This window comes from Wolbachia endosymbiont of Oedothorax gibbosus, assembly GCF_936270435.1.
Classification (GTDB): domain Bacteria; phylum Pseudomonadota; class Alphaproteobacteria; order Rickettsiales; family Anaplasmataceae; genus Wolbachia.
In genome coordinates this window covers 403,700-634,385 of sequence record NZ_OW370567.1, presented here as the reverse complement: position 1 = coordinate 634,385, position 230,686 = coordinate 403,700, and the positions used below count along the sequence as shown (strand labels likewise).

At 35.1% G+C, this 230,686-nt stretch carries 177 protein-coding genes, 3 tRNA genes and 53 pseudogenes (2 of these 233 cut by a window edge); 116 read left to right on the top strand and 117 right to left on the bottom strand.

The window, feature by feature from the left end; all coding sequences use genetic code 11:
• From NBW39_RS09200 to NBW39_RS08945, 3 genes and pseudogenes are all read right to left on the bottom strand, one after another.
• Window positions 1-458: pseudogene (locus NBW39_RS09200) on the bottom strand (IS3 family transposase) (it extends 659 nt beyond the left edge of the window).
• 74 nt (window positions 459-532) lie between these two features.
• Complete coding sequence (locus tag NBW39_RS03180; RefSeq protein WP_250295592.1) at window positions 533-838, bottom strand: hypothetical protein; 306 nt, start codon at window positions 836-838, stop codon at window positions 533-535.
• Window positions 839-880: 42 nt separating this feature from the next.
• Window positions 881-1,015: pseudogene (locus NBW39_RS08945) on the bottom strand (group II intron maturase-specific domain-containing protein); the annotation flags it as partial.
• Between the two features lie 98 nt (window positions 1,016-1,113).
• Between NBW39_RS08945 and NBW39_RS03175 the strand changes: the two are divergent.
• Entirely contained in the window at window positions 1,114-1,986 is an 873-nt protein-coding gene (locus NBW39_RS03175) for an IS982 family transposase (RefSeq protein ID WP_250294632.1), read from the top strand.
• On the opposite strand, the gene NBW39_RS03170 is transcribed toward NBW39_RS03175, so the two are convergent.
• Window positions 1,936-2,616: a reverse transcriptase domain-containing protein gene (locus NBW39_RS03170; RefSeq protein ID WP_250295591.1), complete on the bottom strand. Its 681-nt coding sequence runs from the start codon at window positions 2,614-2,616 to the stop codon at window positions 1,936-1,938. The genes NBW39_RS03175 and NBW39_RS03170 overlap by 51 nt on opposite strands.
• On the opposite strand from NBW39_RS03170, the gene NBW39_RS03165 reads away from it, so the two are divergent.
• The 9 genes and pseudogenes from NBW39_RS03165 to NBW39_RS03125 all read left to right on the top strand — a co-directional run bounded on the left by NBW39_RS03165 (window position 2,589) and on the right by NBW39_RS03125 (window position 9,651).
• Entirely contained in the window at window positions 2,589-2,978 is a 390-nt protein-coding gene (locus NBW39_RS03165) for a hypothetical protein (protein WP_250295590.1), read from the top strand. The genes NBW39_RS03170 and NBW39_RS03165 overlap by 28 nt on opposite strands.
• A gap of 33 nt (window positions 2,979-3,011) precedes the next feature.
• Window positions 3,012-3,347: a recombinase family protein gene (locus NBW39_RS03160; protein ID WP_250295589.1), complete on the top strand. Its 336-nt coding sequence runs from the start codon at window positions 3,012-3,014 to the stop codon at window positions 3,345-3,347.
• Window positions 3,348-3,379: 32 nt separating this feature from the next.
• Window positions 3,380-4,267 carry a recombinase family protein gene (locus NBW39_RS03155; RefSeq protein WP_250295588.1) on the top strand — a complete coding sequence of 296 codons (888 nt, stop codon included), beginning with the start codon at window positions 3,380-3,382 and terminating at the stop codon, window positions 4,265-4,267.
• Window positions 4,268-4,315: 48 nt separating this feature from the next.
• Window positions 4,316-5,108, top strand: a protein-coding gene (locus tag NBW39_RS03150; protein ID WP_250294670.1) for an IS5 family transposase whose coding sequence is annotated in 2 segments (ribosomal slippage) — window positions 4,316-4,579 and window positions 4,581-5,108 — 792 coding nt in all. Because the reading frame shifts where the segments join, the coding sequence is not laid out codon by codon here.
• Window positions 5,109-5,133: 25 nt separating this feature from the next.
• Entirely contained in the window at window positions 5,134-5,916 is a 783-nt protein-coding gene (locus tag NBW39_RS03145) for a hypothetical protein (protein WP_250295587.1), read from the top strand.
• Between the two features lie 188 nt (window positions 5,917-6,104).
• Window positions 6,105-6,851: pseudogene (locus NBW39_RS03140) on the top strand (IS982 family transposase); the annotation flags it as partial.
• Window positions 6,852-6,907: 56 nt separating this feature from the next.
• Complete coding sequence (locus NBW39_RS03135; RefSeq protein WP_250295731.1) at window positions 6,908-8,146, top strand: IS256 family transposase; 1,239 nt, start codon at window positions 6,908-6,910, stop codon at window positions 8,144-8,146.
• Between the two features lie 36 nt (window positions 8,147-8,182).
• Window positions 8,183-8,332, top strand: a pseudogene (locus tag NBW39_RS03130) (IS982 family transposase); the annotation flags it as partial.
• A gap of 446 nt (window positions 8,333-8,778) precedes the next feature.
• On the top strand, window positions 8,779-9,651 hold the full coding sequence (locus tag NBW39_RS03125) for an IS982 family transposase (protein ID WP_250294632.1): 873 nt from the start codon (window positions 8,779-8,781) through the stop codon (window positions 9,649-9,651).
• A 333-nt stretch (window positions 9,652-9,984) separates the two neighbouring features.
• On the opposite strand, the gene NBW39_RS03120 is transcribed toward NBW39_RS03125, so the two are convergent.
• Window positions 9,985-10,914 (bottom strand): AEC family transporter, encoded by a 930-nt coding sequence (locus tag NBW39_RS03120; RefSeq protein WP_250295586.1) that lies wholly within the window; start codon window positions 10,912-10,914, stop codon window positions 9,985-9,987.
• A gap of 268 nt (window positions 10,915-11,182) precedes the next feature.
• Window positions 11,183-11,740, bottom strand: coding sequence for a GNAT family N-acetyltransferase (locus NBW39_RS03115; RefSeq protein ID WP_250295585.1), 558 nt, complete (start codon window positions 11,738-11,740; stop codon window positions 11,183-11,185).
• A 32-nt stretch (window positions 11,741-11,772) separates the two neighbouring features.
• Here NBW39_RS03115 and NBW39_RS08940 point away from each other — a divergent pair.
• The 13 genes and pseudogenes from NBW39_RS08940 to NBW39_RS03060 all read left to right on the top strand — a co-directional run.
• Window positions 11,773-11,964: pseudogene (locus tag NBW39_RS08940) on the top strand (multidrug effflux MFS transporter); the annotation flags it as partial.
• 139 nt (window positions 11,965-12,103) lie between these two features.
• Window positions 12,104-12,172: pseudogene (locus NBW39_RS08935) on the top strand (thiamine diphosphokinase); the annotation flags it as partial.
• A 44-nt stretch (window positions 12,173-12,216) separates the two neighbouring features.
• Window positions 12,217-12,430 (top strand): annotated as a pseudogene (locus NBW39_RS03110) (IS256 family transposase); the annotation flags it as partial.
• 138 nt (window positions 12,431-12,568) lie between these two features.
• On the top strand, window positions 12,569-13,642 hold the full coding sequence (locus tag NBW39_RS03105) for an efflux RND transporter periplasmic adaptor subunit (RefSeq protein ID WP_250295584.1): 1,074 nt from the start codon (window positions 12,569-12,571) through the stop codon (window positions 13,640-13,642).
• 284 nt (window positions 13,643-13,926) lie between these two features.
• Window positions 13,927-14,517, top strand: a pseudogene (locus NBW39_RS03100) (glutamate ligase domain-containing protein); the annotation flags it as partial.
• 4 nt (window positions 14,518-14,521) lie between these two features.
• Entirely contained in the window at window positions 14,522-15,796 is a 1,275-nt protein-coding gene (gene eno / locus NBW39_RS03095; protein WP_250295583.1) for a phosphopyruvate hydratase, read from the top strand.
• Window positions 15,784-16,806: an Obg family GTPase CgtA gene (gene cgtA / locus NBW39_RS03090; protein WP_250295582.1), complete on the top strand. Its 1,023-nt coding sequence runs from the start codon at window positions 15,784-15,786 to the stop codon at window positions 16,804-16,806. Before eno ends, cgtA begins: the two co-directional genes overlap by 13 nt.
• Before the next feature lie 118 nt (window positions 16,807-16,924).
• Window positions 16,925-17,083: a hypothetical protein gene (locus NBW39_RS03085; protein ID WP_250295581.1), complete on the top strand. Its 159-nt coding sequence runs from the start codon at window positions 16,925-16,927 to the stop codon at window positions 17,081-17,083.
• A 48-nt stretch (window positions 17,084-17,131) separates the two neighbouring features.
• Window positions 17,132-18,316 carry an ankyrin repeat domain-containing protein gene (locus NBW39_RS03080; RefSeq protein WP_250295580.1) on the top strand — a complete coding sequence of 395 codons (1,185 nt, stop codon included), beginning with the start codon at window positions 17,132-17,134 and terminating at the stop codon, window positions 18,314-18,316.
• Window positions 18,309-20,114, top strand: a complete 1,806-nt coding sequence (locus tag NBW39_RS03075; protein ID WP_250295579.1) for a pentapeptide repeat-containing protein — start codon at window positions 18,309-18,311, stop codon at window positions 20,112-20,114. The genes NBW39_RS03080 and NBW39_RS03075 overlap by 8 nt, the downstream gene beginning before the upstream one ends.
• The gene (gene gmk, locus NBW39_RS03070) at window positions 20,098-20,703 is read left to right on the top strand and encodes a guanylate kinase (RefSeq protein WP_250295578.1); all 606 of its coding nucleotides are present in this window, start codon (window positions 20,098-20,100) and stop codon (window positions 20,701-20,703) included. Before NBW39_RS03075 ends, gmk begins: the two co-directional genes overlap by 17 nt.
• Window positions 20,704-21,146: 443 nt before the next feature.
• A complete protein-coding gene (locus tag NBW39_RS03065; protein ID WP_250295577.1) occupies window positions 21,147-23,354 on the top strand; it encodes an ankyrin repeat domain-containing protein in 2,208 nt (735 codons plus the stop codon).
• A 312-nt stretch (window positions 23,355-23,666) separates the two neighbouring features.
• A complete protein-coding gene (locus NBW39_RS03060; protein WP_250295576.1) occupies window positions 23,667-25,778 on the top strand; it encodes an ankyrin repeat domain-containing protein in 2,112 nt (703 codons plus the stop codon).
• Here the strand turns inward: NBW39_RS03060 and sdhA are convergent, their stop codons facing one another.
• The 4 genes from sdhA to NBW39_RS03040 form a co-directional block, all read right to left on the bottom strand.
• Entirely contained in the window at window positions 25,779-27,578 is a 1,800-nt protein-coding gene (sdhA, locus tag NBW39_RS03055; protein WP_250295575.1) for a succinate dehydrogenase flavoprotein subunit, read from the bottom strand.
• 990 nt (window positions 27,579-28,568) lie between these two features.
• Window positions 28,569-29,147, bottom strand: a complete 579-nt coding sequence (locus tag NBW39_RS03050) for an RlmE family RNA methyltransferase (protein ID WP_250295574.1) — start codon at window positions 29,145-29,147, stop codon at window positions 28,569-28,571.
• Window positions 29,148-29,223: 76 nt separating this feature from the next.
• Window positions 29,224-29,790: a PopZ family protein gene (locus tag NBW39_RS03045; RefSeq protein WP_250295573.1), complete on the bottom strand. Its 567-nt coding sequence runs from the start codon at window positions 29,788-29,790 to the stop codon at window positions 29,224-29,226.
• A gap of 19 nt (window positions 29,791-29,809) precedes the next feature.
• Window positions 29,810-31,033, bottom strand: coding sequence for a TolC family protein (locus NBW39_RS03040; RefSeq protein WP_250295572.1), 1,224 nt, complete (start codon window positions 31,031-31,033; stop codon window positions 29,810-29,812).
• Window positions 31,034-31,162: 129 nt separating this feature from the next.
• On the opposite strand from NBW39_RS03040, the gene rplM reads away from it, so the two are divergent.
• From rplM to NBW39_RS03025, 3 genes are all read left to right on the top strand, one after another.
• Window positions 31,163-31,621: a 50S ribosomal protein L13 gene (rplM, locus tag NBW39_RS03035; RefSeq protein ID WP_250295745.1), complete on the top strand. Its 459-nt coding sequence runs from the start codon at window positions 31,163-31,165 to the stop codon at window positions 31,619-31,621.
• Window positions 31,622-31,631: 10 nt separating this feature from the next.
• Window positions 31,632-32,087: a 30S ribosomal protein S9 gene (rpsI, locus tag NBW39_RS03030; RefSeq protein ID WP_250295571.1), complete on the top strand. Its 456-nt coding sequence runs from the start codon at window positions 31,632-31,634 to the stop codon at window positions 32,085-32,087.
• Between the two features lie 145 nt (window positions 32,088-32,232).
• Window positions 32,233-32,544, top strand: coding sequence for an HU family DNA-binding protein (locus NBW39_RS03025; protein ID WP_250295570.1), 312 nt, complete (start codon window positions 32,233-32,235; stop codon window positions 32,542-32,544).
• Here the strand turns inward: NBW39_RS03025 and NBW39_RS03020 are convergent.
• Window positions 32,537-33,244 (bottom strand): pyridoxine 5'-phosphate synthase, encoded by a 708-nt coding sequence (locus NBW39_RS03020; RefSeq protein WP_250295569.1) that lies wholly within the window; start codon window positions 33,242-33,244, stop codon window positions 32,537-32,539. The genes NBW39_RS03025 and NBW39_RS03020 overlap by 8 nt on opposite strands.
• Window positions 33,245-33,566: 322 nt before the next feature.
• Here NBW39_RS03020 and coaE point away from each other — a divergent pair, with 322 nt between their 5' ends.
• Together coaE and NBW39_RS03010 are read left to right on the top strand one after the other, a co-directional pair.
• The gene (gene coaE / locus NBW39_RS03015) at window positions 33,567-34,154 is read left to right on the top strand and encodes a dephospho-CoA kinase (protein ID WP_250295744.1); all 588 of its coding nucleotides are present in this window, start codon (window positions 33,567-33,569) and stop codon (window positions 34,152-34,154) included.
• A gap of 131 nt (window positions 34,155-34,285) precedes the next feature.
• Window positions 34,286-35,728: pseudogene (locus tag NBW39_RS03010) on the top strand (IS4 family transposase).
• A 257-nt stretch (window positions 35,729-35,985) separates the two neighbouring features.
• Here NBW39_RS03010 and NBW39_RS03005 read toward each other — a convergent pair.
• Together NBW39_RS03005 and NBW39_RS03000 are read right to left on the bottom strand one after the other, a co-directional pair.
• Window positions 35,986-37,164: a ribonuclease D gene (locus NBW39_RS03005; protein WP_250295743.1), complete on the bottom strand. Its 1,179-nt coding sequence runs from the start codon at window positions 37,162-37,164 to the stop codon at window positions 35,986-35,988.
• 272 nt (window positions 37,165-37,436) lie between these two features.
• Window positions 37,437-38,084, bottom strand: a complete 648-nt coding sequence (locus NBW39_RS03000) for an ankyrin repeat domain-containing protein (RefSeq protein WP_250295568.1) — start codon at window positions 38,082-38,084, stop codon at window positions 37,437-37,439.
• Between the two features lie 168 nt (window positions 38,085-38,252).
• Between NBW39_RS03000 and NBW39_RS02995 the strand changes: the two genes are divergently transcribed.
• From NBW39_RS02995 to NBW39_RS02970, 6 genes are all read left to right on the top strand, one after another.
• Window positions 38,253-39,230: a quinone oxidoreductase family protein gene (locus NBW39_RS02995; RefSeq protein ID WP_250295567.1), complete on the top strand. Its 978-nt coding sequence runs from the start codon at window positions 38,253-38,255 to the stop codon at window positions 39,228-39,230.
• 264 nt (window positions 39,231-39,494) lie between these two features.
• On the top strand, window positions 39,495-41,801 hold the full coding sequence (locus tag NBW39_RS02990) for an AAA family ATPase (protein WP_250295566.1): 2,307 nt from the start codon (window positions 39,495-39,497) through the stop codon (window positions 41,799-41,801).
• Between the two features lie 64 nt (window positions 41,802-41,865).
• Window positions 41,866-42,762, top strand: coding sequence for a class I fructose-bisphosphate aldolase (locus NBW39_RS02985; protein WP_250295742.1), 897 nt, complete (start codon window positions 41,866-41,868; stop codon window positions 42,760-42,762).
• A gap of 5 nt (window positions 42,763-42,767) precedes the next feature.
• Window positions 42,768-42,839: transfer RNA gene (locus tag NBW39_RS02980), tRNA-Cys, on the top strand.
• Between the two features lie 217 nt (window positions 42,840-43,056).
• Window positions 43,057-43,929, top strand: coding sequence for an IS982 family transposase (locus tag NBW39_RS02975; RefSeq protein ID WP_250294632.1), 873 nt, complete (start codon window positions 43,057-43,059; stop codon window positions 43,927-43,929).
• A 26-nt stretch (window positions 43,930-43,955) separates the two neighbouring features.
• Window positions 43,956-45,014, top strand: coding sequence for a quinone-dependent dihydroorotate dehydrogenase (locus NBW39_RS02970; RefSeq protein WP_250295565.1), 1,059 nt, complete (start codon window positions 43,956-43,958; stop codon window positions 45,012-45,014).
• Between the two features lie 237 nt (window positions 45,015-45,251).
• Here the strand turns inward: NBW39_RS02970 and NBW39_RS09195 are convergent.
• The 3 genes and pseudogenes from NBW39_RS09195 to NBW39_RS09190 form a co-directional block, all read right to left on the bottom strand.
• A pseudogene (locus NBW39_RS09195) lies at window positions 45,252-46,368 on the bottom strand (IS3 family transposase).
• Window positions 46,369-46,564: 196 nt separating this feature from the next.
• Entirely contained in the window at window positions 46,565-47,359 is a 795-nt protein-coding gene (locus NBW39_RS02955) for an ankyrin repeat domain-containing protein (RefSeq protein WP_250295564.1), read from the bottom strand.
• A gap of 186 nt (window positions 47,360-47,545) precedes the next feature.
• A pseudogene (locus tag NBW39_RS09190) lies at window positions 47,546-47,851 on the bottom strand (transposase); the annotation flags it as partial.
• 80 nt (window positions 47,852-47,931) lie between these two features.
• Here NBW39_RS09190 and NBW39_RS02940 point away from each other — a divergent pair.
• Window positions 47,932-48,159, top strand: a complete 228-nt coding sequence (locus NBW39_RS02940) for a hypothetical protein (RefSeq protein ID WP_250295562.1) — start codon at window positions 47,932-47,934, stop codon at window positions 48,157-48,159.
• 282 nt (window positions 48,160-48,441) lie between these two features.
• Here the strand turns inward: NBW39_RS02940 and NBW39_RS02935 are convergent.
• Window positions 48,442-49,234 (bottom strand): IS5 family transposase gene (locus NBW39_RS02935; RefSeq protein WP_250294670.1). Its coding sequence is split into 2 segments (ribosomal slippage): window positions 48,442-48,969 and window positions 48,971-49,234, totalling 792 coding nucleotides; the frame shifts between segments, so codons are not numbered across the junction.
• Between the two features lie 128 nt (window positions 49,235-49,362).
• Between NBW39_RS02935 and NBW39_RS02930 the strand changes: the two genes are divergently transcribed.
• Window positions 49,363-50,152, top strand: a protein-coding gene (locus NBW39_RS02930; RefSeq protein ID WP_250294658.1) for an IS5 family transposase whose coding sequence is annotated in 2 segments (ribosomal slippage) — window positions 49,363-49,623 and window positions 49,625-50,152 — 789 coding nt in all. Because the reading frame shifts where the segments join, the coding sequence is not laid out codon by codon here.
• A 127-nt stretch (window positions 50,153-50,279) separates the two neighbouring features.
• Here the strand turns inward: NBW39_RS02930 and mutS (NBW39_RS02925) are convergent.
• Together mutS (NBW39_RS02925) and NBW39_RS02920 are read right to left on the bottom strand one after the other, a co-directional pair.
• Window positions 50,280-52,790, bottom strand: coding sequence for a DNA mismatch repair protein MutS (gene mutS / locus NBW39_RS02925; RefSeq protein ID WP_250295475.1), 2,511 nt, complete (start codon window positions 52,788-52,790; stop codon window positions 50,280-50,282).
• 159 nt (window positions 52,791-52,949) lie between these two features.
• The gene (locus tag NBW39_RS02920; RefSeq protein WP_250295474.1) at window positions 52,950-53,318 is read right to left on the bottom strand and encodes a Fic family protein; all 369 of its coding nucleotides are present in this window, start codon (window positions 53,316-53,318) and stop codon (window positions 52,950-52,952) included.
• Window positions 53,319-53,381: 63 nt separating this feature from the next.
• On the opposite strand from NBW39_RS02920, the pseudogene NBW39_RS02915 reads away from it, so the two are divergent.
• A pseudogene (locus NBW39_RS02915) lies at window positions 53,382-54,108 on the top strand (DDE-type integrase/transposase/recombinase); the annotation flags it as partial.
• Between the two features lie 10 nt (window positions 54,109-54,118).
• Here the strand turns inward: NBW39_RS02915 and NBW39_RS02910 are convergent.
• From NBW39_RS02910 to NBW39_RS02895, 4 genes and pseudogenes are all read right to left on the bottom strand, one after another.
• Window positions 54,119-54,892, bottom strand: a pseudogene (locus NBW39_RS02910) (IS5 family transposase).
• A 64-nt stretch (window positions 54,893-54,956) separates the two neighbouring features.
• Complete coding sequence (locus NBW39_RS02905) at window positions 54,957-55,139, bottom strand: hypothetical protein (RefSeq protein ID WP_250295561.1); 183 nt, start codon at window positions 55,137-55,139, stop codon at window positions 54,957-54,959.
• Window positions 55,120-56,628: a hypothetical protein gene (locus NBW39_RS02900; RefSeq protein ID WP_250295560.1), complete on the bottom strand. Its 1,509-nt coding sequence runs from the start codon at window positions 56,626-56,628 to the stop codon at window positions 55,120-55,122. Before NBW39_RS02900 ends, NBW39_RS02905 begins: the two co-directional genes overlap by 20 nt.
• Complete coding sequence (locus tag NBW39_RS02895; RefSeq protein ID WP_250295559.1) at window positions 56,615-57,322, bottom strand: hypothetical protein; 708 nt, start codon at window positions 57,320-57,322, stop codon at window positions 56,615-56,617. Before NBW39_RS02895 ends, NBW39_RS02900 begins: the two co-directional genes overlap by 14 nt.
• Window positions 57,323-57,664: 342 nt before the next feature.
• Between NBW39_RS02895 and NBW39_RS02890 the strand changes: the two genes are divergently transcribed.
• A complete protein-coding gene (locus tag NBW39_RS02890; protein WP_250294632.1) occupies window positions 57,665-58,537 on the top strand; it encodes an IS982 family transposase in 873 nt (290 codons plus the stop codon).
• Here the strand turns inward: NBW39_RS02890 and NBW39_RS02885 are convergent.
• Genes NBW39_RS02885 through NBW39_RS02875 form a run of 3 tightly spaced genes read right to left on the bottom strand, consistent with a single transcriptional unit; the run spans window position 58,476 to window position 60,885 of the window.
• A complete protein-coding gene (locus NBW39_RS02885; RefSeq protein ID WP_250295558.1) occupies window positions 58,476-59,792 on the bottom strand; it encodes a hypothetical protein in 1,317 nt (438 codons plus the stop codon). The two genes, NBW39_RS02890 and NBW39_RS02885, sit on opposite strands and share 62 nt — an antisense overlap.
• Window positions 59,792-60,325 carry a hypothetical protein gene (locus NBW39_RS02880; RefSeq protein WP_250295557.1) on the bottom strand — a complete coding sequence of 178 codons (534 nt, stop codon included), beginning with the start codon at window positions 60,323-60,325 and terminating at the stop codon, window positions 59,792-59,794. Before NBW39_RS02880 ends, NBW39_RS02885 begins: the two co-directional genes overlap by 1 nt.
• A gap of 23 nt (window positions 60,326-60,348) precedes the next feature.
• A complete protein-coding gene (locus tag NBW39_RS02875) occupies window positions 60,349-60,885 on the bottom strand; it encodes a hypothetical protein (protein ID WP_250295556.1) in 537 nt (178 codons plus the stop codon).
• Between the two features lie 224 nt (window positions 60,886-61,109).
• Between NBW39_RS02875 and NBW39_RS02870 the strand changes: the two genes are divergently transcribed.
• Complete coding sequence (locus NBW39_RS02870; protein ID WP_250294632.1) at window positions 61,110-61,982, top strand: IS982 family transposase; 873 nt, start codon at window positions 61,110-61,112, stop codon at window positions 61,980-61,982.
• A 93-nt stretch (window positions 61,983-62,075) separates the two neighbouring features.
• On the opposite strand, the gene NBW39_RS02865 is transcribed toward NBW39_RS02870, so the two are convergent.
• Complete coding sequence (locus NBW39_RS02865; protein ID WP_250295555.1) at window positions 62,076-63,869, bottom strand: hypothetical protein; 1,794 nt, start codon at window positions 63,867-63,869, stop codon at window positions 62,076-62,078.
• A 151-nt stretch (window positions 63,870-64,020) separates the two neighbouring features.
• Here NBW39_RS02865 and NBW39_RS02860 point away from each other — a divergent pair, with 151 nt between their 5' ends.
• The 5 genes and pseudogenes from NBW39_RS02860 to NBW39_RS02840 all read left to right on the top strand — a co-directional run bounded on the left by NBW39_RS02860 (window position 64,021) and on the right by NBW39_RS02840 (window position 67,314).
• On the top strand, window positions 64,021-64,254 hold the full coding sequence (locus tag NBW39_RS02860) for a hypothetical protein (RefSeq protein ID WP_370273703.1): 234 nt from the start codon (window positions 64,021-64,023) through the stop codon (window positions 64,252-64,254).
• Window positions 64,235-64,516: pseudogene (locus NBW39_RS02855) on the top strand (type II toxin-antitoxin system RelE family toxin); the annotation flags it as partial. The gene NBW39_RS02860 and the pseudogene NBW39_RS02855, both read left to right, overlap by 20 nt.
• Before the next feature lie 98 nt (window positions 64,517-64,614).
• Window positions 64,615-65,620 (top strand): IS630 family transposase gene (locus tag NBW39_RS02850; RefSeq protein ID WP_250294609.1). Its coding sequence is split into 2 segments (ribosomal slippage): window positions 64,615-65,076 and window positions 65,078-65,620, totalling 1,005 coding nucleotides; the frame shifts between segments, so codons are not numbered across the junction.
• A 290-nt stretch (window positions 65,621-65,910) separates the two neighbouring features.
• Window positions 65,911-66,381, top strand: a complete 471-nt coding sequence (locus NBW39_RS02845) for a DnaB-like helicase C-terminal domain-containing protein (RefSeq protein ID WP_250295554.1) — start codon at window positions 65,911-65,913, stop codon at window positions 66,379-66,381.
• Window positions 66,382-66,439: 58 nt separating this feature from the next.
• A protein-coding gene (locus NBW39_RS02840) for an IS630 family transposase (protein WP_250295553.1) occupies window positions 66,440-67,314 on the top strand; the annotation gives its coding sequence in 2 pieces (ribosomal slippage) (window positions 66,440-66,764 and window positions 66,764-67,314; 876 coding nt in all).
• On the opposite strand, the gene NBW39_RS02835 is transcribed toward NBW39_RS02840, so the two are convergent.
• Window positions 67,311-68,183 carry an IS982 family transposase gene (locus NBW39_RS02835; protein WP_250294632.1) on the bottom strand — a complete coding sequence of 291 codons (873 nt, stop codon included), beginning with the start codon at window positions 68,181-68,183 and terminating at the stop codon, window positions 67,311-67,313. The genes NBW39_RS02840 and NBW39_RS02835 overlap by 4 nt on opposite strands.
• Window positions 68,184-68,300: 117 nt before the next feature.
• Here NBW39_RS02835 and NBW39_RS02830 point away from each other — a divergent pair, with 117 nt between their 5' ends.
• Window positions 68,301-68,732 carry a DnaB-like helicase C-terminal domain-containing protein gene (locus NBW39_RS02830; RefSeq protein ID WP_256466307.1) on the top strand — a complete coding sequence of 144 codons (432 nt, stop codon included), beginning with the start codon at window positions 68,301-68,303 and terminating at the stop codon, window positions 68,730-68,732.
• Window positions 68,733-68,901: 169 nt separating this feature from the next.
• On the opposite strand, the gene NBW39_RS02825 is transcribed toward NBW39_RS02830, so the two are convergent.
• The 3 genes from NBW39_RS02825 to NBW39_RS02815 form a co-directional block, all read right to left on the bottom strand.
• A complete protein-coding gene (locus NBW39_RS02825; RefSeq protein WP_250295551.1) occupies window positions 68,902-69,816 on the bottom strand; it encodes a hypothetical protein in 915 nt (304 codons plus the stop codon).
• A 103-nt stretch (window positions 69,817-69,919) separates the two neighbouring features.
• Complete coding sequence (locus NBW39_RS02820) at window positions 69,920-70,984, bottom strand: hypothetical protein (RefSeq protein ID WP_250295550.1); 1,065 nt, start codon at window positions 70,982-70,984, stop codon at window positions 69,920-69,922.
• Window positions 70,938-71,147, bottom strand: coding sequence for a hypothetical protein (locus NBW39_RS02815; protein WP_250295549.1), 210 nt, complete (start codon window positions 71,145-71,147; stop codon window positions 70,938-70,940). The genes NBW39_RS02820 and NBW39_RS02815 overlap by 47 nt, the downstream gene beginning before the upstream one ends.
• 274 nt (window positions 71,148-71,421) lie before the next feature.
• On the opposite strand from NBW39_RS02815, the gene NBW39_RS02810 reads away from it, so the two are divergent.
• From NBW39_RS02810 to NBW39_RS02790, 7 genes and pseudogenes are all read left to right on the top strand, one after another.
• The gene (locus tag NBW39_RS02810) at window positions 71,422-72,234 is read left to right on the top strand and encodes a hypothetical protein (RefSeq protein ID WP_250295548.1); all 813 of its coding nucleotides are present in this window, start codon (window positions 71,422-71,424) and stop codon (window positions 72,232-72,234) included.
• A gap of 100 nt (window positions 72,235-72,334) precedes the next feature.
• Window positions 72,335-73,402 (top strand): annotated as a pseudogene (locus NBW39_RS02805) (IS3 family transposase).
• A gap of 389 nt (window positions 73,403-73,791) precedes the next feature.
• Window positions 73,792-73,989 (top strand): hypothetical protein, encoded by a 198-nt coding sequence (locus tag NBW39_RS02800; protein ID WP_250295547.1) that lies wholly within the window; start codon window positions 73,792-73,794, stop codon window positions 73,987-73,989.
• Window positions 73,949-74,095 (top strand): recombinase family protein, encoded by a 147-nt coding sequence (locus NBW39_RS08910; RefSeq protein WP_370273764.1) that lies wholly within the window; start codon window positions 73,949-73,951, stop codon window positions 74,093-74,095. Before NBW39_RS02800 ends, NBW39_RS08910 begins: the two co-directional genes overlap by 41 nt.
• Before the next feature lie 61 nt (window positions 74,096-74,156).
• Entirely contained in the window at window positions 74,157-74,282 is a 126-nt protein-coding gene (locus tag NBW39_RS08695; protein ID WP_256466306.1) for a hypothetical protein, read from the top strand.
• 97 nt (window positions 74,283-74,379) lie between these two features.
• Window positions 74,380-75,172 (top strand): IS5 family transposase gene (locus NBW39_RS02795; protein WP_250294670.1). Its coding sequence is split into 2 segments (ribosomal slippage): window positions 74,380-74,643 and window positions 74,645-75,172, totalling 792 coding nucleotides; the frame shifts between segments, so codons are not numbered across the junction.
• Window positions 75,138-75,488, top strand: a complete 351-nt coding sequence (locus NBW39_RS02790) for a recombinase zinc ribbon domain-containing protein (RefSeq protein WP_250295188.1) — start codon at window positions 75,138-75,140, stop codon at window positions 75,486-75,488. The genes NBW39_RS02795 and NBW39_RS02790 overlap by 35 nt, the downstream gene beginning before the upstream one ends.
• 202 nt (window positions 75,489-75,690) lie before the next feature.
• On the opposite strand, the gene NBW39_RS08905 is transcribed toward NBW39_RS02790, so the two are convergent.
• The gene (locus NBW39_RS08905; protein ID WP_370273762.1) at window positions 75,691-75,873 is read right to left on the bottom strand and encodes a hypothetical protein; all 183 of its coding nucleotides are present in this window, start codon (window positions 75,871-75,873) and stop codon (window positions 75,691-75,693) included.
• A gap of 337 nt (window positions 75,874-76,210) precedes the next feature.
• Between NBW39_RS08905 and NBW39_RS02780 the strand changes: the two genes are divergently transcribed.
• The 3 genes and pseudogenes from NBW39_RS02780 to NBW39_RS02770 form a co-directional block, all read left to right on the top strand.
• On the top strand, window positions 76,211-76,855 hold the full coding sequence (locus NBW39_RS02780; protein WP_370273760.1) for an alpha/beta hydrolase: 645 nt from the start codon (window positions 76,211-76,213) through the stop codon (window positions 76,853-76,855).
• A gap of 5 nt (window positions 76,856-76,860) precedes the next feature.
• Window positions 76,861-77,667 carry an SDR family oxidoreductase gene (locus tag NBW39_RS02775; RefSeq protein ID WP_250295544.1) on the top strand — a complete coding sequence of 269 codons (807 nt, stop codon included), beginning with the start codon at window positions 76,861-76,863 and terminating at the stop codon, window positions 77,665-77,667.
• Window positions 77,668-77,722: 55 nt separating this feature from the next.
• Window positions 77,723-77,892 (top strand): annotated as a pseudogene (locus NBW39_RS02770) (IS5/IS1182 family transposase); the annotation flags it as partial.
• A 74-nt stretch (window positions 77,893-77,966) separates the two neighbouring features.
• On the opposite strand, the pseudogene NBW39_RS02765 reads toward NBW39_RS02770, so the two are convergent.
• Window positions 77,967-79,005, bottom strand: a pseudogene (locus tag NBW39_RS02765) (IS110 family RNA-guided transposase).
• Between the two features lie 320 nt (window positions 79,006-79,325).
• Window positions 79,326-80,258 carry a 4-hydroxy-3-methylbut-2-enyl diphosphate reductase gene (gene ispH, locus NBW39_RS02760; protein ID WP_250295740.1) on the bottom strand — a complete coding sequence of 311 codons (933 nt, stop codon included), beginning with the start codon at window positions 80,256-80,258 and terminating at the stop codon, window positions 79,326-79,328.
• Window positions 80,259-80,278: 20 nt separating this feature from the next.
• Between ispH and NBW39_RS02755 the strand changes: the two genes are divergently transcribed.
• Entirely contained in the window at window positions 80,279-82,123 is a 1,845-nt protein-coding gene (locus NBW39_RS02755) for a peptidoglycan D,D-transpeptidase FtsI family protein (RefSeq protein ID WP_250295543.1), read from the top strand.
• 90 nt (window positions 82,124-82,213) lie between these two features.
• Here NBW39_RS02755 and NBW39_RS02750 read toward each other — a convergent pair.
• Window positions 82,214-82,790, bottom strand: a pseudogene (locus NBW39_RS02750) (integrase core domain-containing protein); the annotation flags it as partial.
• Between the two features lie 74 nt (window positions 82,791-82,864).
• On the opposite strand from NBW39_RS02750, the gene NBW39_RS02745 reads away from it, so the two are divergent.
• Window positions 82,865-84,103, top strand: coding sequence for an IS256 family transposase (locus NBW39_RS02745; protein WP_250295731.1), 1,239 nt, complete (start codon window positions 82,865-82,867; stop codon window positions 84,101-84,103).
• A gap of 36 nt (window positions 84,104-84,139) precedes the next feature.
• Here NBW39_RS02745 and NBW39_RS02740 read toward each other — a convergent pair.
• The 7 genes and pseudogenes from NBW39_RS02740 to NBW39_RS02705 form a co-directional block, all read right to left on the bottom strand.
• Window positions 84,140-84,620: pseudogene (locus tag NBW39_RS02740) on the bottom strand (helix-turn-helix domain-containing protein); the annotation flags it as partial.
• A gap of 88 nt (window positions 84,621-84,708) precedes the next feature.
• Window positions 84,709-85,417: pseudogene (locus tag NBW39_RS02735) on the bottom strand (DUF6444 domain-containing protein); the annotation flags it as partial.
• A gap of 339 nt (window positions 85,418-85,756) precedes the next feature.
• Window positions 85,757-86,873: pseudogene (locus NBW39_RS09185) on the bottom strand (IS3 family transposase).
• Window positions 86,874-87,074: 201 nt separating this feature from the next.
• Window positions 87,075-88,031 (bottom strand): beta-ketoacyl-ACP synthase III, encoded by a 957-nt coding sequence (locus tag NBW39_RS02720; protein WP_250295542.1) that lies wholly within the window; start codon window positions 88,029-88,031, stop codon window positions 87,075-87,077.
• Window positions 88,024-89,061, bottom strand: a complete 1,038-nt coding sequence (plsX, locus tag NBW39_RS02715) for a phosphate acyltransferase PlsX (protein ID WP_250295739.1) — start codon at window positions 89,059-89,061, stop codon at window positions 88,024-88,026. Before plsX ends, NBW39_RS02720 begins: the two co-directional genes overlap by 8 nt.
• A gap of 10 nt (window positions 89,062-89,071) precedes the next feature.
• The gene (gene rpmF, locus NBW39_RS02710; RefSeq protein ID WP_065094662.1) at window positions 89,072-89,254 is read right to left on the bottom strand and encodes a 50S ribosomal protein L32; all 183 of its coding nucleotides are present in this window, start codon (window positions 89,252-89,254) and stop codon (window positions 89,072-89,074) included.
• Window positions 89,255-89,688: 434 nt separating this feature from the next.
• Window positions 89,689-89,764 (bottom strand) — tRNA-His (locus NBW39_RS02705).
• Between the two features lie 154 nt (window positions 89,765-89,918).
• On the opposite strand from NBW39_RS02705, the gene murJ reads away from it, so the two are divergent.
• The 3 genes from murJ to NBW39_RS02690 are packed head-to-tail and all read left to right on the top strand — an operon-like array spanning window position 89,919 to window position 94,154.
• Window positions 89,919-91,415 (top strand): murein biosynthesis integral membrane protein MurJ, encoded by a 1,497-nt coding sequence (murJ, locus tag NBW39_RS02700; RefSeq protein ID WP_250295541.1) that lies wholly within the window; start codon window positions 89,919-89,921, stop codon window positions 91,413-91,415.
• On the top strand, window positions 91,408-91,623 hold the full coding sequence (locus tag NBW39_RS02695; RefSeq protein WP_250295540.1) for a hypothetical protein: 216 nt from the start codon (window positions 91,408-91,410) through the stop codon (window positions 91,621-91,623). Before murJ ends, NBW39_RS02695 begins: the two co-directional genes overlap by 8 nt.
• Window positions 91,620-94,154, top strand: a complete 2,535-nt coding sequence (locus tag NBW39_RS02690) for an AsmA-like C-terminal region-containing protein (protein WP_250295539.1) — start codon at window positions 91,620-91,622, stop codon at window positions 94,152-94,154. Before NBW39_RS02695 ends, NBW39_RS02690 begins: the two co-directional genes overlap by 4 nt.
• 485 nt (window positions 94,155-94,639) lie before the next feature.
• Here the strand turns inward: NBW39_RS02690 and NBW39_RS02685 are convergent.
• The 3 genes and pseudogenes from NBW39_RS02685 to NBW39_RS02675 form a co-directional block, all read right to left on the bottom strand.
• Window positions 94,640-95,434: pseudogene (locus NBW39_RS02685) on the bottom strand (phage portal protein); the annotation flags it as partial.
• Between the two features lie 15 nt (window positions 95,435-95,449).
• Window positions 95,450-96,322: an IS982 family transposase gene (locus NBW39_RS02680; protein WP_250294632.1), complete on the bottom strand. Its 873-nt coding sequence runs from the start codon at window positions 96,320-96,322 to the stop codon at window positions 95,450-95,452.
• A gap of 89 nt (window positions 96,323-96,411) precedes the next feature.
• A pseudogene (locus NBW39_RS02675) lies at window positions 96,412-96,819 on the bottom strand (phage portal protein); the annotation flags it as partial.
• Between the two features lie 384 nt (window positions 96,820-97,203).
• On the opposite strand from NBW39_RS02675, the gene lipB reads away from it, so the two are divergent.
• Complete coding sequence (gene lipB / locus NBW39_RS02670) at window positions 97,204-97,821, top strand: lipoyl(octanoyl) transferase LipB (RefSeq protein WP_250295301.1); 618 nt, start codon at window positions 97,204-97,206, stop codon at window positions 97,819-97,821.
• A complete protein-coding gene (locus tag NBW39_RS02665; protein ID WP_250295300.1) occupies window positions 97,821-98,798 on the top strand; it encodes an LD-carboxypeptidase in 978 nt (325 codons plus the stop codon). The genes lipB and NBW39_RS02665 overlap by 1 nt, the downstream gene beginning before the upstream one ends.
• Before the next feature lie 464 nt (window positions 98,799-99,262).
• Here the strand turns inward: NBW39_RS02665 and NBW39_RS02660 are convergent, their stop codons facing one another.
• From NBW39_RS02660 to serS, 3 genes are all read right to left on the bottom strand, one after another.
• Window positions 99,263-100,135, bottom strand: coding sequence for an IS982 family transposase (locus tag NBW39_RS02660; RefSeq protein WP_250294632.1), 873 nt, complete (start codon window positions 100,133-100,135; stop codon window positions 99,263-99,265).
• Window positions 100,136-100,740: 605 nt separating this feature from the next.
• Window positions 100,741-102,012: a phosphoribosylamine--glycine ligase gene (gene purD, locus NBW39_RS02655; RefSeq protein ID WP_250295537.1), complete on the bottom strand. Its 1,272-nt coding sequence runs from the start codon at window positions 102,010-102,012 to the stop codon at window positions 100,741-100,743.
• A gap of 34 nt (window positions 102,013-102,046) precedes the next feature.
• Window positions 102,047-103,324 (bottom strand): serine--tRNA ligase, encoded by a 1,278-nt coding sequence (serS, locus tag NBW39_RS02650; protein WP_250295536.1) that lies wholly within the window; start codon window positions 103,322-103,324, stop codon window positions 102,047-102,049.
• A gap of 143 nt (window positions 103,325-103,467) precedes the next feature.
• On the opposite strand from serS, the gene NBW39_RS02645 reads away from it, so the two are divergent.
• Window positions 103,468-104,655 (top strand): Ulp1 family isopeptidase, encoded by a 1,188-nt coding sequence (locus NBW39_RS02645; RefSeq protein ID WP_250295535.1) that lies wholly within the window; start codon window positions 103,468-103,470, stop codon window positions 104,653-104,655.
• Window positions 104,656-104,673: 18 nt separating this feature from the next.
• Window positions 104,674-105,636, top strand: a complete 963-nt coding sequence (gene dusB / locus NBW39_RS02640) for a tRNA dihydrouridine synthase DusB (protein ID WP_250295534.1) — start codon at window positions 104,674-104,676, stop codon at window positions 105,634-105,636.
• Between the two features lie 6 nt (window positions 105,637-105,642).
• Here dusB and NBW39_RS02635 read toward each other — a convergent pair whose 3' ends face one another.
• The 12 genes from NBW39_RS02635 to rpsL all read right to left on the bottom strand — a co-directional run bounded on the left by NBW39_RS02635 (window position 105,643) and on the right by rpsL (window position 121,547).
• Entirely contained in the window at window positions 105,643-114,156 is an 8,514-nt protein-coding gene (locus tag NBW39_RS02635) for a DNA-directed RNA polymerase subunit beta/beta' (protein ID WP_250295533.1), read from the bottom strand.
• A 58-nt stretch (window positions 114,157-114,214) separates the two neighbouring features.
• The gene (gene rplL, locus NBW39_RS02630) at window positions 114,215-114,616 is read right to left on the bottom strand and encodes a 50S ribosomal protein L7/L12 (protein ID WP_250295532.1); all 402 of its coding nucleotides are present in this window, start codon (window positions 114,614-114,616) and stop codon (window positions 114,215-114,217) included.
• A gap of 26 nt (window positions 114,617-114,642) precedes the next feature.
• Window positions 114,643-115,161, bottom strand: coding sequence for a 50S ribosomal protein L10 (gene rplJ, locus NBW39_RS02625; RefSeq protein ID WP_250295531.1), 519 nt, complete (start codon window positions 115,159-115,161; stop codon window positions 114,643-114,645).
• Between the two features lie 12 nt (window positions 115,162-115,173).
• On the bottom strand, window positions 115,174-115,827 hold the full coding sequence (gene rplA, locus NBW39_RS02620; protein ID WP_250295530.1) for a 50S ribosomal protein L1: 654 nt from the start codon (window positions 115,825-115,827) through the stop codon (window positions 115,174-115,176).
• A gap of 4 nt (window positions 115,828-115,831) precedes the next feature.
• Complete coding sequence (locus tag NBW39_RS02615) at window positions 115,832-116,272, bottom strand: 50S ribosomal protein L11 (protein ID WP_250295529.1); 441 nt, start codon at window positions 116,270-116,272, stop codon at window positions 115,832-115,834.
• A gap of 2 nt (window positions 116,273-116,274) precedes the next feature.
• Window positions 116,275-117,111 carry a transcription termination/antitermination protein NusG gene (gene nusG / locus NBW39_RS02610; RefSeq protein WP_250295528.1) on the bottom strand — a complete coding sequence of 279 codons (837 nt, stop codon included), beginning with the start codon at window positions 117,109-117,111 and terminating at the stop codon, window positions 116,275-116,277.
• Entirely contained in the window at window positions 117,101-117,301 is a 201-nt protein-coding gene (gene secE / locus NBW39_RS02605; RefSeq protein ID WP_250295527.1) for a preprotein translocase subunit SecE, read from the bottom strand. The genes nusG and secE overlap by 11 nt, the downstream gene beginning before the upstream one ends.
• A 19-nt stretch (window positions 117,302-117,320) precedes the next feature.
• Window positions 117,321-117,393: transfer RNA gene (locus NBW39_RS02600), tRNA-Trp, on the bottom strand.
• 13 nt (window positions 117,394-117,406) lie between these two features.
• The gene (gene tuf / locus NBW39_RS02595; RefSeq protein ID WP_182319390.1) at window positions 117,407-118,579 is read right to left on the bottom strand and encodes an elongation factor Tu; all 1,173 of its coding nucleotides are present in this window, start codon (window positions 118,577-118,579) and stop codon (window positions 117,407-117,409) included.
• 11 nt (window positions 118,580-118,590) lie between these two features.
• Window positions 118,591-120,666, bottom strand: a complete 2,076-nt coding sequence (gene fusA, locus NBW39_RS02590; RefSeq protein ID WP_250295526.1) for an elongation factor G — start codon at window positions 120,664-120,666, stop codon at window positions 118,591-118,593.
• 21 nt (window positions 120,667-120,687) lie between these two features.
• Entirely contained in the window at window positions 120,688-121,167 is a 480-nt protein-coding gene (gene rpsG / locus NBW39_RS02585) for a 30S ribosomal protein S7 (RefSeq protein ID WP_250295525.1), read from the bottom strand.
• Window positions 121,168-121,172: 5 nt separating this feature from the next.
• Window positions 121,173-121,547: a 30S ribosomal protein S12 gene (gene rpsL, locus NBW39_RS02580; protein WP_006279787.1), complete on the bottom strand. Its 375-nt coding sequence runs from the start codon at window positions 121,545-121,547 to the stop codon at window positions 121,173-121,175.
• 564 nt (window positions 121,548-122,111) lie between these two features.
• Here rpsL and NBW39_RS02575 point away from each other — a divergent pair.
• A pseudogene (locus tag NBW39_RS02575) lies at window positions 122,112-122,911 on the top strand (IS66 family transposase); the annotation flags it as partial.
• Window positions 122,912-122,940: 29 nt separating this feature from the next.
• Here the strand turns inward: NBW39_RS02575 and NBW39_RS02570 are convergent.
• A protein-coding gene (locus tag NBW39_RS02570) for an IS630 family transposase (RefSeq protein WP_250294642.1) occupies window positions 122,941-123,800 on the bottom strand; the annotation gives its coding sequence in 2 pieces (ribosomal slippage) (window positions 122,941-123,476 and window positions 123,476-123,800; 861 coding nt in all).
• Window positions 123,801-123,862: 62 nt separating this feature from the next.
• Between NBW39_RS02570 and NBW39_RS09075 the strand changes: the two are divergent.
• Window positions 123,863-124,053, top strand: a pseudogene (locus NBW39_RS09075) (IS66 family transposase); the annotation flags it as partial.
• Window positions 124,054-124,087: 34 nt separating this feature from the next.
• Here the strand turns inward: NBW39_RS09075 and NBW39_RS02560 are convergent.
• Window positions 124,088-124,727, bottom strand: a pseudogene (locus NBW39_RS02560) (integrase core domain-containing protein); the annotation flags it as partial.
• 94 nt (window positions 124,728-124,821) lie between these two features.
• Here NBW39_RS02560 and NBW39_RS02555 point away from each other — a divergent pair.
• A complete protein-coding gene (locus tag NBW39_RS02555) occupies window positions 124,822-125,694 on the top strand; it encodes an IS982 family transposase (protein WP_250294632.1) in 873 nt (290 codons plus the stop codon).
• 48 nt (window positions 125,695-125,742) lie between these two features.
• On the opposite strand, the pseudogene NBW39_RS02550 reads toward NBW39_RS02555, so the two are convergent.
• Window positions 125,743-126,126: pseudogene (locus NBW39_RS02550) on the bottom strand (helix-turn-helix domain-containing protein); the annotation flags it as partial.
• Window positions 126,127-126,752: 626 nt separating this feature from the next.
• Between NBW39_RS02550 and NBW39_RS02545 the strand changes: the two are divergent.
• Both NBW39_RS02545 and NBW39_RS02540 read left to right on the top strand, forming a co-directional pair.
• Window positions 126,753-127,685, top strand: a complete 933-nt coding sequence (locus tag NBW39_RS02545; RefSeq protein ID WP_250294717.1) for a reverse transcriptase/maturase family protein — start codon at window positions 126,753-126,755, stop codon at window positions 127,683-127,685.
• Window positions 127,666-128,547, top strand: coding sequence for a group II intron reverse transcriptase/maturase (locus NBW39_RS02540; RefSeq protein ID WP_250294716.1), 882 nt, complete (start codon window positions 127,666-127,668; stop codon window positions 128,545-128,547). Before NBW39_RS02545 ends, NBW39_RS02540 begins: the two co-directional genes overlap by 20 nt.
• Window positions 128,548-128,672: 125 nt before the next feature.
• On the opposite strand, the pseudogene NBW39_RS02535 reads toward NBW39_RS02540, so the two are convergent.
• Window positions 128,673-130,115, bottom strand: a pseudogene (locus NBW39_RS02535) (IS4 family transposase).
• A 143-nt stretch (window positions 130,116-130,258) separates the two neighbouring features.
• On the opposite strand from NBW39_RS02535, the pseudogene NBW39_RS08885 reads away from it, so the two are divergent.
• A pseudogene (locus tag NBW39_RS08885) lies at window positions 130,259-130,443 on the top strand (IS66 family transposase); the annotation flags it as partial.
• Window positions 130,444-130,512: 69 nt separating this feature from the next.
• Here the strand turns inward: NBW39_RS08885 and recF are convergent.
• The 3 genes from recF to NBW39_RS02520 all read right to left on the bottom strand — a co-directional run bounded on the left by recF (window position 130,513) and on the right by NBW39_RS02520 (window position 133,812).
• Window positions 130,513-131,592, bottom strand: a complete 1,080-nt coding sequence (gene recF, locus NBW39_RS02530) for a DNA replication/repair protein RecF (RefSeq protein WP_250295524.1) — start codon at window positions 131,590-131,592, stop codon at window positions 130,513-130,515.
• A 16-nt stretch (window positions 131,593-131,608) separates the two neighbouring features.
• Window positions 131,609-132,076, bottom strand: coding sequence for a thioredoxin-dependent thiol peroxidase (gene bcp, locus NBW39_RS02525; RefSeq protein ID WP_250295738.1), 468 nt, complete (start codon window positions 132,074-132,076; stop codon window positions 131,609-131,611).
• A 329-nt stretch (window positions 132,077-132,405) separates the two neighbouring features.
• The gene (locus NBW39_RS02520; protein WP_370273699.1) at window positions 132,406-133,812 is read right to left on the bottom strand and encodes a sensor histidine kinase; all 1,407 of its coding nucleotides are present in this window, start codon (window positions 133,810-133,812) and stop codon (window positions 132,406-132,408) included.
• Between the two features lie 77 nt (window positions 133,813-133,889).
• On the opposite strand from NBW39_RS02520, the gene NBW39_RS02515 reads away from it, so the two are divergent.
• Window positions 133,890-135,089, top strand: coding sequence for an aspartate aminotransferase family protein (locus NBW39_RS02515; RefSeq protein WP_250295522.1), 1,200 nt, complete (start codon window positions 133,890-133,892; stop codon window positions 135,087-135,089).
• Here the strand turns inward: NBW39_RS02515 and NBW39_RS02510 are convergent.
• Window positions 135,058-138,759: a DEAD/DEAH box helicase family protein gene (locus NBW39_RS02510; RefSeq protein ID WP_250295521.1), complete on the bottom strand. Its 3,702-nt coding sequence runs from the start codon at window positions 138,757-138,759 to the stop codon at window positions 135,058-135,060. The genes NBW39_RS02515 and NBW39_RS02510 overlap by 32 nt on opposite strands.
• Before the next feature lie 115 nt (window positions 138,760-138,874).
• Between NBW39_RS02510 and rimM the strand changes: the two genes are divergently transcribed.
• The 7 genes from rimM (at window position 138,875) to NBW39_RS08690 (ending at window position 146,294) form a co-directional block, all read left to right on the top strand.
• On the top strand, window positions 138,875-139,381 hold the full coding sequence (rimM, locus tag NBW39_RS02505) for a ribosome maturation factor RimM (protein WP_250295520.1): 507 nt from the start codon (window positions 138,875-138,877) through the stop codon (window positions 139,379-139,381).
• A 62-nt stretch (window positions 139,382-139,443) separates the two neighbouring features.
• Window positions 139,444-140,010 (top strand): elongation factor P, encoded by a 567-nt coding sequence (gene efp, locus NBW39_RS02500; protein WP_250295519.1) that lies wholly within the window; start codon window positions 139,444-139,446, stop codon window positions 140,008-140,010.
• 9 nt (window positions 140,011-140,019) lie between these two features.
• A complete protein-coding gene (locus tag NBW39_RS02495) occupies window positions 140,020-140,715 on the top strand; it encodes an inositol monophosphatase family protein (RefSeq protein WP_250295518.1) in 696 nt (231 codons plus the stop codon).
• Between the two features lie 337 nt (window positions 140,716-141,052).
• Entirely contained in the window at window positions 141,053-143,848 is a 2,796-nt protein-coding gene (uvrA, locus tag NBW39_RS02490; protein ID WP_250295517.1) for an excinuclease ABC subunit UvrA, read from the top strand.
• A gap of 54 nt (window positions 143,849-143,902) precedes the next feature.
• On the top strand, window positions 143,903-144,544 hold the full coding sequence (locus tag NBW39_RS02485; RefSeq protein ID WP_250295516.1) for a hypothetical protein: 642 nt from the start codon (window positions 143,903-143,905) through the stop codon (window positions 144,542-144,544).
• A 105-nt stretch (window positions 144,545-144,649) separates the two neighbouring features.
• On the top strand, window positions 144,650-145,375 hold the full coding sequence (locus NBW39_RS02480) for a ComF family protein (RefSeq protein ID WP_250295515.1): 726 nt from the start codon (window positions 144,650-144,652) through the stop codon (window positions 145,373-145,375).
• A 157-nt stretch (window positions 145,376-145,532) separates the two neighbouring features.
• Window positions 145,533-146,294, top strand: coding sequence for an ankyrin repeat domain-containing protein (locus tag NBW39_RS08690; protein WP_370273757.1), 762 nt, complete (start codon window positions 145,533-145,535; stop codon window positions 146,292-146,294).
• Between the two features lies 1 nt (window position 146,295).
• Here the strand turns inward: NBW39_RS08690 and NBW39_RS02470 are convergent, their stop codons facing one another.
• The 5 genes from NBW39_RS02470 to NBW39_RS02450 all read right to left on the bottom strand — a co-directional run bounded on the left by NBW39_RS02470 (window position 146,296) and on the right by NBW39_RS02450 (window position 153,078).
• The gene (locus NBW39_RS02470) at window positions 146,296-147,708 is read right to left on the bottom strand and encodes a Mur ligase family protein (protein WP_250295514.1); all 1,413 of its coding nucleotides are present in this window, start codon (window positions 147,706-147,708) and stop codon (window positions 146,296-146,298) included.
• Window positions 147,683-148,924 (bottom strand): cystathionine beta-lyase, encoded by a 1,242-nt coding sequence (gene metC, locus NBW39_RS02465; protein WP_250295513.1) that lies wholly within the window; start codon window positions 148,922-148,924, stop codon window positions 147,683-147,685. Before metC ends, NBW39_RS02470 begins: the two co-directional genes overlap by 26 nt.
• A gap of 7 nt (window positions 148,925-148,931) precedes the next feature.
• Window positions 148,932-149,216, bottom strand: a complete 285-nt coding sequence (locus NBW39_RS02460; protein ID WP_370273756.1) for a BolA family protein — start codon at window positions 149,214-149,216, stop codon at window positions 148,932-148,934.
• Between the two features lie 88 nt (window positions 149,217-149,304).
• Window positions 149,305-151,227 (bottom strand): molecular chaperone DnaK, encoded by a 1,923-nt coding sequence (gene dnaK / locus NBW39_RS02455; protein ID WP_250295511.1) that lies wholly within the window; start codon window positions 151,225-151,227, stop codon window positions 149,305-149,307.
• Window positions 151,228-151,314: 87 nt separating this feature from the next.
• On the bottom strand, window positions 151,315-153,078 hold the full coding sequence (locus tag NBW39_RS02450) for an Rne/Rng family ribonuclease (RefSeq protein WP_250295510.1): 1,764 nt from the start codon (window positions 153,076-153,078) through the stop codon (window positions 151,315-151,317).
• 150 nt (window positions 153,079-153,228) lie between these two features.
• Here NBW39_RS02450 and rpmG point away from each other — a divergent pair, with 150 nt between their 5' ends.
• Both rpmG and NBW39_RS02440 read left to right on the top strand, forming a co-directional pair.
• Window positions 153,229-153,429 (top strand): 50S ribosomal protein L33, encoded by a 201-nt coding sequence (gene rpmG / locus NBW39_RS02445; protein WP_250295509.1) that lies wholly within the window; start codon window positions 153,229-153,231, stop codon window positions 153,427-153,429.
• A 25-nt stretch (window positions 153,430-153,454) separates the two neighbouring features.
• On the top strand, window positions 153,455-153,736 hold the full coding sequence (locus tag NBW39_RS02440; protein WP_250295508.1) for a helix-turn-helix domain-containing protein: 282 nt from the start codon (window positions 153,455-153,457) through the stop codon (window positions 153,734-153,736).
• A gap of 251 nt (window positions 153,737-153,987) precedes the next feature.
• Here NBW39_RS02440 and NBW39_RS02435 read toward each other — a convergent pair whose 3' ends face one another.
• Complete coding sequence (locus NBW39_RS02435; RefSeq protein ID WP_250295507.1) at window positions 153,988-154,869, bottom strand: zinc ABC transporter substrate-binding protein; 882 nt, start codon at window positions 154,867-154,869, stop codon at window positions 153,988-153,990.
• Between NBW39_RS02435 and NBW39_RS02430 the strand changes: the two genes are divergently transcribed.
• Together NBW39_RS02430 and ubiB are read left to right on the top strand one after the other, a co-directional pair.
• Window positions 154,861-155,601, top strand: a complete 741-nt coding sequence (locus NBW39_RS02430; protein WP_250295506.1) for a metal ABC transporter ATP-binding protein — start codon at window positions 154,861-154,863, stop codon at window positions 155,599-155,601. The two genes, NBW39_RS02435 and NBW39_RS02430, sit on opposite strands and share 9 nt — an antisense overlap.
• Window positions 155,598-157,010 carry a 2-polyprenylphenol 6-hydroxylase gene (gene ubiB, locus NBW39_RS02425; protein ID WP_250295505.1) on the top strand — a complete coding sequence of 471 codons (1,413 nt, stop codon included), beginning with the start codon at window positions 155,598-155,600 and terminating at the stop codon, window positions 157,008-157,010. The genes NBW39_RS02430 and ubiB overlap by 4 nt, the downstream gene beginning before the upstream one ends.
• 164 nt (window positions 157,011-157,174) lie before the next feature.
• Here ubiB and NBW39_RS02420 read toward each other — a convergent pair whose 3' ends face one another.
• The gene (locus NBW39_RS02420; RefSeq protein WP_250295504.1) at window positions 157,175-157,567 is read right to left on the bottom strand and encodes a TraR/DksA family transcriptional regulator; all 393 of its coding nucleotides are present in this window, start codon (window positions 157,565-157,567) and stop codon (window positions 157,175-157,177) included.
• Between the two features lie 106 nt (window positions 157,568-157,673).
• Between NBW39_RS02420 and NBW39_RS02415 the strand changes: the two genes are divergently transcribed.
• A complete protein-coding gene (locus tag NBW39_RS02415; protein WP_250295503.1) occupies window positions 157,674-158,321 on the top strand; it encodes a heme exporter protein CcmB in 648 nt (215 codons plus the stop codon).
• Window positions 158,322-158,594: 273 nt separating this feature from the next.
• Here NBW39_RS02415 and NBW39_RS02410 read toward each other — a convergent pair whose 3' ends face one another.
• The gene (locus NBW39_RS02410; RefSeq protein ID WP_250294632.1) at window positions 158,595-159,467 is read right to left on the bottom strand and encodes an IS982 family transposase; all 873 of its coding nucleotides are present in this window, start codon (window positions 159,465-159,467) and stop codon (window positions 158,595-158,597) included.
• Between the two features lie 269 nt (window positions 159,468-159,736).
• Window positions 159,737-160,007: pseudogene (locus NBW39_RS02405) on the bottom strand (IS4 family transposase); the annotation flags it as partial.
• A 118-nt stretch (window positions 160,008-160,125) separates the two neighbouring features.
• Between NBW39_RS02405 and NBW39_RS02400 the strand changes: the two are divergent.
• Window positions 160,126-160,957: pseudogene (locus tag NBW39_RS02400) on the top strand (IS630 family transposase).
• 107 nt (window positions 160,958-161,064) lie between these two features.
• On the opposite strand, the pseudogene NBW39_RS02395 reads toward NBW39_RS02400, so the two are convergent.
• Window positions 161,065-161,660: pseudogene (locus tag NBW39_RS02395) on the bottom strand (transposase family protein); the annotation flags it as partial.
• A gap of 70 nt (window positions 161,661-161,730) precedes the next feature.
• Here NBW39_RS02395 and NBW39_RS02390 point away from each other — a divergent pair.
• The 7 genes from NBW39_RS02390 (at window position 161,731) to folD (ending at window position 166,943) form a co-directional block, all read left to right on the top strand.
• Window positions 161,731-161,901, top strand: coding sequence for a hypothetical protein (locus NBW39_RS02390; RefSeq protein ID WP_250295502.1), 171 nt, complete (start codon window positions 161,731-161,733; stop codon window positions 161,899-161,901).
• A 105-nt stretch (window positions 161,902-162,006) separates the two neighbouring features.
• Window positions 162,007-162,483, top strand: a complete 477-nt coding sequence (locus NBW39_RS02385) for an SWIM zinc finger family protein (protein ID WP_250295501.1) — start codon at window positions 162,007-162,009, stop codon at window positions 162,481-162,483.
• Window positions 162,484-162,601: 118 nt separating this feature from the next.
• A complete protein-coding gene (locus NBW39_RS02380; RefSeq protein WP_250295500.1) occupies window positions 162,602-163,780 on the top strand; it encodes an aspartate aminotransferase family protein in 1,179 nt (392 codons plus the stop codon).
• Window positions 163,781-163,868: 88 nt separating this feature from the next.
• Window positions 163,869-165,152, top strand: a complete 1,284-nt coding sequence (locus NBW39_RS02375) for an HlyC/CorC family transporter (protein WP_250295499.1) — start codon at window positions 163,869-163,871, stop codon at window positions 165,150-165,152.
• Window positions 165,153-165,165: 13 nt separating this feature from the next.
• Window positions 165,166-165,432: a DUF2312 domain-containing protein gene (locus tag NBW39_RS02370; RefSeq protein WP_064125346.1), complete on the top strand. Its 267-nt coding sequence runs from the start codon at window positions 165,166-165,168 to the stop codon at window positions 165,430-165,432.
• Window positions 165,425-166,081 carry a UbiX family flavin prenyltransferase gene (locus NBW39_RS02365; protein ID WP_250295498.1) on the top strand — a complete coding sequence of 219 codons (657 nt, stop codon included), beginning with the start codon at window positions 165,425-165,427 and terminating at the stop codon, window positions 166,079-166,081. Before NBW39_RS02370 ends, NBW39_RS02365 begins: the two co-directional genes overlap by 8 nt.
• Window positions 166,065-166,943, top strand: a complete 879-nt coding sequence (gene folD / locus NBW39_RS02360; RefSeq protein ID WP_250295497.1) for a bifunctional methylenetetrahydrofolate dehydrogenase/methenyltetrahydrofolate cyclohydrolase FolD — start codon at window positions 166,065-166,067, stop codon at window positions 166,941-166,943. The genes NBW39_RS02365 and folD overlap by 17 nt, the downstream gene beginning before the upstream one ends.
• A 255-nt stretch (window positions 166,944-167,198) precedes the next feature.
• Here the strand turns inward: folD and NBW39_RS02355 are convergent, their stop codons facing one another.
• Window positions 167,199-168,071, bottom strand: coding sequence for an IS982 family transposase (locus NBW39_RS02355; protein WP_250294632.1), 873 nt, complete (start codon window positions 168,069-168,071; stop codon window positions 167,199-167,201).
• A 330-nt stretch (window positions 168,072-168,401) separates the two neighbouring features.
• On the opposite strand from NBW39_RS02355, the pseudogene NBW39_RS09180 reads away from it, so the two are divergent.
• Window positions 168,402-169,280: pseudogene (locus tag NBW39_RS09180) on the top strand (transposase).
• Between the two features lie 85 nt (window positions 169,281-169,365).
• On the opposite strand, the pseudogene NBW39_RS02340 reads toward NBW39_RS09180, so the two are convergent.
• From NBW39_RS02340 to NBW39_RS02330, 3 pseudogenes are all read right to left on the bottom strand, one after another.
• Window positions 169,366-169,542 (bottom strand): annotated as a pseudogene (locus NBW39_RS02340) (IS66 family transposase); the annotation flags it as partial.
• A gap of 25 nt (window positions 169,543-169,567) precedes the next feature.
• A pseudogene (locus tag NBW39_RS02335) lies at window positions 169,568-169,717 on the bottom strand (IS110 family transposase); the annotation flags it as partial.
• Window positions 169,718-169,752: 35 nt separating this feature from the next.
• Window positions 169,753-170,017 (bottom strand): annotated as a pseudogene (locus NBW39_RS02330) (integrase core domain-containing protein); the annotation flags it as partial.
• Window positions 170,018-170,495: 478 nt separating this feature from the next.
• Between NBW39_RS02330 and NBW39_RS02325 the strand changes: the two are divergent.
• Window positions 170,496-171,368, top strand: coding sequence for an IS982 family transposase (locus NBW39_RS02325; RefSeq protein WP_250294632.1), 873 nt, complete (start codon window positions 170,496-170,498; stop codon window positions 171,366-171,368).
• A 291-nt stretch (window positions 171,369-171,659) separates the two neighbouring features.
• Here the strand turns inward: NBW39_RS02325 and NBW39_RS08880 are convergent.
• Window positions 171,660-171,749 (bottom strand): annotated as a pseudogene (locus NBW39_RS08880) (Rpn family recombination-promoting nuclease/putative transposase); the annotation flags it as partial.
• A 95-nt stretch (window positions 171,750-171,844) separates the two neighbouring features.
• Between NBW39_RS08880 and NBW39_RS02315 the strand changes: the two are divergent.
• Complete coding sequence (locus tag NBW39_RS02315; RefSeq protein ID WP_250294632.1) at window positions 171,845-172,717, top strand: IS982 family transposase; 873 nt, start codon at window positions 171,845-171,847, stop codon at window positions 172,715-172,717.
• A gap of 8 nt (window positions 172,718-172,725) precedes the next feature.
• Here NBW39_RS02315 and NBW39_RS02310 read toward each other — a convergent pair.
• From NBW39_RS02310 to NBW39_RS02285, 6 genes and pseudogenes are all read right to left on the bottom strand, one after another.
• A pseudogene (locus NBW39_RS02310) lies at window positions 172,726-172,893 on the bottom strand (PD-(D/E)XK nuclease family transposase); the annotation flags it as partial.
• Window positions 172,894-173,023: 130 nt separating this feature from the next.
• Window positions 173,024-174,196, bottom strand: a complete 1,173-nt coding sequence (dxr, locus tag NBW39_RS02305) for a 1-deoxy-D-xylulose-5-phosphate reductoisomerase (RefSeq protein ID WP_250295495.1) — start codon at window positions 174,194-174,196, stop codon at window positions 173,024-173,026.
• A 65-nt stretch (window positions 174,197-174,261) separates the two neighbouring features.
• Window positions 174,262-174,759: a hypothetical protein gene (locus NBW39_RS02300; protein ID WP_250295494.1), complete on the bottom strand. Its 498-nt coding sequence runs from the start codon at window positions 174,757-174,759 to the stop codon at window positions 174,262-174,264.
• 226 nt (window positions 174,760-174,985) lie between these two features.
• The gene (locus NBW39_RS02295) at window positions 174,986-177,169 is read right to left on the bottom strand and encodes a hypothetical protein (RefSeq protein WP_250295493.1); all 2,184 of its coding nucleotides are present in this window, start codon (window positions 177,167-177,169) and stop codon (window positions 174,986-174,988) included.
• Between the two features lie 281 nt (window positions 177,170-177,450).
• On the bottom strand, window positions 177,451-178,152 hold the full coding sequence (locus tag NBW39_RS02290) for an ABC transporter ATP-binding protein (RefSeq protein WP_250295492.1): 702 nt from the start codon (window positions 178,150-178,152) through the stop codon (window positions 177,451-177,453).
• Window positions 178,145-178,927 carry an MlaE family ABC transporter permease gene (locus tag NBW39_RS02285; RefSeq protein WP_250295491.1) on the bottom strand — a complete coding sequence of 261 codons (783 nt, stop codon included), beginning with the start codon at window positions 178,925-178,927 and terminating at the stop codon, window positions 178,145-178,147. Before NBW39_RS02285 ends, NBW39_RS02290 begins: the two co-directional genes overlap by 8 nt.
• A gap of 810 nt (window positions 178,928-179,737) precedes the next feature.
• On the opposite strand from NBW39_RS02285, the gene NBW39_RS02280 reads away from it, so the two are divergent.
• The 4 genes from NBW39_RS02280 (at window position 179,738) to NBW39_RS02265 (ending at window position 184,417) form a co-directional block, all read left to right on the top strand.
• Window positions 179,738-180,976: a hypothetical protein gene (locus tag NBW39_RS02280; protein WP_250295490.1), complete on the top strand. Its 1,239-nt coding sequence runs from the start codon at window positions 179,738-179,740 to the stop codon at window positions 180,974-180,976.
• Between the two features lie 103 nt (window positions 180,977-181,079).
• Entirely contained in the window at window positions 181,080-182,348 is a 1,269-nt protein-coding gene (proS, locus tag NBW39_RS02275) for a proline--tRNA ligase (protein WP_250295489.1), read from the top strand.
• Window positions 182,345-182,725, top strand: coding sequence for a holo-[acyl-carrier-protein] synthase (locus NBW39_RS02270; RefSeq protein ID WP_250295488.1), 381 nt, complete (start codon window positions 182,345-182,347; stop codon window positions 182,723-182,725). Before proS ends, NBW39_RS02270 begins: the two co-directional genes overlap by 4 nt.
• A gap of 204 nt (window positions 182,726-182,929) precedes the next feature.
• Window positions 182,930-184,417 (top strand): proton-conducting transporter transmembrane domain-containing protein, encoded by a 1,488-nt coding sequence (locus NBW39_RS02265; protein ID WP_250295487.1) that lies wholly within the window; start codon window positions 182,930-182,932, stop codon window positions 184,415-184,417.
• 6 nt (window positions 184,418-184,423) lie between these two features.
• Here the strand turns inward: NBW39_RS02265 and NBW39_RS02260 are convergent, their stop codons facing one another.
• The 5 genes from NBW39_RS02260 to NBW39_RS02240 all read right to left on the bottom strand — a co-directional run bounded on the left by NBW39_RS02260 (window position 184,424) and on the right by NBW39_RS02240 (window position 188,307).
• Window positions 184,424-185,074, bottom strand: a complete 651-nt coding sequence (locus tag NBW39_RS02260; protein ID WP_250295486.1) for a conjugal transfer protein TraJ — start codon at window positions 185,072-185,074, stop codon at window positions 184,424-184,426.
• Between the two features lie 60 nt (window positions 185,075-185,134).
• Window positions 185,135-185,929 carry a hypothetical protein gene (locus tag NBW39_RS02255; protein WP_250295485.1) on the bottom strand — a complete coding sequence of 265 codons (795 nt, stop codon included), beginning with the start codon at window positions 185,927-185,929 and terminating at the stop codon, window positions 185,135-185,137.
• 73 nt (window positions 185,930-186,002) lie between these two features.
• Window positions 186,003-186,824, bottom strand: coding sequence for an AAA family ATPase (locus NBW39_RS02250; RefSeq protein ID WP_250295484.1), 822 nt, complete (start codon window positions 186,822-186,824; stop codon window positions 186,003-186,005).
• A 17-nt stretch (window positions 186,825-186,841) separates the two neighbouring features.
• Window positions 186,842-187,429: an L-threonylcarbamoyladenylate synthase gene (locus NBW39_RS02245; protein ID WP_250295483.1), complete on the bottom strand. Its 588-nt coding sequence runs from the start codon at window positions 187,427-187,429 to the stop codon at window positions 186,842-186,844.
• A 407-nt stretch (window positions 187,430-187,836) separates the two neighbouring features.
• On the bottom strand, window positions 187,837-188,307 hold the full coding sequence (locus NBW39_RS02240; protein WP_250295482.1) for a hypothetical protein: 471 nt from the start codon (window positions 188,305-188,307) through the stop codon (window positions 187,837-187,839).
• A gap of 75 nt (window positions 188,308-188,382) precedes the next feature.
• Here NBW39_RS02240 and miaA point away from each other — a divergent pair, with 75 nt between their 5' ends.
• The gene (gene miaA / locus NBW39_RS02235) at window positions 188,383-189,258 is read left to right on the top strand and encodes a tRNA (adenosine(37)-N6)-dimethylallyltransferase MiaA (RefSeq protein ID WP_250295481.1); all 876 of its coding nucleotides are present in this window, start codon (window positions 188,383-188,385) and stop codon (window positions 189,256-189,258) included.
• Window positions 189,259-189,271: 13 nt separating this feature from the next.
• Here the strand turns inward: miaA and NBW39_RS02230 are convergent, their stop codons facing one another.
• Window positions 189,272-190,111: a hypothetical protein gene (locus NBW39_RS02230; protein WP_250295480.1), complete on the bottom strand. Its 840-nt coding sequence runs from the start codon at window positions 190,109-190,111 to the stop codon at window positions 189,272-189,274.
• A 163-nt stretch (window positions 190,112-190,274) separates the two neighbouring features.
• On the opposite strand from NBW39_RS02230, the gene NBW39_RS02225 reads away from it, so the two are divergent.
• On the top strand, window positions 190,275-192,314 hold the full coding sequence (locus NBW39_RS02225) for an ATP-dependent DNA helicase RecG (protein ID WP_256466317.1): 2,040 nt from the start codon (window positions 190,275-190,277) through the stop codon (window positions 192,312-192,314).
• A 50-nt stretch (window positions 192,315-192,364) separates the two neighbouring features.
• Here NBW39_RS02225 and NBW39_RS02220 read toward each other — a convergent pair.
• A pseudogene (locus tag NBW39_RS02220) lies at window positions 192,365-192,981 on the bottom strand (DDE-type integrase/transposase/recombinase); the annotation flags it as partial.
• Between the two features lie 65 nt (window positions 192,982-193,046).
• Between NBW39_RS02220 and carB the strand changes: the two are divergent.
• A complete protein-coding gene (gene carB / locus NBW39_RS02215; RefSeq protein ID WP_250295478.1) occupies window positions 193,047-196,286 on the top strand; it encodes a carbamoyl-phosphate synthase large subunit in 3,240 nt (1,079 codons plus the stop codon).
• Here the strand turns inward: carB and lpdA are convergent.
• From lpdA to NBW39_RS02200, 3 genes and pseudogenes are all read right to left on the bottom strand, one after another.
• Window positions 196,279-197,652, bottom strand: a complete 1,374-nt coding sequence (lpdA, locus tag NBW39_RS02210; RefSeq protein WP_250295477.1) for a dihydrolipoyl dehydrogenase — start codon at window positions 197,650-197,652, stop codon at window positions 196,279-196,281. The two genes, carB and lpdA, sit on opposite strands and share 8 nt — an antisense overlap.
• A 217-nt stretch (window positions 197,653-197,869) precedes the next feature.
• The gene (locus NBW39_RS02205) at window positions 197,870-198,310 is read right to left on the bottom strand and encodes a hypothetical protein (protein ID WP_250295476.1); all 441 of its coding nucleotides are present in this window, start codon (window positions 198,308-198,310) and stop codon (window positions 197,870-197,872) included.
• A gap of 68 nt (window positions 198,311-198,378) precedes the next feature.
• Window positions 198,379-199,481, bottom strand: a pseudogene (locus NBW39_RS02200) (transposase).
• A 170-nt stretch (window positions 199,482-199,651) separates the two neighbouring features.
• Between NBW39_RS02200 and NBW39_RS08685 the strand changes: the two are divergent.
• The 4 genes and pseudogenes from NBW39_RS08685 to NBW39_RS09170 all read left to right on the top strand — a co-directional run.
• Window positions 199,652-199,780 carry a hypothetical protein gene (locus tag NBW39_RS08685; RefSeq protein WP_256466296.1) on the top strand — a complete coding sequence of 43 codons (129 nt, stop codon included), beginning with the start codon at window positions 199,652-199,654 and terminating at the stop codon, window positions 199,778-199,780.
• 16 nt (window positions 199,781-199,796) lie between these two features.
• Window positions 199,797-200,675, top strand: a pseudogene (locus NBW39_RS09175) (transposase).
• A 460-nt stretch (window positions 200,676-201,135) separates the two neighbouring features.
• Window positions 201,136-201,882 (top strand): signal peptidase I, encoded by a 747-nt coding sequence (gene lepB / locus NBW39_RS02185; RefSeq protein ID WP_370273675.1) that lies wholly within the window; start codon window positions 201,136-201,138, stop codon window positions 201,880-201,882.
• Between the two features lie 86 nt (window positions 201,883-201,968).
• Window positions 201,969-202,359: pseudogene (locus NBW39_RS09170) on the top strand (IS6 family transposase); the annotation flags it as partial.
• Window positions 202,360-202,608: 249 nt separating this feature from the next.
• Here the strand turns inward: NBW39_RS09170 and NBW39_RS02175 are convergent.
• The 3 genes and pseudogenes from NBW39_RS02175 to NBW39_RS02165 all read right to left on the bottom strand — a co-directional run.
• Window positions 202,609-203,097 (bottom strand): annotated as a pseudogene (locus NBW39_RS02175) (glycosyltransferase); the annotation flags it as partial.
• A gap of 14 nt (window positions 203,098-203,111) precedes the next feature.
• On the bottom strand, window positions 203,112-204,116 hold the full coding sequence (locus NBW39_RS02170; RefSeq protein ID WP_250294609.1) for an IS630 family transposase: 1,005 nt from the start codon (window positions 204,114-204,116) through the stop codon (window positions 203,112-203,114).
• A gap of 71 nt (window positions 204,117-204,187) precedes the next feature.
• Window positions 204,188-204,751: pseudogene (locus NBW39_RS02165) on the bottom strand (UDP-N-acetylglucosamine--N-acetylmuramyl-(pentapeptide) pyrophosphoryl-undecaprenol N-acetylglucosamine transferase); the annotation flags it as partial.
• A gap of 73 nt (window positions 204,752-204,824) precedes the next feature.
• Here NBW39_RS02165 and NBW39_RS02160 point away from each other — a divergent pair.
• The 3 genes and pseudogenes from NBW39_RS02160 (at window position 204,825) to NBW39_RS02150 (ending at window position 207,449) form a co-directional block, all read left to right on the top strand.
• Entirely contained in the window at window positions 204,825-205,193 is a 369-nt protein-coding gene (locus NBW39_RS02160) for a hypothetical protein (protein ID WP_250295330.1), read from the top strand.
• 460 nt (window positions 205,194-205,653) lie between these two features.
• Window positions 205,654-206,482, top strand: a pseudogene (locus NBW39_RS02155) (transposase); the annotation flags it as partial.
• 94 nt (window positions 206,483-206,576) lie between these two features.
• Window positions 206,577-207,449 carry an IS982 family transposase gene (locus tag NBW39_RS02150; protein ID WP_250294632.1) on the top strand — a complete coding sequence of 291 codons (873 nt, stop codon included), beginning with the start codon at window positions 206,577-206,579 and terminating at the stop codon, window positions 207,447-207,449.
• A gap of 77 nt (window positions 207,450-207,526) precedes the next feature.
• Here the strand turns inward: NBW39_RS02150 and NBW39_RS02145 are convergent, their stop codons facing one another.
• Window positions 207,527-207,793: a hypothetical protein gene (locus NBW39_RS02145; RefSeq protein ID WP_250295405.1), complete on the bottom strand. Its 267-nt coding sequence runs from the start codon at window positions 207,791-207,793 to the stop codon at window positions 207,527-207,529.
• Window positions 207,794-208,300: 507 nt separating this feature from the next.
• Window positions 208,301-211,828 (bottom strand): DEAD/DEAH box helicase, encoded by a 3,528-nt coding sequence (locus NBW39_RS02140; protein ID WP_250295406.1) that lies wholly within the window; start codon window positions 211,826-211,828, stop codon window positions 208,301-208,303.
• Window positions 211,829-212,283: 455 nt separating this feature from the next.
• Between NBW39_RS02140 and NBW39_RS02135 the strand changes: the two genes are divergently transcribed.
• A complete protein-coding gene (locus NBW39_RS02135) occupies window positions 212,284-212,967 on the top strand; it encodes a hypothetical protein (protein ID WP_250295407.1) in 684 nt (227 codons plus the stop codon).
• Window positions 212,921-213,373 carry a hypothetical protein gene (locus NBW39_RS02130; protein WP_250295408.1) on the top strand — a complete coding sequence of 151 codons (453 nt, stop codon included), beginning with the start codon at window positions 212,921-212,923 and terminating at the stop codon, window positions 213,371-213,373. The genes NBW39_RS02135 and NBW39_RS02130 overlap by 47 nt, the downstream gene beginning before the upstream one ends.
• Here NBW39_RS02130 and NBW39_RS02125 read toward each other — a convergent pair.
• Entirely contained in the window at window positions 213,323-214,195 is an 873-nt protein-coding gene (locus NBW39_RS02125) for an IS982 family transposase (RefSeq protein WP_250294632.1), read from the bottom strand. The two genes, NBW39_RS02130 and NBW39_RS02125, sit on opposite strands and share 51 nt — an antisense overlap.
• Before the next feature lie 93 nt (window positions 214,196-214,288).
• Between NBW39_RS02125 and NBW39_RS02120 the strand changes: the two are divergent.
• Window positions 214,289-214,688 (top strand): annotated as a pseudogene (locus NBW39_RS02120) (IS4-like element ISWosp8 family transposase); the annotation flags it as partial.
• A 75-nt stretch (window positions 214,689-214,763) separates the two neighbouring features.
• Window positions 214,764-215,553 (top strand): IS5 family transposase gene (locus NBW39_RS02115; RefSeq protein ID WP_250294658.1). Its coding sequence is split into 2 segments (ribosomal slippage): window positions 214,764-215,024 and window positions 215,026-215,553, totalling 789 coding nucleotides; the frame shifts between segments, so codons are not numbered across the junction.
• Between the two features lie 127 nt (window positions 215,554-215,680).
• On the opposite strand, the gene mutS (NBW39_RS02110) is transcribed toward NBW39_RS02115, so the two are convergent.
• Together mutS (NBW39_RS02110) and NBW39_RS02105 are read right to left on the bottom strand one after the other, a co-directional pair.
• Window positions 215,681-218,191 (bottom strand): DNA mismatch repair protein MutS, encoded by a 2,511-nt coding sequence (gene mutS, locus NBW39_RS02110; protein ID WP_250295475.1) that lies wholly within the window; start codon window positions 218,189-218,191, stop codon window positions 215,681-215,683.
• A gap of 159 nt (window positions 218,192-218,350) precedes the next feature.
• On the bottom strand, window positions 218,351-218,719 hold the full coding sequence (locus NBW39_RS02105) for a Fic family protein (protein ID WP_250295474.1): 369 nt from the start codon (window positions 218,717-218,719) through the stop codon (window positions 218,351-218,353).
• A 63-nt stretch (window positions 218,720-218,782) separates the two neighbouring features.
• On the opposite strand from NBW39_RS02105, the pseudogene NBW39_RS02100 reads away from it, so the two are divergent.
• A pseudogene (locus NBW39_RS02100) lies at window positions 218,783-219,509 on the top strand (DDE-type integrase/transposase/recombinase); the annotation flags it as partial.
• Between the two features lie 10 nt (window positions 219,510-219,519).
• On the opposite strand, the pseudogene NBW39_RS02095 reads toward NBW39_RS02100, so the two are convergent.
• A pseudogene (locus NBW39_RS02095) lies at window positions 219,520-220,239 on the bottom strand (IS5 family transposase).
• A gap of 87 nt (window positions 220,240-220,326) precedes the next feature.
• Here NBW39_RS02095 and NBW39_RS02090 point away from each other — a divergent pair.
• Complete coding sequence (locus tag NBW39_RS02090; protein WP_250294632.1) at window positions 220,327-221,199, top strand: IS982 family transposase; 873 nt, start codon at window positions 220,327-220,329, stop codon at window positions 221,197-221,199.
• A gap of 208 nt (window positions 221,200-221,407) precedes the next feature.
• Here the strand turns inward: NBW39_RS02090 and NBW39_RS02085 are convergent.
• Both NBW39_RS02085 and NBW39_RS02080 read right to left on the bottom strand, forming a co-directional pair.
• Window positions 221,408-221,590 (bottom strand): annotated as a pseudogene (locus NBW39_RS02085) (transposase family protein); the annotation flags it as partial.
• Window positions 221,591-221,614: 24 nt separating this feature from the next.
• Window positions 221,615-222,427, bottom strand: a pseudogene (locus NBW39_RS02080) (IS5 family transposase).
• An 84-nt stretch (window positions 222,428-222,511) separates the two neighbouring features.
• On the opposite strand from NBW39_RS02080, the pseudogene NBW39_RS02075 reads away from it, so the two are divergent.
• Window positions 222,512-222,906: pseudogene (locus tag NBW39_RS02075) on the top strand (IS66 family transposase); the annotation flags it as partial.
• 203 nt (window positions 222,907-223,109) lie between these two features.
• Here NBW39_RS02075 and NBW39_RS02070 read toward each other — a convergent pair.
• The 7 genes and pseudogenes from NBW39_RS02070 to NBW39_RS02040 all read right to left on the bottom strand — a co-directional run bounded on the left by NBW39_RS02070 (window position 223,110) and on the right by NBW39_RS02040 (window position 230,012).
• A protein-coding gene (locus tag NBW39_RS02070; RefSeq protein WP_250294670.1) for an IS5 family transposase occupies window positions 223,110-223,902 on the bottom strand; the annotation gives its coding sequence in 2 pieces (ribosomal slippage) (window positions 223,110-223,637 and window positions 223,639-223,902; 792 coding nt in all).
• A 34-nt stretch (window positions 223,903-223,936) separates the two neighbouring features.
• Window positions 223,937-224,845: a hypothetical protein gene (locus NBW39_RS02065; protein ID WP_250295473.1), complete on the bottom strand. Its 909-nt coding sequence runs from the start codon at window positions 224,843-224,845 to the stop codon at window positions 223,937-223,939.
• An 80-nt stretch (window positions 224,846-224,925) separates the two neighbouring features.
• On the bottom strand, window positions 224,926-226,329 hold the full coding sequence (locus NBW39_RS02060) for an NAD(P)H-dependent flavin oxidoreductase (protein ID WP_250295736.1): 1,404 nt from the start codon (window positions 226,327-226,329) through the stop codon (window positions 224,926-224,928).
• 227 nt (window positions 226,330-226,556) lie between these two features.
• On the bottom strand, window positions 226,557-227,315 hold the full coding sequence (locus NBW39_RS02055) for a cell division protein FtsQ/DivIB (protein ID WP_250295472.1): 759 nt from the start codon (window positions 227,313-227,315) through the stop codon (window positions 226,557-226,559).
• A pseudogene (locus tag NBW39_RS02050) lies at window positions 227,296-228,313 on the bottom strand (D-alanine--D-alanine ligase). Before NBW39_RS02050 ends, NBW39_RS02055 begins: the two are co-directional and overlap by 20 nt.
• Before the next feature lie 60 nt (window positions 228,314-228,373).
• On the bottom strand, window positions 228,374-229,417 hold the full coding sequence (locus NBW39_RS02045; protein WP_250295471.1) for an RDD family protein: 1,044 nt from the start codon (window positions 229,415-229,417) through the stop codon (window positions 228,374-228,376).
• Window positions 229,418-229,637: 220 nt separating this feature from the next.
• Window positions 229,638-230,012, bottom strand: coding sequence for a ferredoxin family protein (locus tag NBW39_RS02040; protein ID WP_250295470.1), 375 nt, complete (start codon window positions 230,010-230,012; stop codon window positions 229,638-229,640).
• A gap of 61 nt (window positions 230,013-230,073) precedes the next feature.
• Between NBW39_RS02040 and NBW39_RS02035 the strand changes: the two are divergent.
• Window positions 230,074-230,686, top strand: a pseudogene (locus tag NBW39_RS02035) (DNA-processing protein DprA); it runs 516 nt beyond the window's last position.

Below are 230,686 nucleotides of genomic sequence, written 5' to 3'. Positions count from 1 at the left end.
TAGATGCTTGGTATATTTTTTGAATATCTGCTAGAAACTGCTCCCTTGTTGATTCTTTGCTGCTTTTCTTCTTACTAGTCCATTTGTAGTAGCCGCTAGCAGAAAATCCTGCATAACTCCTGTACTTTATAGTAGTTTCTATGCTTTTTGATAAATAAATATTTTACTCTTTGTGACTTGCCCAGGGCTTTTTTTAAAATGTCTCTTTCTCTAGTAACTCTTGTTAGTTCTTTCTTTAATTCAAACTTTTCTTTATCACATGGTGCCAACTTTCCCTTACCAGGAAATGCTTCTTCTATTGATCCTTTTTCGTTATATTTTTTTATCCAGTCACTTAGTGTACTGTTATCTATTCCTAAATCTTTAGCTATTTTGCTTGCTGACTGCCCCGTTTCCTTTACCAACTTTATTGCCTCTAATTTAAATTCCACTGTGTAATTCTTTCTGTTCTTTACCATAATAAGCCCTCATGATCATGTTTTATTTTACCTCAAAAATGGCTTAACTTCCTCTCTACTTTTTCTGGGTAAGGTCAGTAATCATGACAATGTCCATGCAACATAGATAAATTTGCAATATTATTGTTGTTCCTATTCTTGTCTTTATGGTGTACTTCAATTACATCGTCAGACCTAAAATATAGTTGACAACAGTTACATTTACCTCGTTGTAATTTCAATAGTTTTATTACTCTTGGTGATTTTCCTGGTACTCTCCTTGAACGGTTTGCCCAATATATCCAATCCCCATCATAAGGAGATCTGTCTCCTGACACTTTAATGTGCCATTTAATAGCATGATCCTTATGCTTAATAAGGTATAGATTGTCATTTAACATGAATCGCCAGTTATCATTGCCGTATTTTTTAAAGTACTTCCTCTTAATCCAGCTTTTTCCTTTGTTATGATGCCTAAAGACTGCCCATTTCCAAAGTTTTTTGTGTGTATCATTATCCAATGAACCAAAGACTTTGCTTGACACTGCAGGAGTGTAATATTGACTCCATCCTCTTATTATAACCTCAGTTATGGATTAGAAAATAGATAAAAGTATAACTAAGAAGAGGGAAACAGGGTAAACTCGAGTATTTTAGTAATAATAAGAGGTTACCCATGAAGAAAGATATTACAGAACTGTACTGTTGCGTCGAGGATTTTTGTCGTGCGGTAGATGATAATTTTGCAAATAGGTTCTTATCAAACGGCAAAAAACCAACCAGAGTACCAGAAATAGCGCACTCAGAAATTCTAACCATAATCCTATTATACCATAAATCACCATGTAAAAACTTCAAGGCTTTTTATCTTTGTTATCTTCAGTTATTCTATAGATCAGAGTTTTCAAAGCTGCCTTCATATCACAGATTTATTGCCTTAAAGCCGCGAGTTTTGTGGTATTTAGCATTACTTTTGCAATGGTTTTGTGAACAAGCAAAAATGACCGGGATTTCCTACATAGATTCTACTTCAATAGCAGTATGCCATCGAAAAAGAATCTCAAGAAATAAGGTTTTCAAAGGATTAGCAGAGTTAGGAAAGAATACTTACGGCTGGTTTTTTGGTTTTAAATTACATGTAGTAATCAATGAAATAGGTGAAATTCAAGGTGTTACGCTAACCAGAGGTAACGTCGATGACAGAAAACCTGTACCAACTCTAACCAAAAAACTAACTGGACTTTTGTTTGGAGATAAGGGCTATATAAAGAAAGAGCTCTTTGAGAAACTATTCGATAGAGGTCTAAAACTCGTCACTAAAGTGAAAAAAGGTATGAAAAATGCACTGATTTCGCTGAAAGAGAAGATTTTACTAGGGAAAAGATCGATTGTTGAAACGGTTTTTGGCTGCCTAAAAAACAAATTTGAACTTGAGCACACTCGGCATAGATCCACAGTAAATTTCTTGGTACATATTTTTTCTACCCTCATTTCTTATTCAATGCAATCGAAAAAGCCCTGTATTTCTCAGCTTTACTTCGTTGGTTAATCCATAACTGGGGTTTATTATAAGATTGAGTTGTTTTATTACGGTTTCCTGGGGTGCGTTGCGTAATGCTTTAAGTTTATGTTTTATAACTAACCCGTGCTGTTTTATAGAGTTACGACTTGGTTTAATTAGCAATTTGTAATCTTTTCTACCTCGTTTTATTGGGTATTGTCGTATTGTAAATCCAAGAAAATCAAAACCTGGTTTTTGTTCTCCGTAAAGTTTGAGCGTGTGGGAAACTTTTGTTTTTGAATGTTTTAATTCCAACCCAATGGTTTTTAACCACTCTTCAACTAAAGTTTTCGCTCTAAGAATAATTTCTTCACTTTCATGGAGAATGATAAAGTCATCTGCATAAAAAATTACTTTGCATGAGTTTTGTGCATCCCTGTGAGATGCTTTTCCAAGTCTCTTTTTCTTATCAGAAAAAAGTTCGTTTGCCAAAGCTTTTTTTATGTAGCATTCCAATCCATGCAAGGCAATATTAGCCAATAAAGGTGAGATAGTTCCCCCTTGAATTGTACCTTGTTTTGTAAATTGGAATACTTTTCCTTCCATAATGCCAGCTTTTAACCATCCTCTTATAATCTTTACTATAGTTGGTGTGGTATGAAGCTTTTCCAATAACACCTTATGGTCAATATTGTCAAACGATCAATCACCTTAATACCCCCTTCAATAATCAAGCAACTAAAGAAATCACAGTTACAGATCCAACGCATCCACTATTTGGCAGAACTTTTCCCATATCATCTGTAAGCTCAAAAGCCTACAATGGTGGCAATGTGTTTGTTACTTATCGTAACTACATCATTCTACGTATTCCGTTTTCTGCTACTGACTTAGTTAGTAAGCAAGATTTTATCATCAGCAAGTTAACATTGGCTTCATTATACGAGTTTGTTTCTTTAGCAAAGGAGTATAAATTATGCCATGTAAACCACATCAAGTGTGGCAGAAAATGCCGCAAAGTTTCAAGTCAGAAATTTTAGAAAATATATTATTAGAATCCAAAGAGGTTATCTATGAGTACATCAGAACTAATCACAGCACAACACCTAGCACGCGAAGCAATAATTTACATCAGACAATCAACACCTCATCAAGCACTGAGCAATCAAGAAAGCTTGGAGTTACAGTATGCACTGAAACAAAGAGCAATTGACCTTGGGTGGAAAGCTGATAATATTGTAGTCATTGATAGTGATCTAGGTTTAACTGGTGCTAGTGCTGAAAAGCGTGAAGGATTTAAAGAAATTGTCACTAAAGTCACTTTATCAAAAGTAGGGATTATTTTCTCCTACGACGTGACTCGATTATCACGTAACTGTTCCCCCATTGCTGGACATATGTGGCTATAAACAGTGTTTGATAGCCGATAGAGATGGTATTTATGACCCTGGATGGTCGGCTGCTACTTGGTCTGAAAGGACAACTTGCTGAAATGGAGTTATCTACTATAAAAGCTAGACTAAATGCTGGACTGCTAAATAAAGCAACTAGAGGCGATTTAGCATTATATCTTCCAGCTGGCCTTGTTCGTAATATTGATGGTTCTGTGAATAAGGATCCTAACCTTGAAGTTCAGTCTCGTATTAATCTTATTTTTGAAACTTTTTTGGAAAAACGAACAGCATCAAAGGTTTTAAGACATTTTAATGATCATCAACTTACCATTCCTAGATATGACAAATTTAAAGAACTGCAGTGGAAAAAGCCAACTGTGGCAGCAATTACTTCAATACTCAAAAACCCAGCTTATGCTGGAGCATTTGTTTATGGACGTTCCCGTACTACACGCCATGAGCCATCTTCTGTTGACAAAATAACAAAAAAATTACCAATGGAGGAATGGAAAGTTTTAATCAAAGATAAATATTCAGCTTATATAGATTGGGAAACTTTTATAAAGATTCAAATGATGCTAAAAGATAATCATGCAGAATATGATCGCAATAAAACACGTGGTATAGCTAGACCAGGTGCAGCATTATTGCATGGAATAATCTATTGTGGAGAATGTGGACACAAAATGTTGGTACAGTATAAAGAAGGAAACCGTTATTTATGCAACTATTTACGCCAGCAGTACCTTGTGCCTATATGTCAACTTTTACCAGCTGATATTATTGATAATGAAGTAGTTCCCAAATTTTTTGCAGCACTTGGTCAAATTGAGCTTGATGCTTATACTCAGGCGATTAACTCACAATTGCAATCTGAACAAGCAATTAATAAAGCACATTTACAACAACTAGAGCGTCTAAGAACCTGTTCATAATCTCAAAAAAGTGATAAACTATGAGATGATGTATATGAATAAGGATATATGAGAAATTTATACCCAAGTGACATAAGTCGAGAACAATTTGAAAAAATCAGATCAATTCTGGAGAGTAGTAGGAAGAAAACAAAACCAAGAAAACTTGATTTGTATGATGTATTTTGTGCAGTGCTGTACGTCCTAAAAAGTGCCTGTCAGTGGAGAATGCTGCCAAAAGATTTTCCAAAATGGCGAAGTTGTTACGAATATTTTAAAAAATGGAGTGAAAAACCAAGCGAAGATACAGAAAGTACTTTGGAGCGTGTATTAAAAAAAATTAGTTGGAGAGACACGTATCAGCAATGGTCGGAAAGAAAGAACTAGTTTTTGTATAATTGATGCTCAGAGCGTAAAAAATGCAGATACTGCTGAAAATAAGGGCTACGATGCAGGTAAAAAAATTTCAGGAATAAAGCGCCATATTGCAGTAGATACACAAGGTTTACCACACGCGATTTATGTAACAACGGCAGAAGCAACCGACCGCAGCAGTGCCATGAAAATGGTCGAAAATGCTAAAGAAAAACTCTCTGAAGTTAAAAATATACTTGTTGATGCAGGCTACACTGGAGAAAATTTTGCAACACAAATAAAAGCAACTATTGGTTCGACGGTCGAAGTAATAAAGCGAAGTGAATTACACACCTTTGTTGTACTGCCAAAGAGATGGGTTGTTGAGCGCTCTTTTGCTTGGTTGGAAAAATGTAGGCGTTTGTGGAAAAATTGCGAGCGGAAACTCAACACTAGCTTACAAATGGTCGTTCTTGCTTTCACTTCTTTACTCCTTAAAAGATTATGAACAGGTTCTAAGGTATCAAGTTAGATTGGCAGAAAGACAATTTAATCAAGTAGACCCTGACAATCGTCTTGTAGCTGCAGAACTTGAAAGACGCTGGGAACAAGCATTGAAAGAACTCCAGCAAGCAGAAATTATGTTCGAACGTCAGCATCCACGTAAACCAACGCCTCAATTATCTGAGGAATTGAAAACAGTATTTTTAGATGTAGGCAAAAGATTACCTGAGATTTGGCATAAGCCAGTTCTGTCACGTCAACAACGAAAGTCCTTTCTCCGTTGCCTAATTGATAAAGTAGTAGCACACAGAATTAAACGCGACTGCTTACAAATACGCATTGTATGGCATGGTGGAGAAACTACTACTTCTAATGTGCCTATTCCAGTAAGATCTTTTCGTGAATTAACTGCAGCAACAGAAATGGAGCAATCTATAATAAAGCTCAGTAAAGAAGGCAAGACAGATATGGAAATTGCTAAATACTTAGAAGAACATGGGCATCGCTCTCCCATGAAAAATGTTGTATTAGAAAGCACAGTAAAAACAATTAGATTAAAGAATAACATCTTTCTGAAAAAGTGGCAATCACATCCAACTAAAGTGCCTGGTTACTTTACTGTTCCACAAATCGCAAAAATCCTTAAAGTTCCCAGCCACTGGCTTTACGATAGAATAAACAATGGTCAAATTAAAATACGGAAAGATGATAGTATTGGAAAGGGTAAATATCTATTTGAGGATAAACCAGAAACTGTTAAAATGTTTATGGACTTTAAAGATGGTAAGTTCAACAATCTAAATTTTTTATAGGAGTATCAATATGTATAATCAAAGCATCCAGATATATCTGCATCCAAGACAAATGCCATTTTTCTTTTTAGTGCATCAAATATAGCTCTTATAGACCTCAGTTATGGATTAGAAAATAGATAAAAGTATAACTAAGAAGAGGGAAACAGGGTAAACTCGAGTATTTTAGTAATAATAAGAGGTTACCCATGAAGAAAGATATTACAGAACTGTACTGTTGCGTCGAGGATTTTTGTCGTGCGGTAGATGATAATTTTGCAAATAGGTTCTTATCAAACGGCAAAAAACCAACCAGAGTACCAGAAATAGCGCACTCAGAAATTCTAACCATAATCCTATTATACCATAAATCACCATGTAAAAACTTCAAGGCTTTTTATCTTTGTTATCTTCAGTTATTCTATAGATCAGAGTTTTCAAAGCTGCCTTCATATCACAGATTTATTGCCTTAAAGCCGCGAGTTTTGTGGTATTTAGCATTACTTTTGCAATGGTTTTGTGAACAAGCAAAAATGACCGGGATTTCCTACATAGATTCTACTTCAATAGCAGTATGCCATCGAAAAAGAATCTCAAGAAATAAGGTTTTCAAAGGATTAGCAGAGTTAGGAAAGAATACTTACGGCTGGTTTTTTGGTTTTAAATTACATGTAGTAATCAATGAAATAGGTGAAATTCAAGGTGTTACGCTAACCAGAGGTAACGTCGATGACAGAAAACCTGTACCAACTCTAACCAAAAAACTAACTGGACTTTTGTTTGGAGATAAGGGCTATATAAAGAAAGAGCTCTTTGAGAAACTATTCGATAGAGGTCTAAAACTCGTCACTAAAGTGAAAAAAGGTATGAAAAATGCACTGATTTCGCTGAAAGAGAAGATTTTACTAGGGAAAAGATCGATTGTTGAAACGGTTTTTGGGAATGTTCAAAAAAGTGTGTCAAACCGAAAAAAAAGTAATAAATTGATATAAAAAAAATGGAGGTTTCACATATGAATCAAAGAATAGCAAATAAAACTACTGGATTGGTAGATTATAAAGAATTAGAAACAAATATCCTGTCGTCTATACGAGAAGGAAGGCCGCTGACGGGAAGGGACGGAGTATTAACACCATTGATAAAAAAGCTGCTGGAGGCAAGTTTGGAAGGTGAAATAGAAAATCACTTGTTGGCTGAAAGCGAAGAAAATAATCGAAGAAATGGGAGAAATGGAAAGACTTTAAGGACAAGTGCCGGTTCATTTGAACTTTTGACGCCAAGGGATAGAGAAGGAAGTTTTGAGCCGCAAATAGTCAAAAAAAGGCAAACAAACTTACATCCAGAGCTTGAAACGAAGATCTTGAGCACATTTGCCAGTGGTATGAGTTATAGAGATATAGCGTCACACGTTGAGGAAATTTATGATCACAAAATATCGGCGGCAGAGATATCAAGTATTACCGACAAATTGCTACCGGTAATCAACGAATGGCGTAGTCGCCCATTGCAGTCTGTGTACCCAATAGTGTTCATGGATGGCATGTTTTTCAAAGTTAAGGAGGACGGGCATTGCGTAAGTAAATGCATGTATAATATATTAGGCGTAGATCAAAATGGCAGAAAAGAGGTACTAGGCTTTTATTTAGCCGAAAGTGAGGGAGCCAACTTCTGGTTAGGGGTATTAAATGACCTAAAAGAGAGAGGAGTAGAGGATATTCTGATTGCCTGCGTCGATGGTCTAAAAAGTTTTCCTGCAGCAATAAATAGTGTGTTTCCTAAAGCAGAAGTACAGCTATGTATAGTGCATCAGATAAGGAATTCATTGAAATATGTATCCAGCAAAGATGTGAAAGTTTTCATGAACGATTTGAAGAAAATATATCGTGCTTCAAGTAAAGAAATCGCTGAGAATTATTTGCTTGAGCTGGAAGAAAAATGGGGTGAAAAATATCCTTTGGTTATAAAATCGTGGCAAAATAATTGGGAAAATTTATCTGGTTATTTTAAGTATTCTGGGCCAGTTAGAAAGCTGATTTATACCACCAATCCTATTGAGGGGTTGCATAGACAGATTAGAAAATTCACTAAAACTAAGGGCTCATTTACTAGTACAAATGCCTTGTACAAACAGGTATATTGTGCTATAAAAAAGGCAGAGCAAAATTGGATTATGGCTATACCTAATTGGGCTTTAACTATATCTCAACTTGATATTTTCTTTCCTGGTAGATTGAAAATTGAGTTGAATTAAAAATGCGGTTTGACACACTTTTTTGAACATTCCCCGGTTTTTGGCTGCCTAAAAAACAAATTTGAACTTGAGCACACTCGGCATAGATCCACAGTAAATTTCTTGGTACATATTTTTTCTACCCTCATTTCTTATTCAATGCAATCGAAAAAGCCCTGTATTTCTCAGCTTTACTTCGTTGGTTAATCCATAACTGGGGTTTATAGAATCGTGACAAGATCTACCAGGTCTAAAACCATAAGTGTTAGGCTCAAATTTTGCCTCCCATTCAGGTTCTAAAGCCATTTTTACAAGTGTTTGTTTTGCTCGATCTGCTATTGTAGGGAGAACAACTCACTCCTCCTTTCGATGTTCACTTCCCTTTTCGACACGTTCATCAGTGGTTCACTTACGTTCGCCTTTCTGATCCACACCTTCCAGCTCTTACGCTGATTTTTCCTTAACGCTTATGACCCTATCTCTTAAATAGAGCCACTTAAGGTGGTTTGAAACCTGCTCCTGAAAACCGATTTCGAAGGACCTTCCTTCATCTTCAATAACCTCAGTTATGGATTAGAAAATAGATAAAAGTATAACTAAGAAGAGGGAAACAGGGTAAACTCGAGTATTTTAGTAATAATAAGAGGTTACCCATGAAGAAAGATATTACAGAACTGTACTGTTGCGTCGAGGATTTTTGTCGTGCGGTAGATGATAATTTTGCAAATAGGTTCTTATCAAACGGCAAAAAACCAACCAGAGTACCAGAAATAGCGCACTCAGAAATTCTAACCATAATCCTATTATACCATAAATCACCATGTAAAAACTTCAAGGCTTTTTATCTTTGTTATCTTCAGTTATTCTATAGATCAGAGTTTTCAAAGCTGCCTTCATATCACAGATTTATTGCCTTAAAGCCGCGAGTTTTGTGGTATTTAGCATTACTTTTGCAATGGTTTTGTGAACAAGCAAAAATGACCGGGATTTCCTACATAGATTCTACTTCAATAGCAGTATGCCATCGAAAAAGAATCTCAAGAAATAAGGTTTTCAAAGGATTAGCAGAGTTAGGAAAGAATACTTACGGCTGGTTTTTTGGTTTTAAATTACATGTAGTAATCAATGAAATAGGTGAAATTCAAGGTGTTACGCTAACCAGAGGTAACGTCGATGACAGAAAACCTGTACCAACTCTAACCAAAAAACTAACTGGACTTTTGTTTGGAGATAAGGGCTATATAAAGAAAGAGCTCTTTGAGAAACTATTCGATAGAGGTCTAAAACTCGTCACTAAAGTGAAAAAAGGTATGAAAAATGCACTGATTTCGCTGAAAGAGAAGATTTTACTAGGGAAAAGATCGATTGTTGAAACGGTTTTTGGCTGCCTAAAAAACAAATTTGAACTTGAGCACACTCGGCATAGATCCACAGTAAATTTCTTGGTACATATTTTTTCTACCCTCATTTCTTATTCAATGCAATCGAAAAAGCCCTGTATTTCTCAGCTTTACTTCGTTGGTTAATCCATAACTGGGGTTTCAATAAAGCTTCTCACAAACATTACCCTGTTTGTTGCTGCAGCACACAATCATATTTAGGATCTAGAAATTTCGAAATAGCCATAGTAAAAATGCTTAGAAAAGATTAATAATTATACACACAACTATTCAATCATATTTTTGAAGATAGCTAGTTTCTGTATTTATTTTAAATTGAAGAAAGCTCAAATGAAAGATCGTGTTTTTCACAGAATGCAGTCTGGTTACAATCTAAGTTGCTTTAGCTATAAATTCAAGTTTTATCAATGTCTTGTGTTGTTACCCAAATAATGGTTGTGCAAGCGCTTGAATTTTTGATCAAAAAGGAACAAGTTTAGTAAAAAATAATGATATTATTAGTGGAACATAAAATAGTCCCACTGCAGTACTGATTAGAAGTAACAGAGTAGCTTTATCTGGTTGATAATTCAAAATATTAGCAAGTATTATACTGGACCCAGAAACTGGAATAATAGCCAGCAACATCAGTGCTTTATATATGCTCTCATCGTATACACCTATAACATGCTTGTCTAAAAGGACAATTCCTAAAACAAACAGTGGCCAGAATACGTACTTTGCTGTAATAGTGATCAAAGCAAGCTTCCAATCTATTTTAAAGCTTGCAATATTCGCAATGCTCACTCCAAGTAGCACCATTCCTAATGTGACAAACGTACTTCTAATATTCATCATAACATCTGTTAAAAAAGTGGGTATTTGTATATCGTATATACTTAAAAAGAAGCCCAGAACCATCGCATAAAGCGAAGGAAGTTTGAAGAACTTTAATATGCATTCTTTTGCGGTATAAATACCATTTGCAGCTATGTAAAATCCTAAGCTATTTTCAAACAACGTCATTCCTATATAACAAACAACATATACAGATACTGAATCTTCATCAAATAAAGCCATGGCAATCGGCAGGCCAAAATAACCCATACTTGTGCTGCCCGAGCTAAATGCTAATATGTTTCTCGTGTTATCCTTAAATAAAAAAGAAGAAAGATAATACACTGATAAGGACATAGTGCTACCTATAAACCATATCAAAATCGGCAGAGAAATTACTTTTAAATTAACTTCTGTATGAGAGACTCCATATAAAATCACTATTGGATTAGCTATATAAAAGAGTATTTGAGATATAGTGTTTCTATCAATTTTAAGACATTTTCCTGCTAAATAACCAATAAATATCGTAATATAGATAGGTAATATTTTTAGGAAAAGAGTAAAGAACATACTAGCCTATTGTGATGTTTTTGATTGATAAAGTGATATTAGATCTTAGGATATTGTAAAAGTAAACAAAATTTATTTTCCAATTTATCCAGCTCATAGTTAATTAAATTAGTGCCAAAATTTGTTTTTACATAGGACTTAAGAATGACATTTTTATGATAAAATTATGTTAAGTTTCTATAAAGCTTCTTGCATATTTTTTAATAATGACATATTTACTAAAAATTAAACTGCTTGTAGTAATTTAGACGGACTGTTGAAAAAACACTCATCTTGCATGGTTCTCAGGAATTCTTGCCTTAATCATTAAAATTGTATCATTGCTTTCCCTAATTTTTTTAAATCCAACTTTTTCGTAAACACGGATTGCACGAACATTTGCTGTATCTGGGTCAACAAAAGCATTTTCAGAAACTTTAAAGACAAATTCGTTTAAAAATATATTCAAAGCTTGTGGACCAATGCCTTTGCCCACATAATCCAGCTCTCCGATATACCAGTCTATAGCAGCACAGCTTTCTGGAAGCTCAGAAGTATCGTAGCCCTGCTCAGGTGGAAAATCATGTTTGTTATAGTATTGAATATAACCAATATCAACCCCGTCACAATTAATAATGAATGCATGCATTGGTTTTTCAATAATTTGTGTCTTAAGTTTCAAACGTTTGAATCCTTTAACGTAGTTGCTATATTTTTTCTCAATTAACTCTGGTGTCCAATTTATATCCGCATCCCACCACTTCTTTACATGGGGTGTTTCTAGCCATTTTAATAACAGTGAAAAATGTTCTTCTTTCAACGCTTTAAATGTGATATTTTTATTCATTAATTGAAGATTTCAAATGTTATTACCCTTTCAATTCTATTCTAACAGTTGTTATGGCAATTGCACCTGTTTTAGGAAATTTTATCAATGGTGCTGTAGGATGGCATGGCAATTATGCAAGTGTTGCGGTAATTTGTTTGATCTCTTGAGTTTTACTGCTTTTTCTGTTACCGGAAACAAAAAAGGATCGCGATGCTTTCAGTTTGAAAAAGATGATGAAGGATGGCTTTGTTGCGTAACTATCAATAAGAAGGGATGAGTTTACAAGGCAAATTCAAAAATAGGCATACCTATATCAGTAAATTTGTTAAGTGAATAGCATTTTTTCACGATTTATCTCTGATTTGTTTTTCAAGCTAAACCCAAATATCAACTAAAGGACTAAAATGGGAACTGTACCTTAGTGACCTTGCTTTTCCAGGAAAGAATTCTTGAAATGATACTGGAATGTACAAAAAATCTAGCAAAGATGTGAAATGAGTGATTTGAAAAAAGTATATCAAGCTTCAAGTAGAGAAATCGCTGAAAACTATTTACTTGAGTTGGAAGAAAAATGGGGATCCTTTGGTTATGGCAGAATAATTGGAAAAATTTGTACAGTTATTTCAAGTATTCTGAAGAAGTTCTACTAATCCTATCAAGGGGCTACATAGACAGATCAGAAAATTTACTAAAACTAAGAGCAATTACTTATTGCAGAAAACAGAATTTAATGTAAAATAACTATCAATAGTTAATTTTTCTGTATCTCTTCTCATATAAAACCATTTATGGAGTAACAATGGTGCATATATTATAACTTACATTTCTAATTCGAAAATTTAATTTATGCAGTTGTTTCTAACAAGATTGGTCAATAAATTCTATTGTTTAAAGATGAGAAACAAAGTAATCATCATTTCCAGTATTGCTTTTATTCTACTGTTTTTTATCAGCAGTGCATTTTTAAAAAAAGATCAGGCGGTTCATAGTACTAGTAGCTTTTCAGTAAAAACTCAAGAATGTGTGCCGCAAAACCGCACTATATATTTAAATTTTTCTGGTACAGTAAATCCCCTACATAGAGTTAGCCTTATATCAAAAATAAGTGGTCAGATTATTGCTATTTATTTACCTGATGGTGAAAAGATAAAAAGAGATGATGTAGTGTTAAAGATAGAAGATTCTGACAGGATTGAGCAAGTTCAGAAAGCCAAAGCTTTATTAAAGCAGCGTGAAATTGAGTATGATTCCTCTCACACACTGAATAAAAAAGGCTATAGAGCACAAATACAAGTAGAGGCAGCTTTTACTGCGTTACAAAGTGCAAAAGCTGACCTAAAAAGGCTAGAATTGGATTTAGAAAACACTGCAGTTAAATCTCCTATAGATGGTTATATTGATAAAATCAATGTAACCGAAGGGGATTTTGTTAACGCTGGGCAAAAAATAGCTGATGTAGTTGATTTCGATCAAATTCTTGTGGTGTTATACGTTTCGGAAAATGAAGTAAATAAAATAGAGCTAGGCAGCACAGCTCAAATTAATTTGCTGGACGGAAAAGAATTGGCAGGTGAAGTAAGTTTTATTAGTAAAATTGCTGAACCTAAAACTGGGTCTTATAGGGTAGAGGTAAAGGTAACTAACAATAAAATGATATCTTTGCAGGGACTAACTGCCAACGTAAGGCTACCTTCAGGCGAAAGATTTGTATATAAAATTCCTTCTTCAGCCCTGAGCTTAAGTGACGAAGGTACTCTTGGAATAAAGATTGTTGATGACAATAATTATGTAATATTTACACCAGTAGAAATTGTTGATCATGAGAGCGATGGGGTTTGGATAGTAGCAAATAACGAAGATAGACCCGTAAAGTTAATAGTACTGGGCCACCTATTTGTTAAGCCTGGTGATAAGGTTTAGGTTTTTTCACAGGTTTTCGCTTAATTCTTTACTACTCCTTTTGAAAAAACATTTTTATTATAAAAAAATGCCTTTTCTTTCTCTCCACTTTTTCTAGCTATTTCACCTAGAGGATATTGTTTATTCTAATAATCAAGAGAATTGGATTTATATAGAAATACCAAGTATAATTAAAGAGGAATTATTCAATACAGTACAAGAATAGCTGGTTGAAAATAAAAAAAGAGCAAGAATGCAACGAAATGAAAGAAGATACCTATTACAAGGACTTAGAGCCTAGAATTATAAAAAACATAGTACTATCAAACACAATAGGTATGCATAAAGTCAGCAACGCTTTGGCTGCAATATCAGTTGCAGTAAAGCTCGGGATTAGCGATGCAGAGATTAAAAAAGGCCTTTTGGAATTCAAAGGAGTAGCAAGAAGATTCTCTTTGATTGCCAATATTAAAGGTGTTAAGTTAATTGAGGATTATGCCCATCATCCAAATGAAATATATGCAACTTTAACGGCTGCACGTTCGATCACTAAGGAAAAGGTAATAGGAATTATCGAACCACTTCGTTTTGCTCGCATTCGTAATTTTTTTTGTGAATTCATAAGGATCTTTATGATGTTTGACTATGTAATCTTTACTCCTATTCATCCCCCAGAAGACAAGCCCATTCCTGGTTGTGGGATTAATGATATACAAAAAGCTTTAATCAGTAATGGATTTAATAACACAAAAATTATGAATGATGCTTTGCTCATTTCACATTTTATTAGTGATTCAACAAGTCCAGGTGATATAGTATTATTTATTGGTGCTGGTAGTAATATAGCTAAATTAGCAAAGGAAACTGCAGCACTTATTGCGGAAGTTAAGGTTTAATACAATGAATAAGATAATCAACAACGTATTTGCAAGAGAAATTTTAGATAGCAGGGGTTACCCCACTGTTGAGGTGGAAATTGAACTCTGTGATGGAGCAATAGGTAGGGCCTCTGTACCTTCTGGAGCTTCAACTGGTAAATTAGAAGCCTTGGAACTCAGAGACCAAGATGAGAAAAGGTATTGTGGTAAAGGAGTGCTGAAAGCTGTTCAAGCTGTAAATGGAGTGATAGCAAATGAAATCATTGGCATGGATGCAACAAACCAAAGTGCAATTGATAAAGCATTAATTGAACTAGATGGAACAAAAAATAAATCTAAACTTGGAGCAAATGCAACTTTGGGTGTGTCTCTTGCGGTTGCAAAAGCTGCTGCGAACAGTTTCAAAATGCCGCTATATAGATATTTGGGAGGAGAGCAGATGAGTGTTATGCCGGTTCCACTCATTAACGTAATTAATGGTGGAGTACATGCAGACAATAAGCTCGATTTCCAAGAATTCATGATTCTTCCAGTCGGTGCTGAGACTTTCAGTGAAGCAATCAGAATATCTGCGGAGGTGTTCCACAACTTACGTAGCATTCTTAAGAAAAAGGGTTATAGCACAAACGTAGGAGATGAAGGCGGTTTTGCACCAAATATTGAAAGTACTGAAGAAGCACTTGACTTGATCATATACGCTATAGAATCTGCCGGTTATTCAACAAAATGTGATTTTGCACTAGGCCTTGATGTTGCTTCATCTACTTTTTATGAAGATGGAATTTACAAATTTGAAAACAAAGAACTTACTTCGGAGAAATTGGCTGAATACTATTGTAACCTTGTGGAAAAATATCCAATAATTTCTATAGAAGATGCAATGAGTGAAGATGACTATGAAGGTTGGAAATTGCTTACTGCAAAATTGGGGAGTAAAATTCAATTGGTTGGGGATGATTTGTTTGTTACAAATTGTGAACTGATATGTAAAGGAATAGAGGAAAAAATGGCAAATGCTGTACTGATCAAGCCAAATCAAATAGGGACGTTAACAGAAACTTTTGCTGCAATTGAAATGGCAAAATCAAATGGCTACAAAGCTGTGATTTCTCACCGCTCAGGTGAAACAGAAGACACAACAATATCTCATATAGCAGTTGCATCAAATTGCGGGCAAATAAAAACCGGATCGCTATCGCGTTCTGATAGACTCGCAAAGTATAACGAGCTAATCAGAATAGAAAGCGCATTAGGAAAGGATGCTAAATATTATCGTGGGTTAGCATGGGTTTTATAGACGAAGTAAAATTGTGTTTAAAAGCCGGTGACGGTGGTGACGGCTGTGCAAGTTTTCGTCGAGAAAAGTTCGTTGAATTTGGTGGTCCAAATGGTGGTAATGGAGGAAAGGGTGGAAACATAGTTTTCATCAGCGACGCTAATCTCAACACTTTGCTTCATTTTCGTTATAGAAGACACATTAAAGCAGATAGTGGGAAAAACGGTGCAGGCAGGGATAGATCTGGCACAGCAGGAAAAGACGTTATACTTAGAGTTCCAGTCGGTGCACAAATAATTGATGAAGAAAGTGAAGAGGTAATAGTCGATCTTGACAAGCCTGATATGGAATTTCAAGTAGCACAGGGTGGAAAAGGTGGACTTGGAAATACTAATTTTAAATCTTCTACTAATAAGGCACCAAGACATTTTACTTATGGTCAGCCTGGCGAAGAAAAACATGTATTATTAAAACTAAAAGTTTTATCAGATGTTGGAATTATTGGCATGCCAAATGCAGGTAAATCAAAATTTTTGACTCGCTGCTCAAATTCCGATACAAAAGTAGGCGATTATCCATTTACCACCGTAAGACCCCACTTAGGTGTGACAAAAGTGGATGATAGCGAAGTTGTAATAGCAGATATTCCTGGAATAATTACTGATGCTCACCTTGGAGTTGGGCTCGGGCATAAATTTTTAAAGCACATAGAAAGGTGTAAAATTTTACTTCATTTAATTGATGTAACTCATGATGACGTTGTTTCGGCTTATAGTTGTATCCATAATGAATTGGAACTTTACAATGGTGATCTTGTTGAAAAAGAAGAGATTGTAGTATTAAACAAATGCGACTTGCTGAGAGAAGCAGAAATTCTAGAAAAGAAGAATCACCTAGCTAATTATCTTAATAAAGAAGTCCTGTGCTTATCAATTAATGATGATTTACATCCCATTTTAAGATTGTTAAGTGAAAAATTGAAAAAGAGTAATCCTAAGGAAATTGATGTATATGATCCTTTTAAGCTATAATTTTGTGTGATTCATAGAGGTTATTACAATAAAAATATAAGATAAAATAAAGACTTGGACTTGTATAGACCTTATTACAATCATAATAAATAAACCTATCAATAAAAATTGTAAATAAATGGATTCCAAAGTTAATCTACGTCTGAATTGGATAAAGTTATATAAAGAATTAGGCCATGCAGAAAAAACACATTTTTCTAAAAATTACATTTGTACAGAAAAAGTAATGCAAAAATCTATTGGTTTTTTATCTAAGGCATTTTTTACTGTAGATTAATCATTTGATTATAGTATCATTTTAATTAAGCTTATGCTTGGGATATTTATGAAGAATATTTTATATTTTGTATTATTAGTTGTTGTATTTGGATCACTCAGCCTATTTGCTGTAGAGCAATTTGAAGAAAAGAAAATCGAATCAGTTCATGAAAACGAAAATGTAGGTGTAAGGAAGCAAGATAGCACAAATCAAAAAGATGAGTTCAAAAGCAACGTCGATGCTAAACAAACACAAGAAGCTGAGAGCAAAAGAGTAACCGATAAAGAGAAGCTGGAACACAACAAGAACAAAGCTTCCGTGGTTGAAAAAACTATAAATGAAGGTGAAAGGATTGATAAAGGTTTGCCAAATGACCCGCTAGAAGAAAGCACAGACAAATTCGTCCAAAATTCACCAAATGTGGCCAATAAAGAAGTGAATAAAGATTTGAAACCAGAGCCTTTGCCTTTAAGTGCTGATTTAAATGAGAATACAACTGACCCGCAAAAAAATCTACAAATTGATCAGAAGATTGATATAAAAGATAATGAACTTTCAAAAAGTGATGCGAGTCAATTATTAGAAGAAAGAAAAGAGGAAGTAGGGAGTCAGTCTGAAGAAAAAAAAGTGAAAGAAACAAACAATAATTCTAAGGACCACAATAGAGTAAAACCTATAACTAAAAAAGATGAAGAAGAGCAAAGTGAAAAGAAAAATTTACAAAAATGGACAAAGCTAAACAGAGAACCAATAAAAGAATGGGGTCATAAAGATATACAAAGCAAGTCAATATATAAGCGGCAGTATGACAGTCTTAATGAGCATCTTCCTACAACTGTATTTATTGATGATTACAGTAAGCAATTTTTTTACTGTATTAAGAAAAATAACTTAACTTGCTTAAGAGGAATAATAAGTAAGCTAGAAAAAATTGGATTCACAACTCAAGAGATACTAAGGTTTAGAAATAAATTGGGTGATACTCCTCTCATTTATTCAGTTAAACAAGGTGAGGTAGACATAGTGCGCTTTCTCTTATTACAAGGCGCTGATCTTAGAGTAGTTAATAATAATTTTCAATCCCCAATTGATATAGCAATCGAAAAAAAGCAGATCAATATAATAAATGCGATTGCCGAAATGATGCCACATCTTTTGGAGGATAGAAAAATAGACAATAAAGAAAGCTCAGCAATGTACGATTGGGCTGTGAAAACGAAAGAAATACAGTGCGATAAGCAAGATGATTAGATTTTTGATATTAATTTTAGTTGGTCATTTATGTTATGGAAACGAAATAAATGATAAAAAAAATCAGATTAGTGATTTTTTAAATGCTCTGCGTGATGCAAAATACGTATCTTACAGTAAAAAAGACTTTGCTGAATTTTTGGTGCAGTGCCACAAAGAGGGCGTGCCAGAAGATTTTAAGAAAGGTTTTGGTTCTAACTTAAATGGAGCTAATTTTAACCAACTGTACCTAAGTAAATCTGTTTTTGATGGAGTAAGTCTGATTGGTGCTGATTTTTCTAACACCGATTTATCCTACGTGTCTTTCATTGATGTTGATTTACGTGGTGCTAATTTCTCCAATGCTAATTTACATGGCATTAAAATAAAAGGTACAAATTTGAGTTTTACAAAATTTGTTTCTGCAAACTTAACAGATATCGTATTTGATCAGTCTAATGTTAGTTATGCTGATTTTATCAGTTCCGATCTCAAAAAAGTAAGTATGCACAACGTAATTGTTTTGCATACTAATTTCTCGAATGTGAAAATGAATCTCTCCAACTTATCAAACTCGAATGTTAGCTACGTAAATTTTAATGATAGTGAAATAAACGATACTGTTATGCAGAAAAATAACCTTGATAATGCAAGTTTCTTTGGAGTGGATGCATATAAATTAAAGATACAATTTTCTTCATTAAAAAATGCTAACATATATGGTGCAGAGTTAAAAGAATCAGACTTTACAGGTAGCAATCTTTCCGATGCCTGCCTTAATTCTTCTATCATAATCAACAGTAACTTCGACGAAACTAATTTAAGCAACACACAAATTTCCTATGTGAATGACGATAATTCAAGTTTTGTTCAATCTATACTAAATGGTTCCAAGATAAAACATGCATATGTTTCTGAAGCAAATCTTCAGGATGCTGATTTATCCAATATTGATTTTAGTTTTAGTGAACTGTATCAAGTTAATGTCTCTAATGCTGACATTCGTCACGGAAAGTTTCATAATACTAAAGTTGCGAATTCTAACATGAATGGCTCATTTTTTGACCATTCACTATTCACCTCTGCGAAGATAGAAGATTCAGACCTTTCTACAACTTCAATGTATAAGATAAAAATCCAAGACTCTCAAGTTTATAACAGTACGCTTTCTCACCATAATATTGATTCCAGTGAAATAGAAAATTCAACATTCTTTAATTTATTAGCTGATAATTCAAGCTGGTCCAATTTAAAAGTAACTAATTCAAATTTTGTTGAAAGCGACTTCAGATCTTCTTTGCTTCACGCTAATGCCTTTAGGAAAACTAGCTTTTTTCTTAGCAATTTGAGCAATTCAACAATTAGTGATATGTCTTTTCACTCTTCAAGCATATATAAAAGTTCAGTTGCTGATGCTCATTTAACAGATTGCAAGTTTGATAATTCGATTTTGATTGACAATCAAGGGCAGAAAAAACTTGCAGGGTTAGAAAATGCTATAACTTCAATTGGAGATTTGCAAGAGAAAATATCACAGGGTGAAAAATTTAATGTAAATTATTCTTACTTTGAATTTAAGGATATGAATTTAGAAAATGCCGATTTTTCTAATTCAACATTGAGTAGAGCAAAGTTTGTAAACGTTAATTTGAATAAGGCAAATCTTGAAAAAACCGATTTGCGCTATACTGTCTTTGATAATTCTTCTCTTATTGGCACCAATTTATCAAATTCTAATTTAGAAGGTTCTAGTTTTTTAAACTCTGATCCAAAAAGCGCCATATTAAAAAATGCAAAGAAAAATGACCGTAAAAAGTGAGGGCATATTATTGATTCTATCCTCTCCTTCTGGAGCCGGAAAAACTACTATATCAGAAAAATTACTTGAGCAATCAACTAATTTAGTTAGGTCTATTTCTATGACTACGCGCAAGCCTCGCTCCGGCGAAATAAATGGAAAAGACTATTTTTTCGTTACCGAAGAAAAATTTCACGAGTTATGCGAAGCTGGTCAGATGCTTGAATACGCCAAAGTTTTTGAGAATTTTTATGGTATACCAAGAGATTTTATAGAGCAAAACCTGAGCAGTGGAATAAGCGTTTTACTAAGCATAGACTGGCAAGGAGCATTTCACTTATTCAAGCTCATGAGAAAAAAAGTTGTAAGTGTTTTTATACTTCCCCCTTCAATGGAAGAGCTTAGGTTGCGTTTGCAAAAGCGTAATAGTGATGATGCAAGCGAAATAGAGCGCAGATTAGCCGAAGCTCAAAAAGAGATAAGCAAACGTGATAAATATGATTATGTAATAATCAATGATGATATTGATAAAAGTGTAGAAGAGATAAGCTCCATACTAAATAAAGAAAGACTTAAAAAACTAAAAGAAAAACCAAGTCTGGAAGACTGATAAAAACATCAATTTGGATATTTGCAGCTATAGTTTCTTATCCTATTTTAGCCAGTAGCACGTTTTGCAGTTTTAGCTATATTTATTATTTTTTAAGACAAAATGGTTAAAATAGTAGATAACTGTTCAAGTGAGGTTTAACTATGACGGCAAACTTTCTTACAGAAGTTAATTTTCTGCCTTCTTACCTGCCTTTCTATCTGTATTTCAACTACATATAGCTAAAAGTAACTTAGGTTTACCGAAATATGTTTATGGTTAATTATAGGCGATATCTTAAGTTGTCATTCCAGCGCGTGACGCTGGAATCCAGATTTTTTAGACTGGATCCTATCATAGGATGACAGAAGCGGGCTTTGTTAGCTATATACAACGTTTGACTTAATTAAAAAAATTGAATCTTAGCTGACAACTTAAATAGCTTTTAATATTGAGGTTTTGGTATGAGTATAGATCTAAGTGCACTAGCTACTAATGCAAAAAAATTAGATGAATACATAGATAAAAATGAAAAGCGAGAGTGGGAGAGAAAAGAAAAAGACGAGCAATTGTATGGCACTATAGAGAGAAAGGTAAAAAAAGAAAAACACAAGCATGAAAAACCAAGAGGTCAAGATGGAGCCCTCAAGAAGTGCAAAAGGTTATTTGAGGAAGGTGCTAGCTCTGAAGTATTAACTAAATTAGAAGAATCACTTAGAGAACAAGAAAAATATTATAGGTATTATGTCCAATGCTTTCTTCCGGTATTGAATAGAAAAATATCGAAAGAACTAGACCCTATAAAAAAAGAGGAAATAGGACAAGTAATTTCTGAAATTACTTATAATAGCAGATATTGTAACAAAAATGATCGTAGGGACAGTGAAACAGAGAGTGGCTACGGTAGCGATATTGAAGATGATCATAAAGTAGAAATAAGCAACGAAATAACAAATAGCAATGCTCTATTACTAAAAGCGATCAAAAATGGAAATAACAGGAAATTTGAAAAATATCTAAAAAATTGTACGGATATTAATAGTGTGAAAGGTGAAAAAGACAACAATATTTTACACCTTATCGTGTCGTTGGAAAAGAAACAGAAATGCAAGTTTCTGGATATCCTAATAAAAACGTTCACCAAGGAAGATTTAGCACAACTCATTAATAGTGAAAATCAGGACGCTCTTCAGGTGGCACTAATTAACAAGATAACAAAAGAAAAACATGTGTCTCATACAATTCGAAGTAACGATAACACACTTAAGTTTTTCGTGAAATTGTTAAGGCATGGAGCTAGTCCAGGTCAGTTAGAATTACCTGAGGAAAGCTTAAAAAAATTACCTAAAGAGCAAAATGAATACTATCTTAAATTCCTAAAAAAGTTAGTAAAATTATCAAAGAAGTCTGAGTTAAACCAAGAGACAAAAAACTCGGTAATAACTAAAGTTGCAGATATTGTCTACGATGGCTATCCATTACATAAAACAGTTTCGAATAGAGATAAAGACAAAAATAAATTTAGTGAGCTATTACAAAGTGGTTATGATATCACTACTAAAGATGCAGATGGTAATACGGTCTTACACTGTGCTGTAGAATTAGATGGGAGAGCAAAGTATGACTTTACTAAGCTTATACTAGAAAAAAACAAAAAACTGGTAAATACTCCAAACAAAGAACAGCAAACACCTCTTCATCAGTTGCTTCAGCATATAAAAGAAAAAAATGAGGATCGATCATGTACAGATAGAAAATTTGAAAAAACAAATAGGTATAAAGCCTTAGAGTTATTTCTACAAAATGGTGCAGATATTACTGTGCAAGATAAAGATGGAAAAAATGCTCTTCACTATATTGCTTCATTCAAAGGAGAACAAAAAGTTACATGTTTAGAGTTGATTTTAAATTCGGTGGAAAAAGAGAAATTTAGTAAAGCTGCAAACGCCACTAACGAAAAAGAACGCACACCACTACAAGTAGCGCTAATTACTAAGACGACAAAAAATAAACATAATTTGGTCAATCCTAAGAGCCGTGATAACACGATCAAGTTCTGTGTAAAATTATTGCAGAATGGTGTTGACCCAAAGCAGTTAATACTACCCGAAAGATTATGGAGCAAAGAGTATTATAAAACTATAAAAGGAATAGAGAAATCAATGGGTAGAGCGCTTATTCCAGATGATATGAGAACTGAACTGAAGTGCAATTTTGGCAAGAAGTTAAAAGCACGCGATATTGTGAAGTATGTCAATAATGTTGTTTGTAAAGTAGTGACAACGCTTGTATTTACTGCTTTAGCCTGTGCGGTAATATTCAGCGCTTCTCAAGGAAGTATTACAATTGCAACTGCCTCATCTATTATAGCAGTTATTGGAGTTTGTTATCTTATTTACTTGAATTTAGAAAATATTTATGAAGGATTTGGAAAAATTAAAGGAAAGTTTACTGAAGAAAAGCAACTTACACTTCAAGATAACGCACCAAAAAATGATACACAATGCAATAACTCTGTTAAGGATATAGAAAATAAGTCCAACGATTTAGAAGAGCAAGAGGTGCAAAAATCATCAAGTCAATCAGAATATACAGAAAATCCAGCTACTAAAATGAGCGATATATCAATACTACGCCAATTTATAAATAAGCTAGTAGGGAACGTTCTATAGCTAGCTACAATTTGATATGCCGTCATTCTGCTACTCGTTAGCGCCGCGGTATAGCACATTTTGCACCTGTTCACTTAGCTATATACCAATATTTATCCTTTCTTAAAACTAAACATTTAAAATAGTAGATAATCGTTGAAGTGAGGTTTAACTATGATACTAGCAGAAACGCTCTTCTGCCTGTATTTCGATTACATATACAACATTTTAAAATTTAAATCTAACTTTTTAGTTGTTAGTTCTCAATCTCAAATTGTTAACACCTACAACTACAAGGATACACAAATAGTTAATTTTTAGCGAGGCTTTGGTATGACAAAAAATGAAAATGAATTATTATGCGACAGTGAACTGCTCACTGCTATAATAGCAAAGGTAACAAAAAGAAAGCACAAACACCTAAACCCAGAAGTTGGGAAAGACAGGACTCTCACAAAATGCAAGAGGTTGTTCAAAAAAGGGGCTAGTCCTGAGGTATTAACTGAGGTATTAATTAAATTAAAACAATCGCCAGAATATTATGAGTATTATATCCAACACTTTCTTCCAGCGTTGAATAAGGGACTAGACCAAGCAAAAAAAAAGGAAATAGAACAAGTAATTTCAGGAATTATTAGCCAGAGCAGCAATCCTGATAACATTGCTCAAAGTCGTAGAGGGAGTATAGAGAGTGAAGACAGTGGAGTCGAAAGCGGCAACAGTAGCGAAACTGAAGATGATCATAACGCTAGTAAGAAGCATTCAATCAGTAGTGCTAACACAATAAGTGAAGGGCAAGGAGTAGAGAAAGACAACGGGATGACGATTTACAATGGAGACAGTGGAATCGAAAGCGGCAACAGTAGCGAAGCTGAAGATGATCCTGCTGATGAGAAATTGGATGCACCAATCTCCCGCACGGCAAATGAAGACCAAGAAGTGGAGAAAACCGACGGGATAACGAACAGCAATACTGATAAGATATTCAGAGCAATTGAAAGTGGAAATCAAGGGGAATTTAAAGAGTATCTGGAAGGTTGCACGGATATTAGCAGTGTAAAAGATAAAGAAGGAAATAATATTTTGCACCTAATAATAAAATCAAAGAGAAAACAAAAGTTTAATTTTTTAAATACAGTACTAGGTGTAAGTGAGAAGGAAGAACTTAAAGCACAACTTGAAAAAGCTGTAAATGATAAAAATGGCGACGGTCAAACACCACTGCAAGCATTGTTACTTAGTAAAGTAACAAAAGAAAAACATAGTTTTAAACTTACACCTAGAAAACTTATACCACACTACGACAATACAAGAGTATCTGCTATACAATTGCTCAAATTAGGAGCAAATATTGATGATTTGCAGTTGTCTGAAGAAAAATTACAAGGCTTAAAAGAAGAGCAAAAGACATACTACCGTAATTTCTTAGAAGAGTTAGCAGAGCAAGGAAAGAAATCTAAATTAAAGCCAGAAATAAAAACCAATACAGAAACAAAAACCAAAGAAAGTATAGAGTATACCATAAATACTCCAGATAGTAATGATAATTATCAATTACATTCAGCAATTGAAAATAATGATAAAAAACTTTTTGAGGAATTACTACAGAAAGGGGCAGATATTAGCCTGAAAGACACAAATGGCAACAATGCTTTACATCATATTGCTTTACTGAAAGGAGAGCAAAAAGTTGCATATTTGAAGTTGATTTTGAATTTAGTAGAAAAAGGAGTGATACCTCAAGATCAATTGAGAAAAGCTATGAATGCTACCAACCAGAAAGAAAACACGCCTCTACGAGTGGCGCTAAAAACAAAAGCGAGGAAAGGAGGAACTAAATATCTAAAGAAAGGAAAAATTTTTGATCCAACAGTTAGTTATAGCAATACAACGAAGTTTTGTGCAATGCTGCTAGAAATGGGCGCTGATCCCCGTTCTCTGGAGTTGGAAGGTGAAGAATTTGATACTAGAAAGTATTATCTAACTTTATGTGGTTTAAAAGATTATCCGAAGACTCCGCATAAAGCACAAGAAAAAGCTAGAGAATTGAAAGAGGAACTTGAGAAAGAATACCACTGTAAAACTCCTTTAAAAAAATGTCAGTCTGGTGTTAAAAGAACAGGTTCTTCTATAGGGAAGGCAGCATCTACGATAATCCATAAAGGGCCAGCATTAGCAATAATGTTTGCTGTTATTGGAATAGCAACTGCTGCTGCCTTTAATGGGGCAATGGCACCTGTAGCGGCCATTTGTATCATAGTTGCTGCTATATCTGCATATTTTATTTTCACTTCACGGAGTCGTATTAAGGAATTTCTTAAAAAATCAAGTAATGAAACAAAGGACCATGTTGACAATAAACAACAGAGAAAACGTGCAAGAAGACCAAAAAGTGCAATGAAAGATACATCAACAAAATCTCCCGCAGATGTGTTAACAATATAACTAGTAAACCCTCTTCTCTGGAGCGATGAAGTCAATTTCATCGCTCAGAGTTTTTTCAGCCACTTTTTTATAATCAATTTTTACATTGATCTGCCCTTTCTTTTCTTCAAGCCACGCTATAGTGTGCTTCATCCAGTTTTTGTCATCACGTTCAGGAAAGTCTTCACGAGCATGGGCACCTCTGCTCTCCTTTCGATTGGCTGCGCATTCCATGGTAATAACCGCTTGTGGGATCATGTTAGCAAGTTCCAATGCTTCAACTAAATCACTGTTCCACATCATACTGCGATCCTCAAGTGAAATATCAGGCATCATTTTTGCTACCTTTTTTATAGCTTTTTTACCTTCTTCTAAAACTTCAGCAACACGGAACACTGATGCGTACTTTTGCATAGTGTTCTGCATTTCGCTGCGTATTTTTGCCACCCTAAACTTTCCAGAAGCAAATCGCATTTTATTAAACCTATCTATTATCCAATCTGTACAGTCTGAGTGTAATTTTTTATGTGGTGTATTGGGCTTTAATTTCTCTTTTGCTCTGAGCGCTGCAGCTCTACCAAAAACCACAAGATCAAGAAGCGAGTTAGAACCAAGTCGATTTGCACCGTGCACAGAGACACACGCAGCTTCTCCAATTGCAAATAGTCCATCTACCACTTCTTCCTTACCTTGCTTCAGCGTGATCACTTCTCCATGATAATTGGTTGGAATGCCACCCATGTTATAGTGAACAGTCGGAATGACCGGTATTGGATCTTTAGTGACATCAACTCCAGCAAAAGTTCTTGCGGTTTCGCTGATGCCCGGCAATCTGAGTTTTATTACTTCCGGATCAAGATGCGCTATAGTTAAATACATATGATCTTTTTTCGGTCCAACTCCCCTTCCCTCTCTAATTTCAATTGTTATTGCACGACTTACCACATCACGGGAAGCTAAATCTTTTGCTTTTGGTGCGTAACGTTCCATAAACTTTTCGCCCTGAGAATTAACGAGGTACCCCCCTTCTCCACGGCACCCTTCTGTCATCAAGCACCCTGAGCCATATATTCCTGTTGGATGAAATTGTACAAATTCCATATCTTCAAGTGGTAACCCAGCTCTCACCACCATGCCATTACCATCACCTGTGCAGGTATGCGCACTTGTTGCAGAGAAATAAACACGTCCATATCCACCTGTTGCTAGCACCACCGAATGTGCGCGAAATTTATGTAATGTACCGTCGCATAGCGACCAAGCAAGAACTCCGCAGCATGTTTCGCTATCCATAATTAAATCAATCACAAAGTATTCAACAAAAAATTCAGCGTTGAATTTAAGACACTGCTGATATAGAGTGTGAAGGATTGCGTGCCCAGTTTTATCTGCCGCTGCACAAGTGCGTTGAGCTGATTTTCCTTTACCAAAGTTAGTTGTCATTCCACCAAAAGAGCGCTGGTATATTTTGCCATCTTCTGTACGAGAAAAAGGTACGCCAAAATTTTCAAGTTCAATAACAGCTTTAGCAGCGTTTTTACACATATATTCTATTGCATCTTGATCACCAAGCCAGTCTGAACCTTTTATTGTGTCATATGCATGCCAGCGCCAATCGTCTTCACCAATATTACCTAAAGCTGCACTAATTCCGCCTTGTGCTGCAACTGTATGACTTCGTGTAGGGAAAATTTTAGAAATGCAGGCAACTGAAAAATTAGTTGCAGCCATCCCAAGCGTTGCTCTGAGCCCTGCTCCACCTGCACCTACTACTACCACATCATACTCATGTTCTATGATCTCATACGCTGACTTATCCATATTTACTCATTTTATCATTACAGGCTTATGATATCATAGAAGTAGAAAAAATCTATACAAGTTTTCTGTAGCTATACCACCGCGAATCGTCATACCGCTGCGGCCTCAGCAGATCCTGCTAACAAGCAGCGAAATGACAGCAATCCTACGTCATACCGTCACGGTATCTCATCCGCTAACACGTAGCGGGATGACAGGCTAGCCTGTCATCCCAGTGCCCCTATGATGTCATCCCAGCGCCTCTATGATGTCATCCCAGTGCTTGACACTGGGATCCAGCTTTTTTGTAATTTTATTGAAAATGTTGTATAGTCGTTTGTTTACAATCAATTTTTCTGGATCCCAGTGTCAAGCACTGGGATGACACCCTACTTAGCCGTCATACCGCGATTCATTTGCGGTATCTCATCCGCTAACAAGAGATCCCGCTAACACGTATCGGGATGACGAGCTTATTGTCATGCCGCCGCGAACCGTCATACCGCGATTCATTCGCGGTATCTCTAGATCCCGCTGCGGGATGACGATTGTCGTTTAGCTATAAATATTTAAGAAATTTACCAAATAAAAAAAAAGGCAAAAGAAGCCCTGGTCATTGTCTATTTTCAGTATTGGCGTTTTTTAAGTCTTAAACACTGCAATTTAGCTGCTTTTAAGTGCAACTCACCTTAGTTTAAATGTTTAAGAAATTTACTAAGCAGAAAAAAAGGCAAAAGAAACCCCGTGGTAATTAGTGTTCACTTCCTAATCCTGCAAATTGGCGTACTATACTGTCTTAAACAGCGCGTTTCAGCTTATATAGCTAGCAATACTGTGAAGACATAAGGTGCACATAGTGCAAAAAATTAAAAATAAGACGCCAACTACGTTGTTTTCTTGCTGTTTAATCTGCACAGATAAAGATAACTGAATACCTTCAGTACCATGATAAGGGGGCTGGCGGAGTTTGTCAAGGAAGTTTTTCGCTTCTGCGGACTACCTGGGTTAATACTATATAGAAGGTCTGCTGCCAATAAAGCCTAAACTTACCAAATACATTTCTGTAGATTCAGATCTACTTGACTTTGGTTTAAAGTATTTTACTGTTTTAAACATTTTTTTCAGCTCGTTACAAAAATCTTTATCAGATTCTCCTTGGAAAATTTTTACTACAAACGTGCCACCATGGCTCAAGAAATGCTTTGCAAAATTGAGCGCTGCCTCACATAAAAGCATAATTCTGATATGATCCAACGATTTTAAACCACAAGATTCGGGCGCCATATCAGATAAAATTACATCAAATTTTTGATCCTTGAATTTTTCTCTTAAAATTTCAAGGTCATTGATAATATCGCATTGTATAAACTCTACTCCATTAATTGCGTTCATTGGTTTCATGTCAAGAGCAACTACATTTGCACCTTTCTGAGACGCGACTTGTGACCATCCACCAGGAGAAGCACCAAGATCAATAATTTTTTGCCCTTCTTGGAATAATTTAAATTTATTATCCATTTCTACCAGCTTATATGCTGAGCGTGACCTATAACCATCCTTGCTAGTTTTTCGCACATACTGATCATTCAAATGACGATGTAGCCACCTTGTTGAAGATAGTTTTCTGCCTCTAGCCGTCTTTACTCTAGTTTTTATTGCTAATACCCTACTTATTATTGATTATATCTTTGAGCTCTTTTTCAACTACTTCTTTTACCAGTGCATGTAGATATTTATTCAGCCATTCTGAAAGCTGAGGTTTTAAAAGAGATGTAACTAATTCTTCAACAGTAAGATTCGCTCTTTTTTGTTGTTTATGCTGCAATTCGTTTTGCATTTTTCCAAGCAACGCTTTGATCTCTTCCATATTCTCTTTTAAAATTAGATGATCGTTATTTTGCGCTTGTAAGCCGCTATTACTCGCTTTGTTATTACTCATTTGGATATTATCGTACAAATAAATATCTTTTTTTTCTTCTGAATTGTAGCTATGGCCATTAAATTGGTTATTGTTGCAAGCCATTTCCTCACTTTGGTCATCATTATCAATGTCCTCTTCTTTATCATTTTCTTTTTTGCCATCTTCTTCCATGTCTTCTGGATACTCTTCCTCAAGGTATAACACATCATCACTTTCATCCTTTATTTCTGCTTTTGCGTTTTTACCCGATATAGCTTTTTTTATATCTTCTAGAATATCTTTTACAGATTGATTGCCTTGTTCATCATGCATAGTGCTAATACCATTAAATTTAGAGGTTTATAATATTTATCATAAAAAGCAAGTTGTAAACACTAATCACATAATTGCTTTTTGCTTCAACTAAGTCTGAACGTGCTTTAAATAATGCATCTTCAGTGTCCAAAAGGTCAGATGTACTCTTTAAATTTAAGTTTACCTCTTGCTCAACTCCTTCCAATGCTAGAGATGCTGCTTTTTCCGCTTCTTGACTTGCTTTGATAATGGCCTTTGCTGTCAGCACATTATTCCAAGCATTTACAACTGCTTGTTCTATATTTTTTACCGCTTCATAATAATCGTAGGTAGATTTTTTTGCATCCATTTTAGCTCTACTGACACCAAAAGCATTAACTCCTCTTTTAAAGATTGGAACATCAAGAGTAAAAACTACATGAACATTTTCTAATAGTTTGTCTACCTTCATACCATCCTCCCCAAAATTTTTGCTTGCGCTTAGATTTAAAGAAGGAAGCCATTTGGAGCTTTCAGCGATCACTTCCATTCCGGCTGCTCTTTTTTGATAAACTGCTGCTTTTAGAGATAAATTATTGGTTTTTGCTAATTGTAAACATTCATTTAGCTCTGGAACAGAAGGTAGTTTATCATTAGCTTCAGAAAGGTCATCAGCATCTTCGCCAATCAAATGATAATAAGCAATATTTGCCAATTTTAATTTACCTTCAGCATCAACTCTTTCGGATATAGAAGACGAAAATTTTGCTTTTGCTAGCAAAACTTCAGCGTTAGTAACTTCTCCAAGGGAAAAACGTTTTTTCATAGCTGACAAATGCTCCAAAGAAACGCGTTCTTTATGTTCTCTGAGCTTTAATATTTCTGTCTTTTGTAAAACACTAACATATGCTTTCACAGCATTAAGTGCAAGCTCTTGTTTTAACTGTTGAAATCGCATTTTTTCTGCTTTGAGAAGATGACTTGATCGACTGAATGTGGCAAAGGTGCCACCGCCATCGATTAATTTCTGGCGCAATGTAAGGTTTTTTTCAGATGTATCAAGATTAAAGTTACTATCGAAATTGTATTGCAAATTAATGTCAGGTAAAAATCCAGCTAACCCAGAATACTTAAGCTGTTTTTCTGTGCTTTTATATTGGTAAAATTGAGACTTTATTTTTGAGCTATTTTTGATGGCTTTGCTTATAACTTCTCCCACATCGGTTGCATAGCAACTTATAGTACTAAAAATGATCGCAAGTGTGATAATCAATCGAAACATTCTACTTCCTATGCATATTGGCTGCGTAGCTCAATTACTAACATAAATTACTTTAATAATCAATAACTAATATTGTTGACACTATTGAGAAATTAAGTATATTATAGCTTACTATTGTTGGATCAAATAATGAAGACTTTTTTCTTAAAAGAGAAACAAATCAATAAAAAGTGGTTTGTCATAGATGCAGAAGGATTAGTGGTAGGGAGGCTCGCAGCATTTGTAGCAACACTATTACGTGGAAAGCATAAACCTGAGTATACACCTCATATGGATTGTGGTGATAATATAATTATTATCAATGCAGAAAAGGTGCATTTTACCGGTAAGAAGCTTAAAGATAAAATTTACTATAAGCATACAGGTTATTCTGGTGGTTTAAAAAAAACTACTCCAGATAATATTTTAAATGGCAAATTTCCTGAGCGTGTAATAAAAATGGCAGTGAAAAGGATGCTTGATGATGGCCCTATGGCACGTAGACGCTTTGAAAATTTGTATGTTTATTCTGGTTCAGAGCATAAACATCAAGGACAGCAACCTGAAAAGATAGATTTTGCCTCTTTGAATCGTAAAAATAAAAAGTAATGGAGTAAAAATGAAGAGTTCTACAATAAATAACAATGATTGGTCAGAAAAGACAATTAAGTCAGCAGTTGATTCGCTTGGTCGTTTATATGCTACAGGCCGAAGAAAAGAATCTGTAGCAAGAGTATGGATAAAGCCAGGAAGTGGAAAATTTAGTGTTAACAAAAAAGGCGATCTAATTTCTTATTTTAAAAGAGAGTCAGTGTGCCAAATAGTGAAAATGCCATTTGTAGCAACTTCTACGTTAGACAAATATGATGTATTTGCAACTGTAAAAGGTGGAGGGCTATCTGGTCAAGCAGGTGCTCTAGCCCATGGAATAAGCAGAGCTTTAAGTAGCATAAGCCAAGATTTGCATTCCATATTGCGTAATGGTGGGTTCTTAACTAGAGATTCACGTGTTGTTGAACGTAAGAAATATGGTCAACATAAAGCTCGGAAAAAGTGTCAATTTTCTAAGAGATAGTTATTTTATAAGGGTGTTTTTTTGTAAGTATTATACAAATATTTGCAAAAGTGTATGATATCCTCTATTTTTGTGATGAATTTAGTTGACTATCGGTGTCAACATAATATGCTATTTGTGTGATTTTTCAATATTAAGGTAATTTATGAGTAAAGAAGATATAATAAAACAATTAAAGGAAGATTGTTCTGGTCAGAATATAGATATAACGAAATCTGATTTGAGCAAGATTCATGATGCGTTTATTAAAATAATAAAGAATGAGCTGCATGGGAAAGGTGAAATACGTCTGCATGGGATAGGAACATTTTCTACTGCTATAAGTCAGGAGAAACAATGTCGTAACCCCCAAAATGGTGAGATCATGACTGTTCCTAAAAAGACAAGGGTAAAATTTAAAGCAAGCCAAACTCTTTTAAGTATTTTAAATGAGAAGGAAAAAGCAGCAGTTAGTTAGACATTGTCATTTTCATTGTTTTTACTACGCTGTGTAAGCCGTAAAATACAGCTTCGCTAATTAAATAGTGGCCTATGTTAAGAGCTGAGATGTGAGGTACTCTTGTCATCTTCTTAGCGTGTTTATAAGTTATGCCATGTCCTGCGTGGCATTCTATTCCTAATTTATTGATGTACTCTGCAGCATTAGTAATTAACTGTAACTTTTTCTCTGATGGATTATCACAGTAATCCCCTGTATGAATTTCTATTATGTCAGGCTTTATCTCTAGCTTCTCAAGATATTTTAGTTGATTAATATTTGGATCGATAAACAGTGAGACTTTTATGCCAGAGCTATGTATTTCCTCTATTATACTAGAAAGTTTGCTGTACATCTTAACGATATCCAGACCGCCTTCGGTTGTTAATTCTTCTCTTTTTTCTGGTACTATGTTAATTGAATAGGGCTTTATCTTTTTTGCTATTTCAAGCATCTCTTTTGTGGCTGCAATTTCAAGATTTAGCTCAGTGTTAATGCTTTTTTTTAGGTTAAATACATCTTCATCTCTAATATGCCTTCTATCTTCTCGTAAGTGTACGGTAATAAAGTCTGCTCCAGCATCAATTGCTATTTCTGCTGCTTTTAATGGATCTGGATAAGAAGTCCCACGCGCATTGCGAAGGGTTGCAACATGGTCAATGTTAACACCTAGTTTCATAATTTACCTCAAAAATTATTTATAATTATATATATTATTAGGTCTTTTGCATAGTTATTGTTTGATCCGAACATTATAGTCGAGAGATGGGGTTTCTTTTGCTTTTTTTTCTATTTTGTTATAGCTAACATGAACTGGGTAGATGCAAGCACTGGTATCCAGGAATTTTGATTATAAGTAAGCATACTGAGCTAAAGGTAGCTGTTTTATGCTAAAACAAACGTTTTTGATACAGAATCAGTACTGGAATCTAGAAAATTTAGTTAATATATATAGAAATCTTAGCTATAGTTTCAAAAGAAGTCTAATGTATTTTTGCTATATGATCATAGGTCTAACAGGTAGAATTGGAGTAGGAAAGAGCTTTGTAGCCAATTGCTTTAAAGAGTTTGGTGCTGCTGTGTTTGATGCTGATCATGTCGTGCACCAGCTTTATAGAGTGGACAAGAGCATAATAAGCTATGCAGAGAAAAATTTTCCTGGAGTGGTAGTAAATGGTGAAATAGGTAGAACAGTACTGTCTAAATATTTCTTAGCCTACGATGAAAATTGGAAACAATTTCAATCTTTGGTTCACTCTGCTGCGCTGCGTGAATTAGAATTTTTTATTGCTAAGGAAAAAAAGATCGATAGAAAGCTTTTAGTTTTAGATGTTCCACTTCTGCTGGAAACAAAACTTCATTTATATTGCGACCTTATTGTTTTTGTTCATGCAGATAGCGTTGTGCAAGCTCAAAGACTTAACGAACGCAACATAGATAAAGAAAAGCTAAATTTAATCTTCAATGTTCAGTTATCTATTGAGGAAAAAAGGAAGATGAGTGACTTTATTATCGATAACAGTGTAAGCAAAGAGTATGTTTTTTCTCAAGTAAAAAAAATAGTGGATTCATTAAACCTAAACACGTAGCTTTACGTCATACCGTCACTTGGCCGCTAACAACTTACTATTACCCATAAATCTATAAATGGTGAAAAAGCTGCTATTTTACTAATGCAACTTTCTATTATAAATAGATCTATGGTCTAAAAATGGAATATATGATGGAAAGAAATATAAATACCTCAACTGGCGAATGGGCAGAAAGTGAATTTGGAATTGTTAATTTTGGTGATATAAGATTAAGTAAGAGGCTTTTAAAAATAGTTAATAGTTTTGCTGAATCACCTGAGCGTTCAATAAATCAAGCTTGTGAAGATTGGCATCAAAGTAAAGCAGCTTATAGATTTTTCCAAAACGATGCCATTTCTGAAAGAAAGATATTAGACAGTCATATAATTAAAACTGTTGAAAGAGCTAAGGAACACTCAACCATCTTAGCTATCCAAGACACGAGTTATATTTCATATAAAAATCATAAAAAGACCGAAGGATTAGGGATTATAGCAGCAAGATTAACATCTAAAACAACTAATTTTAAAACCCATGGATTAGTGATGCATACAACGTTTGCAGTTACAACAGAAGGGCTACCTATAGGATTATTAGATCAAAAAATTAGTACTAGACCTTCCTTAGCTGAAGACCTAAAGGAGTTGAAAAGAAGAAGCCATAATACTGCTCTTCCCATAGAAGAGGAAGAAAGCATACGGTGCACTTAAAGATTCTACTCACCATCCTGGATTAAAGAACGTTAAGGTAGTTACCGTTTGCGATAGAGAAGCAGATATTTATGATTTATTTGAAGTCGCTTCCACTAATCAATCTCTTTTTGTAGTAAGAGGAAATCAAAACAGAACAGTAAATAAGAAGTCGACTTATTCTGAAAAAGGTGGTGAAAGGTTGTGGGATTTGCATGTCTTGTCAAGGAGAAATACAAGTCTGCTCGCAATGATAAACCTCAAAGAACAACAGTTTTAGAAGTAAAGTTTAGTAACTTTGTGATGAATGCATCAAAAAATAATGCTAGACGTAAAACCCAAAAACTTCCTAATTTAAGTTTAAATGCTGTCTATGTTATAGAAAAACACCCCCCATTTGGCGAAGAGCCTATGAACTGGGTTTTGTTGACAAATATAAATATTAATAATTTTGAAGAAGCAGTAGAAAAAATACAATGGTATTGCTTAAGATGGAGAATAGAGGTTTTTCATAAAATTTTGAAATCCGGTCTTAAAGTTGAAGAATGTAGGCTCCAAACAGCAGATAGATTAATCCGCTTTCTTACAATTATGAGTATAATTGCATGGAGAATATTTTTTATCACATTGGTAGCTAGAACAAATCCGAATCTTTCTTGCACTGTCATACTGACTGATGACGAATGGAAGGTTTTATATACCAAAATGCTTAAGACAAAAAACTATCCTGAGACTCCACCACCTATAAGAGAAATTGTGAGGTGGGTGGGCAAGTTAGGAGGGTTTTTAGCTCGCAAAAATGACTTAGAACCAGGCCCTATAGCTTTGTGGAAGGGATGGAAACGTCTCTTTGATTTAGCAGAAGGATGGAGACTTGCTCATGAATTCTATACTTGTGGGTAATAGTAAGCGCTAACAAGCAGCGGGATGACGGTTGTCAAGGTAGCTGTCATCCCAGTAGCCTCCCTCTCTTGTCATCCCAGTCTGGGATCTAGCTTTTTGGTAATTTTATCGAAAATGTTTGCTCGTTTACAATCAATTTTCCTGGATCCCAGTGTCTGGGCACTGGGATGACACCCTACTTAACCGTCATACCGCCGCGGTATCTCTTAGCCGCTAACACGTAGCGGGATGACGATTGTCGATAAATCTAAGTTACTTTAGCAACAGTTATTCTCCACCAAATTACTCCGAATTTTAGTTGTATTATTTGCGGATTTCACTGCTGAAATCTCAAATTTTGAGCTTGTGTTCAAAAATGATTCAACTGACTTGCCAAAAAAATCATATCTCCACCCCTTGAATAATTTATCTGTCTGTCTAGATATTGACCCAATTAACTCGTCTTTTGAAGAAACTAATTTCCTTGACATGTTAATTTCCTTACATTTACTATCTAAAATAATTGAGAGTATATCAAATACAGATTTGTCATAATTATTCGGTAAGGTGTTGTTTTGCTGTATCCAATTTTTCTCATTTTCATTGAAAATATTTATAAATTCCAATAAATCTTCATCTTTTATATTTTCTGCGTTTTCTTTTAGATCATCTAAAATTTCATTAATATGTTCCACGTTTTTTTCAATTAAACCAATTATTACAGCATTATTGATTATTTTATTACGGTTTATATTATAACACTGTGCTAAGGTCTCTTGCCACTCACTAACTGCTTTTACAGTTAATATCAACCTTGGATTTGCTTCATAATTAAATTTAATCCTCTTCCATGCATCTTTTGGATTATGCAAATACTTATTTATATCGACCACTGATTCCATCTCTTCTTGAAACCAACCCATTCTATTATTTTCTTCAAGTTTATTGCACAATATTTGGTGTAGGTCATATAGGTATACCACGTCGTTTATTGCATAATCTAATTGATCCTCAGATAACGGCCTTCTTAACCAGTCTGAATTTTTAGCTTTAATTTTATCCAGTGCTATTCCTTGATATTGCTCTACTACTTTTGAGTAACCAATAAAGTCATGATAATAATGGCAAAACATAGCAGCAACTTGGGTATCAAAAATGGGAGTGGGAATACATTTAAACACAGTGAGTAAGGATTCTATATCCTGCCGGCAGCTATGAAACACTTTAGTTATTTCTTGATTCAGCATTATTTTCTTAATGAATGACAAATCAATTTCTGGTACTAATGCGTCTACAATAAAACTCTTCTCTCCGTAAGAAATTTGAATTAACGATAATTTTGGGTAGTAGGTTAAATTATTTCTAATGAACTCCGTGTCAACTGCTATAAATTTCGGCTTTTTTGCTATCAACCCCTCACACATGTCCTCCAGCTCCGACGTTGTATTAATTAACATATGTTTTTTATTCAGTGGTTCTACTTTACCACTTACATTAAATTTTTGCAATTAATGACTTCTTACAGAACTTTCTATCACTCATTGGTGTCATCCAAGTAGCTGACACTGGGATCCAGAAAACTCAATTAGAAACGAGTACACTAGGTAGTTGTATAATAAGAACTAGATACAAGTCATGTGTCAAGCACTGACCACTTTTGCTTCAATATTTGCGATGCTCTGAACAGATACGTGCGTTGTTATTCAAATAATAGTTATGCAACACAGATCTATTGAATTGAGCAGGAGCTCTTATTTGCTTTTTGCGCACTGACTACTTGTGTCTCAGTGCTTGGTGTAATCAATTCCCATCCTTCATTATTTGCTTCACAAGCATTCCAATACTTAGCCAACTCCTTATTATTTTTTACAGAATCTGACATTTCTATGTTGGGATTTTTTTCTAATGTATGCTTAATTAGAATCTTACAGCAATCTTCGCAGTTAATTGACTTATCTGTACCATATAATTCAGTAACACACTCTAAAGCGGTATTTCCACCGTAGCGTTCATGTGGGCTATCACTTACCCCCGCTTCTATGAGAGCCTTTAACATGTCTGGAAAACGCATCAAAGCGCAGGCATGTAAATATCCTTTTTCGTTTTGCACGTTAGCCCCTGCTTTTATTAAAACTTGTGCTAGATTTGGTAAAACGGAAGGTTTGTAATTAATAGCAATAGAAAAGAGACTATCTACTGGACAGTTATCAAAGTCTTTCAAATCAAATTTGTGATTAACATCAAAACCTTTTTTTTCCCAAGAAGTGTATAAATATTCATAATCGTTTTCTTTGCTTGAAGTTCGCATTCCACTTTCTAGCCTTTCTTTTATTTTTTTTATTACATTACTAATATCTAAATCGTTATCTCCATTCACTTTATGCAACACATTACACAAAACACTATAAAGCAAATTTTCTCTATCCATCATAATTTATACCTTAAAACTATTAATATACGCTTATATAGTATATAAACTGTAAATAACATTTTGCAAAATATTAATTATTAGATAACATAATCAAAGTTTTTACTTACATTCATCATGGTTAGGGCTATACAAATTAAAAAAACTGGAGGACCAGAAGTATTAGAATTTGTAGATAAGAATATAGGTGAGCCAAAAGGCGAGGAAGTCTTAATACGTCACACAACTATCGGCTTAAATCGTTATGATTTAGAACACAGAAAAGGTATGCGCAAAATTAAAGATTTGCCATCAGTGCTTGGGGTAGAAGCAGTGGGAGTGATTGAAAAGCTTGGTAAAAAAATCAGTGATGGATTTAAGGTTGGAGACAGAGTTGGATATTGCACAGCTCCTCCAGGGGCATATTGTGAAAAGCGCATTATACACCAGAAATATCTGATAAAAATTCCAGATGATATATCTGATGAAGTTGCCGCTGCAGTGCTGTTTAAAGGTATGACAGCTCACTATTTAGTTAATCAATCTTATAAAATCAGGCCTGGTGCTTTTGTATTAGTTCATGGAGCTAATGGTGGTTTAGGACAAATAATATGCCAATGGGCAAAGGATAAAAAAGGTGTAGTGATAGGCTCTGTAAGCTCTGATGAAAAAATGAAGATAGCTTTACAAAGTGGCTGCACATACGCAATAAACTACAATGATAAAGACTTCGTTTCTAAAGTTATGGAGATTACGCAAAACAGAGGAGTAGGTGCAGTGTATGACCCCATAGGTTACGCTACAAGCAAGCTCTCTTTTGAATCTTTAGGCAGGTTCGGCATACACGTTTCCTATGGGCAGATATCAGGTAACGCTCCTATTAGTTTTTCTTTACTTAGTTCACGTTCGTTATTTGCAACTGGAACCTCAATATATCATTACAAGCATGATAGATTCACATTAGTGCTTACCACAATGGAAATCTTCGAGATGATAAGAAAAAAACTTTTAACTGTACGGATCAATAAAAAATATAAATTTGATGAAATAATTCAAGCTCATCGCGACATGGAAAATAGAAAAGCGAGTGGGTTAAATATCATCAAAGTCTCTTAAATAAATTAATAGTTAAAATTAACCATTCATTAAATTATATCAACTAGAATTTCACATATTTAATTCTCCTTTTGGGGGAATTAAAAGCATATAGCTAAACTGACTTAGATTTACCGACAACCGTCATCCCGCTACTTGTTAGCGCCGCGGCGGTATGACGTGTGGGAATTCAAATTGGCTACAGCAAACTGCTGAATTTCAATTTTTTTAATAATTATGTGCTATTCATTATATATGAGTTCCCACTTTTAGAGAGAATAGGAGATGATTTCCAAAAACTTAGAGGCAAGTTTGAATAGAGCACTACTCATTGCTTCTAATTTTAATCTTAAATATGCAAAGGTAGAACATTTATTGCTGGCGTTAACTAAAGACGTGGATGTAAATTACGTTTTGTCAAGATGTAATATCAGAGCCGATGAAATCATAAATATGGATAACATTCTATCAAGGTGCAATATTAAGGCTAATGATTATAATAATAATGTAAAAGGGTTTTTACAAAGCAGTTCTGAATTGATTATCAGTGGAGTTAAACCTAGCTCAATGTTTCAATGCATAATACACAGAGCAATAATACGGGCTCATAGCTTGGGAAAAAAAGAAATAAATGGAGCAAACGTTCTAGTAGAAATTTTGTCTGGGCAAGATTTATACGTTGAAGATCTATTGCAGAAACAAAGTGCGAAAGATTCCAATTTGATTTACCACATATCTAATATGAAATACTCTAACGATATGGATGAATACACCACCAATCATAAAGTAAAACTTGATAAAAATAATGATGCTCCTACTACAGTAAATAAAGGTGAGCTACTAAAAGATGAGGAAATTCTACAAAGTTATTGTAAAAATTTAAATGACTATGCAAGAAGCAAAAAAATAGATTATGTTATTGGTCGTGATTATGAATTAAATCGTACTATAGAAATATTATTGAGGCGTAGAAAAAACAACCCTTTATATGTTGGAGACCCAGGTGTTGGCAAAACAACAATAGTTGAGGGTTTGGTATTAAAGATCATTGAAGGCAGTGTTCCGAGTGCGCTCAGGTCCAGTATAATTTATGCTTTGGATTTAGGATCACTCCTTGCAGGGACACGCTATAGAGGTGATTTTGAAGAGAGAATAAAATCTATAATAAAAGCGATTGAGGCAAAACCAGGTACTATCCTTTTTATTGACGAAATACACACTATCATTGGAGCAGGTTCTACAAGTGGTAGCTTTCTTGATGCAGGTAACCTACTCAAACCTGCGCTTGCAAGAGGTACACTGCGTTGTATAGGTGCAACCACATATAGAGAATACAGCGCTAGTTTTGAAAAAGATAAAGCACTAGCGAGAAGGTTTCAAAAAATTAATGTTAAAGAATCTTCTGTTAATGAAACGATAAAGATACTAGATGGCATAAAGCACTACTATGAAGGGTATCATGGAGTATATTATACAAAGAATGCCATTAGGTCTGCGGCTGAACTTTCGCATAAGTATATTACTGGGCGAATATTACCTGATAAAGCGGTTGATGTTATTGATGAGGCAGGGGCATATTGTAAATTGCTAAGAAACAGGGGTAAAATTGTAAATAGTAGAGATATTAAGAATACCATTACTAGAATTACAAATGTGCCTTGCGGATCTGAATCTGATGATTTGCAGAAAGTAAAGTCTTTAAAAGCTAATCTAGAAAAGGTGATTTTTGGCCAAGAGCAGGCAATAGAATCTCTTGTTAATTCTATTAAAATTGCTAAATCTGGGTTGAGAAATTACAATAAGCCTTTAGCAAATTATCTTTTTGCAGGGCCAACCGGTGTTGGTAAAACCGAGCTAGCAAAACAATTAGCAGAAAGCATGGGCATGAATCTTATACGTTTTGATATGTCCGAATATATTGAATCTCATACGATATCCAGGATGATTGGTTCTCCTCCTGGATATGTAGGTTATGATCAGGGTGGATTACTCACAGAGTCTGTATCTAACAATCAATATAGTGTTGTACTGCTTGATGAAATTGAAAAGGCACATAGCGATATCTATAATATATTGCTACAAATTATGGATTATGGTTGTGTTACAGACACTTACGGACGTAAAGTTAACTTTTCCAATATAATTTTAATTATGACAACTAATGCAGGAGCAGTTGAACGCAGCAAAAGTTTTGTTGGCTTTGGGCATAAAAATTTTAATATTGGTGATAGCGAAAAAGCAATAGAACAGGTTTTTAGCCCTGAATTTCGTAATCGTCTTGATGCGATTATTTCTTTTTCTGACTTAAGTACGGATGTGATTTTGCATATTGTAGATAAATTTATTCAGGAACTGAAAAAGCAGCTGACGCAAAAAGGCATAAACTGCTTGGTAGAAGATGAAGTGAAATCTTATCTTGTACAAATGGGTTATAGTAAGGAAATGGGAGCACGTCCGATAGAGAGACTTATTGAAAAAGAGATAAAAAGTTACTTAGCGGAAGAAATACTGAATCGTAAATTAATAAAAGGAAAGAAATTAAGAATCTATATGAATAAAGTAGAAAATAAAATTGCTTTTGATATAGTTTAAAATCCTTGTATTGAACTTCATCTTTGTTACAATTTATAACTTAAATTTAATTTGAATTATAGTGATAAGTGATAAAGTAAAACAAGTTCTAAGCTACTACGAAAGTGAAACCCCCGGGGTAAAAGCAAATCTTACTCGTATTCTCATGCATGGAAAGCTTGGCGGCACTGGCAAGTTAGTGATTCTGCCAGTAGATCAAGGATTTGAGCACGGGCCAATTAAAAGTTTTGAAGTTAACCCTGATGCTTATGACCCACATTATCATTTTCAGCTTGCAGTTGATTCTGGAGTAAGTGCATATGCTGCTCCACTTGGTATGATTGAAGCTGGTGCTTCAACTTATGCTGGAATGCTCCCACTTATTTTGAAACTTAATAGTTCCAATTCTTTACATTCAAAGAACCTAACCTCTGATCAAGCAATAACCTCTTCTGTGAAAGATGCGCTGCGTTTGGGCTGCTTGGCTGTTGGATTTACTATATATCCTGGTTCTGCTAAGTGTTTCGATATGATGGAAGAAGCCCGTGAAATCGTAGCTGAAGCCAAATCTTATGGGCTTGCAGTAGTGCTATGGTCTTATCCACGCGGTGAAGGAATTTCCAAAGAAGGTGAAACAGCGGTTGATGTTATTGCCTATGCTGCACACATGGCAGCTTTGCTTGGCGCTAATATAATAAAAGTAAAACTTCCAACTAAATATTTGGAAAGGGAGAAAATAGAAACAGAAAATATTGAATCATTATCTAAAAGAATTGAATATGTTAAAAGATCTTGTTTTGCAGGGAAAAGAATAGTAGTTTTTTCTGGTGGTGAATCGAAGGAAGTAGATGACATACGCAATGAAGCAAAAGAAATTAAGCAGGGTGGTGGTAGTGGTTCAATCATTGGACGTAACACTTTTCAACGCAAAAGGGAGGAAGCTTTATCTATGCTAAAAGATATAATGGATATTTACACATAAAAAACGGCTGGGTGGCAGAATGGCTTATGCGGAGGACTGCAAATCCTTTTATACCGGTTCAATTCCGGTCCCGGCCTCTTTCATTTTCTATATCTTGTAAAAGTTGCTCAATTCAACAGTAGCTTTAAGTGTGTAACCTATAGAGAAAATTATTCATAAGTAAAATCAATTTCTTTTCAAGTTATGGTTATACTCTTATAACCTCAGTTATGGATTAGAAAATAGATAAAAGTATAACTAAGAAGAGGGAAACAGGGTAAACTCGAGTATTTTAGTAATAATAAGAGGTTACACATGAAGAAAGATATTACAGAACTGTACTGTTGCGTCGAGGATTTTTGTCGTGCGGTAGATGATAATTTTGCAAATAGGTTCTTATCAAACGGCAAAAAACCAACCAGAGTACCAGAAATAGCGCACTCAGAAATTCTAACCATAATCCTATTATACCATAAATCACCATGTAAAAACTTCAAGGCTTTTTATCTTTGTTATCTTCAGTTATTCTATAGATCAGAGTTTTCAAAGCTGCCTTCATATCACAGATTTATTGCCTTAAAGCCGCGAGTTTTGTGGTATTTAGCATTACTTTTGCAATGGTTTTGTGAACAAGCAAAAATGACCGGGATTTCCTACATAGATTCTACTTCAATAGCAGTATGCCATCGAAAAAGAATCTCAAGAAATAAGGTTTTCAAAGGATTAGCAGAGTTAGGAAAGAATACTTACGGCTGGTTTTTTGGTTTTAAATTACATGTAGTAATCAATGAAATAGGTGAAATTCAAGGTGTTACGCTAACCAGAGGTAACGTCGATGACAGAAAACCTGTACCAACTCTAACCAAAAAACTAACTGGACTTTTGTTTGGAGATAAGGGCTATATAAAGAAAGAGCTCTTTGAGAAACTATTCGATAGAGGTCTAAAACTCGTCACTAAAGTGAAAAAAGGTATGAAAAATGCACTGATTTCGCTGAAAGAGAAGATTTTACTAGGGAAAAGATCGATTGTTGAAACGGTTTTTGGCTGCCTAAAAAACAAATTTGAACTTGAGCACACTCGGCATAGATCCACAGTAAATTTCTTGGTACATATTTTTTCTACCCTCATTTCTTATTCAATGCAATCGAAAAAGCCCTGTATTTCTCAGCTTTACTTCGTTGGTTAATCCATAACTGGGGTTTATAGCGTTACATGGTAAAAAATAAACTAAAAATAAGCAAAATGTTTTACAAACGTAATTTACTATTTTTACTACCGCCTGAAGTTGCTCACTCTTTGGCAATTATGGCATTAAAGAAAATACCTTATAAGAATCCTATAGAGCTACCAGAATCTTTGAGTGTGAATTTTTTTGGTAATAAGCTCAGAAGCCCCGTGGGCCTGGCTGCAGGTTTTGACAAAAATGCAGAAGTTATAAGGCCTATGCTTTCATTTGGTTTTGGATTTATTGAAACTGGTACTGTAACTCGTAATCCACAATATGGAAACAAAAAACCAAGAATTTTTCGGTTAGTTGAGGATCAAGGGATAATTAACAGATTGGGATTTAACAATAAAGGAATAGACTATTTTCTTAAACAAATAGATAAACCCAAGCTTGATGACTGCATTTTTGGCATAAATATAGGAAAAAATAGCGCATCGAAAGACCAAATTAGTGATTATGTTGATTTAATAAAGATGGTATATGGAAAAAGCAATTATATAGTACTGAACATCTCATCCCCAAACACGCCTAATTTGCGCAATCTGCACAATAAGCAAGAATTATCGGAATTACTGAAAGCTATCCGCAGATCAATTGATAATTCTAAATCCATACCAATAATATTAAAAATCTCACCAGATATAGATCAGCAAACGAAAGAAAATATCGCTGAGCTTGCACTGGAATATAAAATTGACGGTTTAACAGTAAGCAACACTACGGTAAGTAGAGATAATCTGCATTCCCACCACAACGAAAGTGGCGGATTGAGTGGCAAACCACTGTTCAAACTTTCAACCGAGTTATTGGGCGATATGTACAAATTTACTAAGGGCAAAATATTATTGATAGGGTGCGGAGGAATCTCAAGTGGTGATGATGCATATAAAAAAATAAAGGCAGGAGCTTCTTTGGTGCAGTTGTACACTGCTCTCATATACCACGGACCTCAAGTTGTAAACAAAATTAATCTAGAACTTGCAGAACTAATAAGGAGAGATGGATTTAGTAACATTAGTGAGGTAGTGGGTTGTATACATTAGACATCTTCTCTGTCATCTGAATAGCTGACACTGGTTCCTTTATGACGGCAGTGCCCAGAGGCGTCATCCCAGTGCCCAGACACTGGGATCTCATTTCACCTTATGACGGTGTCATCCCAGTAACCTCCTTCTCCTGTCATCCCAGTGCTTCCTTCTTCTGTCATCCCAGTGCTTCCTTCTCCTGTCATCCCAGTGACCTTACCCAGAAAAAGTAGAGAGGAAGTTAAGCCATTTTCATTATGAAAATGATGAATCAAATTTTTCAGGAATGCAATAGTTAATAGTAGAATGTCTACGTTGTTTGTTATAAAAAATTTCTATGTATTCAAATATTGCGGTTCTAGCTTGTTGTGCGGAGTGTTGTGAGGTATCAATGAGTAATTCCCTCTTTAGTGAACTAAAAAAGCTCTCCGAAACAGCATTATCGTAACAACAACCTTTGTGACTCATGCTAGAAATAATACTTTTTGTATTCAGTAAAAATTGATAATTTTTAGAGGTATATTGTGAACCTTGATCACTATGAAATAGCAGATCTTTGGCTGGTTTGCGCTTATCAACAGCCATCAATAAAGCATCTATGCTTAGTTATTGTACTACTCATTAACTACCATACGTGAATATAGATCAATTATTGCTGCCAAATATAGCCAACCATCCTTAGTTTTTATGTATGTAATATCAGTTACCCATACTTTGTTTGGCTGACTAGTAGTAAAGTTTTGGTCCAATATATTGGGAGCTATTGTCAGTCTGCTGTTTTTTGCTTTTGAATCTTCGCCTCAGTCTAGCTTGAATGCCATTTTTTTGCATGACATCCTGCACTGTTTTGATGTTGCAATTTTTACCTAAAGCCTTTAGTTCAGCATGAATTTTAGGTGCACCATATCTACAATTAGATGCTTGGTATATTTTTTGAATATCTGCTAGAAACTGCTCCCTTGTTGATTCTTTGCTGCTTTTCTTCTTACTAGTCCATTTGTAGTAGCCGCTAGCAGAAAATCCTGCATAACTCCTGTACTTTATAGTAGTTTCTATGCTTTTTGATAAATAAATATTTTACTCTTTGTGACTTGCCCAGGGCTTTTTTTAAAATGTCTCTTTCTCTAGTAACTCTTGTTAGTTCTTTCTTTAATTCAAACTTTTCTTTATCACATGGTGCCAACTTTCCCTTACCAGGAAATGCTTCTTCTATTGATCCTTTTTCGTTATATTTTTTTATCCAGTCACTTAGTGTACTGTTATCTATTCCTAAATCTTTAGCTATTTTGCTTGCTGACTGCCCCGTTTCCTTTACCAACTTTATTGCCTCTAATTTAAATTCCACTGTGTAATTCTTTCTGTTCTTTACCATAATAAGCCCTCATGATCATGTTTTATTTTACCTCAAAAATGGCTTAACTTCCTCTCTACTTTTTCTGGGTAAGGTCAAGCAGTTGTGTTAAAATTCAATAGAAAAATGGAAAATATTAAAGATAATTTTTACTTGTGGACTATAAAACTAAAAAGACTTGTTTTTAACATACTTAACGAATTTGCTTTTTCAATCTTTAATAGTTGTATCTCATCACTTTGAAATACTCTACTATATTAGAATGACCTGCAAGAATAGCTAAATTTAAAGGAATGTGGCCATTTCTAGCAGCTATTTTAAAATTAGAACCTTTTTCTATAAGATACTTTACTACTTCCAATTTGCCTTTTTCAGCAGCTTCATGCAAAGGAGTATAACCAATAATGTTAACAGCATCGACTTTAGCGCCATTTTCTATAAGATATTGTACTACATTTAAATGACCTTGATCAGCAGCTTCATGTAGAGCAGACCATCCCCCTCTATTAGTAGCATTTACATTGCCACCGTGTTCTATTAGATATTTTAATACTTCTAGGTGATTATTATATGCAGCGCCATGCATAGGAGTTAAACTGCCATTCTCCGTAGCCTTTAAATCAAATCCTTTTTCTATAAGATATTTTACTATATCCAAGTGACCACCTTCAGCAGCAGAGTGAGTAGGAGTTCTATCATAATTATCATTAACTGCAAAATCAGCACCATTTTCTACAAGATAGTCTACTATATTCAAGTAACCACATAGCGCAGCTCTATGCAAAGGCGTTGAACCATATGTATTCATAGTTGCAACATTACATCCTTCCTCTTCTATCAAATGTTTTACTACTTCTAATTTGCCTGATTCAGCAGCATAGTGTAGCGGAGTATCACCATAATAATCACTAGCTTTGCTATCAACTTTTTCTCCAATAAGCTTTTTGACTTCATCAAAACTATGCAGCCCTAAAGCATATAATTTTTTATTTAATTCTCTATTAAAAGCCATATATTCCCTGTCTACGAGCTAATTTCTACCTTACAGTTCCAATTTTGTCAATACGCCATTTTTACCTTCTTTTTAAATTATCGAGTACCTAAAAGCTCAATATCAGCGGTATAAACAAAAAACATAAGAGCTATGAATAAGTACTTAAAGTTTGTGTAGGCGTACTTATTCATAGCTACGCTATTACTAGATAGAAGCAGCCTTAGGGCTATATTTCTCAGCAAACACCCTACCATCTCTGACTAAAGAGTTGGCTAGTAAAAGTAGTTTTCTCATAGCAGCGGTAGAAGCAACTTTATATGGTTTTTTGTATTGATCATATAGCCTATCAAAGAAGATTTTCATATAAGAATTGTACCTTTGCGCACTAAGAATACACATATGTAAAACCTTTCTAATTTGTGATCTACCACCCTGAATACACCTTTTTTCTTTGCTAAAACCGCTATCTCGATTAAAGGGTGCAACTCCAGAAAGGCTAGATATTTCTTTCTCTACTTACTTCTGAGCATAGTAATACTACTGTTACAGCTATACCGGAAATAAACACAACTGTAGTAAATAACACAATAATGCTAGGCATTCTAGCCACTGGCCTGTTTAACAAAACACAATATAAACAACCAATTCATGAAAATCTTTTGTCGCCAAGAGAACAATCAATGAGGTTAAACAATATAGATGAGAACATGATTATAAAAGCCATACAACATGGTAAAGAAAAGTTTGGGGATCCTGATACTAAGATGGATGAAGTGAAAATTAGTGGTAACAAGACTGGAATGTGGAAAAGGAAATAAATAGTTAATGTGCCCCTCATACTGAGCGTGGTATATAGTTTTGGAGGCCAAAGGGAAGGTATGGCAATCATTTATCTCTTTCTTGTTATTTTCGATTGCTCATTACGCTAACCATGGATTAGAAAAATAGAAAGAGAAGAGAGAAAAAAGGGTAATCTCCTTTTGGTTATCTTAAAAATAAACTTGAGATAGACCTTCTGTTAATTTCTTGGCTCACATCTTTTCTACTCCTATTCCATGAAATCCAAAAAGCCTTTCCTTAACCCAGTTGTAAGAACCTGTTCATAATCTTTTAAGGAGTAAAGAAGTGAAAGCAAGAACGACCATTTGTAAGCTAGTGTTGAGTTTCCGCTCGCAATTTTTCCACAAACGCCTACATTTTTCCAACCAAGCAAAAGAGCGCTCAACAACCCATCTCTTTGGCAGTACAACAAAGGTGTGTAATTCACTTCGCTTTATTACTTCGACCGTCGAACCAATAGTTGCTTTTATTTGTGTTGCAAAATTTTCTCCAGTGTAGCCTGCATCAACAAGTATATTTTTAACTTCAGAGAGTTTTTCTTTAGCATTTTCGACCATTTTCATGGCACTGCTGCGGTCGGTTGCTTCTGCCGTTGTTACATAAATCGCGTGTGGTAAACCTTGTGTATCTACTGCAATATGGCGCTTTATTCCTGAAATTTTTTTACCTGCATCGTAGCCCTTATTTTCAGCAGTATCTGCATTTTTTACGCTCTGAGCATCAATTATACAAAAACTAGTTCTTTCTTTCCGACCATTGCTGATACGTGTCTCTCCAACTAATTTTTTTTAATACACGCTCCAAAGTACTTTCTGTATCTTCGCTTGGTTTTTCACTCCATTTTTTAAAATATTCGTAACAACTTCGCCATTTTGGAAAATCTTTTGGCAGCATTCTCCACTGACAGGCACTTTTTAGGACGTACAGCACTGCACAAAATACATCATACAAATCAAGTTTTCTTGGTTTTGTTTTCTTCCTACTACTCTCCAGAATTGATCTGATTTTTTCAAATTGTTCTCGACTTATGTCACTTGGGTATAAATTTCTCATATATCCTTATTCATATACATCATCTCATAGTTTATCACTTTTTTGAGATTATGAACAGGTTCTAAGAACCTGTTAAGGATCTCGAAAATATGAGGTAAAGTAGGCATAGTTAAGAAAGAGGTATATCTATGCAAAAAAGCTATCCAAGCGATATAAGTCAAGAACAATTTGAAAAAATCAGACCAATACTGGAGAGTAGCAGAAAGAAAACAAAACCAAGGAAACTTGATTTGTATGATGTATTTTGTGCAGTGCTATATATCCTAAAAAGCGCCTGCCAGTGGAGAATGCTGCCAAAAGATTTTCCAAGGTGGGAGAACGTGTATTACTATTTTCAAATGTGGAATAAAAAGAATGGAGCAGAACCAAGCTTGCTGGAAGTAGTCTTAAAAAAAATTAGTTGGAGAGGTTCGTATCAGCAATGGTCGGAAAGAGAAAACCAGTTTCTGTATAATTGATGCACAAAGTGTTAAAAACACAGATACTGCTGAAAAAAAGGGCTATGATGCAGGTAAAAAGATTTCAGGCATAAAGCGTCATATTGCAGTTGATACGCAAGGCTTGCCACATGCAATTCATATAACAACGGCAGAAGTAACTGATCGTAGCAGTGCTGTGGAAATGGTGGAAAAGGCTGAAGAAAACCTCTCTGAAGTTAAAAATATACTGGTTGATGCTGGCTATACAGGAGAAAATTTTGCAACTCAAATAAAAGCTACTATTGGTGCAACTGTTGAGGTAATAAAGCGAAGTGAATTACACTCTTTCGTTGTATTGCCAAAGAGATGGGTTGTTGAGCGTTCTTTTGCTTGGTTGGAAAAATGTAGGCGTTTGTGGAAAAATTGCGAGCGGAAACTCAACACTAGCTTACAGATGGTTGTTCTCTCCTTCATTTCTCTCTTATTACGAAGATTTTAAACAGGTTCTTAAGTTGACGCCATTGTCTGAACAGATACCTGTCGCATTAAACAACAGTCTGATATTAGTTTTAATTCTTCTGTCAGTTAGTTCTTGTCTGTCAGATCAAATTTTGTCTTTTACATTCTTAAGCCTTTAGCTCCTCAAACACCTCACTTGCTCTATTTAAAACAGAATCAGGAAAACCAGCAAGTTTTGCTACATGTATTCCATATGACTCATCTGCAATGCCTTCAATTACTTCATGTAGAAAGATAACCTCTCCGTTCCACTCTCTTATTTTTACACAAAAACATTTCACGTTCTTCAAGTATTTGCTTACTTTAGTTAATTCATGATAATGAGTTGCAAAAATGGCGCGGCACTTATTTACATTGTGAATATGTTCAATCACCGCCTGTGCAATAGATAATCCATCATACACCCCTGTGCCCCTACCAATTTCATCAAGTATCACCAAGGAACGATCTGTTGCCTGGTTGACTATTGTTGCTGTTTCAATCATCTCCACCATAAAGGTGGAATAACCAGCTGTTATATTATCTGTTGCACCAACCCTGCTGAATATCTTGTCAATCACTCCAATATGTGCACTATCTGCTGGCACAAATGACCCCATGTGAGCTAAAATTGCGATGAGAGCATTTTGCCTCAAGAAAGTGCTTTTTCCAGCCATATTAGGACCAGTAATTAGATGTATACCCGCTAAATCGATGCTATTTGCAATGAATTTATCGTTAACTTCAATCACTGGATGTCTTCCATTACAGATATTGAACTCTTTACTGTCATCGATAATGGGTTTTACGTAATTATTTTGCACTGCAAGCTCCGCAAACGTGGCTCTAATATCAAGTTTTGCCAAAGCATTTGCAGCAAGAGCAATTTTTTCAGATTCTTTAGCGACTTCACTACACAGTTCACTAAAAATTTTCATTTCTAAGCTGATTGCAGCATCACGTGCCGTAAGAATTTTATTTTCTAGTTCTTTCAATTCATTAGTAGTGTAGCGCATGCTATTTGCCAAGCTTTGCCTATGAATAAATATATCTGAAGTTATTTTGTGATTTGCCGACACTTCAATGTAATAACCAAGTATGTTGTTGTGCAATATTTTTAGTGCAGCAATGCCAGTTAAATCGCGATAAGATTCACGGAGTTTGGTTATCAGTTTATTACTATTATTTAATATGTAGGATAACTCAGATAGTTCCTGGTTATATTTTGGATTGATAAACCATCCTTCTTTCATGGAACTAAGGTTGTTATTAAGCACAGCACTATCTAAAAGCTCAAACAGGTCTTTATGATTGCCAAGGCTTTTATGTATTGTGCTGAGTTCACTCTCGTCACTACTTATCACCTGAGTAGTAGACACTGGTTCCTTTTCTCTGGTCAAGCACTGAAATGACATCTGAAAGTTAGCTGCTGGTTCTTCACTTAAACAATAATTATGCAAGGTAGACAGAAACTCAGACAACTCTAAAGTTTTTCCTAGGCCTATTTTTAATAGGTTCATATCCTTTGGTGAACCACGCCCTAGTATTAAGCGCGATAAAGACCTCTCAATATCTGGAATGTTAGATAGTATCTCCCGTATTTTTTTGCGCGCCTCATGACTGTTTACAAAAAATTGAGCGGTGCTGAGCCTCAAATTGATTGCCTTGGAGCAAGCAAGTGGTGAAGCAAGAATTTGTTTGAGCAGACGTCCACCAGAGGCTGTAACTGTGTGATCAATAACTGAAATTAGTGAACCTTTCTTTTCACCAAATTGAGTTGAAAATAACTCAAGATTTCTCCTTGCTGAAGCATCAATAAGCATGAAATTTTGTTGCTTATAGGTTTTTGGGAATTCAAGCCTTGGAATAGAGCCCCTTTGTGTTACTCTGACATATTCAAGCAGTGCACCGCACGCCATGATTTCTACTTTGCTGAAATTTCCTATACTTCCAAGTTCCCTGATTTTATAAAACTCGCATAATGTTCTGTGAGATTTACTATACTCAAAAAAGCTTTGTGCGTGTTGCGTAATTGATATTTTATAATTTTTTAAAATCGATCTAATTTTTTCGTCCTCAGTGAATTTTTCAGAAATTAATAATTCTCTTGGTGATATACGCAATAAATCACTATCTAGAGCTTTCAAACTCGTTAAAGTGTGAAAAAATTTTCCCGTTGATAATTCAAGCCAACTAATAGCATATTCGTCATTTTGTTCAACTATGGACGCGAGATAATTATTGCTTTTATCCTCCAGTAGTGAATCTTCTATAATTGTACCTGGAGTTACAACTCGCACTACATCACGTTTTACTATGGATTTATAGCCCCTCTTTTTTGCTTCATCAGCAGTTTCTAATTGGTCACAGATTGCTACTTTGAATCCTAAATCTATTAGCTTGTGTAGGTAAGATTCGCTACTGTGTGCTGGCACTCCACACATTGGTATTTCTTGCCCATTTGAATTGCCCCTCTTGGTTAGCACTATATTCAGCAATTTCGCAGCTTTAATAGCATCATCGAAAAACAACTCATAAAAATCTCCCAGCCTATAAAATAGCAGATGATCCTTGTATTGAGCTTTCAGGTTCAAATATTGTTCCATCACAGGAGTGTTTCTTTCTTTCACAAAGCTCATAATATTTTTTAATATATTGTATTGGTGATAAATTCAATGTTATTATAGATTATATTGCACATACATAAAATTTAAATAAGTGGAGTATGATACAAAAACAAATTGAGCAATTTCTCTGTCTTTCTACCTTTTTCTTCACCGATTTAAGTGCTTTTATAGCTATAATGTGCTATCGAAGTTCTCTGTAATCTTAGTTGGTTCTTCTAGAATATTCAAAATATCAGTTGCACAATAAACCCGATCTCTCTTTCCTTGAGAAGTTTGTGAAACGATGCCTAAATCTTCAAGCTTTACGATTGCTCTTTGGGCTGTTGTAAATACGACACCTAAGTTTTCAACCACTTTCCTTATAGTAAAGTAAGGGTTTACAGCGAGATACCTTACAATACCACTCGCAACTCCTTCAGTTTTAGAACTAACTTCAGTTTGCCAATTTGCAATCAAAATGTTAATTCGTTCTGCTCTTGACAATGCATCCAATGATTGCAGTACTACACCATTTAAGAAAATAAGAGAGGTAGTCCTCAACAACTCATGATATAAATATATCTTGAGGAAAAAAAGCGGTGTATGGTCCCAGAGTGTGATGGTATGATAAAATGTGAGAAAAAAATACCATCAAGGGAGGAATTATGGTTACATGGGTGCGCCAAAATAACAGAGACAATTCGTAGAGCAATACAAAATAGTAAAGAGAGCATAGCAAAACTCTCCAGGTACTATAACCTTAATCCAAAAACTATTGTCAAATGGAGAAAACGCTCATTCACTAAAGATAGTGATATGGGTCCAAAACATCCAAGATCAACTGTCTTAACTTTAGAAGAAGAAGCGATAATTGTTGCATTTCGCAAGCATACACTTTTACCATTAGATGATTGCCTTTATGCTCTCCAGTCTACAATTCGACATCTAACCCGATCTAGTCTACATCGTTGTTTACAAAGGCATAACATTAGTAGACTACCAGATGTTGATGGTGAAGTTAAACCAAAAAAGAAGTTCAAACAATACCCTATAGCATATTGATATTGCAGAAGTCAGAACAGAAGAAGGTAAGTTATATTTGTTTGTTGCAATAGATAGAACATCTAAATTTACCTATGTTGAGTTGCATAATACTGCTACAAAACCCATAGCTGCTGAGTTTCTACGTAATTTGATTAAAACCTTACCATATAAAATACATACCATTTTAACAGATAACGGCATACAATTTACCAACCAGAAGCGTCATAAGTATGCTTTCAAGCACATATTTGATAGAGTTTGTACAGACAACGACATTGAACATTGTTTGACAAAAGTTAGCCATCCTTAGAACCTGTTTAAAATCTTCGTAATAGGAGAGAAATGAAGGAAAGGACAATCATTTGCAAACTGGTGTTGAGTTTACGTTCGCAATTTTTCCACAATCGCCTACACTTTTCCAACCAATCAAAAGAGCGTTCAACGACCCACCTCTTTGGCAATACAACAAAGGTATGTTCGTTTTATTACTTCAACGGTTGCACCAATAGTAGTTTTTATTTGAGTTGCAAAATTTTCTCCTGTGTAGCCAGCATCAACCAATATGTTTTTAACTTCAGAGAGGTTTTCTTTAGCATTTTCGACCATTCTCACAGCGCTACTACGATCAGTTGCTTCTGCAGTTGTTACATAAATTGCATGTGGTAGACCTTGAGTATCAACTGCGATATGGCCCTGAAATCTTTTTACCTGCATCATAGCCCTTTTTCTCAGCAGTATCTGTGTTTTTAACACTTTGAGCATCAATTATACAGAAACTGGTTTTCTCTTTCCTACCATTGTTGATACGGACCTCTCCAACTAGTTTTTTTTAAGACCAGTTCCAACAAACTTGGTTCTTCTCCATTTTTTTTACTCCAGATTTGAAAATAGTAATATATGTTTTCCCACTTTGGAAAATCCTTTGGCAACATTCTCCACTGGCAACAACTTTTCAGTACGTATAAGACTGCACAAAATACTTCATATAAATCAAGTTTTCTTGGTCTTGTTTTCTTCCTGCTACTCTCTAGTATTGGTCTGATTTTTTCAAATTGCTCTCGACTTATATCACTTGGATAATTTTTACGCATAGATACACCTCTTTCTTAAATCTATGCCTATTTTACCTCATCTCTCCGAGATTTTAAACAGGTTCTAAGGCTTTTCGTGCTTTTTTGATTCTCTGTTTCCATTTTCCCCCCTCTTTAAATATTCTGCCCACAAAATGTTCAAACGCTTAGTTGCTTCTGCAAAATACGTATCGTAATTATCCTCGTAGGTGTACGACACAATATCTTTAGGTGCTAATAAATCTAAGTTAAATTCTTTCTTTTCCATAAATACCTTTCAATAAAAAGTTAAACTTGTAGCTGTTGTATCTTTTAAATTCGAACTTAAAACGTACAACTCCACCATTAATGCCAAAAAGATTATAATTAAGCTTGATGATTTTTTCTCTACTATCTTCAAGTTCAGTGCCAAGAATTGTTAATCGATAATCTGGTTCAAGAGGAAAATCTCTCTTATAAGAAATAAACATATCAATAAACATGCCCCCTTTTTCAGAATTAAGCTGCTCACTGATCGTATTTTCATAGAAGTATAAAAACGTTAGCTGTTCGGTTACATAAGGTTTAGACGATGGAAAATAATCCGTTATTATTATCCCATTAAAAGTAAAAACATTATCAACATCTTCCTCCAATAATCCACTAGCTTCGCAAACTGTGATATCAGAGCTACCATCATTGATGAGTAAATTATAAACTTTATGCTTAACATTGATGTGATAATTGGCAGAAAAACTATTCTGGTTTTTAAGCAGTGTCCAAACACCTAAATTCAAATGCAGACAGAAAGCAACATTTGGATAATATTTGTTATTTAAATCACCATTAGGTAAGTTAAAAAATAAGACATAATAGGTATTGTTGTTATAATTGAACATGCTACTGACTAAATTGTCATTTAGGTCAATGCTGCTTCTTTCTGGCCTAAAATAATCAAAAAGTGGAGCATTATCGAGTATTTTCATTTCTTGACCATCAAAACGAATGACTACAAATTTGCCATCGATTAAATGAAATGCACCAATTAGATAATTGCCATCATTTTCCAAAGTACGTTTGCTTATTAGCTTATAGGGAAAACTTAGTTCCCGTCTTTTAGTAAGTGGAAATAATCCATCACTGCTTGGTTGTCCATACCATACTTCCATTCCACTTTGGGTAAAGATACAGAGATTATTATTGATTGCACCAAGTCCTACACCTTTGCCAGCATATGAAATAATGGTAAATGCTTCCCACTTTTTAAATTCAGCAAAATCACTAGTATAGAACACTTCTCCTTTACTGCTACTTAGCAGGTAGAGAGTTGAGTTCATAACCTCAAAATCTACAATATCCTTTGGCTTTATATCGCCTTTTGAGATATCAATTTCAGTAAAGGTATCATCTACGAGCTTATAAAGTTTGCCCGATATCAACCAAAATTTATAGTTATTACAATTGCACATAGAAGGACGATCGTCCCTAGAGACACTCGCCAAAGTAAATATTGATTTATATTTACTTTTCGGTAGATCAATTTTATAAATTGTCAGCAAAAAAGTAGCACTCACCTTAGCTAAATAAATTGTATCGTCATTACCGTAGTAAAAGCCAACGATGACATCGCCAGTTGCAAAAGGAATGTCAAAAAGTGGAAACAGTGGTGGTCGCAGCCGCAAACCTTCAGGGCTAGCCAAAAAGTTCATTACTGTAAAATCATCAATACAGTGACCATATTTAATGTCTCTAAGTAGTGGAATTTCAAAAGAATTCATTGTCTATCCAAATAGTTTCCTTAATACTTTGACTTCCTACACTGTGACCAGCACAAAGCCTATTTCTTATTTCATGATACTGTTCATTAAAACCCTGTGGCAGCGGAGTATTCAGCCGTACTGATAATTTAAAAGCTGTAGAATATTTCAAAAATTCTCGTTTTAATCCATCAAGACCAACTGGTACGTCCATTCCCGTTTTTTCACAAGACACAATTCCAGCCTCTTTAAAGTAAATTACATATTTTTTAGATGATTTCACCGCCGGCAAAATTTTAATTTCACGACAAGTATCACGCGTGAGTAACATGTAAGATGGTAACCATGGCATCCGTAGCGACTGTGTATAGCGTAAGTTACATGCACCATAGTGATCTATTAAATCCATGACATAGAAATTCTTGTAGTGGCTTAGATTGACATCAAAAGCTGGTTTTCTCTTATTACAACCATCAAACAAATAGCCACCACCAACTGTTTGACCAGGTTCCAGTTCAAACTCTTTAATAACATCAGAGCCCAGCCAATAGTAATTTTCATGTAATTGGTCGAAAGCTTCCCAAAAGAGCCTTTTTACTAAATCGAGTGTACCGTAATGCTCAGAGGCATCACGGCGCGAGTTAATCCCCAGCATTCCTTGTATTTCTACAAGTAAGTTAGAAAAACTATCATCGTAATTCTTTATCTCACTCATCTTGCTTTTCCTTATCAGCAGTAGAAAGATTTTTGATCGTCTTAATGTAAGTCTCTGGTTTCGGTGATTTCGGCGGCAATATTAAAGTGCCAACAAAAAACGGAAAGAAATCAGTATACATGTAAGCCATCAGTTCACCTCGCTCTTGTGGATAATCCTGCAGCACAAAATTACTTTCTATAAGAAACGACATTGCAATATTTTTTAAAGGACCAAAAGCACTGTTAGGAGCAGATATTTCTCTATAAACCTCAGTTATGGATTAGAAAATAGATAAAAGTATAACTAAGAAGAGGGAAACAGGGTAAACTCGAGTATTTTAGTAATAATAAGAGGTTACCCATGAAGAAAGATATTACAGAACTGTACTGTTGCGTCGAGGATTTTTGTCGTGCGGTAGATGATAATTTTGCAAATAGGTTCTTATCAAACGGCAAAAAACCAACCAGAGTACCAGAAATAGCGCACTCAGAAATTCTAACCATAATCCTATTATACCATAAATCACCATGTAAAAACTTCAAGGCTTTTTATCTTTGTTATCTTCAGTTATTCTATAGATCAGAGTTTTCAAAGCTGCCTTCATATCACAGATTTATTGCCTTAAAGCCGCGAGTTTTGTGGTATTTAGCATTACTTTTGCAATGGTTTTGTGAACAAGCAAAAATGACCGGGATTTCCTACATAGATTCTACTTCAATAGCAGTATGCCATCGAAAAAGAATCTCAAGAAATAAGGTTTTCAAAGGATTAGCAGAGTTAGGAAAGAATACTTACGGCTGGTTTTTTGGTTTTAAATTACATGTAGTAATCAATGAAATAGGTGAAATTCAAGGTGTTACGCTAACCAGAGGTAACGTCGATGACAGAAAACCTGTACCAACTCTAACCAAAAAACTAACTGGACTTTTGTTTGGAGATAAGGGCTATATAAAGAAAGAGCTCTTTGAGAAACTATTCGATAGAGGTCTAAAACTCGTCACTAAAGTGAAAAAAGGTATGAAAAATGCACTGATTTCGCTGAAAGAGAAGATTTTACTAGGGAAAAGATCGATTGTTGAAACGGTTTTTGGCTGCCTAAAAAACAAATTTGAACTTGAGCACACTCGGCATAGATCCACAGTAAATTTCTTGGTACATATTTTTTCTACCCTCATTTCTTATTCAATGCAATCGAAAAAGCCCTGTATTTCTCAGCTTTACTTCGTTGGTTAATCCATAACTGGGGTCTATAAAGATATTTGTTAGTAGAAGGTGCAGGTATTGGTGACATCTTAAATATTGAAGCTGGTTGCCACCAGAAGAATGCTTTGCAGTGATCTCCTACAACTTTAGCTTTAGCGCCTTTTAGATAATCTTTATCTGGAACATCAACACCTGGTGTTATACCAGGTGATACCGTTACAGTTGCAGTATCGCTATCCTTCATCACCGTAAGTGCTATTGGCACTCCTGACGATATCCCTATTCTATCTCGTGCAAGCCATTCTTTATCCTCTAGTTGAATGATATCTCCCTTTTTAAATAAACCAATTTCATTTAAAATTACAGTACTCGGATCTTTACTTTCAGGTAGTGCGCCTGAAAAAGTTACAGTCATAGAGTGGTATTCATCGATTGCTTTATCAATTTTTTCTAACGTTATACTTTTCTTCTTTGATGCTGTACCTGCCTTGTGCAAATAAGTTGAGGTATCAATATAAACCTCAGCACAATCAAATATCAGTGGTGATAGCATGTTTTTAGTATCACTAAGAAACATATCGCTTCTCGGTGCTTGCGTGTAATTGAGTCCCGATTTGGTACGCAAAAGTCCCATTGCAGAGTTTGGCATTGAACCGACAAGTCTTGAAGTACGAAGTACACCACCATTAACACGAATCATATAATCGATAAGTGTACGTACCTCTCCTTCTATGCAGTCATACATATTATCATCGGTAGAGCCGGCACAGATAAATCCACGTGATGCTATCGTTTTAAACTGATAATTATTTACTTCTCTAATTACATGTATTAATAATTCCTGATAAACACGCTCACCGCGTTCCATAAATGACGTTAAACTTGTTGGTGCATTTGCAGGAAACTTATCCCGATTAAACAAAAATTTAACATCATCATTATCAATAACAGCTGTACCAGAGACCCTCTGAAAATCAATTCTCATAGTTTTTTGATCAACAGTTTGAGATTCATAATCTCCATACTCTATGAAGCTCTTACCTATTCTAACAATCTCTTTATTGTTTCTAGGAACAAAAGGAGGCTGGACTAAAAATCTGTCAAGTCCAGAGTAACGATTTGGCATATCAGAAACTCCAGGACCAGTGAAGGCGAGAAGTGGACTTGAAAATAAAACTATTTCAATAAGCCGTTGTGATAATAGCGTTGTTCTATAATATTCTGAATTTGTAAATATTGAGCCTTCCACAGTGTGAGGACGTCCATGGCGATTTATAAAAGTCATTAAAACCCCCTATTTCTGAAATAATTTTGTACGTTTTTAAATTCTGTTTCGAAGTCACTGGGAACATCGCTGTATTGATAATTGGTCGGTATCGCAGTTGCCTTTCGATGCAGTCCCTGTTTCAATCCACCAACTTCTTCTTTAAATTTAGACAGTGGCTTATTGCGCAGTTCCTGAGCTAATTGATCGTCTTTTGCAATATCAGCTAGCTTTTTAACAAAAGACGCTTTATTTTTGCCTTTTGCTATCTGATCATTAATATAACGAACTTTACTTACAGTGAGCGTATCACAAAAATCTTGTAGATCCTGATAGTCTTCACCACTTAGAACTTTTTCAGCAAATTGCTCATTAGCTTTTACCAGCTCTAAAACTTTACGATCATCATCACCGAGCGTATACCCCTTGGCTATCGCCTCATCGATGATATTTTTCGTTTTTTCTACACTTTCTTCGTAAAAATCATCGATTTCAGCATTTTTTTCAATGTTTTTTCCATCGATTTCATCGATTTTACTATTTTGTTCAATCATGTTTTTCTCCTATTTTTAAATTTTTAGTACCTTATGTAGTAGTCATACTTATCGTCAGTGATATTAGGAATGTGGAATATAGTTGTTCCCTTATTGTTAATATCATTGGCAATCATATCTGCTAGCTCTTCTATAGTTGTGCTTTTTTTTGCTTTGACTTCTCTAAATTCTTTGGCGGTAACATTAGTTGGTGCTTTTCCATCACCATCAACACTCCACCAGATTACCATATCAAAACCTTCACCAGTGTTGGCTTGTCTTTTAAGACCTATATAGTCTCCTGCTTTTACTTCTTTGAATTTGAGGACATAGAGGCACCTTTGTGTAAACAGCGCTTTATGCTGAATAGCATAGGTTATCACTGAGTTTTTCTCAGCAAACAGCACATTCGGTTTTCCTGGCGTTCTCTTATCCGTTGGTGATTGTTTGTAAATAACATAATCGCCCCATGACTTTATCTGTAAATTTTTAATTATATCTTCATGGGCACCTAAAAGCTTAGTATAGTAATGTGAAGAAGAACTAGTACTAACAAGAGATGTACCAGGTATTGGAAACATTGAATATACAAACCATGGTGAAAACAAAAAGTAATTTTGTGAAGTACTAAGATTAGAACGATTTGATTGCAAAAAAGTAGCACTGTATGATGGTATATTTAAAGGAAAACCAATATTATAAACCCTATTAACCTCAGTTATGGATTAGAAAATAGATAAAAGTATAACTAAGAAGAGGGAAACAGGGTAAACTCGAGTATTTTAGTAATAATAAGAGGTTACCCATGAAGAAAGATATTACAGAACTGTACTGTTGCGTCGAGGATTTTTGTCGTGCGGTAGATGATAATTTTGCAAATAGGTTCTTATCAAACGGCAAAAAACCAACCAGAGTACCAGAAATAGCGCACTCAGAAATTCTAACCATAATCCTATTATACCATAAATCACCATGTAAAAACTTCAAGGCTTTTTATCTTTGTTATCTTCAGTTATTCTATAGATCAGAGTTTTCAAAGCTGCCTTCATATCACAGATTTATTGCCTTAAAGCCGCGAGTTTTGTGGTATTTAGCATTACTTTTGCAATGGTTTTGTGAACAAGCAAAAATGACCGGGATTTCCTACATAGATTCTACTTCAATAGCAGTATGCCATCGAAAAAGAATCTCAAGAAATAAGGTTTTCAAAGGATTAGCAGAGTTAGGAAAGAATACTTACGGCTGGTTTTTTGGTTTTAAATTACATGTAGTAATCAATGAAATAGGTGAAATTCAAGGTGTTACGCTAACCAGAGGTAACGTCGATGACAGAAAACCTGTACCAACTCTAACCAAAAAACTAACTGGACTTTTGTTTGGAGATAAGGGCTATATAAAGAAAGAGCTCTTTGAGAAACTATTCGATAGAGGTCTAAAACTCGTCACTAAAGTGAAAAAAGGTATGAAAAATGCACTGATTTCGCTGAAAGAGAAGATTTTACTAGGGAAAAGATCGATTGTTGAAACGGTTTTTGGCTGCCTAAAAAACAAATTTGAACTTGAGCACACTCGGCATAGATCCACAGTAAATTTCTTGGTACATATTTTTTCTACCCTCATTTCTTATTCAATGCAATCGAAAAAGCCCTGTATTTCTCAGCTTTACTTCGTTGGTTAATCCATAACTGGGGTCTATTACTAAAATTAACCGGATTAAAGAAAGAACATAAACCAGAAAAACATTCATCGCTTTGATAATTAAGATTTACTGTTAAATAAAAAAATTCTTTTTAACAGAATAATTTGCTTTAGTTTCCAGAGTTACTGGATCAATACCTTTCTTATATGTTGTACCGCTATCTGTATATGCATAAATCAAATTCAATTTTCTTGTAGCCTTAAAGTAACCTGAAAAATTAGAATCAGAACCTGCAAATTTCACCTGCCTCACACCATCGTTAGTCATAAAAATTTCTTCATTTAAATAACTAGTGGTAACGTCAAACGTATGACAACAAGTAACAACATCTAGACCATCGCTTGATATAACATATTGAAAATCATAATTAACATCTGAATTAGCATAGAATGTAGTTTCTAGCCATAGATGACCAATATCATCACCTTCTGGCTTTGGATTTACTACTCCATTTCCCTCGAATTTAACTTTAACATTATGATCAGCAACAAACTTCTTAATATACTCACTTGATATTGCATTAAACCAATTTGGTATATCTTTGGTTTTAAGCATATCAAATGTAACTGGAGCATGGTCTAGCTTGTCATATAGTCTTTTATACTCAACGCCTATTGGACTAATTTCTTTTGAATCAAGCATGCGACCATCGCACTTCATTAAATTTATTTCTTTTTCATCAACTCTTGCCCCTTTAGGATAGCAAACTATTTCACCGATATTATCGACAAACTTCAGACCATCAATTGTAAAAACTAGCTCATTGTAACTGTTATCAATGCTATATTTATTTGCTCGAAATGAAGAAAATAATAAATTAGATTTTGCTAAATCAGAATTTTGTGTGGGATATTTAAAATCAACAACCGATACCGGCGATGAAACCTCTGCAGAATAAAAATTTGTCGCTTTAAAATTAAATACTCGATTCGGCGGCAACAAAAACTGCAACGTCAAGCTTTGATCATCGCCAATATCTGCAGGTATTACAAAGGCAAGCAAATTTAAACTAGTGTAATAAACCTTCGGAGTATCAGAATCAATTAAAAATTGATCAATTGACATAACTTGCGGCGGTGTTGATGATTTTGAACCAAAATCACGAATTGCCTGTAAATTAACTACTATATCATCACCACCTCTCCAAGCATAGAACTTCATCCAAGCTCTGGCATTAGTGCCCCATAACACATTAGAGCTCCTAAATGTTACAGCTTTCTGCAGAGGTGGTGTTGTCTCGCTAGGTTTTTCGCAAATAACGTTCAAATAAAAACGAGGATTGCCTTCACCGATCCTTTCAGCTTCGGTAATGTCTTTAATGAAAATCCTGTCTACGTCAGTTCTATCTTGTATTGGTACTGAATCAGCATAAGATCTTAAAAACTGCCATGAAAGTCCAGCAATTGGCACCTGCGAAAACTCAGGTAAAACATAACCAGGTCCCTGCCCTCTATCATCAATTTGCAGACCAATATTAAACTGACCATCAATAAATAAGTTATCAGAAAGTACTGCAGTAACCGGATCAGCTCTCTGCTGCTCTTGAAAATATGGTAAATCCTGAAAGATGAGTTCAGGAGCTACAGCATTACCGTAATGGCACTTCAGCTCGACGGTGTAACGATCATCAGAGTCATCAATATCAACAAAATAGTATAACTTATGAGGTAAAGCACCGTTTTCATCAAGCTGCAGTGGATTTGGTGCTGGTACGGCATTTCCCTCTTGGTTTTTATAGTAGGCGTGGCGTAAAGTAGTTGGACTTCTTTTGTCATAAAAATACATCCAGTACCCGCTAGCTGGCATACCTTCCTTATTCTTGATAATATCTTGCAATACTATGCTTAGTATTAACCTTTGTGTCATTTCTCCCTAACATCAACAAAGACCGGTTCTAGTATATGCCAAATTATTAATAGTTTATTAACACAGGTGCACAAAATTCTTTTTACATATCAGAAACTTTCTTTATTGAAAAGTTTAGAAAGATGTTGTAAAATTATTATAGTAGTAGACTTTGGTAAAACATATGGCAAACTTAAGCACTAACATAGCTCTCAGTCGAGAAGCTTCACAGCATCTTACTGACCTAGCTAAACTTTCTAACCAGTCTGCTCAAGAGTTAGCAGAAAGGCTAATCAAAGAGGCAATTGAACTTGAAGAAGAAGATATTCTGTTATCTGCAGTTGCTAATGAGTATGATGTTGACGGTGCAGAAGAAATAGAAGATAGTGAAGACATCTGGAAATAAACCATATACCATCAAATACCTCAAGCGTGTTCGTAAGGAGGATATACCATTCTTACCAGAGAATATAAAGACAGGAATCAAAAAAGCGGTAAGAGAGCGACTTACAGTTGATCCAATAAAACTTGGTGAGCCACTACATCATAGCTTAAAAGGACACAGAAGGCTAAGAGTTAGCAATTATCGCATTATATATCGCGTAAACACTGTAGAACACAAAGTAACCATCGTTGCAATAGGACACAGAGATACCATTTACGAGAAGGCTAGGAAGATACTTATACCAATTCTCACTGCAGAACAAACAGATAGACAACAATGGAAAAAAAGCCATACTAAACTAAGTGTAATAGCGAGGTATAAATGGCATTAAGATCAAAATTATTGGATGAAAAAGTAGTGGAATCGGCAAAAGCAATGCTGAAGAAAGTAAGAAATAACGCATACGTTACAAAAAAACTAAATGCTGTAATTGCAGCAAAAAAGCACAGCATAACAGCGGTAGCAAAGATATGTTGCATTTCAAGAACTGCACTGACTGAGTGGATAAAGCACCTAAAATTTAACAGAGAGGAAAAATTGTTTGCTCCACCTCAACGTCGTAGAAAAACTAGATTGGATCAAAGTCAGCGTGAACAAGTTGAAGCATGGATACAAGACAATCCTAATATCACCATTAAAGAAATGAGAATAAAAATCCAGGAAAGATTTGGTTTGGATATCAGTAAGTCCACAGTACACCGTAATATGCAAAGAATGAAATTCTCATATATTACTCCAAGACCAGTTCATAATGGTCAAGATAAAAGCAAACAAGAGGAGTTTAAAAAAAAATCTCAACGAAACTATTGGCAAATATCCAGAAAAAGAGCTATTTTTCTTTGATGAGTCTCGGTTTGGCACACATTCAAAAATTGGACATGGGTGGTTTAAAAAAGGCATTAGGACACAGGTTAAAATAAAATTAGGTAGGCAAAATTTCTATCTCTATAGTGCGGTTAATCCTAGAAATGGAGAGAGTTCTAGCTTGTTTGCACCAAATGTCAACACTGATTGCATGAATATATTTCTTGAGCAGATGTCGCAATATCTAGGAATACGAGAGACTTTTCTCGTTATGGACTGTGCTAGTTGGCATAGGTCAAAAAATTTAAAGGTACCTAAAAATATCGATATTATATACCTACCTCCATACTCACCTGAGCTCAATCCTGTTGAGAGGTTTTGGTTATATATAAAACAGAACATTTTGTGCAATAAAATATACGATACAATTACCCTGCTTGAGCGCACTTTGTGTAAATTTGTTACCTCTCTTACCCACTCCATAATTAAACAACTCTGCAATGTCTCCTATTTGTCCTCCTAATAATGAGAATTGGTATTAGTAGACATTAAATATACTTTTTACGTAATCACTTTTCCTGTTTCAATTAGAGGATATTCTATAAACATTAAATATATTTTATACACCACTCCTTCCTGATCCATTCTCTACCTTAGGTGGCTTCGCTCAGCTCAAAAAAAGCTCATTTTTTTGGTACACCCCCCTATAAATTATATATTATATATATATTATTATATATATAATATATAATTAGGGGAGAGGCGACGAAAACAAGACTTAGAGTTTGAGGAGCCTCCGGTTTAAGGTAGAGAATGGATCAGGAAGGAGTGGTCAGGGTCGACCAAGTGCCACATGTTGATGAAGACATCAAACCAATCATTGATTATTTTGAAGCTTATAAAAGCTACATCGATAAACTACTTGCAAACAACAATGAAATAGAAGGAGTAACAACAGGAATACCCAGACTTGACACCATAACTGGTGGCTTGAAAGAAGGAGAATTAACAGTGCTTGCAGCACGTACTTCAATCGGCAAGACTTCAATAGCACTACACATGGCTCTGCAAGCTGCAAAATTGCTGAAAAATCAAGAATATGTCTGCTTTTTCTCACTTGAAATGTCAGCAAATCAGTTAATCAATAGAATGATTAGTATTGAAGTAAATGAAACAATAAACAATATTATCAAGAAACAAGATACAGAACTTCTACATAAAGGGATAAATCAAATAGTCTTTTTAAATATTCTTGTCGATAATTCAGGAAATATGGATTTATAGTACTTTTCATAATAGTCCAAATAAGGTAAAATAAGGATTTGTAGTAGTGAAGGTAGGTATGCCAGCAGCATATAGTTATGACTTAAGGAAAAAAGCAATGGAAGCTCTAGACGAGGGAGAAAGCAGAGAAACAGTGGCAGCAAGATTTAAAATTGGACGAACTACTTTGTGGGAGTGGCAGCAAAGAAGAAAAGAAACAGGTGACTTTCAATCAAAAAAACTTGGAAATGGAGGTTACAATCACAAAATTACCGACTGGGATGCCTTTGCTAAATTTGCCAGAGAAAACGGAGGAAAGACTCTATTGGAAATGGCTAAACTTTGGAGCAACGTTAGTATCCAAACTATCCACCGAGCCCTGAAAAAAATTGGATTTACACGCAAAAAAAGACCTATGGGTACAAGGAAAGAAGCGAAGAAAAACGTGCTAAATTCTTGAAAATTATAGCAACAAAAGAACCTAAAAACTTAGTGTATATAGATGAGTCTGGCATTGACAACACTGAAGACTACCCCTATGGATATTGTCAGAAGGGACAGCGGTTTTATGCCCTAAAATCTGGGAAGAAAACTCAACGAATCAGTATGATTGCAGCTTTAAGTGAAAGAAAAATAGTTGCTCCATTAACCTTTGAAGGCCACTGTAATATGGATATTTTTAATGGATGGTTTGAGCAATTTTTGATACCGACCTTGGAACCTGGACAAACTGTCATTCTTGACAATGCTACTTTTCATAAGTCTGATAAGATCATTAAGCTTGCTAAAGGGATTGGTGCAGAAATTTTGTATCTGCCACCGTATTCTCCAGATTTTAACAAAATTGAACATCATTGGTTTGCTATAAAAAACAGAGTCAGGAAAAACATTCCTCTATTCAAGTCTTTTCGTCATGCTGTTGATTCTGCCTTTCTAACCCCAGTTATGGATTAACCAACGAAGTAAAGCTGAGAAATACAGGGCTTTTTCGATTGCATTGAATAAGAAATGAGGGTAGAAAAAATATGTACCAAGAAATTTACTGTGGATCTATGCCGAGTGTGCTCAAGTTCAAATTTGTTTTTTAGGCAGCCAAAAACCGTTTCAACAATCGATCTTTTCCCTAGTAAAATCTTCTCTTTCAGCGAAATCAGTGCATTTTTCATACCTTTTTTCACTTTAGTGACGAGTTTTAGACCTCTATCGAATAGTTTCTCAAAGAGCTCTTTCTTTATATAGCCCTTATCTCCAAACAAAAGTCCAGTTAGTTTTTTGGTTAGAGTTGGTACAGGTTTTCTGTCATCGACGTTACCTCTGGTTAGCGTAACACCTTGAATTTCACCTATTTCATTGATTACTACATGTAATTTAAAACCAAAAAACCAGCCGTAAGTATTCTTTCCTAACTCTGCTAATCCTTTGAAAACCTTATTTCTTGAGATTCTTTTTCGATGGCATACTGCTATTGAAGTAGAATCTATGTAGGAAATCCCGGTCATTTTTGCTTGTTCACAAAACCATTGCAAAAGTAATGCTAAATACCACAAAACTCGCGGCTTTAAGGCAATAAATCTGTGATATGAAGGCAGCTTTGAAAACTCTGATCTATAGAATAACTGAAGATAACAAAGATAAAAAGCCTTGAAGTTTTTACATGGTGATTTATGGTATAATAGGATTATGGTTAGAATTTCTGAGTGCGCTATTTCTGGTACTCTGGTTGGTTTTTTGCCGTTTGATAAGAACCTATTTGCAAAATTATCATCTACCGCACGACAAAAATCCTCGACGCAACAGTACAGTTCTGTAATATCTTTCTTCATGTGTAACCTCTTATTATTACTAAAATACTCGAGTTTACCCTGTTTCCCTCTTCTTAGTTATACTTTTATCTATTTTCTAATCCATAACTGAGGTTTCTATGATCTGTTCGGATTATTATGAGAAGTGCTATAAATATCCTAAAGAAAAAAATCTCATTGATTTGCAGAAAATATAAAATGAAGTGCATATACATTGATTACTTACAGCTACTCAGAGGATCAAGAATAACCGAAAATAGAACTCTTGAAGTAACAGAAATCAGTAGAACCTTAAAAAATATAGCAAAAGACTTCAATGTTCCTATCGTAGCATTATCACAAATAAGCCGTAAGGTAGAAGATAGACAAAATAAAAGACCGCAATTAGCAGACCTGCGAGAGTCAGGGAGCATCGAACAAGATGCTGATCTAGTGTTATTACTCTACAGAGAAAATTATTATAAGGCTGATTCTAATAACGACTTAGAGATAAATGTTGCAAAAAACCGTAGCGGATCAACCGGAAAGGTCACAGTACCATATCAAGTGAATACAGGAAGGATATTATAGGGAAGCTTTCTAATGGTATAAGAAAGCTTCCCATCAAGTTTTATAAAGGAATCATAGAACCATTGAGGACAGTTCTATTCTCATTATTATTATACCGTTGAAAGAATTAACTTTCTACTAAATGAATGAAAAAGGTCTTCTCAAATTTGAAAAGACCTTAATATAAGCTTTATCTACCCACTCCTTGAGCAGTATCTTTTTGTTTTTCCTCTTGTGTTTTCTTCACATTTTCTACCTTTGTAGGTTGCGTTACACTTGTTGAAGGCTGTTGCGAAACTTCTACTATTTCAGAGCTTTCCTGCTTTAAATATGACAATGCTTCATATAGAGGCTTTGCTTCATATTGCCTTCCTACTTTTACTTCTTTGTGTGCAGCTAATTGCTCCCAAGTGACACCATTGCTTTCAATAAGTTTTACAGAACCGTCATCACTAATGTTAATTTTCATTTTACACTCTTTTCCTTCAACGTACCAATTGAGAGTCATGTTATATGAACCATTAGCTACTTCATAAATTCTTGTTCCATCTTCATCAACTCTACAACGTATTCCTCTTTTTTCGAATTGTCCACCAGTAGTAGGTAGCATCAATGTCATTGATTTTACATTGCATCTTTTGCATGTCTCACAACTTAGAAGTTCAATCATATTTATTGTTTCTTTTTCATCACTATTTAGAATCACTCTTAATGAAGGCTGAACAATACTTTTTTCATCAAAAGAAGCCAATTTGGATTCTTTAATTCTTACGAATTTGATGGCATTATTTTTTTTAGATATCTCGTTTTGAATTTTTTCAGCAACTTTGCCTATAATATTTTTACCATGATATTTACTATCATCCTGAATAGTACATCTATTTGTACCATAACTATCTTTATAAAAACCAGGTTTTGGATTTTTTGTATTAGTAGTATTAGTAGAAGGGCTGTTCTGCATCTCAAAGAACTTCTTCCATGCTTCCTCATCATCAAGAACAACACATTTATGTTTGTCCTTACTCGAGGTTGATTCAGCTACACTTTGCTCACGGAAAACTAGATCTACAGTTTCAAAACTTTTTTTAGAAGAATTACTAAACATTATACACCTCTCTACTGTTAAATAGATTCAGTATAGAATGTTTTGCTAAGCAATCAAGTAAAAGATCTCCTTCAAAAATTTGGAGGAGATCTTATATGTGCAATTAACGATTAGGAGAAGAAATATTTTTTTCTTCTTTCTTTTCCCCTACTTCTTTTATATCTGGTTTTGCCATATCTGTTGAAGGTCTTGCTACCTCAGAGCTTTCTTTTTGCAATTCTGATCCAAGCTCTTTAAGCGCAGATTTTACTTCAGGATTCTTTTTCAAGAGTTGTTCTACTTTTGCACCTTCTTTAGAATCTTTGCTTGATGGAGCTTTAACAGCTTTTAGTTTAGGATGCTTGTTTGACGAAGCAACTACTCCTTCAAAATTTTTCTGTTGCGCTTGCGCCTTTGCTGGTTGTAATCCTAGTGCTTCACCCAAGAACTTTGCTTCATGCTGTTTTCCTACCATTACTTCTGTGTGCGCACATATTTGCTCATCAGTAACACCGTTCCTTTTAAGAATTTTTGCAGAACCATCATCACTGATAGAAACTTTCATCTCACACTTTTTCCCTTCAACATACCAACCTAAAACCATCTCATATGTTCCATTAATAACTTCATATGACCTTACTTCCTGTCCATTTTCATCTTCAAGAAGTGTTAAACGTACTCCTCTTGTTTTGTTTTCGTCAGGTTTGCAAATTGTAACCGCGTTTACACCATATTCTTTGCACTTACTAGCTTCTAGAAGACTTCTTAAACAAAATGGATCTTTTCCAGCGATAGCTAATCTTGCAACAGGAAAAGGTATATAATTTTCATCTAAATTTTCCTCAAGTGCTGCAAACTTTATCTCATGATCTTTCATTTTGCCATTGTACAATTCTTTTATAATTTCCTTAGGAAAATCTCCTGAAATTATTGTAGAACTATGATCCACATCATTAGAATCTGCAGAGGTCCCAAGTAGGTACTCTCGATACATTTTCAAGGTCCCTTCATCATGAATATCATGCAAAAGATTTATGTTTTTTATACGCGTTTTCCAGGTTTCTTCATCATAAACTTCGTAACCACCTTTGTACATCTTAGGAAAATCTTTTCCATTACTTACTGAGGGAAACCACTGTTGTTTATTGTGCTCTATCTTCCCCAAAATCAAGAGCTTCCCTCCAATCATGGGATACACCATTCTCTATATAACCAAAAGCTACAGGAGAAGGAGAACTTTCTTTACTTATATCATGAATTCTACCTACCTTTCCACCATGAGAAACTGTACTTATTACTTCCTTGGCTTTACTCTTAACATTTTTCAAAGCGCTTAACATATCATACTCCATTATTAACACATAAACCTAGTATATCAGCATTCTCCTAGCAGGTCAAGTGCGAGACTAATTTTTTATGAAAGAGAAGATCTGCGTGAACGTAAAACTATGCTTTACATGGTATAAAATTTATAGTAGACCTAATACACAGGAGAATTATTACCTCACTATGGATTGAAATCGCTAATTTTTGGAAGAATTGTGTAAAGCGTAACTTTACGCTTTACACAACTTAAATTTTATAGTAATAATTTCTTGTCCAATGAAAAAGATTACCAGCACCACCATGCAAAAAGATTTTTACTCTAATAAAAAAGAAAGTCAAGTAAAAAAAGTTAAGAAAACTTCTTTTTACTGTAAATTTCATAACTTTAACTTACGTGGCAGCTCGCATTTAGTTAATGTCAACAGCAAACATCTTCGAGCACAAATCAACTCTCGAAGAAGAATAAAAGCGCGAGAAAAGTCAGTTGAGCTCAAGCTTCCAGTTAGAACTTTCGATGATGAAACTCGTCTTACTGCGTGTGAACTATTACAAGTTTTAAAAAATAAGGAAGTAAGATGGTTTAAAAATGGAACTTCCGTTCCAGAAGAACATAGTAGCTATCTTTCAGAACCGTTCAATCCGCACAAAGCAAAGAAAATCTATGCAAGTAGAGTGGAGAGAGAAGCAGAAAAATACTTTGTGAAAGTAGTAAAAGAAAAATTTCGCGATTTAAAAACGTCAAAAGCGCCGGACGTGCTCGCAATTAGAGAAGAAGCGATAGAAAAAGTTTTTGCAAAGTTCAAGAATCACGAAAGTATTAGATCAATAATGGTATACATTAATAATTTATGGATAACCTATGATGGACATCTATACAGTACTAAGAGTATGAAAGAAAAAGTCGACCACCACATTGACCTAATAATAGAAAACACCAGTGAGAAGAGAGAGGAAAAACTACTTGCTGCAGGAGCAACAGCCGACGAAGTATACCAAATTTTCAGGACAGTACAGGGGTATAATCTGTACCAAATAAGTCTGCTGAGCGAGCGAGGAGGAGCCTCTGTTGAAATATACGTGAGAAAAGAGCTACAGCGCCGGCTAAAACTATAATGCACCCCATAAATTAGACCAAAAAAAATGGTTAATCCGAGTAAAAAGGGAAAAGAATGGAGTGTAGTATGAGAACAAAAAAGCAGAGTTAAAAGCAAAGATAGCTTTGGAAGCAATAAAAAATCAAAAAAGCACAGCAGAGATATGTAGTAATACCATCAACAAATTTATATGATTGGCGTGATAGAGTATTAGCAAGATTAAAAGACCTATTTATAGAAGAAAGTGAGAGTATAAGAAAACAAAGGATATTAGGACAAGAAATAGAAAATTTGCATAAAGTTATAGGGGAATTGACGGTTGAAAATAATTACTTGAAAAAAAAATTACTGAAATAAACAAAAAAGATAGGATAAAACTTATAGAAAAAGACTCTGATCTATCAATAAGAAAACAAGCTAATTTATTGAGGATTTGCAGGTCTAGCTTATATTATAGTCCTATAATTAATGATGAAAGTGAGATAGCAAATTTAATTCAAGAAATATATTTGGCTTCAGACTGCCATTATGGATATCGAAAAATTACTGCTGAAATTATAGCAAATGGAATAGTAATCAACCATAAGAAGGTTTTGAGAATAATGAAAAAGATGGGAATTACTGGGTTATATTGTAGAAAAAAACATAACACTAGCATTAAAGATAAAAAACATAAAATATATCCTTATTTACTTGAAGGTTTGATTGTTTGTAGAGCTAACCAGGTGTGGGCCACTGATATAACGTACATTATGCTTGAAGGTAAGTTTGTCTATTTTGTAGCAATAATGGACTTGTATAGTCGCTATATTATTGCTCATTCATTATCACCATATCTTGATGCTGGATTTTGCATTCATACTCTCAAAGAAGCTCTAAAACAAGGTAAACCTGAGATTTTCAACAGTGATCAAGGTGTGCAATTTACAAGCTATAATTTCATTATGGAGTTAGAGCGTGCTAATATAAAAATCAGCATGGATCATAAAGGACGCTGCTTTGATAATATATTTATTGAACGCTTATGGAGAACTTTAAAACAAGAAGCCATATATTACTATAGACCAAACAGTATCAGAGATTTGGATGTTGTAATAAAGGATTTTGTTGGTTGGTATAACTATAGAAGGCGACATCAGTCTTTACATTATAAAACTCCTGCTGATCTCTATTATCATAGACAATGAATGAATATGTGCTTTAAATGTGTGTGGACGCACATATTCATTATTTTTTTTAGATTAGAACTTCTTTACAAAAAAATCGGATTACTTTGAAAAAAATGGTCTAGACAAATGGGTGCACTATATCGTCTCTACGCTTTCGACACTTCATCAGTGGTTCACTTGCGTTCGTCTCTCTATTTCATACATGACACATAATTGTGCGTTTTCCATAACGCTCACTACCTTAGCTCTTTACCAAAGCAGCTTATGGCTGTTTGAAGCCTGCTCTTGCAAACCGGCTCCGAGGGGCCCTCCCTCATCTACTGCACAGCTTCAACACTTTCCGTGTTGCTACGGCGCACAGTCGTCGCGGAAAGATTTATGCGGCTAATAAAGGTTGTGTAAGCGTAATGGGAGGAGCTCCTTATGGTTATCGTTATATAGATAAATATATTGGAGGAGGACAAGCTTTATTTGAAATAAACGAAGAAGAAGCTGATGTTGTTCGGAAAGTATTTTTGTGGGTTGGAAGAGAAAGGGCAAGAAGTATGTCGTCGGCTAAATACTATGTCAATTATAACACGAACAGAGAAAAAGTGCTGGGATAGAAGTGTAATTTGGGGTATGTTAAAAAACCCTGCTTACAAAGGACAAGCAGCTTTTGGTAAAACAAAAGTAGGTACAACATATCAGACCACAAAAACATTCTTGTGAACAACCGAAAGGTAATTACTCTACCTATTCTGTTGAAAAAGCAAATTGGATTTATGTTAAAGTGCCAAATATAGTGGATGAAGATGTATTTGATATAGTTCAAGAACAGCTAGCTGAGAATAGAAAAATAGCAAGGACAAGAGTAAAGAGGAGCAAAGCATTTACTACAAGGTTTAATTGTATGTAAGCGTTGTTGTTATGCATATTACGGAAGTCCTGTAAGAACCTGTTCATAATCTCAAAAAAGTGATAAACTATGAGATGATGTATATGAATAAGGATATATGAGAAATTTATACCCAAGTGACATAAGTCGAGAACAATTTGAAAAAATCAGATCAATTCTGGAGAGTAGTAGGAAGAAAACAAAACCAAGAAAACTTGATTTGTATGATGTATTTTGTGCAGTGCTGTACGTCCTAAAAAGTGCCTGTCAGTGGAGAATGCTGCCAAAAGATTTTCCAAAATGGCGAAGTTGTTACGAATATTTTAAAAAATGGAGTGAAAAACCAAGCGAAGATACAGAAAGTACTTTGGAGCGTGTATTAAAAAAAATTAGTTGGAGAGACACGTATCAGCAATGGTCGGAAAGAAAGAACTAGTTTTTGTATAATTGATGCTCAGAGCGTAAAAAATGCAGATACTGCTGAAAATAAGGGCTACGATGCAGGTAAAAAAATTTCAGGAATAAAGCGCCATATTGCAGTAGATACACAAGGTTTACCACACGCGATTTATGTAACAACGGCAGAAGCAACCGACCGCAGCAGTGCCATGAAAATGGTCGAAAATGCTAAAGAAAAACTCTCTGAAGTTAAAAATATACTTGTTGATGCAGGCTACACTGGAGAAAATTTTGCAACACAAATAAAAGCAACTATTGGTTCGACGGTCGAAGTAATAAAGCGAAGTGAATTACACACCTTTGTTGTACTGCCAAAGAGATGGGTTGTTGAGCGCTCTTTTGCTTGGTTGGAAAAATGTAGGCGTTTGTGGAAAAATTGCGAGCGGAAACTCAACACTAGCTTACAAATGGTCGTTCTTGCTTTCACTTCTTTACTCCTTAAAAGATTATGAACAGGTTCTAAGAAATAAACGAGGAGAAAAAGTTGATCATTATGCATATTATCGTTGTATTGGTAGAGATTCTTACCGTTTTGGTGGTAACAAAATTTGTGATAATAAACACATTCGTACAGATGCATTAGAAACAGCTGTGTGGGAAGAAGTTAAGCATTTATTAAAAAATCCAAATAGAATTTTAGAAGAATACAAACGTAGACTTTCAGAGTTTAAAAAATCATCGTGGGATCAAAAAAGCGATTTACTAGAGAAACAAGAAAATAAATTAAAACGTGGTATTGCTAGACTTATTGATAGTTATGCTCAATAATCAAGAAGAATTTGAACCACGAATTAAAGCCATGAAACAGAGCTTAAAAGCAATTGAAGAGGAGAAAAAAAGGATATTCGATCAAAAGAAGTTAAAACAGGAACTAACTCTGATTGTAACCAATTTAGAAGACTTTTCTTCCAATATTACATCAAACCTTGATAACGCAGACTGGCTAATTAAACGTGATATTATTAGAACATTAGTTAAGATAATTGACATTGAGGATGTAAACGTGGTGTTCCGCATAAAAGAGCTGCCAAACTCTTCTGGACATAATGGAGAAGAAAAGAAAAATTTGCAACATTGTTGGCGGAGTAATGACTCCTCCTTCCTTAAATCTTGTAATCCACTTCATCAATGTAGTTCTAGTAACTCGGTATATTTGAGCAACTTTTGTTATTCCATATTCTTTTGCAGATATTATTGCCTGTAATCTTCTTCCTATCTCTCCTCTTATGCCGTAATTCCAGCTTACTCTTATTATATAATTCTTCTCCTATTGCTTGCTGCCATAACTCCTCATTAATTCTTAAATTATTCTATTTTAGAAATTTTTCTTTATTCGTCTATTTATTTTTAGGAATTGGTATTAGTTGGTAATACTATAATGGAAATTTATCATTTATTTTAGAAAATACTATAGTGTACATAATTGCACATTGGTTTTACAAATTTGAAAATTAGTGTTAAATAAAAATATAAACGCAAAAGGAAAAGAAATGATTGAACTTAACGGCCCAGAAATTTGTGCAGGCGGAAATAAGAAAAATTTGATTGTTTTTTTACATGGTTGGGGCTCAAGTGGCGATAATTTCATTCACCTTGCTAAAGTTATGAGCAAGTTTTTACTGGGTTCATATTTTGCAGTACCCAATGCTCCGTTTGAAAGAGAAATAGGTGATGGTTATCAGTGGTTCAGCTTGGAAGATCGTAGTGAGGAAGCGCTATATAATGGAGTAAAAAATGCTACATCAATTGTAAATCATTTCATTGATACAAAATTAAAGGAGCTTAATTTAAAAGATACGCAACTTTCTTTAGTTGGATTTTCTCAAGGAGCAATGCTTGCAATACATACAGCTCTCACCCGCTCTCAATCCTGTGCATCAGTTGTTGCATACTCTGGTAGGTTTCTTTCACCTTCAAAAACTGCACCAGAGATCAAGTCAAAACCTAACATATGTGTTATCCATGGTGATGCTGACGACGTGGTACCTTTTTCGTCTCTCGACTTAGCGGTTAAAGCTCTGAAAGAAAATGGAGTAAATGTTGAAGGACACCCAATTCATGCATTAGGGCATATTATTAATGAAGAGGGAATAAAATTAGGTATAGAGTTTATCAAGAAAAATTTCAGCAACTAACTTCTATGCACTTGTTTTGCTTTGGTTATGGATATGTAGCTAAATTTTTATCGAAAAAACTACTGAACTTAGGTTGGAAAGTCAGTGGCACATCAAGAAGTAAAAATATACAAAATGTAATCCTCTTTAATTATGAGAAAGTTAGTCAAGATCTGCTTAAAAGCGCAACGCACGTTTTAATTTCTATTCCTCCAGATGGTGATGATGTTGTGGAGAGATACGGTGATTGCCTGCAAAATGTTAAATGGTTTGGTTATTTGTCTGCAACTAGCGTCTATGGTGATCACTCTGGTAATTGGGTGAATGAGGAATCTAAAACAAAACCTATAGAAATCAGAGGAGAAAAGCGCCTTAGATCTGAAAAGAAGTGGCTAAATAGCAAACTGCCTGTACATATTTTTCGTTTAGCTGGAATATACGGTCCTGGTAGGAACGTGTTAATTGACTTGCAGCTTGGCAAAGCAAGAAATGTGAAAAAGGAAGGGCATTTTTTTTCTCGTATTCACGTTGAAGATATATCGAATATTCTATTTTCTTCCATGCAAAACATAAAACCTGGTGAAATATACAATTGTGCAGACGATTTACCCACTACACAATCTGAAGTGATAATGTATGCGGCCAAACTTCTCAATGTTAGCCCTCCAGAGCCAATTGAGTTACCAGATTATGCACAGAGTTTTTATTTAGGATCAAAAAAAGTAAGTAATGTTAAAATTAAAAAAGATCTTAATGTCTCTTTAATTTATCCTAACTACAAAGTGGGGTTAGAGAATTTGCACGTAAAAAAAACTAAAATCATATCAAAATGATACTAGACTTCTTTCAAAATTGTTATAGGGAGTGTAGAATCGAATATTTGAAAGTATGAAATATAATGAAATAAAAGAGTTAGAAGGAGAAAAGTTTCGACGTTTAACAGGGGTAAAAAAAGCAACATTTGAGCGAATGGTAGAAATTCTAGACGAGGAAGAAAAAAAGCTAAAAGCGGGAGAAAAAGTAAACTTTGTATAGAAGACAGGCTACTTATGGTACTGATACCAAATCTCAATAGTAATTAGACAAATGAAAAAGAGCGCTTTCTGCTAAGCTAATTTATCGTATTTGTCTCCTATGATTGTTGTCCAGTAAAAAATTCAAATTTTGTGAAATCTTTAAAAACCCAATCATTTTTAAGAGTATAGAAAATGGTTATCAGGAATTTCCTTGGCAGTAGCAGTTATAGCCTTGGCAGAACCACGCTTCTTTTTTATATGCTCATAAAAGCTTTTCAAGTAAGGGCTGTAACGTATAGCAATCCAAGTACATTGAACTAAAGAAGTACGCGCTATTTTTGACCCTCGTTTGGTAATTCTTCCAACTGTACATTGCTGATTGGATTGAGAAACTCTTGGTACAACTCCAAAATATGCAGTAAGTTTCTCAGGCCTACGGAAATCATTAATGTCTCCAATTGTCGTGATAAAAATAGCTGCAGAAATTGAGCCAATTCCCTTTATGCTGATAAGATTGTTAAATCCAGGAAGTTGTTTAGCAAAAGCTATAATTTCCTTTTCGAGTTTTTTAAGGCTTTCTCGGATAGCTTCTAAATGATAACTAATCACTTCAATTTCAACTTTTTCTAAAGTATCCCAGGTATACTTTTGAATAGAACTCTCAAATCCCACTTTAGTTGTAAGTACCTCCTTTTTAATCTTTATCCCATGGTAATTAAAAAGACCATGCATTTTATTGATTAAAGATACCTTTGATTTTACTAACAGATCTCTTGCTTGAAGAAGAGAAGCTAACTACTGACATTGTTTGCTTTTATATCTTGCCTCAGGCAGCATATCTTTGCTTAGAAAGAAAGCAATAGCTCGTGCATCATGCTTGTCTGTTTTGTGTACAGAGCGGCGAACAACTTCGAACTGTCCGTGAGCAATTATCACGACACGTTTAACATAAGGTGAAACTGCATCATAAAAGAAACAGCTGTTACCTGTTGCTTCTATAGCTACTTCATCTGTTTCTTGAAGACCTTCGATAAAATTATCCAAGTCTTTTAAACGAAACGTTTGAATATGCTCAGGTTTCCCTTCTTGTAAGTAACAAGTAGTAAAACTATTGGTATGTACCAATGTGACGCATATTTTTTCCTCCAATTGCATATTTCAATATATCAGAGTAGAATATTGCCGGTTGGTCCAAACTCCTATACGAGGTCATCACATTTTGTGAGCCTCACGATGATTTTCGGTGGCATAGGCAATTAATCTTCCCAACGAGGTCTTCTTTCTAATGAAAATAGAAAGTGCCTCAGACAAATAGTCAACCTGCCACCTATCCACTCTGAGAAGTTATTATCTTCTCTTGCTTCCAACTAAGCAATATAATACTATTCATACCATCTTCCCAATAACGAAGTTTGGTATGAGATACCGCGACGGTTAGCTATAGATGCTGGTTTGAGTGTAATTTCAAGAGAAATTTAGTGTACCAGATTCGGTATTTTAAACTGAACATTTTCAATAATACCACCTGGCATAACTGAAATTTTTACACTCAGGTTTACTTTTAGGTAGTTCATTAATTCATCAACCAATATGTCAGGAGCGGAAGCACCTGCGGTGATTCCTATCTTTTCTATGCCCTGAAACCAGCTTTTATTCACACATCTGTAATTATCAATCAAGTAGGCTCTTTTTCCTCTGGCAGTGCACAGATCTAATAAGCGGTTTGAATTTGAGCTATTTTTACTTCCTACAACTAACATCATGTCTACAATTTCAGCTAGCTTTTTAACAGCATTTTGTCTGTTTTGCGTTGCATAGCATATGTCCTTTAAATCTGGACCTGTTATGCCTGGAAATCTGAGCTTCAGGGCAACAATAATTTCACGGGTATCGTCGATGCTTAATGTGGTTTGTGTAACATAAGACAAATTATCTGGATTTTTAACTTTTAAATTGCTTACATCCTGCAAAGTTTGTACTAAAGTGATAGGATTGTTTACTCTTCCCCTAATTCCCTTAACTTCTGGATGGTTTTCATGCCCAATGAGAATTAATTCTTTACCACCGTTTTCATACCTTTTTGCCTCTTTATGCACTTTGCTGACTAAAGGACATGTTGCATCAATCACTTGAATACCCTTTCTTTTTGCCTCATCTTCTATATTTTTTGATACTCCGTGCGCGCTGAAGATCAGTATTCCTCCATTATCTTCAATTTCCTCGATACTGTTCACAAAAACCACTCCTTGTCTCTTAAAGTCCTCTACTATATATTTATTGTGAACAATTTCGTGTAGCACATAAACTTGGCACTTGTTTTTGTATTTTTCTAAAGTGATAGCTAATATGTCCACAGCTCTTTTTACCCCGGCACAAAAACCTCGCGGCTCAGCTAAGATGATTTCCATTTTTGTCAAATCAAGTAAATATGCAAGCATTACTTAAAAATAAGCTCCGCTCACTGTGTTTTATAGTACCATTATTTACGTTTTATATAATAATTATTTTTCGCATATTCTCTTTAACATTTGATCAACCTACTACTTCAGAAAATTTTAGAAAAGATAATACAGTACATAAACAACCTGATATTTTAGATAGAAATGGAGTGGTAATAGCAACAAATGTGGCCACAACATCACTATATACAGATGCAACCAAAATAAAGAATCCGGAAAGTATAGCAGCACAACTGTGTTCTATTTTGAATGATCTTGAATACGAGAACTTATATAGAGTACTTACTTCAGAAAAGAAATTTGCTTGGATAAAGCGGCACTTGACTCCAAAAGAACTGTTAGCAATAAAAAATGCCGGCGTGCCAGGAATAAACTTCTATAACGACGTAAAACGTATATATCCTCACAGTAATTTATTTTCACACGTGCTTGGTTACACTGACATAGATGGTAACGGTATTGCAGGAGTTGAGGCATATATAAGTAAAAACAAACAACATTCTGTTATCCAAGTACCTGATATACAGTTGTATGAATTTTGCAACTTGAAAGCAATTCCTGCACAGCAATTCCCCACACAACAGATGGTGTCATCCCAGTGCGTGACACTGGGATCCAGATATAAAAATACTGACAAATTATGTGATGAACAACGGATTCCAGAAACATATGTCAAAAACAATGTTTGTGATGAAATTGCGCATAAAACTGGATTCCAGTGTCAGTGCACTGGAATGACACCAGACCAAGCTTCTGCACAATCTTCTGTCATCCGACAGGGATGGTCACGCTCTGCTGATCAATATGTTCAACTATCCTTAGATACACGAGTGCAAAGCATAGTGCATGAAGAGCTAACTAAAGCTGTAAGCAGGTATCAGGCACTTGGCGGAGTAGGAATTGTTTTAAATGTGAGAAATAGTGAAATCATCTCGATGGTCAGTCTACCTGATTTTAACCCCAACCTACAGAGTAAGGCAGAAGACGTACAAAAGTTTAATCGCGCCAGTCTTGGGGTGTATGAGATGGGCTCGGTATTAAAATTCTTTACAATAGCCGCAGCGCTTGATGCAAACGTTACAAAAACTAGCGATTTATATGACGTATCAACACCAATCACCATTGGAAAGTATAAAATTCAGGATTTTCACAAATCTAAAATTCCAAAAATTACTGTGCAAGATATATTTGTAAAATCATCCAACATTGGTGCAGCAAAAATTGCAGTCAAATTAGGCATTGAAAAACAAGTAGAATACTTTAAAGCTATGAAGCTATTTTCTCCTTTGAAAATAGAAATACCAGAAAAATCTACACCGATAATCCCGGATAAATGGAGTGAAAACACTTTAATAACAGCATCTTATGGTTATGGCATAGCTGTAACTCCTATACATCTTGCACAAACTGCAGCAGCATTAATCAACAATGGAATATTTCATAACGCAACCTTGATGTTGAATAAAAGAAGTATAGGAGAGCAAATTATCTCAAGAAGAACTTCCAGGGAAATGAGAAAATTATTACGTGCAGCAGTAACAGATGGCACTGGCAGGAAAGCAAAAATAAAGGCATATTCAATAGGGGGAAAGACCGGATCGGCGGAAAAAGTTGTAGATGGTAAATATAGCAAAGATGCAAACATAGCGTCATTTATAGGAGTGCTGACTATGCTTGACCCAAGGTACATAGTGCTAATTGCTATTGATGAGCCTCAAGGGATGCACCATACCGGGGGAATAATTGCTGCGCCTATAGTAAAGAACATTATAAATAGAATAGCGCCTATACTAAATGTTACACCTGAGATGTAACATTAGGGAATGTTCAAAAAACCATACGCGTCAAGTTAAGGAAAAGTAGCATAAGGTGTAATAGTTTAGACTTGATCTGACAGGCGTGAATTAACTGACAGAAGAATTGACAAAGTCAAAACCAAAATCAGCATCCTGTTTAATGCTATCAATATTTTTCTGATAAGCAATATGCATACTATCAAAAAAGGTTTGCATAGGATAGCAATATTTACCTGAATGCGGTCTAGATCTATTGTAAGAATGCACCCAATGGTCTACATCTAACTGAAGTTCTGCCAAAGAGGTGTAAATTTTCTTTCTAAAGATAATATTGATCTTGCATAGTTCTGTGGAACCTTTCACATATGCCATTAGTCTGTGGAGAACGAGCTTTGGTTCGAGAATGATCAATATTTTCTACCCCCAAATACAGCTGGTAAGCGTGATTTTCCGGTCTGCCACAATACTCTGTACCACGATCCGTCAAAACGCGTAGTAATGATACTTTCTGTTCATCAAAAAACGGTATTACCCTATCATTAAGAAGATCTGCACCTGTGATAGCAGTCCTTTCTGTGTAAAGCTTAGCAAAAGCAACTCTAGAATAGGTATCAACAAAGGTTTGCTGGTAAATTCTTCCAATACCTTTGATATTACCCACATAATAACTGTCTTGGCTACCCAAGGGAATGTTCAAAAAAGTGTGTCAAACCGAAAAAAAAGTAATAAATTGATATAAAAAAAATGGAGGTTTCACATATGAATCAAAGAATAGCAAATAAAACTACTGGATTGGTAGATTATAAAGAATTAGAAACAAATATCCTGTCGTCTATACGAGAAGGAAGGCCGCTGACGGGAAGGGACGGAGTATTAACACCATTGATAAAAAAGCTGCTGGAGGCAAGTTTGGAAGGTGAAATAGAAAATCACTTGTTGGCTGAAAGCGAAGAAAATAATCGAAGAAATGGGAGAAATGGAAAGACTTTAAGGACAAGTGCCGGTTCATTTGAACTTTTGACGCCAAGGGATAGAGAAGGAAGTTTTGAGCCGCAAATAGTCAAAAAAAGGCAAACAAACTTACATCCAGAGCTTGAAACGAAGATCTTGAGCACATTTGCCAGTGGTATGAGTTATAGAGATATAGCGTCACACGTTGAGGAAATTTATGATCACAAAATATCGGCGGCAGAGATATCAAGTATTACCGACAAATTGCTACCGGTAATCAACGAATGGCGTAGTCGCCCATTGCAGTCTGTGTACCCAATAGTGTTCATGGATGGCATGTTTTTCAAAGTTAAGGAGGACGGGCATTGCGTAAGTAAATGCATGTATAATATATTAGGCGTAGATCAAAATGGCAGAAAAGAGGTACTAGGCTTTTATTTAGCCGAAAGTGAGGGAGCCAACTTCTGGTTAGGGGTATTAAATGACCTAAAAGAGAGAGGAGTAGAGGATATTCTGATTGCCTGCGTCGATGGTCTAAAAAGTTTTCCTGCAGCAATAAATAGTGTGTTTCCTAAAGCAGAAGTACAGCTATGTATAGTGCATCAGATAAGGAATTCATTGAAATATGTATCCAGCAAAGATGTGAAAGTTTTCATGAACGATTTGAAGAAAATATATCGTGCTTCAAGTAAAGAAATCGCTGAGAATTATTTGCTTGAGCTGGAAGAAAAATGGGGTGAAAAATATCCTTTGGTTATAAAATCGTGGCAAAATAATTGGGAAAATTTATCTGGTTATTTTAAGTATTCTGGGCCAGTTAGAAAGCTGATTTATACCACCAATCCTATTGAGGGGTTGCATAGACAGATTAGAAAATTCACTAAAACTAAGGGCTCATTTACTAGTACAAATGCCTTGTACAAACAGGTATATTGTGCTATAAAAAAGGCAGAGCAAAATTGGATTATGGCTATACCTAATTGGGCTTTAACTATATCTCAACTTGATATTTTCTTTCCTGGTAGATTGAAAATTGAGTTGAATTAAAAATGCGGTTTGACACACTTTTTTGAACATTCCCCTACCCAAGTATCCTGGATGCTCTGTTTCAATTTCTCCATGGGCCTCTTTTTCTTCCTTAGCCTTCTCTAGAGCTGTTATCTGCTCTTCTGTTAAAATGCTGAGCTACTTTTGCTTCTAATGCCTTTAACCTCTTTTTGAAATTTTCAAGATTGTTTCTTTGCCACACTGATCTTATTCCACTTGCAGAGATGAGAATTCCTCTCTTCGTTTGCTGCTCTTTCTTGTCCATATGCTGGAAATTCTATTGCTATTTCAATTACTGCTTTTTCTATATCCTCCGATACTCTATTTGCATATAATGGCTTGCTTTTCGCTCTTCTCCTCCTGTTTCATACAGTTCTTTGAAGCGGTAAAATGTATCCCTTGAATATCCCATTACCTTACACGCCTGTGATACATTTCCTAATTGCTTTGCAAGTTCTAGCAATCCCAACTTTGGTTTTAGTATTTTTTCTTGTGTTGCCTGACACTCCTTTAAAATTTGTTCATATTTTTATCTTACTTTGTTTGCCTGTCAGATCAAGTCTAAACTATTACACATTATTGTTGACTTATGTGCAATTAGAGAACCAAGCGAGCTTACCTTTGTTATAATGGCTCGTTTCATCAATAAGTAGAACTTTACTTCTACTTATCTCTTGTTCGATCTGCTCATATGCTTCTTGGCATTTTTCTGCAACTCTAGCCTCGCTATTTGACACGCTACCAACACTGATGTCCAGGTTGAAAATATTTTTTATAATATTTGCTATTTCTCTTTTCGAGTTCTTGTAAAATCCGCTCAGCGCCGCGATTGTTGACTTAACTTTTGGACCAAATGTATCTGGCGTAACACCTTCTGGTAACTTACTGCTTCTTCTTTTCCCGCATCTCCGGCAACGACCATTGATATTCCACTACATAAGGCCTAATTTACGGAAGATCAACTTTTTGATGAATGTACGGTCCCTTGCATATTGCAATCTCTCCTCCGCATTCACAAGTAGATGACAACTTTACTTTTATCACCTCATCTGCATCCATTTTGGCGCGAAAACTTCCTTTATGACCAACCTGACCACCGACGTTTCTGTCGCTCTTTGGCTTGTCCTTCTTTATTTTGTATAATTCTTTAGAGCTTGGCAGAGATGAATTTTTCGAGTTTAAACCAAGCCTCTCTTTCAACTCAGCGTTCTCAATCCTCAAGGCCTTATTTTCTGCCTCTAACTCTTCTATCCTCCCTTCCAACTTTTCTATTTTTTGCTGTAAATTTTTGCAGAGTTCTAAAAAGTTTACCACATTTTTGCTCTATGATTATCTTTATTATCTTGCTTTGTCTACCTTATTTTGCCGCTCCCCTGAACGGATACCGTACAGTAAGGGTATTGATGAAGTAATTAAGCAAACCAAAATAGGTTATTCTGTTAAAAATAGTTTCTTTTACTTAACAGTAAATCTTAATCATCAACAGTGTATATATCCTTCTGGTTTATGTGGATTTTTTAGTCCAGTTAATTTTACTAGTAGAGTTTATAATATTGGCTTTCCTTTAATTATACCAAAGAGTAGCGCTACTTTTTTGGAACCAACAAACTGACCTTACCCAGAAAAAGTAGAGAGGAAGTTAAGCCATTTTCATTATGAAAATGATGAATCAAATTTTTCAGGAATGCAATAGTTAATAGTAGAATGTCTACGTTGTTTGTTATAAAAAATTTCTATGTATTCAAATATTGCGGTTCTAGCTTGTTGTGCGGAGTGTTGTGAGGTATCAATGAGTAATTCCCTCTTTAGTGAACTAAAAAAGCTCTCCGAAACAGCATTATCGTAACAACAACCTTTGTGACTCATGCTAGAAATAATACTTTTTGTATTCAGTAAAAATTGATAATTTTTAGAGGTATATTGTGAACCTTGATCACTATGAAATAGCAGATCTTTGGCTGGTTTGCGCTTATCAACAGCCATCAATAAAGCATCTATGCTTAGTTATTGTACTACTCATTAACTACCATACGTGAATATAGATCAATTATTGCTGCCAAATATAGCCAACCATCCTTAGTTTTTATGTATGTAATATCAGTTACCCATACTTTGTTTGGCTGACTAGTAGTAAAGTTTTGGTCCAATATATTGGGAGCTATTGTCAGTCTGCTGTTTTTTGCTTTTGAATCTTCGCCTCAGTCTAGCTTGAATGCCATTTTTTTGCATGACATCCTGCACTGTTTTGATGTTGCAATTTTTACCTAAAGCCTTTAGTTCAGCATGAATTTTAGGTGCACCATATCTACAATTAGATGCTTGGTATATTTTTTGAATATCTGCTAGAAACTGCTCCCTTGTTGATTCTTTGCTGCTTTTCTTCTTACTAGTCCATTTGTAGTAGCCGCTAGCAGAAAATCCTGCATAACTCCTGTACTTTATAGTAGTTTCTATGCTTTTTGATAAATAAATATTTTACTCTTTGTGACTTGCCCAGGGCTTTTTTTAAAATGTCTCTTTCTCTAGTAACTCTTGTTAGTTCTTTCTTTAATTCAAACTTTTCTTTATCACATGGTGCCAACTTTCCCTTACCAGGAAATGCTTCTTCTATTGATCCTTTTTCGTTATATTTTTTTATCCAGTCACTTAGTGTACTGTTATCTATTCCTAAATCTTTAGCTATTTTGCTTGCTGACTGCCCCGTTTCCTTTACCAACTTTATTGCCTCTAATTTAAATTCCACTGTGTAATTCTTTCTGTTCTTTACCATAATAAGCCCTCATGATCATGTTTTATTTTACCTCAAAAATGGCTTAACTTCCTCTCTACTTTTTCTGGGTAAGGTCATGTTATTTACAAACAATCCCCAACTGAGAAAAGAACTCCAGGAAAACCGAACGTGCTGTTTGCTGATAAAAATTCAGTAACAACCTATATAGCTACTTGGGTGACAGGAGGTAATGCAGGAAGTCTAATAGCGCAGCAACACGGAACCCCAGGTCAGGCCTGCGCCTATTGCAATCAGCAGTCCCTGGCTTCCTAATTTTATTTTTGATTCTTGTATTGCATAGTCTAAGGCCAGTGGAATTGATGCCGCTGAGGTATTTGCATGCTTATCAACGGTATTAATCACTTTCTCTATAGAAAAATCTAATTTCTTTACTACTGCTTCAATAATACGAATGTTTGCTTGATGGGGAATTAACCAATCAATCTCAGTAATTTTTAAATTATTGCATCTTAGTGCTTCCTCTACTGAAGCTGTTAACTTGTCTACCGCATATTTAAACACTTCTGTTCCATTCATGCATATTTTTCCAGAATTGCCAGTTGAGGACACTCCTCCACTTGTACATAATATATCTACATTACCATCGGAATGTAAGTTTGTTGATATGATGCCACTTTTATCAATTTTTGATTTCATCACCACTGCACCAGCACCATCACCAAAGAGTATACAAGTTGATCTATCTTCCCAATCAACAATCCTAGACATTATTTCAGCGCCAATAACGAGCGCACATTTAATTCTATTGTTAGATTTTATGAGCGAATCAGCAACTGTAACTGCATATATAAAACCAGAGCATGCTGCTTGTACATCAAAAGAAAATGCGTTTTTACATTTTAACTTACTTTGTACAATCGTTGCACAGCTAGGCAAAGTTTTATCAGGCGTTGTTGTGGCAACTATGATTAAATCAATTTCATCTACTGAAATTTTAGCTTTTTCTATAGCATTTCTTGCTGCATTTACAGCTAAGTCTGACGTTAATTCTCCTTCATCTGCTATATGCCTTTGAACTATTCCTGTTCTCTGCCTTATCCATTCATCGCTTGTCTCAACTATCGATGCAATTTCGTTGTTACTCAACGTTTTTCTTGGTAGGTAAGATCCAGTGCTTAATATAAAACTTTTATTCAACGTGACTTACCCCATTAATTATCTTTTGATTTAAATTTTCACTAATTGCATTTACTGCAAATTTTATGGCATGGGCAAAAGAAATAGCATCAGAATTTCCATGACTTTTAATGATGATACCATTCAGCCCTAAAAACATAGCTCCATTTCTAATTTTAGGATTAAAACGCGTTAGTGTTTTATTTAGTCTGGATTTTAACAATATACCAACAAGCATTTTTGCTGCCCATGAGCTCAGTACTTCCTGCTTTATTAGATTGATAAAGGTACTAGCGGTTGCCTCAGCCGTTTTGAGCATTACATTGCCAACAAAACCATCAGCAACAATCACATCTATATTACCCTCTAAGAACTCACTTGCCTCTATATACCCTTTGAAATTAATGCCTGGAGCGTTTTTAAGCAACTCAAAAGCGCCGCGTACTGAGTCAGTGCCTTTAACTTCTTCTGTACCGATATTTAGCAAAGCAACCTCAGGATTGTCAATTTTTAGCGCTACTTTTGCAAATATACTTCCCATTAATGCAAATTGAAATAATGAGTCGGCATTACAATCAACATTTGCACCAAGGTCAAGCAATGCAAAGCTCTTTGTCTTAGTTGGACAGACAGACGCAATAGCAGGGCGATAAATATTTGGTAATGTTCCTAAAATAAATCTGGAAATTGCCATCAATGCTCCAGTATTACCTGAAGATACCACTCCGAAAGCTTTACCTTCTTTTACTGCAACAATTGCAGCCTTCATACTTGAGTCTTTACGATGTCTCAGCGCAAAAGATGGCTTATCATTTGCAAGGACATTGTCAGAACAATGAGTAAATTCAGAATTGTTACTTACTTTTTTATATTTCAAAAGCAAAGGAGATACTTCTTCCTTATCTCCATAAATATGAAAAAAAACTTTAATTCCTGGGTCAACAAGATTATCCAAAAAAAAACCAGCGCCCTGAATTACGGAAAGAGGCGCAAAATCGCCCCCCATAGCGTCAAGTGCAATAACTATATTATTATTGACCGTAGATAACATATCATAATAGTCACTCTGCCTGTTGCTTGATGAAAACCCGTTTTCCTTTGTAACTGCCATCAACTGCTACGTTATGAGGCAACATGAATTCCCCAGTTGTTGAACACACCACAATATTCTTAGGCTGAATAGCATGATGAGAACGATGCATATTACGCCTTGACTTTGACTTTTTTCTTTTTGGAACTGCCAAAATTTCCTCCATTCTACTACAAAATACAATACATTAGTAACATGTTTTTTACAGGAAGTAAACAGGGATAGTAAAATAAGTAAGGTTTGCTTATGTAATTGAGTTCTATAGCTAAAGTGGCTCTACAATTTGAAAAACCGTCATTCCGCTACTCGTTAGCGCCGCGCACAACTGTACGAACGTTGTAGTTTGGGCCACCAGTGGGGTGTCATCCCAGTGCCCAGACACTGGGATCCAGAAAAGTTTGCTTGTAAACTAGCATAGAAAAACGTTTTCGATGAGATTATATGGAAAACTATATTCCAGCGTCACGCGCTGGAATGACACCCATTTGTTCCTATAGTTGTCTTTTCTCGTCTACCTTATTTTGCCACTCTGCTGAACAGATACTATATTACCATTTGTTCATACTTCTGTAAAGCAGAAAATTTTAGTGGGGCGAGCGACCAGGATCGAACTGGCGACATTCAGTACCACAAACTGACGCTCTACCAACTGAGCTACGCCCGCCAAGATATAAAATTTCTAACATACGAGCGCAAATAGTCAATTGATTATTTAAGCTACTCTCCTTTTGCAGAGGGTTTTAAGTTTAGCCAATAAATATTTTCATTGATACTTCTACTATTATAGTTAATTGTATTGATACTAATAAAGTAGTGGTATGTTTAAAAGTATTTTCACATTTAGTTTTTTTACGGCTATTTCAAGGATCTCAGGGTTAATAAGAGATGTATTGATTGCTACGGTTATTGGTGCAACCTCTCTTGCAGACATATTCTTTTCTTCATTTCGCTTTGCTAATTTATTTCGATCGTTTTTTGCAGAGGGAGCATTTACTACCTCATTCATACCATTATACTCAGCAGAATCACATGATAATAAAAAGGCATTTAACTTTGCAAGTAGTGTAATATCCATTACGTTTATTATCTTAGTAATTTTTTGCCTTATCATGCAAACTTTCTCTCCTTATATGATTCAAATATTTACTCCTGGCTTTGATCAAAGCAAGTTTGCTCTTACCGTTACGCTTTCAAGAATTATGCTGCCTTACATAATTTTTAGCTCAATTGCAGCACTTATTGGAGGAATGCTTCAAGTAAAGCAACACTTTGTTTCAACAGCTATTGCACCAATTATTTTGAACCTCTGTTTGATAATCAGTTTATTTATACCGTATATCGCAACTCCAGAATATAATCTTTCTATAGCTGTGTTGGTTGGAGGGGCCTTGCAGTTATTGCTGATGCTATTTAGCGCGCAGAAATTAAACACGCTTTTTTCTTTTAGTTTAGAATTGAGTGACAAAGTAAGGCTTTTTTTTAAACGTGTGGTACCCTCGATTATAAACCACTGTTTTATACAAATAAGTGTATGGATTGACACAATCATGGCGAGTTTTATACCAAATGCGGTGTCTTATATATATTATGCCGATAGACTAAATCAACTACCGCAGGGAATAATCGGCACTGCAATTGGTACAGTGCTTCTTCCTTTAATTTCAAAACAGATGAATAATACTGAAAATATAGTCAAAATACAAAGCAAGGCTCTCAACATAGGATTAATGTTAATTATGCCAATAACTGCTGCCTTTATCATTATTCCCGACACAATTTTACTTACGCTTTTTTCTTACGGCCGGTTTGATCATTATGCAGTGCAGCAAACTGTTCCCACGTTAATAGCATTTTCTCTTTCTTTACCTGCATTTATTATAAATAAAGTATTGCTACCCACATTTTTTGCTAAAGGCAATCTAAAAATACCAACTATGTTCTCACTAATGTGCCTTGGAATTAATGTAGTGCTAAACCTTTTGTTAATGAACGAGTATCAGCACACGGGAATTGCTATCGCTACTTCCGTTTCCACTTGGATAAACTCCATTCTATTAATTAGTTATTTAACAATAAATAAAATGTATAAGGTTAGCCAAGCGTTATTGTTAAATATCATGAAAATTTTTGTAGCAACGGCAGTCATGTCAATAGCCCTTTATATTTTTAATTCTTTGTTGGCAGGATTATTTTTTGATAAAATGTTGGCTCGTATTGTTTATTTAACGACTTTAATAGCTTTGAGTGTTATTGTTTATTTTGGTACTCTCTATTTAATATTTAGGGGAAATTTGAATAATTTGAAATATGTATAAACTAGATCTTTTGCTAAAGGAACAGCAAACGGTGTCATCCCAGTCTGGGATCCAGAAATTTTGCAATAGACAACAGATTCTAGGAGCATACGCTGAAATAATGCCCATGATGAAAATAAGATGGATCCCAGTGTCAAGCACTGGGATGACAGGAATAGGCACTGGGATGACAAGACGAAAGGATGCTGGAATGAGAGGTCTACTATGAGACTTTCTTTATATGCCATATTATCAATTTCTTTAGTATTAGTCCTTCTTCATGTTGCCGCAGTTTTTAAGGATTGGAGTGGCTACAAAGGATATGTTATAAAAGAGTTGGAGAGGACGTATGACGCTAAAGTGCATATTGGAGGAAAAGTTGAAGTTTCACTCATTACTCCAAAGCTTACTATTTATAATGTATATATACAATACAACGAAAATAAAGAGCAAAAGTTATCAGATTTAATTAGTGTAAGAAAAATTGAGGTAAAACCGTCACTCCTATCGTTGTTTTTATTTTCGTTGCAACCAAAGTCAATCACATTGTTTGGCATGAAAAGCAATAAAGAAAATTTACTTAATATTATAAATGCAAAAGCCAGTGGTAACACAGTCGATATAGTAATAAAAGACAGCCAAGTAAGTTTTAAGAGTGATTTCGCTGATATTGTTAACATAAAGGAGGTTGCTGTAAAAAAAAATAGGCAATTCTCTGGTAAAGTAAAGGTAGGTGATAATAATTACGATTTTTCAGGAAAGGTTAATATCACAAAAAAGAATGTATATATTAGTGTTGAATCAAATTTTGTAAATTTGCTATTTACAGGTAATAGAAATCAAGAAGAACTCCAGGGTAGTTTAACATTAACAATTAATAACAGTTCCAGTTCTGTGAGTGATTTAGCAAAAATCATTAATCTTAGCTTTCTTTCTTGTGTTATTCCTAGCGAAAATATCAAGATATCATCCAATATAAGTCTTAATGAAAGTGAGTTTATGGCAACTGACTTAAAAATTGATTCCAAAAGCATGCAAGCCAGTGGTACAATACAAAATGATAGAAAAGGCAATCACACTAATTTCAACATTAGCTTCAGTAAAGTTGACTTAGATTCCATACAAGACAATTCACAAAAAACAACGAATATAAAAGACCTTCTGGAATGTTTTAGAGCAGTTGTGCCAAAGAACTTGAGCTTAAATTTTAATATGGAAGCTTCTAATATTCAATATCAAAACAAAATATTGGACAATTTCCGTGCTGTACTAAAATCCACTGATGGCAAAGTAAAAGTTAATACGCTTCTTAAATTTCCTGGAATCAATAATATATCTTACTTATCAGGAGAGATCTCAAACAATAATGCCCTATCTGAATTCAACGGTGATTTGTTAGTAGAAGGAAATGATTTTGAGTCATTCATTTCATGTTTTTTCCCTTCTATAAAGATGAAAGAAAACCAGAAAAATCAATTTACACTAAGTTCTAAACTGCACCTTGCACCAAGAATATTATCTATCTCAGACATTAGATTGCTAAATAATAAGGAATCCTTGCAAGGGTCAATTAGAGTAAGTCACACAAAAAAACGCAGTGTGATTGATGGTGAATTTAGCATGCATAATCTTGATGCAGATAAATATGATCATTCATTATTTAGCAGTTTATCTAAAATGCAATGGCTGAAAAATTTTCAGTATGATGCAAATATAAAGGCCAGTGTTAATGACTTTACATTGAATGATACGAAAATTAAAAATTTGAATTTTTTGCTAAAAATGGAAAAAGGTAAGCTGGTTGCAGATAAAATAAAGCTATATGGAGAAGATTTCGATATTACCGGTAATGCAAAAATATTAGCAGATCAAAAATACGCCAAACCTTTATTAGATGTTAACCTTACGGGCAGTAAATTTAATGGAAAAATTATTACATTACCAAATTTAGTAGAGACGAAAAGAAATGAGATGGATCAAATTCAATGGTCAACAAAGCAGCTTGATTTTTTGGATGATAAAGAAGGTTTTGATGCAAACGTGCAAATCAAAACTGCAGAATTTAAAACCGAGCAGAATGTTTTGAAAGATTTTAATTTAGATGCAGTGATAAGAAACAACACTATCACTATCAGGCAGGTAAGTTACGTATTAGAACACGGGCAAGTGTTTTTTCAGGGTTATTTAAGATCAGATTCAATGCACACAAAATTTTCTATTGCAAATTTGGACACCAAAAAGATTGGTAAGGTTATAGGAATTGACAATGTAAATGGTCAGATAAGCTTAAGTGGTGAAATCAAAACTCAAGGAAAAAGTTTTCATGATTGGGCTAATAGCTTATCAGGAGATATAAATTTACAAGCGCAGGGAATAGAAGTTACTAATGTAGATTTCAATTCATTTATCACTAATTTGTTAAGCAGTAAGAATAAGTCTGAAATTTCCACACTTGCTTATGTTGATATATATAACGGTAAAACATTTTTTGAAAATATTAGCGGAAAAGCAAGTATTAAGAGTGGTATATGTTCAACTAGTTTACAATTCGGGATTGATCAAGCATCAGGGTCAATCTCTTCTAATTTAACCTTATCTAACTTCGCTTTAGCTTCTATATTCAGGTTCTTTTTCATCCCACCAGGTTATAGCAGTCCAGTCTATATAGATATGCATTTGGATGGCCCTATTTGGCGTCCTAAGATGAGTTTTGATGTAGACCAAATCTTCATCGCTCTGGTTGGCAAGAAAAATAGTTAATTTACTTAGATGTACGGTTTAGGAGACAATAGGCTTTTTGCATTACCTCCTGTCATCCAAGTAGCGTGACATACAACTGTACAAACATTGCAATATGGACATAGTAAACGATGTCACGAAAGTAGTTGACACTGGTTTCCATCCAAGAGCCAGTGCCTCTTTCTTGTCATCCCAGTGCGTGACACTGGGATCCAGGAATTTTATTAAGTTGGTAAGCATAAAAGTAGCCGTTTTATGTTAAAATACAACGTTTTGATGATTATGAAAAAGATAGATTCCAGTGTCAAGCACTGGAATGACAAGAAGAGGGTACTTGGATGACAGGAGAAGGAGGCATTGCCCTCCTGGTAGGCCCAAATCGCAATGTTCGTACAGTTGTGGATTCATTCGCGGTATAGATTCCGCTAACTAGTAGCGGAATGACGGTTTTTCAAATTGTCGGTAAATCTAAGCCAGTTTAGCTATAAGTAATAAACATCAAAACTTCAACTCAATTTATCACCACCCGGCAATGGTGGCAAGCCAAATGCTTCCCTTTTTTCATTGAGTGTCATGAAGCTTGCGTTTTCTACGTATTTCCACAACTTTTGCCTCTTTTCCATAAGAATTTCTATTGCGTCTTTGTCATATGACAAGCACAGATCTTCACCAAATCTTGGTGTCAGCCAAGAATTCAGGTGACAGATAATATTTTCTAGCGTTGGTAAAACCGTTTGCTCCCAAAGGGACAGGCGTGCTTCGACTAAATTGCTATAAGTGTTATCACCTGGTATGCCAAGCAACTGCGGCGGAACGCCAAAAGCCAGGGCAATATCACGAGCTGAACTGTGTTTGGACTCAATAAAATCCATATCCCTCGGCGATAGGCTCATCTCCTTCCACTCCAAGCCTCCTTCAAGTAATATCGGTCTTCCAGCATTAACAGGACCTGAATAATGATCATTTATCTGCGCTTTTAAGCGTTGGTACTGCTCTTGACTTAAACTTCCACCACTCCCGTCCTTTGCTGATTTCATAACTATTGCACCACTTGGTCTTGCTCCATTTTGTAGCATAGCTTGATTCCAAGCACCCGCCTGATTATGTTGATCTATACTGTACGCGGCTGCCTCAATTGGTGATAACCCATACCAATCATTCAAAGGGTTAAAGGTCTTTAGGTGCAACACTGCTGAACGTCCGGTTAGTTTATCAACTTTAAAGTCATAACTGTTGTTATTTATGGTATAACGATAGATATAAGGAACGTTATTTCTCCCTGGAACAATTTCAACCCTATCAACCCCAGTTATGGATTAACCAACGAAGTAAAGCTGAGAAATACAGGGCTTTTTCGATTGCATTGAATAAGAAATGAGGGTAGAAAAAATATGTACCAAGAAATTTACTGTGGATCTATGCCGAGTGTGCTCAAGTTCAAATTTGTTTTTTAGGCAGCCAAAAACCGTTTCAACAATCGATCTTTTCCCTAGTAAAATCTTCTCTTTCAGCGAAATCAGTGCATTTTTCATACCTTTTTTCACTTTAGTGACGAGTTTTAGACCTCTATCGAATAGTTTCTCAAAGAGCTCTTTCTTTATATAGCCCTTATCTCCAAACAAAAGTCCAGTTAGTTTTTTGGTTAGAGTTGGTACAGGTTTTCTGTCATCGACGTTACCTCTGGTTAGCGTAACACCTTGAATTTCACCTATTTCATTGATTACTACATGTAATTTAAAACCAAAAAACCAGCCGTAAGTATTCTTTCCTAACTCTGCTAATCCTTTGAAAACCTTATTTCTTGAGATTCTTTTTCGATGGCATACTGCTATTGAAGTAGAATCTATGTAGGAAATCCCGGTCATTTTTGCTTGTTCACAAAACCATTGCAAAAGTAATGCTAAATACCACAAAACTCGCGGCTTTAAGGCAATAAATCTGTGATATGAAGGCAGCTTTGAAAACTCTGATCTATAGAATAACTGAAGATAACAAAGATAAAAAGCCTTGAAGTTTTTACATGGTGATTTATGGTATAATAGGATTATGGTTAGAATTTCTGAGTGCGCTATTTCTGGTACTCTGGTTGGTTTTTTGCCGTTTGATAAGAACCTATTTGCAAAATTATCATCTACCGCACGACAAAAATCCTCGACGCAACAGTACAGTTCTGTAATATCTTTCTTCATGGGTAACCTCTTATTATTACTAAAATACTCGAGTTTACCCTGTTTCCCTCTTCTTAGTTATACTTTTATCTATTTTCTAATCCATAACTGAGGTTATCAGGGCGCAGAAGATAAAGCTCTGTTGGTGGTTTTCTATTGTTCTGCGATTCAACCATCAATATATAAGAATTGCCGTTAACTAACCGATAAGTTACAATTCCCTCAATAAATTCCGATTTTGATGTCATTGGATTAGGAGAATAAAGTAACTTTAATAATGGATGAACTTTTAATTGTGATTTCCCCTGATCAGTAAGCCGGCAGAGAGTAAAAGGTACCGAAGATGCAGCACTTGCAATCATATTGATTGCTCGAAAGGCAATAACATTTTTTATGTAACCTTCCTCAGCAAAACTTACATAATCACGCTTACTCCAACTTGGTTCCATCATTAGTTGCAAAGCAGAGTATTTACTAAATACTCTGCTTTTCTTTCTTTGAAAAATGTTGAAATTCATATGTGCCTCATGAAAGATGTTTAAAAGTTAAAAGTGTTTTAGATTCTGTAGTTAAACTAAGACATAGATCCATAGCTGTACGAACATTCATTTTTGAAGGTAAATTGCACAGCAAATGGTGTCATTCCAATGCTTGACACTGGAATCCAGAAATTTTGCTTATAACCGAGCTGATGAGCTAAAGGTAGTTGTCTTACGCTAAAACAAACGTTTTTAATTAAGTTACATAGAAGCTGGATCCCAGTGTCTGGGCACTGGCCCACTGGTGGCCCAAACTACAACGTTCGTACAGTTGTGGACATAGATCCCAGTGTCACGCACTGGGATGACATCATAGGAGCTGGATGACAGGAAAATGCTATACTAAAAAAAAAGAAATAGAACATGACAGAATGGCTAACATCTAACCAACTCATTGATTATAACTGTGCTGTAAAATCCATGGAAGAGAAAATTCAACAAATTCACAATAATTCAGCAGACGAATTGGTATGGCTACTTCAGCACCCTTCACTTTACACAGCAGGAATCGGTGCAACAGACGATGACATTGTTGAAAAACTATTTCCCATATACAAAACAGGCAGGGGTGGTAAATACACATATCATGGTCCAGGACAGCGCATTATATATTTAATGCTAAACCTTAAAAAAAGAAATAAATGCGACATAAAGCTGTATATTAGAGACCTAAGTAATTGGATCATAAATGTTTTAAAGCATTTTAATATACTTGGAGAATTTAAAGAAGATAGAATAGGTGTTTGGGTGAATAATAACGGAGTAGAAAAAAAAATTGCAGCTTTTGGTATCCGTTTAAGAAAATGGGTAACTTATCATGGCATAGCGCTTAATGTTTCTCCAGACCTCTCTCATTATAAGGGTATTATTCCTTGTGGGCTACAAGGTTATGGTGTTACATCAATGGAAGAACTAGGAGTGAAAGTTCTATTCTCTGAGTTGGATGATATACTAAAAAAAGAGTTTCATAAGATATTTTAATGATCATTTACCTTTTATATTTTATTTTCACTTTATGTGCTAATACAAGTATTTATGCAATTGATAAAGTTGATATTATTGCTCCTTCTTCCAAGGGAAAAGAATCAGATCTGACTACTATAAAAGAATATGTAAAAACTTTGGATTTTAATCCCCATATTTCGGAGAAAATATATAGTAATGATAATCCATTCTATTCTAACTCTGATGAATTCAGAGCAAATGATTTGGTTAGTGCACTAACTAATGATAGTAAAATAATTTGGTGTATCAGAGGAGGAGAAGGGGCTTCTCGGTTAATTCCCTATCTAGAAAAGTTACCCAATGATAAAAAAGAAAGGATTGCTCAAAACAAAAAAATCCTCATAGGCTATAGCGATATAACTGCCTTGCACATCTATCTACAAGTCAAATATGATTGGCAAACTCTTCATGGCACCATGATGGAAATGATAGTAAATAGCTCCGTTTCTGAAAGCTCTGTTGAAAAATTGAAAGAGTTAATTCTTAACAAGCGGGATTCTATCAGATTTGATAACCTAAAAATGATAAATAATGGCATTAGACTAAAGGATAGCAGATTAGAGTCTAAAATCATCGGTGGTAATATGACTTTAGTTGAAAATAGTATAGGAACCGCTTGGCAGGTAAGTGCAGAAGGCAAAATTCTATTTTTAGAGGACATAAGAGTCTACCCATATGCAATGGAACGCAGTTTAGATCACTTAAAACAAGCTCACATTTTTGATGAAGTGCAAGCGGTAATTTTTGGTAATTTTATCAACTCTGGTAACGATAATCTTGTTGAAGTTGTAAAAGAAAGGTTTGCAAAAAGTGTTAACTTTCCAGTGTTCACAGTTCAAGGAATAGGTCATGGGCATACAAATGACCCTTTACCTCTTAACACTCACGCTATTATTAGCGTTCAAGACGAAAAAGAAGGTTTGTTTTTTATGGATGTGCAGAATGTTAGCTAATCTTATAGCTAACGCGAGTTCTACGTCATACCGCCGCGCCGCTAACACGTAGCGGGATCTACGTCATACCGCCGCGGTATCTCAACCGCTAATATGTAGCGGGATACTTAACCGTCATACCTTAACATAGATCCCGCTAACAAGCAGCGGGATGACGAATCGTCAAGGTGTCATCCAAGTAGCCGACACTGGCAAGACGGCAGTGCTTCCTTCTTCTGTCATCCGAGTAGCCCTTCTCCTGTCATCCGAGTAGCCCTTCTCCTGTCATCCGAGTAGCCCTTCTCCTGTCATCCGAGTAGCCCTTCTCCTGTCATCCGAGTAGCCCTTCTCCTGTCATCCCAGTGCCCAGACACTGGGATCCAGGATTTTGACTGTAAACAAGCATACTATACAACATTTTCAATGAAACTGCCAAAAACTGGATTCCAGCGTCACGCGCTGACCTCTCTTACCCCAGTTATGGATTAACCAACGAAGTAAAGCTGAGAAATACAGGGCTTTTTCGATTGCATTGAATAAGAAATGAGGGTAGAAAAAATATGTACCAAGAAATTTACTGTGGATCTATGCCGAGTGTGCTCAAGTTCAAATTTGTTTTTTAGGCAGCCAAAAACCGTTTCAACAATCGATCTTTTCCCTAGTAAAATCTTCTCTTTCAGCGAAATCAGTGCATTTTTCATACCTTTTTTCACTTTAGTGACGAGTTTTAGACCTCTATCGAATAGTTTCTCAAAGAGCTCTTTCTTTATATAGCCCTTATCTCCAAACAAAAGTCCAGTTAGTTTTTTGGTTAGAGTTGGTACAGGTTTTCTGTCATCGACGTTACCTCTGGTTAGCGTAACACCTTGAATTTCACCTATTTCATTGATTACTACATGTAATTTAAAACCAAAAAACCAGCCGTAAGTATTCTTTCCTAACTCTGCTAATCCTTTGAAAACCTTATTTCTTGAGATTCTTTTTCGATGGCATACTGCTATTGAAGTAGAATCTATGTAGGAAATCCCGGTCATTTTTGCTTGTTCACAAAACCATTGCAAAAGTAATGCTAAATACCACAAAACTCGCGGCTTTAAGGCAATAAATCTGTGATATGAAGGCAGCTTTGAAAACTCTGATCTATAGAATAACTGAAGATAACAAAGATAAAAAGCCTTGAAGTTTTTACATGGTGATTTATGGTATAATAGGATTATGGTTAGAATTTCTGAGTGCGCTATTTCTGGTACTCTGGTTGGTTTTTTGCCGTTTGATAAGAACCTATTTGCAAAATTATCATCTACCGCACGACAAAAATCCTCGACGCAACAGTACAGTTCTGTAATATCTTTCTTCATGGGTAACCTCTTATTATTACTAAAATACTCGAGTTTACCCTGTTTCCCTCTTCTTAGTTATACTTTTATCTATTTTCTAATCCATAACTGAGGTCTCTTGGGCTCTTTTAGCCATAAATATTTAAGAAATTTACTAAACGGAAAAAAAGGCAAAAGAAGCCCCGTTGGTGACTAGTTATTTATATGTACTTCAAAATATTGGCGTTTTTTATTCTAAACGCTACGATTCAGCCGCTTTTAAATACAACTAACCTAAATTATAAACGTTAAGAAATTTACTAAGCAGAAAAAAAGGCAAAGAAAACCTAGGGTAGCTAGTATTCAAATTCTCCCTTGTTCTATTTGACGTCTTTTGATGTCTTAAACGCTTTATAAGCGCGTTTCGGCTTGTATAGGTAGAAACCCAGAAGTTTTATAAAGACATGAGGTGCACATAGTGCAAAAAATTAAGCATGATTTACGCCAAATACAAAGTTCCCTTTGTCGTTTTAATCTGCAGATTGCGAAGGTAAATAAATAGCTTCAGTTTTATGATAAGGGGGTTGGCGGAGTTTGTCAAGGAAGTTTTTCGTTTCTATGAGCCACCTGCTAACCGACAGCTAACATTAACTACCAATATCGTATCTGAAGAAGCCCCCTGGCCACTCTAAAAAATTTAATGCTGAGTACACTTTACTTTTAGCTTCTTCTACAGTGTTCCCTTTTGCTACTATATTTAGTACTCTTCCGCCATCAGAAACTAAGTTACCACTTTCATCCAATTTACTACCAGCATGAAACACCAATATACCAGGAATGTTTTCAATTTTATCTAACCCCTTAATTACTTCTCCCTTTTGGTAATCATTTGGATAACCTTTACTTGCAACAACTACACAAACTGTAGATTTGTTGTTAAGTTCCACCATTTTGACATTTAACTTTCCTTTTGCAATTGACAACATCAATTTTAACAAATCGCAATTTGAATCAAATCTAGGTAATATAGATTGCGTTTCTGGATCACCGAATCTAACGTTATACTCGAGAAGTTTTGGGCCATCTTTGCAAATCATTAAACCAGCAAAGAGTACTCCTTTATAAGGCGTACCCATGTTAACCAATGCTTGAATTGTAGGGTATATTATTTTTTGGATAATTTTTTGCTCCATGTCCTTACTTATAATTGAAGGTGATGAGTACGACCCCATACCTCCAGTATTTTGGCTTTCATTACTTTCATCAACTCTCTTATAATCTTTTGCACACCCAAGAGTTACTACTTTCAACCCATCAATAAGAGCAAAAAAACTTACTTCTTCTCCAACTAAAAACTCTTCTATGATTATTTCTTCACCTGATTCACCAAATTTTTTCTCCACTAGCATTGAATTTATTGCTGAAAAAGCTTCGCTTTCTGTATTACATATAACCACCCCTTTTCCTGCTGCAATTCCATTTGCTTTCACTACAAGTGGAAACTTTATTTTATTGCTACGTACAAAATCTTTAGCTAACCCTTCATCAACAAAACACTCGTACTTGGCAGTTGGTATACCATATCGTTTACATAGTCCTTTGGTGAAAGACTTTGATCCCTCAAGTTTTGCAGTTGCTTGACTTGGAGCAAAAACATTTATTCCCTCTGCAACTAAATCATCAGCAAGCCCATCAATTATTGGTTGTTCAGGACCAATAACAACTAACTCTATATTTTCTCTCTTGCAAAATTGTGTAACATCCACTGAATTTTGAATATTTACATCCACAAGAACTCCCAAATTTTCCATGGCCGAGCGACCAGGAGTTACATATAACTCAGTCAAGATAGGAGATTTTTTTAGAGCCCAAAGCAGGGCATGCTCACGTCCACCAGAACCTATAACCAGAACCTTCATCTTTATTTCCTCGCTTTTCTATATGTCAAAATTATTATTTGCTTATAACAGTATCATTACTCATGTATTTTTGCAACACGTTTGGTATTGCAATCGACCCGTCAGAATTTTGATAATTCTCCATTATGGCAATAATCGTTCTTCCTATAGCTAAAGCTGAGCCGTTTAAAGTGTGAATATATTTTTTCATCTTTTTATCAGTTTCTGAAGAGTATTTAGCGTTCATCCTTCTTGCTTGAAATGCACCACAATTTGAGCAACTTGATATTTCTCTATATTTCTTTTGCTCAGGTAACCATACCTCTATGTCATAAGTTCTTTGTGCAGCAAAACCCATATCACCACTACAGAGTAGCATTACTCTATACGGTAATTCTAGTTTTTTTAATATCTCTTCAACAATACTCGTCATGCGCTCAAGTTCATCGTTTGATTGGTCTTCAGTTGTAATACTCACCAATTCCACTTTACCAAATTGGTGTTGCCTTATCATGCCTCTCGTGTCTCGCCCTGCGCTGCCTGCTTCTTTACGAAAACACTCTGAATACGCAGTAAAGCGAATAGGCAGTTCTTTTTCCTCTATTATTTTATCAGCAACCAAATTTGTTAAAAACACTTCACTTGTGGGAATCAACCTCAATTCGTCGGTAGTTAAATACGAATCGTCAGAAAATTTCGGTAGCTGACCAACATTATACATAGCCTCGTTTTTCACCAAAGCCGGGTGGTACACCTCAGTATAGCCAAATTCATTAACATGCATTTCAAGCATACAATTTATTAGCGCTCGTCCAAGCTTAGCTAACTGTCCTTTTAATATCGCAAATCTTGATCCGGAAATTCTCGCCGCTTGTTCGAAGTCCATTAAACCTAACTTTTCTCCGAGTTCATAATGAGATTCTGGTACAAAATCAAATTGTCTTTTTTCTCCATATTTTCTCACCTCTAAATTAGAGTTCTCATCTGCGCCTATTGGCACATCCTGCGCAGGGATATTCGGCAAGTTAGATAAAACATTCACTAACTTATCCTTTTCTGCTTGCTCTTTTAAGCTGATTGCCTCTACCTCATTCGTGATGTTTTTTGATGATTTTATTTGCTCTTCACAGGGGCTCTTGCTCATTTTAAGCTTCTTTATTTCCTCTGTGATTTCATTGCGCTGCCTATTTAAATCTTGCAATTTAGTGGTTAATGACCTTTTCTCGTGATCAATTTCTAATACCTCTTTTGCAGTAAACTCTCTTATCCCCCTGCTTCTCATTGCCTTTTCAAATCCTTCAGGGTTTTTGCGTATATATTCTATATCATGCATATATTGTGCTATTACTAACATTATTACTGTACTCCAAAAGCTCTGAATACTCAATATTTTCTCATACTACTAAAATTATTATGGTTGGTTTTTTTGTTAGAATTTGTTAAAATTTAATTAACTTAGCGTTCATAGGATGTAGTATGTTGGGCATCACAGAAAAATATAATCAATTTAAAGAGAGCACTTACTTTGCTGGTGGGAAATTCGTTATCTACGCTACTTGTGTATGCCTAGCAGCCACATTTGCTGTTGGCTATTTGGGGTTGATAATAGGATTCCCTCTATTGACCTTTCCACTTGCTATGCTAATTTCTCATCCTGTGATTTGGATTATAATGGGAGTAGTTCTTACAGCAGCATACGAAATGGTTGTTAAACCTTTATTTTACTTAGCGAAGAACTATATTAATGGAAAAAGAGCTTCAAAGGAAGAAAAGAGTAAGAAAGCAGAGATTAAGCCACAAAAATTACAAAAACAACCTGAAGAAAATCAAGAAAGGCCAAAAACTCCAGATAGGGATAGCGGTGTTGTACCAGATGGCACGGAAAGCCCAGAGAATAGAAGTCGTAGAAATTCTGATGCTTCAGTAGATAGTGGTTTGGGTGGTAAAGAGTTTCATGAAAATTTACAAACTCTTGTGCATCAGACAAACAGAAAAAACTATACTTACTGGTTAGATGATAATGACATTACACATATTGCAAGAGTTGTATATGGGTACTCACAAAGTGAATATAGTAATAATAATGTCTATTTTCGTGCCCCTAGCTATTCTAATGGTTGGGACGAACTCACAAAAGAATTTCTTCAGAATTATAGAGGTGAATTCAAACAAAATTCTAAATTGATATTTACTTCGGTTCTTCATATTAACAACAATCATTGGGTAACTTTGGTTATTAAACCTGATGCAGGTGATAAAAAATTTAGAGCTTATTACTGTGACTCATTTGGTAATCAATTGCCAGATAATGTGCTAAATATTGTTAAAAGAGAACTGCAAAAAGAGAAATGGGTATTAGACATAAGAATTTCCCCAACTAAGCAGCAAAGTGACGGGTATAACTGTGGAATATTTGCGTTAGAAAATGCTCATAAAATTACACAAATGCTTAACGAAGACAAATCATTTGACGAAATTGACAAAAAGTTATCAGAATATAAATTTGATTTGAATGAGAAAAGAGAAGAATTTACAAGAGCGCTTATGGAAGATGAGAAATGTAAGGAAGATCTAAGAAATCGTAAGCGTCCGCCAAGGACGAAAACATCTCAGTCTTCTATTTCAAGGGAGAATGCAAGTTTGTGTTCATTACGTAATCAATGAAAAATTACCATTGACCTTATGCCCCTCCAAATAGGAAATTTGACGATTGATTCTCCGGTAATTTTAGCGCCAATGTCTGGGGTGACTGATTATCCGTTTAGAAGTATTGTGAAGAAACTTGGTGCAAGTTTGTTAGTTTCAGAGATGATTGCAAGCAGAGCTATGATTATGCAAACTCGTCAGAGTCTGCAAAAAGCAAAAGTCGATGAATTAACTGCTGTGCAGCTTGCTGGATGCGAGCCGGATGTAATGGCAGAAGCTGCAAAACTAAATGAGGATATGGGTGCAAAAATAATAGATATAAATTTCGGTTGTCCTGTTAAAAAAGTTGTAAACGGTTATGCAGGATCAGCGCTAATGCGTGATGAGAAAAAAGCCGCTGAAATAATTGAAGCTGTAGTCAAGGCAGTGAATGTGCCGGTGACGGTGAAAATGCGCACTGGATGGAACGATGAAAATCGCAATGCTCCGCGTTTAGCAAAAATTGCCGAGGATTTAGGAGCAAAAATGATTACTGTGCATGGAAGAACAAGAGCGCAGCTTTATAATGGTCAAGCAGATTGGAAATTCGTTAGAAATGTTAAAGAGCAAGTGAAAATTCCAGTTATAGTAAATGGCGACATTAAAAATTTGAGTGATATTCAAAGTGCTCTTAAAGAATCCGGAGCAGACGGAGTGATGATAGGTCGTGGTGCCTGCGGTAAACCTTGGCTGATTAATCAAGCAATGAATTTTCTGAATGGAAGCGAAACTTCTGAGCCAACAGCTTCAGAGAGATTAAACATAATACTCGAGCATTACGACAATATTCTTGAGTACTATGGAAATGACACGGGAATAAAGATGGCCCGCAAACACATAGGTTGGTACAGTTGCGGGCTTCAAGGCTCATCTGAATTTCGCGTGAGAGTAAATAACATGACAGACAGCACAAAAGTGAAAGAAAATATTATTGGCTTTTTTGGTCAAGAGAAACATTAGCTGTACTCAATTCGACTGATCATATGCCACTACGCTCTCTTCCTCACCAGAGTGTAAATGACAATTATTATCCATAAACCATTTCTCGTCATAAGTTTCAATATCAAAATATTTTTCATATTTATCTACATTATCACAGAGTGAAAGTGCTCTGACCTTATTCATAATCAAACCTGTACCAGCAGGAATTAATCTTCCTACTATAACATTTTCTTTTAATCCACTTAAAGGATCACTCTTCCCGCAGAATGCTGCTTCTGTAAGTACTTTTGTTGTCTCTTGGAAAGAGGCAGCAGAAATAAAGGAGCTAGTTTCAAGACTTGCCCTAGTAATCCCCTGCAGAATAGGAAGATAATGAGTAGGCCGTTTGCCAGAGTTACTCATAGCATCATTTTCTCTATCAACTTCCAGCTTGTCAATGCTTTCGCCAACCAAGTACATAGTGTCACCAGGATCAGTAATTTCCACTTTTTGTAGCATTTGTTTTAAGATCACCTCTAAATGCTTGTTGTCTATACGAACACCCTGCAATCTATAAACTTGCTGTATTTCAGAAATCATATAGTGCGCTAAAGCTTCTAACCCAAGCACACGTAAAATATCATGGAGATCAGGGTCACCATCCATCAATAGATCACCTTTACGTACAAAATCACCTTCATTGACTATTACATGCTTACTTCTTGATACCAAATATTCAACTGGAGAAATTTGTTCATCTACAGGTTTAATTAATATACTGCGTTTTCCTCTACGGTCTTTTTCAGAAAACGCTACATAGCCATCTATCTCACTAACAATAGCATGCTCTTTAGGACGACGTGCTTCAAATAACTCTATAACCCTCGGTAAACCACCAGTAATATCACGAGTTTTAACTGACTCTCTTGGTGTTCTTGTAATAACATCACCTGCATGAACCTTCTGACCATCTTGTACATTGAGCACTGCACCAATTGGTATAAAATAACATGCTTCAACGCCACTTGCGAGTGTCATTACTTTACCATTATCGTCAAGCAGCACAATACGAGGACGTAAATTAGCTCCACCAGAATGCAATTTCCAGTCTTTTACTACTTTGCTTGATATTCCTGTAGATTCATCCATCACTTCAGTGATCGAAATTCCATCTTTTAAGTCCTGATAAGACACTGTACCAGTCTTCTCCGTGATAATAGGCAATGTATAAGGATCCCATTCCGCAACTTTATCGCCAATTTTTACTGACCCACTCTCATCTACATAAAGTTTAGCGCCATAAGGTATACTGTGCTTCAACTTCTCACTACCAAGGCTATCAATCAACACGACTTCACAGGAACGGCTTATCACAATTTTATTTCCGTTTCTATCTATAATTATATTACTATTGTTTAACTTTATTTTAGCATTAATAGAAGCTATAATATTCGAGGATTCAACGCCTCTAGTCATTACTCCACCTATATGGAAAGTACGCATCGTTAACTGAGTACCCGGTTCTCCAACGGATTGAGCAGCTATAACACCAACTGCTTCACCTATTGAAACAACTTTACCAGTTGCAAGGTCTCTTCCATAACATAAAGAACACACACCAGGACTTATTTCACAAGTTAAAGGCGATCTAATTTTTACAGCATCAAGACCTGCAATGCTGATTTGCTTTACTTTATCCTCATCAATTAATTCCCCTGCTTTTACTAATAATTCTTTTGTCACTGGGTTATATATATCATTTGCGGCTGTTCTACCCAGCACAACACTCTCTAGAGATGCAACTATAGTACTTCCTTCAACTGTAGCTCTCACAACAAGACCATTTTTTGTTTTACAGTCATGCTTTGTAACTATGCAATTTTGAGACACATCAACTAAACGACGAGTTAAGTATCCAGAGTTTGCAGTTTTAAGCGCAGTGTCAGCTAAACCTTTACGCGCACCGTGAGTAGAATTAAAGTACTCAAATACGTTCAATCCTTCACGGAAATTAGAAATTATAGGTGTTTCTATAATCTCACCAGAAGGTTTGGTCATGAGCCCTCGCATTCCTGCTAGCTGTTTCATCTGTGAAGTAGAGCCCCTTGCACCAGAGTTAACCATCATATACACTGAGTTGTACTTACTATTTTCATCATATATAGATATTGCTTTTAACATATCATTAGCTATCATATCCGTACACTTAGACCATTCATCTATAACCTTATTATACCTCTCACTTCTAGTTATTAGCCCATCTTGATATTGCATAGAGAATTTCTTAATTTCACCCCTCGCGTGATCAACATGTGTAGCTTTAGTTTCAGGTATAACCATATCACAACGACCAAAAGAAACACCAGAAAATGTGGCATACTCAAAGCCAAGTACCATTAATTTATCAGAAAATGCCACTGTAGCACTTTGACCACAGTTACGATATACTAAATCAACTATACCAGTTATTTCCTTGACTGTTAATATCTGATTTATTAGATCGAAGCTTAGATTCTCATGCTTAGGAAAAATCTGCCATAATATTAAACGGCCAGGAGTTGTACAAACAGTTTTATAGTGAGTTTCACCGCTGCTATTAATATACCCCATCCTATACTTTATACTAGAATGAATATGCAAAGTACCATCACTCAAAGAATGCTCAACTTCACAAAAAGCACCAAAAGATGGTAAATCATCTTCCTTAGGTTCTTGTAAAGTCAGATAATATATACCAAGTACTATATCTTTACTAGGAACTATAATCGGTCTGCCATTAGAAGGACTTAAAACGTTATTAGTAGACATCATCAACACTCTAGCTTCAAGCTGAGCTTCCAATGAAATTGGCACATGCACTGCCATTTGATCACCATCAAAATCAGCATTAAACGCCGTACAGACAAGCGGATGAAGCTGTATTGCTTTGCCTTCAATAAGGATTGGCTCAAAAGCCTGAATACCAAGTCTATGTAGCGTAGGCGCTCTATTCAACAAAACAGGATGCTCTTTTATTACCTCTTCAAGCATATCCCAAACTTCTGGTTTTTCTGCTCTTATCAACTTACTAGCAAACTTAATAGTTGGAGCCATACCATACATCTTAAGCTTTGAGTAAACAAAAGGTTTGAATAGTTCAAGAGCCATTCTTTTTGGTAATCCACACTGATTTAGTTTCAAAGTTGGACCAACAACTATTACAGAACGTCCAGAGTAGTCTACCCTTTTTCCTAAGAGGTTCTGGCGAAAACGACCCTGTTTTCCTTTTAACATATCACTAATGGACTTTTTATATCCAACAGCACCAGCTTTATTTACCAAAGTATTACGACGACTATTATCAAAAAGAGAATCAACTGCTTCTTGTAACATCCTTTTTTCATTACGAATCATAATCTCAGGAGGATTTAAGCTCAATAATTTCCTCAACCTGTTATTTCTATTAATGATAGTCCTATAATGATGATTCAGATCAGAAACTGCAGGTCGACCACTCTCAAGCGATACCAAAGGACGCAAATCAGGTGGTAAAATAGGTATAGTTGTAAGTATCATCCACTCAGGTCTATTTCCAGATTTAATGAAGTTTTCAATAATACGCAATCTCTTTATAATTTTCTTTCTTCTTATCTCAGAAGCAACAGACTCTAACTCTAGTCTTAAATTCTTTCTAATTTCATGTAAATCAAGACGCGTTAGCAACTCTCTTATAGCTTCAACACCTTGCATAGCTACAAAACTATCGATTCCATAGCTATCTTTAGCTTCATTATAAGCTTTTTCACTAATAATCTCACCTTTTTCAAAAGGCGAAACAAGAGGATCTATCACGATATAATTATCGCTATATAAAACATTCTCAATATCTCTGAGAGATATATCCAATAATGCCCCAATTCTTGAAGGAAGCGATTTCAAAAACCATATATGAGCAACAGGAGATGCAAGCTCTATATGACCCATCCTTTCTCTTCTTACTTTAGAAGATGTAACTTCTACTCCGCATTTTTCGCATATGCGACCTCTGTGTCTTCTTTTTTTGTATTTTCCACATAAACATTCATCATCATTGACAGGGCCAAAAACCTTAGGACAAAATAATCCACCTTTCTCAACTTTGAACGTACGATAATTTGCAGTTGAAACATCTTCTATCTCACCACAAGATATACGTTTAATACTTTCAGGGCTAGCAATCGATATGCTAACCTCATTAAAAGGTTGCGCAATGTTAGTGTGAGATATATCTTCAATCACTACATCATTTTGCTTTAAATCTACATTTAAACATAAAGAACGTAGTTCTTTTATCATCACATTAAAGGATTCAGGAATTCCACATTCAAAATTACTGTCACCTCTTATTATCGATTCGTAAATCTTCACTCTACCATTAATATCATCAGACTTCACAGTTAACATTTCCTGCAAAGTATAAGCAGCACCATAGGCTTGTAATGCCCAACATTCCATTTCACCAAAACGCTGACCACCAAAATGAGATTTTCCTCCAAGAGGTTGTTGAGTAACCAAACTATAAGGCCCTACTGAACGCGCATGAATTTTACCATCAACCAAGTGGTGCAACTTAAGCATGTACATGTAACCAACTGTAACCTTGCGGTCGAATTTATCACCACTGCAACCGTCATATAATACAGCTTGTCCAGAGTTATCCAAACCAGCAAGTTCAAACAATTTTGCTATTTGTTCATCTTTTGGACCTTCAAATACAGGTGCAGCAACAGGAACACCATCACGTAATTTGCGTGCAAATTCAATGAGATTATTATCACTAATATTACGAATATCATTACAGATAGATACGTTACTGCCACAGCTATAAATTTCAATAAGGAAGTTACGTAAATTGCTGTATGAACTTTTACAAGAGTTCATACAGTTCTCTACTAATGCATTCAACTCATCATTTAGTGCATTCTTATTAGGTGTATTTAAAACAGAAGCCGTTATTTCATCATCATCAATATTTTCAATTTTTTTATTATCAAGGTATGCTACTGCAAATTGTGTAAAATTATCATCGTTAAGGGACCTAATTCCCTTGCAAAAAGCACTTTTAATTTTATTGATCTCATCGAGAATATTACTTACCTTTTCCCCTAATTTTCTACAAGCCCAACCTACATGTGTTTCCAGTATTTGCCCTACATTCATTCGTGAAGGAACACCAAGAGGGTTAAGAATAATATCAACAGGAGTACCATCTTCCAAATAAGGCATATCTTCCACTGGCACAACTCGAGAAATCACACCTTTATTTCCATGTCTACCAGCCATTTTATCCCCTGGCTGCAGACTATGTTTTACAGCAATGAAAACTTTTACTGACATCGACACACCTTGAGGCAGGTCATAACCTTCATGCAATTTTTCTACTTTTCGCTTAAACTTTGCTATTGCATGTGATAATTTTTCATCAAAATCTTTTTTTAAGCTCTTAACTTGCTCAGAAATGGATTGATTTTTTAATCCTATACCCCACCATTGCTCACGTTCAATAGAATCAAATTTTTCTCGATCTTGAGAGCCAGAATTAATAAGAAGTTTCTTCAGTTCATCATAGAAATATTCACTAGTAACATTGATTATATAATCTCGCTCTTCCTCAAAGTCATTTACCTCTTTTTGTTTGATGAGCAGTGCCCTTTCATTTTCTTCAACCCCCCTGCGTGTAAAGACTTGTACATCAATTACTGTCCCTTCAACATCCGGAGATGTATATAAAGAAGAATCCGCACAATCAAATGACTTTTCACCAAAAATTGTCATTAATAACTTCGTTTCAGGAGGCAATGAAAGAGAAGGTTTAGGTGTAACTTTACCTACCAAAATATAGCCTGGACCAACTCTTGTACCAATTTTCACTATACCACTATCATCCAAGTGATATAGATTTTCTTCATTAACACCAGGTATAGCACGAGTTATTTTTTCTGATCCTAAAGGGGTATCATGTACAACACAGTCAAATTCTTCTATATGAATAGAAGTAAAGAGATCTTTTTTAACAACTTCACTAGAAATAATAATAGAGTCTTCAAAATTATAACCTTGCCAAGACATAAAAGCGACTAGCAAATTTTTACCAAGCGCCAGCTCACCACTGTTAATTGCAGGACCATCAGCTATTACATCACCCTTTTTAACATAATCACCTACGCACACTAGTGGTCTTTGATTAATACAAGTATTATGGTTAGAACGCTGAAATTTCCTTAGATGATAAATATCTACGTCCAAGTAATTAACCCTTTCTTTATCAAAAGCACGTATAACTATAGAGTTACTATCAGAACTATCAACTATGCCATCGCGTTTTGCTAGAACCACAGCACCAGAGCCAGAAGCTACAAAAGACTCCATACCAGTAGCAACCAGAGGAGCGATAGGCTTCAATAAAGGTACGGCCTGACGTTGCATATTTGAGCCCATTAATGCTCTATTAGCATCATCATTTTCTAAAAATGGAATCAAGGAAGCCGCAACTGATATCACCTGCTTAGGAGATACGTCAATGTAACTCACCTGATCACTACTTACCATAATGAAACTACCAGCATATCTACAGTATAGCATGTCATCAACAAAGCAATTATTTTCATCGAGCTTTGCGCTGGTATCAGCTATATAATATAAACCTTCATCTATGGAAGACAGATACTCAATTTGATCAGTAACAACCCTATTAACTACTTTTCTATAAGGACTTTCAATAAAACCATATTTACTAATACGCGCGTATATAGCTAAGCTATTGATTAACCCTATATTTTGCCCTTCAGGAGTCTCAATAGGGCAAATCCTTCCATAATGAGTTGGATGAACATCACGCACTTCAAATCCTGCCCGTTCTCTTGTTAAACCGCCAGGACCTAACGCAGACAACCTTCTTTTATGTGTTATTTCAGATAACGGATTAGTCTGATCCATAAATTGAGATAATTGAGAAGAGTTGAAGAAATCTCTTAAGACATTAGTTAACACTTTTGGATTAATAAAATCAGATGGAGAAACTTTATCTAAACTAGAAGTGGACATAGAATCAACTATTGCGCGTTCCAATTTCAATAACCCAGCTCTAAATTGATTTTCTATAAACTCTCCAACTGATCTTACTCTTCTATTTCCTAAATGATCAATATCATCTACAGATCCTTGACCGTCACGTAACAATACTATTTTTCTCACAACTTCGATAATATCTTCATACGTTAAAACAGTTAAATCCTCATCATAATTTAATCCAAGGTAAGAATTAAGTTTCAATCTACCAATGTTAGACAAATCATAATATTCCGGATTGAAGAAAAGATTACGGAAAAACTCCTCTACTATCTCTAAAATAGGAACTTCACCAGGACGCAAAACTCTATATATTTCATATAACGCATCCTGATAAGACATGTTTTCGTCTAAGAAAAGCGTATTTAATATATAAGGTCCAACAGATACATTATCTATGTTCAATACTGATATTTCATCCACAGACAATAACTCAAGCTTCTTTATGTCTTCCAGCTTTATAGATTCACCAGCAGATAAAATTTTCGTAGAGCTAGCACTATCCGTTAAATCTTCTGCGAGGAATAAACCACATATAGAATTAAAAGGAACCAGATACTCTTTCAATTCACTATCATATAGCTTTTTAGCTAGTCTTGAAGTAATACGAACGTTAGCTTTAAGCAGCACATTACCTTCAATATCCATTAAGTCGAAAGGCAGCCTCACTCCTTTAAATTTATCAGGAACAAAAGGCACTTTCCAACCATCTTTATGTTTTACATACTTTATTTTCTCATAAAATCTATTGAGTATATCATTATTTGATAGACCTAACGCCTTTAACAAAACTGAGATTGGCAATTTTCTTTTTCTATCAACACGAAAATACAGATGGTCTTTAACATCAAATTCAATATCAAGCCAAGAACCCCTATAAGGAATAATTCTAGCAGAATAGATCAATTTACCAGAATTGTAAGTTTTTCCCTTATCACTATCAAAAAATACACCAGGAGACCTATGCATTTGTGAGACGATAACTTTTTCCACACCATTAATGATGAAAGTGCCCTTATCAGTCATCATAGGCAACCCACAAAAGTGGACTTCCTGCTCTTCTATAGATTTTACAACGGTTGCAAGTTTAGAATGATCTCCACTCTCTTTAATCGATTTATATTCATCAAGAGAAATACCATCTTGCATAATAACAAGACGTATAGAAGCAATAACCTGAGCAGAAAAAGTTATACTACGCTTTATACATTCAGATTCATCATACTTAGGATCATCTACCCTACAACTTATAAACTCGATAGCAGCCCTGCGCAAAGGATCATTTATTGGAAAGATTGTATGAAAGATAACTTCAAGTCTTTCATTACCCTTATTCTTAGGAGTAAATGAACCATACGATTCTTTTTGAACCTTAACCAAATCCAATAAAGAATCTTTTAAATCAATCGACCTAGAATAAGAAACTCTAGGAACAAAAGCACCAGAAGCGTACATATAAGAAGAATCAACCATTAAAATACCCCAAACTAATTAAAAGAGCTATATCAATACAAAATTAATACATAAAATATTATTCAAGCTCCACTTTAGTTGCTCCTGCTTCAATAAGTTTTTGCTTTATTTTTTCTGCTTCGTCTTTAGGAACATTAGCAGTCAAATCTTTAGGTAAAGATTCAACCAACTCTTTTGCTTCTTTTAAACCCAATGTAGAATTAACTTCTCTCACAGCTTTAATGACTCCTATTTTTTTACTCGCATCAATTTCTTTAATCACAACTTTATACTCAGCTTTTTCTTGAGCAGCAGGAGCAGCAACATTACCATCAACTGGCGCCCCAGCGCCAACAGCTCCGCCAAGAAAAGAACCAGCAGGCAACCCTATTTTCTCTTCTAGAACTTTTACAAGTTCAGAAGCCTCTAATAGGTTTAAAGATAATATTTTATCAACCAAATCACTTGTTACATTACTCATAATTACTACCTTACTTAACAACAAATTTATTTTTTAGAACTATAATAATCCAACGCTCTCATAAGCCTCATAGAAGATGCATTAATAGACAACGCCAATCGAGCAGGAATATTATAAGATATTAAACGCATAATTTTAATACGGAGCTCCTCCAGAGAAGGCAACTTAGCCAACTTATCAACATCCTCTGTTGTGAGCAATTGATTTGAATGAGCCGCGCAAATCACAGACATCTTTTCTTTGTTAATATTAGCAAAATCAACTATTAACTTTGCAGCTTCTACTATGCCGCTAGAGTATATAATAGCAACAGGGCCAGAAAAACTATCTGATAAATAAGAAAACCTACCAGTTCTTTCCAAAGCCAAGCGAGCTAAAGTGTTTTTTACTACCAAAACTCCACCAGCTATAGACTTTAACCTATTCCTCAGAGTTAATGAATCACTGGCATTTATAGATTTAAAATTTACCAATATCAAGAAATCATTATTTACAAACACATTGGCTATATTTTGTATAAACTCATCCTTATTTTCACGCTTCACGGCATTACTCCCCTAAATTATATCTTCTACTTTGCTTAATTTATAAGCTTTACCCATAGTTGAATTTAAAAAAACACCCTTAAAGTAAATTCCTTTCGCAGAAATAGGTTTATTATCTTTAATTACTTTAAGAAAGGCTTTTAAATTTTCTAGCAAGTCATCAACATCAAATTTAATATTTCCTAATTTACCATGAATAACACCATTTTTATCTGTTCTAAATTTTACCTGACCAGACTTAATGGTTTTAATAGCTTCTGCAATGTTAGAAGTCACAGTACCAAATTTAGGGTTAGGCATCAGCCCTTTAGCACCCAATACTTTTGCAATAGGAGTGATTTTTGCCATAAAATCAGGAGTAGTAATGCACCAATCAACATCTAATTTTCTACCTTTTTTTATTTCTTCAACTAAATCCTCTCCTCCTGCAATATCAGCACCAGCTTTTTCAGCTTCTAATAAATGTTTATCTTGAGCGAAAACAGCTACTTTAATATTCTTCCCGATACCTTTAGGCAAAACTACTGTACCACGCACCTGCTCTTCAGATTTACGTGAATCTACGCCTAAATTGACTGCAATATCAACTGATTCATTAAATTTTGCTGAAGCAGACTCAACAATCTTCTTCAAACACTGCTTAGGATTATCATTATATGTATTCATTTACCTAACCTTCCACAACTTCTATACCCATAGATTTAGCAGTACCTAAAACCATTTTCACTGCTGAATCTTCATTATCCACTTTCATATCAACCATCTTGCACTTTGCCACTTTAATTATAGCAGACATAGGTAATTTAGCCACTAATTCTTTACCAGGATTACCAGAACCTTTACTTAATTTAGTCTCCTGCTTAAGTAAATAAGCCACAGGCGGACCGCTAACAGTAAAATCATGAGAGCGATCATCCTTTATGGAAATTCGCACTGTTACTAAATCGCCTACTTTATAATTAGCGTTAGCAGTGCTAGTAACTTTATTAAAAGCTTCACAAAACTTAGGAACAGGTATACCACGTGGACCAAGTACTGAAGCAATTTTCGGTCCTGGAATTGCTTTCCCAGCTTCCATAAGTAAGTTAATCTTAGCAACTATAACACTCATAATTAATCCTCTATTTTCTCTACTTGAGCCAGATCAAGCTCTATTATTGTCGGCTTACCTAAAATTGATACTTCCACATTAATAATTTTTTTCTCATCGTTTACCATATTTACCTTACCAGTAAAATTTTGAAAAAGACCATCATTAATTTTCACTTTTTCACCTTTTTCATAACCATAACCTAACTTCTTTGTCTCTTGAGCATTATAAAGTGCATTACACATTGAGTGAATCTCATCGTCCAAAATCACCTTTGGAATATTACCATTTTTCAAAAACCCATAAACCTTAAGAGATTTTGGTATATTATTGATAAAATTCAATACTTCATCGCATAAATTCACGTATAAAAAGACATAACCAGGAAAGCATTTCCTTCGTGTAGCAATTTTCTTAGATTTCAACTCTACTTCACTTAGCTCTTCATATGGAATAAAAACTTCCTTAAAGTAACCATTAAAACCCAATCTCATAGAATTTTCCAATATATGTTGGCGCACTTTCTCTTCACAATTGGAAGCAACTCTCAAGATATACCATTTATATCTATTAAATTCTTTACACTTTAAACTTATCTCATCATCTAAAATCATCTCAAAATTACCAGATTCGCCACTGCAAAATCCAGGCGTTTGATTCAAAATATTTTTGCTTTCATCACATAGATGCATATATACATACACTTCACATAACTCTTTTATATCAGATTTTAAATTACATACCGTTTGATAAGGAATAAACACTTCCTTAAAATAAACGGCATTACTTACCAATTCGCGTATATTTTGCTCATATCCATAATCAACTTTAATGATATACCATTTATATTCACATTCCATAAATAATTCCAAATAAAGCCTTAATTACGTAAAGAGACATAAAATCCACAAAACAGAAGAAAATCGAAAAGCATAATATAACAATCATTACAACAAATAGAGATGACAACACCTCCTGTTTCTTTACCCAAGCAATTCTTCGTATTTCTTGCTTTATATCACAGAAAAAAACACACAAACTTTTTAACATTTTCACCACAACATTAATGCAGGAGCGATAGGAATTGAACCTACAACCTCTGGTTTTGGAGACCAGCGCTCTACCAATTGAGCTACACTCCTATAACTCAAACTCTCACTCCAAAATTTCAGAAACAACACCAGAACCAACAGTTCTACCGCCTTCTCTTATCGCAAAACGCAATCCCTTATCCATTGCTATCGGTACTTGCAATTCTACTTCTACACTCACATTATCTCCTGGCATTACCATCTCCTTCCCATCTAGCAATTTTATGCTCCCAGTTACATCCGTTGTCCTTAAATAAAACTGTGGTTGGTAATTCGCAAAAAATGGTGTATGCCTTCCTCCTTCCTCTTTCTTTAATATATAAACCTCCGCCTTAAACTTTCTATGCGGCGTTATCGTCCCCGGTTTTGCTAATACTTGCCCTCTCTCCACTTCTTCTCTTTTTGTCCCTCTTAACAATATTCCTACATTGAGTCCTGCACTTCCCTTATCCAGCAACTTCTTAAACATTTCTACACCTGTGCATATCGTCTTTTGCGTCCCCTTCAGACCTATTATCTCTATCTCTTCTCCCGTCTTTATCTCTCCCTTCTCTATTCTTCCTGTTACTACTGTCCCTCGCCCAGATATCGAAAATACATCCTCGATTGGCAATAAAAATGGTAAATCCACAGGCCTTGGTGGAACCGCCACATATTCATCTAACTTTTCCATCAATTTATCTATTGATTTCTTTCCATATTCGCTGCTGTCATCCTCCAGCGCTTTCAATGCAGACCCCACTACCACAGGCACTTCATCCCCTGGAAATCCGTATTTATTCAGCAATTCCCTCACTTCCATTTCTACCAAATCTATCATATCAGCATCAGCAACATCAGCTTTATTTATATACACCACGATATATCCAACACCCACCTGCTTCGCCAGCAATATATGCTCTCTCGTTTGTGGCATTGGCCCATCAACCCCTGACACTACCAATATCGCTGCATCCATTTGCGCTGCACCTACTATCATGTTCTTTACATAGTCAGCGTGTCCAGGACAATCAACGTGTGCATAATGCCTTTTTTCCGTCTGATACTCAACATGCGCTGTTGCTATCGTTATCCCCCTCTTCCTTTCTTCTGGTGCCTTATCTATCTGATCATACGCTACAAAATTCCCATAATGCTTCGTTATCGCCGCTGTTAACGTTGTCTTCCCATGATCCACATGTCCTATTGTTCCCACATTTACATGCGGCTTTCCAAATGCTTCTACTACTGCTGTCATAATTATTACCCTTAATTATACTTTAACTTTAACTCATCAACCACATATTGTGGTACTTGTTCATAACAAGAAAAATGCATACTATACTGAGCTCTTCCCTGAGACATAGAACGCAAAACGTTGATATAACCAAACATATTTGCAAGAGGCACCGAAGCAGTAATTATTTTGCTATTATTACCTAAATCCAGCATATCAGCAACATTTCCTCTTCTACTATTTATATCACCCATAACATCACCCATATATTCTTCAGGAGTAATGATTTCAACTTTCATTATAGGTTCTAACATTTTTGGACCAGCTTTATTCGCCATTTCCTTAAAAGCACCCTTAGCAGCAAGTTCAAAAGCTAAAGGACTAGAATCAACCTCATGAAAAGCACCATCAAGAAGAGTAGCCTTAAAATCAATCAATGGGAAGCCAGAAATGATACCACCTTCTTTTATCAACTCCAAGCCATTTTCTACCCCAGGAATATACTCTTTTGGAATAGCACCACCTACAATTTTACTTTCAAATTGAAACCCAGAACCAGGCTCAAGAGGTTCAAATTTTATTTTAACCTTAGCAAACTGACCAGCACCACCTGATTGTTTTTTATGAGTGTAATCAATTTCAACAGATTTAGTGATAGTTTCACGATATGCAACCTGAGGAGCACCAACGTTAGCCTCAACGTTAAACTCGCGCTTCATTCTATCAACAATAATCTCAAGATGCAGCTCACCCATGCCTTTCAATATAGTCTGTCCACTCTCTGCATTTACTGACATTCTTAAAGAAGGATCTTCTGCAACCAATCTATTTAAAGCAATACCTAATTTTTCCTGATCTGAAGTAGTTTTAGGTTCCACAGCAATTTCAATAACAGGCTCAGGAAATTCCATACGCTCTAATAATATAGGAAAATCAGGTGAACATAAAGTGTCACCAGTAATTGTTCTCTTTAATCCAACTAAGGCAACTATATCGCCAACTTTAGCTTCGTTTATATCTTCTCTGTTATTTGCATGCATAAGCAGCATTCTGCCAATTCCTTCAGTCTCATTTTTTCCTGCATTTAATACAGCAGATTTAGATTTTAACTTACCGGAATAAATACGAATAAACGTCAAGCTACCTACAAACTTATCCGTCATCACTTTAAACGCAAGAGCAACGAATTTCTCTTTTTCTGAAGGTTTAATCTCAATTTTCTTTTCTGAATCTTTAGGATCAGTTCCAATAATTACATCAACATCAATAGGAGAAGGTAAAAAGTCAACCACACCATCTAAAAGTGGTTGTACGCCTTTATTTTTAAAAGCTGATCCACATAATACAGGAACAAATTTTCCTTTAATGGTCCCATTTCTCACGCATTTTTTCAGTAAATCCACTGGTAGATCATTAGACTCAAAGTAAGTATTTATCGCTTCATCATCCATCTCAGCTGCAGCATCTAATAAAAGATTTCGATATTCTTGAGCCTTGTCAAGCAAATCAGAAGGAATATCTTCATAAGAAAATTTAGCACCCAACGTTTCTTCTTGCCATATAATGGCTTTCATAGAAATAAGGTCAATTATACCTTTGAAATCTTTCTCACTTCCTATTGGCAACTGAATGACTAGAGGTGCTGCACCAAGCTTCGTCTTTATCATATCAACACATCGATAAAAATTTGCCCCTATTCTATCCATCTTATTAACAAAGCAGATACGAGGAACACTATATTTATCAGCTTGATGCCAAACTGTCTCAGATTGAGGCTCAACTCCAGCAACTCCATCAAATACAGCAACTGCACCATCCAAAACCCTTAAAGATCTCTCAACTTCAATAGTGAAATCAACGTGACCTGGAGTGTCTATTATATTGACCCTATGATCATTCCAAAAACATGTTGTTGCAGCAGATGTGATTGTAATACCACGCTCTTTTTCCTGCTCCATCCAATCCATAGAAGCTGCCCCATCGTGTACTTCACCAATTCTATTTTGCTTACCAGTATAAAATAAAATACGCTCTGTTGTGGTAGTCTTACCAGCATCTATGTGAGCCATTATTCCTATATTTCTGTATTTAGATATCCCAATTTCCATATCACAATTAATTAGCTAACATTAAAAACGAAGATGAGAAAATGCCTTATTAGCCTCAGCCATTTTATATTTTTCTTCGCACATCTTAAACGCACCACCGCGTTTATTATAAGCATCCAGTATTTCAGATTGCAAACAATCAACAGTGGTTTTTCCACTCTTTTTTCGAGCAGCAGAAGTTGCTTTAGCAATCCACCTTAACGCTAAAGAAACCGCTCTATCTTGTCGAACTTCAACAGGCACTTGATAAGTTGCACCACCAATGCGTCGAGAACGCACTTCTATAGAAGGAGTAACATTTTCTACCGCTGTCTCAAAAATTGATAACCCACCTTCACCTATTTTCTTTTCAGCTAAAGACAAAGCGTCATAGATAATCTTTTCTGCAGTAGATTTTTTACCACATTTCATGATTGTATTAATGAAACGCATCAGCAAAACACTGCCATAACGCGAATCAGGACTTATTTCTCTTTTTTTTGCTTTATTCCGACGAGCCATAAACTTTAACCAGATTTCTTTACACCATATTTTGAACGAGCTTTCTTTCGATTTTGCACACCACGCAGATCAAGGGCACCTCTTATTATGTGATAACGCACACCTGGCAAATCTTTAACCCGCCCACCACGTATCAAAACAACAGAGTGCTCTTGTAAATTATGACCTTCACCAGGTATATAAGCTGTCACTTCACCATACCCACTAATTTTTACTCTAGCTACTTTACGGAGTGCTGAGTTAGGCTTCCTAGGAGTTGTAGTATACACCTTAGTGCAAACACCCCTCCTTTGAGGGTTGCTTTCTCCCAAAGCTGGCACCTTTTTCTTATGGGTCAACCCTAATCTACCCTTACGTATTAATTGATTTATCGTAGGCATATGTTATAAACTCAAGCTCATTAAAATAACTAAGTTTTTAGTTATAAAATAATAAACCTCAATAGTCAATATAAAAATAAAAATTACTACTCTAATAATTAAGCTCAACTGCTTTGAAAGCCATCAGTAGACTTCTTGCATCACCCCCCAAGCCACAATTGTCATTTAGTAGAAACGAAAAAGTTACTTGACAAACTCCGCCAGCCCCCTTATCATGGCATTAAGGTTATTTCTGACTCAAAACTTGTTTTTGATCTGCGCAGGTTCAATGACAAAATTCAGTAAAAAACTTAGGGTATTTTTTGGCGGATTACATAAAATTATAGCGGCTGCATGTCTTTTAAATTTTTTCTACATTCAGCCAAATCGCGCTTAAACTAAGCGTCAGCAAATTATTACAGCACCAATTTAAAGTATTAGAGAGTCAAAACCAGCACTACGGGGCTTCTTTTGCCTTTTTTTTCGTTTGATAAATTTCTTAAATGTTGTATCCGTTCAGCAGAGTGGCAAAATAGGTAGACAAGATAAACCAAAAAGATAATCATAGGGTAAACGTGAGGTAATATGATTGATCTAGAAGAGCTCTGCAAAAATTTACAGCAAAAAATAGAAAAGTTAGAAGCAAAAATAGAAAGGCTGGAAAGAGAGAATGAAAGTTTAAAAGCAGAGAACAAGGCTTTAAAGATAGAGAACACTGAATTAAAGGAGAGGCTCGGTTTAAACTCGAAAAATTCATCTCTACCAAGCTCTAGAGAGTTGTACAAAATAAAAAAGGACAAGCCAAAGAGCGACAGAAACGTCGGTGGTCAGGTTGGTCATAAAGGAAGTTTTCGCGCCAAAATGGATGCAGATGAGGTGATAAAAGTAAAGTTGTCATCTACTTGTGAATGCGGAGGAGAGATTGCAATATGCAAGGGACCGTACATTCATCAAAAAGTTGATCTTCCGTAAATTAGGCCTTATGTAGTGGAATATCAATGGTCGTTGCCGGAGATGCGGGAAAAGAAGAAGCAGTAAGTTACCAGAAGGTGTTACATCAGATACATTTGGACCAAAAGTTAAGTCAACAATCGCGGCGCTGAGCGGATTTTACAAGAACTCGAAAAGAGAAGTAGCAAATATTATAAAAAATATTTTCAACCTGGACATCAGTGTTGGTAGCGTGTCAAATAGCGAGGCTAGAGTTGCAGAAAAATGTCAAGAAGCGTATGAGCAAATCGAGCAAGAAGTAAGTACAAGTAAGGTTCTACATATTGACGAAACCAGTCACTATAACAAAGGTAAACTCGGTTGGTGTTGGATGTTTGCTAGCAATGAAGCTAGTTTTATAAAATTCAAGAGGAATGAAGGTTTTACAAAATAGTATAGCACTTCTCATAATAATCCGAACAGATCATAGAAAGGCAGAATCAACAGCATGACGAAAAGACTTGAATAGAGGAATGTTTTTCCTGACTCTGTTTTTTATAGCAAACCAATGATGTTCAATTTTGTTAAAATCTGGAGAATACGGTGGCAGATACAAAATTTCTGCACCAATCCCTTTAGCAAGCTTAATGATCTTATCAGACTTATGAAAAGTAGCATTGTCAAGAATGACAGTTTGTCCAGGTTCCAAGGTCGGTATCAAAAATTGCTCAAACCATCCATTAAAAATATCCATATTACAGTGGCCTTCAAAGGTTAATGGAGCAACTATTTTTCTTTCACTTAAAGCTGCAATCATACTGATTCGTTGAGTTTTCTTCCCAGATTTTAGGGCATAAAACCGCTGTCCCTTCTGACAATATCCATAGGGGTAGTCTTCAGTGTTGTCAATGCCAGACTCATCTATATACACTAAGTTTTTAGGTTCTTTTGTTGCTATAATTTTCAAGAATTTAGCACGTTTTTCTTCGCTTCTTTCCTTGTACCCATAGGTCTTTTTTTGCGTGTAAATCCAATTTTTTTCAGGGCTCGGTGGATAGTTTGGATACTAACGTTGCTCCAAAGTTTAGCCATTTCCAATAGAGTCTTTCCTCCGTTTTCTCTGGCAAATTTAGCAAAGGCATCCCAGTCGGTAATTTTGTGATTGTAACCTCCATTTCCAAGTTTTTTTGATTGAAAGTCACCTGTTTCTTTTCTTCTTTGCTGCCACTCCCACAAAGTAGTTCGTCCAATTTTAAATCTTGCTGCCACTGTTTCTCTGCTTTCTCCCTCGTCTAGAGCTTCCATTGCTTTTTTCCTTAAGTCATAACTATATGCTGCTGGCATACCTACCTTCACTACTACAAATCCTTATTTTACCTTATTTGGACTATTATGAAAAGTACTATAAGTTCTGCAATCGCAATAGTTTACGACAGGTATGCAGCATACAATTACTTTGCTGATAAAAACAGGCAAATCTGTTGGATCAAGAGATTTTGAAACATAGTTGAAGTCAAAGTTCTGGTTAAGAAATGTTGCTGCTGAGTTGTTTGCACTGAAAAAAGCTCTGTTAAAAAATGAGATAGATGTTTTTAGATGTAATAGTTTAGACTTGATCTGACAGGCGTGAATTAACTGACAGAAGAATTGACAAAGTCAAAACCAAAATCAGCATCCTGTTTAATGCTATCAATATTTTTCTGATAAGCAATATGCATACTATCAAAAAAGGTTTGCATAGGATAGCAATATTTACCTGAATGCGGTCTAGATCTATTGTAAGAATGCACCCAATGGTCTACATCTAACTGAAGTTCTGCCAAAGAGGTGTAAATTTTCTTTCTAAAGATAATATTGATCTTGCATAGTTCTGTGGAACCTTTCACATATGCCATTAGTCTGTGGAGAACGAGCTTTGGTTCGAGAATGATCAATATTTTCTACCCCCAAATACAGCTGGTAAGCGTGATTTTCCGGTCTGCCACAATACTCTGTACCACGATCCGTCAAAACGCGTAGTAATGATACTTTCTGTTCATCAAAAAACGGTATTACCCTATCATTAAGAAGATCTGCACCTGTGATAGCAGTCCTTTCTGTGTAAAGCTTAGCAAAAGCAACTCTAGAATAGGTATCAACAAAGGTTTGCTGGTAAATTCTTCCAATACCTTTGATATTACCCACATAATAACTGTCTTGGCTACCCAAGTATCCTGGATGCTCTGTTTCAATTTCTCCATGGGCCTCTTTTTCTTCCTTAGCCTTCTCTAGACCTCAGTTATGGATTAGAAAATAGATAAAAGTATAACTAAGAAGAGGGAAACAGGGTAAACTCGAGTATTTTAGTAATAATAAGAGGTTACCCATGAAGAAAGATATTACAGAACTGTACTGTTGCGTCGAGGATTTTTGTCGTGCGGTAGATGATAATTTTGCAAATAGGTTCTTATCAAACGGCAAAAAACCAACCAGAGTACCAGAAATAGCGCACTCAGAAATTCTAACCATAATCCTATTATACCATAAATCACCATGTAAAAACTTCAAGGCTTTTTATCTTTGTTATCTTCAGTTATTCTATAGATCAGAGTTTTCAAAGCTGCCTTCATATCACAGATTTATTGCCTTAAAGCCGCGAGTTTTGTGGTATTTAGCATTACTTTTGCAATGGTTTTGTGAACAAGCAAAAATGACCGGGATTTCCTACATAGATTCTACTTCAATAGCAGTATGCCATCGAAAAAGAATCTCAAGAAATAAGGTTTTCAAAGGATTAGCAGAGTTAGGAAAGAATACTTACGGCTGGTTTTTTGGTTTTAAATTACATGTAGTAATCAATGAAATAGGTGAAATTCAAGGTGTTACGCTAACCAGAGGTAACGTCGATGACAGAAAACCTGTACCAACTCTAACCAAAAAACTAACTGGACTTTTGTTTGGAGATAAGGGCTATATAAAGAAAGAGCTCTTTGAGAAACTATTCGATAGAGGTCTAAAACTCGTCACTAAAGTGAAAAAAGGTATGAAAAATGCACTGATTTCGCTGAAAGAGAAGATTTTACTAGGGAAAAGATCGATTGTTGAAACGGTTTTTGGCTGCCTAAAAAACAAATTTGAACTTGAGCACACTCGGCATAGATCCACAGTAAATTTCTTGGTACATATTTTTTCTACCCTCATTTCTTATTCAATGCAATCGAAAAAGCCCTGTATTTCTCAGCTTTACTTCGTTGGTTAATCCATAACTGGGGTCTCTAGAGCTGTTATCTGCTCTTCTGTTAAAATGCTGAGCTACTTTTGCTTCTAATGCCTTTAACCTCTTTTTGAAATTTTCAAGATTGTTTCTTTGCCACACTGATCTTATTCCACTTGCAGAGATGAGAATTCCTCTCTTCGTTTGCTGCTCTTTCTTGTCCATATGCTGGAAATTCTATTGCTATTTCAATTACTGCTTTTTCTATATCCTCCGATACTCTATTTGCATATAATGGCTTGCTTTTCGCTCTTCTCCTCCTGTTTCATACAGTTCTTTGAAGCGGTAAAATGTATCCCTTGAATATCCCATTACCTTACACGCCTGTGATACATTTCCTAATTGCTTTGCAAGTTCTAGCAATCCCAACTTTGGTTTTAGTATTTTTTCTTGTGTTGCCTGACACTCCTTTAAAATTTGTTCATATTTTTATCTTACTTTGTTTGCCTGTCAGATCAAGTCTAAACTATTACAACTGATGGCTGAATAATGGGAGCTGTGTGAGTCGAGAGGGTGCGCCGTGGCACGCATTAAGAAATACTTAGCAGAGCTAAGCGGGGTTCAGAATAAATGGCCTCGAGGTGAACAACTAACTTTAACCCGAAAGGGGAGGAGGACAAGAGCATGTATGTAAAGCGAGAGTTGTCTGAAGATGTGTAAGATAACGGCTTGCAACACCTGATCAATATGGTTAAAGCTAAACTGCTTGAATTCTAATCTTCAGGGGTGGGACTTCACATCCATGGGTATCACATTTAAAACCCCATGTCTACAGTAAGCACAGATTAAACTTTCGTTTGTGCGACATTCTGGCTGTAGAACGATAAGTAGTGAACTTATTTAAGAGGATGAATGGAAAACCTAAGTTGATCTAGAACAGTTCTTAGTGACGGAACATGGGATGACCTAAGGAACGCGAGTTCTATGGTTACGGAGTCATCGTAGTAGTCGTGGAAGTAACGAACCACCGGGGAATGTGGGAGAGCCACATACAGGGCAAAGGGTGACAGATAATTGAATGTTGAAATTGGGAGGTACGCAAGATGCGGAAAGCTGAAACAATACTTAACATTATACGTGAACGCGGACAAAGAAATCTGCCGGTTAAAAACGTATATCGCCTACTTTATCAGCGTGATCTTTACCTTCAAGCGTATGGTAAACTTTGTCGTAATAAAGGTGCTATGACAGAAGGTGTAACTGCTGAAACAGTTAATGGTATGTCTTTGGAGAAAATTGATAAAATCATAGAGGATTTACGCTATGAACGATATCGATGGATACCAGTAAAACGTATCTACATTTTAAAGAAGAGCGGTAAACGAAGGCCGTTAGGATTGCCAACATGGTCAAACAAGTTACTTCAAGAAGTAATCCGATTAATATTGGAAGCCTATTATGAGTCTAAATTTAGTGAGTGTTCACATGGATTCCGGCCAAAGCGTGGATGCCATACTGCATTAAAAGCAGTAACGCAAAAAGGCAGAGGTACAAAATGGTTTATAGAAGGGGATCTCAGAGCATGTTATGACTCAATTGATCATACCATATTGTTAAAAATACTGAGTGAAAGCTTTCAAGACAACCGTTTTATCCAACTAATCAATCGACTGCTAAAAGCAGGATATATGGAAAATTGGAAGTACAATAAGAGTCACAGTGGAGTACCACAGGGCTCTATTATTGGTCCAATTCTGAGTAACATATTACTCGATCGGTTAGATAAACATGTGGAACATACATTAATACCAGCAAATAACCGAGGTAAGCGAAGAAGGACAAACCCAAAATATTTAAGGTTAACCAAGCAAGTATCGATGATGAGAAAACAAGGGAATTGGGAGCAAGTAAGGCAACTGCGCCAATTAGTGCAGAGTATGCCATCTAAGGACTCTTGTGATCAAAATTATCGACGTCTTTGGTATGTTAGGTATGCTGATGATGTTCTGGTAGGGTTTGCAGGACCAAAAAAATGAAGCTGAACAAATTAAAAATGAGATTGCTAGATTCCTCAATGAGGAGCTCAAACTTATGCTTAATGAAGATAAAACGCTTATTACACACGCATGTGATAGCAAAGCCAATTTTTTGGGTTATGAAATACACGTCTTGCATGCAGATGATAAACATGATCATCGGACACAGCGGTGTATTAACGGTAGTGTTGGCTTACGTGTACCACACCATATAAAGCAGAAAAAGTGTTCTGAATATATGCGTTGTGGAAAGCCTATACATTTACCTCAACGTACAATTGATACAGCTTACAGTATTGTTGCTCAGTATCAAACTGAATATCGAGGAATTGTACAATACTACAAAATGGCCTACAACCTTCACACACTAAGTTATCTGAAGTATGTGATGGAAGTATCATTAGTAAAGACTTTAGCATCTAAATACAAAACAACTTGCAGGAAAATTTATAGAAAATTTGGTGCGATGATTGAAAACGATGAAGGTGAAAAACGAAAAGTCATCCAAATCAGAGTAGATCGTTTACCATCAAAGATACCATTAATTACACACTTTGGTGCTGTGTCGCTAAAATGGAATAAATGGGTAAGCATAAGTGATAACCTTATACCAATATGGAATAAGCGTAGTGAAATAGAGCAAAGACTATTGGCACAAACTTGTGAATTATGTAAATCACAAGAGCAGATTGAGGTACACCATGTACGTAAACTTGCTGATCTACGAAGTAAGAGTAATGTTGAACTACCTGAATGGAAGAAAAGAATGATTGAACGACAGAGAAAAACTCTTGTTGTTTGTCATGAATGCCATAAGAAAATCCAATATGGGAAATATGATGGTGATTCCTTAAAACGTTAGATTATTGGAGAGCCACGTGATACGGAAACGGTCATGCGTGGTTCGGAGAGAGGCTGTTGGAAAAGTGCTTAATAGTAACTCGCTGGCTGCCTACTCTACTTCATGCACAGTTCTGCGACTTACTATTACCCACAAGTATAGAATTCATGAGCAAGTCTCCATCCTTCTGCTAAATCAAAGAGACGTTTCCATCCCTTCCACAAAGCTATAGGGCCTGGTTCTAAGTCATTTTTGCGAGCTAAAAACCCTCCTAACTTGCCCACCCACCTCACAATTTCTCTTATAGGTGGTGGAGTCTCAGGATAGTTTTTTGTCTTAAGCATTTTGGTATATAAAACCTTCCATTCGTCATCAGTCAGTATGACAGTGCAAGAAAGATTCGGATTTGTTCTAGCTACCAATGTGATAAAAAATATTCTCCATGCAATTATACTCATAATTGTAAGAAAGCGGATTAATCTATCTGCTGTTTGGAGCCTACATTCTTCAACTTTAAGACCGGATTTCAAAATTTTATGAAAAACCTCTATTCTCCATCTTAAGCAATACCATTGTATTTTTTCTACTGCTTCTTCAAAATTATTAATATTTATATTTGTCAACAAAACCCAGTTCATAGGCTCTTCGCCAAATGGGGGGTGTTTTTCTATAACATAGACAGCATTTAAACTTAAATTAGGAAGTTTTTGGGTTTTACGTCTAGCATTATTTTTTGATGCATTCATCACAAAGTTACTAAACTTTACTTCTAAAACTGTTGTTCTTTGAGGTTTATCATTGCGAGCAGACTTGTATTTCTCCTTGACAAGACATGCAAATCCCACAACCTTTCACCACCTTTTTCAGAATAAGTCGACTTCTTATTTACTGTTCTGTTTTGATTTCCTCTTACTACAAAAAGAGATTGATTAGTGGAAGCGACTTCAAATAAATCATAAATATCTGCTTCTCTATCGCAAACGGTAACTACCTTAACGTTCTTTAATCCAGGATGGTGAGTAGAATCTTTAAGTGCACCGTATGCTTTCTTCCTCTTCTATGGGAAGAGCAGTATTATGGCTTCTTCTTTTCAACTCCTTTAGGTCTTCAGCTAAGGAAGGTCTAGTACTAATTTTTTGATCTAATAATCCTATAGGTAGCCCTTCTGTTGTAACTGCAAACGTTGTATGCATCACTAATCCATGGGTTTTAAAATTAGTTGTTTTAGATGTTAATCTTGCTGCTATAATCCCTAATCCTTCGGTCTTTTTATGATTTTTATATGAAATATAACTCGTGTCTTGGATAGCTAAGATGGTTGAGTGTTCCTTAGCTCTTTCAACAGTTTTAATTATATGACTGTCTAATATCTTTCTTTCAGAAATGGCATCGTTTTGGAAAAATCTATAAGCTGCTTTACTTTGATGCCAATCTTCACAAGCTTGATTTATTGAACGCTCAGGTGATTCAGCAAAACTATTAACTATTTTTAAAAGCCTCTTACTTAATCTTATATCACCAAAATTAACAATTCCAAATTCACTTTCTGCCCATTCGCCAGTTGAGGTATTTATATTTCTTTCCATCATATATTCCATTTTTAGACCATAGATCTATTTATAATAGAAAGTTGCATTAGTAAAATAGCAGCTTTTTCACCATTTATAGATTTATGGGTAATAGTAAGGTTCTGCGAGAGGCTGGCGGGGAAGGTCCTCTGGTCTACTCTCCTTTGAATGATTCAGAAAACATTCCATTGACATGCTGAACAACAGATACGACACTATGTCGTTTACCGTAAAAACTCATATTTTACACAATCACAGCGAGGAAACACATTCCTCGAACGGATAATTTCATTATACTTAACATGGAAACAAAGGGGCTTTCCAAAATCTCCTATCTATTGTTTCTTAAACCACTCTGCTGAACGGATACTTGAAAAGGGTTTAGCGGAAGTTGTTTGTATAAGCTTTAAAAGAGGTACTATTCATTTGATAATTCAAAAAACTTGAAAGAATAAAGATAGCTATTGAAATTATCTTGATTTACATCAGTTATCCAAGTTTGACATTGAATACTTAGCACTTCCTCTATTAATGCCTTTCTGTAATGTTTATCCAGATGAGACATTATATCATCAAGTAGAAGAAGTGGTGCCTTATTGTAATGAATACACCTTGCTTTTACACTGGATAAAATAATAGAAAGCAGTAATAACTTTTGTTCTCCAGTGGAGCACAGATTTATTGGTACGTTTCTTTTTTGACAAAAAACCCGAAAATTATCGTTATGCACACCAAAGGTTACTCTACCAGTTAATGAGTCTTTTTCTCTGTTTTCCTTTAGACGATTCTGAAAATATTCTGCAGTATCATTCAAAGTTAGCTGGCTGCTGAACTTCAAACTTGCCCGCGGAAAAAACTCACTAGAATGGTTATCAATTATGTCTTGTAATATCTTTAAAACAGATGATCGCATATGTAAAATACTAACTGCATTAACAGCCATTATCTTTTCAAGACTAGAGAGCCAATTTTTGTCCAAGGCGTTCTCTCTCAATAGCTTATTTCGCTCACATTTAGCTTTTCTATATTGCATGTAGCAGCAAATGTAATTTTCTTCAAACAGTGAGACTATACGGTCTAAAAATTTTAATCTGTCACTTGGAGAATTAAGAAGAACATAGTCCATTTGTGGAATCAGCCATATTACGTTGGATATTCTATATAAAGGTAAATAACTTGATTGCGTTTTTCCATCAATTTGTACTAGTTTCTTATCAAAACTCTTTGCGATACCAATTGAATTAAAATCCGTTCCATTAAAAAAATCATAGTGCACTGCCCAATCTTCATTACTGAATCTATTTTGTATCTCACTGGTTTTTGCTTTTTTCATTCCATTGGTTTTAGCAAGCAGGGAGATTGCTTCAAGTATATTAGTTTTACCAATACCATTCTTGCCAGTTATTACAACTGAGCTATCATCTGAATCCAGTTCAAAGTTTGAGTGGCTACGAAAATTATGTAATTTTAGCTTTTTTATGTAGCAATGGGTAGCCATTAACCTATTCTTTAGTTTATATTCTCTTTACTTCTTCCAGAACCTCATCAACATGTCCACTAACTTTTACATTTTTCCAGATCTTCACTACTTTACCTTTTTTATCTATTAAAAAAGTAGTGCGTTCTATTCCCATATACTTTTTGCCAAACATACTTTTCTCTACCCAAACACCATATTTTCCCAACATTTCAGCATTCTCATCAGAAACTAAAGAAAACGGCAGAGAATATTTTGCTTTGAAGTTAGCATGGCGCTTAACACTATCTTTTGATACACCAATTATCACTGTGTCAAGGGAAGAAAAATCATCTATTTTATCTCTAAAACCTTTTGCCTCCATCCTGCAACCCGGAGTGTCGTCTTTAGGATAAAAATAAAGAACTATATTTTTTTTATCAAAGAATTCACTCAATGATAAATTTTCACCAGAATCTGTTGGTAAGCTAAAATCAGGTGCATTATTTCCTACTGCTAATTCCATACCTTGCTCCATTAATAACATTTTTATGGTATTATAGTAGTATGGTGCATTATTTCCTACTGCTAATTCCATACCTCGCTCCACTAATACCACTTCTGTGGTATTATAGTAGTATGGTACATTATTTCCTACTACTAACTCCATACCTTACTCTAACTATAATATACTTCTATCTATAGTAGTATATTATAGTTAGAGTATCAAATTTTATATATAGCTAACACAGATAAGATTCTCGATGAAGGGCTTATTGATAAATTTCTGCTTACCTTCTCGGCTTGCTACTTTTGATAAAGTGTGGTTTTCAAGACCATATCAAATAGATCCTATTAAAAATCAATCAAATCTTCACATGTTTGCTCTTCATAAAAGAAGTTTAACGTTATCGTAGTACCAAGTTTTGCTTCACTTTTAATGTCGAAAGTTCCACCCATTAACTCTACTAATTTCTTGCTTAGCGGTAATCCGATGCCCGTACCTTCATTTCTATACCCCGAATCTGCTTGGCCAAAAACAGACATAACTTTATATATGTCCTGCTGCATTATTCCTATTCCATTGTCATGAAACTCAATAGTTAATAAGTTTTTTTCTATATTTTCTTTTATCACCATTCTTATTAAACCATCTTTGGGAGTAAACTTGATTGAGTTTGATAATAAATTTATTATAACTTGTTTCATTCTCTTAGGATCTGCAATGACCAATAATTGTTTATTAGTCATCTCTTTTTTTAAATTAATCCCGGCTTCTTTTAATTTAGGTAATAGCATATTTACGCATGAATCTATTATTTTGTTCAGGTTAAACTTCACTTTTTCTACTGTTAAACTGCTTGATTCAGCTTTAGAAAAATCGAGCACATCGTTAATTAAGGTAAGTAAGTGTGTCCCTGCATTATATATATCGTCTGCATACTCCTTGTATTGAGAGTTGTCCATTGAACCTAAAGTTTCATTTTTGATCAACTCCGCAAATCCAATAATAGCATTAAGAGGTGTGCGTAATTCATGTGTAACGCTTGCAAAAAATTTTAGCTTATTTGCATTTTCTTGCTCTAATGCCTCTTTTATCTGCTGTAATTCAATGTTAGTTTTATGTTGCTTGGCTAGCATTTGGGTATTAGAAAAGTGCAAATAGAACATTATTAATGTTAAAATTATTAATAATAAGCCCAAAAATGTTAAAAACAGGCCATATGCTATAACATAAGAATTATTGTAGTTTCGAAGAATCTTCAAAAAAAATGACGGTTTAGCGCTATTTTCATGAAATACAGGGAAAATAGAAGTTAACGTATTTGCTGTAGTATAAAATATTTCTTGGTTATTTAGTAGTTTGTCAATTTCATCATTTGTAAGTAACTGTTCATAATCATGATCTTGAGTGTTAAAGTTACTGAATATCATTCTGCCGTTTTGATCATACAGCATTAAGCTGAAATCCTTTACTTCGCTAACTGATTGTAATAATTCAGCACGCAGTTTTACCAATTGGTTTATATAATCAAAACTTTTGTATTTAATGTGATGCTTTTCTATTAGTAAATAATGGTATTTTTTTATTATGCCATTTTCCAGTATACTTTTTAAGTTTACACTTGAATCACGGTAAGAAGAAAGGAAATTACTCCTTAGTAAATAATTACAATATATCACACTGAATAAAATCATAAAGATTGATGAGAGTAATACAATAACTTTTGTGTATTTGTTTTTCTCCAGTGCAGAAAACATTAGCTTATACATATCCTTCTTATTGTGAAACAACGGTTTTTATGTTATTAATAATAAAATTTAGCATATAATATTTTATGACAATTTCTCCTATTTTGCCAGTTTATTCTCCTGTTAACATAAATTTTTCTTATGGTAAAGGTATTTACTTGTATGATATTGACGGTAAGCGCTACATAGATTTTCACTCTGGAATAGCTGTTAGTAGCTTAGGTCACGCCAATTCGCGATTAATTAGTGCTCTAAAATTGCAAGGAGAAAAACTATGGCATATATCAAATACCTATAATATACCTGCTGCCAATAATTTTGCAGAGAAATTAATAAACAACAGTTTCGCTGACACTATATTTTTCTCAAATTCTGGATCAGAGGCAGTAGAATGTGGGCTTAAGATTGCTAGGATCTATCAAAACGGAAAAGGCAATAAAACCCGTCACAGAATTTTAACATTCCATGGTGCATTTCATGGAAGAACCTTCCTAACTTGTGCTGCAAACGATAAACAGAAATTTTCTGAATTACTGAGTCCCTGTATTGATTGGTGTGATAATATCGAGCCCAATATTGAGAGTGTAAAGAAAGCAATTTCAAGTGGTATAGGCGTTATATTAATAGAACCAATACAAGGGCAAGGTGGCATCAAAGCAATGGATGAAGCCTTTATGAAAGAACTAAGAAAGCTGTGTGATGAAAATGACATATTGTTATTTTTTGATTGCATACAATGCGGTGCTGGTAGAACAGGAAAATTATTCGCATACGAACATATAGGAGTGGAACCTGATATATGTGCTCTTGCAAAGGGAATAGGTGGCGGGTTTCCGCTAGGGGCTTGTCTTGCGACTGAAAGGGCTGCTAAGTATATGGCGGTCGGTATGCACGGTTCCACTTTTGGTGGCAATCCGCTTGCAACTTCAATAGGCAATGTTGTGCTTGAAGAATTGCTAAGTCCTGGCTTTTTGAAAAATGTTGAAATTAGAGGTAAGTATTTAAAACATAAATTAGAAGACCTGGCAAGTAAGTTTTCAATGATAGAAGAAGTAAGAGGAAAGGGGTTAATGCTTGGAATAAAAGTGAAAGCAGACAATCAAAAGTTTGCAGAAGAATTAAGTTACCGCGGCTTGCTGACTGTTGGGGTAACATCAGATAACGTTGTGAGAATTCTACCTCCACTAATTATCACTGAAAAAGAGATTGATGAAGGAATTGAGATTCTTAGACAATACTTATCTGAGAAATCTTCTAGTTCAAGACTAAACCTTCCTGCTCACTAGTTGTTGGCTGTACTAAAACTGCGGACAAATCAGTAGCTACAATTTTATCAGCTACTTCATTCATGCATTTTACCTTATCCTGCTCCCTTATCAGTGTAAGCTCATTTATATCACTTAGTGAGTCAAACTTTGTTGCATCCTCAAATATAAATGATTGTAAGATGCTTGTCGGAGTATAGAAAAAAGCGTTACTAACAAGCGACAATGTTATGTCTAATAAATCCTGTACTAAACCGTTTCTAAAAACGCATTTTGACAATTCCCCTAACAGGATTGGTATTCCAAAAAGAAAAAATGTCCCTTTCACTAAATAGGTCGTTACTCCACATAATAATGCACCACACAAAAGTACTAGTGGTCCAAATGCTATGAAACCGCAAAGTGATGGCAATAGCATAGTATGGCCTAATGATATTTCATATATAAGCTTCGCTGAAACTATAAGTCCGATGAATAGCATAGCTGTACCCAAGCCCATCCTTTGTCTAGAACGTTCTGTCAAGTTGTTGCAATACAATTCAGAAAAGTTATTGTTAACTTTTACTTCAAAAATATTATGGTTAGTTTTTAATTTAGGTCTTAAACCAAAATTTTCTCTAGGCTTTTCTCTCGACACATTGTCCTGCTCTGAAATTACTTCATGACGCCATTTATGGCAACTTACAATTTCATCAATTACCATACTAATTTGATCATTGATCTTATATAAATTGCTCGTTTCATATGAGTCTCTTTGATAATACTTTTCTCTAAAGTCCGCGCAGTTTAAATTCTTTAAATCGTACAAAAAGTCTTTAATTTCTTGTGCCATTTTATCAGCATCATCTCTGCAACCTACTGCTTTCAAAATTGTTGCTAAATGTTTATTTTCAATGCGAGAAATCGTTTTATCTAATGCATATATATATTGTTTAGATTGAAAGTATGAGATGATTTTTTCTTTACACCTATCTCTATTGTTTTTGTACAAACTATTTTGTGTAAAACTATCATCATTTTCTCCGGCAATTTTTAATACATGGCTTAACATATTTTGAGCCTTCACACTACTTTCAAAGTAGCAGTTTCTGATTATGTGCACATATGCCTTTGCATTATCATCTTCAGACTTACCTACATTATACGCTTTGGCTAAAAAGACTAAATAGTCAAATCCTGCCCATAGATAATACATGGACTTTACAATAGCACTTCCCACAGAAAATAGAACTGAGCGTGTGTAAGATAATTTACCGTTGTTTTTAATTCTGTCTTCATATGAACAAAGATATTTTTCTGCGCTTTTTAAAATCTTACGTAAATCTTCTTCTGTCTTTCCTACGTCAAAATCATTTATATCATGTACTTTTTCATACACCTCTTTCATCGAATCATCTGAAAATTTTTTCAAAGCTGCGTCATCGATATTTCCTAGTGCATCCATGTTTTCGCTAATATAGATCTCTATTTTTTCTCCAAGCTCTATTCCCATTCTATTTTTTACCAGCTTATTGTATCTATCAGTAGCTGGAAACAAAATTTTCCGACAAAAACCCCGTGGTTCGTTCTTTAAATTTGCTAAAACCTTGTCCACAAATAGCTCAATTTTTTCACCTCCAGCAGCAAAAAACCAAGGTTGCCTGTTAGGATTGCGTTCTCTATTTCTTCCCAAATTCTGCAAAGCTTCTGCTGGATTGTTGAACTGACTAGTTGAATCTGTAAATATTGATGCAACGTGATTATACTCGCTATCAAACCCACGACCTTTTGACTCGTCTATAATTGTTATCAACGCATATTTAGCCAATGTACTTAAATCACCTTGGTTATAATTACAATAGTCAACTTCATATTCACCTTCGTCATTACGTGTTATTTTAAAAAAAGGTTTATCTTGTCCAATACCAAGATCATTTTTTCCAAGTCCTGCAAAAATACATTTGTTTGTTTTACAGAAATCGCTGAGGCCATGTAGTACACCTTCTTCCTTTTCTACAAGATCATGCAGCTCTTTACTTAAGTGCCAATTGTCTACTATTAATCTACTTTGATCATTGTTGCTTGTCAGTGCACTAATAACTGTATTTACCTGTGGTAAAAGCTTATCCATAGCGAATTGCTCACTAAAACCTTTTTCCTTTAAGAAATCTATAATGTTGTCATCATTAGCAGTACTAACCTTATCTTTAACACCTTCTATTAATCCACCTAAATCTTCTCTTCTTTGTTTATCCAAAGCGGTGTTATCGCATCTCATTAAATACGAAAGTGTAAGATCGATCATTGAATGCATTACTCTGTATTCTAGATACTTAGCAGTATCGCTAAAATCTACCTTGTCTTTCAATTCAGATATCTGTTCTTCCGTTAGACCGGGGTGTTGCTTTTTAACACAGTTTATAAAGTTTGATTGACGTAATTTGAGTCTGTAATCTTGGTACGACATTCCTTCAGGCTGAAATTTATTATAAACTTCATAACGCGTACCATCTTCATATACCAAATTATTCTCACCTTGCAATGCAAAGCTAAGGTTAATTATGCTATTCACATCATCAACTAGAATAAGAGCATTTTCCCCAACCGGACTTTGTATGTTCCATCTTACAGAAGTTAATAAATCATCGGTATCGACAAGTTTATTGTAATTAAAAACTTCTTCACTCTCTTCAACGTATTCATGAGCTGGACTGGATTTTTCCCTAGTAGATAAGCTGCGCACATTGGCAAGAAGTCTATTAAGTAGCGTTTTTGGTTCTACCCCTGTTATTTTGGTTAACACCCACCAAATTGGCAGCATTACTATAGAGAGTATAACGAAAGAAATTGTATAGTATAGATTATTAATTAAAGCGGAATATAACCAATAATCTGAAGTTAGACCAATTATTGCAGCAACATTACTATTTATAATAGGGAATAATGTAATTAAAGGTATTATGGTAGCAGCAACATTCACCACGAGTGCTCGATTGAATTTTTCTCTTTCATTAGTTTTTGCAATAACACTTACTGTTTTGATAGTGTTTGAAATGCAGCGTCTACTTGATCTAGTAGGGCTAATAACTTTTCCACATCTATTTAGGATCCTTTTCTTTGGTGTTGCAGTTAGGTAAGTCGTAGGATATTTCGCATCAAGTTTGCACATATTTTCAAAGGCCTGCTGCTTGTTAATGCTATCTGCTTCATCAACACTAACCCACAATTTAGGCTTTTCACCGTTTTGCTCTTCAAATTTTCGATCATTCTCTTGCTGTAAAAGCAGATCATGTGTTACTATAATTGTTGTAGGATTAGTGACTTTCAGCGCATCTTTAATTTCTTGCACAGTTTTAGGTGTTTCAATCTTTACAGTAAATGCACCATCTATCATTCCCTTAGCTTGTTCAACTAACTTGCCATTTGGCACTGCAACTAAATGGTGATATCCTGCTTGAGCTAGCACATGACTCCACAATCCAATATCATAAGTCTTGCCAAACCCAGTTTCTGCATCAATCATAGTATTACAGCTAGTGATGGAAGAACTTTCTAGATGCTTTAGCATCTCTTCAACAACAGGTTTACGACTTTTTACTCTTATATGTTCTTTGCCATCGGAGAGAATTATATGTTCACCTTGTAGCTTATTATCAACTTCCTTTAAGTGAGGGATAAGCTCTTTTGCTTGATTAATAATACATTGATTCATGTTTTCGCACTATTAATGCATTTCATAATACATTATATTAATAGAATTACAACAAATATTTTTAGGTATTTTATGCCTTATAGACAAAAAAGTCAGCATTAGTTATCATCTTAATATGAACGACAATCTGGTATGCCTCGGAATTATTACCTCTCCCCACGGAATTAAGGGGGCTGTTAAAGTAAAAACCTTTACTGAAAAGCCCGAAAATATCTCCTTATATGGTGAGCTAATAAATGGTGATGAGAATTATAAAATAGACTCAGTATCTGTCATAGGTGATAATTTAGTAATAGCTACAATAAGCGGAGTAAATTCCCGTAATGAAGCAGAGCTTTTAAGGAATAAGAAGCTATATATAGAAAGAAGCAAGTTACCAGAGCTAAATGATGAGGATGAATTTTATCAAAGTGACCTTGTAGATATGGAAGTAAGGCTGGAAAGTAATGAACTATATGGCCATGTAAAATCTGTGTATAATTTTGGCTCAGGGGATATATTAGAAATTTTAGTTATCAGCACAAAAAAACGCATTATGCTATCTTTCACTAAAGAGATATTTCCACGTATAAATATAAAGGGGAGGTATATAGTATTAAATATGCCAGAATTTATTGACTAATAAAGACTTTGATATTTATATAAAGCTACTTATAATTGTAAGATCAAACTGAAAATGTAATTATGGCAGAAAGAGCTAACGATATCAGACCAGGTCAGGTGTTGGAACATAACGGCGGATTATTTTTGGTTGTAGGTATTATGCATACTCAACCTGGTAAAGGTGGTGCATACATACAAGCCGAAATGAAAAACATCAAAACCGGAGCAAAACACTATGAAAGATTTCGTTCTGATGCAACAATCAGAAGGGCAATTTTAGATGAAGAGGAGTATGTTTACCTTTTCACTGAAGGAAACATTGTAAATCTTATGCATCCAAGTAATTACGAGCAAATCACTATAAATTTGGACCTGCTGGGAGAAAAAAAGATTTATTTACAGGATAGCATGAAAATTAAAGTTATAGCTTATCAAGATAAAATAATTTCTGCGCATGTGCCTGATTATGTTACACTTGCTGTGAGAGAAACAGAGTCTGTTATTAAAGGACAAACTGCTACTGCTTCTTATAAGCCTGCAATTTTGGAAAACGGAATGCGCGTTAATGTTCCCCAATTTATCAAAGAAGAAGATAAAATTGTAGTATATACTCCCGATGACAGTTATTATGAAAGGGTGAAAGAATAAAAGGAAAGGATGTCCATTTCATCGCCGCGAATTAATGTGATGCTTGATTCTGTACGTAATGCTTCCAGGCAGCTTATGCGCGATTTTAATGAATTGCAAATTTCTAATGTTAAATCAGCGGACTTTATCAATAAAACTTATTCAAAATCCAAGCAAACCATATACGATTGCTTGCACGATTACAAACAAGACTATGGGTTTATTTTCGAGGACGATACTGATCAAGAAATAAAAGACAACGGTTACACTTGGTTCATTACACCTATAGAGAGCAGAGGAAATTTTTCTAGTTGCATGGTTTATTTTGCAATATCAGTCTGTCTCATTCATAAAAATAAAGTTGTGGCAGCTGTAATTGATGCTCCGGCTCTTAGAGAAACTTTTTGGGCAGAAGAAAAAAAAGGGGCTTTTCTTGAAGATTTTAGATCTCGTCATATAAAAATGCGGGTGAAAAACCGTGAAGGGGGTCTAATAGATGTAAGTGGTAATTTGTTAAATAAATTGCTGCCTGGCAATAGTAGTGTACGCTCCATCGGTTCAACAATTTTAGGCTTTGCATACCTTGCAGCAGGAAGGCACAGAGGAATAGTTTATTCTGGAGTTAACAAATATAAAGCCTTGCTCGGTAGACTTTTTCTGCAAGAAAGCGGTGGAAGGCTAACGGAGGATAACGGATTGATTATTGCTGGCGATATTATAAACTAAAATAAATGTAATAGTTTAGACTTGATCTGACAGATTTTTCTGTCCTGTGCTACACACTACTTGCAAAAATACGCTACACTTTTTGCTGAATTTTGTTGTTTAATGGAAAAGCCTGCAGACGGAGATAAATTTTGAGCTCTCTAAATACCTCTACCATTATTATAATAATGGTTTTGAGTATGCGGAAGTAATTTTTTTCGCTAGAATAAAAAAATCCTTTTCTTGTAGACCTAAATCATAACATTTATATGATTTTCCGTAATAGTTGAAAAAATTAGTAGAAAGTTGTTGTAAATTTATGTATTTTGGGGCTGTAATAGTCAAGGGTATATGACGTATGGACGATTTCATCAGAGTTAAGGGTGCAAGAGAACATAATCTGCAGGGTATAGATGTCAATATACCAAAAAATAAGCTAGTTGTTATAACTGGGCTTAGTGGTTCTGGTAAATCTAGTCTCGCATTTGATACGATTTATGCAGAAGGCCAACGCCGATACGTTGAAAGCCTATCAGCTTACGCGCGTCAATTTCTCAACATTCAGGATAAACCAGATGTTGAGTCGATTACAGGTCTTTCCCCTGCAATATCTATCAACCAGAAATCGATCTCAAAAAATCCAAGGTCAACAGTTGGAACTGTTACCGAAATTTACGATTACTTGCGCTTAGTATATGCACGAATAGGGGTTCCTTATTCACCTGCAACTGGATTACCGATAACAAAGCAAACTGTATCTCAAATTGTAGATACTATAATTGCGTTACCTTTAGAAACTAAAATATATATACTTGCCCCTGTTGTGCGTGGTAGAAAGGGAGAACATCTCAAAGAGATATTGGAAATTAAAAGACAAGGTTACATAAGGTTCAAAATAGATGGTGAAGTGTACAATGTAGATAACTTGCCTAAACTCGATAAGAACAAGAAACACGACATTTTTGTGGTTGCAGATAGAATATCAACATTGGGCGATATAGGAAATCGACTGCCAAGTAGTATAGAATCCGCACTAAAACTTGGTAATGGTCTAATGTATGTAGAAGTAGTAAACCTACCTGACAACCATAATTCTGAGTATAAAAATGGTCAAATTCTGACTTTTTCAGAGAATTTTGCATGCCCCGAGTCTGGTTTCACTCTTGAGGAAATAGAACCAAGATTATTTTCTTTTAACAGCCCTTACGGTGCATGTGGTGCGTGTAATGGGCTTGGTAAAAAGCTGGCTGTTGATGTAAAGCTGATAGTGCCAGATGAAACACTTTCAATATCTGAAGGTGCTTTAAAGCCAGTAGGACAGACAGCACGCCAAACGCACACAAGTTATGGATTTCTAAAAAATGCAATTCTATCACTGGCTGAAAATTACAAATTTAGCCTTGATATTCCGTGGAAGAACATAGGTCAAGAAGTAAAAGATATGATACTCTTTGGCTCTAATAAATTTCAAGGTTTGACCAGTATCTTGGAGAACCAGATGGATTATGATGAAACGCTTGTTGAGCGATACTGCTCTGTCACTCACTGCAGAGAATGCACTGGCTATAGATTGAGAAAAGAAGCACTTACAGTGAAAATTGATAGCAGACATATAGGTGAAATATCTAGGCTCAGCATCGATGAATCCCTTAAGTGGTTTGAAAATTTGCCAGACAAGCTCACAGAACAACAGAAGCAAATCTCAAGTAAAATATTAAATGAAATAATCAAGAGGCTAGCATTTTTAAAGAATGTAGGGTTGAATTACCTAACGCTCGATCGAGAATCTAGCACTCTCTCTGGCGGTGAGAGTCAGAGGATCAGACTTGCTTCGCAAATTGGCTCTGGTTTAACAGGAGTGCTGTATGTGCTTGATGAACCCTCGATAGGCCTTCATCAATGCGATAATGATCGGTTAATTGCTACACTGAAAGACTTGAGAGACATGGGTAACACTGTAATCGTTGTTGAGCATGATGAAGATACAATAATGGCTGCTGATTATGCGATTGATATTGGTCCTGGAGCTGGCGTAAATGGTGGAAAAGTTGTTGCAGAAGGAACACCAGACCAGGTGCAAAGAAATTCAGGGAGCATAACAGGACAATATTTGAGTGGAGAGAAAAAAATTTTAATTCCAAGGAGAAGAAAGCAAGCAACTCAGTTCATAAAAGTAATAAATGCATGTGAAAATAACTTAAAAAATGTAAACGTTAAATTTCCTATAGGGAATCTTATTTGTGTTACTGGAATATCAGGAGGGGGGAAATCAAGTTTAGTCATAGAAACGTTATATAAATATTCAGCACATAAGATACATCATTCGTCTGCACGGTATGGTCGGTGTGATAGAATAGAAGGCCTTGAATATATAGATAAAGTTATAGAAGTTGATCAGTCGCCAATTGGTAGAACCCCTGCGTCAAATCCAGCAACATATGTCGGTATGTTTACTCATATAAGAAATTGGTTTGCAGGTCTTTCGGAGTCAAAAGCAAGGGGATATAATATAGGTCGGTTTTCATTTAATACCAGAGGGGGAAGGTGTGAGGCTTGTAAAGGCGATGGGCACTTAAAGATAGAGATGCATTTTCTACCAGATGTTTATGTGAAGTGTGAGCAGTGTAAAGGGCGAAGGTATAATCGTGAAACATTGGAAGTTACTTATAAAGGAAAATCAATCTCTGATGTGCTTGATATGACGATAGATCAGGCTTGTGATTTTTTTGAAAACCTTCCAATGGTAAAAGAAAAGTTGGTTTCTTTGCAGGAAGTGGGGCTTGGCTATATAAAACTCGGACAGTCGTCAACAACGTTGTCTGGGGGTGAAGCACAACGAATAAAGCTGTCCAAAGAGCTATCAAAACGATTTACCGGAAGAACATTGTATATTCTTGATGAGCCAACAACTGGATTACACTTTGAAGATATAAATAACTTACTAAAAATACTCCATAGATTAGTCGATCTGGGAAACACTGTTATAGTTATTGAGCACAATTTGCACGTTATAAAAACTGCAGATTATATAATAGACATCGGACCAGAAGGCGGAATAAAAGGCGGAGAAGTGATTGCTACTGGAACTCCAGAAGAAGTGGCAAAAATTCCAGAGAGTGTTACAGGCAGGTATCTTAAAACGTATTTATTATAAACTATTTCTTAATTATATTAGGCTAGGTTGCATATTTATGATTTGGAGATAAGAATGTCAGTATATCTATACTTTAGAAGGTACGTTGAATATGGAGTTGTACCTGCTAAGAGAGCAGAAGATTGCACACTAGTTCCAGAAAATAGTTTCTATAAGTCTGTACATTATGTTGATAATATATTAGGCCCTGTGAAAGATGTAATTTGTGGAGTTGAGAGTAAAGGCGATTATAATGATCAATATATAAAAAATTGTGAGTATGTAGGTTACAGAGCAGAGGAAGTGTTTCCACTTTGTGAACGGGGTGCTTTTCTAGCAGCTAGCATAATATTGCAACCTTTATTTTTGATGGTGGCATATTTGTCATACTTTCCAGCCAAGTTATTGTCAAAAATAACAGGGGACTATTATTTAAAAGCAAGTACAAAGTCGTTAGTTGATTATTCAAACATGTTTTTAGAAATGGGACAAGATTGTGCTGATACAGTATCTAGAGTATTTAACAAGATTGTAAGTTATGCTTGCGCTGCTATCATTTGGGCTGCTGCGTCAATGATAACGCCACTTGTGTGGGCTTGCAACAAAGTGCAAAGTAAGTTAAGTGAAATACAGGAGCCAGAAAAATATCATCGTTTATCTCATTGGAGTGATTCGGAGACTACTTTAGTCAATGGTATACCGCAAACTGAGTTATAAGTTCTGCTTTTTCAGCAGTTTGAATTATATTGAGATGAAATAAAAAGTGAAAGCACAAGTTACTTTAGCTATACTATATAAATTTTATAATATATTTAATGAGTTGTGAACCTTCTCTTACTAAAAAAAGCTACAAATCTCATATTTCCAAGCGTATGCGTAAGTTGCGAATGTATCATCGATGAAAATCTTAATCTGTGTAGTGAATGCAACAAAAAAATCAATTTTCTAACTAAGCATTACTGCAATGTTTGTGGCGTAGTAATCTCAGACAATATTCATACGTGTGGTAAGTGCATCATCAATCCTCCACCGTTTAAAGTATTAAGATCAGTTTTTGCTTATGATCAACATAGTAAAAACATGATTATAAATTTCAAATTTTTTGATAATTTGAATTACGTAAAAATCTATGCAAAGTGGATACACCAAGCTAATCAGGATACGTTTCAGAACGCAGAGGTCATAATTCCTATACCGTTACATAAAATGCGCTTATTCAAGCGTAAATATAATCAAGCAGCATTGCTTGCAAAAGAATTGAGTAAGTTATCCAATTTATTTTATACACCATTTGCAATAAAACGTCTTCGCCATACTGCGCCTCAAGCTGGTCTTTCACTTAAACAGCGTGAAAAAAATTTAAAGAAGGCTTTTAAAATAAGCAACAAAGAAATTATCGAAAATAAAATCGTGATATTAGTTGATGATGTGGTAACAACTGGAGCAACTGTAAGATCTTGCTCTCAAGAAATTTTAAACTCCGGTGCAAGAGAAGTGAGAGTGCTATCACTTGCAAGAACGGTGAATGATTGTGAAACTATTACGTAAAAATCTTGACTTGTTTTTGTTTTATCTATAAAATAATTTATAGTAAATAGTTGTTGGGGAGCGTATGAGTATAAAAGAGCAAGAAATTGATGCTATATTCCAAGAAATAGAGCAAGAATCAAAAGAAAGTGACATAATTGAAGAAATTAAGTAAAAGCTGCTCGCATGTAACCAAGATACATACAATCAGTGGAAAAGACTTGATTTTCACATAGATCATTTATTTGAAATACGGCGAGAGATTACCCATGCTTCTAGGTATTATACTACTGCGTTAAACATTGCTGCTCATAAAGGCTTAGTAAAAACAGTAAGACGTCTACTGGAGAAAGGTGCAGAGGTTAGTACATGCGATGGTGGTGGACACACTGCTCTGCATTGTGCCGCTAGCAGCGGTAATACGGAAATAATAGAATTACTACTGGAGCAAGGAGCACATATTCACTCATGTTCTAAACTTGGCTCAACACCGCTGCATTTTGCTGCTACTAATAATCATATAAATGCAGTGAGGTGCCTGTTAAATAAAGGAGCTAGTCCTTTAGCACTAGATAATAATAATTCCATTCCCAGTATGTTTGCTACAGACAAAGAGGTGATTGCTGTCTTGGAGAAAGCAGAAGAAGAGAAGCATAAGGAAAATGCTGCTGCTTTAAAGAAAGCAGAAGAAGAAAAACATAAGAGAGAAATGGAATGTAAGAAAAAAAGGCAAGCAAAAATGATTGCTGTAGGTGGTATTGCAACTGCATTGATAGTGGCGGGTATTGGATACATTGTTGAATTACCTATACTAGTAACTATTGGTATATCTGTATCCATTGCATTAGTATCTGTTTGCATTGCGTACGTAATGTCAAAACCTAACACTAAAATGGAAGGAACAGAGAGCTCTGTACAGGAAATTGGTCAGAGTATATAGGTCAAGATAAAACTTTACTTTTAATAACCTCAACATCACTAAATTCAAAAGTTTGATTCCCTATGATTTGAAATCTTTCGTGCCCCTTTCCTGCAACTAGCAGAATCATACCCTCGTTATAGGCAATATCTACTCCTTTCTCTATAGCTTCTCTTCTATCTTCTATCTCTAGCGCATCAGGGCAATGTAGTAAAATACCACAACGAATTTCTGCAGGATTCTCATCTCGCGAATTGTCATCTGTGACTATCACTTTGTCTGCATACATTTGTGCTATTTTACCCATTTCTGCGCGTTTTGTTTTATCACGATTTCCACCACAGCCAAAAACTAGAACTATTTTTTTATTGAAGTGCCATTTTAAAGACAACAGAGCCTGTTTAAGTGCTCTTGGAGTATGAGCGTAATCCACAAATGCAAAAGGTTTCACTTTTTCCATTCTTCCCGATGGAGAAACGAGTTTTTCTACGCATATTTCTCTGTAATTTAATCCAGATATACCAATTGCACATAGCAGATTATATGCCTGAAACTGCCCCAAAATTGGGAAAAACGTCTCATAAATTTCATCACCAATTTTAATTGTCAGGTGTTGACCATCGGGAGTTGGTATCTGCTTTAATAAAGTAATATTAGAGCTTTTTTTCCCATAGGTTATAACTTTATTACCACGTTTTTCAGCTATCTTAAGCAATGCACAGTATTCATCTATATCCGCATTTAAAATCGCTGTTTTTCCTTCTGGTAATACCTCGTAAAACAACCTTTTTTTAGTTTCTAAATATTCACCAAGATTTTTATGGTAATCTAAATGATCTTGCGAGAAATTAGTAAAAGCTGCAGCACTTAACTTTAATCCATGGATTCTGTATTGATCAATTCCATGACTTGAAGCCTCCAATGCTAAGTGCTCTACATTTATACCACGTAATGTTGCGTAAAGGTCATCTGCACCTGCAGTAGTAAGATTATCGCTATTATCTTCTCTGTCATTATTGATACATGTTCCAAGTGTTCCTATAGATGCTGCATCATAACCAGCATTTTGCCAAATCTGGCGGCAAAATTCTACTACTGAAGTCTTGCCATTTGTGCCTGTTACGGCAGCAACATATTTGGGCTGTTTGAATTGATAAAACCTGCTGACTATTTCGCTGTATATTTCTTGAGGGTTTGGGTGGAAAATATGGATTCCATTGTCACGCACTGGAATGACACCATTTGTTATGCAATCACTTGCAATTATCGCTTTAGCTCCAAAAGATAATATCTGATCTATGTAAATCCTATCCCTTTCTGACACACAAACGAAAAGATAACCTTCCTTGACTCTCTTGGGATTACATGTAACACCCTTGACTTCAATATCAAAGTCAACATCAATGATACTATGCAGTAATTCTCTCAGTTTCATGTCCTACTTCGTCAGTTTTAATGTCCGAACATGGCAGTCTTGCTAGTGCAGCATTCAAATCAGAGATCAAATCCTCAGAATCTTCTAGTCCACAACATATCCGCACGAAACTTCCACCATAATCTGAATTCATTACAGATCTTGACATAGATCTACGATCTATTGGTAATATCAAACTGTCGCACCCTCCCCAAGAAGCACCGATACTAAAAATTTTCATATCGTCAACCATGCAGCCTAGCTCCTCACATGAATATGCTCTATCTAGCACTACACTGAATACGCCACTTGCTCCTTTGAAATAACTTTTCCATAATTCGTGCTGAGGGTGGGAAGGAAGTGCTGGATATAAGACTTTTTTGATTTTTGAATGTTTTTCTAGCCACTTTGCTACTTCCATTGCTGTATCTTGGTACCTTTTCATACGTATGTGCAGTGTTCTTAGCCCCCTATGTGCAAGATAACAGTCGTGCGATTGAACGGTCACTCCATAGTTTTTATAGCTCTCATAAAGTGATTTAAAAATTTCACCTTCTGCAATAATAGCCCCCATCAATAAATCCGAGTGACCGGCTAGATACTTTGTCACCGCATATAGTGCAACATCAATTCCATAATCAAGCGGCTTAAATAACAAAGGAGTGGCCCATGAATTGTCGCAAACGGTTACGATTCCACGTTCTTTAGCAACTTTTACTATATGCTCTACATTCGAAATCTCAAACGTTACAGAACCAGGAGTCTCGATCATTATCAACGAAGTGTTATTCTGAATTAAACTAGCTATATCCTGTATTGGATCATAAAAAGTTACCTCTATTCCTCTTTTTGGTAGTTCATTTTCGGCAAATCTCTTAAGTCGGTAATAACTATTATCTTGTATCAAGACATGCGAACCCGCTTTAGTGAAAGTCAAAATAGCAAAAGTAAGTGCAAACAATCCGGAAGGATAGATTAATGCTTGCCCCCTACCCTCAACTTCAGCAAGCGCACTTGAAAGATAATGAACAGTAGGAGTGCCAACACTGCTGTAGCTATAATCCCTTGCAACACCATCATTTAGCACATCATATATACTTTCTCCATTTGCTGCATTTAAGTAATCCTTATAAGTAGGAAATAATATGGTGGAAGAATGATAAACTGGTGGATTCATAGAACCTTTATAGTCATTAAATTTTCTTCCTGCTTTAACTAATATAGATTCTTCCTTCACATTTTTATTATTTATTTTTTAAATTGTATTCGTTTTGCGTATACAAGTGAAGAGAAATTGCATGTATTAACTCTATCTCATCCTTCAATAACTCATAAATCAACTTGTGTCTTTTTAGAATGCTCACTCCAATAAAGCCGTCAGATATTAATATTAATTTAATGTGCGAAGGTAGTGTTGAAGATGAAGCAAAATAATGATCAGCATGCTTTGCTGACTCATCGATAATGTTGATATCAATTACATCCATCGAATTGCGTATCTTTTCTTCTATTGCATTAATAATGTCCATAATGGTTTCTTTAAGCAACAATATGCTCCTCCTGTCATCCCAGTGTCAGCTACTCGGATGACAGGAAAAGTGATATAACAATACACAATTACTTATTCTCTTCTTTATTATCTATGTCTTGATAATCAGAATCTACTATTTTTTCTTCTTTATCATTTGGATTTCCTTCTGATGAAAAGCCATTTTCAGCACTATTTTGTTGAGATGCTTGATACATAGCTTCTCCAAGTTTCATAGATAATTGAGAAAGATTAGTGACTTTCTGCTGTATTGAATCAGCGTCATCAACGTTATCAGATTTACTAGCCTCTTTCAGTTCATTTAGTGCATTTTCAATAGCAGATTTATCTTGAGATGAGACTTTATCACCATACTCTGTCAGAGACTTTTCTGTAGAATGAACTAAACTATCCGCCTGATTCTTAACTTCGATGAATTTTTTATGCTTTTCATCTTCTTGTGCTTTTTCTTCAGCTTCTCTTATCATTCGGTTTATTTCATCATCAGATAAACCACCTGAAGACTGAATTCGTATTTTTTGCTCCTTGCCAGTAGCTTTATCTTTTGCAGAAACGTGCGCTATTCCATTTGCATCTATATCAAATGTTACTTCAATTTGTGGCCTTCCGCGTGGAGCAGGAGGTATCCCCTCCAAACTAAACTGGCCAAGTAGTTTATTATCAACTGCTAATTTTCTTTCACCCTGATGTACCTTAATTGTAACGGCTGTTTGGTTATCTTCTGCAGTTGAAAACACCTGAGATTTTTTAGTGGGAATAGTAGTATTACGTTCAATAAGTGGAGTGAATACTCCTCCTAGAGTTTCAATACCAAGAGAAAGTGGAGTTACGTCAAGTAGTAACACATCTCTTACATCACCTTGAATGATTCCCGCCTGTATTGCAGCTCCAATTGCCACAACTTCATCAGGATTGACCCCTCTATGTGGGTCTTTACCGAAGAATTCTTTAACTTTCTCTATGACTTTTGGCATACGAGTCATGCCACCAACAAGAACCACTTCGCCAATTTGACTAGCAGACAAACCAGCATCCTCAAGAGCTTTTTTACAAGGAGCCATAGTTCTTTCGATTAAATCATTCACTAAGCTTTCAAGTTTTGCTCTCGTTAATTTCATATTTAAGTGTTTTGGACCACTTGCATCAGCTGTAATAAACGGTAGATTTATTTCCGTTTCCATTGCACTTGATAATTCAATTTTCGCTTTTTCAGCAGCTTCTTTGATTCTTTGCATAGCCATTGGATCATTTTTCAAATCAATGCCATTACTTTTCTTAAATTCATCTAGTAAATAACTCACTATTGCATTATCAAAGTCTTCACCTCCAAGATGGGTATCACCGTTTGTCGCTTTCACTTCGAAAACTCCATCGCCTATTTCAAGTATTGAAACGTCAAATGTACCACCACCAAGGTCATATACCACTATTGTGTGCCCATGCTTCTTATCAAGACCATAAGCAAGCGCTGCAGCAGTCGGTTCATTTACTATTCTGAGTACATTTAATCCGGCAATTTTTCCTGCATCTTTTGTTGCTTGACGTTGAGAGTCGTTGAAGTATGCTGGCACTGTTATCACAGCATCTTTTACTTCCTCCCCAAGATAAGCCTCCGCAGCTTCTTTCAGGTTTTGTAGTATAAATGCACCAATTTGACTAGGAGAGTATTCTTTATTATCAGTTGTTTTAACCCATGCATCACCACTTTTTGCTCCAAATACCGTATATGGCACCTGTAGATTTTTCATTTCAGGATCGCTATATTGACGGCCTATTAATCTCTTAGTAGCAAAAAAGGTATTACTTGCGTTGGTGGTTGCTTGTCTTTTTGCAGGAGCGCCAATCAACCTTTCTCCTGACGAAGTGAATGCGACTATAGACGGAGTAGTTCTTGCTCCTTCTTTATTTTCTATTACCTTTGTATCTTTGCCCTGCATTATTGCAACACAAGAATTTGTTGTTCCGAGATCTATGCCTATTGCTCTTCCCATAATGAGTACCCCATTGTAAATATTATCTGATATAAGAATATATAAGTATAGGACTTATTAATTACAAGGCCAATTTAGGGTTTCTAATTAGTTATTAGAATTTAAAAGGCGCGAAAGCCACTTAGTCAGCCAAAAATTGGCTCGTAGTTTATTTGAATTATCAGCTTCTTCATTGCTGCTATCCTCAATTTGGTATCCAGAGTTCTGTAATGGCTTATAACCGTTTGAATTAACATCATCTCCTTGTTTTAAAACAAATGTATTTACATCTAAACTGTTATCAATACTAATGTTCAATGTAATATTAAACTCTTTTTCGATTGTAGAAACTGTATTCCGTTTATTATTAAAAATATGCGCTATAACCGCACTATGCGCTACTAAATCAAAAGACCTATTTCGGTTCTTATTAGCAATATGTTGTAAATCCCTTAGTATTGATGAAACAATTACTTCGTTTGATTTTACTCTTCCAATACCTTTGCAGTGTAAACACTCTGTAGTATTAATTTCTTGTATGTTTGGTTTAATTCTTTGTCTTGAAAATACCATTAAACCAAAGTCATTTATGTAGCTAAATTGAACTTTAGCTTTATCGTCTTTAAACGCTTGCTTTATAGCAGACTCAACAGCTCTGCAATACTGATATTTCAACATGTCAATAAAATCGACTACTATTAATCCTGATAGGCCCCTAAGATTCACCTGTCTTGATATTTCAGGTACTGCTTCCATATTGGTTCTATAAGCTGTTTCTTCTATGCTATCTTCTCCTGTCATCTTTCCTGAATTTACGTCTATTGAAACAAACGCCTCAGTTAAAGTTATTACCAAAGACCCACCAGATGGCAACTCTACCCTATTGCTATATAACTCAGAAATTTGATCTTCGATTCCATAGTAAGTAAAGATTGGGATAGAACCTCTATACAATCTATAACGCAACTTACTACCTTTTAATGCATTTTTAGTATATTGTCTCACTGCTTCAAAAGCTTCCTTCCCAGATACTATGACTTCTATACCATCGCTACAAAAATCACGAACAGATCTCATAATTACATCTGCTTCGTTGTAAATTAATGATGGAGAATTTACAGAGAAGGCATTTTTTTGAATGCTCTGCCATAATGAGGATAAGTAATTGTAATCCTGCTCAATTTCTTTCTTATTTTTTCCTGAACCAACAGTTCTTACTATTAAACCTGATCTTTTTGGCAAGTTTATTGAACTCAATATATCCTTTAACTGCTTTCTGACATTAGCATCTTCAATTCTGCGAGACACTCCACCTTTACTCATGGAATTTGGCATGAAAACACAGTATCTACCCACTAAAGTTATGTATGTTGTAAATGAAGCTCCTTTATTGCCTCGTTCCTCTTTAGTTAGCTGAACCAATACTTTTTGATTTACTGAAATAACATCTTGTAATTTGTATTTTTTATATAAAGGTACCTCTCTTACAAAACCACCACCTGACTCATTGACATTCTTACTAGCTGCAGAGTCTGAAGAAACATTTGCTGAGACTTCTTCTGTACAATCGTCATTTGAGTAGCCCTCAAAGATAGTTTCCTTTTCTTCTTCTGGAATATTGAAGTAATTTAGAGATATCTCGGAAAAAGGCAAAAAACCTTGCTTATTTTTTCCATATTCGATAAATACGGCTTGCAAAGAAGGCTCTATACGCTTCACATAAGCAACGTATATATTACCTCTTAGTTGTTTTTTTTCCTTGAATTCCTGTTCAAATTCTACAACCTTATTATTAACTGACAAGGCAACTCTTACCTCATTAGAACAGATAGAATTTTCTATTAATAATAACCTCTTACCACTATTTGTCACTTATTTTACCGTTTGCTTTTCATTCTGAAGTTAACTTTATGCTATCTAATTCACTGTTGATTGTCAAGAATTTTACGATCTGCATTATTCGGTTGACTTTTAGTGTTTTGCGTAATAAACTCGCATAGAATTTATTATATCATTATAAGTATGGCAAAAAAAAATGCTTCTTTGCTCGTTAAGTTAGTTAGCACTGCAATCAAGACAACAAAAACTGGTGAAGAAAAACCAACAGGTTATTTTTATGTAAAAAAGCGTAATCCAAAAAAGCTCACCAGAAAACTGGAGTTTAGGAAGTATGACCCAGTAGTCAGGAAGCATGTGTTATTTAAAGAAGAAAAACTAAAGTAATTTTTTTATAAGGAATTTTATTATTATGCAAAGTTTACAATTAAGTTACCCCATAATGGTAGAATTGGGGGATGTGAAAGATACAAAACTGAAATTAATAAAGGTCATTGCACAATTAATAGGTAAAAAGTACAAAACACAGAAACAAGCAGCAATCGCTCTAAAGATTGATCAGCCTAAAGTATCTCAAATCAATAGGTCAAAAATCGAAGGGTTCTCCTTAGAATACTTGCTTAACTTATTGATTGCATTGGACCAAGACATAAACGTAAGAATAAAGCATAATTCTAAACCTGCATTAATATAAAGGACAAGTTTATTGTATCTGTTCAGATGCATGGCTAATGCTGAAACAAAAATTCCAGTGCTCCCTTTCTTGTCATCCCAGTCTGGGATCCAGATTGGGCACTAAGTTGGTAAACACGAAAGCCTTTACAACGTTTTTGATGAAACTGTGCAAAAGGACTGGACTCCAGACTGGAATGACACCATTTGTTATAAACTCACTTCTTCTTGATTTGCAGAACAATAAAACAGTAAGCTAAAAAAGGGAGCTTATTACTCAACAAAGCAAGACTTAAAATTTTGTGCAATGCTATTGATTATAGCTAGATATGCATCTTTTCCAGACTCTATGTCTGATCCAATAGGATCAAGCACTACCATTTTTGCGTCATTAGAAAGGGCATTAGGCTTTATGCTATCTTCCTGTGAATGAGCAAATATGCATTTAACGTTTTCTTCCTTCATTATCTTTTTTAGCTTCATTAAACTCTTCATACCTATGTAAGAATCCTCTTCTATAGAAAGAATGGCGCTTGGGTGATTTAAACCAAAATATTTTTCAAAATATTGATAAGCATCGTGAGTGACGATGTATTTTTGATTTTTAAAATCATTCAGTTCTTTCATGATTTCTTTTACTTCTTGGTCTATTTTTTTTATAGCTTTTGTTGCATTAGAGTTGTATCGATGGGAATTTTCTTTATCTATGTTAGACAATGTTGCATTTATAGAAAGTATCATGCTCTTTGCATTTTCGGGACTCAGCCAAATATGCAAATCTTTTTCATCTTGAATATGAGTAATTTTTCTAGAAAATGAATGTGGCCGAGCAGGAAGTAGGTTAACTGCATCTGAAAGTTGCACTAATTCCTTATTATTTTTAGCAAAAGTTTTAATGAACGTCTCTAAGTCATCGTCAACATAAAATATAACGTCACTTGATTCTAAATTACTCGCATCAGATGGCTTTAATATATAATCGTGTGCAGATGTTGCATAGCCAAGCAATTCCGGTTCTAAAATCCCTTCTGTAACAGAAGCTACAAGTGAGTGGATAGGTTTAATTGTAGCTACAACTTTTAAATTGGATGAAAAGGCAATATTATAGTATAGTGTAAATGAAAGTAATAGAAAAAAAGTCAGTAAATGTCTCATATAAACATTGAGAAGAAGTTAAATTTTGTCAATAAGTTAAATAATGTCAATAATCATGTTCTAAAAATAGAAAATCTTGCTCTCACATATGATGGTAAAAGAATCCTTGACAATATCAATATGTTCATGGAAAGAGGAGACATAATTACAATACTTGGTCCAAATGGTGGAGGTAAAACCTCTTTAGTGAAAGCAATTGCTGGCATAAATAAAAGCTGTACCGGTAGTATCGTATTTGCTGACAATATAAAAATTGGCTACATGCCACAAAATTTTAGTATTAGTAATTTGATGCCAATAACAGTTGAATATTTCCTTTTAAATAGCTCCTTGAAAAGACTAAAGAAAAATCAATCCATTATTACAGAAGCGATAGAGTTGGTTGGTATCGGTAACATTTTGAAGAATCAAGTGTTAGAAATTTCTGCAGGGCAAACACAATTATTGCTGCTTGCACGTTGTTTAATTGCGGAACCTGACTTGATCATTCTAGATGAACCAGTTAGTGCAATGGATATTAACGCGCGGGCTAAATTTTATGATATTATAAGCAAAATAGCAAAAAACCGACTAGTATCGATCCTTATGACTTCTCATGATCTTAACTCTGCTCTACCATGCTCAGATTACATAATTTGTATAAATAATACTATCTATTGCCAAGGTAAACCTGGTGAGATTATGGTGAATAAAACCCTAGACGAAATATTTAGCAGTTACGCAGCGAAATGATTAAAAATATTTTGCGTTTTCTGCACATAACTACGGTGCTGACACGTTACAATGTATTACCTTATTTACTTCCACCATCAAAGAAATCAGTAAATAAAATACAAGGCCACAAACTAAAGCGTGCTCTTGAAAAATTAGGTCCGGTGTTCATTAAGTTTGGGCAGTCTATCTCATCACGTACTGATGTTTTAAATGAGGATATAACAAATAACTTGTTATTGATATGTGATAGGTTGCCATCATTTTCACATAAAATAGCAGTTAAAACTATAGAAAGTGAGTTTAATTGTAAATTGAGCGACATTTTTTCAAGCTTTTCTGAAAAGCCAATTGCAGCAGCATCAATTTCTCAGGTGCATAGAGCGGTTACAACTGAGGGTAAAGAAGTTGCTGTGAAGGTTTTAAGGCCAAATATTGAGAAAGCATTCGCAAGGGATATAAAGATGCTTTCTTGGCTTGCGGAAATTGCAGAAAAATTTAGCGAACAATCAAAAAGGTTGAAGCCGATTGAATTAGTCAAAACTTTTGCTGAAATTTGCCAAGTAGAGTTAGATCTACGTTTTGAAGCTGCTCACTCTTCGGAGTTAAAGGAAAACACAAAAGATGACAGAGGTTTTTACGTACCTGAAGTAGATTGGAATAGAACTTCAAGAAAGGTTTTAACATTAGAATGGATAGAAGCAACGCCAATATACGAAGTTGAAAAACATAAGCAAATAGCTATCAACCTTATAGAATCGTTTTGTAATCAGGTATACAGGGATTGTTTTTTTCATGCTGATATGCATCCTGGAAATCTAATGATTGATAGTAATAACAATATTATTGCCCTGGATTGTGGAATCATGGGTAGAATAGATCGTGAGACATGCTATTACGTTATAGAGATACTCAAAGGCTTTTTAAATCGGGATTATGATCACGTTGCAAAAATGCACTTTAGAGCTGGTTATGTTTCATCACAGCATAGAAATTTTGTCACAGCTTGCAGGGCAATAGGTGAACCCATTATTGGGCAGCCTATACAGAAGATTTCATTTGCTAGTTTACTTGCTCAGCTATTAAAAATAACTGGTGATTTTGATATGAAAGTTCAAACACAATTGTTATTGCTGCAGAAAACTATGATTTTACTGGAAGGGACATGTAGAAAGATCTATCCAGAAATCAATATGTGGAAAGTAGTTGAAATGTGGATAAGCAGTCAACATAAAAGTCAAGTAGGGTATAGGGAAAAAATTAGAAGTTCTTATCCTGTAAAAACAATCCAAGGGATATTTAGCCTTATAGAAAAATTAAACCTAATAGCTGATAAAAAATTACAAGTTAAAAATAAATCAAATGAAAAAGTCTATTTTTTACTGTGGTCTGTAATTATAATTCTAATCGTTAAATTTTTAATTTCTTAAACTATGGGAAAAAACTGCGTCAAACCCAGTTTTTATTCAACTTAATTTTTAATCTGCAGGAGTCGAATTGAGAATGTCCAATTTTCCACTTTCTTTATAGCATAACATACTTCAGCGCCTCTTGCTCCTCTTGAAGTCCAATGGGCTCACCACTTATGTGTAAATTAATCGTTAATGTTGTACACATTCTTTTCTTTTTCTACTCTCTCTTGCTCTTCAATACAATATACAGCAAGCGGATTAGCTTTAAGTCTTTCGACTCCTATTTCTTCTCCTGTTCCATCGCAGTAACCATAAGTGCCTAATTTTATTTTTTCTAATGCCTCCTTAATTTTTTCTTTTCTATCTTTTCGGCGCTTGATTAATTCCTCGTTTCCACTATCTCCATCAGAATAGTATGTATCAATACTATTATCTTCTAGTTCTTGTTTCTCCAACTCAGCGAGTATTGATTGTAACTTTAAGCTGAAGTATTCCAGTTGTTTTACGCTCATATATTCTTCATCTTCTGAAGGAGTGTAATCTTCTGGTGACTTTATTTTTGGTAACTTTTCCATAATTGCATTATCAAAAAAATAATAAAACCTATATAACTTATGAACAAAAAATTATACTACCTCAAAGTAAACACTATAATTTATAATAAACATTTAAAAGCCTAGTATGATCGGTTCAGTAAAAAAATTAGTAATAAATGATAAGAATCTTACCTATATAGTATGTATTTTCATTATAATGTTAAGTTTATCTTCATTTACACTTGAAAACAACAATAAACAAGAAGTTATGTTAACATTAACATGGATATGTGCTACATTTGTTTTGCAGATCTCTACAAATAATTTGTTTACATCTGATTATCATGATGGAATATTAGAGCAAATCTTTGTACAGCCACTCTCTTCTAGGCTTATAGTTGCTTATAAAATTTTCGCTCACTGGTTATTATTTGGGTTACCGATTTCAGTAATTTCTTCCATATTCAACTTTGCAGTTCTAGGCAATAGTGTTGAACACTCAATAGCAGTTGGAGTGTCTTTATTATTTAACACGCTGATAATCATTAATATTTCAGCTACTGGAAATGCATTGATGATTGGTCGAAACAACTTAGCATCAGGAGTATCGCAAATTCTTGTTTTGCCAATGATAATGCCAACCTTTGTGTATTTTAAAATGCTAACTCAACTTGAAAATTTGTCCTTGAATATTTATACACTACTAATCACCATCTTAATTTTTGTCATTTTGATTATTAACAGCACTATAACTACTCACATGGCATTAAAATTTGCTGTGGAGCAGGATTGAAAAATCTTACTGTTATTCAGTAGACTTCTTGCATAACCTAGAAAAAAGGCAAATAGTTATTATAGATTTAGGTTTACCGACAATTCGAAAAACCTTCATTCCAGCCCCCTTTCCTGTCATCCAAAGCCCTTTGTTGTCATCTGAGTAGCCCCTTTCTCGTTATCCCGCTAACACGTAGCGGGATCTCATTTCACTTTATGACGGTGTCATCCAAGTAGCTGACACTGGTTTCCATCTCCAAGAGGGCAGTGCCCCTATAACCCCAGTTATGGATTAACCAACGAAGTAAAGCTGAGAAATACAGGGCTTTTTCGATTGCATTGAATAAGAAATGAGGGTAGAAAAAATATGTACCAAGAAATTTACTGTGGATCTATGCCGAGTGTGCTCAAGTTCAAATTTGTTTTTTAGGCAGCCAAAAACCGTTTCAACAATCGATCTTTTCCCTAGTAAAATCTTCTCTTTCAGCGAAATCAGTGCATTTTTCATACCTTTTTTCACTTTAGTGACGAGTTTTAGACCTCTATCGAATAGTTTCTCAAAGAGCTCTTTCTTTATATAGCCCTTATCTCCAAACAAAAGTCCAGTTAGTTTTTTGGTTAGAGTTGGTACAGGTTTTCTGTCATCGACGTTACCTCTGGTTAGCGTAACACCTTGAATTTCACCTATTTCATTGATTACTACATGTAATTTAAAACCAAAAAACCAGCCGTAAGTATTCTTTCCTAACTCTGCTAATCCTTTGAAAACCTTATTTCTTGAGATTCTTTTTCGATGGCATACTGCTATTGAAGTAGAATCTATGTAGGAAATCCCGGTCATTTTTGCTTGTTCACAAAACCATTGCAAAAGTAATGCTAAATACCACAAAACTCGCGGCTTTAAGGCAATAAATCTGTGATATGAAGGCAGCTTTGAAAACTCTGATCTATAGAATAACTGAAGATAACAAAGATAAAAAGCCTTGAAGTTTTTACATGGTGATTTATGGTATAATAGGATTATGGTTAGAATTTCTGAGTGCGCTATTTCTGGTACTCTGGTTGGTTTTTTGCCGTTTGATAAGAACCTATTTGCAAAATTATCATCTACCGCACGACAAAAATCCTCGACGCAACAGTACAGTTCTGTAATATCTTTCTTCATGGGTAACCTCTTATTATTACTAAAATACTCGAGTTTACCCTGTTTCCCTCTTCTTAGTTATACTTTTATCTATTTTCTAATCCATAACTGAGGTCTATAATGTCATCCCAGCACCTTCTTCTGTCATCCAAGTAGCTGACACTGGTTTCCATCCAAGAGGGCAGTGCCCCTATAATGTCATCCCAGTGCTCCTTTTTTTGTCATCCCAGTGCGTGACACTGGGATCTCATTTCACCTTATGACAGTGTCATCCAAGCATACGCGTCAAGTTAAGAGATTGTAAGCAAATTCAGGGAAGTTAAGGTAGATACTCTAGTTTTTCTGTACTTGTCTTTTAATGAAAATCGCAACCAAGTTATAGTGAGTTTTTTAAGAAATGCTTTTAAACTATTAATTTTGGTTAATACTAAAAATAACTCTCTAACCCGTCTTTTTAGCTCAATAAATGCCTTTGGTTAAGCTAAGTTCTGTATTCTTTTTCACTTCTGTGCAACCAACTATGCCGTGAAATATAAGAGTTGCGCACAATTTAGCATATATAGTATTTTCTAAAACGAATGATAAACGTCTAAAATGGTATTACCAATTAAAAGGTGTATAGCTCTTCTCATAATAATCCAAACAAGGTAAGATATGGATTTATGGTAGTGGGGTTTGTATGCCAGCAGCGTATAGTTATGACTTAAGGAAAAAAGCAATGGAAGCATTGGATGAGGGAGAAAGTAGAGCAACTGTTGCCAAGAGATTTAAAATTGGAAAAACGACTTTATACGAGTGGCAGAAAAGGCGTGAAGAAACGGGAGATTTTCAGTCAAAAAAGCCTGGAAGCGTAGATAAAATTACCGACTGGAATATCTTCACCGAATTTGCAAAAAACCATGGTGGCAAAACTCAGTTAGAGATGCTGGGGCAATATCAGTCGACAAACGATTCACCGCGCACTTAAAAATATTGGATTTACAAGAAAAAAAGACCTACGGATATAAAGAAAGAAATGAAGAAAAGCGAGCTCAATTTGCAAAGATTATAGCAACAAAACATCCTGAAAATCTTGTATATATTGACGAATCTGGGATAGACAATACAGAACATACGGATATTGCAGAAAAGGAGAGAGGTTTCATTCACTAAAATCAGGTAAAAAAACTCAGCGCGTCAGCATGATTGCAGCTCTAAATAAAAAGAAAATCATTGCTCCATTGACCTTTGAGGGATACTGCAACAAGGATGTTTTTGAGGCTTGGTTTGAGCAGTTTTTGACTCCAATTTTAAGGTCTGGCCAAACTGTAATTCTTGATAACGCTGCTTTCCATAAATCTAAAATCGATGATCTTGCTAAAGGAGTAGGTGCTGAAATTCTTTATCTTCCTCCATATTCTCCAGACTTTAACGAAATTGAGCATCATTGGTTTGCTATAAAGAACAGAGCTAGAAAAAATATCCCTATTTTTCAGTCTTTCCGTCAAGCTGTTGATTCTGCTTTTTTATGACTTGTCCTGACTATTATGAGAAGAGCTATAACCTTGATTTTAGCCTTCCTACTCCCCTTTTTCTTACTTCTTGATTCGCAGCAGGTCTTATCTTTTTTTCCTTAATGTAAGGGACTCTTTTTCATCCTTCTGTGTGGCAACTCGACATTTTTGTGAATTTTTTGAAAACCCAGCATCGGCTAAAACTTTTATACCTTCTAATACATGCACTTTTGACTCATTGAAAAGCAATGACGTACAAATAATTTTCTTGCTCTTCTTTTCTGCAATTATTTGTGTTTTTAGCGTATGTTTTTTCTTCTTTCCTGAATAAAATCTTTTCTGCTTTTTTTTGGCCTCTCTACAGGTGTTTCCGTTGCATCAATCACCAAAACCTCATATTTCACGTCGCTTCTTAGGAGTTCTTTTCGCCCTGGCAATGCAAAATCTGGGTGTTGTATTAGAGTATCCTCTACCCATTTTACAGTTTTATATGCCGTACTTTCGCTTACTCCATAGTATGTGAAAATATGTCCGGTATTCTCGTAAGTATTCTAATACCATAAGCAGCATGTTCTCTTCGCTTAGCTCTTCCTCCCTTGGCTTTCTTTTTTTTATTTTCTTTACATAAAATCCCTGCCATTTTATTAAATGTTGATTTTTTTACTCCTGTTAGCCGACGAAATTCCTCTTCATTCAGCTCTTTCACTATTTCATACTTCATTTCTCCTTACCTCAAAACCACTACTTTAATGATTTTATTCTAGTTTCGAAAGAGGTCTAATGATTATAAATTGCTCAAAGATGCTGGGAGGATTAGTGCTGAAATTGCTAAAGTTTTTGCTGAAGAGGAGTTTGCAAAATACCGGATTATTCAAGATCAGTTGCACAAGTCTGACTTCGACAAACTGATTGAAGCAAGCAAAAACAAAATTAATAACGAAAAGAAAGGGTCAGATACGTAGCACTATAAAACTGTCTGCAGGACCATATTAAAGTTGTAGTAGGTTAATAAATTTTTATAGAAGAAGAAGTATATTAGAAAATTGAGGGCTTCAAAGGAGGTAAAAATGAGACTGTATTATAAAGATATCACAGGTCTTATCAAAGAACCCTACCTCTCTAGCGGAAGGGATTATTTTAACAAAGGAAAGGTACAGAACGTATCTATCAACAAATCTCACGCTAAATCAGAGGTAGTTGGATCAAGTGTATATCGGGTAAAACTAGAATACGATGGTCCACTCTTTAGTGGAAGGTGTTCCTGTCCTGCATTCTGTTATTTTGGTCCATGTAAGCATATGGCTGCAACAGGTTTTGCTTTGATTGATCTTGACAGAGAGGAGTACCGGTCGTCTGTGTGCCCTAAACGCGTTGGTAAACAAGCTAACCTTAAAAGGCTGCTACTTAAAGAAACAAACCAAGAGCTCATTTCAATAATTGTTCGTCTAGGTGAACAACATCCAGAGATTTTTGAAAAACTGGAAGATAAGGAATATGAGCAATTCACCCAAAGTAAATTTTCAAAATTCGAGAATTATGTATAAAACAACTCCTATGATTATTGTCCAGTAAAAAATTCAAATTTTGTGAAATCTGGGTAAGGTCATTGTGTTAATGGATTCATTTCAGGTATAATATAGATAATACCACAATACTTATAAAATGGATCATGTTGTTAATGCGTATAATAGACTTGACACTCCTATAGTCAGGGGAGAAGGGGCATATCTTTTTGATAAAGATGGTAAAAAATATTTAGATTTTGTTGCAGGTATTTCTACAACTTCTTTAGGGCATTGTCATCCATACATTACAGATAAGCTGAAAGAGCAATTGAGCTCACTATGGCACTGCTCTAACATTTTCACTATTCCCGAGCAAGAAAGGCTTGCCGAGCGTTTAACAACCCTTACTTTTGCAGATAAAGTTTTTTTCTGCTCAAGTGGGCTTGAAGCAACAGAAGCTGCAATTAAGTTTATTCGTCGTTACTTTTATTCAAAAGGGCAAGCAAAACGTAATCGTATTGTTACAATTGAAGGAGGGTTTCATGGCCGCAGTATTGCTGCAATTTCTGCTGGAGGCAGTGAAAAATCACGCGAAGGTTTTGCTCCGCTTCTTTCTGGTTTTGATAAAGTGCCAAGAAATGACATTAAAGCTTTGGAGAAAAAAATCAGCAATGAAACAGCTGCTGTGTTTTTAGAGCCCATACAAAGCGAAGGCGGAGTATATCCACTAGACGTAGAATATCTTCAAAAAGTAAGGAAAATAACAAAAGCTCAAGGAATAATTTTGTGCTTTGATGAAGTGCAATGCGGATATGGACGCATCGGTTCTTTATTTCATTATCAAAATGTCGGCATTGAACCTGATATGCTAACCTGTGCAAAAGCTATGGGTAACGGTTTTCCCCTAGCTGCATGTTTAGTAAAAGATTACATAGCAGAAGCAATCACTCCAGGAACTCATGGATCAACCTATGGTGGCAATCCACTTGCCATGACTGTTGGTAATGCGGTACTCGATATAATGCTAAAAGAAGGCTTTTTTGATCATGTTAAGAGAATTAGTAAATATTTAAAAGAAAAGCTGTTGCCTTTAGCTAAAGAATTTCCTGAGATGATTTCAGAAGTTCGTGGAGAAGGGTTACTAATGGGAATAGAACTAGCAACTCCTGTAGCTGATAAAGTTATTAGTCGATCTCTTGATAAAGGTTTAATAATAACTAGGGTTTCAAACAACAAAGTAGTAAGGATAACCCCACCACTTATCATTGAGGATGAGCATGTGAATGCGGCGTGTAATATGCTTTATGATTTATTTTTTAAGATTAAAGATATATAAAATTCGGCAATATAAATTCAGGCTTGCAAATGCCTTTCATAACATGTAAAATTAATTTTGTTTTTTATCACAATAACATCGTACTTTAATGGATTGGTTATTGGTCTTAGTATCATCAGCAATTTTTATTTTGTTAATTTTATCGTTTTTGTTCTCAGGAGCAGAAATAGGCTTAACCTCAATTAGCCGTTCTCGAGTTAATAAGCTAAAGCTAGACGGTAACAAAAGAGCCAAGATAATAGACCGCTTATTAAATAGGAAAGAATTAACAATAGGAACGGTGTTGCTCGGCAATACAATTATTAATATTACTTGCTCTGCTTTATTTACAGCAATATTTATCAATCTTTTTGGAAATGAGGGCATTCTTCTATCAACAATTATAATGACATTTTGTATTTTATTATTCTGCGAAGTTCTACCAAAAACTTATGCTATTCAAAATCCTGAAAAATTTGCGTCATTTTCTGCTTATTTTGTATTGTTTTTTGTAAAGATTTTTTCTCCATTGACACTAGGTATTCAATTTATTGTTAACCTCATCCTGAAATTATGTGGGCTGCATAAAGATAAGGAAGTAATATCTGCAGCGGATGCAATGCGTAATATGATTACTCTTCACCGCAGTGAAGGAACTATGTTACAACAGGATTTAGATATGCTAAGCAGCATACTTGATTTGGCTGAGACAGAAATATCACAAATTATGAGCCATAGAAGAAACCTATTTTCTCTTGATATAGATCGGAATAAAGAAGAGTTAATAAGAGAGATTTTAACCAGCAGTCACAGTAGAGTACCTTTATGGCAAGAAGAATCAGAAAAAATTGTAGGTGTAATTCACGTGAAAGCTCTAATAAATGCTTTGCGTGAAAAGAATAATAAAGCGGAAGAAGTTGACATTACCCAAGTTATGTCAAGGCCTTGGTTCATACCAGAAAGTACACCGCTCAGCGTGCAACTTCACAACTTCCGTAAGAACAGGAAACACCTTGCATTTGTTATTGATGAGTATGGAGCACTGCAGGGAATTGTAACTCTTGAAGATATATTGGAAGAAATAGTTGGAGAAATTTCGGATGAACATGATTTGATTACGGAGAATTTTATAAAGAAAATATCTGATAATATGTATCACATAGAAGGAAAATCTACTATTAGGGACATTAACAGGCAGTTATACTGGAATCTCCCTGATGAAGAAGCTACAACTCTAGCAGGTATGATTGTGAATGAAATAGAGCGCATTCCTGACGAAGGCGAGGAGTTTTCCATGTATGGTTTTCGCTTTAAGATTTTAAAAAAAGATAAAAATATTATTACTGTTGTTGAAGTGCAAGTAAAAACTGGTAATACTAGTAGCAGCAATTAATTAGTGGAGTTTCATGGAAGATACAGTAAAAATAACGGCTGAAGAGTTGAAGGGTTACATAGAGAGAATCGAAAAACTTGAACAAGAAAAGAGGGATGTGCAAGATCATATTCGTGATGTATATGTAAAAGCCGCAGATGAAGGTTGGGATATAAAAGTGATGAAACAAATTATTAGACTGAGGAAGATGGATGATGATGACAGAGAGGAACAGGAAATATTGCTTGATACCTATAAACGTGCATTGGGAATGAGCTACGAAGAAGAGTTAAGTGAATAGCAGAATTGTAATTGGAATAAGTGGAGCATCTGGTTCTATTTACGGTGTACGTATTTTAGAGGCGTTAAGAAATATTAATAGATCTCTTATCCGAGTAGCTGACACTGGGATCCAGGGAAAAAGAAATATAGATTCCAGCGTCACGCGCTGCAAATTTGGTTGTGAAACTCATTTAGTGATAAGTCGTGCTGGAAAAATAACTCTAGCTCATGAGATTAAAGAAAAACTTGAAGATATTACATCACTTGCAGATTTTTACTATTCTGAAGAAAAAATAGGAGAAAAAATAGCAAGTGGCTCATTTAAAACCTCAGGAATGATTGTAGCACCATGCTCTATGAAGACAATGTCTGAAATTGCATCAGGTGTTACTTCCAATCTATTGACAAGGGCTGCAGATGTAACGCTAAAAGAAAGAAGAAAATTAATTCTTATGGTGCGAGAGTCACCACTACATCTTGGGCATTTACAAAATATGTTAAAATTAACGGAGATGGGAGCAATAATTGCTCCACCAGTGCCTGCTTTCTATATTAAACCAAAATCGTTGGATGATATTATTAATCATTCTGTTGGCAAAGTATTGGATTTATTTGATATCAAATTACCTGACTTTAAGGAGTGGCAAGGAAGTGACAATTATTATTGATGGTAAAAAAATAGCAAACGACCTATGTGAGAGGCTATCACAAAAAATTGATATTTTAAAGAGAGAGTATAACATTTTTCCTTGCCTGAAAGTAATTCTCGTGGGCAGCAATCCAGCAAGTCAGGTTTATGTTCGCAACAAACAGAAAAAAGCAGAATCAATAGGCATAAGTTCTGAGACCATTGTTTTGCCTAATAATATTTCAGAAGATGAATTGATTGAAAAAATCAATGAGTTAAATGAAGATCGATCTGTGCATGGCATTTTAGTACAGTTGCCTTTACCAAATCATATTAGTGCAAGCAGAGTAATTAACGCAGTAAGTATTGAAAAAGATGTAGATGGCTTCCACGATGAAAACGTTGGTAGATTAGTTAAAGGTGAAAAAAACTGCCTTATACCTTGCACTCCTAAAGGTTCTTTGCATTTAATTAAATCAATTGAAGAGAACCTTTCCGGTAAAAACGCAGTGGTGATTGGTAGGTCAAATATCGTGGGCAAGCCAATGTTTCACCTATTGCTGCAGGAAAATTGCACTGCTACCATCTTGCACTCACAGAGTAAAGATTTAGCTGAATATTGCTCTAAAGCGGATATAGTAGTTGCAGCAGTCGGAAAGCCAAATTTTGTTCAAGCAGACTGGATAAAGAAAGGTGCAATAGTGATCGATGTTGGCATAAATAGTGTTAATGTAGGAGAGCTTGTAGGTGATGTTGACTTTGAGGGAATAAAAGGGAAAGCCAAAGCTATAACTCCAGTACCCGGGGGAGTTGGCCCAATGACCATTGCATTTCTAATGATGAACACTATCATTGCTGCTTGCTTGCAGAAGGGAGTTGATGCTTCTAATTTCATTAGTTGAGGTATGAAAAGGAAGCTGTATGAAGATAGACATCTCACAATTAATAAAAAATTGAGATTTTTGAAATTCCTCAGTAGTCAAATTTATTAAATATTTAGGATCATCATCTACTCTTTTTTCTCTACAAGTATAGCTAAAGTGGCTTGGATTTACCTACAATTTGAAAAACCGTCATTCCGCTACTCGTTAGCGGAATCTATCCCGCGAATGAATCCATAGCTGTACGAACATTCATTTTTGAACCCCAGTTATGGATTAACCAACGAAGTAAAGCTGAGAAATACAGGGCTTTTTCGATTGCATTGAATAAGAAATGAGGGTAGAAAAAATATGTACCAAGAAATTTACTGTGGATCTATGCCGAGTGTGCTCAAGTTCAAATTTGTTTTTTAGGCAGCCAAAAACCGTTTCAACAATCGATCTTTTCCCTAGTAAAATCTTCTCTTTCAGCGAAATCAGTGCATTTTTCATACCTTTTTTCACTTTAGTGACGAGTTTTAGACCTCTATCGAATAGTTTCTCAAAGAGCTCTTTCTTTATATAGCCCTTATCTCCAAACAAAAGTCCAGTTAGTTTTTTGGTTAGAGTTGGTACAGGTTTTCTGTCATCGACGTTACCTCTGGTTAGCGTAACACCTTGAATTTCACCTATTTCATTGATTACTACATGTAATTTAAAACCAAAAAACCAGCCGTAAGTATTCTTTCCTAACTCTGCTAATCCTTTGAAAACCTTATTTCTTGAGATTCTTTTTCGATGGCATACTGCTATTGAAGTAGAATCTATGTAGGAAATCCCGGTCATTTTTGCTTGTTCACAAAACCATTGCAAAAGTAATGCTAAATACCACAAAACTCGCGGCTTTAAGGCAATAAATCTGTGATATGAAGGCAGCTTTGAAAACTCTGATCTATAGAATAACTGAAGATAACAAAGATAAAAAGCCTTGAAGTTTTTACATGGTGATTTATGGTATAATAGGATTATGGTTAGAATTTCTGAGTGCGCTATTTCTGGTACTCTGGTTGGTTTTTTGCCGTTTGATAAGAACCTATTTGCAAAATTATCATCTACCGCACGACAAAAATCCTCGACGCAACAGTACAGTTCTGTAATATCTTTCTTCATGGGTAACCTCTTATTATTACTAAAATACTCGAGTTTACCCTGTTTCCCTCTTCTTAGTTATACTTTTATCTATTTTCTAATCCATAACTGAGGTTTTGAAGGTAAATTGCATAGCAAATGGTGTCATCCCAGTGCCCCCTTTCTTGTCATTCCAGCGCGTGACGCTGGAATCCAGTTTTCCATATAATCTCATCGAAAACGTTTTTCTATGCTAGTTTACAAGCAAACTTTTCTGGATCCCAGTGGGCTTTGTTGCATAGCAACCGAAAAAATCTGGCAGTTACTGACAAAATTCATTATAAAATAGCCATTTAACCTTTGAAGAAAAATATGCCACAAAAAATGAGAGTCAGTAACCAAAACGAATATAACAAATTTTTGCAAGAAAGAGGAAATATTTTTCGTTACATCGATGAAGCTATCGAAAATTGGTATGAAAATAGTCCAAAAATGCAAGGCGGCAACTATATTTATAGTGATAAAGTTGTAATTTTGGTGCATATAATCGTCAATCTTTTTAGAATTGGTTTAAGACAAACGGTAGGGTTTATAAAAGGATATTTGCAACAAATAGGAAGAAATTTGCAGCTATTCACAAGCATCAAAAGAAACTTAATATTAAGATAAATGATTGCAGAAAATAACATGGAAGATATCGAAATTGCTATAGACAGTACAGATATACAACAACACTCCTGAAGGAAAATAGCGAAGATAGAAAGTATCGCAGCTATAGAAAATTGCATGTAATGTTGAATATATAGCTGTAAAATACAGTAACGGTCTGATCACTATGGAGCTTGTGATTTGCTTAAAGAAGTTCATGCCATAAAAGCACTATATGCAGATAGGGCATATGATAGGCACAAGTTTTATAAATTGTGTAACGAATATGATATAAAGGCAAAAATTCCACCAATAAACAATGCGGCAGAACATCCAGAAATAGATTATATGTCTGACAGAAATGCTGCTATTAGATTAATAAAATTATACGGTGAAGATGGCGTGAAAGAATGGAAAAAGAAAGTAAATTATGGGAAAAGATCTTATGTAGAAGGTTTTTTCTCGCGACTGAAACAAACATTCTGGTTTAGTTTTCGGAACAAATCTGAGGTTAATCGTGAGAAGGAACTGCGACTCAAGTGTTATTTGCTCAATAAATTCACTGACATTGGTATGCGAAATGGCTACATGAATTTATCGTAAATTACTACCAGTATAAGGTGCGATGCAACAAAGCCATGCCAGACTGGGATGACAAGAAAGGGAGCACTGGAATTTTTGTTTCAGCATTAGCCATGCATCTGAACAGATACATTGCTTCAGGTAGGTAAAATATCTCCTTCAAGTAATACCTTGTACGTTTTCGCAATTTTCTGGCACGTCTGGCAAATCTAAAAACATCTATCTCATTTTTTAACAGAGCTTTTTTCAGTGCAAACAACTCAGCAGCAACATTTCTTAACCAGAACTTTGACTTCAACTATGCGCTTCTAAGAAACTCCCTCAACTAGTTCATCTTTTTGAACTAAGATGTAGCCAAATTCCTGTGCTTTTTTGATCAAGTTTTTTTTAACTCTCTCTTTGTAACGTGTTTCATAATAGTTCATTCCTTTTTCAATATATTCTTGCCCATACTTTAGCTGTAATAGTTTAGACTTGATCTGACAGGCGTGAATTAACTGACAGAAGAATTGACAAAGTCAAAACCAAAATCAGCATCCTGTTTAATGCTATCAATATTTTTCTGATAAGCAATATGCATACTATCAAAAAAGGTTTGCATAGGATAGCAATATTTACCTGAATGCGGTCTAGATCTATTGTAAGAATGCACCCAATGGTCTACATCTAACTGAAGTTCTGCCAAAGAGGTGTAAATTTTCTTTCTAAAGATAATATTGATCTTGCATAGTTCTGTGGAACCTTTCACATATGCCATGCTTCGGAGTTGTTGGTAAGTGCACTTACAGTTTTACTTGTAATCATCTGCTTTCCTACCTTAAGTGGTTGACAAAGTTTCTTGTCACGAAGGACCAAATGGAAGTCTGCTCGTTTTCACGCGAATTAATGTCTATCCATTTCATTACAAACTGGCATTCGCTTTCTCCATTATCCTTTACCTGCACCTTCATCAGCATTCCTTGCGGTTTGCTTGCCATATAGGCGAAATACAGGCTTACCCTGTTCCTTCTATCATACAACAGTGGGTTAGGTGGCTTCTCTATACCGGTGATTTGCGTACATCCAGAAATGAAAAATGTCACATTACCTTTTGGTCAGAGCTTGTCAGCATCTTTAGCTCTTTCGTAATTACGATACTTATGACCTCAGTTATGGATTAGAAAATAGATAAAAGTATAACTAAGAAGAGGGAAACAGGGTAAACTCGAGTATTTTAGTAATAATAAGAGGTTACACATGAAGAAAGATATTACAGAACTGTACTGTTGCGTCGAGGATTTTTGTCGTGCGGTAGATGATAATTTTGCAAATAGGTTCTTATCAAACGGCAAAAAACCAACCAGAGTACCAGAAATAGCGCACTCAGAAATTCTAACCATAATCCTATTATACCATAAATCACCATGTAAAAACTTCAAGGCTTTTTATCTTTGTTATCTTCAGTTATTCTATAGATCAGAGTTTTCAAAGCTGCCTTCATATCACAGATTTATTGCCTTAAAGCCGCGAGTTTTGTGGTATTTAGCATTACTTTTGCAATGGTTTTGTGAACAAGCAAAAATGACCGGGATTTCCTACATAGATTCTACTTCAATAGCAGTATGCCATCGAAAAAGAATCTCAAGAAATAAGGTTTTCAAAGGATTAGCAGAGTTAGGAAAGAATACTTACGGCTGGTTTTTTGGTTTTAAATTACATGTAGTAATCAATGAAATAGGTGAAATTCAAGGTGTTACGCTAACCAGAGGTAACGTCGATGACAGAAAACCTGTACCAACTCTAACCAAAAAACTAACTGGACTTTTGTTTGGAGATAAGGGCTATATAAAGAAAGAGCTCTTTGAGAAACTATTCGATAGAGGTCTAAAACTCGTCACTAAAGTGAAAAAAGGTATGAAAAATGCACTGATTTCGCTGAAAGAGAAGATTTTACTAGGGAAAAGATCGATTGTTGAAACGGTTTTTGGCTGCCTAAAAAACAAATTTGAACTTGAGCACACTCGGCATAGATCCACAGTAAATTTCTTGGTACATATTTTTTCTACCCTCATTTCTTATTCAATGCAATCGAAAAAGCCCTGTATTTCTCAGCTTTACTTCGTTGGTTAATCCATAACTGGGGTTTATGAAACTTCACTTGCGTTCACCATACCACTAAGCCTAGCCCTCCAACCACATGATGCTTGTAGTTTATGCTTTCTCTCACGATTGAGCATCTTCTTTTTCAAGAGGAGGTTCATTGTCCGCATCGCTCGGCACCAACTGGTTGCCCGATTCGCACTGATGCATAGACTCAGATGGCAAAACATCTGGTTTAATAAGTTTTAGAATCCTTTCAGTTTCTTTCTGAATGAATTCCTCTCCTTTTAAACAATATGACCGAAGACTTTCAGGTCGCACCATTTCAATTATTAGCTGAGTTCCAGTGGAATCAGTACAGAGAACATCAACAATACTTTGTTTATCAGAGGCAACTTCGGGATCCATAATAACCTCAGTTATGGATTAGAAAATAGATAAAAGTATAACTAAGAAGAGGGAAACAGGGTAAACTCGAGTATTTTAGTAATAATAAGAGGTTACACATGAAGAAAGATATTACAGAACTGTACTGTTGCGTCGAGGATTTTTGTCGTGCGGTAGATGATAATTTTGCAAATAGGTTCTTATCAAACGGCAAAAAACCAACCAGAGTACCAGAAATAGCGCACTCAGAAATTCTAACCATAATCCTATTATACCATAAATCACCATGTAAAAACTTCAAGGCTTTTTATCTTTGTTATCTTCAGTTATTCTATAGATCAGAGTTTTCAAAGCTGCCTTCATATCACAGATTTATTGCCTTAAAGCCGCGAGTTTTGTGGTATTTAGCATTACTTTTGCAATGGTTTTGTGAACAAGCAAAAATGACCGGGATTTCCTACATAGATTCTACTTCAATAGCAGTATGCCATCGAAAAAGAATCTCAAGAAATAAGGTTTTCAAAGGATTAGCAGAGTTAGGAAAGAATACTTACGGCTGGTTTTTTGGTTTTAAATTACATGTAGTAATCAATGAAATAGGTGAAATTCAAGGTGTTACGCTAACCAGAGGTAACGTCGATGACAGAAAACCTGTACCAACTCTAACCAAAAAACTAACTGGACTTTTGTTTGGAGATAAGGGCTATATAAAGAAAGAGCTCTTTGAGAAACTATTCGATAGAGGTCTAAAACTCGTCACTAAAGTGAAAAAAGGTATGAAAAATGCACTGATTTCGCTGAAAGAGAAGATTTTACTAGGGAAAAGATCGATTGTTGAAACGGTTTTTGGCTGCCTAAAAAACAAATTTGAACTTGAGCACACTCGGCATAGATCCACAGTAAATTTCTTGGTACATATTTTTTCTACCCTCATTTCTTATTCAATGCAATCGAAAAAGCCCTGTATTTCTCAGCTTTACTTCGTTGGTTAATCCATAACTGGGGTCATAATAGTGCTAAGAAACTCAACTTCTTGTATTGGATTTATCTCAGTAAACCCTAAAATATCGTTCAAAAAATGTATGAGAATATTCTTATTTTTTTCCGTTCCAAATATTTTTTTGAAGGTCAAATCCAGCTTAGGGTCGAGAAACTTAGATAAAGCCATAGCCAAAATGCTTAAAAATATTAATAATTATACACACAATTATTCAACCATATTTTTGAAGATAGCTAGTTTCTGTATTTATTTTAAATTGAAGAAAGCTCAAATGTGTTTTTCACAGAATGCAGTCTGGTCACATCACTCTAGCTATACACAACAACTTACTTTCAACAATTTTATTAGCAATAATACGACTTTCACAATCAATATTTATTATATCAGATAGTGAATTAATATCAGTATAACTATCAAAACTTTTCATTGTTGATTCCACTACCTCTACTATTTTTAAAAAGCCGATTCGTGACTTCAAAAATTCATTAACAGCTATTTCATTTGCAGCATTGAACACAATACTGTTTGTTTGTGGAGCGGAAGAGTTTAACACTGCCATGCTAAGCTTTAGCGCAGGAAAATGCTTATGGTCTGGTTCTTGAAAGGTCAATTTTCCTTGCTTTGTTAAATCTAATTTACGATTTAAAGCTGATCTTTCCGGCCAAGATAGAGCATATGAAATAGGGATTGCCATGTCAGTTTCTGCAAGCACAGCAAAGTTGAACCCATCCTTATAAGTTACAATTCCATGTACTATTGACTCAGGATGCACTATTGCTTCAATTTTATCCGGGCTGATGTTAAACAAGTTATGTGCTTCTATTATCTCTAGTGCCTTATTCATCATTGTTGCACTATCAACCGAGATTTTCTTTCCCATATTCCAAGTGGGGTGACTAAGCGCCTGATCTACCATGACATTTCTTAATTGCTCAGAACTATAGTTTAAGAATGGTCCACCAGAAGCAGTAAGTATGATCTTTTCTACGCATTTGTCGTCATTTTGCAAAACTTGAAAAATTGCGTTGTGTTCAGAGTCAATAGGGATTATTTGTACGTTTTTTTCTTTAGCTTTTTTGAGTAATAACTTTCCACCGCAAACAATGCTTTCTTTGTTTGCTAGTGCAATGACTTTAGTACCGCTTTCTATGATGTGCATAACTGGTTCAAGGCCTGCAATGCCAATTATTGCAACAACTGAGAGATCAACAGATATGGTAGCAATATTTGTAGCGCCAATTGCTATTTTTACATCTGTACCAAGTAGGTTTTCTCTTAAATCTTTGTAAAACCTTTCATCGGAGATAGCAACGTATTTTGCATTCAGCAGTTTTGCTTGGTGTGCCAGTAGAGCAAAGTCTGAATGGGCACTTAGTGCTTCCACTTGGTATTCTTCTTTTCTCTTTGAGAGCAAATCTACAGTCTTTTTTCCAACACTTCCTGTTGATCCTAAAACTGAAACCTTTTTCACTAAGACAAACTCATAACAATAGCAACTTTTCTTGCGAACCCAACTATTCAATAGTTTTTAAGCGTTTAACCAAGTTCATGTCCGTGGTCATCGCCAACAGATGGTGAAGGACCAGGTGAAAAAGATTGACCATGGTGATCACCTGCATCATGCATGTCTTGCAAACCATCAGGATTATGAGCTATTTCGTTATTGGCATGAGGGTAATCATCTGAGTGATGTCCATCATCACCATGAGCCATATCCATTCCTTCTGATGGCATATCTTCCCCACCTCCACCTGAAAAATATTCTGCAAGGCCTTCAAGAAATTTTATGCCAAACATATTACCTGATTTTCCAAACAGTGTTACTAAACTACTGCCACTTACCAAACCTTCAAACACGTTACTATAAGCAGCAATCGCCCCTTCATGAAAGTTGAACAACCATTTCATTCCATCGACAACTGTTGAAACAGAATCACTATGACCAAGACCAAAACCACTTTTCTCACCAGCGGCTTCTTGGTGTTGTTGCTGCGCTTGCCATTCTGCAATATTTGGACCTTGAGCTTCACTCATAAATTTTTACTCTCAATCTTAAGCTATTATTTTATCACAAATATTGCAAAATATCAATAGAGCTTTTGAATATAGCTAATACAAACAATTTCTGTCATCCTATATATAGCTAAACTGACTTACGACAATTTGAAAAACTATCATTTTCCAGATGACAGATTTTAACAAAAGCGTTGTGGTAAAGCATCAAGGCGCCGAATGCCAAAAGTTTTAAAATAAATCCTGCCTAGCAGCTTATTTGTTCAGTTAATGAGCTTTTAATTATATTTGTCTTGCATAAATTAAGAAGAGATGGTGGTGTTTGTTTTGTGTTATGGTTTACAGAGATATCTTTAAATGTATCACAAATTGTTTGTGTTATGTCTTGTGTAAGACTGACTCTTTCTCCAATTACGTTTACAATATGAATACCGTCCTCTATCAATTTTGCTAGTAAAGATAGATCATCTGAATTTGTTATTCCTTTATTTTTCAAAAACTCTTCTATCTCTTCCGTTTCTGGTATTGCTGATAAGTCTTTTATTGTTAAGTCTTGAATTTTTGCTAGAGATTCTTGAGTAATTTGCTCATACTTCTGTGTTACAAAAAGCTCTGTGAACTTTATTTTCAATATTTTTTCCCATCGTTCTTTTAGAGTGGTATGCAGTTTCGTTTGAGAATTGAATGAAAAAACGATATCTATTATTTGTAATCTAAATGTGTTACTTATATCTGAAAACAGGTTCCCTTTAAAAATAAGTAAGTTAGAAAGGTAGCGGTTTATTTTATCTCTTACTTTTGAGATAAATCTGCCATCAGCTAAGTGCTCAAATTTAGTATCTTTTATGATAGAGAATACGGATTCATACCTAGCTTTTATGGTCGTTTCGAGGAGAAGTTGAAACAATCCAACATTTTCAAGAAAAGCTCTTTTCTGCTGGTCAGATTCATTGTGCGGAACATCATCATGTGTATGTGTGTAAAAGGCAAATTTTATGTGCTGTGGATTAAACACGTAAGAAAACTTTTCTGTTGTGTTTAAATAGCTTGCCTTATAAACCATATCATTTTCTTGCAATGTCCACCACAAGTTAATACGATTCAATATTTCTCTCACCTTATTACCATCAAATCTTTTATCTGAAAGCATTTGTAGTACTTTATCCCGAGAATTGAACATTTTACTATTTAAGAGCGCATGAGTTGCTTCGGGATCTTTTTCAAAAGCAACTATTAGATTATCTAAAATGTTTTTATTTTTACTTTTATCATCCAAGCAATCAAAGAATGCTAAAACTTCGTCAACATTTGCACAGTTTTCATATAGCTTAGTGCTGCAGATTTTTCTAAGGACCCTGATAGGAATACCCCTGAACCTATAAAACAACCTATTATTTGTTAACAACAGGTGCAGATTACTTATATCAGAAGCTGTTGTTTTAAGATCAAAAATTTCCCTTAACCCCAAAAAAGTACTATAGCCATTGCATTCTAATGTATGTGGCAGAACATTGTTAATATCATCAATATGTTTTAAATTATCAATCACATCTTTATCTTCCAACATTGAAGTGAGGTTATCAAACTCGCGTTCACTCATCTCTTTACGCAAAAAATGTTTGATTATTAGCATTAAACCAGATTGTGCGCCTAAGTTAGAAGGAATTAAATCCTTTTTGAGAAACAACTTTTTTAAATTGTCTTGCATTACCTTCTTACTGTAGCACCCATTGTACTCATATCCAAGAAATATGCGCAGGTATTCAGCCATTTGCACAGCAAGCATTTGTTTGTTTCTAAAGGCATCAGACATGTTTTTTGCTAAGTCATGATCATCAAACAAATCTATAACATTGGATAATCGTAAGATGCGCATATATTCCTGGTCCCTCACTGAAGATTCATTTAACTTGAGCAGTGTTTTAAGTAATCCTATATCAATATCATTAACTACTTTAATAAGCCTTTCATGCGTGTCATAAATTTCATGTAGACAGCAGTTACTATACCTATCTTTTTGAATTAAAGGCTTTGAGCTACTTAGGCCTAAATAATCGAATATGATTTTTGATTTCTCTTTATCGGAAATCTTAGTAGTGACATCTGTCACAAACTCTAGGTGTGTTTCATAAAAATGGAAAGGTGTATCATCTTGTATACTAAAGTCGCTATCTTTAAGAAGTGCTACTAATAGTTTTCTATTACTATCTTTCATCTTAAAAAAAGTTTCAGAGTCTTCTATATATGAATAGAAGTCCACATTATGGAATTGGGTAATAGATAAGCTAAAAATTCTACTAAATTTAATTCCTTCCTTAATCCACAAAGACAAAAAGAACTCAGGAAAAAGTGTAATTTTTGCGACTGTCAATAAAGTACTAATTGATAAATGTAGCCCTAAAGCTAGTACTGCACATGGCAAATATAGCACTACTAATGGAGCAATAATAATATACTTTAATGCTTTGTTTATACTTTCTGTATTCCAGATGTTAGAAACCAAGAGACTTAATGCTACAAATGGAGCTGCTACTATAAAGAACAGTGCTGTCAGTGGCAGCATTATAGATTGATATAAACGTTTTCTTATGTGCTTCACCGCCATTATAGCTCCGTAATTACTACTTCAATTAAACATACTTTAAGAATCGAGCTTTGTCAATTTTTATGTTAAACTGTTTAGTGCTTACAATCTCGTTTGTGAACCTATAGCTATATATAACGAATGAATTTTTTTATATATTCGTTATTAGTATTTTGTATTTCCTGAACAGTTCCATGGGAAATGATCTCCCCTTCATATAATACTGCTATTTTGTCAGCTATTTTAAATGCGCTATGAATATCATGTGTAATCGTGATAATTGTAGTGTTAAGATCTTTAGATAATTTTATTATTATCTCGTTTACTATATCTGACATAATTGGGTCCAATCCTGAAGTTGGTTCATCCAATATGATAATTTCTGGGTTGTGTGCAATCGCCCTTGCAAGTGCCACTCTTTTTTTCATTCCACCTGACAACTCTATTGGAAACATATCTGCTATGTTTTCCTCTAGTCCAACATCATTTAACTTCTCGATTGCTAGCTGTTTTGCCTCTTTTTTGCTGATATTAAAGCGCTTTTTATAATTGAAAGATATATTTTCCCACACTGTAACGTAGTCAAATAAAGCGGAATTTTGAAATAAGACTCCAAATTTATTTTTGCTTTTACTATTTATTTTAATAGACCCTGAGTCTGGTGTCAGCAAGCCAATGATTGTTTTTGTTAATACAGATTTGCCACTTCCTGATCCGCCAAGTATGACTAATGATTCCCCTTTTAATATATCGAAACTTAGATCTTTTAGTACTGTCCTATCATCAAAAGATAAGCTTAAGTTCAATATTGATATTATGGGGTTACGCATGTATCAAAGTAATTATGTAGTTTGCTAAAATGATCAGTATGGACGATAAAACAACAGTTGATGTTGTAGCAACACCTACTCCTCGTGCACCTTCTTTGCAATGGTAACCGTAATAGCAACTTGAGACAGAAATTATGGCGCCAAAGGCAGTTGCTTTAGCTAGCCCAGTTATAAAATCGTACGTATTAAAGAACTGAGCTGTGTATTTTATGTATATATTTAAATTGTGGTTAAATTCGAAGACTGCAGTGATACATCCTCCAAATATTCCTATTAAATCTGCACATACTGTAAGTATGGGAAATACTATGATTGACGCTAAAATCCTTGGTGCAATTAAATATTTAAAAGGGTTGATGTTCAAGGTTGTAAGTGCATCTATTTGCTCGGTGATGCGCATTGTACCAATTTCTGCTGCAACTGATGATCCAACCTTTCCTACCATTATTAAGCTGATCAAAACTGGTCCTAACTCTTTAATGATAGTGATCGTAACAAGTTTGGGTATTATCTGCTCTTGGTTAATTAATGGGTCACTCAAGCTGCTTTGTAAAACTATCGCCGCTCCTATAAAAACTCCAGTGAGCCCAACAATTGGCAGAGAGAAAAAGCCTATCTCTATAATTTGTCTTGCTACGTTGCTAAAATAATATGGTGGTAGGAAGCAGTGGTATAGAGATTGAATAAAAAATATGAATGCACTACCAAGCCTTAACAAAAAATTGATAAAGTACCTACCAATTATTCTAACACTATTTATATCAAAAAAGCTCACTTTGTATTCATTTTAGCTAGAGTTACTGATTTTATTAAAATTTTTATTAACTTTATCGCAAAGTATAGCTGAGATATGTTTTAAGTTCAATATACTTGATGTTTTAATTCATATAGCTAACCCAAGAAAGATTTCCCTAGTCATACCGCGATTCATTCCACAACTGTACGGACATTGTCTATCAGGAGGGCAATGCCTCCTTCTCCTGTCATCCGAGTAGCTGACACTGGGATCTCATTTCACCTTATAAGGAACCAGTGTCAGCTACTTGGATGACAAGAAGAGGGCTACTCGGATGACAAGAAGAGGGCACTGCCGTCATAAAGGAACCAGTGTCAGCTACTTTCATGACACCCTGACAACCGTCCCCGCTACGTGTTAGCGGGATCTAGAGATACCGCGGCGGTATGACGCAGATTGCTGTCATTCCAGTGCTTGGCACTGGAATCCAGTTTTCCATATAATCTCATCGAAAATGTTTTTCTATGCTAGTTTACAAGCAAACTTTTCTGGATCCCAGTGTCTGGGCACTGGGATGACAGGAGAAGGAAGCACTTGGATGACAGAAGAGGGGCTACTCGGATGACATTATAAGGGCTACTCGGATGACAGGCTAACCGTCCCCGTTACGTGTTAGCGGGATCTAGAGATACCACGGCGGTATAGCTACACCTTTTACTTAATGCAAGAAGTCTATTATTGCTGATCGTATATTATTCAAATTGTAACTTTATTTTTCATAATTAATTTATTGACAAAATTTGATAATTGAGTTATTATTAAATTATCGTTAACAAGTGAGGTAAAAAAATGATGACATCCAATAATTCCCCATTGCTAAAAGATAGTCAGAAAACTAAGGGGACTATATGGAAACCTTTAATTGCTGTTTCATCATTATCTATATTTAGTTTTATATCTGGTCAATATCTTTCTTATGTTATTGTAGCAGTTTCTGGTTCTGGTGCCATTGCAGCAGTTCCTTTAGCAATTTTTGCTGTTTCTGCGGTTGTTGCATTGATTTCAACAATATATCTCATTAGACTGGCCGTTTCTAGAGCTGACAGTAAGAAAGAAGCAGGTCTTGATGGAGAGGAATCTGGCCATATTGCATCTCAAGAACCACAAAAATTTGTGTGTGAAAATTGTACTAATCTGGAGAATAAATCAAATGTACCTGCTCCTCAATCACCTCCAGTAACGTTTGGAACACAACCAAGTGTCAGTGCACCACCACCTCCTCCTCTGCCTCTATCAAGCGGTGCACCACCTCCACCTCCACCACCTCCTCCCCCTACAACACCAACCGATCCGCTTGCAGCGTTGAAGAAAAGAAAAGGAGGTGAAACTAGTGGTCCTGCATGTGCATCTAATGATGGTCCTGGTACTAATTTCGTTGATTTGGCTAAAGAAGCAGTGGAAAGGAGCGGCAAGCTTAGAAAAGTTAATCCAAACAATGATGGGCAACAAGGTTCTGTAAAGGGGTCAGATGCAGTAGAAAGTAATCAGGGCACTGACGAAAAAGAAACACAAGAAGAGTACGTTGCAAGACTTGATAACGTGCAAAAAAAGAAGAACACTGATCCTCTTACTCAAGCTTTGTACAGAAGAGCTGAAGCAATGGGGAATAATTACGATAGTTCTGACGATGAATCTACTAGTACAGGGAAATGGGAAGAAGAAGATGAACAGCAGGAACTTTCAGACTCCCAACAAGACGAAAAAAGGGGAACAAGCGCTCTTGACAGTGGTAACGTATCTGGTGATGATGAAACAAGCCAAGGAGCTGGTGTGCAGGCATCTTCAGGCTCCCCATTAAGCAAGGAAAGAAGCGGGTCTTTTGACAGTGATTATGGATCTGATGATAATGTAAAATCTGAACCCACACCTCCGTCACATCCTGTGCCAAAGGGAGAGAAGCCACCGATACCGCCTAAGCCTGCTGGTTTACAAATGGAACCTGAAGTTCCTCCTGCATCACAAGTAAATGAGATGAAAGATCCATCTACTCTTTCTGTTAGGGAAAAGGCTAAGGTGTTTGAAAATTAAAGGTAAAAGAAGAGAAGTGTATGGTATTTCCCTTCTTCTTCAAAATAAGTTTACCTACAGGTCTGATTGTATTAAGATTACTTAGTACAATCAGACCTATTATATGCGTTTATCCAAATATTATTTGCCAACTCTAAAGGAAAAGCCTGCCCATGCTAAAATTATCTCCCATCAATATTCTTTACGTGCAGGTTTAACAAAACAGGTAGCATCTGGCATTTATTCCTGGTTGCCGCTTGGTCTGCGCGTGCTTAAAAATATTGAAGATATTATCAGAGATGAAATAGATAAATCTGGTGCAATTGAAGCATTAATGCCTTGTGTCCAACCAGCAAATCTTTGGCGAGAATCAGGGCGTTACGATGATTACGGTAAGGAAATGCTACGCATAAAGGATAGGCATGAGGAAGATATGCTTTTCGGTCCAACTCATGAGGAGGTAGCAACTGATCTAATTAGAGATGTGATAAAGAGTTACAAAGATTTGCCACTTTGTTTGTATCATATCCAGTGGAAATTCCGTGATGAGGTAAGACCACGTTATGGTGTTATGAGGGGCAGGGAATTTTTGATGAAGGATGCGTATAGTTTTGATGTGGATTACGAAGGTGCACTGAATTCATATAATTTGATGTACAAAACTTACATAAAAATCTTCAAACGCATGGGCCTAACTCCAATTGGAGTGAGAGCGGATACAGGACCAATTGGAGGAAATTTGAGCCACGAGTTTCATATATTGGCAAACACTGGTGAGAGCACTTTATATTATGACAACAAATTTTCTGAACTACTAGAGAGTGAAGATATTGAAAGTTTAAAGAGTATATACGCAGTTGCAGATGATATGCATGATCCTGAGACTTGCCCTATATCACAAGAACAGTTAAATGTTAGTAAGGGTATTGAAATAGGGCATATTTTTTATTTTGGCGACAAATATTCAAAGCCTATGAAGGCAAGTGTTACTTCTCAAGATGGAAAAAATGTCAATATACATATGGGTTCGTATGGCATTGGGGTTTCAAGACTTGTTGGTGCAATAATAGAAGCTTTTCATGATGATAAAGGAATTATCTGGCCAGAATCGTTAGCTCCTTTCAGAATTGGTTTAATCAATTTACAACCGAAAGTAACGGAGGCTGCAGATAAAATATATAAAGCTTTGAAAAGCGATGAAGTGCTTTACGATGATACGGAAGGGAGTGTAGGAGTAAAATTTTCTAGAATGGATCTGATAGGCTTGCCGTGGCAAATAATTGTCGGAAAGAAAGCGGTAAGTGAAAATATAGTTGAAATAAAAAATAGAGCAACTGGGAAAATAGAGGAAATAAAGATTGAGGAAGCAATAAATCACTTTAGCACAAAATGATACGCGGTATCGGCACTGACATAGTATATATACCAAGAGTATTGAGGATATTACAAAAATACGGGGAAAAATTTCTCAATAGAATCTACACTGAAAAAGAAATAGAGCTAAGTAGAAAGTATAATAGCCAAGAAGTAAGGGCAAAATATTTTGCTAAGCGCTTTGCGGCAAAGGAGGCTTTTATTAAAGCATTAGGCAGTGGTCAGGGCATTACAATGAAAGGTATAGAAATATACAGCGATGTAAGAGGAAAACCATATATTGCTGTCAGAAAGGATTTCATCTCAAAGGACTACAAGATTCACCTTTCTTTAAGTGACGATGGAGATTACGCTACTGCATTTGTTGTAATTTGCATCTGTAGCTCACACAGATAAAGTTTACTCTTTTGTCATCCTATGCACAACTGTACAAACATTCATAGCACTGGGATGACATCTTTGTTGTGTTTAACAAAAACAAATGTTCGTACAGCTATGGAATGAATCGCGGTATAGCTATAGCATATACAACAACTAAAAAAAATAGCAGTTTTTCTATGATTTGAGTATAATTCTAGCTTTACCTAAGCAGAAAATTTAATGTTAACGTATCTTTCCTTACCATTTTTTATTACTGAGAATTATTTATTAATTACTGCGTTAATTCCACTTTTAAGTGCGTTAGCTATTTTTTTTACTAGTAAATGGCCAAAAGTAAGCAGTAGCGTTACTGTTGCTTCTTCTATGCTTCTATTTGCGTATACGTGTCTGTGCACTTTATATTGGGTGTATGATGATCATTCTCAATTTATCCTCATGGATTTTGGTAATAATTTGCATATTAGTTTAAAGCTAGAGTCTACCGGAGTAATATTTAGTTTATTAATATCATTTTTATGGATACTGACCAGTATATATGCAATATGTTATATGCAGAACAACTATGCTGATAGCAATCACTCAAGTTTTCTATGCTTTTTTTCAATATCGATTAGCTGTGCAATGTTTATTGCTTTTTCTGGAGATTTGCTCACTACATTTGTCTTTTATGAGCTTCTAACTATTAGTACATACCCTCTGATTACTTATAACTCAACAAATGAATCAATGATTGCAGGACGCTATTACTTTGGTGTGCTATTTTTCTCTTCTTTGGTATTATTTTTTCCTGCAATAGGCCTTTTATATAATGAATTTCATACTTTAGACTTTGTAAGTGGTGGAATATTCAAATTTGATACTTCACTCATCACTTTCATTGCAGTGTGTTTTGCTATGCTGATTTACGGAATAGGAAAAGCTGCATTAATGCCAATGCATTTTTGGTTACCAAAAGCAATGGTTGCACCAACTCCTGTGAGTGCACTACTGCATGCTGTTGCTGTTGTGAAATCCGGAGTTTTCATCATCATAAAAGTTATATTATACACTTTTGGCGTCGATAACATGCAACGTTTTGTGCAGCAAAATTGGTTTGCTGGAGGGTGGCTTCCGTACGCTGCTGGATTTACTATTATTACTGCATCATTGATTGCACTAAAGCAAAAAGAATTAAAGAAATTGCTTGCTTACTCTACCATCTCTCAATTGTCATATATTATATTGTTCGCTTCAATTTTTAGTGAGCTCAGCATGAGGGTTGCAATTTTTCAATTAGTTTGCCACGCATTTGCAAAAATCACTTTGTTTTTCATTGCCGGAGCAATAATAACGAAAGCAGGTGAGAAATATATAGATAAAATTCACGGTATAGGACGCAGTATGCCAATTAGCATGACAGCATTTACTATAGGTGCATTGTCTATGATAGGGGTGCCGCCTGCTCCGACTTTTTGGGGTAAATTTCTCATTTTTCAAGCTGTTTTCAACTCTGGCAATGTAATACTTTCTGTGTTTGTAACTCTAGTGTTAATTGTTAGTACTATACTTAACGCTCTGTACTTTTTACCGATGATTTACAATGCCTTTTTCTTAAAACCTTCTCGAAATTACTTTATTAAAAAAACACCAATGCTTCTAGTTTTACCTCCAGTTATTACTGCTACATGCACTTTGGTTATTTTTTTTAGCTACCAAGTAATATTTTGAATGTGATCATCTATATTTATAACCATTAACAATAAATTTAAATGGTATTATACCAGCCAGAGTTGCTTTTATATTCGACAAAGTGAAGCTAATCTCCACAGTATCCTCCTTATTTTGCTCGGTTGTAAAAACTACAGTAGCATTTCCAGCAAATGTAACTAGGTCCTTGGTCGATCGGTCAATAGATAATGTTATTACGTTTATGTTGGTAATTTTTCTTTTGGATGAAACAGCTTCATTATTCGTTTTTTCCTGAAAGCCTTGATAGATTTTATGTATAGAATTGTTTCTTATAAAATTTTCTTGGTACTTCGGTTCAACGATCTTAATGGACTCATATATTTCGATGTATTTACTTATTAAGTACCTCGCTGTGGAAGTGTATTCATCTTCCTTTTTACTGAAACTAAGCTTATGCATTGCAGAGAACTCATCTTCTGTGTGGTTCATATACTTCACAAAATTTAAATCTTTTTTAACAGGAAATAACAGGTATATGTTTAATGTTAATAAACATAAGCATACTAGGAGAAGCGATACTATTAATGCCATCCAAGATCTTTCTGCTACACAAAACAGATACCTATGACAGTACCATTCGACTGCTTTACTGAAATAACTTTTGTTTTTTACTGATTCAAGCAATTTATCTTCCATAACACAATACTACCAGACCTAATTATAATAACAATAAGCTTAGATACTCTAAAAAAAACTTTAAAATATGTCTAAATTTTCCCAAATAGGATGAATGATTATATCACCTTGTTCTGCAATGAGGTAGAATTTATCGATTTTGCTCACATCTATATTTATCATTTTTACACTGAAATTTTCAGGATCATAAGTATTACTTTCTACACTTTTGTGATAATTATAATAATGTAATTTATTTTGATCATCAAAATAACCAAATTCATCAGCAAAGGTTCCCACTTTTCTACCTTTACCACTTTTGACTAGCTCAAATAGATCAATTACATGGTTTTGGGATCCAGGCTCAATAGGGCCTTCTGCAGCAAAAAATTTAGGTGCATGACCAACGTATTCCTTAAATTTTAGATTATGAGTCTTTTTTACACTACCAAAATCCACAAATTTATATTCATCTGAAATACCAGAATATTGTGGATCATACTTTTTATATTCAAAAAACTCGTTACCTAAAAAATTACAAAACGTTAATTTATAATCATCATGATCGGATTTAACGACTTTAAGGTAATGAAAATCTCTAGGAATCTTTACTTCCTCTTCCGTAATATGATTACGTACAACAAGCTCACCATTTAGCATATGATAGCCAATTTTTGGCAAAGTGGCTATATTGATTGCCTTGTTTAACTTAAAATTTGCCTCATAGATGCCGCTTAACAACTCCTTTCCTTTTTCTAAGGTGACGTCCTGGTCTAAAGCTATATTCTTGATTGAACTCAATTCTTTCTGCATGTTCAGTATGGCTTTTGTCAAAACTTCTATTGATTGCCATACAGTTAATTTATTATCAGTCAAATTATATACTTCAAGAATTAAATTAACAGAATTTTATCATGAATTTATGTTAAAAGTATTATACTTTGTAAACTTATGTCATGATATTAACTACATTAGCTAAAACATGCTTTTTATCTAAGTGGAGTTGCTTAGCAATAACAAAAAGTTCATCTATTTTTTTCCACCGACTTAGCAGAATTTCAACATCATTTACCTCTCTCTTTATGCTTTCTAAAATGAAGGCCTGAATTATATATGATGCTAGTTCTAGTTCGATTTCGCTATTAATTACTTTATTAATCATATTGGGATTCTTTAAATCATGAAGAAATTTATAAAAGCATTTATATGCTTCATAAGCATCACTACTTATTGCATTTATTATCATTCCTGGCATTCCAGGAAATAAAGTAATCATTTCGTCAAACGTTTGATCATCAAATTTACATTGAGATGAAGCAACTTGCTTTGTTTCATCATAAGTTAATGGAAGTAAATTTAGCTGAAAGCACCTACACAAGATAGTGGTTTGTATATCATATGGCTTATGGCTAATTATAAATATCTTAGAATTTTTTGGCGGCTCTTCTAATATTTTCAATATTGCGTTTTTAGCGTTATTAGTCATTGCCTCTAAGCTATCTATTATAGCTATTTTGTGTTCTGATTGAATGGGACTTAAGTGTAGAAAGTTTTTCATTTCTCTGACTTTTTCTATTCCGATAGTATCACCTTCAACAATGTGTAAGTCCAATGCTACTTCATTATAGCTTTTTATGAGTAACCAATTGGAGAAGGATTTTGCAAGCGTTGCTTTTCCTATACCTTTTTTACCACAGATCAGCCAAGACTGAACAGATAAGTTGTTCATTAATTTTTTTTTGGCCTGGTTGTGACCTATTACTCTTTTCATTTTTTCTCCTATAGATCTTAGTTTGAAAATGCGTTGTTTACTGTTTGTAATGAAATTGCACCTTCCCTTAAAACCTTAATCTTATCTTCGGTTAAGTCAATAATAGTAGATTCTGTACCAGAAACTAGTTCATCATCTTCAATCACTACAGATAAATGTTGCTTAATGGATTGTGGTATATCGTCTGCCTTACATACACTTTTTTCTCCTGAAATATTTATACTAGTTGCAACTATTGGAACTTTCAGTTTATTTAATATTGAAATTGCAATAGGATGCTTAGGGATTCTGATGCCTATACTATCTTTAAAGAATTCGTTTGGCAATATATTATTGTTTTCAAGTGGTAAAATGTAGGTAATTGGCCCAGGGGAAAAGTAGTTTATTAAATCAATATACTTTTTCTTTACCTTTGCTATGTTTGTCAAATTGTAAACATCACTGACAAATATAGAGAGTGGCTTATCTTGAGAGCGTTTCTTTACCTGGTATATTTTTCCTATAGATTCATTATTGAGTGCATTACAAGCAAGAGCATACACTGTTTCTGTTGGAAAACACACTAACAAGTTGTTCTGTATTGCATTTATTATTTTAGATATCATATAGCTAGAAACTTATTCATAACAACTAAATCAGCATTGTATCTTATATAGTAACTGCTAGTTTGTATCCGTTCAGGATAGCGGCAAGACCATAGAGTAAAAGTGAGTTTACAACAAATGGTGTCATCCCAGTGCTTGACACTGGGATCCAGGAATTTTATTAAGTTGGTAAGCATAAAAGTAGCCGTTTTATGTTAAAATACAACATTTTGATGATTATGAAAAAGCTGGATTCCAGTGTCAAGCACTGGAATGACATCGTTTACTATGTACCATATTGCAATGTTTGTACAGCTGTGTGTCACGCACTTTGCTTCAATATTTGCACATTAGCCACTCTTCTAAACAGATACGCTAGTTTTTGTGAATATAATACAACGCAGCTTACCATTTGTTATGCAGACTTGCTACAACCCAAACTCTTCATTGATTTTATCCATTATTGCCTGTGGTGGATCCTCTCCCCATCCTGAATACAAAATCTCTCCATAGTCTGCAACATCTATAGAGCCAGTTCTGCTTTTTGCTAGAAACATTTCTCTTTTCTCTTTATCAACTAATACATAATGCCACGCTGATTTTCCACGATCTTTACCACGGACTAAGTATATAAGATCTGACCTACTTCTTTTTGTTGCATCAGCAAAAGATCTTTCATTGACAGTTCTGCTTTTACTTTTTATGCCGCCACTTTCAGAAAAAGCTTCCTTGGATTCGGTTTTTTTGCCTGCTAATTCAGAAATTTTTCCTTTTTCCCCTAATGCCCGTTCTTTGGTGTTTTGAGACGAATACTTACTGGAAAAACCTTCCCCTGTACCGCCAGGAGTCCTGTTTGTGAAACGCTTAGTAAATGAATTATTGTCGTTGTTTTCTGCCATAAAAATCTCCAAACTTTAGATTGTAGAATCCAAACTTTTACTACACTTTATCATATGTTAATTAAATTAATATAAATGAAAAATAATATAGTAATTATTACAGGAATTACGGCCTCAGGTAAATCAGAATTATGCGATAACCTGATAGAAAAATATGGAAATATTAGTATAATAAATTGTGATTCAAAGCAGGTATATGAAGAAATTCCCATAATTACTGCTCAACCACCAAAGCAAGAAGTATTTTATAAACTATATGGTTATGTTTCAGCAAAAGAAAATTATTCCGTGGGTCTATGGTTAGAAGATTTAGAAAAAGAAGTTAATCACGCATTAGAAAATGCTCAAATACCTATCATCACTGGAGGAAGCGGGCTTTACATCAGCAGTTTAATCAAAGGCTTATCATCAATGCCACAAATAAGTCAGGAAGTGAGGAAAAATGTAAGCGAATTAAGGAAAAATTTAAGTAAAGAGGAGTTTTACAAATTAGCGCTAAGCAAAGATCCAAGGATTCAAGGTAAAGTGTTCATGAATGACTCGCACCGCCTTTCAAGGGCACTTGAAGTTATCACTGAAACTGGCAAGTCAATTTTTGTATGGCAAGAGAATAGACAGCCTCCTTTATTCGATAATTTTAAGATATATACAATTTTGCCTAAACGTGAGGATGTATACCAAAAAATAAATTCTCGTTTTATCAAAATGATTGAAAATGGAGCAATTGATGAAGTAAAAAAGCTACTTAGCATGAACCTATCTCCAAACTTACCAGCTATGAAAGCACATGGAGTGCCAGAAATTATAAAATACTTAAAAGGTGAGATTACTTTAGACGAAGCGATACAAATTGCTCAAACAAACACAAGACATTATGCAAAACGTCAGTATACCTGGTTTAAAAACCAATTTCCAAATGCTGAAATGATTGATTGTGCAAACAAGCTTTGAGATATTTTAATTATCAGTTCCCAGGTGCATTTCTATGTTCATTGCTATGGGCAGGAGGTTCTACACTTTCCAGATGGCTGTTCACTTCCATCGGATCGCCTAAACCCTGTTCTATTTCTACTTCAAACTTAAACCCAAATTTCTCGCAGAATTTTTGGAAATACTCTTTAATAATATCAAATAAATTTTTGCCATCAATTTTGTAATTTTTCAGTTCTCGAGGAGCAGTAAGTGACAATTTACCATCTTCATATGTTACATTTTTATCACCTTGAGACTTAAGTGTGAGTTCTAGCGAGCTATCCAATTTACATAATTCTTCTTCTGGTTTTGTTAAAGTGCAAACTGCAATTTTTTCTTCAATTCTGATTGTTGCATGACTTGGATCACTACAATCAATATATGTTGTATGACTAGAACCGAAAACTAACTCATATGCCATAGCTACATGAAAAAGAGGTTTATTCTCACCGTATAATGCACCTACGTAGCCTGCTTGATTACAATTGATAACCAGTTCTTCCAAAATAGAATCACTTGGAACTTGAGCTTCAGCATATTTAAATATTTCCTTAAAAACTTTTCTTGCAAATGGGCGGTAGTCTTCATTTTTACCTTCACTTTTTGGCAGTAAACTGTCATGTTCTTTGTATAGCTTGGCAATAAAATCCCTACTTATGCTTTTCTTATTAATAACAAAATCCATTCTGCGAAGATCGCAGAACGCTGTATTACCAGAATTTGCTTCAGCATTGTCTTTACCAGCTCTTAACTTACTAAAATCAAACTTTTCTGCTTGAGCTTTTAGTGTAACTATTGGATTTTCCTTTTCTTCTGGTATAAAGTTATTCATTGTTAACACCTCGATATAGACTACTAACAGTATGATAGTACATGAAAATGATTAATAAGTCAATAAAAATATTTTATATAAACGCAAGTTCTATGATAGCAAATAGTTTGACTATAAGGTGACAGGATCTTAAGAAGGCTCTATATTATTGATAAACAGCTTTATGAATCTCAATGAGCAACCCGATATACTGACTTTTTTGAGCAGCAAACTAGAGAATATACCTAAGTTTCATTCCACAATATTGCCTAAACTTTGTGGTGGGGACAAAGTGGTGGACCTGCTATTTTATAGGCCGCTCAGTTATGTGGATAGAAGTAAGTCACTACTTGATGCTCAAGTTGGAGAACTTACAACTTTCATGGCAAAAGTTTATGAACATCAGCCGCCCACTTTTAGAGGTAGACCATATAAAATAGTTGTTGAAAGTGAGAGTCAGTATATGTTCATAGTCTTTTTTAATTACTCAGTTAAGTATTTATATAAACTATTTCCAATTGGAGCGAATGTGATCGTCAGTGGCAAGCTCGAAAAATTTGCTGAGCATTGGCAAATTACTCATCCAGATTACGTGTCGCTTGACATCAACCAATTTAAAGAAATAGCTTGCATAGAGCCAGTTTACCAATTATGCCGTGGCATTACCAATAAGCGCATTGGGAACATAATAAGCTCTAATCTAAAAGAATTGCCTGATTTACCAGAGTGGATAGATGATACATTAATCAAGCAAAAAAAATGGTTAAGTTGGAGGGAAAGCATCATAAAGTTGCACAGACCAAGCTCATTAGCGGAAGCGGAAGTTTGTAGAAAAAGGCTTGCTTATGATGAATTATTTGCGTATCAGCTAGCACTGAAACTTGCAAGAAAAAATCATGTGAAAGAAAGGGGAAGAGAATTTATAATATTGAGTAAATACAAAGAACAAGTTTTAAATGAATTATCGTTTCAATTAACAAATGATCAAATTCGCGCAATAGATGAAATCTCAGAGAGGCAAAAATCCAAGTACCGCATGATAAGCTTGCTGCAAGGTGATGTTGGTAGTGGCAAAACTGTAGTTGCACTTTTTGTGATGCTAAATGTGGTAGAAAACAACATGCAGGCAGCTCTAATGGCACCAACTACTATCTTGGCGGAGCAACATTATAATTGGATTGAGGAAGTTTTATCCTGTACCGATATAAAAGTTGCTTTGCTTACTAGTAAAACTTCGCGCAAGGAAAGAAAGATTATTATGAACGAACTTGCAAGTGGTGTTTTAAATATAGTGATTGGCACTCATGCACTATTTCAAGCTAATGTTACATTTAAAAATTTAGGGCTTGCAGTCATAGACGAGCAACAGCGATTTGGAGTGATGCAGAGAAATCGCTTGGTAGGAAAAGGAGAAAATGCCGATATACTTTTCGTTACTGCAACTCCCATTCCAAGAACCTTGCAGCAAGCTATGTATGGTGACGTTGAATGTTCAATTTTGAAAGAAAAACCAAAATCCAGATTGCCAATAAAAACTGTAACTATGAACATTAGTAGGGTGCCAGATGTTACTAAAAAGCTAAAAGATGCTATAAACAGGGGCGAAAAAGCATATTGGATTTGTCCATATATAGAAGAAAACAAAGAGACCAATATTGCTGCAGCAGAGATGCGCTTTCAGGAATTACAAAAAACATTTTTTGATAGAGTCGGGATAATACACGGAAAATTGACTCAGGAGCAGAAAGATCAAGTTATGTTTTCCTTCAAAAGAAATGAATTTTCTTTGCTTGTTGCAACCACTGTGATAGAAGTTGGTATAGATGTGCCAGATGCAACCATTATGATTATAGAAAATGCAGAGCAATTTGGGTTATCGCAATTGCATCAGTTAAGAGGCAGAGTAGGGCGAGGAAACAAGCCATCTTTTTGTGTATTATTATACGATAATTTAAGTAAAAGCTCATCTTCAAAGTTAAAGATCATGTGTGAGTCACAGGACGGATTTTACATTGCTGAAAGGGATATGATGCTAAGAGGCAGTGGAGATATTTTAGGCACAAAACAATCAGGATGTATGGAATTTAAATTTGCTGATTTATATCAGGACAGAGAGCTGCTCAATCTCGCGTATAATAACGCAAAAGGCACAATGGCTGATTTTGAATTACTGCTTGATATATTTGAATATAGAAGTAGATTACATTTTTCAAAATTTCAGTAGAGAATCATTAAGCTCAGGTAGGCATAGCAAGTAGTGAAAAGAAGGAAAAGCTAAAGAGAAGTGGTGATGTACAGTCCCAGAGTGTGATGGTGAGGATTTAGCATAAATAAATCAGGAGCACTGTAAACATATAAATTCATAAGGAGTAAGACCCTTAAGAGTTTTGAGTCTCTTTGCATAATTATAAGCGATAACAAAGTTATAAAGGTGTTCTTTAAGTTGCTGATGCGATTGATAGTAATACTTCTTAACTGTAGCATCCTTTAAAGTTTTATTCATACGTTCAACTTGCCCATTTGTCCAAGGATGGCTAACTTTTGTCAAACAATGTTCAATGCCGTTGTCTGTACAAACTCTATCAAATATGTGCTTGAAAGCATACTTATGACGCTTCTGGTTGGTAAATTGTATGCCGTTATCTGTTAAAATGGTATGTATTTTATATGGTAAGGTTTTAATCAAATTACGTAGAAACTCAGCAGCTATGGGTTTTGTAGCAGTATTATGCAACTCAACATAGGTAAATTTAGATGTTCTATCTATTGCAACAAACAAATATAGCTTACCTTCTTCTGTTCTGACTTCTGCAATATCAATATGCTATAGGGTATTGTTTGAACTTCTTTTTTGGTTTAACTTCACCATCAACATCTGGTAGTCTACTAATAATAAAAATTCACATATACAGGAAAGATTGGTAACATTACTTGAATAGGGACCGTTATTGTAATTATGCCAAAACGCACAGATATAGAATCTATATTAGTAATAGGAGCAGGCCCAATAGTTATAGGTCAGGCATGCGAGTTTGATTATTCCGGAACTCAAAGTTGCAAGGTATTAAAGAGCGAAGGCTATAAAGTCATTTTAGTTAACTCCAACCCCGCAACTATAATGACAGATCCTGAATTCTCTGATGCAACTTATATTGAGCCGGTACTACCTGAAATCATAGAGAAAATTATAATTAAAGAGAGGCCAGATGCAATATTGCCAACAATGGGCGGGCAAACAGCACTTAATTGTGCAATAAAACTTGCAGATGATGGAGTGTTAGACAAATACAACGTAGAATTAATAGGGGTAAATAGAGAAGCAATAAAAAAAGCAGAGGATAGAGAGTTATTCCGCCAATCCATGGATAGAATAGGACTGAAATACCCCAAAAGTATCATTATAAAAAATCAAGAACAAATAAAAGAGGCTTTGGGCTACATTGGATTACCAGCAATTATCCGCTCATCATTCACTCTTGGTGGCGCAGGTAGTGGCATAGCATATAATAAAGAGGAGTTTTTCAGCATCGCAGAAAGTGCTCTCAAAATTTCGCCAATAAATGAAGTTCAGATAGATGAATCAATTATTGGCTGGAAAGAATATGAAATGGAAGTTATCCGCGACTGTAAAGATAACTGCATAATAATCTGTTCAATAGAAAATGTTGATCCAATGGGGGTGCACACCGGAGATAGTATCACGGTTGCTCCTGCTTTGACTCTGCGTGACGTAGAATATCAACAGATGAGAAATGCATCTATAGCAGTGCTGAGAGAAATTGACGTTAGTGCCGGTGGTGCAAATGTTCAGTTTGCAGTGAATCCTAAAGAAGATGAAAGCCTCGTTGTAATTGAAATGAATCCAAGAGTTTCTCGCTCTTCTGCACTTGCCTCAAAAGCAACAGGCTATCCTATTGCAAAAGTTGTCACTAAGCTTGCTATTGGCTATTCACTCGATGAAATACGTAACGACTGCGCTCCAATCATACCAGCAGCATTCGAACCAGTGATTGATTATATCGTCACTAAAATTCCTCGATTTGAGTTTGAAAAATTTAAGGGAACGAATTGTGAATTATCAACTTCCATGAAATCGGTGGGAGAAGTAATGTCTATAGGCCGCACTTTTAATGAGTCACTACAGAAAGCTTTTCGCTCACTTGAAACAGGGCTCACGGGACTTGATGAAGTATTTCCTGAGAACATTGATATTGATCACATAAAATCTCAATTAGCAAAATTGCTACCAAACAGATTACTGATTGCTGCTGACGCAATGCGCCGCGGAATTAGCATAGAAGAAATAAATTCGATTACAGGATATGACTTATGGTTTTTACAGAATATACAGCAAATTATATTAGCTGAACAAAAAATCAAGGAAAATGGCCTTCCTGAAACTGCATATGAAATGTTAGAGCTGAAAAAAATGGGCTTCTCGGACGCAAGGCTCGCAAAGTTAAGCAATAAAAAAGTAGAGCAAATTGAAGCAATGAGGAAAAATTTTGGTGTTAATCCAGTTTATAAACGTGTAGACACCTGTGCAGCTGAATTTGAATCGAGCACTGCCTATATGTATGGCTGCTATGAGGGTGATGTTGAAAATAAAAAGGAATGTGAGGCGAATATTTCGGATCGAAAAAAAGTCGTGATTTTAGGAAGTGGTCCAAATCGCATTGGTCAGGGCATTGAGTTTGACTACGCATGCGTACATGCAGTTTCTGCCGCCAAAGAAATGGGGTATGAAACAATAATGATCAACTGTAATCCAGAAACTGTTTCAACTGATTATGATACCGCTGATCGTTTATATTTCGCCCCACTGATTGCAGAGGATGTGCTTGAAATACTAAGTAAAGAACAAGAAAATGGCACACTGGTTGGTGTAATAGTTCAAATAGGTGGTCAAACACCTTTAAAGTTAGCCAAAGTGCTTAACGAGAGAGGTTTCAAAATTCTGGGAACTTCGTTTGATTCTATTGACCTTGCAGAAGATCGCATGAGGTTTAAAAATCTTGCTTTGCAACTTAATTTAAAACAACCTGAAAGTTCTATCTGCCATTCAGTAGAAGAAGCGTTAACCAATGCAGAAAAGGTGGGGTTTCCACTAGTAGTCAGGCCATCATATGTCCTCGGTGGTCAATCCATGTCGATTAGACACGATACTCAGAGCTTTAAAGAGTACGTCTTAGATCAAACTAAAATCTTTGAGCATGGTTCGCTGCTTCTTGATAAATTTTTAGTCAATGCAGTTGAGGTTGACGTTGATGCTGTATGTGATGGGGAAAAAGTTTTCATTGCAGCGGTCATGGAGCACATTGAAGAAGCTGGTATTCATTCTGGCGATTCAACATGCTCAATACCGACAAATACATTGAGTGACGAAGTAATAAAAGAGATCGAGCTACAAACTGAGAGAATAGCTCTTGCACTAGAAGTGAAAGGTCTGATAAACATTCAGTTTGCTGTTCAAGAGAGTGATGTATACATACTTGAAGTAAATTTACGAGCTAGTCGAACCGTTCCTTTTATTTCCAAAGTAATCAACATTCCTATTGCAAAGCTTGCCACTCAGGTTATTTTAGGCAAAAAATTAGGCCAAGAAAAAAAATCTCTCGATCATTTTGCAGTTAAAGCTGCTGTTTTTCCGTTCACGCGCTTTTCGGAAATTGACACTCTACTTGGTCCTGAAATGAAATCAACAGGAGAAGTGATGGGAATTGACTCATCGTTTGAAGCTGCACTTGCAAAAACGCACATGGCTGCAGGATACAAGTTACCAACAGAAGGAACAGCTCTGGTTTCAGTAAAAGATGATGATAAAGAGTATATATTGCCTGTTGCACGAATGTTGAAAGAACTGAGTTTTGAAATATATGCAACCAAAGGCACAGCTTTATATCTGAATAATAACGGCATTGCTGCAAAAGCTGTAAATAAAGTGAGAGAAGGCAGACCCCACATAGTTGATATGCTCAAAGATGGAAAAATAAATCTAGTAATCAATACTTCAAAAGGTGTGAAATCAGTCTCAGATAGCAAAGATATCAGGAGAACTGCTATTTTGCAAAATATAGCTTATAGCACCACAGCTTCTGGGAGTAAAGCGTTAGTGCTTGCAATTCAATATGTAAAGAATAGCAAATTGGAAGTGAAATCATTACAGCAGATACAAAACGTTAGTTCAACTATTTAACATCTGCAGCAAGTACTGATTCATGTATCATCTCTGAAATGGTTGGATGGGGAAAGATCGTAGATTTTATGTCGAAGTCTGTTCCTTCTAGTTGCTTTGCTAGGGCAAAATTGCTAATTAACTCCGTTACTTCTGCACCTATCATGTGGCTGCCCAGAAGTTCGCCTGTCTTTTTGTCTATAATTGTTTTCACTAATCCTTCAGTTTCACCAAGTGCAATAGACTTACCATTAAAGTTAGAGTGAAATTTTCCTATTTTTATATCATACCCACCTTTTATTGCCTGTTCCTCAGTAAGGCCGATGCTCGCTATTTGCGGATGAGAATAAGTGCAATTTGGTATGCACTCTTTTTTTAATACATGTGTATTTTTACCAGCAATCTTCTCAACACAGATCACAGCTTCATGACTTGCTTTATGCGCTAAACATGGCGGACCAGCTACATCACCTATTGCATACACACTTGATTCATTAGTCTCATACCATTCATTAGTTTCAATAAAACCAGAAGAGCTCAATTTAATTTTTGTATTTTCTAAGCCTATGTTTTCAGTATTTGCTTGAACGCCAACTGCAACAATTACTCTATCAAATTCCTTACTTTCACCACTAATTAGTTGCACTTGAGCAGAGTTTTTACTTTTAGTAAGAGCTTTTACACTACTGTTTGTATATATTTTTATTCCCTGTCTTGTAAATATTTCCTGTGCTAAATTTGAAATGTCTTGATCTTCTAGCGGCAAAATACTGTCTTTTACCTCTACAATTGTTACATCAACTCCCAAAGTACTATAAAAACTTGCAAACTCTATTCCAATTGCACCAGACCCTATAATTAGTAGCGATTTTGGTAATCTCTCTGGAGTCATAGCATGCTGCGCATTCCATATTAAATCTCCATCTGCCTCTATTCCAGGAAGATTTCGTGCCCTCACGCCCGTTGCTAAAATAATATGCTTAGAAGAAATTTCTTGATCTTCCTTATCACCAGCAACTTTTATAGTATTATTACCTGCAAGTTTACCAAAGCCCTGATAAACTTTGATGTTATTTTTTTTCATCAAATATACAACGCCACTTGATAATTTATCAACAACGCTTCTTGAATATTTCACCATTGATTGTATATCAAAACTTGCTTCCTTTACTTCTATACCAAACTCTTTTGATCTTTTTATTAGCCTATAAACCTCAGACGTCCTAAGTAGCGACTTTGTTGGTATACATCCCCAATTTAAGCATATACCGCCTAAATTCTTTTCTTTTTCAACAATTGCAGTTTTAAACCCAAGCTGTGCTGCCCTAATTGCTGCTATATAACCACCAGGACCGCTACCTATAACTGTAATATCATGCTCATTCATCAGTTTTTTTCGTATTCAAAAAGATTATATATAACAGATGGAACCCGTATGATCAATATCCATATAACTGACACACAGCTATATGAACATTGCAGTTTGCAGGTAATTAGGTGTCATTCCAGTACTTACCGATGGAGATTACTCTCAAATTGCAATGTTTATGCAGCTATATGCTGCACACTAGAATAACAGAAAGCAGAAACCTTACTTAATTGGTTTAAAGTGATTCGCACCCCTTTCCTTTTGAAGAAAAGTGCTCAACTATAGGTGATATAATACAACTATCCACTATTTCAGCTACAAACAACCCTGCAATCGGTGCTATTGCTCCTATTGCTCCTATTGTTGCACCTGTTAAAGCTGCAGATCCCGCTCCAAGCATTACACCAGGAAAAATAGCAGTTGCGGCTGCAGCAAGACCAACTCCAATTGTAGCGCTTGCAACGCATAAAACGGCCATATTGAAAAGATCTTTTTTGGGGAATGCTCCTTTTTGTACATTATCGCATATAATACATGCAGCGAATAATATTGCAGGAACGGCGGCAACAATTCCACCTATAGCGAGAGGTGAAAAAGCTGTAACACTTAATCCCAAACCTATGAGTGCTCCTATTGCTGATGCTACACCTAAAAATATTAAATCTCCTTTATCCATATAACCTCCATAATAAATTGATATATTACGTATCTGTTCAGACAATGGCGTCAACTTAAGAGCATACATTAGCAAACTCTCCTAAAGACATGATGGCGTTTGGGCTTATCTACTTTATTGCGGCTATACAATCTTCCCGGTCGGATCTTAACTTTGGCGCGTATACTTAAAAAGGGCTTGAAAATCTTTTGGCGCAACGAGCACTTGATAAAGTTTCTGTCTCATCACACCAAATAAAACTGAAAAATTTAAACGGTACTCGGCAATTTGATCTGGGTTCCAAGGCCCTTGTGCATCACACATATGAAGCGATAATATATTGCACATGACCAAGTTTGCCCAAAATTCTTGTAATACAGCCTCTCCAGAAAAATTTTCTAACTCTGCTCCTACTTTGAGTCGTTTCCTCTATGTGCCACCTTAATACATAAGCTTTGCTCCAAAGTCTCGGTCAAAAACTCTGTTTCTCCGTTGGCTAATGTCAGCTCTTACTTTCTGTCCTTTCATTTTATTTTTTAGCTTTTCATTTTCTAATATAAAATCAAAATCTGATTCGCCAGCGTTCCCATAGCTTGCTATAATTTCTTTTTTGCAAGCGAAAAATAAAATCTACTTCCAAATCATCATGCTGCTGAATCTGAAGACGATCATAGATAAATAATAATTTCTTTTGATTTAATGAACGCATTTGAGTGATAACTTCGGGTAATTGCTCTTCCGCCAACGTTTGTTCCCAAGCCGCAAGGCGAGCACTGCAAATCAGTGAAGTACATAAATCAACAAACAAATTGCCAGCGGTGCCTGTTGTTCCATTTGGTTCAAACTCGGATACAATTTCCTCAGAGCTGGGTAATCTCATACCAGAACCATCTGCTGCAATAAGTCTATAGCCTCTCCAGCTCAGATTCATCTTGATAGGCTGTTTGGATGCTTAAATTCTTTAAAACCTGTATTTATACCTTGCTTTAGAAAAAGCTTGCTTTGAGGGTACATGTCAATGGCTCCATAAGTTCACATTCTATTCCCAAACTTTTTTTAACTAACTTTAAAATCATAGAAAATACTGTCGTAAAAGCTTGTTCGCGTGAAACTCAACACAATGGATTCTCTGAAAAGCTTTCGAGTATATTATATTTTTAATTTGTAGAATAAAATTTTTTCCTTTTTGCATGCTTCACCTAAAAAGGACACATTTTAAACTTCTTTGTTGAAATAAAATAGAAACAAAAGTGCTGTTTCCTGCGGCTTCTGGATAATTTAATGGTAAAAGTTTTAGAGAGAAATTTTATACACTATCGCTGATATTTTTCCTTAAGTTGACGCCATTGTCTGTTCAGATGCATGGCTAATGCTGAAACAAAAATTCCAGTGCTCCCTTTCTTGTCATCCCAGTCTGGAATGGCTTTGTTGCATAGCAACCGAAAAAATCTGGCAGTTACTGACAAAATTCATTATAAAATAGCCATTTAACCTTTGAAGAAAAAATATGCCACAAAAAATGAGAGTCAGTAACCAAAACGAATATAACAAATTTTTGCAAGAAAGAGGAAATATTTTTCGTTACATCGATGAAGCTATCGAAAATTGGTATGAAAATAGTCCAAAAATGCAAGGCGGCAACTATATTTATAGTGATAAAGTTGTAATTTTGGTGCATATAATCGTCAATCTTTTTAGAATTGGTTTAAGACAAACGGTAGGGTTTATAAAAGGATATTTGCAACAAATAGGAAGAAATTTGCAGCTATTCACAAGCATCAAAAGAAACTTAATATTAAGATAAATGATTGCAGAAAATAACATGGAAGATATCGAAATTGCTATAGACAGTACAGATATACAACAACACTCCTGAAGGAAAATAGCGAAGATAGAAAGTATCGCAGCTATAGAAAATTGCATGTAATGTTGAATATATAGCTGTAAAATACAGTAACGGTCTGATCACTATGGAGCTTGTGATTTGCTTAAAGAAGTTCATGCCATAAAAGCACTATATGCAGATAGGGCATATGATAGGCACAAGTTTTATAAATTGTGTAACGAATATGATATAAAGGCAAAAATTCCACCAATAAACAATGCGGCAGAACATCCAGAAATAGATTATATGTCTGACAGAAATGCTGCTATTAGATTAATAAAATTATACGGTGAAGATGGCGTGAAAGAATGGAAAAAGAAAGTAAATTATGGGAAAAGATCTTATGTAGAAGGTTTTTTCTCGCGACTGAAACAAACATTCTGGTTTAGTTTTCGGAACAAATCTGAGGTTAATCGTGAGAAGGAACTGCGACTCAAGTGTTATTTGCTCAATAAATTCACTGACATTGGTATGCGAAATGGCTACATGAATTTATCGTAAATTACTACCAGTATAAGGTGCGATGCAACAAAGCCCACTGGGATCTCATTTTACTTTATGACGGTGTCATCCTAATACCTTCTCCTGTCATCCGAGTAGCTGACACTGGTTTCCATCCAAGAGGACAATGCCTCCCTCCCCTGTCATCCCAGTGCGTGACACTGGGATGACAAGAAGGGGGGCTATTCGGATGACAAGAAAGGAGCACTGCTATTTATAGAGTGAACCAGTGTCAGCTACTCGGATGACAAGAAGAGGGTACTGGGATGACAAAAAAAGGAGGCTACTTTGATTGGGCACTGCTGTCATAAAGCCTGCTACTTGGATGACACCATTGAAAGAAATGAACCGCTTTTTCAAAATTGTTTTGAATAGAGGAATAACATTCACAAGTAAAATTTCACATTACCACTTTTCAATTTATGTGCTATAATAAACCTGATTTATAAGAAAAACAAAGTTGGAAAAGCTAAGCAAAAATTGGGTGATAAGAGCAGGAAGATTTTTATCTTCATTGTTTTTTTTACTGTTGATTGCACTATCAATACGTAGTTTTTTATTCGAGCCATTTCATATACCTTCTGGTTCGATGAAAAGCACCTTACTTGAAGGGGATTATATTTTTACTAGTAAATACTCATACGGCTACAGTAAACACTCCTTTCCATTTTCTCCAAACATCTTTAGCGGCAGAATCTTTTATACCTCTCCAGAGCGTGGTGACATAATAGTTTTCAAACTTGCAAGAAACAACAGCCCTAGATTTGTTAAGCGAGTGATAGGAATACCAGGTGATAAAGTGCAAATGATAGAGGGAGAATTATACCTAAATGATCAAAAAATACAACGAAAGCTTATTGGAAATTTTCTTGATTATGAGTCAAATCGTAACATACCAAGATATATAGAAACGCTTTTAAGTGGCAAGGAACATGAGATTTTGATAGATAACGTTTCTCATAAGCTATCATATAACACTCCGGTTTATTATGTACCTGATGATCAATTTTTTGTTATGGGAGACAATAGAAATAATTCTTTAGATAGTAGGTTTTCTGAAGTTGGTTTTGTACCAATGGAAAATATCATTGGGCGTGTAAGCATAGTTGGTTTATCATTTAAATTAGGAAAGGTCGATTGGTTACCATTTAATTTCAGGTTACCTGTTGCTTTGAGATTAAATAGGGTATTGCATAAGGTTGTGTAAGTTTTTTGGTTCTGTCGCATTTGTAGGAAAGTAGAAAGAAGAGTGATATAAATCTTAAAAAAAAGCAAAGATGTTTCGCAAAATTATTGCCCTATTTTAAAGGATTTAGCTTTTCAGGAGATGTTATCTGTATATATGAAATGTCGATTCTCTTTGAGCTATCGAGATTTGGAAGAGATGATGAGTATAAGGGGAGCGAAAGTTGACCATGCTACGTTACAAAGATGGGTTATCACCACTGATAGATGAGGCGGTAAGGAAGAGAAAGAAGTGAGTTGGTAGTAGCTGGAGAATGCTACATTAAATTAAACGGTAAATGGGTTTATTTATATAGAGCACATACTGTAGCTGCGTGTTCGTAGAGACAAGTCTGCAGCACTTGCATTCTTTTGTAAAGCCTTCAGGGAGAATAATCTTTCTGAGACAGTAGTAATTGATAAAAGTGGCAGTAATACTGCTGGTATCCATTCAGGCAATGGCGTCAACTTAAGGAAAAATATCAGCGATAGTGTATAAAATTTCTCTCTAAATTTTTTATCATTAAATTATCCAAAGAGTGCAAGAAACAGCACTTTTGTTTCTGTTTTATTTCAACAAAGAAGTCTAAAATGTATCCTTTTTAGGTGAAACATGCAAAAAGGAAAAAATCTTATTCTACAAATTAAAAATACAATATACTCAAAAACTTTTCAGAAAATCCATAGGAGGGTTTGCTAATGAAGGCTCTTAAGTTGACGCCATTGTGTGAACAACTACCTTAACAAACTCAGTAGTCCCATTCTTTATCCCTGTTTTTTTTGTATTATTGGTCATATCACGCAATTTTTGAGAATTACTGAGTAGATCAAATAGTAACTCTGTTAGATTTTTTTTTGCTTCACTATTTTGTTCAACTATTACAGCTGCCCCCGAATCTTCAATATATTTTGCGTTATAAAATTGGTGATTATCTTTTGAGTAAGGGTAAGGAATATATATAGCAGAACGCCTAGCAAGAGTGATCTCTGCTATTGAAGTTGCTCCTGCTCTGCTAATTACCAAGTGAGCATTGGCCAGTCTATTTTCCATATCATCAAAAAATTCACTCAATTCACAATCGATCTTTTCACTTTTGTATAGACTCTTGACCTTGTTTGCATTTTTCTTCGTACATTGCTGCGTCACTCTAATTTTCTTTTTCATTTTAATAGGCAAATTACAAATTACGCTACTTATACCAATTCTCATTATTAGGAGGACAAATAGGAGACATTGCAGAGTTGTTTAATTATGGAGTGGGTAAGAGAGGTAACAAATTTACACAAAGTGCGCTCAAGCAGGGTAATTGTATCGTATATTTTATTGCACAAAATGTTCTGTTTTATATATAACCAAAACCTCTCAACAGGATTGAGCTCAGGTGAGTATGGAGGTAGGTATATAATATCGATATTTTTAGGTACCTTTAAATTTTTTGACCTATGCCAACTAGCACAGTCCATAACGAGAAAAGTCTCTCGTATTCCTAGATATTGCGACATCTGCTCAAGAAATATATTCATGCAATCAGTGTTGACATTTGGTGCAAACAAGCTAGAACTCTCTCCATTTCTAGGATTAACCGCACTATAGAGATAGAAATTTTGCCTACCTAATTTTATTTTAACCTGTGTCCTAATGCCTTTTTTAAACCACCCATGTCCAATTTTTGAATGTGTGCCAAACCGAGACTCATCAAAGAAAAATAGCTCTTTTTCTGGATATTTGCCAATAGTTTCGTTGAGATTTTTTTTAAACTCCTCTTGTTTGCTTTTATCTTGACCATTATGAACTGGTCTTGGAGTAATATATGAGAATTTCATTCTTTGCATATTACGGTGTACTGTGGACTTACTGATATCCAAACCAAATCTTTCCTGGATTTTTATTCTCATTTCTTTAATGGTGATATTAGGATTGTCTTGTATCCATGCTTCAACTTGTTCACGCTGACTTTGATCCAATCTAGTTTTTCTACGACGTTGAGGTGGAGCAAACAATTTTTCCTCTCTGTTAAATTTTAGGTGCTTTATCCACTCAGTCAGTGCAGTTCTTGAAATGCAACATATCTTTGCTACCGCTGTTATGCTGTGCTTTTTTGCTGCAATTACAGCATTTAGTTTTTTTGTAACGTATGCGTTATTTCTTACTTTCTTCAGCATTGCTTTTGCCGATTCCACTACTTTTTCATCCAATAATTTTGATCTTAATGCCATTTATACCTCGCTATTACACTTAGTTTAGTATGGCTTTTTTTCCATTGTTGTCTATCTGTTTGTTCTGCAGTGAGAATTGGTATTACTACATCATCAAAAAAATTTGCACCTTGGCTGCCTGCTATGACTAATATGTTTAGGATTTTCTCAGTGCTAGAATGGCTCTGTGCTTTTATATCAATAAAATTTCCTGTAAAAATACATTTATTGCCCTCTGCATATTTAGTCTCCGGAAAGCTGGTTGCAATTAATTTTGCACTCTTGAAAAAGAATCTATTTACTCTCCCTAAAACTGTGTTTTGTTCATGTAAAATTATAGGTATAGAAAGAACCTTTGCTGCCAAAAGAGTTGGAAAAGAAGCATAGCTACCAAAACCAATTATTAGCTTTGGTTTTAATTTTCTTGTTTTATGTAGTGCTAATACACAGCTATATATTAATAAAAGGAAAAACTTAAATTTGTTGCCGCTTGGTCTACGTAATGGTAAAATGTAGCCTTCTATGTCGGTATTTTTATTTGTTTTTTTATCAGCGAATAATATACAATTGTATCCTTGTGTCTTTAGTGCTTTTGCTAAGGCTATGGCCGGAAAGATATGCCCACCTGTGCCACCTGTTGCTAAAATAATATCCATCTGCAAATAACAAATTAACACTAGATTGTTAACTGTTATTTAATAATTTGCACGTAGAATTTTATTAAGCTTTATGATAGTTGAGTTAAACATGCCTAAAAGTAGTAGTAAAAGAGAACCTAATGAGAAAAATAAACCTCAAGAACAAAGAGAAGGCAGAAGCGGAGGTTTTTTAGAACTGCTAAAAAATATAATAAAAATTCTTTTCAATTCGGTTGTTGACCTACCTGAGCACGAGCAGCATAATAAAATGAAAAACACTAATCTACAACAAAGTTTGGATACTAAACGAAAAGGCCCAGAAGATCTTCATCCAAAGGCAAATCTTGAAGTCAAAGAAGCAGCTAAGGGATTGAAAGAAGAGTTACAGAATTCTGATGCTGGTAATCAATGTGCTGAAATTAAAGGTATCTGCTCAGAGAAGTGGCAAAAAAATAGGTGACATAGAGTATTAAAAAAAGATACATAGGGTCATAGTGGTTTTAAGGGTTCTGTCGCATGTATCTGTTCAGCAGAGTGGCAAAATAAGGTAGACGAGAAAAGACAACTATAGGAACAAATGGGTGTCATGCAAGTAGCTGACACTGGCATCCAGTTCTTTCGCGCAGTTCCATCGAAAACATTGTAAAGCGCTTTCGTGTTTACCAACTTAGTGCCCAATCTGGATCCCAGACTGGGATGACAAGAAAGGGAGCACTGGAATTTTTGTTTCAATATTTGTACATGAGCCATGCATCTGAACAGACAATGGCGTCAACTTAAGGAAAAATATCGGTGATAGTGTATAAAAATTCTCTCTAAAATTTTTACCATTAAATTACCCAAAAGCTGCAATAAATAGCACTTTTGTTGCTGTTTTATTTCAACAAAGAAGTCTAAAATGTGTCCTTTTTAGGTAAAACATGCAAAAAGGAAAAAATTTTATTCTACAAATTAAAAATATAATATACTCGAAAGCTTTTCAGAGAATCCATTGTGTTGGAAAGAACAGTTTCACGCGAACAAGAAAACTCCCTTTTACGACAGTATTTTCTATGATTTTAAAGTTAGTTAAAAAAAGTTTGGGAATAGAATGTGAACTTATGGAGCCATTGACATGTACCCTCAAAGCAAGCTTTTTCTAAAGCAAGGTATAAATACAGGTTTTAAAGAGTTATTGGAGCTAAGCATCCAAACAGCTTATCAAGATGAATCTGAGCTGGAGAGGCTATAGACTTATTGCAGCAGATGGTTCTGGTATGAGATTACCCAGCTCTGAGGAAATTGTATCCGAGTTTGGCCGCTTTAAACCAAATGGAACAACAGGCACAATGCCACCATTGGCAAGAGTTTCTTTGTTTGTTGATTTATGTACTTCACTGATTTGCAGTGCTCGCCTTGCGGCTTGGGAACAAACGTTGGCGGAAGAGCAATTACCCGAAGTTATCACTCAAATGCGTTCATTAAATCAAAAGAAATTATTATTTATCTATGATCGTGGTTATCCTTCAGTAAAATTCATTCAGCAGCATGATGATTTGGAAGTAGATTTTATTTTTCGCTTGCAAAAAAGAAATTATAGCAAGCTATGGGAACGAATTGCATCTGGCGAATCAGATTTTGATTTTATATTAGAAAATGAAAAGCTAAAAAATAAAATGAAAGGACAGAAAGTAAGAGCTGACATTAGCTAACGGAGAAACAGAGGTATTAGTTACTTCACTTTTTGATCGAGAAAAATTTACTTTGGAAACCTCAGTTATGGATTAGAAAATAGATAAAAGTATAACTAAGAAGAGGGAAACAGGGTAAACTCGAGTATTTTAGTAATAATAAGAGGTTACCCATGAAGAAAGATATTACAGAACTGTACTGTTGCGTCGAGGATTTTTGTCGTGCGGTAGATGATAATTTTGCAAATAGGTTCTTATCAAACGGCAAAAAACCAACCAGAGTACCAGAAATAGCGCACTCAGAAATTCTAACCATAATCCTATTATACCATAAATCACCATGTAAAAACTTCAAGGCTTTTTATCTTTGTTATCTTCAGTTATTCTATAGATCAGAGTTTTCAAAGCTGCCTTCATATCACAGATTTATTGCCTTAAAGCCGCGAGTTTTGTGGTATTTAGCATTACTTTTGCAATGGTTTTGTGAACAAGCAAAAATGACCGGGATTTCCTACATAGATTCTACTTCAATAGCAGTATGCCATCGAAAAAGAATCTCAAGAAATAAGGTTTTCAAAGGATTAGCAGAGTTAGGAAAGAATACTTACGGCTGGTTTTTTGGTTTTAAATTACATGTAGTAATCAATGAAATAGGTGAAATTCAAGGTGTTACGCTAACCAGAGGTAACGTCGATGACAGAAAACCTGTACCAACTCTAACCAAAAAACTAACTGGACTTTTGTTTGGAGATAAGGGCTATATAAAGAAAGAGCTCTTTGAGAAACTATTCGATAGAGGTCTAAAACTCGTCACTAAAGTGAAAAAAGGTATGAAAAATGCACTGATTTCGCTGAAAGAGAAGATTTTACTAGGGAAAAGATCGATTGTTGAAACGGTTTTTGGCTGCCTAAAAAACAAATTTGAACTTGAGCACACTCGGCATAGATCCACAGTAAATTTCTTGGTACATATTTTTTCTACCCTCATTTCTTATTCAATGCAATCGAAAAAGCCCTGTATTTCTCAGCTTTACTTCGTTGGTTAATCCATAACTGGGGTTATAAACTTAAGAATAACTGTAGAAACTACTATTTTTTTAAGTCAGGTAGAGCACAAAAAACATCACTTACAATTCAATAATTCTCCAAAATCAATTATGTTTGAAAAGTAATCACTATCTATAACATCATCACTTACATCATTAACGTGGATAAGGACTGGACGACATGAAAAGCCTTTTGGACGCTTTAGTGTATCTATTTTCTTTTGTACTTCTTGTATTATTGAATGACCGATTTTATTTTTTGAAAATTTGATTTCGCAAATGTAGAGAGTGTTAAACCTTGTTTGAATCATGTAATCAATTTGACAACCTACACTATTACGCATTCTCTATCCTCAGGGCTTTATTTTCTGCTTTTAAGTTTTCTACTTCTACTTCCAACTTCTCTATTTTTTGCTGTAAATTTTTGCAGAGCTCTTCTAGATCAATCATATTACCTCACGTTTACCCTATGATTATCTTTTTGGTTTATCTTGTCTACCTATTTTGCCACTCTGCTGAACGGATACAGAAATAAAGAAAGTCAGTTCAGGTGAAAAGTGAAATTTAAGGTTTTAGTATCTTCTTTCTTTTAAGAAAAAATACTCTACTGTAACTCTACTACATTTTAATCACTATGTCAACCCCTTAGTTTTTATTCTGTTGATATATTTAAAATAAATTAAAAAAACTAATGTTTTCTTTCTGCTATATAATTCATAATGGTGTCTTTGATAGAAAACCTTCTACTATATATATAACGGGTTTCTTATGACTTTTTCTGAAAAAATTAAAAACTTTTTTCTTTGGAGATGGGCTATATCTGGTTCTTTACATTAAATAACTCAGCTATATTATAGTGCATTTTTTATATTAACTAAATCTCTTAATTGATCATTGTTAAATTCTGTAATCCAACTCTCGCCACTACTTATAGTTAGGTTTGCTAATTCTTTCTTACTTTGAATCATCTCATCAATACGCTCTTCAAATGTACCTGTTGAAAGTAGCCTGTACACCATAACATTACGTTCTTGCCCGATACGATAGGCCCGATCTGTTGCTTGTGCTTCCACTGCTGGATTCCACCATAAATCATAATGTATTACATGGTTTGCCGCTGTTAAATTAAGCCCTGTTCCACCAGCTTTTAAAGATACTATAAGAATATTTGATTGGAATGAATTTTGAAAATCATTAACCATTTCGTCTCGTGCTTTACGGGACAGTCCTCCATGTAAAAATGGCACTTTTGATTCAAACCTTTCTTCAAGTAGCCTAGCTATAATCTCACCCATTTCAGTGTATTGAGTAAATATCAATGATTTTTCTGCAACTTCACCAATACTAATCAATATTTCCTCAAGCATCTGCATTTTACCGGATTGTTCAATACTCGCACGCTTTTTCTTGCCAAATTGTGATGGATGGTTACAAATTTGCTTTAAAGCATTGATAAGTTTAAAGATTAGTCCCTTACGTTCAATCCCTTCACTTTTTTCTATTTTCTCCATAGTTGTATCAACAACCTTTTGATAAAGAGCTGTTTGCTCTGAAGTGAGGGAACAATAACGATTATTCTCAATTTTATCTGGTAAATCCTGAATAATGCTTTTATCACTCTTAAGCCTACGTAACATAAAAGGGCTAGTGATTTTCATAAACCTTTCTAGACAAATTTTATCTCTTTCTTTTTCAATTGGTGTTGCAAAGCTGCTTTTAAACTGCTTAGGAGTACCAAGATAAGATTTATTGATAAAATCAAAAATGCTCCAATACTCAAGTAACCTATTCTCAACAGGTGTACCACTCATTGCTATTTTATGTGTTGCCTCAATAGCTTTAATTGCTTTGGTTTGTTCGGTATTAGGATTTTTTATATTTTGTGCTTCATCAATCACGAGCAAAAACCATCTTATTTTGTTGAGTTCTTTTTTATCACGACGTGCAAGACCATAAGATGTTATGGCTACATCGTAATCACTTACTAATTCTCGATTTTGTCCATGATAGATGAAAAGCTTTAATTCTGGTGCAAAACGTTCCATCTCTCGTTGCCAATTACTTAATATGCTTGTTGGAGCTACTATCAAAACTCTATCCCGATTTAAAAATCCTGCATTTTTACAATATAAAATAGCTGCAATAACTTGTACAGTCTTACCAAGACCCATATCATCAGCAATTATGCTACCAAACCCACTTTCTATATTCTGTACAAGCCAACTAAACCCTCGTTCTTGATATGGGCGCAGTTGTGCTATTAGATTATTTGGTGTAGTAACAGGTGTGTAAGTATTAAGTTTATTAAATAAGTCTGTAAGCTGCTGATCAAATGCTACTTTAGCCTCATTCACTTCACCTGTCAGGGCAGCTTGCATGAGTTCTGCTTGACTCAAATAATCAGGCAATTTATCAAGTTTTTTTAATAAAGCCTCTACCTCTTTATCATCTAAAAGCACATAATGATCAATAATGTGCACAAGCCCACGAGAATCTTTTAGTAACTTTTTAAATTCTGTAATGCTTATTTTTTTATCACCTATTGCTATTTTCCAATCAAATTTTAATAAATTTTCAAGAGTTAAAAAGCTTTCGCGATCTTCTTTTATTTTATCTTTAGTAGACAAATTAAGACTTAATTGTGGTTTTAAGATTTTTTGTAAAGATTTCGGCAAAATAACTTTGATACCTATTGCTCTTAGTACAGGCAAGATATGTAAAAATAATGGTGCAAAATTATCTAAATTAAATGATAATGTGCTATTATCGTCAATCGACTTTTCTAGTTCAGGTATATATTCAGACAAAAGTGCAAGATCAGATAAAATACTAAGCTTTACGTTTTGATTAGAAAGTGCTTTTTCCAGCTTTATGAATGACTTCTCATCATCTGGTGATAACTGTACCTCAAGTTCAAATTTTTCATTGTAATCTTTTATCATTAGATAGAGTTTGTAAGGTTTATCTGCTAAATAAAGACGTGAAAGCCAGAGATTAATCGCTTGCGGTATTTCCTTGTTGCTAAACTCAGTAAACTTGTATGGTCTTCCAGTAAAGAATAATCCAAAGATGTCTTTATCTCCATGCTTATCCAGAGGTGCAGGAAAGTTATCTTTTATATACCCTAAAAGGATGAGAGAGATAGCAACATTTACTTGTTCCTCTGGTTCCATAGCGATTTCTTGATATTTAATCAATAGAGGCGGACAAATAGATGACATCTTGCTATGAATTTCCTTAACTGATTCATTAAACAACGCCGGAATCCACCTAATTATTACTTCTCCTTTTTTGTTTTGTAATACTTGTGGTATTAGCGCTGACTTTTCCATCAGCATATGTGCAAACTGTGAAATCATATGCATGAAGCGAAGTTCAGGATTAAGCCTGTGAAGTAACGAATTAGGAATGTCGTTTAAAAATCGTGCCATATCTTGCAATACATTTCTACTTAGCATAAATAAATTAGTTGTACCATTGCTCACTTGAGTAAGGTAATGCTGATCATTAATGAATAGTTGAAATGTTTGCCAATTCTGAATTTTTCCCCATCTTTTAATAAATAGCTCCTCTTCCGATAGTTCCTTCTTAGAAGCTGGATAGTACACTAACCTTCCTGTAGGATACTTTTGCCAGTGCTTATAAGCTATCTGTAAAATATTATGAAAGTTTTTTTCAAAAAAAAGTGGATTATCTGTTAAAATACTACTGATACAATCAAAAAGGTTAGGAATAGTTGATAAATCAATATCATTTAAAATTGTTTGGTTATGTATTCTAATTTTAGAACATGCCTTAAATATATCATCAGTCTTTAAAATGTTTTGAGCATTTTCTAATTTTCCACCTCCAAAATCATCAATGAGCGATAATAAATCACAATTATGAATATTAAAAATCATGAAGGGGTTTTTATCAATTTCCGCCGCAATAAGATAAATTACAGCAGCAATATGTTTACAAGGCATAGCCCAATCAGGACAACTACAACTTGCATTCATCTCCTGCCAATTTGAAGGAAATAATTTAATCCCAAGATCATTAAGCTTATCAAACAAGCTGGCTGATAATTGTCTATTTATCAATTTAGCTAATATAGCTGGTGAAGTTTCAATAATTTGACGAATGGTCTGTTGTTCTGATGAACTTAATTCATTGAGTATAATTTTGACTTTATATGGTTGAGGTTTTGAACCACGATATGGGTAAGATCCTGAGCTATGAACTTTAGCTGTAACTATGTGACCATTAATTTTAATACCAAAAGCTCGACCAGTATTAGCACAAGTTCTGCCACGTGGAAGACGGTTATCATAATCTATTCCGTCAAAAGACTGTAGCCACTTCTTACCCCACCATGTTCTTCCATAAATAGTCATTTTATAAAATCGTATATTTCAATATAAATAAATTGAATATTAACCTTATAGATAATTTTTCTAAATATATCAAACCCACCTTAGAGAAAACAACTATAGTGTTTCTTCAGAGCAAGCTACTAATTTTAGAACGAATTAACATCAATTACTACTATAAAACGCCAACAGAAATAAGTTAAAATAAGCATTTGTTTGTTGCTATAGATTAAATTTACTTATGTTGAGCTGCATAAAAGTGCAACCAAGACTATACAAAAAGACTTAAAACTCTCAAAACCTTATGAATTTATATGTAACCAGTGCTCCTAATTTATTTACAATTCATCACTCTTTGGGACCATACACCATAAATTGGGGTTAAAAGGTTTGCTTGGCAAAATTACTGTTTAGTGCTATACTCAGTTAAATTGTTTTAGTAGGAGGGAGACATGACTTGGAGTTTTTTTGCTGGGCTCATGCCACCAGCAGCAGATGCTACAGAAGAAAATAAAGTTAAAAGTAGGAAAAATTCTGGGAATTCGGGTATTGAAGATCAACCTGACCAAGACTCTACAACTACATTAGAATTTAAGCTGACACAATCTTTGCTTGATCAGGTAAAAGCTGATAAAAATGATCCCAGTGTAAATTCTGGTAAACAAGCGTATAAAGATCTTCCTAGAATGAGTTTTGTAATCAATGGTCAAGCTATAGATAAGGAATTTGTTAGCCAACAGTGCAATACGCATAGTGAAGGAGTTAAAGATGACAATTACCGCCAAACTGCAAAGCAAGTCTTCACAGAAATGTTCAAGCATGCTAAAGCAGAAGTTCCAAACGATCACATACTGGAAGAATTAATTACTAGTTGTAATCAAGCGGGGTATGAGTTTGCGATGTATGGTCAAATTCAGCCTATACTTGCTCAGTATAATTTAACACCAACAATTCCTGAAAAAACAATGGGCATTCATTGTAATAGTGCAAATTCTGTAAGTGTTGAGTATAGTGAGGTTATAGTTGTAAAAAATCCAGATTCAGAACAATTGGAAGAATATAAATGTGATAGTAAGCTAAGGTTCACGCTTAAGTCTCAAGATGGTAAAGTAGAGTATGAAAATGGCAAAGAAACATTTACCCGTTCCTCAAGAATTAAATAACTACAAAACTGATGGTAAAAGTTTATTAGGTGATATTAAGGAATGTTTTGAAGATGTTGATAACCGAACTATTGAGGATTTAACCGATAACATTGGTGATGAACGTCAGTTTAATGAGGAACCTAATGGAGATGATTCAAATCTAGAACAAAATGAATTTGAAATACCTGATATTCAAGAAGAGCGAAGGCCAGGTGTTTTAGGACCAAATAAAACTGAAATTGCAGGATTTAGCCAAGAGAAGTTATTAGAGATCATCGATTTTGTTAAGGTAGGCTATTATGTTGGTGATTATAATCTTAATAATAAAAAGTTTTCTGAGTTAGAGGAAAGATCTTATAACCCCAGTTATGGATTAACCAACGAAGTAAAGCTGAGAAATACAGGGCTTTTTCGATTGCATTGAATAAGAAATGAGGGTAGAAAAAATATGTACCAAGAAATTTACTGTGGATCTATGCCGAGTGTGCTCAAGTTCAAATTTGTTTTTTAGGCAGCCAAAAACCGTTTCAACAATCGATCTTTTCCCTAGTAAAATCTTCTCTTTCAGCGAAATCAGTGCATTTTTCATACCTTTTTTCACTTTAGTGACGAGTTTTAGACCTCTATCGAATAGTTTCTCAAAGAGCTCTTTCTTTATATAGCCCTTATCTCCAAACAAAAGTCCAGTTAGTTTTTTGGTTAGAGTTGGTACAGGTTTTCTGTCATCGACGTTACCTCTGGTTAGCGTAACACCTTGAATTTCACCTATTTCATTGATTACTACATGTAATTTAAAACCAAAAAACCAGCCGTAAGTATTCTTTCCTAACTCTGCTAATCCTTTGAAAACCTTATTTCTTGAGATTCTTTTTCGATGGCATACTGCTATTGAAGTAGAATCTATGTAGGAAATCCCGGTCATTTTTGCTTGTTCACAAAACCATTGCAAAAGTAATGCTAAATACCACAAAACTCGCGGCTTTAAGGCAATAAATCTGTGATATGAAGGCAGCTTTGAAAACTCTGATCTATAGAATAACTGAAGATAACAAAGATAAAAAGCCTTGAAGTTTTTACATGGTGATTTATGGTATAATAGGATTATGGTTAGAATTTCTGAGTGCGCTATTTCTGGTACTCTGGTTGGTTTTTTGCCGTTTGATAAGAACCTATTTGCAAAATTATCATCTACCGCACGACAAAAATCCTCGACGCAACAGTACAGTTCTGTAATATCTTTCTTCATGGGTAACCTCTTATTATTACTAAAATACTCGAGTTTACCCTGTTTCCCTCTTCTTAGTTATACTTTTATCTATTTTCTAATCCATAACTGAGGTTGGAAGATATCAGTAAAGCTTATGTATTAAGGTGGCACATAGAAGAGTGCTACAAACGACTCAAAGTAGGAGCAGAGTTAGAGAATTTTTCTGGGGTAAATTTAGAGGCTGTATTACAAGAATTTTGGGCAAACTTGGTCATGTGCAATATATTATCGCTTCATATGTGTGATGCACAAGGGCCTTGGAACCCAGATCAAATTGCCGAGTACCGTTTAAATTTTTCAGTTTTATTTGGTGTGATGAGACAGAAACTTTATCAAGTGCTCGTTGCGCCAAAAGATTTTCAAGCCCTTTTTAAGTATACGCGCCAAAGTTAAGATCCGACCGGGAAGATTGTATAGCCGCAATAAAGTAGATAAGCCCAAACGCCATCATGTCTTTAGGAGAGTTTGCTAATGTATGCTCTTAGAACCTGTTAAGGATCTCGAAAATATGAGGTAAAGTAGGCATAGTTAAGAAAGAGGTATATCTATGCAAAAAAGCTATCCAAGCGATATAAGTCAAGAACAATTTGAAAAAATCAGACCAATACTGGAGAGTAGCAGAAAGAAAACAAAACCAAGGAAACTTGATTTGTATGATGTATTTTGTGCAGTGCTATATATCCTAAAAAGCGCCTGCCAGTGGAGAATGCTGCCAAAAGATTTTCCAAGGTGGGAGAACGTGTATTACTATTTTCAAATGTGGAATAAAAAGAATGGAGCAGAACCAAGCTTGCTGGAAGTAGTCTTAAAAAAAATTAGTTGGAGAGGTTCGTATCAGCAATGGTCGGAAAGAGAAAACCAGTTTCTGTATAATTGATGCACAAAGTGTTAAAAACACAGATACTGCTGAAAAAAAGGGCTATGATGCAGGTAAAAAGATTTCAGGCATAAAGCGTCATATTGCAGTTGATACGCAAGGCTTGCCACATGCAATTCATATAACAACGGCAGAAGTAACTGATCGTAGCAGTGCTGTGGAAATGGTGGAAAAGGCTGAAGAAAACCTCTCTGAAGTTAAAAATATACTGGTTGATGCTGGCTATACAGGAGAAAATTTTGCAACTCAAATAAAAGCTACTATTGGTGCAACTGTTGAGGTAATAAAGCGAAGTGAATTACACTCTTTCGTTGTATTGCCAAAGAGATGGGTTGTTGAGCGTTCTTTTGCTTGGTTGGAAAAATGTAGGCGTTTGTGGAAAAATTGCGAGCGGAAACTCAACACTAGCTTACAGATGGTTGTTCTCTCCTTCATTTCTCTCTTATTACGAAGATTTTAAACAGGTTCTTAAGTTGACGCCATTGTCTGAACAGATACCTGTCGCATTAAACAACAGTCTGATATTAGTTTTAATTCTTCTGTCAGTTAGTTCTTGTCTGTCAGATCAAATTTTGTCTTTTACATTCTTAAGCCTTTAGCTCCTCAAACACCTCACTTGCTCTATTTAAAACAGAATCAGGAAAACCAGCAAGTTTTGCTACATGTATTCCATATGACTCATCTGCAATGCCTTCAATTACTTCATGTAGAAAGATAACCTCTCCGTTCCACTCTCTTATTTTTACACAAAAACATTTCACGTTCTTCAAGTATTTGCTTACTTTAGTTAATTCATGATAATGAGTTGCAAAAATGGCGCGGCACTTATTTACATTGTGAATATGTTCAATCACCGCCTGTGCAATAGATAATCCATCATACACCCCTGTGCCCCTACCAATTTCATCAAGTATCACCAAGGAACGATCTGTTGCCTGGTTGACTATTGTTGCTGTTTCAATCATCTCCACCATAAAGGTGGAATAACCAGCTGTTATATTATCTGTTGCACCAACCCTGCTGAATATCTTGTCAATCACTCCAATATGTGCACTATCTGCTGGCACAAATGACCCCATGTGAGCTAAAATTGCGATGAGAGCATTTTGCCTCAAGAAAGTGCTTTTTCCAGCCATATTAGGACCAGTAATTAGATGTATACCCGCTAAATCGATGCTATTTGCAATGAATTTATCGTTAACTTCAATCACTGGATGTCTTCCATTACAGATATTGAACTCTTTACTGTCATCGATAATGGGTTTTACGTAATTATTTTGCACTGCAAGCTCCGCAAACGTGGCTCTAATATCAAGTTTTGCCAAAGCATTTGCAGCAAGAGCAATTTTTTCAGATTCTTTAGCGACTTCACTACACAGTTCACTAAAAATTTTCATTTCTAAGCTGATTGCAGCATCACGTGCCGTAAGAATTTTATTTTCTAGTTCTTTCAATTCATTAGTAGTGTAGCGCATGCTATTTGCCAAGCTTTGCCTATGAATAAATATATCTGAAGTTATTTTGTGATTTGCCGACACTTCAATGTAATAACCAAGTATGTTGTTGTGCAATATTTTTAGTGCAGCAATGCCAGTTAAATCGCGATAAGATTCACGGAGTTTGGTTATCAGTTTATTACTATTATTTAATATGTAGGATAACTCAGATAGTTCCTGGTTATATTTTGGATTGATAAACCATCCTTCTTTCATGGAACTAAGGTTGTTATTAAGCACAGCACTATCTAAAAGCTCAAACAGGTCTTTATGATTGCCAAGGCTTTTATGTATTGTGCTGAGTTCACTCTCGTCACTACTTATCACCTGAGTAGTAGACACTGGTTCCTTTTCTCTGGTCAAGCACTGAAATGACATCTGAAAGTTAGCTGCTGGTTCTTCACTTAAACAATAATTATGCAAGGTAGACAGAAACTCAGACAACTCTAAAGTTTTTCCTAGGCCTATTTTTAATAGGTTCATATCCTTTGGTGAACCACGCCCTAGTATTAAGCGCGATAAAGACCTCTCAATATCTGGAATGTTAGATAGTATCTCCCGTATTTTTTTGCGCGCCTCATGACTGTTTACAAAAAATTGAGCGGTGCTGAGCCTCAAATTGATTGCCTTGGAGCAAGCAAGTGGTGAAGCAAGAATTTGTTTGAGCAGACGTCCACCAGAGGCTGTAACTGTGTGATCAATAACTGAAATTAGTGAACCTTTCTTTTCACCAAATTGAGTTGAAAATAACTCAAGATTTCTCCTTGCTGAAGCATCAATAAGCATGAAATTTTGTTGCTTATAGGTTTTTGGGAATTCAAGCCTTGGAATAGAGCCCCTTTGTGTTACTCTGACATATTCAAGCAGTGCACCGCACGCCATGATTTCTACTTTGCTGAAATTTCCTATACTTCCAAGTTCCCTGATTTTATAAAACTCGCATAATGTTCTGTGAGATTTACTATACTCAAAAAAGCTTTGTGCGTGTTGCGTAATTGATATTTTATAATTTTTTAAAATCGATCTAATTTTTTCGTCCTCAGTGAATTTTTCAGAAATTAATAATTCTCTTGGTGATATACGCAATAAATCACTATCTAGAGCTTTCAAACTCGTTAAAGTGTGAAAAAATTTTCCCGTTGATAATTCAAGCCAACTAATAGCATATTCGTCATTTTGTTCAACTATGGACGCGAGATAATTATTGCTTTTATCCTCCAGTAGTGAATCTTCTATAATTGTACCTGGAGTTACAACTCGCACTACATCACGTTTTACTATGGATTTATAGCCCCTCTTTTTTGCTTCATCAGCAGTTTCTAATTGGTCACAGATTGCTACTTTGAATCCTAAATCTATTAGCTTGTGTAGGTAAGATTCGCTACTGTGTGCTGGCACTCCACACATTGGTATTTCTTGCCCATTTGAATTGCCCCTCTTGGTTAGCACTATATTCAGCAATTTCGCAGCTTTAATAGCATCATCGAAAAACAACTCATAAAAATCTCCCAGCCTATAAAATAGCAGATGATCCTTGTATTGAGCTTTCAGGTTCAAATATTGTTCCATCACAGGAGTGTTTCTTTCTTTCACAAAGCTCATAATATTTTTTAATATATTGTATTGGTGATAAATTCAATGTTATTATAGATTATATTGCACATACATAAAATTTAAATAAGTGGAGTATGATACAAAAACAAATTGAGCAATTTCTCTGTCTTTCTACCTTTTTCTTCACCGATTTAAGTGCTTTTATAGCTATAATGTGCTATCGAAGTTCTCTGTAATCTTAGTTGGTTCTTCTAGAATATTCAAAATATCAGTTGCACAATAAACCCGATCTCTCTTTCCTTGAGAAGTTTGTGAAACGATGCCTAAATCTTCAAGCTTTACGATTGCTCTTTGGGCTGTTGTAAATACGACACCTAAGTTTTCAACCACTTTCCTTATAGTAAAGTAAGGGTTTACAGCGAGATACCTTACAATACCACTCGCAACTCCTTCAGTTTTAGAACTAACTTCAGTTTGCCAATTTGCAATCAAAATGTTAATTCGTTCTGCTCTTGACAATGCATCCAATGATTGCAGTACTACACCATTTAAGAAAATAAGAGAGGTAGTCCTCAACAACTCATGATATAAATATATCTTGAGGAAAAAAAGCGGTGTATGGTCCCAGAGTGTGATGGTATGATAAAATGTGAGAAAAAAATACCATCAAGGGAGGAATTATGGTTACATGGGTGCGCCAAAATAACAGAGACAATTCGTAGAGCAATACAAAATAGTAAAGAGAGCATAGCAAAACTCTCCAGGTACTATAACCTTAATCCAAAAACTATTGTCAAATGGAGAAAACGCTCATTCACTAAAGATAGTGATATGGGTCCAAAACATCCAAGATCAACTGTCTTAACTTTAGAAGAAGAAGCGATAATTGTTGCATTTCGCAAGCATACACTTTTACCATTAGATGATTGCCTTTATGCTCTCCAGTCTACAATTCGACATCTAACCCGATCTAGTCTACATCGTTGTTTACAAAGGCATAACATTAGTAGACTACCAGATGTTGATGGTGAAGTTAAACCAAAAAAGAAGTTCAAACAATACCCTATAGCATATTGATATTGCAGAAGTCAGAACAGAAGAAGGTAAGTTATATTTGTTTGTTGCAATAGATAGAACATCTAAATTTACCTATGTTGAGTTGCATAATACTGCTACAAAACCCATAGCTGCTGAGTTTCTACGTAATTTGATTAAAACCTTACCATATAAAATACATACCATTTTAACAGATAACGGCATACAATTTACCAACCAGAAGCGTCATAAGTATGCTTTCAAGCACATATTTGATAGAGTTTGTACAGACAACGACATTGAACATTGTTTGACAAAAGTTAGCCATCCTTAGAACCTGTTTAAAATCTTCGTAATAGGAGAGAAATGAAGGAAAGGACAATCATTTGCAAACTGGTGTTGAGTTTACGTTCGCAATTTTTCCACAATCGCCTACACTTTTCCAACCAATCAAAAGAGCGTTCAACGACCCACCTCTTTGGCAATACAACAAAGGTATGTTCGTTTTATTACTTCAACGGTTGCACCAATAGTAGTTTTTATTTGAGTTGCAAAATTTTCTCCTGTGTAGCCAGCATCAACCAATATGTTTTTAACTTCAGAGAGGTTTTCTTTAGCATTTTCGACCATTCTCACAGCGCTACTACGATCAGTTGCTTCTGCAGTTGTTACATAAATTGCATGTGGTAGACCTTGAGTATCAACTGCGATATGGCCCTGAAATCTTTTTACCTGCATCATAGCCCTTTTTCTCAGCAGTATCTGTGTTTTTAACACTTTGAGCATCAATTATACAGAAACTGGTTTTCTCTTTCCTACCATTGTTGATACGGACCTCTCCAACTAGTTTTTTTTAAGACCAGTTCCAACAAACTTGGTTCTTCTCCATTTTTTTTACTCCAGATTTGAAAATAGTAATATATGTTTTCCCACTTTGGAAAATCCTTTGGCAACATTCTCCACTGGCAACAACTTTTCAGTACGTATAAGACTGCACAAAATACTTCATATAAATCAAGTTTTCTTGGTCTTGTTTTCTTCCTGCTACTCTCTAACCTCAGTTATGGATTAGAAAATAGATAAAAGTATAACTAAGAAGAGGGAAACAGGGTAAACTCGAGTATTTTAGTAATAATAAGAGGTTACCCATGAAGAAAGATATTACAGAACTGTACTGTTGCGTCGAGGATTTTTGTCGTGCGGTAGATGATAATTTTGCAAATAGGTTCTTATCAAACGGCAAAAAACCAACCAGAGTACCAGAAATAGCGCACTCAGAAATTCTAACCATAATCCTATTATACCATAAATCACCATGTAAAAACTTCAAGGCTTTTTATCTTTGTTATCTTCAGTTATTCTATAGATCAGAGTTTTCAAAGCTGCCTTCATATCACAGATTTATTGCCTTAAAGCCGCGAGTTTTGTGGTATTTAGCATTACTTTTGCAATGGTTTTGTGAACAAGCAAAAATGACCGGGATTTCCTACATAGATTCTACTTCAATAGCAGTATGCCATCGAAAAAGAATCTCAAGAAATAAGGTTTTCAAAGGATTAGCAGAGTTAGGAAAGAATACTTACGGCTGGTTTTTTGGTTTTAAATTACATGTAGTAATCAATGAAATAGGTGAAATTCAAGGTGTTACGCTAACCAGAGGTAACGTCGATGACAGAAAACCTGTACCAACTCTAACCAAAAAACTAACTGGACTTTTGTTTGGAGATAAGGGCTATATAAAGAAAGAGCTCTTTGAGAAACTATTCGATAGAGGTCTAAAACTCGTCACTAAAGTGAAAAAAGGTATGAAAAATGCACTGATTTCGCTGAAAGAGAAGATTTTACTAGGGAAAAGATCGATTGTTGAAACGGTTTTTGGCTGCCTAAAAAACAAATTTGAACTTGAGCACACTCGGCATAGATCCACAGTAAATTTCTTGGTACATATTTTTTCTACCCTCATTTCTTATTCAATGCAATCGAAAAAGCCCTGTATTTCTCAGCTTTACTTCGTTGGTTAATCCATAACTGGGGTCTCTAGTATTGGTCTGATTTTTTCAAATTGCTCTCGACTTATATCACTTGGATAATTTTTACGCATAGATACACCTCTTTCTTAAATCTATGCCTATTTTACCTCATCTCTCCGAGATTTTAAACAGGTTCTTAGACTTGCTGCAAATCAAGAAGTAAGAAAAAGGGGAGTAGGAAGGCTAAAATCAAGGTTAACTAAAAGGCATGCTTAAGATTTATAATGCCAGCAATAATATTAAATCTCAAGTTGTATTTCTTCTGAAAATTACGGTAAACATGTGACATAATCTTAAATATTTTTATTTCGCGAATCTTATTTTCTACTCTCATTCTAAATGATGCTAACCTTCTGTTATGTTCCTTCTGCTCTGGAGTCAATAGACCTCTTTCGAAACTTCACATCTACAACTCCCAATTATAAATTCCTGCAATAAGGTTAAATCTCAAGCCAAAACGTTTTCTTCGATTTCTATATCTATCTGAAATTATTTTGAATCTTTTTAACAGACCAATTACATTTTCTACAATCACTCTTTGACTTGCAAGCTCTTGATTTTCTTTCTTTTCTACCTTGTTCAACTGCTTCTTTTTCGTCTTCCTGTGCGGTAATTCAACATTTTTGTGTATCTTTTGCATTCCTCTGTAGCCAGAATCAGCTAAGACTTTTATGTCCGAGAGTATGTGCATTCTTGACTCCTTAAAAAGCCGAAAATCGTGCTTCCTAGCATTTGAAAAAGACGTACAAATAATTTTTTTACTATCTTTTTCGGTAATAATTTGTGTTTTTATACCGTGCTTTTTCTTTTTTCCTGAATAAAATCTTTTTTGCTTTTTTTTTGCCTCTCAACAGGAGTTTCGGTTGCGTCAATCACTAAAACTTCATATTCCATATCACTTTTTAAGAGCTCTTTTCGTCCTGGTAATGCAAAATCTGGATGTTTTACTAACTTGTCTTCTACCCACTTTACTGTCTTATATGCTCCACTTTCACTGATTCCATAGCTTTGCGCAATATGAAAATATGTCCGATATTCGCGGAGATACTCTAATACCATTAGGAGCATGTTTTCCTCACTTAGCTCTTCCTCCTCTAGCTTTCTTCTTTTTATTTGCTTTCCTTAGAATTTCCACTATCTTATCAAACGTTGCTCTTTTTAGCCCTGTTAATCTGCGAAATTTCTCATCTTCTAACTCTTTTGCTGTTTTGTATTTCATCTATCTCCTTCACACTAAATTACCATTGTATATCTTCTTTGGCTTTATGCTAGTTTCGAAAGAGGTCTATTGAAGTTAAAGTTCTGGTTAAGAAATGTTGCTGCTGAGTTGTTTGCACTGAAAAAAGCTCTGTTAAAAAATGAGATAGATGTTTTTAGATTTGCCAGATGTGCCAGAAAATTGCGAAAACGTACAAGGTATTACTTGAAGGAGATATTTTACCTACCTGAAGCAATAGGAGCTTCTCGAGTTGCCAAAAATATTTTGAAATCTGAAAGAATGATGTGGAATTTTTTGAATGATTCAGAAAACATTCCATTGACACGCTGAACAACAGATACGACACTATGTCATTTACCGTAAAAACTCATATTTTACACAATCACAGCGAGGAAACACATTCCTCGAACGGATAATTTCATTATACTTAACATGGAAACAAAGGGGCTTTCCAAAATCTCCTATCTATTGTTTCTTAAACCACTCTGCTGAACGGATACACATTTTTTCTGAATCTTTTCCATATAGGGGGTTTTATGCCTATATTACGTTGTATTGTCCGTACCAAAGTATTTAGGTACTGGCAATGTCATATACCGCCGCCCGCGGCGGTATATCTTGTGCTTGGTATTTAGCTTACAAAATTATTTCCAAATTTTTGCCCTGTTGTATTAGAACCTGTTCATAATCTTTTAAGGAGTAAAGAAGTGAAAGCAAGAACGACCATTTGTAAGCTAGTGTTGAGTTTCCGCTCGCAATTTTTCCACAAACGCCTACATTTTTCCAACCAAGCAAAAGAGCGCTCAACAACCCATCTCTTTGGCAGTACAACAAAGGTGTGTAATTCACTTCGCTTTATTACTTCGACCGTCGAACCAATAGTTGCTTTTATTTGTGTTGCAAAATTTTCTCCAGTGTAGCCTGCATCAACAAGTATATTTTTAACTTCAGAGAGTTTTTCTTTAGCATTTTCGACCATTTTCATGGCACTGCTGCGGTCGGTTGCTTCTGCCGTTGTTACATAAATCGCGTGTGGTAAACCTTGTGTATCTACTGCAATATGGCGCTTTATTCCTGAAATTTTTTTACCTGCATCGTAGCCCTTATTTTCAGCAGTATCTGCATTTTTTACGCTCTGAGCATCAATTATACAAAAACTAGTTCTTTCTTTCCGACCATTGCTGATACGTGTCTCTCCAACTAATTTTTTTTAATACACGCTCCAAAGTACTTTCTGTATCTTCGCTTGGTTTTTCACTCCATTTTTTAAAATATTCGTAACAACTTCGCCATTTTGGAAAATCTTTTGGCAGCATTCTCCACTGACAGGCACTTTTTAGGACGTACAGCACTGCACAAAATACATCATACAAATCAAGTTTTCTTGGTTTTGTTTTCTTCCTACTACTCTCCAGAATTGATCTGATTTTTTCAAATTGTTCTCGACTTATGTCACTTGGGTATAAATTTCTCATATATCCTTATTCATATACATCATCTCATAGTTTATCACTTTTTTGAGATTATGAACAGGTTCTTAGAATTATAAAATCTACTATAAGAAGGAGCAGTTGGATAAGTACCCGCATTAGGATCTTGAGAAAAATAAGAAGGAGGTGGTTCACGATGAGAAGAATCTCCAGAACCATGCCCAGATCTTTGTTTATAGTCTTCTACTGCTTTTTTAGCTTCATCGATATCCTCTAATTCTTTCTCATGCTTCATATGAAAAGCTAAACCACCAGCAAAACATATGAGAGAGTTAACGCCAAGGATAACTAAACCCCACACTGGTAAGACTGGGTAAACAGCACAAGCTACCAAAGCTGCCAAAGAAACAGCGCCAACCGCAAATTCTATATTTCTGAACGTTTTAAGTTTATTATCAAGATAATCTATTTTTTCTTCTTTTCTAGACGTTTTTTTGCTGCTGTTGTACCAAAAACACATACCAACATGGAAAGCAACACACACAACTGCAACTGCTATACCTAAAGCTAATAGCTTTCTACTGTCTTCCGAGTCTTTTTTCTTATCTCCTCTGCTTTCGTTATTACCGTAGTTAATATTCGTTACATTAGTAGTGTGACCACGCCCACCAAATAAAGAATCGATACAACATTGTAATAGCAAATAATCCCAAAAATCTAAACCTCTATCATTGTGTACAGGTACGTATGTACCCTGAGGCCCTGTAGGTTGCCCGTTATTCCCTGCATTATGTTGATCATTTCTGCTTTCTGTATTGCGTCTATTACATGTAAATCCTTCATACGCACTTTTAAAGTTATCCTCACTCCAATCCGAGATGCCTAGCGCATTACAACGCTGCAAAAACTCTTTAACATTAGTGTTACTACCAGATTTCTTTATATAGGCTAACGCATACCTTTTTAAAATACTATCACTTGCTGCCATAAATACCCTCTTGCATTAAGATTAAATTAACAAATACTTATTATAACAAAGTAACATCTTCTTGTCAATTCAACCATAACCTAATACCCAGTTAATATCCTTTCCACCAGTTCTTTTACTGTCGGTATGTAGCCATTCTCATAAAACAGATCTTGCTTAAATTTGTACACATTGTGCCCGGAAAACATAAGTTCGTTCTCAATATCACCATCGTGTATAACGTTTTGCAGTGTTTTTTGTATGCAAAAACTACGTGGATCTGGCTTTCGACCCGTTGAGTGGTCACCATGATCTTTCCAATTGCTAAACAAACAATGGCTCAAACATCCCATACAATTGATTTGATCTTCTCTTATTTGTTTAAATTTATCTGGTGTCACAAAAATAACAGTTGTACCTGGAGTTTTCATTGCTTCTGTATACCCTGCTTTAGTCCATGTATTTGCCAGCTCTTTGTCTTTTGCAGTAAGGTAAATCTTCCTACCTCTGCTACCCATTGCAAATTCATTATTAAATTCTTCGCTGGCATTTTCTGAAAATTTTATTTGACGTAAATTCCGTTCCTGCAACTCACGTATGAAGTTATTTTTTACTGCAGATGAGTAAAACCCTGTTGGACTGAATTTATTTAAAAATACATCACCTTCTTCTAAAGTAAGTAGCTTCTTTTTCCACTCTGCAGAAATTGGGCTTTCTTTCGTCAGAAGTGGACGAGTGCCAAACTGAAAAGCTATTGGTCCAATTTGCAGATTGTCAAACCAATTTTCCCAATCTTTCAAATGCCACACTCCTCCTGCCATAACAATTGGTGTTTCTGAAAGACCGATCTCGTTCATGAAAGATCTAAGCTCTGCAACTCTTTCAAATGGAGCCTGTGGTAGCTCTGGGTCCTCACTATTACTGAGTCCATTGTGCCCTCCAGCAAGCCATGGATCTTCATACACTATTCCACCAAGCAAATAGGAAGATATTCTTTGGTAAGCACGCTTCCATAACGCTTTAAAAGCACGCGCCGATGAGATAATAGGGTAATAATAAACCTGATATTTAGTTGCAATTTCTCCAAGTCTGTAAGGCATACCAGCACCGCAGGTAATACCATGAACTAAGCCTTTTGCTTTTTCTAATATGCCATGAAGCACGCGTTCTGCTGCTCCCATTTCCCAAAGCACATTCATGTGTACTCTTCCACGGCCTTTTGATATTTCATTCGCTATTTTTGCCTGACTGATTCCAGCTTTAATACTATACTCAATTAATTCATTATGCTTTTCATTTCTTGTTTTGCCTTTATAAATCAGTGGCACTAACTCGCCGTTATCATCAATAAGCTTAGCATTTGCACCAGAAAATGTACCCACAGCATCTGCTGCAGCAAATGCTCCGCTTGATCTTCCATCACTAATTGCAATGCCTTTACCACCTTCGATGATTGGCCACACTTCCTTTCCTGAAATGACTATCTTTTTTATCTTATTTTTCAAAATTTCCTCGCAATCTTTCACTCTATTTTACTTAATTACTAAAAAAATAATAGCTGTTTATTTTTTCTTGATATCATTAGAACTTCTATAGCTAGCAAACTATCCACAAATTGTAGTTTGGCTAGGAGTTCTTGTCATTCCAGTACTTGCATGACATCGTCTACTATGCAACATTGTACCATATTACAATGTTCGTGTTTGCATAACAAGAATTGGATGACAGCAGATCACCTCTTCACAAAAATTTTATCAGTAATACGCATATCAATAATACTCCAATTGCTGAAAGTAAAATCAGTTGTATTTTGCAAGTGGTTTAAATAGTCCCATGCACTATAAGGGTTATCTTCAGGCAGTTTCACTGTGGAATCGTTATCAAGTATGATATTCCATCTTCTGTTCCCTATATAAGCAAAAGAAGAAATGTGGTCACTCAATTGAGTTTTACTCTCTAACACATCTCTAACAAATTCTAGGTTTGATAACGAGTTTTGTCCTGTAATCACAACAAGATCATCTACTGGATAGTCATCTACGATCACTTTGCCTTCGAAATCAATTACCGAAGTTTTGTTATTATCTTTCCAGAGAGCGAACGGTTTATGCTCATCTATATTAATGAGTAGAGTATTGGGTAAAATTCTGTGAACTCTTACGTATTTTATCCATCTGCTTACGGATTGTATGTTACCAGCAAGTTTTGAGAGTAATATATACAGGATAGGTTGCGTTCTATCTACCAAACTTAGAATGTCCTTTTTGTTTGTAAATTTGTTGCCGCTCACGACTACTTCATCGATTGAAAATCCATTGCTGAGTAATAAACTGGATAGGCACTCATTACACCAAGTAAAGTAGTAATTAAATCGATTTATTATTTTATCAAGTGAGCTGTAGAGTATTAGCGTAAGAAAAAGTGCTGTGATAATAACTAAGGCACACTTACGCAAAAAACTCCTTTGGCTTCTAGTAACATTGCTCAACATGACTTAAATCCCTAATATTTTTGTGCTGCTTCAATAATAATTTTAACTAATTCATTGAAATTGATTCCTTTTGCCAATTTTGCAATTTCTGGCACTAATGATAACTCAGTAAAGCCAGGATGTGTATTAATCTCAAGCATTTTTAAAGTGTTGTTTTTAGGATTATAACGGAAATCTGAGCGGGAAATAGTTTTGCATCCTAAAAATTGATGAACTTTCAGTGCATGTTCCAAGGTCATTTTATATATATTGTCAGGAATTTCAGCAGGAAATATATGTTCTGCAAATCCATCTGTATACTTTGCTTCATAATCATAGAATTTATTTTTTGGTCGTATTTCCATAGTGCCAATTGCTTCATCTAGCAATACAGCAGTATGTAACTCTATGCCCGGTATGTATTCTTCTACGATCATCAAATCTCTTGTCATAGAAGTAGCTCCTTCCTTGTCATCCAAGTAGCCAGATACTGCCTGGTCACGTGCTGGAATGATATCAAATATGATATTATCATCTTTTAGTTTTAAATAATCCTCATGGGAGAAAATTATGTGCACTCCGATGCTAGAGCCTTCATTAATTGGTTTTAAGACGTACGGATGATCGATTTTAATATTATTTTTTAGTACATCTTCTCGGCTAATTACATAACCTTTTGGAGTATCAATACTAAGGGATCGAAATATATGCTTTGACATCACTTTATTCATAGCAACAGCCGAAGCCATAACTCCTGAGTGTGTATATTTTATACCTAAGATTTCCAATAAACCTTGAATGCAGCCATCTTCACCATAAGGTCCATGCAAAGCGATAAAAGCAAGGCCCGGATTAATTTTTTTAAGCTTTTCAGCAATGTTGCTGTCAACATCTATTTCTATTGCATTATATGAAAGGCTATCAAGCGCCTTCTTTACTGCTTTTCCACTCATAAGTGATATTTCTCTCTCACAAGAAAATCCACCACTTAAAATTGCTATAGTTGGAATCATGGGCACTCTTAGAAGAACCTTATTAATTATAACTACATATATGAACCTTGTAAACAGAAGGGAAAGTTAGTTTGAAGGTTTATAATCTACTACCACTGTCTTTGCAATTTTATCATGAAGAAACTGCTTGCGTTGGTCAAATATTGCACATATGAAAATTAGTATTGTGGTCATAAAGATTAAGCCTAACAAAGGATCAAACCACCATTCAGAGGTATACTTATCAAAAAATTTCCTTCTCGTGATGAATATGGGGAAGCAAATAATTTCAAATGAAATATGCCTAATTATTGCTTGCACTAGAGTAACATTTTCAAGTGTATTTGCATCTTTTATATTAATACCGCATAACAATTGTCCTGGAGTACCACCAAATCTTCTTATCATGAATACTCCGAATACTATCGATAGCAAAAAAGATAAGCAAATACGTATAATTAATAATTTAGGTCTAGCAATGTGAAAAACCACTCTTACAAGAATCAAACAGACTAAAGGAATTCCCTTAATAATAAGACTGTCAATAATATGCGCTAACACACGCCTAGTTATTCCCACATATACATAGTTTAATCTTGGGTAGCATGCTTCAGACCTATAATCCATTACTACTGTTTTTGTAATTTTGTCGTAGAAAAGCTGCTTGCGCTTATCAAACACTGCAAACATTAGAATCAATATTGGTAAAATAAAAAACCACTCAGAAATGTAGGTGGGTACCCACAAAAGTGCCTTGAGAGTGCTTCTCATCACTACTTGCATTAAAGCAGCGTTTTTAAGCGTGTTTGCATCTTTTATGTATATACCAAGTAGCAACTTTCCTGGAGTCCAACCAAGTCTTGTTATCATTAATACTTCCAATGCTATATATACTAAATCTCCCAATAATATATCTAAGTCTTCTAATATTTCATATCGCTCTGATATAAGGTCACTACTAGTGTCAATATCAGGAAAGACATAATTAAAAACATCGGCAAGGGGTTCTCCTGATAATATGAATAAAATTAATAAATAAAATAATGAATAACAGACTAGGAATATAATTTTGTCAACTATATAAGCTGCAGCACGCTTAGTTATTCCCGCATATTTTACTTTAACATCCATTTTTATACCCTCCACATGATTATTTGATGTACTATATTAGTTGGCAATTAAATAATAGTAAAATTGGTTATTTGTATTACTATTTGGGTTAACCTATTCTCAAATAAATTAGCATTAATTTAGTATTATGTGCCATTAAGAACTTGAACAGTACAACCATTTCCAGCAACCTCTAGATACAGCATAAGGTATAAGAGAAGTTCTTTTTCCTTCAGCAGTATTATTCTAAATTTTCATCAAAATAAGCTGTTTTATCCTTTTTTTCCTTATACTCTTCTGCGGTATAGAGGGGTTGCTTCTTAGCTGTGATATTTGGCCATTTTTGTGAGTATTCTACGTTTATGTTGTAAAATAACTTGAAAGTTTTTTGTTCGCTGCTCAGCAACTTTTCATCTAGTTCTAAAATATCTTTTATGGAATCATCAGTTACAATTGCATCCACTGGACACTCAGGTATGCACACTCCGCAATCAATACATTCATCTGGGTTAATCACGAGCATGTTTTTACCTTCATAGAAGCAGTCAACGGGACATACTTCCACACAGTCCGTATATTTACATTTTATGCATTTATCTGTAACAAAATGCGTCATAAAACACTGTATATTTGCATTATCTTGGGTACACTAAATTGATAAGAAATTCAAGCCTTTTATGAAGATAAATAAATTGAACAACAAAGAATTAGAAGTATGGTTAAGCTTGGCTAGAACTATAGGACCAATAAAGTTTTTTAGTATACTAAAAACACATGGATCACTAGATGAGGTGTTGAAATATCTCAATAAGGTGGCTAATAATAAGGTGTATGGCATTCAAGATGCACGAGAAGAAATCAATAATGCAGAAAGAATTGGAGCTAAAATTATACCAGCATGTGATCCAGATTACCCTGATCTTTTAAGAAATATCTCTAATTGTCCTCCTGTAATAACTGCACTTGGTGATATATCATTATTAAGCCGTGAGATAATTGCAATAATCGGTGGGCGTAACTCTTCAATGAATGGAAGAAATTTTGCCAATAAGTTGGCACTTGATTTAAGCGAAGCTGGTTTTGTTATTGTTTCTGGACTTGCAAAAGGAATCGATACTGCAGCAAACAGTGTAATATACAAAAATCATCCCACTATTGCTGTTACAGCAAGCGGAATTGATGTGGTGTATCCAAAAGAGAATTTTGATCTATACAAAAAAATCACTGGGAACGGTGGGTTGGTAATTACTGAGCTTCCATTTGCTACTAAACCAAAGCCTCAATATTTTC

What these genes read in the sequence shown, in the direction of transcription:
- NBW39_RS03180 (WP_250295592.1), bottom strand. Translation starts at nt 838, where the DNA reads ATGTTAAATGACAATCTATACCTTATTAAGCATAAGGATCATGCTATT.
- NBW39_RS03175 (WP_250294632.1), top strand. Translation starts at nt 1,114, where the DNA reads ATGAAGAAAGATATTACAGAACTGTACTGTTGCGTCGAGGATTTTTGT.
- NBW39_RS03160 (WP_250295589.1), top strand. Translation starts at nt 3,012, where the DNA reads ATGAGTACATCAGAACTAATCACAGCACAACACCTAGCACGCGAAGCA.
- NBW39_RS03155 (WP_250295588.1), top strand. Translation starts at nt 3,380, where the DNA reads ATGACCCTGGATGGTCGGCTGCTACTTGGTCTGAAAGGACAACTTGCT.
- NBW39_RS03135 (WP_250295731.1), top strand. Translation starts at nt 6,908, where the DNA reads ATGAATCAAAGAATAGCAAATAAAACTACTGGATTGGTAGATTATAAA.
- NBW39_RS03125 (WP_250294632.1), top strand. Translation starts at nt 8,779, where the DNA reads ATGAAGAAAGATATTACAGAACTGTACTGTTGCGTCGAGGATTTTTGT.
- NBW39_RS03120 (WP_250295586.1), bottom strand. Translation starts at nt 10,914, where the DNA reads ATGTTCTTTACTCTTTTCCTAAAAATATTACCTATCTATATTACGATA.
- NBW39_RS03115 (WP_250295585.1), bottom strand. Translation starts at nt 11,740, where the DNA reads ATGAATAAAAATATCACATTTAAAGCGTTGAAAGAAGAACATTTTTCA.
- NBW39_RS03105 (WP_250295584.1), top strand. Translation starts at nt 12,569, where the DNA reads ATGCAGTTGTTTCTAACAAGATTGGTCAATAAATTCTATTGTTTAAAG.
- eno (WP_250295583.1), top strand. Translation starts at nt 14,522, where the DNA reads ATGAATAAGATAATCAACAACGTATTTGCAAGAGAAATTTTAGATAGC.
- cgtA (WP_250295582.1), top strand. Translation starts at nt 15,784, where the DNA reads ATGGGTTTTATAGACGAAGTAAAATTGTGTTTAAAAGCCGGTGACGGT.
- NBW39_RS03085 (WP_250295581.1), top strand. Translation starts at nt 16,925, where the DNA reads ATGGATTCCAAAGTTAATCTACGTCTGAATTGGATAAAGTTATATAAA.
- NBW39_RS03080 (WP_250295580.1), top strand. Translation starts at nt 17,132, where the DNA reads ATGAAGAATATTTTATATTTTGTATTATTAGTTGTTGTATTTGGATCA.
- NBW39_RS03075 (WP_250295579.1), top strand. Translation starts at nt 18,309, where the DNA reads ATGATTAGATTTTTGATATTAATTTTAGTTGGTCATTTATGTTATGGA.
- gmk (WP_250295578.1), top strand. Translation starts at nt 20,098, where the DNA reads ATGACCGTAAAAAGTGAGGGCATATTATTGATTCTATCCTCTCCTTCT.
- NBW39_RS03065 (WP_250295577.1), top strand. Translation starts at nt 21,147, where the DNA reads ATGAGTATAGATCTAAGTGCACTAGCTACTAATGCAAAAAAATTAGAT.
- NBW39_RS03060 (WP_250295576.1), top strand. Translation starts at nt 23,667, where the DNA reads ATGACAAAAAATGAAAATGAATTATTATGCGACAGTGAACTGCTCACT.
- sdhA (WP_250295575.1), bottom strand. Translation starts at nt 27,578, where the DNA reads ATGGATAAGTCAGCGTATGAGATCATAGAACATGAGTATGATGTGGTA.
- NBW39_RS03045 (WP_250295573.1), bottom strand. Translation starts at nt 29,790, where the DNA reads ATGCATGATGAACAAGGCAATCAATCTGTAAAAGATATTCTAGAAGAT.
- NBW39_RS03040 (WP_250295572.1), bottom strand. Translation starts at nt 31,033, where the DNA reads ATGTTTCGATTGATTATCACACTTGCGATCATTTTTAGTACTATAAGT.
- rplM (WP_250295745.1), top strand. Translation starts at nt 31,163, where the DNA reads ATGAAGACTTTTTTCTTAAAAGAGAAACAAATCAATAAAAAGTGGTTT.
- rpsI (WP_250295571.1), top strand. Translation starts at nt 31,632, where the DNA reads ATGAAGAGTTCTACAATAAATAACAATGATTGGTCAGAAAAGACAATT.
- NBW39_RS03025 (WP_250295570.1), top strand. Translation starts at nt 32,233, where the DNA reads ATGAGTAAAGAAGATATAATAAAACAATTAAAGGAAGATTGTTCTGGT.
- NBW39_RS03020 (WP_250295569.1), bottom strand. Translation starts at nt 33,244, where the DNA reads ATGAAACTAGGTGTTAACATTGACCATGTTGCAACCCTTCGCAATGCG.
- coaE (WP_250295744.1), top strand. Translation starts at nt 33,567, where the DNA reads ATGATCATAGGTCTAACAGGTAGAATTGGAGTAGGAAAGAGCTTTGTA.
- NBW39_RS03005 (WP_250295743.1), bottom strand. Translation starts at nt 37,164, where the DNA reads ATGTTAATTAATACAACGTCGGAGCTGGAGGACATGTGTGAGGGGTTG.
- NBW39_RS02995 (WP_250295567.1), top strand. Translation starts at nt 38,253, where the DNA reads ATGGTTAGGGCTATACAAATTAAAAAAACTGGAGGACCAGAAGTATTA.
- NBW39_RS02990 (WP_250295566.1), top strand. Translation starts at nt 39,495, where the DNA reads ATGATTTCCAAAAACTTAGAGGCAAGTTTGAATAGAGCACTACTCATT.
- NBW39_RS02975 (WP_250294632.1), top strand. Translation starts at nt 43,057, where the DNA reads ATGAAGAAAGATATTACAGAACTGTACTGTTGCGTCGAGGATTTTTGT.
- NBW39_RS02970 (WP_250295565.1), top strand. Translation starts at nt 43,956, where the DNA reads ATGGTAAAAAATAAACTAAAAATAAGCAAAATGTTTTACAAACGTAAT.
- NBW39_RS02955 (WP_250295564.1), bottom strand. Translation starts at nt 47,359, where the DNA reads ATGGCTTTTAATAGAGAATTAAATAAAAAATTATATGCTTTAGGGCTG.
- NBW39_RS02940 (WP_250295562.1), top strand. Translation starts at nt 47,932, where the DNA reads ATGCTAGGCATTCTAGCCACTGGCCTGTTTAACAAAACACAATATAAA.
- mutS (WP_250295475.1), bottom strand. Translation starts at nt 52,790, where the DNA reads ATGAGCTTTGTGAAAGAAAGAAACACTCCTGTGATGGAACAATATTTG.
- NBW39_RS02905 (WP_250295561.1), bottom strand. Translation starts at nt 55,139, where the DNA reads ATGGAAAAGAAAGAATTTAACTTAGATTTATTAGCACCTAAAGATATT.
- NBW39_RS02900 (WP_250295560.1), bottom strand. Translation starts at nt 56,628, where the DNA reads ATGAATTCTTTTGAAATTCCACTACTTAGAGACATTAAATATGGTCAC.
- NBW39_RS02895 (WP_250295559.1), bottom strand. Translation starts at nt 57,322, where the DNA reads ATGAGTGAGATAAAGAATTACGATGATAGTTTTTCTAACTTACTTGTA.
- NBW39_RS02890 (WP_250294632.1), top strand. Translation starts at nt 57,665, where the DNA reads ATGAAGAAAGATATTACAGAACTGTACTGTTGCGTCGAGGATTTTTGT.
- NBW39_RS02885 (WP_250295558.1), bottom strand. Translation starts at nt 59,792, where the DNA reads ATGACTTTTATAAATCGCCATGGACGTCCTCACACTGTGGAAGGCTCA.
- NBW39_RS02880 (WP_250295557.1), bottom strand. Translation starts at nt 60,325, where the DNA reads ATGATTGAACAAAATAGTAAAATCGATGAAATCGATGGAAAAAACATT.
- NBW39_RS02875 (WP_250295556.1), bottom strand. Translation starts at nt 60,885, where the DNA reads ATGTTTCCAATACCTGGTACATCTCTTGTTAGTACTAGTTCTTCTTCA.
- NBW39_RS02870 (WP_250294632.1), top strand. Translation starts at nt 61,110, where the DNA reads ATGAAGAAAGATATTACAGAACTGTACTGTTGCGTCGAGGATTTTTGT.
- NBW39_RS02865 (WP_250295555.1), bottom strand. Translation starts at nt 63,869, where the DNA reads ATGACACAAAGGTTAATACTAAGCATAGTATTGCAAGATATTATCAAG.
- NBW39_RS02845 (WP_250295554.1), top strand. Translation starts at nt 65,911, where the DNA reads ATGGATCAGGAAGGAGTGGTCAGGGTCGACCAAGTGCCACATGTTGAT.
- NBW39_RS02835 (WP_250294632.1), bottom strand. Translation starts at nt 68,183, where the DNA reads ATGAAGAAAGATATTACAGAACTGTACTGTTGCGTCGAGGATTTTTGT.
- NBW39_RS02830 (WP_256466307.1), top strand. Translation starts at nt 68,301, where the DNA reads ATGAGAAGTGCTATAAATATCCTAAAGAAAAAAATCTCATTGATTTGC.
- NBW39_RS02825 (WP_250295551.1), bottom strand. Translation starts at nt 69,816, where the DNA reads ATGTTTAGTAATTCTTCTAAAAAAAGTTTTGAAACTGTAGATCTAGTT.
- NBW39_RS02820 (WP_250295550.1), bottom strand. Translation starts at nt 70,984, where the DNA reads ATGATTGGAGGGAAGCTCTTGATTTTGGGGAAGATAGAGCACAATAAA.
- NBW39_RS02815 (WP_250295549.1), bottom strand. Translation starts at nt 71,147, where the DNA reads ATGGAGTATGATATGTTAAGCGCTTTGAAAAATGTTAAGAGTAAAGCC.
- NBW39_RS02810 (WP_250295548.1), top strand. Translation starts at nt 71,422, where the DNA reads ATGCAAAAAGATTTTTACTCTAATAAAAAAGAAAGTCAAGTAAAAAAA.
- NBW39_RS02800 (WP_250295547.1), top strand. Translation starts at nt 73,792, where the DNA reads ATGGGAGGAGCTCCTTATGGTTATCGTTATATAGATAAATATATTGGA.
- NBW39_RS08910 (WP_370273764.1), top strand. Translation starts at nt 73,949, where the DNA reads ATGTCAATTATAACACGAACAGAGAAAAAGTGCTGGGATAGAAGTGTA.
- NBW39_RS02780 (WP_370273760.1), top strand. Translation starts at nt 76,211, where the DNA reads ATGATTGAACTTAACGGCCCAGAAATTTGTGCAGGCGGAAATAAGAAA.
- NBW39_RS02775 (WP_250295544.1), top strand. Translation starts at nt 76,861, where the DNA reads ATGCACTTGTTTTGCTTTGGTTATGGATATGTAGCTAAATTTTTATCG.
- ispH (WP_250295740.1), bottom strand. Translation starts at nt 80,258, where the DNA reads ATGGAAATCATCTTAGCTGAGCCGCGAGGTTTTTGTGCCGGGGTAAAA.
- NBW39_RS02755 (WP_250295543.1), top strand. Translation starts at nt 80,279, where the DNA reads ATGCAAGCATTACTTAAAAATAAGCTCCGCTCACTGTGTTTTATAGTA.
- NBW39_RS02745 (WP_250295731.1), top strand. Translation starts at nt 82,865, where the DNA reads ATGAATCAAAGAATAGCAAATAAAACTACTGGATTGGTAGATTATAAA.
- plsX (WP_250295739.1), bottom strand. Translation starts at nt 89,061, where the DNA reads ATGTTATCTACGGTCAATAATAATATAGTTATTGCACTTGACGCTATG.
- murJ (WP_250295541.1), top strand. Translation starts at nt 89,919, where the DNA reads ATGTTTAAAAGTATTTTCACATTTAGTTTTTTTACGGCTATTTCAAGG.
- NBW39_RS02695 (WP_250295540.1), top strand. Translation starts at nt 91,408, where the DNA reads ATGTATAAACTAGATCTTTTGCTAAAGGAACAGCAAACGGTGTCATCC.
- NBW39_RS02690 (WP_250295539.1), top strand. Translation starts at nt 91,620, where the DNA reads ATGAGACTTTCTTTATATGCCATATTATCAATTTCTTTAGTATTAGTC.
- NBW39_RS02680 (WP_250294632.1), bottom strand. Translation starts at nt 96,322, where the DNA reads ATGAAGAAAGATATTACAGAACTGTACTGTTGCGTCGAGGATTTTTGT.
- lipB (WP_250295301.1), top strand. Translation starts at nt 97,204, where the DNA reads ATGACAGAATGGCTAACATCTAACCAACTCATTGATTATAACTGTGCT.
- NBW39_RS02665 (WP_250295300.1), top strand. Translation starts at nt 97,821, where the DNA reads ATGATCATTTACCTTTTATATTTTATTTTCACTTTATGTGCTAATACA.
- NBW39_RS02660 (WP_250294632.1), bottom strand. Translation starts at nt 100,135, where the DNA reads ATGAAGAAAGATATTACAGAACTGTACTGTTGCGTCGAGGATTTTTGT.
- purD (WP_250295537.1), bottom strand. Translation starts at nt 102,012, where the DNA reads ATGAAGGTTCTGGTTATAGGTTCTGGTGGACGTGAGCATGCCCTGCTT.
- serS (WP_250295536.1), bottom strand. Translation starts at nt 103,324, where the DNA reads ATGCATGATATAGAATATATACGCAAAAACCCTGAAGGATTTGAAAAG.
- NBW39_RS02645 (WP_250295535.1), top strand. Translation starts at nt 103,468, where the DNA reads ATGTTGGGCATCACAGAAAAATATAATCAATTTAAAGAGAGCACTTAC.
- dusB (WP_250295534.1), top strand. Translation starts at nt 104,674, where the DNA reads ATGCCCCTCCAAATAGGAAATTTGACGATTGATTCTCCGGTAATTTTA.
- NBW39_RS02635 (WP_250295533.1), bottom strand. Translation starts at nt 114,156, where the DNA reads ATGGTTGATTCTTCTTATATGTACGCTTCTGGTGCTTTTGTTCCTAGA.
- rplL (WP_250295532.1), bottom strand. Translation starts at nt 114,616, where the DNA reads ATGAGTAATGTAACAAGTGATTTGGTTGATAAAATATTATCTTTAAAC.
- rplA (WP_250295530.1), bottom strand. Translation starts at nt 115,827, where the DNA reads ATGAATACATATAATGATAATCCTAAGCAGTGTTTGAAGAAGATTGTT.
- NBW39_RS02615 (WP_250295529.1), bottom strand. Translation starts at nt 116,272, where the DNA reads ATGAGTGTTATAGTTGCTAAGATTAACTTACTTATGGAAGCTGGGAAA.
- nusG (WP_250295528.1), bottom strand. Translation starts at nt 117,111, where the DNA reads ATGGAATGTGAATATAAATGGTATATCATTAAAGTTGATTATGGATAT.
- secE (WP_250295527.1), bottom strand. Translation starts at nt 117,301, where the DNA reads ATGTTAAAAAGTTTGTGTGTTTTTTTCTGTGATATAAAGCAAGAAATA.
- tuf (WP_182319390.1), bottom strand. Translation starts at nt 118,579, where the DNA reads ATGACAGCAGTAGTAGAAGCATTTGGAAAGCCGCATGTAAATGTGGGA.
- fusA (WP_250295526.1), bottom strand. Translation starts at nt 120,666, where the DNA reads ATGGAAATTGGGATATCTAAATACAGAAATATAGGAATAATGGCTCAC.
- rpsG (WP_250295525.1), bottom strand. Translation starts at nt 121,167, where the DNA reads ATGGCTCGTCGGAATAAAGCAAAAAAAAGAGAAATAAGTCCTGATTCG.
- rpsL (WP_006279787.1), bottom strand. Translation starts at nt 121,547, where the DNA reads ATGCCTACGATAAATCAATTAATACGTAAGGGTAGATTAGGGTTGACC.
- NBW39_RS02555 (WP_250294632.1), top strand. Translation starts at nt 124,822, where the DNA reads ATGAAGAAAGATATTACAGAACTGTACTGTTGCGTCGAGGATTTTTGT.
- NBW39_RS02545 (WP_250294717.1), top strand. Translation starts at nt 126,753, where the DNA reads ATGCGGAAAGCTGAAACAATACTTAACATTATACGTGAACGCGGACAA.
- recF (WP_250295524.1), bottom strand. Translation starts at nt 131,592, where the DNA reads ATGGCTACCCATTGCTACATAAAAAAGCTAAAATTACATAATTTTCGT.
- bcp (WP_250295738.1), bottom strand. Translation starts at nt 132,076, where the DNA reads ATGGAATTAGCAGTAGGAAATAATGCACCTGATTTTAGCTTACCAACA.
- NBW39_RS02520 (WP_370273699.1), bottom strand. Translation starts at nt 133,812, where the DNA reads ATGTTTTCTGCACTGGAGAAAAACAAATACACAAAAGTTATTGTATTA.
- NBW39_RS02515 (WP_250295522.1), top strand. Translation starts at nt 133,890, where the DNA reads ATGACAATTTCTCCTATTTTGCCAGTTTATTCTCCTGTTAACATAAAT.
- NBW39_RS02510 (WP_250295521.1), bottom strand. Translation starts at nt 138,759, where the DNA reads ATGAATCAATGTATTATTAATCAAGCAAAAGAGCTTATCCCTCACTTA.
- rimM (WP_250295520.1), top strand. Translation starts at nt 138,875, where the DNA reads ATGAACGACAATCTGGTATGCCTCGGAATTATTACCTCTCCCCACGGA.
- efp (WP_250295519.1), top strand. Translation starts at nt 139,444, where the DNA reads ATGGCAGAAAGAGCTAACGATATCAGACCAGGTCAGGTGTTGGAACAT.
- NBW39_RS02495 (WP_250295518.1), top strand. Translation starts at nt 140,020, where the DNA reads ATGTCCATTTCATCGCCGCGAATTAATGTGATGCTTGATTCTGTACGT.
- uvrA (WP_250295517.1), top strand. Translation starts at nt 141,053, where the DNA reads ATGGACGATTTCATCAGAGTTAAGGGTGCAAGAGAACATAATCTGCAG.
- NBW39_RS02485 (WP_250295516.1), top strand. Translation starts at nt 143,903, where the DNA reads ATGTCAGTATATCTATACTTTAGAAGGTACGTTGAATATGGAGTTGTA.
- NBW39_RS02470 (WP_250295514.1), bottom strand. Translation starts at nt 147,708, where the DNA reads ATGAAACTGAGAGAATTACTGCATAGTATCATTGATGTTGACTTTGAT.
- NBW39_RS02460 (WP_370273756.1), bottom strand. Translation starts at nt 149,216, where the DNA reads ATGGACATTATTAATGCAATAGAAGAAAAGATACGCAATTCGATGGAT.
- dnaK (WP_250295511.1), bottom strand. Translation starts at nt 151,227, where the DNA reads ATGGGAAGAGCAATAGGCATAGATCTCGGAACAACAAATTCTTGTGTT.
- rpmG (WP_250295509.1), top strand. Translation starts at nt 153,229, where the DNA reads ATGGCAAAAAAAAATGCTTCTTTGCTCGTTAAGTTAGTTAGCACTGCA.
- NBW39_RS02440 (WP_250295508.1), top strand. Translation starts at nt 153,455, where the DNA reads ATGCAAAGTTTACAATTAAGTTACCCCATAATGGTAGAATTGGGGGAT.
- NBW39_RS02430 (WP_250295506.1), top strand. Translation starts at nt 154,861, where the DNA reads ATGTCTCATATAAACATTGAGAAGAAGTTAAATTTTGTCAATAAGTTA.
- NBW39_RS02435 (WP_250295507.1), bottom strand. Translation starts at nt 154,869, where the DNA reads ATGAGACATTTACTGACTTTTTTTCTATTACTTTCATTTACACTATAC.
- ubiB (WP_250295505.1), top strand. Translation starts at nt 155,598, where the DNA reads ATGATTAAAAATATTTTGCGTTTTCTGCACATAACTACGGTGCTGACA.
- NBW39_RS02420 (WP_250295504.1), bottom strand. Translation starts at nt 157,567, where the DNA reads ATGGAAAAGTTACCAAAAATAAAGTCACCAGAAGATTACACTCCTTCA.
- NBW39_RS02415 (WP_250295503.1), top strand. Translation starts at nt 157,674, where the DNA reads ATGATCGGTTCAGTAAAAAAATTAGTAATAAATGATAAGAATCTTACC.
- NBW39_RS02410 (WP_250294632.1), bottom strand. Translation starts at nt 159,467, where the DNA reads ATGAAGAAAGATATTACAGAACTGTACTGTTGCGTCGAGGATTTTTGT.
- NBW39_RS02385 (WP_250295501.1), top strand. Translation starts at nt 162,007, where the DNA reads ATGAGACTGTATTATAAAGATATCACAGGTCTTATCAAAGAACCCTAC.
- NBW39_RS02380 (WP_250295500.1), top strand. Translation starts at nt 162,602, where the DNA reads ATGGATCATGTTGTTAATGCGTATAATAGACTTGACACTCCTATAGTC.
- NBW39_RS02375 (WP_250295499.1), top strand. Translation starts at nt 163,869, where the DNA reads ATGGATTGGTTATTGGTCTTAGTATCATCAGCAATTTTTATTTTGTTA.
- NBW39_RS02370 (WP_064125346.1), top strand. Translation starts at nt 165,166, where the DNA reads ATGGAAGATACAGTAAAAATAACGGCTGAAGAGTTGAAGGGTTACATA.
- NBW39_RS02355 (WP_250294632.1), bottom strand. Translation starts at nt 168,071, where the DNA reads ATGAAGAAAGATATTACAGAACTGTACTGTTGCGTCGAGGATTTTTGT.
- NBW39_RS02325 (WP_250294632.1), top strand. Translation starts at nt 170,496, where the DNA reads ATGAAGAAAGATATTACAGAACTGTACTGTTGCGTCGAGGATTTTTGT.
- NBW39_RS02315 (WP_250294632.1), top strand. Translation starts at nt 171,845, where the DNA reads ATGAAGAAAGATATTACAGAACTGTACTGTTGCGTCGAGGATTTTTGT.
- NBW39_RS02300 (WP_250295494.1), bottom strand. Translation starts at nt 174,759, where the DNA reads ATGAGTGAAGCTCAAGGTCCAAATATTGCAGAATGGCAAGCGCAGCAA.
- NBW39_RS02290 (WP_250295492.1), bottom strand. Translation starts at nt 178,152, where the DNA reads ATGCGTAACCCCATAATATCAATATTGAACTTAAGCTTATCTTTTGAT.
- NBW39_RS02280 (WP_250295490.1), top strand. Translation starts at nt 179,738, where the DNA reads ATGATGACATCCAATAATTCCCCATTGCTAAAAGATAGTCAGAAAACT.
- proS (WP_250295489.1), top strand. Translation starts at nt 181,080, where the DNA reads ATGCGTTTATCCAAATATTATTTGCCAACTCTAAAGGAAAAGCCTGCC.
- NBW39_RS02270 (WP_250295488.1), top strand. Translation starts at nt 182,345, where the DNA reads ATGATACGCGGTATCGGCACTGACATAGTATATATACCAAGAGTATTG.
- NBW39_RS02265 (WP_250295487.1), top strand. Translation starts at nt 182,930, where the DNA reads ATGTTAACGTATCTTTCCTTACCATTTTTTATTACTGAGAATTATTTA.
- NBW39_RS02260 (WP_250295486.1), bottom strand. Translation starts at nt 185,074, where the DNA reads ATGGAAGATAAATTGCTTGAATCAGTAAAAAACAAAAGTTATTTCAGT.
- NBW39_RS02250 (WP_250295484.1), bottom strand. Translation starts at nt 186,824, where the DNA reads ATGAAAAGAGTAATAGGTCACAACCAGGCCAAAAAAAAATTAATGAAC.
- NBW39_RS02245 (WP_250295483.1), bottom strand. Translation starts at nt 187,429, where the DNA reads ATGATATCTAAAATAATAAATGCAATACAGAACAACTTGTTAGTGTGT.
- NBW39_RS02240 (WP_250295482.1), bottom strand. Translation starts at nt 188,307, where the DNA reads ATGGCAGAAAACAACGACAATAATTCATTTACTAAGCGTTTCACAAAC.
- miaA (WP_250295481.1), top strand. Translation starts at nt 188,383, where the DNA reads ATGAAAAATAATATAGTAATTATTACAGGAATTACGGCCTCAGGTAAA.
- NBW39_RS02230 (WP_250295480.1), bottom strand. Translation starts at nt 190,111, where the DNA reads ATGAATAACTTTATACCAGAAGAAAAGGAAAATCCAATAGTTACACTA.
- NBW39_RS02225 (WP_256466317.1), top strand. Translation starts at nt 190,275, where the DNA reads ATGAATCTCAATGAGCAACCCGATATACTGACTTTTTTGAGCAGCAAA.
- carB (WP_250295478.1), top strand. Translation starts at nt 193,047, where the DNA reads ATGCCAAAACGCACAGATATAGAATCTATATTAGTAATAGGAGCAGGC.
- lpdA (WP_250295477.1), bottom strand. Translation starts at nt 197,652, where the DNA reads ATGAATGAGCATGATATTACAGTTATAGGTAGCGGTCCTGGTGGTTAT.
- NBW39_RS02205 (WP_250295476.1), bottom strand. Translation starts at nt 198,310, where the DNA reads ATGGATAAAGGAGATTTAATATTTTTAGGTGTAGCATCAGCAATAGGA.
- NBW39_RS08685 (WP_256466296.1), top strand. Translation starts at nt 199,652, where the DNA reads ATGGCTAATGCTGAAACAAAAATTCCAGTGCTCCCTTTCTTGTCATCC.
- NBW39_RS02170 (WP_250294609.1), bottom strand. Translation starts at nt 204,116, where the DNA reads ATGGCATTAAGATCAAAATTATTGGATGAAAAAGTAGTGGAATCGGCA.
- NBW39_RS02160 (WP_250295330.1), top strand. Translation starts at nt 204,825, where the DNA reads ATGATAGTTGAGTTAAACATGCCTAAAAGTAGTAGTAAAAGAGAACCT.
- NBW39_RS02150 (WP_250294632.1), top strand. Translation starts at nt 206,577, where the DNA reads ATGAAGAAAGATATTACAGAACTGTACTGTTGCGTCGAGGATTTTTGT.
- NBW39_RS02145 (WP_250295405.1), bottom strand. Translation starts at nt 207,793, where the DNA reads ATGCGTAATAGTGTAGGTTGTCAAATTGATTACATGATTCAAACAAGG.
- NBW39_RS02140 (WP_250295406.1), bottom strand. Translation starts at nt 211,828, where the DNA reads ATGACTATTTATGGAAGAACATGGTGGGGTAAGAAGTGGCTACAGTCT.
- NBW39_RS02135 (WP_250295407.1), top strand. Translation starts at nt 212,284, where the DNA reads ATGCCACCAGCAGCAGATGCTACAGAAGAAAATAAAGTTAAAAGTAGG.
- NBW39_RS02130 (WP_250295408.1), top strand. Translation starts at nt 212,921, where the DNA reads ATGAAAATGGCAAAGAAACATTTACCCGTTCCTCAAGAATTAAATAAC.
- NBW39_RS02125 (WP_250294632.1), bottom strand. Translation starts at nt 214,195, where the DNA reads ATGAAGAAAGATATTACAGAACTGTACTGTTGCGTCGAGGATTTTTGT.
- mutS (WP_250295475.1), bottom strand. Translation starts at nt 218,191, where the DNA reads ATGAGCTTTGTGAAAGAAAGAAACACTCCTGTGATGGAACAATATTTG.
- NBW39_RS02090 (WP_250294632.1), top strand. Translation starts at nt 220,327, where the DNA reads ATGAAGAAAGATATTACAGAACTGTACTGTTGCGTCGAGGATTTTTGT.
- NBW39_RS02065 (WP_250295473.1), bottom strand. Translation starts at nt 224,845, where the DNA reads ATGGCAGCAAGTGATAGTATTTTAAAAAGGTATGCGTTAGCCTATATA.
- NBW39_RS02055 (WP_250295472.1), bottom strand. Translation starts at nt 227,315, where the DNA reads ATGTTGAGCAATGTTACTAGAAGCCAAAGGAGTTTTTTGCGTAAGTGT.
- NBW39_RS02045 (WP_250295471.1), bottom strand. Translation starts at nt 229,417, where the DNA reads ATGGATGTTAAAGTAAAATATGCGGGAATAACTAAGCGTGCTGCAGCT.
- NBW39_RS02040 (WP_250295470.1), bottom strand. Translation starts at nt 230,012, where the DNA reads ATGACGCATTTTGTTACAGATAAATGCATAAAATGTAAATATACGGAC.